At 68.1% G+C, this 191,359-nt stretch carries 160 protein-coding genes, 1 tRNA gene and 3 pseudogenes; 94 read left to right on the top strand and 70 right to left on the bottom strand.

The features are described from left to right. Window positions 1-23: 23 nt before the first annotated feature. Entirely contained in the window at window positions 24-1,229 is a 1,206-nt protein-coding gene (locus HWX00_RS29970) for an IS110-like element ISBma3 family transposase (RefSeq protein ID WP_175029424.1), read from the bottom strand. 231 nt (window positions 1,230-1,460) lie between these two features. On the opposite strand from HWX00_RS29970, the pseudogene HWX00_RS29965 reads away from it, so the two are divergent. The 19 genes and pseudogenes from HWX00_RS29965 to HWX00_RS29875 form a co-directional block, all read left to right on the top strand. Then, window positions 1,461-1,712, top strand: a pseudogene (locus HWX00_RS29965) (Tat pathway signal protein); the annotation flags it as partial. A gap of 233 nt (window positions 1,713-1,945) precedes the next feature. Next, entirely contained in the window at window positions 1,946-3,355 is a 1,410-nt protein-coding gene (gene leuC / locus HWX00_RS29960) for a 3-isopropylmalate dehydratase large subunit (protein WP_034185808.1), read from the top strand. 3 nt (window positions 3,356-3,358) lie between these two features. After that, window positions 3,359-3,505, top strand: coding sequence for an entericidin A/B family lipoprotein (locus HWX00_RS29955; protein ID WP_034185809.1), 147 nt, complete (start codon window positions 3,359-3,361; stop codon window positions 3,503-3,505). Between the two features lie 67 nt (window positions 3,506-3,572). Beyond that, the gene (gene leuD, locus HWX00_RS29950; protein WP_034185810.1) at window positions 3,573-4,223 is read left to right on the top strand and encodes a 3-isopropylmalate dehydratase small subunit; all 651 of its coding nucleotides are present in this window, start codon (window positions 3,573-3,575) and stop codon (window positions 4,221-4,223) included. 77 nt (window positions 4,224-4,300) lie between these two features. After that, window positions 4,301-5,368, top strand: a complete 1,068-nt coding sequence (gene leuB, locus HWX00_RS29945; RefSeq protein ID WP_175029383.1) for a 3-isopropylmalate dehydrogenase — start codon at window positions 4,301-4,303, stop codon at window positions 5,366-5,368. Window positions 5,369-5,475: 107 nt separating this feature from the next. Beyond that, window positions 5,476-5,595 carry a hypothetical protein gene (locus HWX00_RS29940; protein WP_006756675.1) on the top strand — a complete coding sequence of 40 codons (120 nt, stop codon included), beginning with the start codon at window positions 5,476-5,478 and terminating at the stop codon, window positions 5,593-5,595. 85 nt (window positions 5,596-5,680) lie between these two features. Next, window positions 5,681-6,802: an aspartate-semialdehyde dehydrogenase gene (gene asd, locus HWX00_RS29935; protein WP_034185812.1), complete on the top strand. Its 1,122-nt coding sequence runs from the start codon at window positions 5,681-5,683 to the stop codon at window positions 6,800-6,802. Between the two features lie 465 nt (window positions 6,803-7,267). Beyond that, window positions 7,268-9,307 carry a FimV/HubP family polar landmark protein gene (locus HWX00_RS29930; protein WP_175868167.1) on the top strand — a complete coding sequence of 680 codons (2,040 nt, stop codon included), beginning with the start codon at window positions 7,268-7,270 and terminating at the stop codon, window positions 9,305-9,307. Next, window positions 9,307-10,119 carry a tRNA pseudouridine(38-40) synthase TruA gene (gene truA / locus HWX00_RS29925; protein WP_175028741.1) on the top strand — a complete coding sequence of 271 codons (813 nt, stop codon included), beginning with the start codon at window positions 9,307-9,309 and terminating at the stop codon, window positions 10,117-10,119. Before HWX00_RS29930 ends, truA begins: the two co-directional genes overlap by 1 nt. After that, window positions 10,116-10,814, top strand: a complete 699-nt coding sequence (locus tag HWX00_RS29920) for a phosphoribosylanthranilate isomerase (RefSeq protein ID WP_175028759.1) — start codon at window positions 10,116-10,118, stop codon at window positions 10,812-10,814. The genes truA and HWX00_RS29920 overlap by 4 nt, the downstream gene beginning before the upstream one ends. Before the next feature lie 54 nt (window positions 10,815-10,868). Further along, window positions 10,869-12,062 carry a tryptophan synthase subunit beta gene (gene trpB, locus HWX00_RS29915; protein WP_175028742.1) on the top strand — a complete coding sequence of 398 codons (1,194 nt, stop codon included), beginning with the start codon at window positions 10,869-10,871 and terminating at the stop codon, window positions 12,060-12,062. Between the two features lie 9 nt (window positions 12,063-12,071). Further along, window positions 12,072-12,923: a DNA-methyltransferase gene (locus tag HWX00_RS29910; protein ID WP_034185816.1), complete on the top strand. Its 852-nt coding sequence runs from the start codon at window positions 12,072-12,074 to the stop codon at window positions 12,921-12,923. Window positions 12,924-13,019: 96 nt separating this feature from the next. Beyond that, on the top strand, window positions 13,020-13,835 hold the full coding sequence (gene trpA / locus HWX00_RS29905; RefSeq protein ID WP_034185817.1) for a tryptophan synthase subunit alpha: 816 nt from the start codon (window positions 13,020-13,022) through the stop codon (window positions 13,833-13,835). Between the two features lie 62 nt (window positions 13,836-13,897). Further along, window positions 13,898-14,770, top strand: a complete 873-nt coding sequence (gene accD, locus HWX00_RS29900) for an acetyl-CoA carboxylase, carboxyltransferase subunit beta (RefSeq protein ID WP_006484412.1) — start codon at window positions 13,898-13,900, stop codon at window positions 14,768-14,770. 100 nt (window positions 14,771-14,870) lie between these two features. Continuing rightward, window positions 14,871-16,181 (top strand): bifunctional tetrahydrofolate synthase/dihydrofolate synthase, encoded by a 1,311-nt coding sequence (gene folC, locus HWX00_RS29895; protein ID WP_175028743.1) that lies wholly within the window; start codon window positions 14,871-14,873, stop codon window positions 16,179-16,181. Window positions 16,182-16,210: 29 nt separating this feature from the next. Then, window positions 16,211-17,032: an SPOR domain-containing protein gene (locus HWX00_RS29890; RefSeq protein ID WP_175028744.1), complete on the top strand. Its 822-nt coding sequence runs from the start codon at window positions 16,211-16,213 to the stop codon at window positions 17,030-17,032. 4 nt (window positions 17,033-17,036) lie between these two features. Then, a complete protein-coding gene (locus tag HWX00_RS29885) occupies window positions 17,037-17,531 on the top strand; it encodes a CvpA family protein (protein ID WP_034185820.1) in 495 nt (164 codons plus the stop codon). 51 nt (window positions 17,532-17,582) lie between these two features. Beyond that, the gene (purF, locus tag HWX00_RS29880) at window positions 17,583-19,115 is read left to right on the top strand and encodes an amidophosphoribosyltransferase (RefSeq protein WP_034185821.1); all 1,533 of its coding nucleotides are present in this window, start codon (window positions 17,583-17,585) and stop codon (window positions 19,113-19,115) included. A 248-nt stretch (window positions 19,116-19,363) separates the two neighbouring features. Beyond that, window positions 19,364-20,554: an O-succinylhomoserine sulfhydrylase gene (locus HWX00_RS29875; RefSeq protein WP_175028745.1), complete on the top strand. Its 1,191-nt coding sequence runs from the start codon at window positions 19,364-19,366 to the stop codon at window positions 20,552-20,554. 106 nt (window positions 20,555-20,660) lie between these two features. Here the strand turns inward: HWX00_RS29875 and HWX00_RS29870 are convergent, their stop codons facing one another. From HWX00_RS29870 to HWX00_RS29855, 4 genes are all read right to left on the bottom strand, one after another. Further along, window positions 20,661-21,623: an NAD-dependent epimerase/dehydratase family protein gene (locus tag HWX00_RS29870; protein ID WP_034185823.1), complete on the bottom strand. Its 963-nt coding sequence runs from the start codon at window positions 21,621-21,623 to the stop codon at window positions 20,661-20,663. After that, a complete protein-coding gene (gene gmd / locus HWX00_RS29865; RefSeq protein WP_034185824.1) occupies window positions 21,610-22,656 on the bottom strand; it encodes a GDP-mannose 4,6-dehydratase in 1,047 nt (348 codons plus the stop codon). Before gmd ends, HWX00_RS29870 begins: the two co-directional genes overlap by 14 nt. A gap of 35 nt (window positions 22,657-22,691) precedes the next feature. Further along, a complete protein-coding gene (locus HWX00_RS29860) occupies window positions 22,692-23,756 on the bottom strand; it encodes an acyltransferase family protein (RefSeq protein ID WP_049033171.1) in 1,065 nt (354 codons plus the stop codon). Between the two features lie 75 nt (window positions 23,757-23,831). Then, a complete protein-coding gene (locus HWX00_RS29855; protein ID WP_175028739.1) occupies window positions 23,832-24,224 on the bottom strand; it encodes a hypothetical protein in 393 nt (130 codons plus the stop codon). A gap of 23 nt (window positions 24,225-24,247) precedes the next feature. Here HWX00_RS29855 and HWX00_RS29850 point away from each other — a divergent pair, with 23 nt between their 5' ends. Genes HWX00_RS29850 through HWX00_RS29840 form a run of 3 tightly spaced genes read left to right on the top strand, consistent with a single transcriptional unit; the run spans window position 24,248 to window position 30,409 of the window. Then, window positions 24,248-26,440, top strand: a complete 2,193-nt coding sequence (locus tag HWX00_RS29850; protein ID WP_175028760.1) for an NHL repeat-containing protein — start codon at window positions 24,248-24,250, stop codon at window positions 26,438-26,440. A gap of 40 nt (window positions 26,441-26,480) precedes the next feature. Beyond that, window positions 26,481-27,947, top strand: coding sequence for a flippase (locus HWX00_RS29845; RefSeq protein ID WP_034185827.1), 1,467 nt, complete (start codon window positions 26,481-26,483; stop codon window positions 27,945-27,947). After that, entirely contained in the window at window positions 27,944-30,409 is a 2,466-nt protein-coding gene (locus HWX00_RS29840) for a glycosyltransferase family 4 protein (protein WP_175028746.1), read from the top strand. Before HWX00_RS29845 ends, HWX00_RS29840 begins: the two co-directional genes overlap by 4 nt. A gap of 343 nt (window positions 30,410-30,752) precedes the next feature. Here the strand turns inward: HWX00_RS29840 and HWX00_RS29835 are convergent, their stop codons facing one another. Then, a complete protein-coding gene (locus HWX00_RS29835) occupies window positions 30,753-31,931 on the bottom strand; it encodes an acyltransferase family protein (protein ID WP_034185829.1) in 1,179 nt (392 codons plus the stop codon). A 216-nt stretch (window positions 31,932-32,147) separates the two neighbouring features. Here HWX00_RS29835 and HWX00_RS29830 point away from each other — a divergent pair, with 216 nt between their 5' ends. Together HWX00_RS29830 and galU are read left to right on the top strand one after the other, a co-directional pair. Beyond that, the gene (locus HWX00_RS29830; protein WP_006479318.1) at window positions 32,148-32,291 is read left to right on the top strand and encodes a hypothetical protein; all 144 of its coding nucleotides are present in this window, start codon (window positions 32,148-32,150) and stop codon (window positions 32,289-32,291) included. Window positions 32,292-32,520: 229 nt separating this feature from the next. Then, complete coding sequence (galU, locus tag HWX00_RS29825) at window positions 32,521-33,408, top strand: UTP--glucose-1-phosphate uridylyltransferase GalU (protein WP_034185830.1); 888 nt, start codon at window positions 32,521-32,523, stop codon at window positions 33,406-33,408. Between the two features lie 370 nt (window positions 33,409-33,778). On the opposite strand, the gene HWX00_RS29820 is transcribed toward galU, so the two are convergent. Continuing rightward, window positions 33,779-34,897, bottom strand: a complete 1,119-nt coding sequence (locus HWX00_RS29820; RefSeq protein WP_175028747.1) for an acyltransferase family protein — start codon at window positions 34,895-34,897, stop codon at window positions 33,779-33,781. A 257-nt stretch (window positions 34,898-35,154) separates the two neighbouring features. Here HWX00_RS29820 and HWX00_RS29815 point away from each other — a divergent pair, with 257 nt between their 5' ends. Both HWX00_RS29815 and HWX00_RS29810 read left to right on the top strand, forming a co-directional pair. Next, window positions 35,155-35,604: an HU family DNA-binding protein gene (locus HWX00_RS29815; protein ID WP_034185832.1), complete on the top strand. Its 450-nt coding sequence runs from the start codon at window positions 35,155-35,157 to the stop codon at window positions 35,602-35,604. A 294-nt stretch (window positions 35,605-35,898) separates the two neighbouring features. After that, window positions 35,899-36,690 (top strand): AadA family aminoglycoside 3''-O-nucleotidyltransferase, encoded by a 792-nt coding sequence (locus HWX00_RS29810; protein ID WP_175028748.1) that lies wholly within the window; start codon window positions 35,899-35,901, stop codon window positions 36,688-36,690. 63 nt (window positions 36,691-36,753) lie between these two features. Here the strand turns inward: HWX00_RS29810 and HWX00_RS29805 are convergent, their stop codons facing one another. From HWX00_RS29805 to HWX00_RS29795, 3 genes are all read right to left on the bottom strand, one after another. Continuing rightward, entirely contained in the window at window positions 36,754-37,227 is a 474-nt protein-coding gene (locus tag HWX00_RS29805; RefSeq protein ID WP_175028749.1) for a VOC family protein, read from the bottom strand. Between the two features lie 381 nt (window positions 37,228-37,608). Beyond that, entirely contained in the window at window positions 37,609-38,766 is a 1,158-nt protein-coding gene (locus HWX00_RS29800) for a porin (RefSeq protein WP_034185834.1), read from the bottom strand. A 395-nt stretch (window positions 38,767-39,161) separates the two neighbouring features. Further along, window positions 39,162-40,100, bottom strand: coding sequence for a YihY/virulence factor BrkB family protein (locus tag HWX00_RS29795; RefSeq protein ID WP_175028750.1), 939 nt, complete (start codon window positions 40,098-40,100; stop codon window positions 39,162-39,164). A gap of 142 nt (window positions 40,101-40,242) precedes the next feature. On the opposite strand from HWX00_RS29795, the gene fdnG reads away from it, so the two are divergent. The 12 genes from fdnG to HWX00_RS29735 all read left to right on the top strand — a co-directional run bounded on the left by fdnG (window position 40,243) and on the right by HWX00_RS29735 (window position 58,374). Beyond that, on the top strand, window positions 40,243-43,314 hold the full coding sequence (fdnG, locus tag HWX00_RS29790; protein ID WP_175028751.1) for a formate dehydrogenase-N subunit alpha: 3,072 nt from the start codon (window positions 40,243-40,245) through the stop codon (window positions 43,312-43,314). A 10-nt stretch (window positions 43,315-43,324) separates the two neighbouring features. Then, on the top strand, window positions 43,325-44,239 hold the full coding sequence (gene fdxH, locus HWX00_RS29785; RefSeq protein WP_034185837.1) for a formate dehydrogenase subunit beta: 915 nt from the start codon (window positions 43,325-43,327) through the stop codon (window positions 44,237-44,239). Next, entirely contained in the window at window positions 44,236-44,862 is a 627-nt protein-coding gene (locus HWX00_RS29780; protein WP_034185838.1) for a formate dehydrogenase subunit gamma, read from the top strand. Before fdxH ends, HWX00_RS29780 begins: the two co-directional genes overlap by 4 nt. 109 nt (window positions 44,863-44,971) lie before the next feature. Then, window positions 44,972-45,907 (top strand): formate dehydrogenase accessory protein FdhE, encoded by a 936-nt coding sequence (gene fdhE / locus HWX00_RS29775; RefSeq protein WP_175028752.1) that lies wholly within the window; start codon window positions 44,972-44,974, stop codon window positions 45,905-45,907. Between the two features lie 73 nt (window positions 45,908-45,980). After that, window positions 45,981-47,420 (top strand): L-seryl-tRNA(Sec) selenium transferase, encoded by a 1,440-nt coding sequence (gene selA / locus HWX00_RS29770; RefSeq protein ID WP_175028753.1) that lies wholly within the window; start codon window positions 45,981-45,983, stop codon window positions 47,418-47,420. Beyond that, a complete protein-coding gene (selB, locus tag HWX00_RS29765) occupies window positions 47,417-49,342 on the top strand; it encodes a selenocysteine-specific translation elongation factor (protein ID WP_175028754.1) in 1,926 nt (641 codons plus the stop codon). The genes selA and selB overlap by 4 nt, the downstream gene beginning before the upstream one ends. Before the next feature lie 30 nt (window positions 49,343-49,372). Continuing rightward, window positions 49,373-49,468: transfer RNA gene (locus HWX00_RS29760), tRNA-Sec, on the top strand. A gap of 804 nt (window positions 49,469-50,272) precedes the next feature. Then, window positions 50,273-51,274 carry an FHA domain-containing protein gene (locus HWX00_RS29755; protein ID WP_175028755.1) on the top strand — a complete coding sequence of 334 codons (1,002 nt, stop codon included), beginning with the start codon at window positions 50,273-50,275 and terminating at the stop codon, window positions 51,272-51,274. 17 nt (window positions 51,275-51,291) lie between these two features. Then, the gene (locus tag HWX00_RS29750; protein WP_175028756.1) at window positions 51,292-55,299 is read left to right on the top strand and encodes a TOMM system kinase/cyclase fusion protein; all 4,008 of its coding nucleotides are present in this window, start codon (window positions 51,292-51,294) and stop codon (window positions 55,297-55,299) included. A 33-nt stretch (window positions 55,300-55,332) separates the two neighbouring features. Then, entirely contained in the window at window positions 55,333-55,677 is a 345-nt protein-coding gene (locus HWX00_RS29745; protein ID WP_049029779.1) for a BMA_0021/BMA_0022 family TOMM bacteriocin, read from the top strand. 16 nt (window positions 55,678-55,693) lie between these two features. Further along, on the top strand, window positions 55,694-56,056 hold the full coding sequence (locus tag HWX00_RS29740) for a BMA_0021/BMA_0022 family TOMM bacteriocin (protein ID WP_175028757.1): 363 nt from the start codon (window positions 55,694-55,696) through the stop codon (window positions 56,054-56,056). A gap of 80 nt (window positions 56,057-56,136) precedes the next feature. Then, window positions 56,137-58,374 carry a TOMM precursor leader peptide-binding protein gene (locus HWX00_RS29735; RefSeq protein WP_175028758.1) on the top strand — a complete coding sequence of 746 codons (2,238 nt, stop codon included), beginning with the start codon at window positions 56,137-56,139 and terminating at the stop codon, window positions 58,372-58,374. A gap of 144 nt (window positions 58,375-58,518) precedes the next feature. Here HWX00_RS29735 and HWX00_RS29730 read toward each other — a convergent pair whose 3' ends face one another. Genes HWX00_RS29730 through HWX00_RS29710 form a run of 5 tightly spaced genes read right to left on the bottom strand, consistent with a single transcriptional unit; the run spans window position 58,519 to window position 68,036 of the window. Beyond that, window positions 58,519-62,139 (bottom strand): DUF8189 domain-containing protein, encoded by a 3,621-nt coding sequence (locus HWX00_RS29730; protein ID WP_175028868.1) that lies wholly within the window; start codon window positions 62,137-62,139, stop codon window positions 58,519-58,521. A 34-nt stretch (window positions 62,140-62,173) separates the two neighbouring features. Next, window positions 62,174-63,043, bottom strand: a complete 870-nt coding sequence (locus tag HWX00_RS29725) for a prenyltransferase/squalene oxidase repeat-containing protein (protein ID WP_175028869.1) — start codon at window positions 63,041-63,043, stop codon at window positions 62,174-62,176. After that, the gene (locus tag HWX00_RS29720) at window positions 63,040-64,035 is read right to left on the bottom strand and encodes a hypothetical protein (protein ID WP_124609796.1); all 996 of its coding nucleotides are present in this window, start codon (window positions 64,033-64,035) and stop codon (window positions 63,040-63,042) included. The genes HWX00_RS29725 and HWX00_RS29720 overlap by 4 nt, the downstream gene beginning before the upstream one ends. 28 nt (window positions 64,036-64,063) lie before the next feature. Beyond that, window positions 64,064-65,719, bottom strand: a complete 1,656-nt coding sequence (locus tag HWX00_RS29715) for a hypothetical protein (RefSeq protein WP_034185849.1) — start codon at window positions 65,717-65,719, stop codon at window positions 64,064-64,066. A 31-nt stretch (window positions 65,720-65,750) separates the two neighbouring features. After that, window positions 65,751-68,036 (bottom strand): hypothetical protein, encoded by a 2,286-nt coding sequence (locus HWX00_RS29710; protein ID WP_175028870.1) that lies wholly within the window; start codon window positions 68,034-68,036, stop codon window positions 65,751-65,753. A 555-nt stretch (window positions 68,037-68,591) separates the two neighbouring features. On the opposite strand from HWX00_RS29710, the gene HWX00_RS29705 reads away from it, so the two are divergent. After that, window positions 68,592-68,804: a hypothetical protein gene (locus HWX00_RS29705; protein WP_034185851.1), complete on the top strand. Its 213-nt coding sequence runs from the start codon at window positions 68,592-68,594 to the stop codon at window positions 68,802-68,804. 69 nt (window positions 68,805-68,873) lie between these two features. Here HWX00_RS29705 and HWX00_RS29700 read toward each other — a convergent pair whose 3' ends face one another. The 3 genes from HWX00_RS29700 to HWX00_RS29690 form a co-directional block, all read right to left on the bottom strand. Continuing rightward, window positions 68,874-69,299, bottom strand: a complete 426-nt coding sequence (locus HWX00_RS29700) for an NUDIX hydrolase (RefSeq protein WP_175028871.1) — start codon at window positions 69,297-69,299, stop codon at window positions 68,874-68,876. Between the two features lie 298 nt (window positions 69,300-69,597). After that, a complete protein-coding gene (locus tag HWX00_RS29695; RefSeq protein ID WP_175028872.1) occupies window positions 69,598-70,986 on the bottom strand; it encodes a nucleobase:cation symporter-2 family protein in 1,389 nt (462 codons plus the stop codon). A gap of 146 nt (window positions 70,987-71,132) precedes the next feature. Then, window positions 71,133-72,110, bottom strand: coding sequence for a LysR family transcriptional regulator (locus HWX00_RS29690; protein ID WP_175028885.1), 978 nt, complete (start codon window positions 72,108-72,110; stop codon window positions 71,133-71,135). A gap of 133 nt (window positions 72,111-72,243) precedes the next feature. On the opposite strand from HWX00_RS29690, the gene HWX00_RS29685 reads away from it, so the two are divergent. From HWX00_RS29685 to HWX00_RS29675, 3 genes are all read left to right on the top strand, one after another. Further along, entirely contained in the window at window positions 72,244-72,960 is a 717-nt protein-coding gene (locus HWX00_RS29685) for an SDR family oxidoreductase (protein WP_175028873.1), read from the top strand. Window positions 72,961-73,181: 221 nt separating this feature from the next. After that, entirely contained in the window at window positions 73,182-73,517 is a 336-nt protein-coding gene (locus HWX00_RS29680) for a putative quinol monooxygenase (RefSeq protein WP_034185856.1), read from the top strand. Beyond that, complete coding sequence (locus tag HWX00_RS29675; protein ID WP_175028874.1) at window positions 73,514-74,671, top strand: iron-containing alcohol dehydrogenase; 1,158 nt, start codon at window positions 73,514-73,516, stop codon at window positions 74,669-74,671. The genes HWX00_RS29680 and HWX00_RS29675 overlap by 4 nt, the downstream gene beginning before the upstream one ends. A 25-nt stretch (window positions 74,672-74,696) precedes the next feature. Here the strand turns inward: HWX00_RS29675 and HWX00_RS29670 are convergent, their stop codons facing one another. Next, on the bottom strand, window positions 74,697-76,877 hold the full coding sequence (locus HWX00_RS29670; protein ID WP_175028875.1) for an ornithine decarboxylase: 2,181 nt from the start codon (window positions 76,875-76,877) through the stop codon (window positions 74,697-74,699). Between the two features lie 508 nt (window positions 76,878-77,385). Between HWX00_RS29670 and HWX00_RS29665 the strand changes: the two genes are divergently transcribed. Continuing rightward, window positions 77,386-79,686, top strand: coding sequence for an Orn/Lys/Arg family decarboxylase (locus HWX00_RS29665; protein WP_069705059.1), 2,301 nt, complete (start codon window positions 77,386-77,388; stop codon window positions 79,684-79,686). 58 nt (window positions 79,687-79,744) lie between these two features. Next, entirely contained in the window at window positions 79,745-81,130 is a 1,386-nt protein-coding gene (potE, locus tag HWX00_RS29660) for a putrescine-ornithine antiporter (RefSeq protein WP_034185860.1), read from the top strand. A 26-nt stretch (window positions 81,131-81,156) separates the two neighbouring features. Here the strand turns inward: potE and HWX00_RS29655 are convergent, their stop codons facing one another. Next, window positions 81,157-82,065: a LysR family transcriptional regulator gene (locus HWX00_RS29655; protein WP_175028876.1), complete on the bottom strand. Its 909-nt coding sequence runs from the start codon at window positions 82,063-82,065 to the stop codon at window positions 81,157-81,159. A gap of 195 nt (window positions 82,066-82,260) precedes the next feature. Between HWX00_RS29655 and HWX00_RS29650 the strand changes: the two genes are divergently transcribed. After that, on the top strand, window positions 82,261-82,842 hold the full coding sequence (locus HWX00_RS29650; protein ID WP_175028877.1) for a putative glycolipid-binding domain-containing protein: 582 nt from the start codon (window positions 82,261-82,263) through the stop codon (window positions 82,840-82,842). Window positions 82,843-82,846: 4 nt separating this feature from the next. On the opposite strand, the gene HWX00_RS29645 is transcribed toward HWX00_RS29650, so the two are convergent. Together HWX00_RS29645 and HWX00_RS29640 are read right to left on the bottom strand one after the other, a co-directional pair. Continuing rightward, window positions 82,847-83,839, bottom strand: a complete 993-nt coding sequence (locus HWX00_RS29645; RefSeq protein ID WP_175028878.1) for a sulfonate ABC transporter substrate-binding protein — start codon at window positions 83,837-83,839, stop codon at window positions 82,847-82,849. Window positions 83,840-84,022: 183 nt separating this feature from the next. Next, window positions 84,023-84,430: a DUF427 domain-containing protein gene (locus HWX00_RS29640; RefSeq protein ID WP_034185864.1), complete on the bottom strand. Its 408-nt coding sequence runs from the start codon at window positions 84,428-84,430 to the stop codon at window positions 84,023-84,025. 300 nt (window positions 84,431-84,730) lie between these two features. On the opposite strand from HWX00_RS29640, the gene HWX00_RS29635 reads away from it, so the two are divergent. After that, the gene (locus HWX00_RS29635) at window positions 84,731-86,392 is read left to right on the top strand and encodes an ABC transporter substrate-binding protein (RefSeq protein ID WP_175028879.1); all 1,662 of its coding nucleotides are present in this window, start codon (window positions 84,731-84,733) and stop codon (window positions 86,390-86,392) included. A gap of 63 nt (window positions 86,393-86,455) precedes the next feature. Here the strand turns inward: HWX00_RS29635 and HWX00_RS29630 are convergent, their stop codons facing one another. The 8 genes from HWX00_RS29630 to HWX00_RS29595 form a co-directional block, all read right to left on the bottom strand. Further along, complete coding sequence (locus tag HWX00_RS29630) at window positions 86,456-87,403, bottom strand: TauD/TfdA dioxygenase family protein (protein ID WP_034185866.1); 948 nt, start codon at window positions 87,401-87,403, stop codon at window positions 86,456-86,458. A 150-nt stretch (window positions 87,404-87,553) separates the two neighbouring features. Next, window positions 87,554-88,507 carry a TauD/TfdA dioxygenase family protein gene (locus HWX00_RS29625; RefSeq protein ID WP_034185867.1) on the bottom strand — a complete coding sequence of 318 codons (954 nt, stop codon included), beginning with the start codon at window positions 88,505-88,507 and terminating at the stop codon, window positions 87,554-87,556. 143 nt (window positions 88,508-88,650) lie between these two features. Continuing rightward, the gene (locus tag HWX00_RS29620; RefSeq protein WP_034185868.1) at window positions 88,651-89,496 is read right to left on the bottom strand and encodes an ABC transporter ATP-binding protein; all 846 of its coding nucleotides are present in this window, start codon (window positions 89,494-89,496) and stop codon (window positions 88,651-88,653) included. Between the two features lie 40 nt (window positions 89,497-89,536). Next, window positions 89,537-90,358, bottom strand: a complete 822-nt coding sequence (locus HWX00_RS29615) for an ABC transporter permease (RefSeq protein ID WP_175028880.1) — start codon at window positions 90,356-90,358, stop codon at window positions 89,537-89,539. Between the two features lie 31 nt (window positions 90,359-90,389). Continuing rightward, entirely contained in the window at window positions 90,390-91,232 is an 843-nt protein-coding gene (locus tag HWX00_RS29610) for an ABC transporter permease (RefSeq protein WP_034185870.1), read from the bottom strand. Window positions 91,233-91,247: 15 nt separating this feature from the next. After that, window positions 91,248-92,315 (bottom strand): ABC transporter substrate-binding protein, encoded by a 1,068-nt coding sequence (locus tag HWX00_RS29605; RefSeq protein WP_059558284.1) that lies wholly within the window; start codon window positions 92,313-92,315, stop codon window positions 91,248-91,250. 285 nt (window positions 92,316-92,600) lie between these two features. Next, a complete protein-coding gene (locus tag HWX00_RS29600) occupies window positions 92,601-93,587 on the bottom strand; it encodes an ABC transporter substrate-binding protein (protein ID WP_175028881.1) in 987 nt (328 codons plus the stop codon). Between the two features lie 148 nt (window positions 93,588-93,735). Further along, window positions 93,736-94,626: a LysR family transcriptional regulator gene (locus HWX00_RS29595; protein ID WP_034185872.1), complete on the bottom strand. Its 891-nt coding sequence runs from the start codon at window positions 94,624-94,626 to the stop codon at window positions 93,736-93,738. A gap of 100 nt (window positions 94,627-94,726) precedes the next feature. Between HWX00_RS29595 and HWX00_RS29590 the strand changes: the two genes are divergently transcribed. Further along, the gene (locus HWX00_RS29590) at window positions 94,727-96,298 is read left to right on the top strand and encodes an MFS transporter (protein ID WP_175028882.1); all 1,572 of its coding nucleotides are present in this window, start codon (window positions 94,727-94,729) and stop codon (window positions 96,296-96,298) included. 31 nt (window positions 96,299-96,329) lie between these two features. Here the strand turns inward: HWX00_RS29590 and HWX00_RS29585 are convergent, their stop codons facing one another. The 4 genes from HWX00_RS29585 to HWX00_RS29570 all read right to left on the bottom strand — a co-directional run bounded on the left by HWX00_RS29585 (window position 96,330) and on the right by HWX00_RS29570 (window position 100,477). Further along, window positions 96,330-96,761, bottom strand: a complete 432-nt coding sequence (locus tag HWX00_RS29585; RefSeq protein WP_034185874.1) for a DUF1090 family protein — start codon at window positions 96,759-96,761, stop codon at window positions 96,330-96,332. A gap of 191 nt (window positions 96,762-96,952) precedes the next feature. Continuing rightward, a complete protein-coding gene (locus HWX00_RS29580) occupies window positions 96,953-98,110 on the bottom strand; it encodes a LysR family transcriptional regulator (RefSeq protein WP_175028883.1) in 1,158 nt (385 codons plus the stop codon). 64 nt (window positions 98,111-98,174) lie between these two features. Then, window positions 98,175-98,903: an aspartate/glutamate racemase family protein gene (locus HWX00_RS29575; RefSeq protein ID WP_059558278.1), complete on the bottom strand. Its 729-nt coding sequence runs from the start codon at window positions 98,901-98,903 to the stop codon at window positions 98,175-98,177. Window positions 98,904-98,926: 23 nt separating this feature from the next. After that, window positions 98,927-100,477, bottom strand: a complete 1,551-nt coding sequence (locus HWX00_RS29570; RefSeq protein ID WP_175028884.1) for an NCS1 family nucleobase:cation symporter-1 — start codon at window positions 100,475-100,477, stop codon at window positions 98,927-98,929. Window positions 100,478-100,711: 234 nt separating this feature from the next. On the opposite strand from HWX00_RS29570, the gene HWX00_RS29565 reads away from it, so the two are divergent. Together HWX00_RS29565 and HWX00_RS29560 are read left to right on the top strand one after the other, a co-directional pair. Beyond that, the gene (locus HWX00_RS29565; protein ID WP_034185878.1) at window positions 100,712-100,978 is read left to right on the top strand and encodes a hypothetical protein; all 267 of its coding nucleotides are present in this window, start codon (window positions 100,712-100,714) and stop codon (window positions 100,976-100,978) included. Window positions 100,979-101,168: 190 nt separating this feature from the next. Next, entirely contained in the window at window positions 101,169-101,717 is a 549-nt protein-coding gene (locus HWX00_RS29560) for a DUF3005 domain-containing protein (RefSeq protein ID WP_034185879.1), read from the top strand. Window positions 101,718-101,762: 45 nt separating this feature from the next. Here HWX00_RS29560 and HWX00_RS29555 read toward each other — a convergent pair whose 3' ends face one another. Next, window positions 101,763-102,521, bottom strand: a complete 759-nt coding sequence (locus HWX00_RS29555; protein WP_034185880.1) for a DUF4397 domain-containing protein — start codon at window positions 102,519-102,521, stop codon at window positions 101,763-101,765. Between the two features lie 272 nt (window positions 102,522-102,793). Then, the gene (locus HWX00_RS29550) at window positions 102,794-104,101 is read right to left on the bottom strand and encodes an MFS transporter (RefSeq protein WP_175027908.1); all 1,308 of its coding nucleotides are present in this window, start codon (window positions 104,099-104,101) and stop codon (window positions 102,794-102,796) included. A 535-nt stretch (window positions 104,102-104,636) separates the two neighbouring features. On the opposite strand from HWX00_RS29550, the gene HWX00_RS29545 reads away from it, so the two are divergent. Then, window positions 104,637-105,083 (top strand): MarR family winged helix-turn-helix transcriptional regulator, encoded by a 447-nt coding sequence (locus tag HWX00_RS29545; protein ID WP_059558275.1) that lies wholly within the window; start codon window positions 104,637-104,639, stop codon window positions 105,081-105,083. A gap of 23 nt (window positions 105,084-105,106) precedes the next feature. On the opposite strand, the gene HWX00_RS29540 is transcribed toward HWX00_RS29545, so the two are convergent. The 5 genes from HWX00_RS29540 to HWX00_RS29520 all read right to left on the bottom strand — a co-directional run bounded on the left by HWX00_RS29540 (window position 105,107) and on the right by HWX00_RS29520 (window position 110,912). Then, on the bottom strand, window positions 105,107-107,392 hold the full coding sequence (locus HWX00_RS29540) for a xanthine dehydrogenase family protein molybdopterin-binding subunit (protein WP_175027907.1): 2,286 nt from the start codon (window positions 107,390-107,392) through the stop codon (window positions 105,107-105,109). Between the two features lie 149 nt (window positions 107,393-107,541). Beyond that, window positions 107,542-108,195, bottom strand: a complete 654-nt coding sequence (locus HWX00_RS29535) for an isochorismatase family protein (protein WP_175027906.1) — start codon at window positions 108,193-108,195, stop codon at window positions 107,542-107,544. A gap of 19 nt (window positions 108,196-108,214) precedes the next feature. Then, entirely contained in the window at window positions 108,215-109,255 is a 1,041-nt protein-coding gene (locus tag HWX00_RS29530; RefSeq protein WP_034185885.1) for a 2,5-dihydroxypyridine 5,6-dioxygenase NicX family protein, read from the bottom strand. Between the two features lie 47 nt (window positions 109,256-109,302). Continuing rightward, entirely contained in the window at window positions 109,303-110,133 is an 831-nt protein-coding gene (locus HWX00_RS29525) for an alpha/beta fold hydrolase (RefSeq protein WP_175027905.1), read from the bottom strand. A 26-nt stretch (window positions 110,134-110,159) separates the two neighbouring features. Beyond that, window positions 110,160-110,912 carry a maleate cis-trans isomerase family protein gene (locus HWX00_RS29520; RefSeq protein WP_034185887.1) on the bottom strand — a complete coding sequence of 251 codons (753 nt, stop codon included), beginning with the start codon at window positions 110,910-110,912 and terminating at the stop codon, window positions 110,160-110,162. A 296-nt stretch (window positions 110,913-111,208) separates the two neighbouring features. On the opposite strand from HWX00_RS29520, the gene HWX00_RS29515 reads away from it, so the two are divergent. The 4 genes from HWX00_RS29515 to HWX00_RS29500 all read left to right on the top strand — a co-directional run bounded on the left by HWX00_RS29515 (window position 111,209) and on the right by HWX00_RS29500 (window position 115,981). After that, entirely contained in the window at window positions 111,209-112,366 is a 1,158-nt protein-coding gene (locus HWX00_RS29515) for an FAD-dependent monooxygenase (protein ID WP_069705070.1), read from the top strand. Window positions 112,367-112,539: 173 nt separating this feature from the next. Further along, entirely contained in the window at window positions 112,540-113,043 is a 504-nt protein-coding gene (locus HWX00_RS29510) for a (2Fe-2S)-binding protein (protein ID WP_175027904.1), read from the top strand. After that, window positions 113,033-115,426, top strand: a complete 2,394-nt coding sequence (locus HWX00_RS29505; RefSeq protein WP_175027903.1) for a c-type cytochrome — start codon at window positions 113,033-113,035, stop codon at window positions 115,424-115,426. The genes HWX00_RS29510 and HWX00_RS29505 overlap by 11 nt, the downstream gene beginning before the upstream one ends. Before the next feature lie 222 nt (window positions 115,427-115,648). Beyond that, entirely contained in the window at window positions 115,649-115,981 is a 333-nt protein-coding gene (locus HWX00_RS29500; protein ID WP_175027902.1) for a hypothetical protein, read from the top strand. 131 nt (window positions 115,982-116,112) lie between these two features. Here the strand turns inward: HWX00_RS29500 and mmsB are convergent, their stop codons facing one another. The 3 genes from mmsB to HWX00_RS29485 form a co-directional block, all read right to left on the bottom strand. After that, window positions 116,113-117,003, bottom strand: coding sequence for a 3-hydroxyisobutyrate dehydrogenase (gene mmsB, locus HWX00_RS29495; RefSeq protein ID WP_059558268.1), 891 nt, complete (start codon window positions 117,001-117,003; stop codon window positions 116,113-116,115). Between the two features lie 13 nt (window positions 117,004-117,016). Then, window positions 117,017-118,543 (bottom strand): CoA-acylating methylmalonate-semialdehyde dehydrogenase, encoded by a 1,527-nt coding sequence (locus HWX00_RS29490; RefSeq protein ID WP_175027901.1) that lies wholly within the window; start codon window positions 118,541-118,543, stop codon window positions 117,017-117,019. Between the two features lie 112 nt (window positions 118,544-118,655). Continuing rightward, complete coding sequence (locus HWX00_RS29485) at window positions 118,656-119,975, bottom strand: MFS transporter (protein WP_034185894.1); 1,320 nt, start codon at window positions 119,973-119,975, stop codon at window positions 118,656-118,658. Window positions 119,976-120,134: 159 nt separating this feature from the next. Here HWX00_RS29485 and HWX00_RS29480 point away from each other — a divergent pair, with 159 nt between their 5' ends. Both HWX00_RS29480 and HWX00_RS29475 read left to right on the top strand, forming a co-directional pair. Continuing rightward, the gene (locus HWX00_RS29480; protein ID WP_175027900.1) at window positions 120,135-121,094 is read left to right on the top strand and encodes a LysR family transcriptional regulator; all 960 of its coding nucleotides are present in this window, start codon (window positions 120,135-120,137) and stop codon (window positions 121,092-121,094) included. Between the two features lie 109 nt (window positions 121,095-121,203). Next, a complete protein-coding gene (locus HWX00_RS29475) occupies window positions 121,204-121,995 on the top strand; it encodes a uracil permease (RefSeq protein WP_175027899.1) in 792 nt (263 codons plus the stop codon). Between the two features lie 180 nt (window positions 121,996-122,175). On the opposite strand, the gene HWX00_RS29470 is transcribed toward HWX00_RS29475, so the two are convergent. Then, window positions 122,176-122,898 carry a haloacid dehalogenase type II gene (locus HWX00_RS29470; RefSeq protein WP_175027898.1) on the bottom strand — a complete coding sequence of 241 codons (723 nt, stop codon included), beginning with the start codon at window positions 122,896-122,898 and terminating at the stop codon, window positions 122,176-122,178. A gap of 412 nt (window positions 122,899-123,310) precedes the next feature. Between HWX00_RS29470 and HWX00_RS29465 the strand changes: the two genes are divergently transcribed. Continuing rightward, a complete protein-coding gene (locus tag HWX00_RS29465) occupies window positions 123,311-125,557 on the top strand; it encodes a putative bifunctional diguanylate cyclase/phosphodiesterase (RefSeq protein ID WP_175027897.1) in 2,247 nt (748 codons plus the stop codon). A gap of 13 nt (window positions 125,558-125,570) precedes the next feature. Here HWX00_RS29465 and HWX00_RS29460 read toward each other — a convergent pair whose 3' ends face one another. Continuing rightward, entirely contained in the window at window positions 125,571-126,635 is a 1,065-nt protein-coding gene (locus HWX00_RS29460) for a diguanylate cyclase domain-containing protein (RefSeq protein WP_175027896.1), read from the bottom strand. 55 nt (window positions 126,636-126,690) lie between these two features. Next, window positions 126,691-127,695: a chemotaxis response regulator protein-glutamate methylesterase gene (cheB, locus tag HWX00_RS29455; RefSeq protein ID WP_034185900.1), complete on the bottom strand. Its 1,005-nt coding sequence runs from the start codon at window positions 127,693-127,695 to the stop codon at window positions 126,691-126,693. 48 nt (window positions 127,696-127,743) lie between these two features. Here cheB and HWX00_RS29450 point away from each other — a divergent pair, with 48 nt between their 5' ends. After that, entirely contained in the window at window positions 127,744-127,926 is a 183-nt protein-coding gene (locus HWX00_RS29450) for a hypothetical protein (RefSeq protein WP_175027895.1), read from the top strand. A 115-nt stretch (window positions 127,927-128,041) separates the two neighbouring features. Then, a complete protein-coding gene (locus HWX00_RS29445; protein ID WP_124609776.1) occupies window positions 128,042-128,470 on the top strand; it encodes a hypothetical protein in 429 nt (142 codons plus the stop codon). Window positions 128,471-128,528: 58 nt separating this feature from the next. Here the strand turns inward: HWX00_RS29445 and HWX00_RS29440 are convergent, their stop codons facing one another. Then, the gene (locus HWX00_RS29440; RefSeq protein ID WP_034185901.1) at window positions 128,529-128,753 is read right to left on the bottom strand and encodes a hypothetical protein; all 225 of its coding nucleotides are present in this window, start codon (window positions 128,751-128,753) and stop codon (window positions 128,529-128,531) included. 269 nt (window positions 128,754-129,022) lie between these two features. Between HWX00_RS29440 and HWX00_RS29435 the strand changes: the two genes are divergently transcribed. The 5 genes and pseudogenes from HWX00_RS29435 to HWX00_RS29415 all read left to right on the top strand — a co-directional run. Then, window positions 129,023-129,712 carry a DUF969 domain-containing protein gene (locus tag HWX00_RS29435; protein WP_049035857.1) on the top strand — a complete coding sequence of 230 codons (690 nt, stop codon included), beginning with the start codon at window positions 129,023-129,025 and terminating at the stop codon, window positions 129,710-129,712. Further along, window positions 129,709-130,659, top strand: a complete 951-nt coding sequence (locus HWX00_RS29430; RefSeq protein WP_034185903.1) for a DUF979 domain-containing protein — start codon at window positions 129,709-129,711, stop codon at window positions 130,657-130,659. Before HWX00_RS29435 ends, HWX00_RS29430 begins: the two co-directional genes overlap by 4 nt. Before the next feature lie 19 nt (window positions 130,660-130,678). Continuing rightward, complete coding sequence (locus tag HWX00_RS29425) at window positions 130,679-131,701, top strand: DUF2891 domain-containing protein (protein ID WP_034185904.1); 1,023 nt, start codon at window positions 130,679-130,681, stop codon at window positions 131,699-131,701. Between the two features lie 115 nt (window positions 131,702-131,816). Then, on the top strand, window positions 131,817-132,140 hold the full coding sequence (locus HWX00_RS29420; RefSeq protein ID WP_034185905.1) for a hypothetical protein: 324 nt from the start codon (window positions 131,817-131,819) through the stop codon (window positions 132,138-132,140). A gap of 32 nt (window positions 132,141-132,172) precedes the next feature. Beyond that, window positions 132,173-132,427: pseudogene (locus tag HWX00_RS29415) on the top strand (aldehyde dehydrogenase family protein); the annotation flags it as partial. Between the two features lie 42 nt (window positions 132,428-132,469). Here HWX00_RS29415 and HWX00_RS29410 read toward each other — a convergent pair. Further along, the gene (locus HWX00_RS29410; RefSeq protein ID WP_175027894.1) at window positions 132,470-134,719 is read right to left on the bottom strand and encodes a TonB-dependent receptor; all 2,250 of its coding nucleotides are present in this window, start codon (window positions 134,717-134,719) and stop codon (window positions 132,470-132,472) included. 323 nt (window positions 134,720-135,042) lie between these two features. Between HWX00_RS29410 and HWX00_RS29405 the strand changes: the two genes are divergently transcribed. Further along, window positions 135,043-136,107 carry an asparaginase gene (locus HWX00_RS29405; protein WP_049028893.1) on the top strand — a complete coding sequence of 355 codons (1,065 nt, stop codon included), beginning with the start codon at window positions 135,043-135,045 and terminating at the stop codon, window positions 136,105-136,107. 101 nt (window positions 136,108-136,208) lie between these two features. Here the strand turns inward: HWX00_RS29405 and HWX00_RS29400 are convergent, their stop codons facing one another. Continuing rightward, window positions 136,209-137,183, bottom strand: coding sequence for a LysR family transcriptional regulator (locus tag HWX00_RS29400; RefSeq protein WP_175027893.1), 975 nt, complete (start codon window positions 137,181-137,183; stop codon window positions 136,209-136,211). A 141-nt stretch (window positions 137,184-137,324) separates the two neighbouring features. On the opposite strand from HWX00_RS29400, the gene aspA reads away from it, so the two are divergent. Continuing rightward, window positions 137,325-138,731 carry an aspartate ammonia-lyase gene (gene aspA / locus HWX00_RS29395; protein ID WP_034185910.1) on the top strand — a complete coding sequence of 469 codons (1,407 nt, stop codon included), beginning with the start codon at window positions 137,325-137,327 and terminating at the stop codon, window positions 138,729-138,731. Between the two features lie 76 nt (window positions 138,732-138,807). Further along, window positions 138,808-140,313, top strand: a complete 1,506-nt coding sequence (locus HWX00_RS29390; protein WP_034185911.1) for an amino acid permease — start codon at window positions 138,808-138,810, stop codon at window positions 140,311-140,313. Window positions 140,314-140,365: 52 nt separating this feature from the next. On the opposite strand, the gene HWX00_RS29385 is transcribed toward HWX00_RS29390, so the two are convergent. Next, window positions 140,366-141,049 carry an alpha/beta hydrolase gene (locus tag HWX00_RS29385; RefSeq protein WP_175027892.1) on the bottom strand — a complete coding sequence of 228 codons (684 nt, stop codon included), beginning with the start codon at window positions 141,047-141,049 and terminating at the stop codon, window positions 140,366-140,368. A 68-nt stretch (window positions 141,050-141,117) separates the two neighbouring features. Here HWX00_RS29385 and HWX00_RS29380 point away from each other — a divergent pair, with 68 nt between their 5' ends. The 7 genes from HWX00_RS29380 to HWX00_RS29350 all read left to right on the top strand — a co-directional run bounded on the left by HWX00_RS29380 (window position 141,118) and on the right by HWX00_RS29350 (window position 147,228). Further along, window positions 141,118-141,321 (top strand): antitoxin, encoded by a 204-nt coding sequence (locus HWX00_RS29380; protein WP_059558253.1) that lies wholly within the window; start codon window positions 141,118-141,120, stop codon window positions 141,319-141,321. Then, window positions 141,318-141,725, top strand: coding sequence for a type II toxin-antitoxin system VapC family toxin (locus HWX00_RS29375; RefSeq protein ID WP_069705083.1), 408 nt, complete (start codon window positions 141,318-141,320; stop codon window positions 141,723-141,725). Before HWX00_RS29380 ends, HWX00_RS29375 begins: the two co-directional genes overlap by 4 nt. A 400-nt stretch (window positions 141,726-142,125) precedes the next feature. After that, window positions 142,126-144,513, top strand: a complete 2,388-nt coding sequence (locus tag HWX00_RS29370; protein ID WP_175027891.1) for an MCP four helix bundle domain-containing protein — start codon at window positions 142,126-142,128, stop codon at window positions 144,511-144,513. A gap of 22 nt (window positions 144,514-144,535) precedes the next feature. Further along, window positions 144,536-145,264: a methyl-accepting chemotaxis protein gene (locus HWX00_RS29365; RefSeq protein WP_233623231.1), complete on the top strand. Its 729-nt coding sequence runs from the start codon at window positions 144,536-144,538 to the stop codon at window positions 145,262-145,264. Continuing rightward, window positions 145,261-145,851, top strand: a complete 591-nt coding sequence (locus tag HWX00_RS29360; RefSeq protein WP_059558248.1) for a hypothetical protein — start codon at window positions 145,261-145,263, stop codon at window positions 145,849-145,851. Before HWX00_RS29365 ends, HWX00_RS29360 begins: the two co-directional genes overlap by 4 nt. 22 nt (window positions 145,852-145,873) lie before the next feature. Then, on the top strand, window positions 145,874-146,833 hold the full coding sequence (locus tag HWX00_RS29355; protein ID WP_049028898.1) for a chemotaxis protein CheX: 960 nt from the start codon (window positions 145,874-145,876) through the stop codon (window positions 146,831-146,833). Window positions 146,834-146,862: 29 nt separating this feature from the next. Next, window positions 146,863-147,228 carry a response regulator gene (locus HWX00_RS29350; RefSeq protein ID WP_006486240.1) on the top strand — a complete coding sequence of 122 codons (366 nt, stop codon included), beginning with the start codon at window positions 146,863-146,865 and terminating at the stop codon, window positions 147,226-147,228. A gap of 37 nt (window positions 147,229-147,265) precedes the next feature. Here the strand turns inward: HWX00_RS29350 and HWX00_RS29345 are convergent, their stop codons facing one another. Further along, window positions 147,266-147,787, bottom strand: coding sequence for a DMT family transporter (locus tag HWX00_RS29345; RefSeq protein WP_175027890.1), 522 nt, complete (start codon window positions 147,785-147,787; stop codon window positions 147,266-147,268). Window positions 147,788-147,877: 90 nt separating this feature from the next. Here HWX00_RS29345 and HWX00_RS29340 point away from each other — a divergent pair, with 90 nt between their 5' ends. The 4 genes from HWX00_RS29340 (at window position 147,878) to HWX00_RS29325 (ending at window position 151,076) form a co-directional block, all read left to right on the top strand. Beyond that, window positions 147,878-148,783, top strand: coding sequence for a LysR family transcriptional regulator (locus HWX00_RS29340; protein ID WP_175027889.1), 906 nt, complete (start codon window positions 147,878-147,880; stop codon window positions 148,781-148,783). A gap of 188 nt (window positions 148,784-148,971) precedes the next feature. After that, window positions 148,972-149,508 (top strand): hypothetical protein, encoded by a 537-nt coding sequence (locus tag HWX00_RS29335; protein WP_175027888.1) that lies wholly within the window; start codon window positions 148,972-148,974, stop codon window positions 149,506-149,508. Window positions 149,509-149,518: 10 nt separating this feature from the next. Beyond that, complete coding sequence (locus HWX00_RS29330; RefSeq protein ID WP_034185920.1) at window positions 149,519-149,971, top strand: DUF3592 domain-containing protein; 453 nt, start codon at window positions 149,519-149,521, stop codon at window positions 149,969-149,971. 151 nt (window positions 149,972-150,122) lie between these two features. Further along, window positions 150,123-151,076, top strand: a complete 954-nt coding sequence (locus HWX00_RS29325; RefSeq protein ID WP_059558242.1) for a hypothetical protein — start codon at window positions 150,123-150,125, stop codon at window positions 151,074-151,076. Between the two features lie 15 nt (window positions 151,077-151,091). Here HWX00_RS29325 and HWX00_RS29320 read toward each other — a convergent pair whose 3' ends face one another. Then, a complete protein-coding gene (locus tag HWX00_RS29320; RefSeq protein WP_034185922.1) occupies window positions 151,092-151,973 on the bottom strand; it encodes a LysR family transcriptional regulator in 882 nt (293 codons plus the stop codon). A 136-nt stretch (window positions 151,974-152,109) separates the two neighbouring features. Here HWX00_RS29320 and HWX00_RS29315 point away from each other — a divergent pair, with 136 nt between their 5' ends. Together HWX00_RS29315 and HWX00_RS29310 are read left to right on the top strand one after the other, a co-directional pair. Then, window positions 152,110-153,519: an MFS transporter gene (locus HWX00_RS29315; protein ID WP_059558241.1), complete on the top strand. Its 1,410-nt coding sequence runs from the start codon at window positions 152,110-152,112 to the stop codon at window positions 153,517-153,519. Between the two features lie 117 nt (window positions 153,520-153,636). Next, window positions 153,637-154,431: an enoyl-CoA hydratase gene (locus HWX00_RS29310; protein ID WP_059558240.1), complete on the top strand. Its 795-nt coding sequence runs from the start codon at window positions 153,637-153,639 to the stop codon at window positions 154,429-154,431. Window positions 154,432-154,524: 93 nt separating this feature from the next. Here the strand turns inward: HWX00_RS29310 and alr are convergent, their stop codons facing one another. Next, window positions 154,525-155,646: an alanine racemase gene (gene alr, locus HWX00_RS29305; protein WP_049028905.1), complete on the bottom strand. Its 1,122-nt coding sequence runs from the start codon at window positions 155,644-155,646 to the stop codon at window positions 154,525-154,527. Between the two features lie 299 nt (window positions 155,647-155,945). Here alr and HWX00_RS29300 point away from each other — a divergent pair, with 299 nt between their 5' ends. Beyond that, complete coding sequence (locus HWX00_RS29300) at window positions 155,946-156,317, top strand: MAPEG family protein (protein ID WP_175027887.1); 372 nt, start codon at window positions 155,946-155,948, stop codon at window positions 156,315-156,317. A gap of 39 nt (window positions 156,318-156,356) precedes the next feature. Here the strand turns inward: HWX00_RS29300 and HWX00_RS29295 are convergent, their stop codons facing one another. Then, complete coding sequence (locus tag HWX00_RS29295; protein ID WP_049028906.1) at window positions 156,357-157,307, bottom strand: LysR family transcriptional regulator; 951 nt, start codon at window positions 157,305-157,307, stop codon at window positions 156,357-156,359. Window positions 157,308-157,425: 118 nt separating this feature from the next. On the opposite strand from HWX00_RS29295, the gene HWX00_RS29290 reads away from it, so the two are divergent. From HWX00_RS29290 to HWX00_RS29250, 9 genes and pseudogenes are all read left to right on the top strand, one after another. Next, complete coding sequence (locus tag HWX00_RS29290; RefSeq protein ID WP_175027886.1) at window positions 157,426-160,965, top strand: ABC transporter ATP-binding protein/permease; 3,540 nt, start codon at window positions 157,426-157,428, stop codon at window positions 160,963-160,965. A gap of 395 nt (window positions 160,966-161,360) precedes the next feature. Next, the gene (glnH, locus tag HWX00_RS29285; RefSeq protein ID WP_059558236.1) at window positions 161,361-162,113 is read left to right on the top strand and encodes a glutamine ABC transporter substrate-binding protein GlnH; all 753 of its coding nucleotides are present in this window, start codon (window positions 161,361-161,363) and stop codon (window positions 162,111-162,113) included. A gap of 15 nt (window positions 162,114-162,128) precedes the next feature. Next, window positions 162,129-162,836 carry a glutamine ABC transporter permease GlnP gene (gene glnP / locus HWX00_RS29280; protein ID WP_175027885.1) on the top strand — a complete coding sequence of 236 codons (708 nt, stop codon included), beginning with the start codon at window positions 162,129-162,131 and terminating at the stop codon, window positions 162,834-162,836. Next, entirely contained in the window at window positions 162,833-163,561 is a 729-nt protein-coding gene (glnQ, locus tag HWX00_RS29275; protein ID WP_034185930.1) for a glutamine ABC transporter ATP-binding protein GlnQ, read from the top strand. The genes glnP and glnQ overlap by 4 nt, the downstream gene beginning before the upstream one ends. A gap of 20 nt (window positions 163,562-163,581) precedes the next feature. Then, window positions 163,582-164,631 (top strand): C45 family autoproteolytic acyltransferase/hydrolase, encoded by a 1,050-nt coding sequence (locus tag HWX00_RS29270; protein ID WP_175027910.1) that lies wholly within the window; start codon window positions 163,582-163,584, stop codon window positions 164,629-164,631. Window positions 164,632-164,646: 15 nt separating this feature from the next. Further along, window positions 164,647-165,981 carry an aspartate aminotransferase family protein gene (locus HWX00_RS29265; protein WP_175027884.1) on the top strand — a complete coding sequence of 445 codons (1,335 nt, stop codon included), beginning with the start codon at window positions 164,647-164,649 and terminating at the stop codon, window positions 165,979-165,981. A gap of 25 nt (window positions 165,982-166,006) precedes the next feature. After that, window positions 166,007-166,559: pseudogene (locus HWX00_RS29260) on the top strand (carboxymuconolactone decarboxylase family protein). Between the two features lie 207 nt (window positions 166,560-166,766). Continuing rightward, window positions 166,767-167,666, top strand: a complete 900-nt coding sequence (lpxO, locus tag HWX00_RS29255; RefSeq protein ID WP_034185934.1) for a lipid A hydroxylase LpxO — start codon at window positions 166,767-166,769, stop codon at window positions 167,664-167,666. A 159-nt stretch (window positions 167,667-167,825) separates the two neighbouring features. After that, a complete protein-coding gene (locus HWX00_RS29250) occupies window positions 167,826-168,584 on the top strand; it encodes an extensin (RefSeq protein ID WP_175027883.1) in 759 nt (252 codons plus the stop codon). Between the two features lie 86 nt (window positions 168,585-168,670). On the opposite strand, the gene ahpF is transcribed toward HWX00_RS29250, so the two are convergent. The 4 genes from ahpF to HWX00_RS29230 all read right to left on the bottom strand — a co-directional run bounded on the left by ahpF (window position 168,671) and on the right by HWX00_RS29230 (window position 172,514). Further along, complete coding sequence (ahpF, locus tag HWX00_RS29245) at window positions 168,671-170,269, bottom strand: alkyl hydroperoxide reductase subunit F (RefSeq protein ID WP_175027882.1); 1,599 nt, start codon at window positions 170,267-170,269, stop codon at window positions 168,671-168,673. Between the two features lie 120 nt (window positions 170,270-170,389). Next, window positions 170,390-170,953, bottom strand: a complete 564-nt coding sequence (gene ahpC, locus HWX00_RS29240) for an alkyl hydroperoxide reductase subunit C (protein WP_049035363.1) — start codon at window positions 170,951-170,953, stop codon at window positions 170,390-170,392. Between the two features lie 263 nt (window positions 170,954-171,216). Next, window positions 171,217-171,582 carry a type II toxin-antitoxin system VapC family toxin gene (locus tag HWX00_RS29235; protein ID WP_175027881.1) on the bottom strand — a complete coding sequence of 122 codons (366 nt, stop codon included), beginning with the start codon at window positions 171,580-171,582 and terminating at the stop codon, window positions 171,217-171,219. Window positions 171,583-171,617: 35 nt separating this feature from the next. Beyond that, entirely contained in the window at window positions 171,618-172,514 is an 897-nt protein-coding gene (locus HWX00_RS29230) for a LysR substrate-binding domain-containing protein (RefSeq protein ID WP_034185939.1), read from the bottom strand. Between the two features lie 178 nt (window positions 172,515-172,692). Here HWX00_RS29230 and HWX00_RS29225 point away from each other — a divergent pair, with 178 nt between their 5' ends. From HWX00_RS29225 to HWX00_RS29215, 3 genes are read left to right on the top strand one after another with little or no spacing between them, the layout of a single operon-like run. Then, window positions 172,693-173,859, top strand: coding sequence for a branched-chain amino acid ABC transporter substrate-binding protein (locus tag HWX00_RS29225; RefSeq protein WP_175027880.1), 1,167 nt, complete (start codon window positions 172,693-172,695; stop codon window positions 173,857-173,859). Between the two features lie 25 nt (window positions 173,860-173,884). Further along, window positions 173,885-174,409 carry an L-2-amino-thiazoline-4-carboxylic acid hydrolase gene (locus tag HWX00_RS29220; protein ID WP_034185941.1) on the top strand — a complete coding sequence of 175 codons (525 nt, stop codon included), beginning with the start codon at window positions 173,885-173,887 and terminating at the stop codon, window positions 174,407-174,409. Beyond that, window positions 174,402-175,652 (top strand): Zn-dependent hydrolase, encoded by a 1,251-nt coding sequence (locus HWX00_RS29215; RefSeq protein WP_175027879.1) that lies wholly within the window; start codon window positions 174,402-174,404, stop codon window positions 175,650-175,652. Before HWX00_RS29220 ends, HWX00_RS29215 begins: the two co-directional genes overlap by 8 nt. 81 nt (window positions 175,653-175,733) lie before the next feature. Here the strand turns inward: HWX00_RS29215 and HWX00_RS29210 are convergent, their stop codons facing one another. The 11 genes from HWX00_RS29210 to HWX00_RS29160 all read right to left on the bottom strand — a co-directional run bounded on the left by HWX00_RS29210 (window position 175,734) and on the right by HWX00_RS29160 (window position 190,029). After that, window positions 175,734-176,213: a GNAT family N-acetyltransferase gene (locus HWX00_RS29210; protein ID WP_175027878.1), complete on the bottom strand. Its 480-nt coding sequence runs from the start codon at window positions 176,211-176,213 to the stop codon at window positions 175,734-175,736. Window positions 176,214-176,242: 29 nt separating this feature from the next. After that, window positions 176,243-177,079 carry a c-type cytochrome gene (locus HWX00_RS29205; protein ID WP_175027877.1) on the bottom strand — a complete coding sequence of 279 codons (837 nt, stop codon included), beginning with the start codon at window positions 177,077-177,079 and terminating at the stop codon, window positions 176,243-176,245. 170 nt (window positions 177,080-177,249) lie between these two features. Then, window positions 177,250-178,518, bottom strand: coding sequence for a hypothetical protein (locus tag HWX00_RS29200; protein ID WP_175027876.1), 1,269 nt, complete (start codon window positions 178,516-178,518; stop codon window positions 177,250-177,252). Next, on the bottom strand, window positions 178,515-180,338 hold the full coding sequence (gene glmS, locus HWX00_RS29195) for a glutamine--fructose-6-phosphate transaminase (isomerizing) (RefSeq protein WP_175027875.1): 1,824 nt from the start codon (window positions 180,336-180,338) through the stop codon (window positions 178,515-178,517). The genes HWX00_RS29200 and glmS overlap by 4 nt, the downstream gene beginning before the upstream one ends. A gap of 117 nt (window positions 180,339-180,455) precedes the next feature. Further along, entirely contained in the window at window positions 180,456-180,944 is a 489-nt protein-coding gene (locus tag HWX00_RS29190; RefSeq protein WP_034185946.1) for a hypothetical protein, read from the bottom strand. Continuing rightward, window positions 180,922-182,193 carry a poly-beta-1,6-N-acetyl-D-glucosamine synthase gene (gene pgaC / locus HWX00_RS29185; protein ID WP_124668986.1) on the bottom strand — a complete coding sequence of 424 codons (1,272 nt, stop codon included), beginning with the start codon at window positions 182,191-182,193 and terminating at the stop codon, window positions 180,922-180,924. The genes HWX00_RS29190 and pgaC overlap by 23 nt, the downstream gene beginning before the upstream one ends. Continuing rightward, window positions 182,190-184,283, bottom strand: coding sequence for a poly-beta-1,6-N-acetyl-D-glucosamine N-deacetylase PgaB (pgaB, locus tag HWX00_RS29180; protein WP_175027874.1), 2,094 nt, complete (start codon window positions 184,281-184,283; stop codon window positions 182,190-182,192). The genes pgaC and pgaB overlap by 4 nt, the downstream gene beginning before the upstream one ends. A gap of 14 nt (window positions 184,284-184,297) precedes the next feature. Further along, window positions 184,298-186,997 (bottom strand): poly-beta-1,6 N-acetyl-D-glucosamine export porin PgaA, encoded by a 2,700-nt coding sequence (gene pgaA, locus HWX00_RS29175; protein WP_175027873.1) that lies wholly within the window; start codon window positions 186,995-186,997, stop codon window positions 184,298-184,300. Window positions 186,998-187,116: 119 nt separating this feature from the next. Then, complete coding sequence (locus tag HWX00_RS29170) at window positions 187,117-187,914, bottom strand: hypothetical protein (RefSeq protein WP_175027872.1); 798 nt, start codon at window positions 187,912-187,914, stop codon at window positions 187,117-187,119. Window positions 187,915-187,977: 63 nt separating this feature from the next. Further along, window positions 187,978-188,388: a hypothetical protein gene (locus tag HWX00_RS29165; protein WP_175027909.1), complete on the bottom strand. Its 411-nt coding sequence runs from the start codon at window positions 188,386-188,388 to the stop codon at window positions 187,978-187,980. A gap of 645 nt (window positions 188,389-189,033) precedes the next feature. Further along, window positions 189,034-190,029 (bottom strand): LysR substrate-binding domain-containing protein, encoded by a 996-nt coding sequence (locus HWX00_RS29160; RefSeq protein ID WP_175027871.1) that lies wholly within the window; start codon window positions 190,027-190,029, stop codon window positions 189,034-189,036. A gap of 587 nt (window positions 190,030-190,616) precedes the next feature. Here HWX00_RS29160 and HWX00_RS29155 point away from each other — a divergent pair. After that, the coding region (locus tag HWX00_RS29155; protein WP_175868166.1) for a circularly permuted type 2 ATP-grasp protein at window positions 190,617-191,359 on the top strand (743 nt) is incomplete at its 3' end.

Here is a 191,359-nt window from a genome sequence, read left to right as displayed (position 1 = left end):
GGGGGGTGCCCCTATGTGTTTCGTCAAGCGTTAGGGGCTGACTTGGGTTGGTAAATGGTGCCGTCGCGCAGCATGGCGAACAGGACGTCGCAACGTCGCCGTGCCAGCGCGATGAGCGCTTGGTTGTGGCGCTTGCCCTGCTGGATCTTGCGCGCGTAGTAGGCCCGCGAGACGGGGTCCCGCAAGGCCGCGAAGGCGGATAGGAACAAGGCGCGTTTGAGCACCTTGTTCCCTCGTCTGGATGGATGCTCACCGCGGATGGATGAGCCCGAGCGCCGGGTGACCGGGGCGAGACCAGCGTAGGCCGCCAAGTGGGCGGCCGAAGCGAACGCTTTATGCGCGACCTCGGTCAGGAGTCTGGCGGCGGTCCTGACGCCGACTCCCGGCATGCTGGTCAGGACCGGCCAAAGAGGGTGAGCAAGCACCAGTCGCTCAACTTCGGCGGCGACCTCGTCGCGTTGCTTACGCAAGGCCGCAAGCTGTTGGGCCAAGCGAGGCATGACGATGGTGGCAGCTTGCGTGCCGGGCACGGTCACGGCTTGTTCGCTCAGCGCCTGAACGATCTCGGTCGCCAAGCCTTTGCCCATGCGCGGTGCGAGCTTGGTCAGGCGGTTGGCGAGCGTCTTCTCGCTGGTGGCGGCAAGTGCGGCGGGCGACGGGTAGCGCTCAAGCAGATTGAGTACCGCTGGATGATCGAGGCGCGGTCCGAGAACGCGTTCGAGAGCGGGATGGATCTGGGTGAGCAAGCCGCGAATGCGGTTACTGGTTTGAGTGACTTGGTCGGCGAGATCATCGTCGAAGCCGCACAGCATGGTGAGTTCGGCGAGCTGCTCGTCGGCCAACCGAAGCGAGCGCAGCGTGTGCGGCATCGAGCGAGCGGCTTCGGCAATGATCGCGGCATCGCGGGCATCGGTCTTGGCTTCGCCAGCGTGCAAATCAGCGATGCGGCGCATGGCCAGTCCCGGCAGATAGGCGACGAGTACGCCTTCGGCGCGGGCGACAGCTACAGGAAGCGCGCCGATGGTGGACGGTTGATCGACGACGAACAGGAGTCGACCGTGAGTCTTGAGCTCGGCGATGAGGGCTCGCAGCTTGACCTCGTCGTTGGGTAGCGCCTTGTTGTACAGGCGCTTGCCGTTCCGATCGAGCGCGACGGCATGATGCTGGCCTTTACCGACGTCGACGCCGACGAAGACATCGACGGCGCCATGTTGTTGAGTGTCTTGCATCGAAGTATGAGCAGAGTGAACGGATTGGCCTGCAACAACGGTGGCAAGTCTCGGCATCCACGTTACGGACGGCGTCGGGATATCCCGGCCAAACCCCTATCAGCGATCACCAGCCACCCACCAGGCCCGGTGACAACACCCCCCGGATCATGACTGCGACTGGGGGGCGAGAATCATGCCGGGCCTGGCTGGCCAAAGCCCCGACAATCGGGGCGTGAAGATAGTAACGGGGGCGCGAGCGCGGCGCTCGGCAAGGTCGGCGTCGTCACGCATCGGGACCAGGCGTCGCTCGCCGTGCGCGCGTCGAATGCCGCGGGGATGCAGGCGGCGGTGCCGGCAGGCCTCGCGCTGCCGTCGCGCTACGACACGTCCGCGCAGATGGCGGCCATGCGGCGGCGCGATCTCTACCTGCTGGGCAACGCCGGCATGCAGCTCGCGATGCTGCGGCTCGACCTGATCAACCGCGCGTACCCGAACGGCTGATGCGCCAGCCACGGGGCGCGGCGCGCGACCCGGGCGATGCGGCCGCGCGATCGCCGCCCGCCGGATCGTGCGTGCCCCGTTTTGCCGGGTAATGCCGATACAGGTATTGGCACTACCAGCCAAACTACTGTTTTTAATGGGTTTTTTCGCGCCCGGCCTGAGCCGGGGCGCACGCTGCGTGGCATAATCGACTTCATCCGCAAGGCTTGTAGTCACAACGACCCCGCATACCCATGGCACAGACTCTCTACGACAAACTGTGGAACACCCACGTGGTCCACACCGAGGAAGACGGCACGACCCTGCTCTACATCGACCGTCAGCTGCTGCACGAAGTCACGAGCCCGCAGGCGTTCGAAGGGCTGAAGATGACGCATCGCCCGGTGTGGCGCATCAGCGCGAACCTCGCCGTGTCGGACCACAACGTGCCGACGACGGACCGCAGCCACGGCATCGCCGATCCCGTCTCGAAGCTGCAGGTCGACACGCTCGACGCGAACTGCGATGCGTTCGGCATCACGCAGTTCAAGATGAACGACGTGCGCCAGGGCATCGTCCACATCATCGGGCCGGAACAGGGCGCGACGCTGCCGGGCATGACGATCGTGTGCGGCGATTCGCACACGTCGACGCACGGCGCGTTCGGCGCGCTCGCGCACGGCATCGGCACGTCGGAAGTCGAGCACGTGCTCGCGACGCAAACCCTGCTGCAGAAGAAGAGCAAGAACATGCTCGTGAAGGTCGAGGGCGCACTGCCGCGCGGCTGTACCGCGAAGGACATCGTGCTCGCGATCATCGGCAAGATCGGTACGGCGGGCGGCACGGGCTACGCGATCGAATTCGGCGGCTCGACGATCCGCGCGCTGACGATGGAAGGCCGCATGACCGTCTGCAACATGGCGATCGAAGCCGGCGCGCGCGCGGGCATGGTCGCGGTGGACGACACGACGATCGATTACCTGAAGGGCCGGCCGTTCGTGCCGACCGGCGCGGAATGGGATCAGGCCGTCGAATACTGGCGCCAGTTCAAGTCGGACGACGGCGCGCAGTTCGACCGCGTGGTCGAGCTGAACGCGGCCGAGATCGTCCCGCAGGTCACGTGGGGCACGTCGCCGGAAATGGTCACGTCGATCGACGGTCGCGTGCCCGATCCCGAGCGCGAGAAGGATCCGGTCAAGCGCGACGCGATGGAGCGCGCGCTGGCCTACATGGCGCTCGAGCCGAACACGCCGATCGAATCGATCAAGGTCGACAAGATCTTCATCGGCTCGTGCACGAACGCACGGATCGAGGATATCCGCGCGGCCGCGTATGTCGTGAAGAAGCTGAACCGCCGGATCGCATCGAACGTGCGGCTCGCGATGGTCGTGCCGGGTTCGGGCCTCGTGAAGGCGCAGGCCGAGCGCGAAGGGCTCGACAAGGTGTTCACCGATGCGGGCTTCGAATGGCGCGAGCCGGGCTGTTCGATGTGCCTCGCGATGAACGCCGACCGGCTCGATCCGGGCGAGCGCTGCGCGTCGACGTCGAACCGCAACTTCGAGGGCCGGCAGGGCGCGGGCGGTCGCACGCACCTCGTGAGCCCCGCGATGGCGGCAGCCGCGGCGATCGAAGGTCACTTCGTCGACATTCGCCAGCTGGGGTAACGCGTGACGGCAACGAAGGTCATCGCGCGGCTGGTTGCCGCGCTGGCGCTGGCGGGGCTGGGCTTCGGCCTCGCGGGCTGCAATACCGTCCGCGGCTTCGGCGAGGACGTCAACGCCGCGGGCAACGCGCTCAAGCGCGCCGCGGACTGACACCGCCACCGAGAATTTGTCGATGTGTGCCGGCCGCGTGCCGGCCCTTCAACCGGATAGACGGATCATGGAAAAATTCACTGTACATACCGGCGTCGTGGCGCCGCTCGATCGCGAGAACGTCGACACCGACGCGATCATCCCGAAGCAGTTCCTGAAGTCGATCAAGCGCACGGGCTTCGGTCCGAACGCGTTCGACGAATGGCGCTACCTCGATCACGGCGAGCCGGGCCAGGACAACTCGAAGCGTCCGCTGAATCCGGACTTCGTGCTGAACCAGCCGCGCTACCAGGGCGCATCGGTGCTGCTCGCCCGCAAGAACTTCGGCTGCGGCAGCTCGCGCGAGCACGCACCGTGGGCGCTGCAGCAGTACGGCTTCCGCGCGATCATCGCGCCGAGCTTCGCGGACATCTTCTTCAACAACTGCTACAAGAACGGCCTGCTGCCGATCGTGCTGACCGAGCAGCAGGTCGATCACCTGTTCAACGAGACGGCGGCGTTCAACGGCTTTCAACTGACGATCGACCTCGACGCCCAGGTCGTGCGCTCGGGCGACGGCCGCGAGTATCCGTTCGAGATCACCGCGTTCCGCAAGTACTGCCTGCTGAACGGCTTCGACGACATCGGCCTCACGCTGCGCCACGCGGACAAGATCCGCCAGTTCGAAGCGGAGCGGCTCGTGAAGCAGCCGTGGCTCAACACCAAGCTGGTCGGCTGATCGTGCCTTTCGGGCGGGCGCGCCAGCGGCGCGTTCGCCGGCCTGCCTCATACAACCTACCCAGTCAGGAATTTCGCATGAAGATTGCAGTGCTGCCCGGCGACGGCATCGGTCCGGAAATCGTCAAGGAAGCCGTGAAGGTGCTGAACGCACTCGACGAGAAGTTCGAACTCGAACAGGCGCCGGTCGGCGGCGCCGGCTACGAGGCGAGCGGCCATCCGCTGCCCGACGCGACGCTGGCGCTCGCGAAGGAAGCCGACGCGATCCTGTTCGGCGCGGTCGGCGACTGGAAGTACGACTCGCTCGAGCGCGCGCTGCGCCCCGAGCAGGCGATCCTCGGGCTGCGCAAGCATCTCGAGCTGTTCGCGAACTTCCGCCCGGCGATCTGCTATCCGCAGCTCGTCGATGCCTCGCCGCTGAAGCCGGAACTCGTCGCGGGCCTCGACATCCTGATCGTGCGCGAACTGAACGGCGACATCTACTTCGGCCAGCCGCGCGGCGTGCGTGCGGCACCGGACGGCCCGTTCGCCGGCGAACGCGAAGGCTTCGACACGATGCGCTATTCGGAACCGGAAGTGCGCCGCATCGCGCACGTCGCGTTCCAGGCCGCCCGCAAGCGCGCGAAGAAGCTGCTGTCGGTCGACAAGTCGAACGTGCTCGAAACGTCGCAGTTCTGGCGCGACGTCGTGATCGACGTGTCGAAGGAATACGCGGACGTCGAGCTGTCGCACATGTACGTCGACAACGCGGCGATGCAGCTCGCGAAGGCGCCGAAGCAGTTCGACGTGATCGTCACGGGCAACATGTTCGGCGACATCCTGTCCGATGAGGCGTCGATGCTGACGGGCTCGATCGGCATGCTGCCGTCGGCGTCGCTCGACAAGAACAACAAGGGCCTGTACGAGCCGTCGCACGGTTCGGCGCCGGACATCGCGGGCAAGGGCATTGCCAACCCGCTCGCGACGATCCTGTCGGCCGCGATGCTGCTGCGCTACTCGCTGAATCGCGCGGAGCAGGCCGATCGCATCGAGCGCGCGGTGAAAACGGTGCTCGAACAGGGCTACCGTACGGGCGACATCGCCACGCCGGGCTGCCGGCAGGTCGGCACGGCGGCGATGGGCGATGCGGTGGTCGCGGCGCTGTAAGGCAACGCGGCAGTAATATAGAAAGGGCGCGAACAGGCCGGGAAAATCGGCCGGTTCGCCCCCGGTTGGCCGTTGTGCGGGCCACCGGCTTTGTGTAGACTCGAACGATGGCGCTGATTTCCCTGATCTCCCCGGTCCTGAAACTCCACGGCAACACTGCCCGTGCGGGTGCGCGCGCCATCGTCATCACGAAAACCATTACCACGAAAACGATCATTAAACGCTGATCGCCGTCGTGCCCGCCTGTTTCCCCGCGCGGTCACGCGGGGACGGAAATGGCGGGGAGGCTCCATTCAAAGCAAAGGGTTAGTCATGAACGTAGGTCTCGTAGGTTGGCGCGGCATGGTCGGCAGCGTCCTGATGCAGCGCATGCAGGAAGAAGGCGATTTCGACCTGATCGAACCGGTGTTTTTCAGCACCAGCAACACGGGCGGCAAGGCGCCGTCGTTCGCGAAAAACGAGACTACGCTCAAGGACGCGACCAACGTCGACGAGCTGAAGAAGTGCGACGTGATCATCACGTGCCAGGGCGGCGACTACACGAACGACGTGTTCCCGAAGCTGCGCGCGGCCGGCTGGAACGGCTACTGGATCGACGCGGCATCGTCGCTGCGGATGAAGGACGACGCGGTCATCATCCTCGACCCGGTCAACCTCGACGTGATCAAGGACGCGCTCGTCAAGGGCACGAAGAACTTCGTCGGCGGCAACTGCACGGTCAGCCTGATGCTGATGGCGCTCGGCGGCCTGTTCCGCGAGAACCTCGTCGACTGGATGACGGCGATGACCTACCAGGCCGCATCGGGCGCGGGCGCGCAGAACATGCGCGAGCTGCTGTCGCAGATGGGCACGCTGAACGGCGCGGTGCAGGAACAGCTGGCCGATCCGGCGTCGGCGATCCTCGACATCGACCGCCGCGTGCTGGCCGCGATGAACAGCGATGCGATGCCGACGAGCCACTTCGGCGTGCCGCTGGCCGGTTCGCTGATTCCGTGGATCGACAAGGATCTCGGCAACGGGATGTCGAAGGAAGAGTGGAAGGGCGGCGCGGAAACCAACAAGATCCTCGGCAAGCCGGCCATGGGCGAGCCGGGCTCGATCCCGGTCGACGGCCTGTGCGTGCGGATCGGCGCGATGCGCTGCCACTCGCAGGCACTGACGATCAAGCTGAAGAAGGATGTGCCGCTCGACGAGATCAACGGCATCCTCGCGTCGGCGAACGACTGGGTGAAGGTCGTGCCGAACGAGCGCGAAGCGTCGATGCGCGACCTGTCGCCGGCGAAGATCACGGGCACGCTGACGGTGCCGGTCGGCCGCCTGCGCAAGCTCGCGATGGGCGGCGAATACCTGTCCGCGTTCACGGTCGGCGACCAGCTGCTGTGGGGCGCGGCCGAGCCGCTGCGCCGCATGCTGCGCATCCTGCTCGACAAGTAAGCCTGTCAGCATGTCCGGCCCGCGGGCCGGACTGCGCGCGATGACGCGCCGCGTCGGCCCCCGGTTCGGGGCTGGCGCGGCGCGTTTTTCATGTGCGAATGGATCGGCGCATGCTCGGCAGCGTCTGGTCGACTGCCTGCCGCGTCTTGATCGTCCGCGGGCTGCCCGGCGCGGCGATGATTTTCACCCATTGATGCGGCTGTGTTCGATCTGCCCGGCGGCCGGCCGCGGCATGCGGACCCGGGCGGCGCGATGGCCCGATCGCCGGGCGGCCGCGCCGGGTTGCACCGGCCGGCGACGAATTCGGCCCGAATGCGATCGCGTGAAGTAAACTACGCGGTTACGACGCACAGACCCGCCGAAAGCGTCGCGTTCCGCGCGACGCTTTTGCATTTCTGCGGCAACTTTATTGACGCCTTCAACCGCGAATCCGAGCCGCGCCCGCGCGCGGCGATAGAGCCCACGATGTCCCGAATTTCCTTGTTTCCGCGTCAGTCCCGTCTGTCGCGCGCCGTGCGTGGCGCGCTGGCGATCCTGGCGCTCGGCGCAGCCGCATCGGCCTGGGCCGTCGGCACCGTCGAACTGCCGGCGTCCGCCGTCGGCGGCGCCGTACCGCTTACCGTGACGGTCCAGCCGGGCCAGTCGCTGAACGACATCGCGAAAGCGGCCACGCAATCGCATGATCCCGGCGTGCTCGCGCGCGCCGGCCGCGCGCTGTTCGACGCCAATCCGCAAGCATTCATGAAGCGCGACGCGAGCCGGCTGAAAGTCGGCGCGACGCTGACCGTGCCCGCGCTCGACGCGACCGGCGCGGCGCTCGCGCCGGCCAGTGCCGCCGCTGCCTCGGCCGCGGCAGTGGCGTCCGCGCCTGCCGCCGCATCGGGCGGGGCGGCGGAAGCGCAGCATGGCGCGTCCGCGCCGCATCCCGGGTCGGCCGTGCAATCGGCGCCGGCCACGCCGGCCGTTCATGCGGCGCCGGTGAGCGGCGCGAGCGTCGCGACGGGCGCGGGGGCGTCGGCTTCGGTCGGCGCGTCGGCGGCACACGGCGCGTCGACGGCCGACAGCCTGCCGCCGGCGGCACCTGCCGCGGGCGCGAGCGGCCCGCATGTATGGAGCGGTGCGATCCAGTCCGCGCCGCCGTCCGCGAGCGAGGCCGCGGTCCAGCCGGTGCCGGGCAGCCAGGTTTCGGGTTCGCGCGAGCCGGCCGGTGCGGCGCCCGCGACCGGCGCGTCGCAGCCGCGGCCGTCGAGCCTGCAGCAGTTGCTGGCGCTGAAGAATCGCGTGCTGATGGAATTGCAGAAGCACGGCATCGGCAAGCCGGGCACCGCGAACGACGCGGGTGCGTCGGCAGCGGCGCCGGCGGCAAGCGAAGCCGCGTCCGCGGTCGCCGCCAGCGCGGCGCAATCGGCATCGGCATCGGCATCGGCGCCTGCGCGACCGGCCGCTCCTGTCGCGACGCCGGCGCGCCGTACCGAGCAGATGGACTGGTGTCCGGCCGCCGTGGCCGGCGCGGCCGTGATCGTGCTCGCGGCCGGCTTTGCGTGGCGCAAGCGCAGGAAGGGGCGCGAGACGGGCGATGCGGGTGAGGTGGCCGCTGCAGCCGGTACTGCCGCGGCCCCGGAGGCCGAAGCGGCGCCGTCGCTCGACCGCGAGTTGCCGATCCTGCCCGAGATGCCGGTCGCGCGCGACGCCGCGTCGGATCAGTATCTTGCCGCGGCGACTGCCGCCGCGGCTGAAACGGTCGAGCCGGCTGTCGCCGAGGCACCGTCGGCGCCGGAGGCCACGAAGCCGCATGACGAGCAGCCCGGATTGCCGCCCGCGCAAGCGGCCGTGGCGCCGGTGAACGAGGTGGCGCCGGCTCAGGCTGCGCACGGCGCAGAACCGGCCGAAACGGCCGCTGCCAAGCCGGCCGACACGCCTGCCGCGCCTTCGACGGCCGACGCGCAGCACGCGACGCTGATGCAGAACGCGATCAGCGCGCTGAACAGCCTCGACATGCCGTTGCCGCCGCGAACGTCGGATGACGCACCGCTGACGCCGGACGAACTGTCCGCGCGGGCAGGGCAGTCGGACATCGATGAAATCGCAACTAACGGTCAAGTCGAATCGCATCCGCCGATTGGCGTGCGCCATCCGACCCCGGAACATCCGGCCGACCAGGACGACGAGTACGATTGGGATCCGGACGCGGCAACGCCCGCCGGCCACGCGGGCAGCCCGTCTGCGCTGTCGCCGCTGCCGCCGCTCGGCGGCGCGCAGTTCGGCGCGCTGAAGCTCGATTTCGATCTCGACCTCCCGTCCGCGCCGGGCGCCGCGCTGCCCGCGCTGACCGCGGACGAGCTCGCCCGCATCGCGCGCAACAAGCTCGATCTCGCGTCGGAGTACGTCGAACTGGGCGACTTGTCCGGCGCGCGGACGCTGCTGCAGGAAGTGATCGACGCGAACGACACCGCGACGCGCGACGATGCGCGCGCGTTGCTCGCGAAACTGGCGGACGAGGCGTGATGCGGATCGCACTGGGCATCCAGTACGACGGCGCGGCGTTCTGCGGCTGGCAGGCGCAGCCGCACGGCAAGACCGTGCAGGACCGGCTCGAGCACGCGCTGGCCGAGTTCGCGCGGGTGCCGCTGCATACGACGGTCGCTGGCCGGACCGACACCGGCGTGCACGGGCTCGGGCAGGTCGTGCACTTCGACACCGGGCTCGAACGCGAGGTGTTCTCGTGGGTGCGCGGCACCAACGCGTTCCTGCCGCCGACCATCTCGGTGCAATGGGCGAAGCCGATGCCGGACACGTTCCACGCGCGTTTCTCGGCGTTCGAGCGCACCTATTACTACGCGCTGTACGTGCATCCCGTGCGCTCGCCGATGCTGGCCGGGCGTGCGGGCTGGATCCACACGCCGCTCGACGACGACGCGATGCGCGCCGCCGCCGCGCACCTGATCGGCGAGCACGATTTTTCGTCGTTCCGGTCGTCGGAATGCCAGTCGAAGACGCCGGTCAAACACCTGTATCAGATCGACGTGCGGCGCGCGGGGCATTTCATCCATTTCCGCTTCCGTGCGAACGCGTTCCTGCATCACATGGTGCGCAACCTGATGGGCTGCCTCGTCGCGGTCGGGCGCGGCCGCTATCCGGCCGACTGGCTCGCCGACGTGCTGGCCGGGCGCGATCGCAACCTGGCGGCGCCCACGTTCATGGCCGACGGACTGTATCTGGCCCACGTCGGCTACCCGGCGGAATTCGCCGTCCCGCCCGCGCAGCTCGGCAGCGTGCCGTGGAGCAGCGTCTGGGCCGATCTGGACCCTCAATCATGACGGATCAAGCCGTGTCTTCCCCGCCTTCCGCCGCCGGCCTGGCGCCGCGCACGCGCATCAAGCTGTGCGGGCTGTCGCGCCCCGAGGACGTGCTGCACGCGGCGGCGCTCGGCGCCGATGCGATCGGCCTCGTGTTCTACCCGAAAAGCCCGCGCGCGGTGACCCTCGCACAGGCGGCCGAGCTGGCGAGCCTCGCGCCGCCGTTCGTGTCGGTCGTCGGGCTGTTCGTGAACGCGACCGAAGCCGAGATCGAGGCCGTCGTGCGCGACGTGCCGCTGGCGATGCTGCAGTTCCACGGCGACGAGACGCCGGAGCAGTGCGACGCGCTCGGCCGCGCGGCACGGCTGCCGTGGTTGCGCGCGGTGCGCGTCGGCCCCTCGACGCAGCCGTCCGATTTGGTAGAATCGGCTCTTCATTATTCGAAAGCGCGCGGCCTCCTGTTCGACACCCTGGTGCCGGATTACGGCGGTAGCGGCAAGGTCTTCGATTGGTCTCTTATTCCCGCAGAGCTCGCGCATCGGGCCGTTTTGAGTGGTGGCTTGAGCGCGCAAAACGTCGGTGATGCGATCCGCCAGCTGCGTCCGTTTGCTGTCGATGTCTCGAGTGGCATCGAAGTGGCGGGCGCAAAGGGCGTGAAGGATCACGCCCGAATGGCGGCGTTCGTACGCGCGGTGCGCGAAGCGGACGCCCGGTGATGCAAGCGGTGCGGCCCCGAAAGCGGGGCGCCCCGACCGATCGAGAGAGACATCATGTACAACCTTCCTGACGATCGCGGCCACTTCGGCCCGTATGGCGGCGTGTTCGTCGCCGAGACGCTGATTCACGCGCTGGACGAACTGCGCGACGCGTATGAAAAATTCCGGAACGATCCCGGCTTCGTCGCCGAATACGAGCGCGAACTGAAGTATTTCGTCGGCCGTCCGTCGCCGATCTACCACGCGCAGCGCTGGAGCGAGATGCTCGGCGGCGCGCAGCTTTACCTGAAGCGCGAAGACCTGAACCACACCGGCGCGCACAAGATCAACAACGTGATCGGCCAGGCGCTGCTCGCGAAGCGCATGGGCAAGAAGCGCGTGATCGCCGAAACCGGTGCGGGCCAGCACGGCGTCGCAACCGCGACGATCTGCGCCCGTTTCGGGATGGAGTGCATCGTCTACATGGGCGCCGAGGACGTGCGCCGCCAGGCCGCGAACGTCTACCGGATGAAGCTGCTCGGCGCGACGGTCGTGCCGGTCGAGTCGGGCTCGCGCACGCTGAAGGACGCGCTGAACGAAGCGATGCGCGACTGGGTCACGAATATCGAGAGCACGTTCTACATCATCGGCACGGTCGCGGGCCCGCATCCGTACCCGATGATGGTGCGCGACTTCCAGCGCGTGATCGGCGACGAGTGCAAGGTGCAGATGCCCGAACTCGCGGGCCGGCAGCCCGACGCGGTGATCGCCTGCGTCGGCGGCGGGTCGAACGCGATGGGGATCTTCTATCCGTACATCGACGATCAATCGGTGCAGCTGATCGGCGTCGAGGCGGCTGGCGACGGCCTCGACACGGGCCATCACGCGGCGTCGCTGATCGCCGGCAGCCCGGGCGTGCTGCACGGCAACCGCACGTACCTGCTGCAGGACGACAACGGCCAGATCATCGAGACGCATTCGGTATCGGCGGGCCTCGACTATCCGGGCGTCGGTCCCGAGCACGCCTGGCTGAAGGACAGCGGCCGCGCGCAGTACGTGCCGATCACCGACGACGAAGCGCTGAAGGCGTTCCACGACTGCTGCCGGATCGAGGGGATCATCCCCGCGCTCGAGTCGAGCCACGCGATCGCGTATGGCGTGAAGCTCGCGCCGACGTTGCCGAAGGACAATATCCTGCTCGTCAACCTGTCGGGCCGCGGCGACAAGGACATGCACACGGTCGCCGAGCGATCGGGCATCGACCTCTGACCCCGACCGATGCGTGACCTGATCGAAGAGCCGGGCGGCGGCGCCGCGAGCGAGGCGGAGGCGGTTCAACCCGCCGCCGCCGCGCCGCGCGCGCTGCCGTCCGGTATCGAGCTGCATAACCGCGATTTCCTGACCGAGGCCGCGCACCTGCCGGACGCGTCGATCGACCTGATCGTCGCCGATCCGCCGTACGGGCTCGGCAAGGACTACGGCAACGATTCGGACAAGCGTTCGGGCGACGATTTCCTCGCGTGGACGCGCGAGTGGCTCGAGCTCGCGATTCCGAAGCTGAAGCCGAGCGGGTCGATGTACATCTTCTGCACGTGGCAGTACGCGCCGGAAATCTTCAGTTTCCTGAAGACGAAGCTCACGATGGTCAACGAGATCATCTGGGACCGGCGCGTGCCGAGCATGGGCGGCACGACGCGCCGTTTCACGTCGGTGCACGACAACATCGGCTTTTTCGCGGTTTCCAAAGCGTATTACTTCGATCTCGATCCGGTCCGCATCCCGTACGACGCCGATACGAAGAAGGCCCGCTCGCGCAAGCTGTTCGAAGGCAGCAAGTGGCTGGAGATGGGCTACAACCCGAAGGACGTCTGGTCGGTCTCGCGCCTGCATCGGCAGCACGCGGAGCGCGTCGATCATCCGACCCAGAAGCCGCTGGAAATCATCGAGCGGATGGTGCTCGCAAGCTGCCCGCCGGGCGGCCGCGTGCTCGATCCGTTCATGGGCAGCGGCACGACCGCGGTGGCCTGCGCACGGCAGGGGCGCGACTTCGTCGGCTACGAGATCAACGAAAGCTATTGCGCGATCGCGCACGAGCGCGTCAGCGCGCTCGCCGCGCCGGCGTGCGCGTGAATCGCGCCGCCGCATCGCCGAACGCAACGCCATACTTTGTATGGGGCCGGAGCAAGCGCTGACGCGCCCACTCCGGATCGACACAGGAAAATTGCCATGTCCCGTATTCAGCAGACCTTCGCCGCGCTCGCCGAACAAGGCCGTAAGGGCCTGATCCCGTTCATCACGGCCGGCGACCCCGATCCCGCGAAAACCGTCGAATTCATGCACGCGCTCGCCGCTGGCGGCGCGGACGTGATCGAGCTCGGCGTGCCGTTCTCGGACCCGATGGCCGACGGCCCCGTGATCCAGCGCTCGTCGGAGCGCGCGCTCGCGCGCGGCGTCACGTTGAAGAGCGTGCTCGCCGACGTGAAGCGTTTTCGAGAGACCGACCCCAAAACCCCCGTCGTGCTGATGGGCTATGCGAACCCGATCGAACGGATGGGCGTCGACGCGTTCGCGGCCGACGCGCATGCGGCCGGTGTCGACGGCGTGCTGGTGGTCGACTATCCGCCGGAAGAGGCGGGCGTATTCGCCGAAAAGATGCGTGCCGCGCAGATCGATCCGATCTTCCTGCTGGCGCCCACGTCGACCGACGAACGTATCGCCGACGTCGGCAAGATCGCGAGCGGCTACGTGTATTACGTGTCGCTCAAGGGCGTGACCGGCGCGGGAAATCTGGATGTTTCGAGCATTGCGGGTAAAATCCCGGCCATCAAGTCGCGCGTGCCGGTTCCGGTGGGCGTCGGCTTCGGGATCCGCGACGCCGAAACGGCGCGTGCGGTGGCCGAAGTGTCGGACGCCGTCGTGATCGGCAGCCGCCTCGTGCAGCTGCTCGAGAGCGCTGCGCCGGACGCCGCCGCCGCCGCGCTGAAGACCTTCATCGCCGAGCTGCGTGCCGCCCTGGACGGCGCGGGCAAGGCGGCGCGATAAACACAACACAGGAAGCGGGCGGGCCAGTCGGCCCGGCCCGCCACGGAACAGGAAACCATACGATGAGCTGGCTCGACAAACTGTTGCCGCCGAAGATCAAGCAGACCGATCCGAAAAGCCGCAAGGGCATTCCGGAAGGCCTGTGGGTCAAGTGCCCGTCCTGCGAGGCCGTGCTGTACCGCAACGACGTGGATGCGAACCTGCACGTGTGCCCGAAGTGCGATCACCACATGCGCATCGGCGCGCGTGAACGCCTCGACGGGCTGCTCGATCCGGAAGGCCGTTATGAAATCGGTCAGGAAATCGTGCCGGTCGACACGCTGAAGTTCAAGGACAGCCGCAAGTACCCCGATCGTCTGAAGGAAGCGATGGACGAGACGGGCGAGACCGACGCGATGGTCGTGATGGGCGGGGCGATCCACACGCTGCCGGTCGTCGCGGCCTGCTTCGAGTTCTCGTTCATGGGCGGCTCGATGGGTTCGGTCGTCGGCGAGCGCTTCGCGCGCGGCGCGCAGAACGCGCTGGAGCAGCACGTGCCGTTCATCTGCTTCACGGCGTCGGGCGGCGCACGGATGCAGGAAAGCCTGCTGTCGCTGATGCAGATGGCGAAAACCACCGCGATGCTGACCAAGCTGGCCGAAGCGAAGCTGCCGTTCATCTCGGTGCTGACCGACCCGACGATGGGCGGCGTGTCGGCAAGCTTCGCGTTCCTCGGCGATGTCGTGATCGCCGAGCCGAAGGCGCTGATCGGCTTCGCCGGCCCGCGCGTGATCGAGCAGACGGTTCGCGAGAAGCTGCCGGAAGGCTTCCAGCGCGCCGAATTCCTGCTGAAGACGGGCGCGATCGACATGATCGTCGACCGTCGCAAGATGCGCGACGAAATCGCGCAGTTGCTCGCGCTGCTGCAGCGACAGCCGGCCGACGCGCTGGCTTGACCGGCGCAAGGTTGTGAACTCTGCGCGTCGCCTGGCTTCAGCGTCAGGCGGCGCGCTTCGTTTTTTGGCGTAGTGGCGGTACCGATCCAGATTTGATCCGATGAGCACTTTTCCCACTCTCGACGCGTGGCTTTCGCACCTCGAACGCGCGCACCCGGTCGGCATCGACATGGGCCTGACCCGTATCGGGCAGGTCAAGGCGGCGCTGCAGCTCGAATTCGCGTGCCCCGTCATCACCGTCGGCGGCACGAACGGCAAGGGCTCGACCTGCGCGTTCCTCGAGACGATCCTCGTGCGCGCGGGCTACAAGGTCGGCTGCCATACGTCGCCGCACCTGCTCGAATTCAACGAGCGCGCCCGCGTGAACGGGCAGAACGTCACCGACGACGAACTGCTGCCGCATTTCGAGGCCGTCGAGGCCGCGCGCACGTCGCTGCCCGCGCCCGTGTCGCTCACGTATTTCGAATTCACGACGCTCGCGATCCTGCACCTGTTCGCGTCGCGCGGGCTCGATGCGGTGATCCTCGAGGTCGGCCTCGGCGGCCGGCTCGATGCGGTCAACATCATCGATACCGATTGCGCGATCGTCACGAGCATCGACATCGACCACACCGAATACCTCGGCGACACGCGCGAGAAGATCGCGTTCGAGAAGGCCGGGATCTTCCGCGCGGGCAAGCCGGCGATCTGCGGCGATCCGGCCGCGCCGCAAACGCTGATCGCCCACGCCGAGGCGATCGGCGCCGATCTGTGGCTGGTCGGCCGCGATTTCCGCTACGAGGCGCAGGCGGGCGCGGAGCGCCAGCAATGGAGCTACCTCGGCCGCGAGAAGCGCTATCCGGCGCTCGCGTATCCGGCGCTGCGCGGCGCGAATCAGCTGATCAATGCGTCGGCCGCGCTCGCCGCGCTGGAGGCGCTGCGCCCGGTGCTGCCGGTGTCCGCGCAGGACATCCGGCTCGGGCTCGCGAACGTCGAGCTGCCGGGGCGCTTCCAGGTGCTGCCCGGCAAGCCGGCGATCGTGCTCGACGTCGCGCACAACCCGCACGCAGCGGCCGTGCTCGAGCAGAACCTCGGCAACATGGGCTTCTTCCCGTACACGTATGCGGTGTTCGGCGCGATGCACGACAAGGACATCGACGGCGTGCTGCAGCACCTGAAGGGCGAGATCGACCACTGGTGCGTGACCGACCTGCCGCTGCCGCGCGCGGCCTCGGCGGAGCAGCTCGAAGCCGCGCTGCGCAAGGCCGGCGTGGAGGAGGGGCCCGATTCGAGCGTGACGCGTTACGCGTCGCCGGCAGAAGCGTTTCGCGATGCACTAAAAAGAGCATCCGAGAATGATAGAATCGTGGTTTTCGGCAGTTTCCATACGGTTGCCGGCGTGCTGGCCTACCGTAAATCGCAGCAACACTGACTGACGGGCAGTTTCGGACTCAGCCATTCATGGGAATTTTCTCGTTCGGCAAAAAAGACGACGACGCGCCCTCGCGGCGCGGCGGTCGCACCGGGACCTCCCGGAACGTGCGCACGGAGCGCACCACCGAGCGCGTCGAGCGCCGCTCGCGCCGCACCGAGCGTCCGGAATCGGACGCACTGCTCCTCGATCCGACCCTTCCAGAAAAGCAACGCGCGCGCCGTCGCCTCGTCGGCGCGATCGCGCTCGTCGTGGCGGCCGTGATCGTGCTGCCGATGGTGCTCGATTCACACCCGAAGCCCGTCACGGACGACATCGCGATCGACATCCCGAACCGGCCCGCGCACCAGGCGGTCGCGCCGCGTGACGACGATGCGGCCGACGTGCAGGCAGGCGTCGCGCATGACGAACCGCCGGCATCCGACACGGCCGTTGCGGCCGCGCCGGCACCCGTACCGGCGCCCGCGCCCAAGCCGGCCGCGAAACCCGATACGACGACCACGGCGAGCGTGACGCCGCCGAAGCCGGCCGCCCCCGCGGCGAAACCGGCCGCGCCGAAGCCCGCGCCCGTCGCGAATGCCGACGCCGCGAGCCCGGACAGCGGCGACGCGTCGTCGCCGGCATCGCCGGCCGGTGCGCGCTTCGCGGTGCAGCTCGGTTCGTTCAAGGACGACGCGACGGCCCGTTCGTGGGCAACCAAATTGAAATCGGCGGGCGTGCCCGCATATGTCGAGCATCGCAAGCAGGCGGACGGCAGCACGGCTACACTGTTGCGTGCGGGCCCGTTCGCGGATCGCTCGGCGGCCTCCGCCGCGATCGCGAAGGTGCGCGAAGCCGGGTTGACGCAGTAACACGATGCTGACGGCTTTCGACTACGCTGTATTGGCGGTGATTGTGTTGTCGGCGCTGCGCGGGGCGTGGCGCGGCTTCGTATCGGAGATATTCGGGCTGATCGGCTGGATTGCGGCGGTCGTGATCGCGGGCCGCTACGTCGGGCTGGTCGTGCCGTACATTCCGGCGAATTGGCCGGGCGGCGCGCTGACGCAGTGGGTGATCGCCTTCGCGCTGCTCGTGATCGGCGTCGTGCTGGTCGCCGGTGTCGCCAACGCGCTGCTGTCGCGGATCGCGCAGGCCAGTGGCCTGGGCGGCGTCGACCGCTCGCTGGGCATGATGTTCGGGCTCGTCCGCGGCTGTGTGCTGGTGGTGCTGCTGGTCGCGGCGGCCGGGCTGACCGAACTGCCCAAACAGGATTTCTGGCGCAATGCGCTATTGCGTCCTTTCGCCGAACAGGGCGTGCACGAGCTGAAGCAGCTCCTGCCCGACGGCATGGCCCAGTACGTACGCGTGTGACGACGCGGCTGGGCAGGACGGAACCGTTTTTGTCATTCTGAAGGACATGCCATGTGCGGCATCGTAGGCGTTATCTCCCAATCCCCGGTCAATCAGCTGATCTATGACAGCCTGCTGCTGCTGCAGCATCGCGGTCAGGACGCGGCGGGCATCGCGACGGCGGACGGCAGCAATTTCCACATGTACAAGGCGAACGGCATGGTGCGCGACGTGTTCCGCACGCGCAACATGCGCAGCCTGCCCGGCACCTACGGCATCGGCCAGGTGCGCTACCCGACGGCCGGTTCGGCGTCGAGCGAGGCCGAGGCGCAGCCGTTCTACGTGAACGCGCCGTTCGGGATCATCCTCGCGCACAACGGCAACCTGACGAACTGGCAGCAGCTGAAGGACGAGATGTTCCGGATCGACCGCCGGCACATCAACACCAATTCCGACAGCGAAGTGCTGCTCAACGTGTTCGCGCACGAGCTGCAACTGTCGACCACCGGCCTCGAACTCGATCCGGCGTCGGTGTTCAAGGCGGTCTCGGGCGTGCATCGCCGCCTGGAGGGGTCGTACGCGATCGTGTCGCTGATCGCCGGCTACGGCCTGCTCGCGTTCCGCGATCCGTTCGGCATTCGTCCGCTCTGCATCGGCAAGCTCGAGACCGAGCACGGTACCGAATGGATGGTCGCGTCGGAATCGGTGGCGGTAGAAGGCATCGGTTTCGAATTCGTGCGCGACCTGGAGCCGGGCGAAGCGATCTTCATCGACAAGGCCGGTAATTTCCACAGCCAGCAGTGCGCGGAGAACCCGACGCTGAATCCGTGCATGTTCGAATACGTGTACCTCGCGCGTCCGGATTCGTGCCTCGACGGCGTGCCCGTCTACAACGTGCGCCTGCGCATGGGCGACTATCTCGCCGAGAAGATCAAGCGCGAGCTGCCGAACGTGCCGATCGACGTCGTGATGCCGATTCCCGATTCGTCGCGCCCGGCCGCGATGCAGGTCGCCGCGAAGCTCGGCGTCGAGTATCGCGAAGGCTTCTTCAAGAACCGCTACGTCGGCCGCACGTTCATCATGCCGGGGCAGGCCGTGCGCAAGAAGTCGGTGCGCCAGAAGCTCAACGCGATGAGCATCGAGTTCAAGGACAAGAACGTGCTGATCGTCGACGATTCGATCGTGCGCGGCACGACCTCGCATGAAATCGTGCAGATGGCGCGCGATGCGGGCGCGAAGTCGGTGATCTTCGCGTCGGCCGCGCCGCCCGTGAAGTTCCCGAACGTGTACGGCATCGACATGCCGACGCGCGGCGAGCTCGTCGCGCATGGCCGCACCGACGAGGAAGTCGCGAAGATGATCGGCGCCGACCACCTGATCTACCAGGACGTCGACGACCTGCGCCGCGCGGTGCGCGACATCAACCCGAAGCTCGAGCGCTTCGAGGCATCGTGCTTCGACGGCAACTACATCACCGGCGACGTGACGCCCGAGTATCTGGATGCGATCGAGCGCGCGCGTCTCGCGCCGGCGTCGCAGGCCGATCGCGATACGGCCGGCGACACCGAACGTTCGCAGATGAACCTGCAGCTGTCGGTCGAGTGACACTGGCGCACGCTTGTATCGAGGCGTGATAGGATGTGGCCTTGCGTCGATTTGATATCAGCTTGCGGACGCGGGGCACCTTCCCAAAACAGCTAAAGCGAAGGCCGGCGGCAGCCGGCCCGAGTCGATCGCTGTCGTACCGCACCGAAGCCCGCTGATGCCGACGCATAGCGGGCTTTTTGTTTTTTTGGCCTGGTTTTGATCTGGCCTGCGCGACGCGCGCGGCCATCGGATACGGAAAACGGAACATGGACGACTCCCTCAACTTCGACACGCTTGCCGTGCGCGCAGGCACGCTGCGCAGCGACTTCAACGAGCACTCGGAAGCGCTGTTCCTCACGTCGAGCTTCTGCTTCTCGAGCGCGGCCGATGCGGCCGAGCGCTTCGCGAACTCGGAAGACTACTTCACCTATTCGCGCTTCACGAACCCGACCGTCACCATGTTCCAGGAGCGTCTCGCGGCGCTCGAGGGCGGCGAGGCGTGCATCGCGACGGCGTCGGGGATGGCCGCGATCATGTCGGTCGTGATGTCCGCGCTGCAGGCGGGCGACCATCTGGTCAGCTCGCGCAGCCTGTTCGGCTCGACGCTCGGGATGTTCTCGCAGATCTTCAGCAAGTTCGGGATCACGACGACCTTCGTCGACCCGACCGACCTCAACGCATGGCAGGAAGCCGTGCGGCCGGAAACGAAGATGTTCTTCCTCGAGACGCCGTCGAACCCGCTGACCGAACTCGCCGACATCGAGGCGATCGGCAAGATCGCGAAGGCCGCGAACGCGCTGTTCGTCGTTGACAACTGTTTCTGCAGCCCGGTGCTGCAGCAGCCGCTGAAGCTCGGCGCGGATGTCGTGATGCACTCGGCGACGAAATTCCTCGACGGGCAGGGCCGCGTGCTCGGCGGCGCGCTGGTCGGCTCGAAGGAATTCATCATGGGCAAGGTGTTCCCGTTCGTGCGCAGCGCGGGCCCGACGTTGTCGGCCTTCAACGCATGGGTGCTGCTGAAGGGAATGGAGACGCTGTCGCTGCGCGTCGAGAAGCAATCGGCGAATGCGCTGGAAATCGCGCGCTGGCTCGATTCGCATCCGGCCGTGGCGCGCGTGTTCTATCCGGGCCTCGAATCGCACCCGCAGCATGCGCTCGCGAAGCGCCAGCAGAAGGCGGGCGGCGCGATCGTGTCGTTCGAGCTGAAGGGCGACACGCCCGAGCAGCAGCGCGAGAACGCCTGGCGCGTGATCGACAGTACGAAGCTGGTGTCGATCACCGGCAACCTCGGCGACACGCGCACGACGATCACGCATCCGGCCACCACGACGCACGGCCGCATCACGCCGGAAGCGCGCGCGGCGGCCGGGATCACCGAAGGGCTGATCCGCCTGGCGGTCGGCCTCGAGCACGCAGCCGACGTTCGTGCCGATCTGGCGCGCGGCCTCGAAGGCTGAGTCGAGCGGCCGGTTTCCGGGCCGGCATGAATGACACGGGCCGCTCGAAAGAGCGGCCCGTTGTCGTTTCGGCGCACGCGACGGCGCGTGCGATTCGTTGCCCGGTTCAGCCGGCGTGCGCGGGCGGCGCGTCGCGCATCGCGTCGACCATCCATCGCAGCGTTTCGTCGAGCGGCGTGACCGGCAAGTCGCCCACCGCGCGCCGCAGCTTGTCGCGCGACCCGCTCAGGCTTTTCACCTCGTTGTGCCGCACGAAGCGCGGATCGATCGTCACGTCGATCACGTAACCAGCGATGCGCGACAGCATCGCGAGCACTTCCTTCAGCGAATACGCGCGCTCCGAGCACACGTTGAACGTCTCGCCGGCCGGTGCGGCTTCGACCAGCTTCAGATAGGCGGCCGTCACGTCGCGTACGTCGGAGAAATCGCGGCTCACGTCGAGGTTGCCGAGCGAGATCCGCGGGGCGTTGCGCGCGTAGTGCGCGACGAGCTTCGGCAGCAGGTAGGCGTCGCTCTGGCCGACCCCCGTGTAGTTGAACGGCCGCGCGATCACGATCGGCAGCCGGTCGGCCCACAGCTTCGCCGCATATTCCATCGCGAGCTTGCTGACCGCGTAGTCGTTCGCCGGGGCCGGCGCGACGGTTTCGTCGAGCACGCCGGCCGTCGAGTTGCCGTAGATGTTCGCGCTGCTGGCCAGCAGCACGGCCGACGGGCGGCGGTCGAGGCCCGCGAGCGCGGCCAGCAGGTTGCGCGTGCCGGTGATGTTGACCGCGTAGGTCTGCGACGGCTCGTCCTGCGCGACGTGCGCGCGCGCGGCGAGATGCACGACCGCATCGGGACGCGCGTCGGCCGCGGCCGCGCGCATCGCATCGGCGTCGAGCAGATCGACGGGTAGCAGCGTGCAGTGCGCGAACGCCGGATCGTCGGGCCGCGGCGCGCCGGGCGCGACCGTGCCCCAGACGTCATAGCCGGCCGCCTGCAGGCGTTCGGCCATGTAGCGGCCCGTGAAGCCCGTCAGGCCCGTGACGAACGCACGGCGCGACGGGCGTCCGGTTTCAGAACGTGTCATGGTGTTGGTTCCGCGTCAAATCCGCTTCGACCATCATCTGGCAAAGTTGTTCGAGCGTCGTCTTCGGTGCCCAGCCGAGCTTGGCCTTGGCCTTGTCCGCGCAGCCGATCAGCAGGTCGACCTCGGCAGGGCGGTAGAACTTCGGATTCACTTCGACGAGCACGTTGCCGGTCGCCGCGTCGAGGCCGCGCTCCTGTTCGCCCTTGCCGGCCCATTCGATCTGGTAGCCGGCCGCCGCGAAGGCCATCCGCACGAAGTCGCGCACGGTCTCGGTGCGATTGGTCGCCAGCACGTAGGTGTCGGGCTCGTCGGCCTGCAGCATGCGCCACATTCCTTCGACGTATTCGAGCGCGAAGCCCCAGTCGCGTTTCGCATCGAGGTTGCCGAGCTCGAGGCGCGTCGCCTTGCCGAGCTTGATCTTCGCGATCGTGTCGGTGATCTTGCGCGTGACGAACTCGCGGCCGCGCAGCGGCGACTCATGGTTGAACAGGATGCCGCTGCTGCCGAACAGGCCGTACGACTCGCGGTAGTTCACGGTCATCCAGTGCGCGTACAGCTTCGCGACGCCGTACGGGCTGCGCGGATAGAACGCGGTCGTTTCGGTCTGCGGAATCGCCTGCACCTTGCCGAACATCTCCGACGTCGACGCCTGGTAGAAGCGCGTTTTCGGGCTCACGACGCGGATCGCCTCGAGCAGGTTCAGCGGGCCGATGCCGGTCACCTCGGCGGTCGTCGCCGGCTGGTCGAACGAAACGCCGACGAAGCTCTGCGCGGCGAGGTTGTACAGTTCGTCGGGCTGCGTGCGTTCGAGCAGGCGCAGGCTCGAGCCGGCGTCGGTCAGGTCGTGTTCGACAAGCGTGAGGTTCGGGTGCGTGTCGACGCCGAGCTCGGCGATGCGCCAGAAATTCACCGAGCTGGTGCGGCGGTAGGTGCCGGTGACCTCGTAGCCCTTGTCGAGCAGCAGCTTGGTCAGGTACGCACCGTCTTGGCCCGAAATCCCGGTGATGATGGCCTTCTTGCGAGTTTGGCTCATGGCGTTGTCCTGGTAGAAACGATGGATGGTGAAATTCAGGCGGTCGTGCCGGCGGCGGCCGGCAGCGCGCGGCGTGCGGGGCCGCGCGTCAGGCGCCGTTCGAAGCCGTACCAGCTCAGGGTCGCGTAAGCGAGCGTGATCGCCAGCGCGAGCGCGGCCGTGACGAAACGGTTCAGGTGCAGCGGCCAGAGCGCATACAGCACGCTCAGGTGGATCAGGTACACGGTGTAGCTGACGGTGCCGACGTAGACGAGCATCGGGTTCGTCAGCACGCGTTGCACGAGGCCGCGCCCGCGCAGCGCGATCACGACGATCGACGTGCACAGCAGCAGCGAGATGCTGTAGAGCGCCGCATTCGACAGCGGCGTGTTCGCGGCGCGAAAGCGCGGGAACGACAGGTGCAGCCAGCCGAGGATCGCGAGCGACACGAGCGCGCCGACGATCGCGAGCGGGTAGAACGGCTCCAGCGCGCGCCGGTCGCGGCGCAGCACGATCGCGAGCAAGGCGCCTGCCGCGAGCAGGTCCATCCGGAACGGCGTCAGGTAGTAGATCGGCCAGAACGAATCGAACCACGGCGTCGCGATCGCGCGCAGCACCGGCGCGGCGACGACCAGCGCGGCGGCGACCCACAGCAGCGCGCGCTCCGAGCACCACAGCACGACGAACGGCCAGAAGATGTAGAACTGCTCCTCGACCGCGAGCGACCACAGCACGTTCAGGCTGTCGTGGCCGATGCTGCCGAGCGACAGGCCGATGTTGGTCGAGAAAAATGCAAACCACGGCCAGTGCGGCAGCCAGCTCGCGCCGAACAGGAGCGTCGACACCACCAGCAGCAGCACGTACGGCGGCAGGATGCGGCGCACGCGGCGCGCATAGAAGTGGCTGAAGTACGACTGCCCGCGCGCCTTGCGATCGAGCAGGATGCCGGTGATCAGCAGGCCGCTCAGCACGAAGAACAGGTCGACGCCCATCCACAGCGGCGCTTTCAGCGCGTGCTGCAGGAACACGGCGCCCACCGCGATCGCACGCAGCCCGTCGAGCTGCACGATGCGGCCGTGTTGCGGCGGGGTCAGGTCGGCGGTTCGCGAGGTGCCCGTCATCGCGCCGCTCCTTTGCGACGCGCGGCGCGGGCCGCGGCGTGTCGCACATCCGATGCGTGAACGTAATGCATGCCTTTAAATGAAATATCGAGTCGAAATCGATTCTAGGGAAAAGAAATCGGCAAAAAAACGCGCGCCATTTATCTGACGGAAAACATTCAAATGCCGATTATTCCGGTCGCGAGATGAAAGATTGACGCCGGAGGCCCGCGGCAGGCGGTGCGGAGCGGCATTTTCTACGCGGTGGCGAGCGCAAGGCGGTCGATATTGCCGTTTTCGGATGCTGATTACTGCCTGTTCCGGTTCGATATCTCCGGCAGAAACATCCCCAAATATTTCCAAATTTCTTGTGATTATTTTTGCTTGTAACCTGCATCGCGACGTTTGAAACCCATTTAGCGGCAGGGTGCGCCGGCGGTAATCCGCGGCGGCGCCGGCCGCTGTTGCATCAAGTCTGGAGAAGCGCATTGCGACGTCTGATTCTGGTAGGCATGACGGTAGGCGCGGCGCTGCTGACGAGCACCGCGCCGGCCGAAACGGTGTTGCCCGCGACGACGTCGTGGATCGGCAACACGTTCGGCTATGGCGATGGCAGCTGGACGCAAATCGACATCCGCGCGATCGCGGTGACGCCTGACGGCAAGGTGTATACGAATGCGCCGTGGGACGAGAGCGGGGCCGAGGCGAGCGTCTACCAGGACGGGAAGATGCTCGGCTTCGCCGGCGGCACGCACGGCTGGGGCAATCTCGGCGGCAATGCCATCGCGGTGAACGGCAAGTACGCGTATGTCGCGATCGGCGTCGGCAACGAGCGCGGTCACCTGCAGTCGCCCGGCATCTGGCCGGACAAGGGCAAGCAGTGGTTCGGCATCTCGCGGCGCACGATCGGCGACATGAAGCAGCCCGCGCCGTTTCGCGCGTCGCCGCAGGTCGCGCCGGGCGGGCGCGCCGACGCCGGCCGCGCGCGGATGGCCGCGAGCTTCATGATGATGAACGAGGTACCGGCCCCCACGCGCTCGGAAGTGGGCGAGGCGAAGGCGGAAGTGGGCGGCCTCGCGGCCGACGACAAGACGTTGTTCGCGACGAATCCGTCGCGCGACGTCGTGGATGTCTACGACGCCGAGACGATGCAGCAGAAGGGGACGTGGAGCGCGCACGAGCCGGGCCGCATCGCGCTCGCCGGGGACGGCACGCTGTGGCTGCTGACCGATACGCTGACCGGGCCCGCGCATCTCGTGCACGTGCGCGCCGACGGCCGCAAGCTCGACGATGCGCCCGCGCTGCCGGAAGGCACCGACGCCGTGGACGTGGCGGTCGACGCGAAAGGGCGCGTGCTCGTCGCGGACAACGGGCCGCGCCAGCAGATCCTGATTTTCTCGAAAGGCGGCAAGGGTTATGCGCAGTCCGGCACGTTCGGCGAGCGCGGCGGCATTTTCGCGGGCCCCGTGCCGGGGCGTCCCGGGCCGCAGCGCTTCAACGGGCTGACGGGCGTCGGCGTCGACCGCGCGGGCAACATCTACGTGTCGATGAACGGCATCGGCCCGCGCCACGACACGATCGGCGCCGGGCTCGGCGCGGTGCTCGAAAGCTACACGCCGGACGGCAAGCCGCGCTGGCAGGTGCACGGGCTGCTGTTCGTCGACGGCGCGTGGCTCGACCCCGCGCGGCCGAACAGCGTGTACACGGGCAACAAGCGCTTCGAGCTCGACCTGTCGAAGCCGCCGGGCCAGGACTGGAAATACGTCGGCTTCCTGTCGAACCGCTTCAAGTATCCGGACGACCCGGTGTTTCACACCGATCAGTATCCCGGCATGCCGCTCGCGCGGCGGCTCGACGGCCGCACGTTCCTGTACCTGACCGACATGTACGCCGATCACCTGAAGATCTACCGCTTCGACGCGAAGCGCGACGGCGAGGTCGCGATTCCGTCGGGCCTGATCGCGGGCCGCGCGCGGCCGGTCGACAAGGTGCCGAACAAGCCGCCGGGCGGCGACTGGCTGTGGCGCGACGCGAACGGCAACGGCCGGCTCGACGCCGACGAATTCACGACCAACACGACGACCAAGGCGAGGGCGGGCGGCTGGGGCTGGTGGGTCGACACGAAGGGCGACATCTGGCGCACGAGCGACGTACGCGGCATTCACCGCTTCGCTTACGGCGGGCTCGACAAGGCCGGCAACCCGGTCTACTCGTACGACAAGGTCACGACCTACCCGATGCCGCAGCCGTTCACGCAGCTGCGCCGCGCGATCTACGACGCGCAGACCGACACGCTGTACGTGACCGGCTACACGGCCGATGCGCCGCCGCAGCCGGGCATCAACAAGGAAGTCGGGCGCGTGCTGGTGCGCTTCGACAAGTGGTCGACCGGCTCGCCCGTGGTGCGTTACACGGTCGCGCTGCCGTGGCAGCTCGATGCGAAACCGATCCTCGACCTGATCGGGATCACGGTCGAGGGCCGCTACATCTTCACCGTGGAGCCGGTCGGCAAGATCCACGTGTACGACAAGGACACCGGCAAGGAAGTGGGCGTGATGAGCCCGGGCGTCGAGGTCGGCAAGGCATCCGGCTGGGTCGACGTGCCGTTCGGCATCAGCGCATTCCGGCGCGAGAACGGCGAATACCTCGTGTTCGTCGAGGAAGACGCGCGCGGCAAGGTGCTCATGTATCGCTGGAAACCGTGACGGGCGGCGCGCCGTCGTCGACGTCACTCAAGGCTCAAGCATGGACAAAGGCATACTCAAGAACGTTTCGATCAACTTCATCGGGCTGATCCTGCCGACCTTCGTGTCGCTGGTGACGGTGCCCGCCTACATCCACGCGCTCGGCGTCGAGCGTTATGGCGTCGTCAGCCTCGTGTGGACGCTGATCGGCTATTTCGGGATCCTCGATCTCGGGATGAGCATGGCCGCGCAGAACCACATCTCCAAGGCGCTCGCGAGCGGCAATGCCGACGAAAGCGCGCGCGTGTTCTGGAGCGCGTTCTGGCTGAATCTCGGCACCGGCATCGTCGGCGGGCTGCTGATCTATTTCGGCGCGTTCGTCTACACCGCGTACTTCACGAAGGTGTCGGCCGCGATGCAGCACGAGGTGTATCTCGCGTTGCCGTGGCTCGCGCTCGCGATTCCGCTCGCGAACGTGTCGTGGGTGTTCGCCGGCGCGATCAACGGCGCCGAGCGGTTCGGCGTGTTCAACACGAACCAGACGATCGGCACCTTCCTGTTCCAGCTGCTGCCGCTCGGCGCCGCGTGGTGGATCGCGCCGAACCTGCAGACGGTGCTCGCGGCGGCCGTCGTCGCGCGCCTGATCGCGGCGGTGATGCTCGGCCAGGCCAGCATCAAGGTGCTCGGCATCCGGCGCATCGATCCGCCGCAGTGGGGCACCGCGAAAGGGCTGTTCAACTTCGGCGGCTGGATGCTGATCGCGAGCACGACCAGCATGATCGCCGACACGCTCGACCGCGTGATGCTCGGCGCCGGCATGGGCGCGAAGTTCGTTACCTACTACACGGTGCCGCAGAACCTCGTCACGCGCCTGAACATGCTGCCGAACGCGCTCGTGCGCACGCTGTTCCCGCGCCTGTCGGCGGTCGGCCGCGACCATGCCGACACGCTCGCGCGCCAGTCGCTCGAATTCCTGAACGGCGTGTTCACGCCGGTCGGCATCGTCGCGATCTTCGCGCTCGCGCCGTTCCTCACGCTGTGGGTCGGCGCCGATCTCGCCGCGCATTCAGCGCCGGTCGGCCGCGTGCTGGTGATCAGCGTGTGGCTCGTCGGCCAGGCGAGCGTGACGCGGATCCTGATCCAGTCGCAGGTCAATCCGGCCCGCGCGGCATTCGCCGGGCTCGTCGAGATGCCGTTCTTCGTCGGCGGCCTGTGGTTCGGCATTCATCACTTCGGGCTGATCGGCGCGGCGGTGGTCGTCGCGGCGCGCGCGCTGGTCGACTACGGCGTGCTGCTGTACCTGTCGGCGATCCGGATGCGCGCGATCGTGCTCGACATGCTCGCGCACCTCGCCTTCCTGCTGGCGAGCCTGTTCCTGGCGCAGGCATGGCCGGGGCTCGGCGAGTCGATCGGCATGTGCGCGGTCGTACTGGTGCTGAACGTCGCGTGGTCGCTCACGATGACGCCGGGGTTGCGTGCGCTCGTGCGCGACCTGTTTGTCCGTCTCAATGCGAGGAAAACCGTATGAATCGCGATCTGGCGGAACACGCCGTATTGAATCTCTCCACGGCCGATGCCGCCGTGGCCGAAGCCGGCGACGTCGCCGCCCTGCGCCGGCCCGTGCCGGCCGGGCGCGCCAGCGCGCGGCAGCCGTCGCGCGCGCTGCGCGTGGCGATCGTCCACGACTGGCTCGTCACCTATGCCGGCGCCGAGCGCGTGCTGGAGCAGATCGTCGCGTGCTTTCCCGACGCCGACCTGTTCAGCCTCGTCGATTTTCTCGACGACCGCGCATTCGTGCGCGGCAAGCCGGTGACGACGTCCTTCATCCAGAAGCTGCCGTTCGCGCGCACCAAGTACCGCGGCTACCTGCCGCTGATGCCGCTCGCGATCGAGCAGCTCGACGTGTCCGAGTACGACCTCGTGATCTCGAGCAGCCACGCGGTCGCGAAGGGCGTGCTGACGGGGCCGGACCAGGTGCACATCAGCTACGTGCATTCGCCGATCCGCTACGCGTGGGACCTGCAGCACCAGTATCTGGAGCAGTCGAATCTCACGCACGGGCCGAAATCGCTGCTCGCGCGGATGATTCTCCACTACATCCGCAACTGGGACACGCGCACCGCGAACGCGGTGGACGGCTTCGTCGCGAATTCCGCGTTCATCGCGCGACGCATCAAGAAGGTCTACCACCGCGACGCGGCGGTGATCTTCCCGCCGGTCGACGTCGACGCGTTTTCGCTGAACGCCGACAAGGAGGATTTCTACCTGACCGCGTCGCGGATGGTGCCGTACAAGAAGATCGACCTGATCGTCGAGGCTTTCTCGCACACGCCCGAGCGCAAGCTCGTCGTGATCGGCGACGGCCCCGAGATGCAGAAGATCCGCGCGAAGGCCGGCCCGAACGTCGAGATCATGGGCTATCAGCCGTTCGCGGTGCTGCACGACCGGATGCGGCGCGCGAAGGCGTTCGTGTTCGCGGCCGAGGAGGATTTCGGGATCTCGGTCGTCGAGGCGCAGGCGTGCGGCACGCCGGTGATCGCGTACGGCAAGGGCGGCGCGCTCGAGACCGTGCTCGACCCGCAGTCGAACCCGAACCCGACCGGGCTGTTCTTCGACGAACAGACGCCGCACGCGATCGTCGCGGCCGTCGACGACTTCGAGCGCGCGCCGCAGCGCTTCACGCCGGGCGCCTGCCGCACGAACGCGGAGCGGTTCTCCGCCGATACGTTCCGGCGGCGTTTCCTCGACTACGTGGAGGCGGCGCTGCCCGGTTCGACCGCGCAGCGCGGCACGGCGATCGCACCGATGCCGGCCGCGCGCGGCCCGGCGACGCTCGTGCTCGACCAGAGCGGCGTGCTCGGCGGCGCCGAGCTGTCGCTGCTCGAGATCATGAAGCACATGCGCGCGAACGCCGACGTGCTGCTGTTCGACGACGGCCCGTTTCGCGCGGCGCTCGACGAGATCGGCGCGCGTGTCGACGTGGTCGACCAGGGCGCGCTCGCCGGCGTGCGCAAGCAGGGCGGCGTGTCGTTCGGCGCGGTGAAGCAGCTCGTGCGGCTGGTGCGCGACGTCGCGCGCCGCGCGCGCCGCGCCGAAGTGATCTATGCGAACACGCAGCGCGCGATGGTCGTCGCCGCGCTGGCCGGGCGGCTCGCGCGCAAGCCGGTCGTCTGGCATCTGCGCGACATCGTCAGCACCGACCATTTCGGCAGCAAGCAGTTGCTGGCGATCAAGTATTGCGCACGGCTGGGCGTGACGCGCGTGATCGCGAACTCCGACGCGTCCGCGCAGGCGTTCCGCACGCTGACGGGCTTCACGCCGCAGCACGTCGACGTCGTGTTCAACGGTATTTCGGCCGAGCCGTTCGACGCGCTGGAAGGCGTCAACCCGGCCGCGCTGCGCACGCACCTCGGGTTGCCCGAGCACGCGTGGCTCGTCGGCTCGTTCAGCCGCCTCGCGCGCTGGAAAGGGCAGCACGTGCTGCTGGAGGCCGCCGCACGGCATCCCGACATGCACGTGGTGCTGGTCGGCGCGCCGCTGTTCGGCGAGGACGAATACGCTGCGCAGCTGCACGAATTCGTCGCGCAACACGGGATGGACGAGCGGGTGCATTTCCTCGGGTTCCAGCGCGACGTGGCCGCCTGCATGACGGCGGTCGACGTCGTCGCGCATACGTCCATCACGCCGGAGCCGTTCGGGCGCGTGATCGTCGAAGGGATGCTCGCGCGCCGGCCGGTCGTCGCGGCCCGCGCGGGCGGCGTCGTCGAGATCATCGAGGACGGCGACAACGGGCTGCTTTGCGAGCCGGGGGATGCGATCGCGCTGGCCAGCGCGCTGGAGACGCTGAAGCGCGACGGTGCGCTGCGCGAGCGGCTCGTCGCGAGCGGGCGCGCGACGGCGGTGCGCCGCTTCGGCACCGAGACCTATGTGGAGCGCGTCGAGAAGATCCTTGCGGATACGGCGAAGGCCGCGAAGGCGAAGAAGCGGTAGCCGTTGCCGGCGCGCGCCGGCGGGAAACGAGCCCTCATGCGGCGGTGCGCCGCGTGAGGGCTTTGCTTTTCAGCGGGCATGATGGGTCCGGCGAGCGCCGGGCCGGGCGGTTTGCGGTGCGCATGACGCGCAAGACCGGACGATCGCGTCTGAGTGGCGATCATGAAGCGGGGCAGCCGCGCGGCGGAAACCGGCCGGGGACGGCATGGGCGGGCCCTGGCGCGGTCGGACGGCGGCAGGCTGCCCGTCCCCGCACAACCCGGCATGCAACCGCGTGCCGGCCATGAAAACGCCCCCGCACGGCGACACGCCGCACGGGGGCGCCGATACCCGGCCGACTGTGTCAGACGGCCCGTTCGGGCCCCGGCGCGACGACGCGGGCCGGGCGCGTCGGCTTGAAGCTGGCCGACCACATCATCGCCGGCCGTTCGAACAGCCGGTAGAACAGGTACGCGACGGGGATCGCGGCGGCCATGAACGCGAACGACGGCCAGATCGACAGCTGCAGCTCGGAGTGGAACAGCACCGAGCCGAGGCAGACGAACAGCGGCAGGTGGACGAGGTACAGCGAGTAGCTGAAGTCGCCGAACCAGCTCAGCACGCGCAGCGGCGGCGTCGGGCGCGGCGGGCGGGCGAGCGCGCGGTACAGGAAGCACGCGAAGCCGGCCGACCACAGCTGGAACGCGCCGTACTGGCCGAAATGGAACGCGCCGCAGCCGGCGGCCAGCAGCACGGCGGCCGCGGCGTACCACGCACGCGACGGCACGGGGGCGGCCGCGCCGCGCGCCTGCTGCGCACGCACGTCGGCGATCCATGCGCCGATCGTCCAGGACAGCCAGTACGACGTGAAGAACTGCAGGTCGTGCCGTTCGAGCAACCACGCCGACGCGACGTTGACGAGCGCGATCGCGGCCACGACGGCCGGCATGCCGATGCGCCGGCGCAGCGCGAACAGCAGCGGGTAGATCGCGTAGAACTGCACCTCGAGCGACAGCGTCCACAGCGCGCCGTTCGACCCGTACGTGTAGCCGGCCACGCCTTGCAGCGAGAACAGGTTCACGAGGAACGCGACGATGCCGACGTCGCGGATCTTGTGGCTGACGGGCTCGATCTGCAGGCTGACCGAGTCGAGCGCGAGCGTGAACAGCAGCGCCGCGAGCAGCACCGGATAGATGCGCGCGAACCGGCGCACCCAGAAGTTCGGCGCGTCGAGCCGGTACGCGGGATTGGCCGCGAGCTTGAGCGCCGCGTTGCGGTGGATGCAGTAGCCGCTGATCACGAAGAAGATCGGCACGCCGGCGGAGCCCCACGCGAACGGGAAGGTCAGGTAGCCGGCGATCACGCCCGGGTTCAGGGCATGACCGTAAGCCTGATGGAAGCTCTGCATGCCGACCCAGACGACCTGCCGGCAGTGGAAATAGGCGACGAGCAGCGCCGCGAAGCCGCGCATCGCGTCGATCACGTGTTCCTTGTGATCGGTGACGGGCGGCGCGGCCAGAGACGATCCGCTGAAAGCTTGCATGCGATTCGATTCCTTGCGACGGATGGAGGGGAAGTTTCACCCCATCGTAATGCGCAAGAATTCGATCAATGAATAAAAAAATCTTGCCCGGAAATAACGGTTTTCCACATGATGGATTTATCCCGGTCTGAAAGCGGTTCCGCGGGCGCGTCAATTATTTACCGATTTTTTTCTGATAGTTTGAAGCTCCAGATGATTGATGCAAGGAGCGGCAAGATGGACATGCATTGGATCGCGAGCGCTGCAGTACTGCTGGTCATGGCCGTGCTGTCGGCGTACCGGGAGGCGCTGAAGAACGAACCGATTCGCCCGGGTCTCGAACGGGGCGGCGTGCCCTATATCGAGGAATTCGAATCGTAAGAATTTGTATCCGGAAAATCGGTAATTTGTTTCTGTATCGGCACTCGGTCCGGCAATATCGACCGAATGGAAGGGATTATATTTTTTTCGGAATCATTGGGCAATCGTCCATATCGATAATGAGCGGAGTGGAATTGGCAGTGCCGTCGATTCTCGATATGCCGTTCGGAACACAATCGCGCCGGGTCGCGGGTCGACGCGGCGCAGTCAACGCAATCAGGATGCGAACATGTTGAAAGTCACCAAGGCCGTGTTCCCCGTTGCCGGTCTCGGCACGCGGTTCCTCCCGGCAACGAAGGCGAGCCCGAAGGAAATGTTGCCCGTCGTCGACAAGCCGCTGATTCAGTACGCGGTCGAGGAAGCGATCAACGCCGGTATCACCGAGATGATCTTCGTGACCGGGCGCAGCAAGCGCGCGATCGAGGATCACTTCGACAAGTCGTACGAGATCGAGGCCGAACTCGAGGCGCGCGGCAAGGAAAAGCTGCTCGAACTGGTGCGCGGCATCAAGCCGAGCAACGTCAACTGCTTCTACGTGCGCCAGCCGGAAGCACTCGGTCTCGGCCATGCGGTGCTGTGCGCGGAGAAGCTCGTGCACGGCGAGCCGTTCGCGGTGATCCTCGCCGACGACCTGCTGCATGGCGAGCAGCCGGTGCTCAAGCAGCTCGTCGACGTGTTCGACCACTATCACAGCTCGGTGATCGGCGTCGAGACGATCGCGCGCGAGGACAGCCGCTCGTACGGCGTCGTCGAAGGCCGCGAATGGGAAGAGGACGTCATCAAGCTGTCGGGCATCATCGAGAAGCCGGCGCCCGAAGATGCGCCGTCGAATCTCGGCGTGGTCGGCCGCTACGTGTTCATGCCGACGATCTTCGATCATCTGCGCAAGCTCAAGCCGGGCGCCGGCGGCGAACTGCAGCTGACCGACGCGGTCCAGTCGCTGCTCGCGAACGAGCAGGTGCTCGCGTATCGCTACTTCGGCACGCGCTTCGACTGCGGCAGCAAGATCGGCTATCTCAAGGCAACCGTCGAGCTCGCGCTCCAGCATCCGGAAGTGAGCCGCGAATTCGAGGCCTACCTGCGTACCTGTTTGCCCGCGCTGGCGGCTGTCGCATAGGCCGCTGCGCGCTCCGTCGTTTCAGGTGGTGGTTGTTCCGTTGGCCCCGGCCGCTCAGGCGCCGGGGCTTTTTTGCGTCCGCACGTGCGTGCGCGGTCGTGGTGCGCGAAGGCGGTGTGTCGTACCGGATTCGGGCGTGGGGCGCGGGGGCGCGGTACCGGCGCGGTGGTGCGCCGCGGCTGAAACCGGTGCCGAAGGACTGGCTCGGGCGCGTGCTTCGGCGGTTCAACGAGCGTGACGCACATGACGTGCGCGCGTGAAGGCGTCGGGCCGGCGGGTGTCGCGAGATGAAGCCGCGCCGCTCGACGAGTGCCGGGCAGCGCGAAGGCGGCGCCGTCTTTCTGTTGGCCCGGGGGCGTCTGCGTGACCTTCAGCGCGGCGACGCGCTCGGTTGCGTGGCGAAGTGCCGGGCGAGCATCGTGGCGATCGGCTTCTTGAAGTCGAGCAGCCGCTTTTCGAGATAGCGCCAGGACAGGTGCGCAAGCAGCACGGCGAATGCGAATTGCTGCATCTCGGGCAGTGCTTCACGGACGAATGCCGGCATCGGCACGTGCGCGAAGGACGCGGGCAGCACGCCGAAGCGCGTCGGAATCAGGTTGTGGAACAGGTAGAAGCCGTAGCTGATCGTGCCGAGATAGACGAGCGGGCCCCAGTCGAGCAGCGCGACGACGGGGTGGTCGGGCTCGCTGACGAGCCACAGCATCAGCGCGCCGAGCGACGCGGACAGGCCGAGGTCCGCGAGCCCCGCGACCGCGTCGGGCAGCGTCGTGCACGCGGGCAGCACGAGGAAGAACACGACGCCGGCCGCGCCGAGCCAGCCGGGCGGCACGCGACGCACGGCGGCCGTGCCGCGATCGGCGAGCGCCATCGCGCCGACGCCGCCGAGCGCGATCAGTGCGAAATTCCACGGGGAAAACGCGTAGATCAGCACCGGCGACGCATCGGACAGGTAGAGCGCGAGATGCGCGAGCGCGCACAGCGCGACGGCCGCGATGCCGAGCGCGACGTGTCGCGCGGCCGGTACCGCGAGCAGCGCGAGCGGCGCGATCAGGTAGAACTGCTGTTCAACCGCGAGGCTCCAGAAGTGCGACGTGGAGCCGGGCCAGCCGTCCTTCACGACACCGATCCAGTAATTCGACAGGAACACCGCGTGCCACGCGAGTCCCAGGTTGACGCCGCGCTGGTAGAACAGCGCGTGCGCGATCGCGAGCGCGGCGAGCAGCAGGTAGTACACGGGAAAGATCCGCAGCGCGCGCTTCGCGAGGAACAGCGCGAGCGCGTGGCGGCGCGTCATGGTGCCGCGTTCGACGGCCTGGCGGTTGCGATGCAGCTCGCCGACGATCAGGAATCCGCTGATGAGGAAAAACGTCCACACACCGAGCTTGCCGACGTCGACGGCAAGGACGTGGCCCTTGTGGGACAGGAAAACGAGGATGACGGCGAGGGCTCGCAGGCCGTCGAGTCCTTTGACGTATCTGACTTCGCGCATGGAGGCATCCGGGCATTGAGCGTGCCCAGTATAGGTGCGCAAATATCGAACGTAATTCGCGTTCCGACGTATACGTGAAGGCGTTTTTTGATGCTCGAGCGTCGATGAAGTCGGTCGCGCGCAACAAAACCTGCGGGAAACCCCGCGAAAACGCATAAAAGTACTGCACGAAGCGTCAAGGCGCTTGTAGAATCCGGCGTTGAAGCGCGCGCGTTGCACGCTTCGTGTATCCAACGACCACACCTGGTAGGAGAAACATGGCGACTTCCGCAAAAAAGGTGGCCAAGAAGGCTGCCGCACCGGCGACCAAGAAAGTGGCTGCCAAAAAGGCTGCGCCCGCGAAGAAAGTAGTGGCCAAGAAGGCTGTCGCGAAGGCGGCACCGGCTGCTCCGACGCCGCTGAAGGACAAGTTCACGAAGGCATCGCTCGCAACGCACATCGCTGAGCGCGCAGCTGTCGAAGTGAAGGCGGTCAAGGCAGTGCTCGCCGCACTCGAGAACGTCGTGCTGGGCTCGGTCCACAAGAAGGGCGCAGGCGAATTCACGCTGCCGGGTCTGCTGAAGATCACGGCACAAGTCGTGCCGGCGAAGAAGAAGCGCTTCGGCAAGGATCCGTTCTCGGGCGAAGAGCGTTGGTTCCCGGCGAAGCCGGCCAGCGTGCGCGTGAAGGCACGTGCGCTGAAGAAGCTGAAGGACGCGGCAGCGTAATGCCGCGCAACGACTGCCGAATACGTGTCGGCAGCCGTTGCGGAGTCCAGCGATCCCCGTACGCGAAAGCGTGCGGGGATTTTTATTGTGCCGCGCCACTCGCGCGGCGGCGAAGCGGCGGCGCGGCGACGATGCGCGCCACGACGTGCGACGCGCGTTGCATCGCGTGCCGCCCACGCGCGATACCGAATGGCGAACTGCGAACCGCAGTGGCGCCGGACGCGGTTTCGCCGCAGCCCGGCCATGCGCCGCTCGCGCCGCGACCGTTGCGTGTGCATCGCAACGCACGCAGTCGTGACTGAATTCATCCCGGACGAAATCGCCGGACAGGTCGGCACGGCACGCGCCGCGATCGAGCGGCATCTCGGCGCAACGCTGGCAGCCATCCACCTGTTCGGATCGGCGCTCGACGGCGGCTTGAAACCGCGCAGCGACATCGACCTGCTGGTGACGGTGGCGGCGCGACCCGACGAAACGGTGCGGCACGCGTTGATGCGCGATCTGCTCGCCGTGTCGGCGCCGCCGCACGGCGCAGGCGGCTTGCGCGCACTGGAGGTCACCGTCGTCGCGCACGGCGACGTGGTGCCGTGGCGTCATCCGGCGCGGCGCGAACTGCAGTTCGGCGAATGGCTGCGCCGCGATCTCGAGGCCGGCATCGTCGAACCGCCGCTCGTCGATCACGATCTGGCGATCCTGCTGACGAAGGCGCGGCAGCACAGTGTCGCGCTGGCCGGGCCGCCCGCGGTCGCGCTGTTCGAGCCGGTGCCCGCGCGCGATTTCGCCGCCGCGCTGCTCGATACCGTTGCGCAATGGAACGCCGAGCCGGACTGGCGCGGCGACGAGTGCAACGTGGTGCTCGCACTCGCGCGTATCTGGTACAGCGCCGCGACCGGCACGATCGCCCCCAAGGACGTTGCCGCGGCATGGGTGCTGGCGCGCCTGCCGGACGCGTATCGGCCGGTGGTGGCCGCCGCACGCGACGCCTATCTCGGGGGCGACGCAGGCGCGGCAATCCTGGCCGGCGAACCGCTCGCCGCCTTCATCGGCTACGCACGGCGGGCCGTCGAGTCGATGCTGCGGGCGTAGCGGCGGATGCCGGTCGTGCGATCGGCGATCGGCCACGCATGCGCCGCAGCCCGGCGGGTGTCGTCAGCCCGCCGTGCCCGCGAAGGCGGCTTTCAACGCGGCGTCGTCGAACTTGACCATCCGCATCATCGCCGCGGCCACGCGCGCCGCCTTGACCGGGTCGCGGTCGGCCATCATCGGGATGAGCGCTTCCGGAACGATCTGCCACGACACGCCATAACGATCCCTCAGCCAGCCGCAGGCGTCGGGCGTGCCGCCGTTGTCGATCAGCGCGTTCCAGTAGCGGTCGAGTTCGGCCTGGTCGGCGCAACTGACCAGCAGCGAGATCGCGTGATTGAACGTCTCCGTGCGCGGGTGGCTCATCGCGAAGAACGGCTGGCCGAACAGTTCGAATTCGACCATCCGTGTGCCGTCGGTGCCGGGTACTGCCGTGACGCGCACGATGCGCGAATCCGGAAAGATGCCGGCGTAGAAGGCCGCTGCTTCTTCGGCTTCCGTCGAATACCAGAGGAAAGGCGTGATCTTCTGAATCGTCATGGCGTATCTCCTGTATGAATGGGGCGACGCGCGAATCGCGTGCCGCCATCGACACGACGGACGACGATTGCCGAAATCGACACGCTGCGGCACATCGCGATCGCACCGGACGAGCGGCGCCGGCGGTGCGGAGGATAGTCGCTCGGCGAACGGATGGCGACCGGTGCTCCGCAAATGGCGTTCCCGGCGCTTTGCAGCCGTCAGGCGCCGCTGCCGGCCGGTCGGCGTGCGTGGGGCTCGGGTTCCGGCCGCCGGCCCGTGCAGCGGCTGCCGGCGCGCGGGAGACGGACGAAAAAAAGCCAGCCGCGGCCGAAACCGGGGCTGGCTTTCCAGGTCGGCGGCAAGGCATCGGAGACGCCGTGCACGCCGGAAACGTACTTCTTAGAACTTGTGACGCAGGCCGAGCGCGACGATTTCCTGCGAGCTCTTGCCGGCGATGCCGTACGAGCCGACCGACGCTTGCGCATCGGTACCGTCGGCGTTGTGGCCGCTGGCGTGCTGGTATGCGCCAACCAGGTACACGTCGGTGCGCTTCGACAGCGAGTAGTCCGCGCCGAGCGAAACCTGATGGTACTTGGCGTCCGTCTGGCCGCTACCCTTCGTGTAGATGTAGCCGACGCCCAGCAGCAGCGGTGCCGATGCCTGGTACGTGACGAATGCGCGACCCGTGTTGTACTTCTGGTTCGTGCCGAAGCCCGAGTTCGCATCAGCCTTGTACTGCGCGTTGCTGTAGCCGAGGCCGAACGTCACCGGGCCGAATGCATACTGGCCGGCGACTTGCGCGATCCCGATCGACGATGCCGACGTGTACGCGTTGTTGATGAAGCTGCCCGAGCCGTCGAAGATCGCGTCCGACGTGCCGGCCCAGCCGGTGCGCTGGCCAACTGCATTCAGCGGCGACGAGTTGTTGGCGTGGAAGTAGCCAGCAGCCAGGCCGAGCGGGCCGTTGTTGTAGGCTGCAGCTGCCGCCCACGTCTGACCCTTGCCGGTTGCGCCGGCGACACCGCCGAGTGCGTACATCGCTTCGACCTGCAGGCCTGCCCAGACCGGCGACGTGTACTTGATCGCGTTGCTGACGCGCAGGCTGTTGTCGTTGTTGTCGACGTCGCCCGGCGTGGCGAACACGCTGCCGAAGTAGTTGTCAGCCGTGACTGCCTGAACCAGGTCGACCAGCGGGTCGTACTGGCGACCCAGCGTCAGCGTACCGTACTGGCTGCTTTCCAGGCCGACGAAAGCCTGGCGGCCGAACATGCGGCCACCCTGGCCCAGTGCACCCGATGCCGAGTTGAAGCCGTTTTCCAACTGGAAGATCGCCTTCAGGCCGCCACCGAGGTCTTCGGAACCCTTGAGGCCGAAGCGGCTGCCTTGCAGGTTGCCGCTACCCATCGACCACGAATTGTTACCTTGACCGTCGTTACCGTGAACGTACGTGATCGACGTGTCGATCACGCCGTAGAGCGTCACGCTCGACTGAGCCTGAGCAGCACCGGCAGCGCCCAGCAGGGCGAGCGAGAGGGTCGAGAGAGCAAGTTTCTTCATCGTTGAGTTTCTCCACGCAAGTGATTCATCGTTATTTGTTGCGGATTGGAGAATAGCTCAGTGCCATAGACGCAAGAAAGCTTAAAAAATAAAGTGTCTCGAAAAGGTAACAGCGTGAAAAAGTCCATATATATCAAGCACATCAACGACTGTTCCTGTTTTTGAAATAGTTGACAATTGCTGCGTCGCGATTGTTTCAAAAGTTGATGCACCGGACGGCCTGGTGCCTGTTTTGCGGGGTTCCGTCATGGAAACGAGGGTATGCAAACGTTTGCCGTTGCAGCAATGTTCGTGTGGGCACGCAAGGTGCGTGGGTCCACCGCGCAAGGGCGCGGCGGGGGCAGCGGGGTGGCGGAGGGGCGCGCGGAGGCGGGCGTGCGTTGTGCCGGGCGCCGTCAGTCGCCGCGCGTGAGGTCGTTGCCGGTACCGGGTTGCGGTTCTGCCGCCGCCGCCGCCGCGGCGCCGGCCGGCCGGTGCGCGTTGCCGCGCGCCGCCGCGAATTCCGCGCCGAGCAGCAGCACGATCGCGGAGAAGTACAGCCACATCAGCAGGACCGCGAACGATCCGGCCGCGCCGAATGCGCTGGCCGTGCCCGCATGCGCGAGGTACAGCGCGAACAGCTTCTTGCCGCCGGAGAACAGGATCGCCGACACGATGCCGCCGACCGCGGCGTCGCGCCACGCGACGCGCGCATCGGGCAGGAACTTCATCAACGACGCGAACGCGGCCGCGAGCACCGCGATGCCGACGAAGAACTGCACGAGGTTGGTGACGACCACATACGGCGAATTGCCCAGCAGCCAGGTGCCGACGAACGTGATCGCGGTATCGAGCACGAGCGACACGATCAGCAGGAACGCGACGCCGAGCACGAGTCCGAACGAGATCAGCCGCACGCGCACGAGCCCGAGCATGCTCGACCAGCGGTTCTCGGTGGCCGGCCAGATCACGCTGAGCGCGGCGCTGAGCGACGCGAACGTGGCCGACGCGCCGATCGCGAGCGCGGCGAACGAGATCAGCGTGGCCAGCCCGCCGCGCTCGCCCGCGCGGTGCGCGTTCTGCACGATGGTCTGGATGCTGGCCGCCGCGTCGTCGCCGATCAGCTGGTGCGCCTGCTCGAATACCTGGCCGCGCGCGGCATCGTCGCCGTAGAACCAGCCGGCCACCGCGATCACCATCACGAGCGTCGGCGCGAGCGAGAACGCGGAGAAAAACGCGATGCCGGCAGCCATCGCGGAGCAGCGGTCGGACGAGAAGCGCTTGAACGCGGTGAGGGCCCAGTTGGCCTGTTGCTGGGCGAGACGGGTTGCTTCGGAAGTGATCTGTCGTTTCATGACGGGTCGGTTGTGCGCGGCGCGCGGATCGTCGGGGTTCATCGGATTATTCGGTATTGATCCGAGGATTCGATCATAGTTGCCTGAACTGTCTATAATTCCTTTCAGTTTCACCCCACCCCACAATAACGCCGAGACCGCCATGCTACAAATGTCCCGGCGCCAGTTCCTGAAGGTGACGGCCACGTCGCTTGCCGGATCGAGTCTTGCCCTGATGGGCTTTTCTCCGTCCGAAGCGCTTGCCGAAGTCCGACAGTACAAGCTGGCGCGCACCGTCGAAACGCGCAACACCTGTCCTTACTGTTCAGTGGGTTGCGGCATCCTGATGTACAGCCTCGGAGACGGCGCGAAGAATGCGCAGCCGAGCATCATCCACATCGAAGGCGATCCCGACCATCCCGTCAATCGCGGCACGCTGTGCCCGAAGGGCGCCAGCCTGATCGACTTCATCCACAGCCCGAACCGCCTGACGCACCCCGAGTATCGCGCGCCCGGCTCGGACAAGTGGGAACCGATTTCGTGGAACGACGCGCTCGACCGCATCGCGAATCTGATGAAGGCCGACCGCGACGCGAACTTCGTCGAGACGGCCGAAGACGGCTCGAAGGTCAACCGCTGGCTCACGACCGGCATGCTGGCCGCGTCGGCGGGCAGCAACGAGGTCGGCTACCTGACGCACAAGACTGTCCGCAGTCTCGGGATGCTCGCATTCGACAATCAGGCGCGTGTCTGACATGGCCCGACGGTGGCAGGTCTTGCCCCGACGTTTGGCCGTGGAGCGATGACGAACCATTGGGTCGGCATCAAGAACGCGGACGTGATTCTCGTGATGGGCGGCAATGCAGCCGAGGCCCATCCGTGCGGTTTCAAGTGGGTAACCGAGGCGAAGGCGCACCGCAAGGCGCGGCTGATCGTCGTCGACCCGCGCTTTACGCGTACGGCCTCGGTGGCCGATTACTACGCGCCGATCCGCACCGGCACCGACATCGTCTTCCTGGGCGGGGTCATCAACTATCTGCTGACGAACGACAAGATCCAGCACGAGTACGTGAAGAACTACACGGACTTCTCGTTCATCGTGCGCGAGGATTTCGCGTTCAACGACGGCATCTACTCCGGTTATGACGCGGAGAAGCACGCGTACCCGGACAAATCGAGCTGGGACTACGAGCGCGGCGACGACGGCTTCGCGAAGGTCGACCCGACGCTGCAGCATCCGCGTTGCGTGTACAACCTGCTCAAGCAGCACTACGCGCGCTATACGCCGGACATGGTCCAGCAGGTCTGCGGCACGCCGAAGGAGAAATTCCTGAAGGTGTGCGAGATGCTCGCGACCACGGCCGTTCCCGGCCGCGCCGGCACGGTGCTGTACGCACTCGGCTGGACCCACCATTCGACCGGCGCGCAGATCATCCGCACCGGCGCGATGGTGCAGTTGCTGCTCGGCAACATCGGCATCGCCGGCGGCGGGATGAACGCGCTGCGCGGCCACTCGAACATCCAGGGGTTGACCGACCTCGGGCTGATGTCGAACCTGCTGCCGGGCTACATGACGCTGCCGATGCAGTCCGAGCAGGATTTCGACGGCTACATCAAGAAGCGCACGCAACTGCCGCTGCGGCCGAACCAGTTGAGCTACTGGAAGAACTACAAGGCGTTCCACGTCAGCTTCATGAAGTCGTGGTGGGGCGACGCGGCGACCGCCGAGAACAACTGGGGCTACGACTACCTGCCGAAGCTGGACAAGCAGTACGACCTGCTGCAGGTGATCGAGCTGATGAATGCCGGCAAGATGAACGGCTACATCTGCCAGGGCTTCAACCCGCTCGCGGCGGCGCCGTCGAAGGTGAAGACGGCAGCGGGCCTCGCGAAGCTGAAGTGGCTCGTGATCATGGATCCGCTCGCGACCGAGACGTCCGAGTTCTGGAAGCATCACGGCGACTACAACGACGTCGATGCGTCGAAGATCCAGACCGAGGTGTTCCGTCTGCCGACCACGTGCTTCGCGGAGGAAAACGGCTCGCTCGTGAGTTCGAGCCGCGTGCTGCAGTGGCACTGGAAGGGCGCGGAGCCGCCGGGCGACGCGAAGAGCGACCTCGAGATCATGTCGGGGCTGTTCCTGCGCATGCGCAAGCTGTACCAGAAGGACGGCGGCAAGTATCCGGACCCGATCGTGAACCTGACGTGGCCGTACGCGAACCCGGAAAGCCCGACGCCCGAAGAGCTCGCGATGGAGTTCAACGGCAAGGCGCTCGCCGATCTGCCCGACCCGAAGGATCCGGCCAAGACGCTCGTGAAGAAGGGCGAGCAGCTGGCCGCGTTCGCGCAATTGAAGGACGACGGCACGACCGCGAGCGGCTGCTGGATCTTCTGCGGCGCGTGGACGCAGGCCGGCAACCAGATGGGGCGGCGCGACAACTCCGACCCGACCGGCATCGGCCAGACGCTGAACTGGGCGTGGGCGTGGCCCGCGAACCGGCGGATCCTGTACAACCGCGCGTCGTGCGACGTCGCCGGCAAGCCGTTCGACCCGACCCGCAAGCTGATCGGCTGGAACGGCAGCGCGTGGAAGGGCGCCGACGTGCCGGACTTCAAGGCGGACGAGCCGCCCGAAAACGGGATGGGGCCGTTCATCATGAACCCGGAAGGCGTGGCGCGCTTCTTCGCCCGCGCGGGGATGAACGAAGGTCCGTTCCCCGAGCACTACGAGCCGTTCGAGACGCCGCTCGACGCGAACCCGCTGCACCCGAACAACCCGCAGGCGCTGAACAACCCGGCTGCCCGCGTGTTCGCGGACGACCGCGCGTCGTTCGGCAAGGCGGCGGAGTTCCCGCACGTGGCGACGACGTACCGGCTGACCGAGCATTTCCACTACTGGACCAAGCATGCGCGGCTGAACTCGATCATCCAGCCCGAGCAATTCGTCGAGATCGGCGAAGACCTCGCGAAGGAAGTCGGCGTCGCGCACGGCGAGCGCGTGAAGGTGTCGTCCAAGCGCGGCTACATCATCGCGGTCGCCCTCGTCACGAAGCGGATCAAGCCGCTGACGGTCGACGGCAAGAAGGTCCAGACGGTCGGCGTCCCGTTGCACTGGGGCTTCAAGGGTCTGACGAAGCCCGGCTATCTCGCCAATACCCTGACTCCGTCCGTGGGTGACGGCAACTCGTACACGCCGGAATTCAAGTCGTTCCTGGTGAAGGTCGAAAAGGCGTAAGGGGAAAGAGATGGCATTGCAATCGCTGGATATCAAGCGCGTCTCGGCCACCACGACGCCACCGCCCACGGTGCGCGAACCGGTGACCGGGAGCGTCGCGAAGCTGATCGACGTATCGAAGTGCATCGGCTGCAAGGCATGCCAGACGGCGTGCATGGAATGGAACGACCTGCGTGACGAGGTCGGCACCAACGTCGGCGTGTACGACAACCCGGCCGACCTGACCGAGCATTCGTGGACGGTCATGCGGTTCTCCGAATACGAGAACCCGGCGGGCGACCTCGAGTGGCTGATCCGCAAGGACGGCTGCATGCACTGCGAGGATCCGGGCTGCCTGAAGGCGTGTCCGTCGCCGGGCGCGATCGTGCAGTACAACAACGGGATCGTCGACTTCCACGAGGAGAACTGCATCGGTTGCGGCTATTGCGTGACCGGTTGCCCGTTCAACGTTCCGCGGATCTCGAAGAAGGATCATCGCGCGTACAAGTGCACGCTCTGTTCCGACCGCGTCGCGGTCGGCCAGGAACCGGCCTGCGTGAAGACCTGCCCGACCGGCGCGATCGTGTTCGGCACCAAGGAGGACATGAAGCAGCACGCGGCCGAGCGGATCGAGGACCTGAAGGAGCGCGGCTTCGAGCATGCGGGGTTGTACGACCCGCAGGGCGTCGGCGGTACGCACGTGATGTACGTGCTGCACCACGCCGACAAACCGTCGCTGTACCACGGGCTGCCCGACAACCCGTCGATCAGCCCGATGGTGAAGCTGTGGAAGGGCATCGCGAAACCGCTCGCGGTCGCCGGCCTCGCGCTGACCGCGCTTGCCGGGTTCTTCCACTATGTCCGGGTCGGTCCGAACGAGGTGAGCGAAGAGGAAGAATCGGCCGCGCGCGACGAGGCGCGACGCATCAAGGAGGACGCGAAATGAACCACGACGACCCCAACCTGATCGTCCGCTACTCGGCGAACGAGCGCACGAACCACTGGATCACCGCGATCACGTTCGTGCTGCTCGCGCTGTCCGGGCTCGCGCTGTTCCATCCGTCGATGTTCTGGCTGACCGCGCTGTTCGGCGGCGGCCAGTGGACGCGGATCCTGCATCCGTTCGTCGGGCTCGTGATGTTCGTGTCGTTCGCGATCCTCGTCGTGCGCTTCTGGCACCACAACACGCTCGACGCGGACGATCGCCAGTGGCTGAAGCAGATCGGCGACGTGCTGACCAACCAGGAAGACAAGCTGCCGCCTGTCGGGCGCTATAACGCCGGGCAGAAGCTGCTATTCTTTACGTTGGTGGCGTGCCTGCTGCTGCTCCTGCTGTCGGGAGTCGTGATCTGGCGGCGCTACTTCTCGTTCTACTTCCCGATCGGGGTGATCCGCGCGGCCGCTGTCGTGCATGCCGTGGCGGCCTTCGTGCTGATCGCGAGCATCATCGTGCACATTTACGCAGCGTTGTGGGTGAAGGGCTCGATCGGCGCGATGGTGCGCGGCACCGTCACGCTGGGCTGGGCCCGCAAGCATCACCCGAAGTGGTTCCGTGAAAGCGTGAAATAACGCACTGGAGCGGAGCGCCTCGCCGATCGCGGCGGGCCGCTCCGCGCCTTCGCCGGAACTGCCCGAAAGCGCCGATGCGTCGGCGCTTGTTTTTTTGGAAGACATTTCTGTGACACAACGCATTCTCGAACCGACCGAGATCTCGGCACTCGATCATTCGGCCATTCCGCGCTTTCGCCTGCCGGAGCGCGCGACCGCGTTCGCGGCGCGCGCCGCGCGGCTGCGCAAGCTTGCCGACCTGAACCCGATCAGCGGCTACCTGCGGCTGATGGCCACCGTCGCCGACGCGCAGCATGCCACGCTGCAGACGCTGGACCTGCCGCTGCCGTCGAAGGAAGCGATCGCGCGTGCGCAGGAGCACTCGATGCCGCTCTTGCCGGCGCTCGACGGCGAGCGCGACGCACGCTGGCGCGCCGTGCTGTACGAACTGCTCGACCGCGTCGAAGGCGCCGGGCTCGTCAATCCGCAGCTCGCGAAACTGCTCGACCGGTTGCGCCTGATGGCGCTCGCCGAACTCGACGCGCAGGCCGACGCGATCCTCGCGCTGCGCTTCGCCGAAGTCGACCCGGCCACCGCGCCGTTCCTGATGGCCGCGCTGCAGGTGGTCTGGACGGACCTCGCGAGCCGCGTGACGCCGGCCGATGTCCCGTATCTCGACCAGCCGGGGCTGTGCCCCGTGTGCGGCACGCATCCGGTCGCGAGCGTCGTGCGGGTCGGCGGCCCGTACCAGGGCTACCGGTTCCTGCAGTGCGGGCTGTGCACGACCGAGTGGCACATGGTGCGCACGAAGTGCTCGCACTGCGATTCGACCAAGGGCATCGCGTACCACGGGATCGAGGGCGGCAGCGAAGCCGTCAAGGCCGAGTCGTGCGACGAGTGCAAGACCTATCGCAAGATCGGCTATCAGGAGAAGGACTACGAGTTCGAGCCGCTGGCGGACGATCTCGCCAGTCTCACGCTCGACCTGCTGATGAACGAGGCCGGCTATCAGCGCAGTTCGCCGAACCCGCTGCTGTGGCCGGACGTCGCGCGGGAAGCGGACTGACGGCACGGGCCGGGGCGGCGCGCGAGCGCCAGCGCCGGCCGACTGCGAAGCATGAGACTGGAGCCACAACGACGTGACCGAACCGGGTGTGAATGAATTGAATGCGGTGCTGGCGCGCGTGCCGTCCGTCGAGCGCGTGCTGTCGTCGGCACCGTTGCAACCGCTGATCGCGGACTATGGCCGCACGCGCGTATTGAACGCCGTGCGCGCCGAACTGGAGCGTTGGCGCACCGCCGCGCAGCACGATCCGGCCGCGGCCGAGCCGCTCGACGAGCCGCGCATCGCCGCCACCCTCGCGCGCACGCTGGCCGCGCAGAGCACGGGCGCCGTGCGTGCCGTGTTCAACCTGACCGGCACCGTGCTGCACACGAATCTCGGGCGCGCGCTGTTGCCCGACGACGCGGTGCGCGCGGTGGTCGACGCGCTCACGCAGCCCGTCAACCTCGAATTCGATCTCGCCACGGGCCGCCGTGGCGATCGCGACGACCTGGTCGACGCTTTGCTGTGCGAACTGACGGGTGCGGAAGCCGCGACCGTCGTCAACAACAACGCGGCGGCCGTATTGCTGACGCTGTCGGCGCTTGCGACGAAGCGGGAAGTCGTCGTGTCGCGCGGCGAGCTGGTCGAGATCGGCGGCGCATTCCGCATTCCCGACATCATGAGCCGCGCCGGCGCGAAGCTGCGCGAGGTCGGCACGACCAATCGCACGCACCTGCGCGACTACGCGGATGCGATCGGCCCGCGCACGGCGCTGCTGATGAAGGTGCACTGCAGCAACTACGCGATCAGCGGCTTCACGAAGGAGGCGACGCTCGCCGAACTCGCGCCGCTCGCGCGCGAGCGCGGCGTGCCGGTCGCCGTCGATCTCGGCAGCGGCACGCTTGCCGACCTGTCGCAATGGGGGCTGCCGCATGAAACGACCGTGCAGGAAACCGTCGCCGCCGGGGCAAACGTTGTCACGTTCAGCGGCGACAAACTGCTCGGCGGGCCGCAGGCCGGCCTGATCGTCGGCGACCGCGCGCTGATCGCGAAGATCAAGAAACACCCGCTCAAGCGCGCGCTGCGCGTCGGCAAGCTGACGCTCGCGGCGCTCGAACCCGTGCTGCGCCTGTACCAGTCGCCCGAGTTCCTGCGCGACCGGCTCACGACGCTGCGTCTGCTGACGCGGCCGCAGCGCGAGATCGCCGAAGCGGCCGAGCGCGTGCGCCCGGTATTGCAGGCCGCGCTCGGCAGCGGTTTCGACGTGACGGTCGAGCCGATGTTCAGCCAGATCGGCAGCGGCGCGCTGCCGGTCGACCAGTTGCCGAGTGCCGGGCTCGTCGTGCGCACGGCGGACGGCAAGCGCGGCGGCCGTGCGCTCGTGCAGCTCGAGAAGCGGTTGCGCGAATGGCCGCGTCCGGTGATCGGCCGCATCGCGGACAACGCGCTGCGGCTCGACCTGCGCTGCCTCGAAGCCGCCGACGAAGCGGCGCTCGTCGCGCAATGCTCGCCGCTGGCGGGGCCCGCTGCATGATCGTCGGGACCGCGGGACACATCGACCACGGCAAGACGACGCTGGTGCGCGCGCTGACGGGCGTCGATACCGACCGCCTGAAGGAAGAGAAGGCGCGCGGGATTTCGATCGAGCTCGGTTACGCGTATACGCCACTCGACAACGGCGACGTGCTCGGCCTGATCGACGTGCCGGGCCACGAGAAGCTGATTCATACGATGGCGGCGGGCGCGTGCGGGATCGATTTCGCGCTGCTCGTGATTGCCGCCGACGACGGCGTGATGCCGCAGACGCGCGAGCATCTCGCGATCCTGCAACTGCTCGGCGTCACGCATGGTGCCGTCGCGCTGACCAAATGCGATCGCGTCGACGGCGAGCGTGTGGCCGAGGTGCGCGACGAGATCGCCGCGTGGCTGCACGACTCGACGCTGGCCGGCGTGCCGATCTTCGAAACGCAGGCGACGGCAGCGGACGATCCGGGTGTCGCCGCGTTGAAGCGTCACCTGGCCGACGCGGCGATCGCGTGGCGCGCGCGCCGCGACGACGGGCTGTTCCGGCTCGCGGTCGACCGCGTGTTCACGCTCGCGGGGCAGGGCACGGTCGTGACGGGCACCGCGTTCGCGGGCCGCGTCGCGACGGGAGACACGCTCGCGATCGTGCGTACCGGCGGCGCGGCGCGTGTGCGCAGCATCCATGCGCAGAACCGGCCGGTCGAGATCGGCCGCGCGGGCGAACGGTGCGCGCTGAATCTGGCCGGTGTCGACAAGGCCGACGTCGAGCGCGGCGATACCGTCGCCGATGCGCGGCTCGCCGCGACGTCGCCGCGTCTGGACGTCGAGCTGACGCTGCTCGCGGATGCAGGGCTGTCGCTCACGCACTGGGCGCCGCTGCACGTGCATCTCGGCACGCTGCACCGCGTCGCCCATGTCGCGCTGCTCGACGGCGACACGCTCGCGGCCGGCCAGCGGATGCGCGTGCAACTGGTGTTCGACGAGCCGGTGTTCGCGCTGCCGGGCGACCGGTTCATCGTCCGTAATCCGCAGGCGACGCGCACCGTCGGCGGCGGCCGGGTGCTCGATCCGTTCGGGCCGGCCCGCAAGCGTCGTACGCCTGCCCGCCGCGCGTGGCTCGATGCGCTGGCCGCGTGGCTCGACGAAGGGCGTCTCGATGCGCTGCTCGCGCAGGCTCCGCTCGGCATTGCGCGCGCAACGCTCACGCATCTGACGGGCTTCGCGCCGAATGCGCTGGCGTTGCCGGAAGACGCGCGGGCGATCGGGCAGCGCGACGCCGCGTCGAACGACGGCGCGGTGATTTCGCATGCGCACTGGCGCACGCTGCAGACGCGGGCGATCGACACGCTGCGCACGTATCACGAACGCATGCCCGACGAGCAGGGGCTCGACGCCGCGCGCCTGCGGCGGATGGCCGCGCCGCTCGTCGGCGATGCGCTATGGCGCGCGCTCGTCGATGCGCTGGTGGCCGGCGGCGAAGTCGCGCGCAGCGGGCCGTGGCTGCATCTGCCGTCGCATTCGGTGAGCCTGGAGCCGCGCGAGGAAGCACTCGCGCGGCAACTGTTGCCGCTGATTCAGGCGGGGCGCTTCGATCCGCCGTGGGTGCGCGACCTGGCGCGCGACACGGGCGCGGCCGAGGACGCGGTGCGCGCGTTGCTGCGCAAGCTCGCGCGGCGCGGCGACGTGCACCAGGTCGTGCGCGACCTGTTCTATCACGCGGACGTCGCGCGCGAGCTGGCGGCGCTGGTCGCGCATCTCGCGCCGTCGCGCGGCGGCGGGCTCGATGCCGCGACATTTCGTGATGCGACGGGGCTCGGCCGCAAGCGTGCGATCCAGATTCTCGAGTTCTTCGACCGGGTTGGGTATACTCGCTTCCACCGCGATCTTCACTACCTGCGGCCTGACAGCGGTTGGGTGGGTATTCAGGCGTAGGCGCTCGTTGTTCTTGGGTTCTTTTCCCACGGAAGGCATTCGTATCCGGTGGTACGGCCGGGCTTCAAACCCGGTTGGGGGTGTCAGACACTCCCGGGTCAGTTCGACTCTGGCTGCCTTCCGCCACCGCGATTCCCCGCGATTCCCCGCGATCGGTGCGCGCCGCACGGCGCATCGCGTCTTGATTCGCTCGTCTCGAATCTTCCTCGTGGGAACCACGCACCGAGCGTCAAGCGGTGACGGCAAGGCGGCGTACGCGTTGCTTGTCGCGAACGAGGAAAATCCATCCCTGCCGTCGCGGGTCCGCAGAATTTTTCCGATTCGAATCCCGAAATAAAAGAAGGGTGAATTGCCGTGGGCCCGGCCTGTAAAGCAGGATTATCTTTCGTGGATTGAGGCGGCGCGCGGCGATAATTGAATAAGTGAAGAATATCGCAATCAAAACGCTAATGGTGATTGTGCGATTTCCAGAAACTATCAAACTGATTTTGATCCCGATTCCGATCGGACCGGTTTTGTGACGCGGGTTTGCAAGCTTGGCCGGGCGCATTGTCGGACGTCGGGCGGACAGGATGCCAACGCCGTCGCGCCGTGCGTGCCGCGCTGCTCGACCCTTCAACTTTTCCGGAAATCTGTCGACAATGTAAGGCGTTGCATTCCGAAATCGAGAACTGATTATTCCGGTTGCTGTGCGTGGTTTTATTTGGCAGGATTTTCATCACGTTGCCCGGTCCTAAAAAACAAAGCGGTCGATAATTCAATTAACGTAAATGACACGTTCCGGATGAGCGACGGTTTGACGGAAAGACGACAAGAAAAGTGAAGAGGCGGCGAACAGGCGGCATCGTTCGCAATTGGTGAATCAATCGCTTGCCCGGCAATGTCGATGCGTCACGCCATCGATCCGGGTGAATCCGACACGGGGCGGTCATGGCGATACTCAAGAACGATTCTTCCGGGGAAGCGTGCCTGCTGCGCGCGTATCACGTGTTCGGCCGCGATGCCGCGCGCTGCGACACGGTCATCCGGGACGCATCGGTGTCCCGGGTCCATGCCCATATCCGCTGGAGCGGCGGTCTGTGGGAACTGCACGATCACAGCAGCAACGGCACCTCGGTATCGGGCGTGCCGTTGCGCGACGGTGAGCACGCGGTGCTGCGGCCCGGCGACGTGATCCGGTTCGGCCAGGCCGGTACCGCGCCGTGGCGCGTCGATGCGCTCGACGATCCGGCCGATACGCTGTGGCCGATACGCGGCGCCGCGCCGCCGATCGTGCTTGCGCCGAGCCAGACCCTGCCTGCCCGTGCCGCGCGGCCGGTCACGATCGTCCGGTCGGCGGCCGGCGAATGGCTGTGCGACGATACGTTGCCGCCACGCACGCTCCATGACGGCGACGAAGTGTCGAGCGGCGACTGCACGTGGTGCGTGACGCTCGTGAGCCGCGGCTCGACGATGATGCTCGCCGCGCCCGCCGATCCCGCCCTGCCGGGGCATCTGCTCGAATTTTTCGTCAGCCGCAACGAAGAGCACGTGCGCATGCTGCTGCACGTGCGCGGCGGCGTGGTCGACCTCGGCGAACGGGCTCATCACTACAGCCTCGTCACGCTTGCGCGTGCCCGCTCGGCCGACATGCAGGCCGGCTACGACGCCGTCTCGCAAGGCTGGATCGACCTCGGTCGGCTGGCGCACATGCTGGGTATCGATCCGTCCCATGTCAACGTGCAGATTCACCGCGCGCGGAGCCAGTTCGCGGCGCTGCCGGGGCTCGACGCGAGCCAGCTCGTCGAGCGCCGGCGCGGCAGCGTCCGCTTCGGCGATTTTCCGTTCCGCATCATGCGCGGCGAGCATCTCGAATGCCAGTCGGTGCCGGGCGTCGCGCTGCGTATCGGCGCACTTCGTCCCGTGTCGGGCCCGGTCGTCCATTACTCGTGAACGCGGGGGAACAGGCCATGTTGCCGACCGTGTCCCGCACGCCCGAATCGCGGCAGCCCGTCGCGCCTTTCGCCGAGCTTGCCGGCAAGCGGCACTACCGGCTCGGCCCGCTGCTTGGCGAAGGCGGCAACGGCGTGGTGTTTCGCGCGACCTGCGGCGAAACGGGGCAGGCGGTCGCGATCAAGCTGATGCGCGACGATGCCGCGCGGACCGCGTCGGAGCGCGCGCACCAGCGCGCGCGCTTTCGGCGCGAGACGAGCCTGTGCGAAGCGCTGCGGCACCCGAACATCGTGGCGCTGCTGGACCGGGGGGAAGCGCCGGACGGGCGGCTGTTCGCGGTATTCGAGCTGGTGCAGGGCCTGACGGTGCGCGACCGGCTCGCGGCGCAGGGGCCGCTGTCGGCCGTCGACACCGGGCGCCTGATGACGGAAGTGCTCGACGCGCTCGCGGCCGCGCATCGGCGCGGCATCGTGCATCGGGACCTGAAACCGCAGAACATCGTGATCGCGATCGCCGATGACGGGCCGCACGCGAAGCTCCTCGATTTCGGCATCGGCGCATTGCTGCCCGGCGCCGAAGACGTCGCGCGCCAGACCGCGACGCTGGCGACCGAGGTGCTCGGTTCGCCGTCGTATTGCGCGCCCGAGCAACTGCGCAACGAGCCGCCGACGCCGAGAAGCGACCTCTATGCATGGGGCCTGGTCGTGATCGAATGCCTGACGGGCAATGTCGTCATGCACGGCGCGAGCGTGGCCGACATTCTTTATCAGCAGCTCAGCCCGGTGGATGTCGCGCTCCCGCCGTCGATCGCGTCGCATCCGCTCGGCGCGGTGCTGCGGCGCGCGCTGAACAAGAATCCGGAGCAGCGCGCCGCGTCGGCCGACGAACTGGCGCGGCAGTTCCGCGCGCTGAACTTCGCGGCGCTCGTCGGCCAGTTCGACGCCGGCCGTGCAGGCCGGCAGCTGCGCCCGCACCCGTTCGCGCCGCGCGGCGACACGATCGCGGCGGCCGGCGAGTACCGGCAGGTCACCACGCTGTGCTGTTGCGTGGCGATTGCCGGGGAGGGCCGGCAACGCCACGCGGGAGCCGATCATGGCGACCTGCTCGACGGCTACGAGGAGCAATGGCTGACCAAGTGCGCCGACATCGCCATCGGCTACGGCGCGCACGCGGGCGGGCGGCTCGGCGATACGCTGCTGTTCCATTTCGGCTTGCAGGGCGACATCGACCGGCCCGCCCGCCGCGCGGCGCGCGCGGCGCTCGACATGGTGCGGGTGGCCGAGCGCGCGCGGCTGCCGGTACCGGCGACGGCCGGCGGCATCGGCGGCGGCGGCGACGGCTGGCGGGTCGAAGTGGCCGCCGCGATTCACGTCGGGCAGGTGCTCGCGCATGCATCGCACATGTCGGGCGTATCGACGCCCGCCGCGGCATCGCGATTGTTGAGGCTCGCCGGACCCGGGCAGATCCTGGTCAGCGACGATGCGCGGCTCGCGCTCGATCGGCATGCCGACCATCGGCCGACCGCGTTGCGGCTGGCGCGCGCGGGCCTCCTGCCGCAGCCGGTCCATGAATTGCTCGGCGAGCGCCGCGCCGATACGCCGTTCGATTCGCTCGACACCGGTGTGCGGGTACCGATGGTCGGCCGCACCCACGAGCTCGACGCGCTGTTGCGCCATTGGCAGGAGACGCTCGCGCGTTACCGTCGCGCGATGCGCGGCGAGCCTGCGCCGCACGGCGTGCCGCGGCTCGTCGTCGGTGAAGCGGGAATCGGCAAGTCGCGCCTCGTGCACGAGCTGTGCGAGGCCGTGCGGATCCAGGGCCACGCGTTCGCGCATTGCGGGTGCCTGCCGGAACGCGAGAATCATGCGTTGTTTCCGGTCCTGAGGTTCATCGGCGCGCATTGGCATATCGACGCCGACAGTCCGGCCGGCGGCGCGCTCGACGCGATCGACACGATGATCGCGCCGCTCGAGTGCGATCATGCGGCGGCCCGCGCCGCGCTCGCCACCTGGCTGGGGCTGCCGTGCGATGCGAAGGGGTTCCTGTGGTCGAGCGTACGCGAACGGCACGCGCTGTTCGACGTCCTCGAACAGTTGATCGTGTCGCTCGGCAACGGCGCGCCGGTGCTGCTCGTCGTCGAGGACGTCCAGTGGATCGACCGCGCGACCGAGGATTTTCTCGCCTACCTGCAGCGCTCGCCGCGCGCGGCGGCGCTCGCCGTCGTCTTCACGTCACGCCCCGAGAAGCTTGGCCGGTGGCGCGCCGCGACCGAGCGCCTGGTGCTGCGCCGCCTGCCGCGTGCCGACGCGCAGCGCCTGATGTCGGCGTACCTCGGGCAGGGCGTGCCCGATCCGGCCTGGCTCGACCCGCTTGCCCGCCGCACGGCCGGCATCCCGTTGTTCATCGAGGCCGTCGCGCGCGAGTTGACGACGAGCGGCGCGGACGGCGCGCTCGCGGGGCCGCGGGCAACGGATCCCTTTCCGCTTCCGCTGAGTCTCGGCGGCATGCTCGGTCTCGCGTTCGACCGGATCGACGATGCGCGCGACACCGCGCAGCTCGCCGCGACCATCGGGCTCGAGGTGGATGCGCAATTGCTCGCCGATGCATCGCCGCACGATCGGACCACGCTCGACGGGCATCTGCGGCTGCTGCTCGAAGAGCGGATCGTGTACGCGCAACATCGGCGCGATCGGGTGTTCTATGCATTCCGCCACGCGTTGATCCGCGACGCGGCCTATGAATCGATGCCGCCCGCCGTGCGGCGCGGCAACCATGCGCGGGTCGGCCGCGCATTGATCGCGGAAGCCGATCGGGGCGCCGGTGCGCACACGTTCGGTGTCGCCGGGCACTTCGCGCGCGCGGGTGCCCTGGCCGACGCGATCGCGCACGGCATCGACGCGGCGCGCCGTGCGCTCGAGGGCGCGCGGTACGACGACGCGATCCGCTACGGGCAAGCCGTGTTCGAATGGCTCGGCAATGCCGACTACGCGCAACGCGAACACGACAGCGCACGCATCCGCACGACGCTGACGCACGCGACGATGGCACGGTTCGGCTGGGCGGACCCGCAGGCGCGCGAGCATGCCGAGCTGCTGCTGCGGCAGGTGCGGACGCTCGACGACCCGGGGCTCGAGATCAGCGCGCTGTGGACCTTGTCGACCTACTACCACGTCGCGGGCGACCGTCCCACCGTGCGCGGGATCGGCTTGCGGCTCGACGCGCTCGCGACCGAGCGCGGCGATGCCGGCGTTCAGGTCGCGGCGGACGCGATGCGCGGCATGAGCCTGTGGGTCGACGGTCACTATGCGCGCGCCCGCGCCGCGTTCGAGGCGGTGCTCGCGGGCTACGACGTGCGGCGCGACGCGAACCACCGGTGCATCCTCGGGCTCGATACGCGTGCATGGACGATGGCGTCGCTCGCAAGCGTGCGCTGGTGCATGGACGACGATCCGCGTGCCGCGCTCGCGATGGCGCACGACGCGGTGTATTGCGCGACCTGCCTCGACCATTTGCCGACGCTCGGCGTCACGATGATGTACCTCGCGCGCACGTACCAGCTTGCGGGCGATCGCGATGCGGCGCTCGCGCTGTCGGACGCGATTCTGCGCCTGTCGGAGATTCACCGGCTGCGCGCGGTCGAGCACTACGCGGCGATCATTCGCGCGTGGGCGACCGGGGATCGCGCGGGTGTCGTCGAGCATCTCGACGCGCAGCGGCAATCGGGCGGGCGGCTCGGGCTGACCTACTACGCGTCGCTGCTGGCGGAACTGGATGCCGCGCGCGGCGAGTACGGCGCCGCGCTTGCCCGGATCGACGAATGCCTCGCACGGTGCGAATCGACCGGGGAGCGCTATTACGAAGCGCAACTGCTGATGAAGAAATGCGAATACTTGCGCCTGGCCGATCCGCGATGCGGCGGCGTGGCCGCGCTGGACGCGTGCCGGCGCGCAGTCGAAATTGCAACAGCGGCGGGCATGGGCCGCGTCGCCAGGCTCGCCGGAACGCTGTTGCAGTCGTTGCCGTAAGTGGTTCCATTCGTCCATCAGGAGAACAGAGAGATGAGCAAGGATCTTCGACTACCGACGTACGAGCAGTTTCTGGAATACCGCGCAACCGTCATCCGGGCGATCGCGCTGGCGTGGCATTCGCCGGCGTTTCTCGACGAACTCGAGGCCGACCCGATCGAGGCGCTGCGCGAGCATTTCGACTATCACTTTCCGTTCCGGCTCGACCTGAAGGTGCAGCCGAAATCGTCCGAGTGGACGCCGACCGTCAACGGCGACTGGACGGCCGGCCGGAGAAACAAGCTCACGCTGTACCTGCCGCCCGCGCCGGCGGACAAAGCGCAATTCGCGCAGGCGCTGGCCGCCTACAACGCGAACCACATCACCATCATGGAATGACCGCGGGGAAACCGACATGGCCAACAACAACGCGAATCCGACGCTCGAATCGATGCTGGAGTTCCAGAAGGTCTATCTGCGCGCGATCGCGCTCTCGTGGCGGGATCCGGAATTCAAGGACGAGCTGCTGGAGCGGCCGCTGGAGACGCTCGCGAAATACTTCGGTTACCAGTGTCCGTGGATCGTCGACATCGAGGTCGTCAAGACCCATGGCGATCATGGCTGGAAGAGCCATGCCAACGGCGGCGGGAGCTGGCACCTGCCGCGCAACGTGATGACGGTCGGCATACCGGAGCAGCCGTTGGGCCTCGACGAGGAGGCCGTTGCGCTCGCGGCCTACTGCGACGCCGGGCCGAGTTACCTGTTCACCTGCTGCTGACGCGGCGCGGCCGCGCCGTGTACCGTCGCGCGGCCCCGGCGCCGCGCGACGTTCGTTTACCCGCCGCATGGAACCCGACGATGCTCGACGACCCTTCGCGCGTGTTGCGCTTCAAGCCGCATTTGCTCGTGCTCGATGCCGGGCCCGAGACCTTGTTCGTCGTCGACGAATTCAAGCGCGTGATGCTGTCCGGCGCGATTTTCGTGCGGATCGCGGCGTGCCTGCGGGCGCGGATGACGATCGCGGAGACCGTGACGTCGCTTGCCGGTGCGTTCGGCGAATGGGACGTGCTCGCGCGTCTCGATCAACTGGTGCGTCGCGGGTACGTGCGCGCGGACCTGCCGCACGACGACGATGCGGCGCGCGGCTTCTTCGAGCGTGCGGGGCTCGACGGCGACGCGGCTTGCGCGCACGTCGCGCAACTGCGTGTCGCGATCGAGCGGTTCGGTGTCGACGATACGGCGCTCGGGCGCGCGCTCGACGCAGCCGGCATCGACGTCGTGACGGAGGCCGGGCTGACCGTCGCGATCGCCGATACGCACGATCGCGACGATCTCGCCGCGTGCGCCGCCCGCGTCGCGGCGCGCGGCGGGGCGTTGCTCGTCGTGACGACGGGCGGCGTGCAGACGCTGATCGGACCGTTGCTGGCCGGCGGCGACGCGCTCGCCGACGCGCCGTGCATCGAATGCGTGCGCTACTGGATTCGCATCAACCGGCCCGTCGAAGCGCTGCTCGCGCGCCATCACGGCCGCGACGCGGCGCGTCTGCCGCCGGCGGCGTCGCGTGCGGCGGCCTTTGCCGCGGCGGCGCTCGTGGCGGCGACAGTCGAGCAGATCGCCGTCAACCCCGCGGCGTCGGCACGGGCGCAGACCCATATCGTGGCGCAGCGCATCGACACGCTGGCCGCCGAGCGTCACCGCGTGCTGAAACGTCCGCAATGCCCGTGCTGCGGCAATCCCGGGTGGATGCGCGAACAGGCGGCGCGCGCGCCGCGTCTCGCCGATCATGAACCGCTGGCGCGCGCCGACGGCGGCTACCGCATCGCCGATCCGCAGCAGGTGTTCGCGCGTCATGCCCATCTGGTCTCGCCGGTCAGCGGCGCGATCGCTTACCTGCATCCGATGCCGAAGCGGCACGCGGGCCTGCGCAAGGTCTACGCGTCGGGCTTTCTCGTGTGCCCGGCGGCCGTGCCGGGCAGCAACCGCTTCGACAGGATCTGCGCCGGCAAGGGCCGTACCGACGATCAGGCCCGCGCGAGCGCGCTGTGCGAGGCGCTCGAGCGATTCAGCAGCGTGTACCAGGGGGACGAGGCGACGCTGACGGGAAGCCTCGAAAGCCTGCTCGCCGATCCCGCATGCGACGCCGCCCCGATCCACGTGAACGCCCTTCAGCAGTTCAGCGAACGGCAATTCGACGCGCGCGACGCGATCAACGCGTTGACCCGCGATGTCCGGAAACAGGTGCCGCCGCGCTTCACGGCGCACGACGTCATCGACTGGACGCCGGCCTGGTCGCTCGTGACCGGCCGGCGCCACCTCGTGCCGCTGAGCTACTGCTATGCGGAAACGCCGGACAGCGCGCGGGCGCCGGCCGCGTGCGTGCATAACCCCAACGGCTGCGCGGCGGGCTCGAGCCTCGACGAGGCGATCCTGCAAGGCATGCTCGAATTGATCGAGCGCGATGCGGTCGCGATCTGGTGGTACAACCGGATCGCGCGGCCCGGCATCGAATTGTCGAGTTTCGATGATCCGTATTTCGACGCGCTCGTGCGCGAATACGCGACGCTCGGATGGCGTTTGTGGGCGCTCGACATCACCGCCGACCTCGGGGTGCCGACCGTGGCCGCGCTCGCGGAAAATCCGCAGGACGGGCGCTTCTCGATCGGCTTCGGCTGCCATCCGGACGGCGCCATCGCAGTGAACCGGGCGCTGACCGAAGTCAACCAGTTGCTCGATGTCGCCGCGGATGCGCCGGACCCGTGGGATCGCGGCAAGCTGGCGGACACCGGATTCCTGTATCCGGCGGCCGATTTGCCCCGCACGAGCCGCTCGACGTGGCAGCCGACCGGCGCCGCGTCGCTGCCGGCTGCGATCGCGCAGGGTGTCGGGCGCATCGCGGCGGCCGGCATGGACGTGCTCGTCGTCGACAAGACGCGACCCGACCTCGGCCTGTCCGTCGTGCAGGTGATCGCGCCGGGGCTGTGCCATTTCTGGCCGCGCTTCGGCGCGCAACGGCTCTATTCGGTTCCCGTTCGACTGGGTTGGCGGGGCCAGCCGAGCCGCGAGACGGAGTTGAACGAGGCGCTGCTGTTTCTCTGACGGGCCGGTCGCCGCGGCACGACGGCTCGCCACCGCGTCGACCGCGGCCGCGCGGCGGCCTCGGCCCGCCGGGCCGGATGCCGCCGCGCGCGGTCGCTTTCATGCCGTCGCGCTGCCCGATCGTGCTGCGACGACCGGCCGGCGTCACGCCAGCGCCTGGGCGGGCAGGCGCCGCGCGACGGCCTCGTCGGATTTCAGCGACGCGGCCAGATGCAGCGCGGTCGTCGTCATGCCGCCCAGGCCGACGATCACGAGCAGCGCGAGGAGCGAGATGCCCTCGGTCGCGGCGACCACCGCCTTGACGCCCAGGAAGCGGAACACCTGACCGGTGATCGTGTCGACGAACGCCTCCGCCGCTTCGACGCCATCCAGTTCCTCGCCGCTCTTCACGGCCCACACGATCGTCAGGGCCAGCCGCGCGCAGCCCCACAGATTCACCGTGACCTGATCCACTTCCGCGGGGATCTTGTACTTCTTGCCGGCGATCTTGAGCGCCGCGGCCCGTCCGTACCCGACGACGGTGTTCAACAGCCAGAGCAGGTTGTTGAGCCCCTTGCCGTCGTTGCACGAGAAGCCGCCCGCGTCGCTCGCGATCATCCACGGCACGCTGAAGAACGCGGAGCCGAAGCCCATGAACAGCGAGCCGGTGCCGATCGCCTCGACCTCGACCTCCTCGGTCTGCAGCGCGATCTCGATGGTGTCGAGAATGGTCGCGGCAAAGATGCAGACCGACGCCGATACGCCGAAGAAGACCGCGATGGCCGATTTCTGCTCGGCGCTGACCATCAGCGAAACCTCGGACTTCGGCGCGATTCCGCTCTGCTCGGCGAGCCACTGCGCGGTGAACGACGACTTGAAGCGGGTGACGCTCGCGGCGTCGGGGAACGGCGCTTCATGCTTCACGAGCTTGTACAGCAACGTGCCGGGGATGGCGACGACGTACGAGAACAGGTCGCGCACCTTGAAGCTCAGCGACGAGCCGGTGATCAGCTTGTAAAGCTGCGACACGAACGGGATTTCCCATTCGGTGTCGAACAGGTCCTTGACCGCGCCGATCACGTCGGCGACCAGGTCGAGAATCGTCAGGACCAGGCCCTTGGCCGCGCTCAACGCGAACTGGGTGACGGCCTCCATCACCTTGACGGTGCCGGCGAACAGCAGGTCGAGCACGCGATCGGGCGTGCGGCCGATCTGTTCGAAGTAGGCGGCGGCGTCGTGGAACGCGTTCTTGCCCTGGCCGAACTCGAAGTTGTCGGCGACTGCCTTCAGCTTTTCGCACAGGCCCTGGAGCGGATCGGCGGCGACGGCCAGCGCATCGCCACGGGACAACACGCGCGTCGATTTGTAGTTATCCGAAAAGGCGTTGAGCAGCACGTTGTGGCTGGTCGACTCGCCGATGCGCGGGTCCGGGCGATCGACGTCGTCCGCGTACTGGCCGATCCCGAGCTTCGGGTCGAGTTGCGCGAGGAACGTGTTGACGGCCTTGTCGATCTCCGTCTGCAGGTGGTCGAAACCGGCCGCCACCTGGCCTTTCACCGCCTCGACCGCCAGGAGCAGGTAGTCGAAGGTCGCGTCGAACGTATGGCGGGTGGCCTCCGCCGATCGCTTGATGTCGCCCCACGCGAAGAAGAAGGCCAGCCACTCGTACAGTTCCTTGAAGAACACCTTGAGCTTGTTCCAGATGCCCTCGACGATGTCGAACGCCTGCTGGAAGAGCTTGATGGTCTTGTCGATCAGGTACGTCACGCCGTCGATGAGGAAGTTGAAGACGACCTTGATCTCGTTGACGAGGCGCGTGACCGGATCGACGATGGTCGTCACGACGAATTCCTTCAGGCCGTCGATGATGCGGCCGACGCCGTTCTTGATCGCGTTCCAGATGTCGCCCCAGTCGATGCCGAGAAAGCCGGCATTCGCCAGGGTTTCGTCGCCGGACGACGCGAGCGCGCGGGAGCGCAACAGGTAGGCGCCGGCCTGGTCCGCGGTCAGGTCGTCGTAGTGCACGCCGGTATCGGTGAACGACACCCGCCAGTGCTGGGCGGGCATGTCTTCCGGCACGAGCGCGAACGGGTCGGCCGTGCCACGCGTCGTATGCCGCAGCCCGACGAGCGAGCGGTTGGCGCCGAGGTAGCGCAGGCTCCGGGCCGACGCGTTGGCCGGCATGCCGAACGACATCGACTGGCGCATGATCTTCGCCACGTTCTCGGCGTTTTCGCGGGTCCGGAAATCCCCGGCCAGCAGGTAGGCGCCGGAGGCGGTCTTCGCGTTCCAGACGGCGTCGGTGTCGACCGCGTGCATCTTCTCCTGCAGCGCGCCGTTCGGCTCCACGGTGACGCCTTCGCCCGGCTGCATGAACTGCGTGCGGACGTGGTAGCTGGGGCTCGCGAGGCTGTTGGTGAAGCGCTCGATCACCACCTTGCCGCCGCCGCCCGACAGCACCGGGATCGTGTAGTCCGGGCTCGCCTGGTAGTAGAGGCCGTTGATGCGCAGCGGCACCATCGACGCGGCATCGATCTGCACCCGGGCGTTGACGGCAAGCTGGCCGGCGTCGTCCAGCACCGTGATCTCGGTGGCATGGGTCGGCACCGACGTCATCTCGCCCGTGCCCTGCAGGCGGATTTCCTCGTTGGTCCACTGGGTCGTCTTCGGGTCCTGCCAGAAGCGGTACAGCCTGCTGTCCGACGACACGGAATACGCTTCCGAGTAGCCGGCGGCGTTGCGGCCGACGGTGAATTTCGTGTTGGGCACCGGGTTGCCGAGTTCGAACAGGCTCGACCAGCTCACCTTGTTGAGCCCGCTGCTGATCTGCCGCGTATGGTAGAGCCGCTGATCCTTGCCGATCGCGAAGACCTCGAGCAGGCCGCCTGCGTTGATGACCGCCCGCAGGCCCGTGACCGGCGCCGCGTTGCTGACCAGCACCCAGTCGTCGAACTGGATGCCCGACGTGCTGTATTTCTTCTCGCGCTTTTGCCAGATGCCGAAGTCGGTATCGACGATGAAGATGTTCAGGCGCTTCTCCTGGTCGGCCACGACGGCGAGGTCGATCGCCTTCTTGTAGCCGAGCGTCGTGAAGTAGGAGAAGCGGAAGTCGCTCTGCGCGAACAGCACGGCGTTGTCCGGACCGATGGCGAACAGCGACTGCTGCACCGGATCGTTCGCGCACATTGCGATGCGCTTGACCGTGGCGTTGTCCGGGCTGCCCTGGCTCTTGCGGATCGGTACCCAGTCGGTCGACCCCCAGGTGCCGTCCGGCCGCAGATAGCTGCTGCCGACTTCGTCGTTGTCGAGCACGACGTTGACGTAGACGTTGCCGAAATTCCGGGTCGACAGCATCTGCTTGAGCGGGCGTTTCGCGCCGGCGGGCTGGCAGTCGGCCTGCGCGTAGCGGCCGTCCTGCCATCGGCTCAGCGTCAGCTTGCCGCTGGCGCCGATGCCGAGGAGATTCGGATTGTCGTAGTCGTTGCTGCGCGCGAGACAGGGGCTGATCTGGCTCGCGGTGACGCCGAGGTCGGTTTCGGTCCAGCCGGTGTCCGACTGGTTGTCCGCGCGGATCCGGTAGACCTTCTGCGCGGTGCCGGACGAATAGATATCGAGGCGCCCGGCGGCATTGAGGAACGTCGAGATGTCGCTCGCGCCGGTGACCGGGCGGATGATCTCGTAGCTTTCCATCAGACGGGTGCTGACCTGCAGGCCCGATTTCGGATCGGGTGCGTTGCCGTAGAGCGAAGCGGACAGCGACGGTGGGACGGTATGAACGCCAGGCATGGGATCTCTCCAGTGAAAGGGTGGGCGGTGACGGCTAGGGCGTGTCGCGCGTGAGCGTGCGCGCCGTTTGCAACAGGGGCGCTGTCCAGCGCCAGTGCATGTCGGTGGACGAGCAGACCGTGGCCTGCGCGCCGGCGTGGGGGCCGAGCATCCCGGCCAGCTGCGCGGCCGCGCGCGCGAAACCGGTGACGCCGTGCCGGGCGCCGCGGCGCAGCGCATGCACGAGTTCCCACAGGTCGGGGTAAAAGGCGGTCAGCCGCGCGCGATGCGCGGGGTTCTCCGCGACGAACGCGATGGCGTCCAGCACGGTGTCGCGCGCCGCGCGGCAGGCGGCGTGGCCGGCGCCGCCCAGCGAGGTCAGCGCCGTCGCGACGTTCGCGTTCACGCATGCATCCACCGGATTGGGGGCCGCACGGCGGTCGAGCCAGGTCCGGCACGCCCCTTGCGCGATCCACGGATCGGCGGACTCCGGGCGGTAGTGCAGCCGCCACGGATGCAGCACACGCTCCAGCGCGTCGCAGGCCTCGGCCGCGGTGCGCCGTCCGAAGCGGGCAAGCAGCGTCAGCGCGAGCGCGGTATCGTCGGCATCCGCGGGCAGGTCGACGCCCAGCCAGGACGGCATCCGGCCGGGCGGATAGAAACGGAACGCGCCCGGGCAGGTGAGCGAGGCGCAGCTTTCGAGGAAGTCGAGGCCGCGGGCGATCGCGCGATCGGCCGTCCCGGCCGGCAGGCGCGCAAGCGCGTCGAGGACCAGGGCCGTGACGAAGGCGTTCTCGTCCGCGTAGCGCCGGTCGCCGACGGTCACGCGCGACGGGAACGCGCCGCCGGGCGCCTGCGCGGAGAGGAGCGCATCGAGCGCGTGGACCGGGGCGCGGCTCGCGCGGGCGGGCAACGCGGCGCTCATGACGACGTCTCGGGATGGTCCGGCGTCAGTCCGATGGCCACGGTCGCCGGCTGGTCCGATGCCACGACGATGCCGAACATCCCGTGCCGGGTCACGAAGCCGCTCGCGCCGGCCAGCGGTTCGCTGAGCGCGCGATAGAAGTGCGTGTCCCATCCGCGGGCGGCGGCCACGCGCAGCACCGTTTCGCGGATGCGGCCGTCGCCGCCGAACAGGTCGTTGGCGACCGCATACAGCGTGAACGTCGACGCGCCGTCCGGGCCGGCACCGATGCTGACGCCGAAATCGGCCGCCGGCAGCGCGGCCTCGATCGCGCTGCAGCAGGCATCCTGCAGCAGGCCGAGCACTTCGTCTGCGCGGTGCTCGAGTCGTGCCGCCGCCATCAGCAGCGGCACGTCCGCGCGGAACAGCCGGCGCGTGCGGAGGTAGAGCTCGGCGCGCCGGCCCGCCGGTTGCCAGCCGGCCATGACGGGCCACGCGCCGCGCCGGACGATGCCCGACAGGTCGCCGAGATGGCGGGTGCCCCAGGCCAGCGCGTGCTCGGCGCCGCGCCCGGGCACCTCCGCATAGAGCTTGAAGCGGGGCTTGCCGTCGCCGTGCCGGCCGCCGATCCATGCGCCGTAGGCGAGCGCCGCGTTGTCCTGGAACGACGCGATCGCCGCGAGGTCCGCGGGTTCGATCGACTCGTCCGACAGCGCGGCGATCGCGGCACCCGCGCGACTCAACCGGCGCGCGGGCGGCGTGTCGGGGCCGGCGGGCTCCACGGTATAGCGCAGTTCCGGGCGGCCGAACGCGATGGAGATTTCCACCGGAAAGCCGCTGCGTCCCAGTTTGCTGTCGTTCCAGGCGGCGGGTTCCGCCGGCGAACGGTCGCGCAGCAGGTGCCGCAGCGCGGCGTCCGGCGCGGGCGCCGCGGCCTGGCGTGCGGGCGTCCCGTGCGAGGACGCCAGCGCCAGCGCTCGCTGCACTGCCGGGTGGAGTTCGGCCATGGGCATGGTGGGCGTTCGTGCGTGAAGGCCGCGCTCAGGACAGCGTCGGCGGCAGCGACAGGCGCGGGTTGTCGCTGGACGTCGGTGCCTTGTGCTGTGGCGACGTGCCGTCGGCCGGATAGTAGGTCGCCGACCATCGGAACGACGGGCCGTAGGTTCCCGATGGCGGCAGGTAGGCCCACCACGCATCGGCGCTGTTGCGGTCGAACGAGATCGTCTGTTCGTTTTCACGTGCGGCATCGCTGCCGGTCCACAGGCTCGCTTCCACGCGCACGTAGCGCTCCCAGGAGACGGACTGCGCCGATACCTGGACCGTCGCGAGCGCGATCTCCGGCCCGGCGGGCGTCAGCTCGAATGGCGATCGGGTCAGCGCGATCGGCTTCGGCCTGCCGCCGCCGTCGGGCGTTGCCGTGCCCGCGAAGCTCAGCACGACCCGCTCCGGCTCGACCGCGGCGACGCGCGTTTCCCAGGTCGGCGCGCTCGGGGTGAGGTTGATCTGCGGCAGGCCGGTCTGGAGTTGCCAGCCGGAGCCCAGTTCGAGCGTCTGGACCGACGTGAGGCGCATCGCGCTGTAGAGCGGCGGCGTGGTCAGCATGCCGGGCGCAAAGACGCGCACCAGCCGCGTGCTGAGCGGATAGGGCACCTCGAAGCGGCCCTGCGGCACGGCCTCGCCCTCGAGGTTCGTCGATCCGCTGGACAGCACATAGGTCAGGCCGGCCACCAGCGGCCGCGCACGATCGTAGTCCTGGCCGGGGCGCAGCAGGACCGACCGTTGCGCGCGGGACAACTCGGCCGTCTTGGGTTGGTTGTCGTACTGCCAGGTCAGCGTCACTTTCTCGACCACGTCGAAGTCGATGGCGTCGCTGGCCAGCAGGATGCGGCCGAAATCGTCGAGCACGATCGACCGCGCGCCGTCGCTCGCGCGGGCCGGCGCGGTCCACGCAGGCGTGCCGTCGGTATAGGTGACCGTCCAGTCGTAGACGAACCATGCCTGTTCCGGCGGCGCGAACGGCAGCGAGAGCGTCACGCTCGGGTGCGTCTTGGCGAGTTCTGCAGTCCTGACCACGCCGTCGTAGCCGGTCACGCGCAACGCGACGGCAGCCACCGCGAATGCGTCGACGTCGGCGGCGGCGATCGAGAAGCGAACGTCGGCCGGCGGCGCGGGGATGATGGCGATGCCTTGCGTGGCCACGCCCGTGCCGGATCGCCGGGTGCCGTCCGTCATCGCGTAGTCGGCGGCCCATTCGACGATGCCCGGGCCGGGCAGCGCGAAGCACCACGCATACGGCCGCTCGCGGGTGAAGGTGTGGGACTGTCCCCCGACGGCGACCTGTACCGAGGACACGGCCGTCCAGTCGAGCGCGTCGAGCAGCGCCGTGACGGAGACGGGTTCGGCGGCGCCGCCGATCGTGGCCTCGGTGCCGACGAAGGGGACCGGAGCGCGCGCGACCTGTTCGCCGGCCTCGTAATCGAGCACCGAGGCGTAGAACGCCTGTCCCGTGTCGGCCGCGGCCACGTCGATCTGCCACGTGCGCCGCGGCGTGTCGGTGTCGAGGACGAGCGTCGCTTGCTGGTAAGCGTTGCGTACCGGATCCTTGAACTCGAGCAGCAGCGTCGCCCGCCGGGGGGCGGGAGGCGATGCGGGGCCGGATTCGGTCGCCAGCTTGACGGTGTAGGTGAGCGTTGTCATGGTCGCGCGCTTGGGTCGGTCGGGAGGGCGGTCAGACCAGGTCGGTCTCGTCGGCCTTGTCGGTCTCGTCGAGGTCGCGGGTCAGGACGTCGCTTGCCGGCAGCCGTACCGAATAGACCGGCTTCGTCCCGCCCTTGGTATCGTGGGGCAGCACCAGCGTGTTGTTGTCGTAACTGCCCTGCGGCCCTTCGACGCCGCGGTTGGTCCCGGCTTCGAAGTAGGTCGTCGCGTACTGGAATTCCGTCGACGCATCGACTTCGCGCGCGAACGTGTAGTAGTAGGGCGACGGGAGGATCGTGGTGCCGTTCGACAGCGTCGTGGGCTTGAAGATGCAGGAGTCGATGTCGGTCTTGCCCGACCCCGACGCGCGGTACATCTGGACTTCGACCTGGATGTACGTCTTCCAGTCGACCAGCGACGGATCGAACGTCACCGTGAAGGGCAACTGGACCGGGAACACGTCCAGTGCGAACGACGGCGTGTTGCCGTAGCGCACCTTGCGGACCGCGACGGATTTGCGCGTGTTGTTCTTGTCGCGGTAATAGACCGTGCCGTCGACCTGGACGGTCGAGGTGCTGCGCTTGACGGCCTGGTATTCCCACGTGCCGGTGTAGTAGTCCTCGATCCCCAGTTCGTGGAACTTGTGCGTCTGGCGATCCGGGCTGTCCGGCTGGTCGGTGTAGCCGGTCGTCAGCGAGACGCCGGTGATCGCCGGCAGCGCGATACTGCCCCCCGGAATCGTGTCGTTCATGACGGTGACCGTGAAGTCGGCGGGCGCGATCATGCTGTAGACGGTCAGGGTCTGGCTGTTCACCACCGGGTACACCGACTGTGGCTGGTTGACGATGATGTCGCCGTTCGTCAGCACGTAGGTGACCGCATAGCTGTAGTTCGCGCCGCTCGGCTGATAGCTGTGGCTGCGGAACTGCACGGCCTGGGCGTTCTTGGTGACCTTGCGCTGATCGACGAACAGCTTGGAGCCGGCGGTCGGCAGGTACGTGAAGTCGATCAGCACGAAGTCGACGTTGTTGCCCGGTTTTTCCGATGCGAATGCGATGTTCGAGCAGATGAACTCGGCTTGCTGGTAGCCGAGGTCGGTGTTGGAAATCTGGAGCTGGTCGCTGCTGCTCTTGAATGTCGGCGACGTGAAGGCATCGCCGTCTTCGGGCTCGACCTGGTACCAGTACGTGTATTCCGATACGAATTGCTTGTTCGCGCCGAAGAAACCGTTGGATTCGTAATGCCAGGTATTGGCCGTGTCGGCGGTGAATGCGTTGGATTCCGGCTGGCCCTTGCCCGGATAGTCAATCGTCACGGTGACCTTCCTGATGCCCGCGTTCTTCAGGTCGGCCGACATCGTCACGGACACATCCAGCGTGCGGTTGTCGACCGTCTTGTCCAGCCGGCTCCAGACCGTCTTGTCGAAGGTCGGCAGGAAGCCCTGCGGCATGATCGTCCAGTCGATGACCTCGTTTTCCTGGTAGACGCGCTGGAACGAGCCGATCGAGTTGATGCTGAAATCGTCGGCCGCGCTCGCGCCGAGGCGGCGCGCGACATCGTCGGCGGCGGCCTGGACCAGCCCCTCGAGCGTCGTGAACGCCCAGTCGTGGACGCGTTGCCGGAACTCGTCCGACGGCTGGACCGACCACGCCAGGTCGACCTTGCCGGAATCGGACTTCTGCATGTATTCGCGGATCGTGGTGCGCCGTCCGGTCTCGCTGCCCCAGACGTTGCGGTCGATGTGGACGGTCTTCTGGTAGCTGGCGGCGATCGCGCAGTCGTAGGTCACGGTGGCCTTGACGGCCGGCAGCTGGCTCAGCGTCGTGGCGACATACTGGATCGACCAGGTCGACAGGCCGACGCCCGAGTCGAAGATGTCGCGAATCGCCTTGACGTCGGCGGCGGTCTTCAGGTCGATGATGAACGTCGCCGCGTTGCTGCCGAAATTGGACGGCGTGACGTTGAGCTGCGTATCGGGCGCCGTGGACGGAAGCGTCAGCGTCAGGAACGCCTGGGCGTCGTTCCACACGAACTGGCCGAATTCGATGCCTTGGCCCAGGACGTTCTTCACGGCCTGGTAGGCCTCCGGGTCGATCACGAGTTCGGCCGTAAACGTCACCGTGCCGGCCGAGCCGCTGTTCGTCCTGAACTCGGTCAGCGCGAACGCCGGAAGGGTGATGCCGTCGACGGTCTGGGTGGCGAGCTGGGGTTTCGGCACGATGTACCAGAGATTCGTGTTCGCGAAATCGCGATAGACGGTGACGCTCTTCCTGTCGTTGTCGTACTTGATGACTCGGGAGTCCTGAATATTGATCATTTCCATCTCCAGTTGAGAACGTGTGGTGTTTCATGCGAGTCCGGCGGAAATTCGCGCGCGGTGCGGCCCGAATCCCCGCCCCCGGACCGAGGGCCGGGTCGAGGTGCGGGGTTTCCGAACCGCGTTACGCCGGACATGTGCCGGTTCAAGGTCAAACGCTCACGGACCCTTCGGGCGGGCTTCCCGTATCGATGCGCCGAAGGTACAGGTGGAAATTAGGCAGTCTGGTGCGACGGTGCAATTACAGGCAATTACACCCGGCGCGATGGCGTGAGACCGATCGGTGCCGGGCGAGGAACGTGGGCCGCGGGCGGCCGCCTGGTTGGCGCCGGGAACGAACCGGAAGGGGCGCGCCGGGTGGCGCGCGGATCGTTTGTCGACCCCCGGGCCGAACGGGGCACGATTTTCCCGGTCAAGCGGTCGCGACCGGTAAAACTTGATCGGTAAATGTCCGGACGCGCAGTGAATTATTTTCCGGCTATAGTGAAACCACTGAGGGTAGACGCGGCGCCTTTTGCCGATGCCGTTCAGGTCACGACTGTAGACGGGTGCTGTATGAAAAATAAAACCGACAAGATCACCGGACCGATCTGGGGCGTAGCAGCAGGATTGCTTCTTGCTGGGGCAGGATTGAGTCTGGGCATTCTCCCGGCGTCGCTGCGCGGCGCGGGAAGCGCAAACGACTTCATGGCGTCCGGCATCGCGATGCTCGGCATCTTTCTCGTCGTTTATTCCACGCACGAATTGCGAAGACAGCGCACGCACTGAGCGTTCGCGCGCCGCCGATCCACGAACGACGACCCGAGCGGGGCGACCGCACGCTCGCGCGCGGTGCGCTTACGCCTTGCGGATTTCGTGGTTGTAGACGAGTTCGACGATTCGCTTCGTCGGAATACTGGCGCGCAGCCCGTCGACACCGTCGATCGGAAACCACTTGCATTTCTCGATCTCGTTGCTCGCTTGCGGCGTCTGGTCCGGGCCGACTTCCGCAAAGAACACGTGATGGATCTTCGCGAGCCCGGTGAACTGCATCGAATACGTCAGGTCCTGGCCGGTCATGCCGGTTTCTTCGCACAGCTCGCGATGCGCGGCCTCGAGCGGCGTTTCCCCGCGTTTGATGGTGCCGCCGGGCAAGGCCCAGCGCGACGCCGTGCGCGCGACGAGCAGCACGCGCGCGTTGCGGTAGCAGACGATGGTCGCGCGTTCCTTGACCTGGACGGTCGTTGCCGCGGGGGCGTTGTTGGGGGCGGGGACTTGGGGCATATCGTGATTCTAACCAGCACGAATCGATCGACCAAGGTGGCCTGACCGGGTTTGACTTTTGATTGTCCTGGCCGGCGCGCCCAGGCGCCGTCGGGGCCATGCCGCGCCGGCTACCCGGCTGCGGCTCAAGCATCGGGTGCCGCGCGTGCTGCAACCGGCCAGGCCGCAAGTCATCCTGACCGGTTCCACGTCAGCGCTTCGGCAGAGCGGGCGGCCGGACGTCGCGTTCGGCGCGTCGAGGTTCGCGCGCAGCGGCGCCGCCTGTCAGGCACGCCGCGTCGCCCTGCGGCGCGTCCGGTCATTTCTTTTCCGGCAGGAACCAGTTCATCACGAGCGCGCAGATGCCGCCCGTCGCCACACCCGATTCCAGCACGTTCTTCAGCGCGTGCGGCAGGCTGTTGAGGATGTCCGGCACCTGCGACACGCCGAGGCCGAGCGCCAGCGACACCGCGATGATCAGCAGCGCGCGACGATCGAGCTGGACACCCGCGAGGATGTTGATGCCCGAGGCGGCCACCGCGCCGAACATCACCATCGCCGCACCGCCGAGCACGGGCTCCGGCACGGCCTGCAGCACGCCGGCGACGACCGGGAACAGGCCGAGCACCACGAGCATCCCCGCGATCCAGATGCCGACGTGGCGGCTCGCGACGCCGGTGATCTGGATCACGCCGTTGTTCTGCGCGAACACCGAGCTCGGGAACGTGTTGAACACGCCGGCCAGCAGCGAGTTCGCGCCGTTGACGAGCACGCCGCCCTTGATGCGCTGCATCCACACCGGGCCTTCGATGGGCTCGTTCGAGATCTTGCTGGTGGCCGTGACGTCGCCGATCGCCTCGAGCGACGTGACGAGATAGATGATCAGCATCGGCACGAACAGCGACCACGAGAAGCCGATGCCGAAGTGCAGCGGCGTCGGCACCTGGAACAGCGCGGCCTGGTGCATGCCCGTGAAGTCGAGGCGGCCGAGGAACGCGGCCGCGAGGTAGCCGATCACGAGCGCGATGACGAGCGCGGTACTGCGTACCCAGACGACCGGCACGCGGTTCAGCAGGATGATCGTGCCGAGCACGAGCCCCGACAGTGTCAGGTTCTCCGCGCTCGCGAACGTGCCCTTGGCCATCGCGCCGTAGCCGCCGCCCATGCTGATGAGGCCGACCTTGATCAGCGTGAGGCCGATCAGCAGCACGACGATGCCGGTGACGAGCGGCGTGATCAGGCGCTTCACGAACGGCAGGATGCGCGACACGCCCATCTCGACGAACGAACCGGCGATCACGACGCCGAAGATCGCGGCCATCACGGTCTCGACCGGCGTGCCTTGCTTGACCATCAGGCTGCCGCCCGCGATCAGCGGGCCGACGAAGTTGAAACTGGTGCCCTGGACGATCAGCAGGCCGGCGCCCAGCGGGCCGAAGCGCTTGCACTGGACGAAGGTGGCGATGCCGGAAATCACCAGCGACATCGACACGATCAGGGTCGTATCGCGGCTGGGCACGCCGAGCGCCTGGCAGATCAGCAGGCCGGGCGTGACGATCGGCACGATGATCGCCAGCAGGTGCTGTAGCGCGGCGACGAACGCGACCATCGGCGCCGGCCGGTCGTTCGGGCCGTAAACGAGGTCGCGGGCCGCATCGGCGGCGTCGGCGCCGTGGGCGACGGGTTGGGCGGAGGAGGCGGGTTGCATGGCGAGCGGGCCGGACAAGGTGGAAAGTGCGGCATTTTAGCCGAAGGCCCCGCCCGCGCCGCCGGCGCGCGCTGCGCTGGTGGCGATTCGGCGGCGCGAGGAAAGGGGCTGGATCGGCGCCGGGCGGTCAGCGGGTTGGCCGCGCGTCAGCCGGCCTTGCGGGTGCCGGCGCCGCGCGCCGTCGCGCGCGGCGCCCGGGAATCCGGATACGCACGCTGGCAGACCGCAATGACCGCGTCGCGCAGACGGCGCTGCACCGGGTCGCCGTGCATGCGCGGATGCCACAGCGCGGACACGAGGATGGCCGGCAGGCGAACCGGGATCTCGAAGCTGCGCAGCCCGAGGGCATCCGTGAGCCCCGGCGAGAAGGCGTTGCCGAGACACGAGCGCGGCACGAGCGCGATCAGGTCGGTGCTGGCCGCGACGCGCATCGCGTCGGGGTAGCCGGGCACCACGACGTGCACGGGCGGGCCCGAGCCGGTTCGATCGGCCGAATCGCCGGCCGGCCCGCTGAAATCGCCGAGCTGGGCCGAGATGACGTGACGGCAGGCCGCGTAGCGCGCCGGCGTGATCCGGGCCGACGCGAACAGCGGGTGCCCGGCGCGCGCCACCGCGACGTGCCAGTCGTGAAAGAGCATGCGCGTGTGCAGTTCGGGCGCATCGTCGCCGCGCTTGCCGATTTCCAGGTCGACCGTGCCGTCGCGCAGCGCCTGCGGATCGCGGTCGGGTTTCGATACGAAGCGGATACGCACGTGCGGGGCGATTTCGCCGAGCGCGGCGACCACCGGGCCGGACAGCATTTCCATGAACGACGCGGCCGCACGAATGGTGAACGTCGCCGCGAGCGTCGCCATGTCGACGTCGGCCGTGGCCGGCCGCAGCACGGCGCGTGCGTCGCTCGCGAGCGCATGCACGCGATCGCGCAATGCGGCCGCGTGCGGCGTCGGCACGAGCCTGCGCCCGGCGCGGACGAGCAACGGGTCGCCGGTGGCCAGCCGCAGCCGCGTGAGCGTGCGGCTCATCGCGGACGTGCTCAGGCCAAGGCGGCGCGCGGCGCCGGTCACGCTGCTTTCCGACAGCAGCGCGTCGAGGGCGGTGACGAGGTTCAGGTCGATGTCTTCCATCCGGACAGGATACGCTCGTTGCGCGGCTGACATGGCGTTGGATGCAACGATGGATTGCATCCGGTGCGTCTGGCGCCTGCTGTAATGCCTGCCTATAGTGGGCGCATGACGCAATCCGGGAAAGGCGGACCCCATGCAATCGACCGAATCGAATCGAAACATCCCCGCGATCCTGCTCGTCGCGGCGTCGCGCGGCCTCGGGCTGGCGATGGCGGAAGCATTCCTGGACAAGGGCTGGAACGTGACGGGCACCGTGCGCGCGGGATCGGGACGCACGAAGCTGCACGACCTCGCGGGCCGGTACGACGGCCGGCTCGACATCGAGACGCTCGACATCTGCGAGCCCGCGCAACTGGCCGCGCTGCGCGAGCGCCTGTCAGGCAGGCGCTTCGACATGCTGTTCGTGAATGCCGGGACGACCAACGACCCGGGTGAAACGATCGGTGAAGTGACGACCGACGAATTCGTGCGCGTGATGATCACGAATGCGCTGGCGCCGATGCGTACGATCGAGGCAATGCAGGATCTGGTGACCGACGACGGCCTGATCGGCGCGATGTCGTCGGGGCAGGGCAGCGTCGCGAACAACGTCAGCGGGATGCGAGAGGTGTATCGCGGCAGCAAGGCGGCGCTGAACCAGTTCATGCGCAGCTTCGCGGCGCGCCAGGCCGACAAGCGGCGTGCGCTGGCGCTGATGGCGCCCGGATGGGTGCGCACCGAGCTCGGCGGGCCCGAGGCGCGCCTGACCATCGACGAGAGCGTGCCGAGCCTCGTCGACGTGCTGCTGGCGAAGCGGGCGCGGCCGGGGCTCGAATACCTCGACTATCTGGGGCGCACGGTGCCGTGGTAGCCGCCGTGGCGTCGGCGGGTGGAAAGGGCGGCCGGTTGCGATCCGGCTTGCGTTGAAAGCGTCGCGGAACCCGACGGTTTCAGCGCCCGGTCGCGGTACTGCGAACGCATGGCCGATTGAATACAATGCGACGACGAGCCAGTGATACGGTGCCGCGTCTTCGCGTTCGACGCATTGCGCGCGTCCCGTCACGGCAGGTTTCCGCAAACACGGAGCGCAGCATGAGCCAACCCTACCTGCAGGTCATCGCGCACTTCTTCGCGTCTCCCGGCAATGGCGGCCGCGTGGTCGAACTGCTCGCGGAGCTCGCGACGGCGACGCGCGCCGAGCCGAAGAATCTCGACTACGAATATTTCCGGTCGCCAGAGAATCCCGACCACATCGTGATCCTCGAGCGCTACCGCGAGGCGGACGGCCTCGACGTACATCGGGAAACGCCGCATTTCCAGCGGATCGGGATCGGTGCGATCTTTCCGTTGCTCGATCGCCGCGAAGTGTCGCGCTTCATGGTGCAGCCGGACACCGGCACGGCGACGCTACCGGGAGGCACCCGATGAATCCGTTTCAATTCCGTACCGTTCCGACGCAGATCGTCGAATTCGGCGCCGCGCGCCGGCTCGGCGCGCTGTTGCGCGAACGCTTTCCGGCGCTCGCGCGGCTGTGCGTCGTCACCGATGCGTTCCTGCATCGCAGCGGCGTGCTCGCGCCCGCGCTGGAGAGCCTCGCCGCGCACGGCTGGCTGGTGACCGTGATCGACGACGTGATCGCCGATCCGCCCGAGCACGTGGTGCTCGAAGCGACCGAGCGCGCCATCGAGGCGGATGCCGAGATCGTGCTCGGCCTGGGCGGCGGGTCGTCGATGGACGTCGCGAAGCTGATCGCGGTGCTCGCGCCGCGGCAGCAGGCGCTGGCCGACATGTACGGCGTCGACAAGATCACGAGCGCGCGGCTGCCGCTCGTGCAGATGCCGACGACGGCCGGCACCGGCTCCGAGGTCACGGCCGTGTCGATCGTGACGGTCGGCGAGGCGCGCAAGATGGGTGTCGTATCGCCGCACCTGTTCGCGGACGTCGCGATCCTCGACGCGGAACTCACGCTCGGCCTGCCGCGTGCGGCCACCGCCGCGACCGGCATCGACGCGATGGTACATGCGATCGAGGCGTATACGTCCGCGCGGCTGAAGAATCCGGTGTCCGACATGCTGGCGACGCACGCGCTCACGCTGCTGTCGCGCAACCTGCTCGCGGCATGCGACGACGGCCGCAACCGGCACGCGCGCGAGGCGATGCTGGTCGGTGCGATGTTCGCGGGGCAGGCATTCGCGAACGCGCCGGTCGCGGCCGTGCATGCGCTGGCCTATCCGGTCGGCGGCATTTTCCACGTGCCGCACGGGCTGTCGAATGCGCTGGTGTTGCCGCATGTGCTGCGCTTCAATGCGCCGGCCGCCGCGCCGCTGTACGCGGAACTCGCGGCGATCGTCGCGCCGTCGGCGACCGGCAGCGACGAAGCGCGCACGCATGCGCTGATCGCCGAGATCGACCGGCTGATCGTCGCGACGGGCATTCCGCGCACGCTGCGCGAAGTCGGCATCGGCGAGCGCGACCTGCCGCGCATGGCGTCGGATGCGATGCTGCAGACGCGCCTGCTCGTGAACAATCCGCGCGAGGTGACGGAGGCCGACGCGCTGGAGATTTACCGGCAGGCGTGGTGACGCGGCAGGCGGCCGCCGGCCCGGTTCACGCGAGCGACGCGTCGGCGCCGGCCGCCACCACGTACGCCGATGCCTGCTTCGTGCCGTCCGGCCGCGTCTGCAGGTACACGCCCTGGATCTCCGGCTCGAAGCCCGGCAGTGCGTTGATCCCGGCTTCGAGCGCCCGGAAGTAGTCGAGCGCCGGGCCGCCCCAGGCTTCGCCGGGCACCACGCAGAAGATGCCGGGCGGATAGGGCAGCGCGCCTTCGGTCGCGATCCGGCCTTCGATGCGATCGAGCGTGACGAGCTCGACGTTGTTGCGGATCAGCTCGGCGTTCGCGGCCTGCGGTTGCATCACCTGCTTCGGAAACTGCGCGCGCCGGAACATCTGCTTCTGCAGGTGCTTCATGTCGTGGCTGCGGTAGAAGTCGTGCATGCGCTGGCACAGCTGCCGCAGGCGCATGGTGCCGTACAGCTCCGGATAGGCTTCGCACAGCGACGGAATCGCTTCGCGCAGCGGCGTGTCCTGGTCGAGATGGCGTTCGAACTGCGCGAGGTGCGCGACCAGATGCTGCAGCTTGCCGAAACTTTCCGACGGCGTGAGCAGGAACAGGATCGTGTACAGGTCGGCTTTCTCGGGCACGACGCCGTGCTCGCGCAGGTAGCGCGCGAGGATCGGCGCCGGTGCACCGAACGGCGCGTACTCGTGCGTGTCGCGATCGATGCCGGGCGTCGTCAGCAGCAGCTTGCATGGATCGACGAAGTACTGGTCGTCCGCATAACCTTCGAAGCCGTGCCACGTGTCGGACGGGTGGAAGCGGAAGAAGCGCAGGTCGTCGACGATCTGCTCGGTCGGGTAGTCGGCCCACGGGCGGCCGTCGATCTGTTGCGGAACGAACGGACGGATCTGGCGGCAGGTCTTCATCAGCAGCTTGCGCGTATCGACACCGTGTGCGACGCAGTCGCGCCACAGACGCTTGCCGGCCGGGCCCGCGTGCATCTGCGCGTTGACGTCGAGCGCCGCGAACATCGGGTAGAACGGGCTCGTCGACGCGTGGATCATGTACGCGTTGTTGAAGCGGCGGTGATCGCAGAAGCGCTTCTGGCCTTCGATGTGGCTGTCCTTCTTGTGGATCTGCGACGTTTGCGAGAAGCCGGCCTGCTGCTTGTGCACCGACTGCGTGACGAAGATGCCGGGATCGTCGGGGCCGAGCGTCAGCATCAGCGGCGAGCAGTCCTGCATCATCGGGATGAACTGCTCGTAGCCGACCCACGCCGAATCGAACAGGATGTAGTCGCACAGATGGCCGATCCGGTCGACGATCTCGCGGGCGTTGTAGATCGTGCCGTCGTAGGTGCCGAGCTGGATCACCGCCAGCCGGAACGGGCGTGGCAGGTCCGCGCGCTCGGGCGCGACGTCGCGGATCGCGTCACGAATGCGCGCTTCGTCGAGCGCCGCGCTGTCGACGCCGCCGATGAGGCCCCACGCGTTGCGCGCGGTTTCGAGGTACACCGGCCGCGCGCCGGACAGCACCAGCGCGCCGAGGTGCACCGACTTGTGATTGTTGCGGTCGAACAGCACGAGATCGTCCGGCGCGAGCAACGCGCTCGTGACGACCTTGTTCGACGTCGACGTGCCGTTCAGCACGAACCAGGTCTTGTCCGCGTTGTAGATCCGCGCGGCATTGCGCTGCGCTTCCAGCGCCGGGCCTTCGTGGATCAGCAGGTCGCCGAGCCGGACGTCCGCGTTGCAGAGGTCCGAGCGAAAGATCGTTTCGCCGAAGAAGTCGAAGAACATCCGGCCGAGCGGATGACTGGAGAAGAACTGGCCGCCCTGGTGGCCCGGGCAGTCGAACTCCACGTAGCCGCGCTGCACGTATTCGCGCATGACCTTGAAGAACGGCGGCAGCAGGTTCTCGCTGTAGATGTCGGCGGCGGCGGAAATCTGCCGGCCGTAGTAGTGGCGGCCGCCGTGCCGGAGCTGGATCACGCCGCTCGCGCGCGGCAGCACCGACGGCGGCACTTCCTGGTCGGGCTCGACCGCGACGAAGAACGGAATCGCGAAACCGGTTCTTTCGACGGTATTCAGCACCTTTTGTGCCGAATCAATTCCGACGACGACTGCCGCGATATTCGTGAAATCGGTCTGGAATACGTCGACCTGTTCGTGCGTGGTGAGGAAGGCGCCAATCAGCGCCGGCTCGACTGCGATTTTCAACAGGCTCACGCAAACTCTCCCGTAAATGTGCGGAAGCGGGAGCCGTATTCGCACCGGCACGTCGCTCTGATCCGACATGCGCCGCAGCCGATTGAAACGCTCCCGCGAATGCCGAAGGCCGAATGCGCGCTGCGCAATGGAGCCTTGCGCGGCGCGGCACGGCCGCGATCGGGCCGTGCCCGGTGCAGCCGATCGTAGCAACAAAAGCGTGCGAATTCAATCGACCGGAATCGACAATGTCATTCAAGGATGAGAAGGATCAAATAATCGGGAATTGCCGTGCTGCATTGCACATAAAAATGATTCAATTATGAAATCCGTTTTGAAAGGCGCCGATGGTTTTACCGAATCGTCAGCTTTTCACCGAAAGACATCTATGGCATAGTCGGCTCCGAATTGGATGGCGAATCAAACCGGAATTGCGAGCGTCTCACGCCGCGGACCGTGGCCTGCTGTTCGCGTGCTCGTGAGATGAACAACACAACAATCGAAGCATCGGAACCGCGAGGGCAACATCATGAATACTTCTGCCGGTGGCATTCGTCGGCTCGGCATGCGCGCGCTGCTGGTCGACGACGAGATCACGCAGGAAACGGCGACCGGGCGAGCGGTTCGTACGCTGAGCGCGGAGCTCGCGCAACGCGACATCGACGTGCTCACGGCGACCTCCGCCGACGATGCGATCATGCTGATCCGTTCCGATCCGTCGATCCAGTGCGTGCTGCTCGACTGGGATCTCGGCGTGGACGGCCACGGGCCGTCCGAGGCCGTGGTCGACGCGGTCCGGCAGCGCAACGGCAACGTGCCGATCTTCCTGCTGGCCGACCGCAGCGTGGCATCGTCGGTGCCGTCCGCGGTGATGGGGCAGGTCGACGATTTCGTGTGGCTGCTCGAGGATACGGCCGACTTCATCGGCGGCCGCATCCACGCGGCGATCGAACGCTATCGCGCGAACGTGCTGCCGCCGATGTTCGGCGCGCTCGCGAAGTTCTCGCGGGTCTATGAGTATTCGTGGCATACGCCCGGCCATACGGGCGGCACGGGCTTCCTGAAATCGCCGGTCGGCCGCGCGTTCTTCGAATACTTCGGCGAATCGCTGTTCCGCTCGGACCTGTCGATCTCGGTCGGCGAACTCGGCTCGCTGCTCGATCACTCGGGCCCGATCGGCGAAAGCGAACGCTACGCGGCGCGCGTGTTCGGCGCGCATCGCACGTATCACGTGACGAACGGCTCGTCGACGTCGAACCGCATCATCCTGATGGCGAGCGTGAGCCGCGACCAGATCGCGCTGTGCGACCGCAACTGTCACAAGTCGGCGGAGCACGCGATGACGATGTCGGGCGCGATCCCGACCTACCTCGTGCCGACGCGCAACCGCTACGGGATCATCGGGCCGATCGCATCCGAGCGTCTCACGCAGACGGCGATCCGCGAGGCGATCGCGTCGAACCCGCTCACGGCCGGGCTGGCCGATCGCCAGCCGAAGCACGCGATCATCACGAACTCGACGTACGACGGGCTCTGCTACAACGTCACGCGCGTGGAAGAACTGCTCGGCGCGAGCGTCGACCGGTTGCATTTCGACGAAGCCTGGTACGGCTACGCGCGTTTCAACCCGATCTACCGCGACCGCCATGCGATGCACGGCGACCCGCGCGACCATCATGCCGACCGGCCCACGGTGTTCGCGACGCAGTCGACGCACAAGCTGCTGACCGCGTTGTCGCAGGCGTCGTACATCCACGTGCGCGACGGCCGCAGCCCGATTCCGCATGGCCAGTTCAACGAAACGTTCATGATGCATGCGTCGACGTCGCCGAACTACGCGATCATCGCGTCGAACGACGTCGCGGCGGCGATGATGGACGGCCCCGGCGGCGCGGCGTTGACGCACGAGTCGATCGAGGAGGCCGTCGCGTTCCGGCAGATGATCGCGCGGATGAACAACGAATTCGGCGCGAAGGGCGACTGGTTCTTCGAATGCTGGCAGCCCGACACGGTACTCGAGGCGCGCACGGGCCGTACGCTGCCGTTCCACGACGCGCCGGCCGAGCTGCTCGCGAGCGACCCGTCATGCTGGGTGCTGCGCCCCGGTGCGCAATGGCACGGCTTCGGCAACATCGAGGACGGCTACTGCATGCTCGATCCGATCAAGGTGTCGATCGTCACGCCGGGCGTCGCACCGGCCGGCGGCCTGATGCCGGTCGGCATCCCGGCGAGCGTCGTGACCGCGTATCTCGACGCGCGCGGGATCGTCGTCGAGAAGACGACCGACTTCACGATCCTGTTCCTGTTCTCGATCGGCATCACGAAGGGCAAGTGGGGCTCGCTCGTCAGCGCGCTGTGCGACTTCAAGCGCGACTACGACGCGAACCTGCCGCTCGACATGGCGATTCCGTCGCTCGCGAAGGAGCATGGCGCGCGCTACGCGGGCATGGGGCTGAAGGACCTGGCCGACACGATGTTCGCGGCGATGGAACAGCTCGGCACGACCCGGCTGATGTCGGAAGCGTTCTCGATCCTGCCGAAGCCGGAGATGAGCCCGGTGCGCGCGTACGAGCATCTCGTGCAGGGCCGCGTCGAGCAGGTCACGCTCGACGAACTGGCCGGGCGCACCGTCGCCACCGGCGTCGTGCCGTATCCGCCGGGCATTCCGCTCTTGATGCCGGGCGAGAACGCGGGGCCGGCAGGCGGCCCGGTGCTCGGCTACCTGAAGGCGCTCGAGGCGTACGACCGGCGTTTCCCGGGTTTTGCGCACGACACGCATGGCGTGGAAGTCGAGGACGGCACGTACCGCGTGTACTGCCTGACCGCGTGAGCGCCCGAACGAACGAGCGACCGGCCGCGCGGCGGCCCCACATCGAAGGATCGACATCATGGAAAACGCAGCGCGCATGACCGACGCGGCCCCGGCGGCCGTGCAGAAGAACCGGATGAACGTCTGGCAGCTGACCATTCTCACGGCGGTCAACATGATGGGCTCCGGCATCATCCTGCTGCCGTCGAAGCTCGCGCAGGTCGGCACGATCTCGCTGCTGTCGTGGATCGTCACGGCCGGCGGCTCGCTCGCGCTGGCCTACGCGTTCGCGCGCTGCGGGATGCTGAGCCGCAAGCCGGGCGGGATGGGCGGCTACGCGGAGTACGCGTTCGGCAAGGCCGGCAACTACATGGCGAACTACACGTACGGGCTGTCGCTCGTGATCGCCAACGTCGCGATCGGCGTCACGGCGGTCGGCTACGGCACCGTGCTGTTCGACGCGACGCTGTCGCCGCTGCAGACGGGCCTGTGGACGATCTTCCTGCTCGTGCTCACGACGGTCGCGAACTTCGGCGGCTCGCGCATCACCGGCCGGATCGGCTCGGTGACCGTGTGGGGCGTGATCATTCCGGTCGTCGTCGTGTCGCTGATCGGCTGGTTCTGGTTCAGCGGCGCGACCTGGGGCGCGGCATGGAACCCGGGCAACCTGCCGTTCGGGCCGGCCGTCGGCAGCTCGATCGCGGTGACGCTGTGGGCTTTCCTCGGGCTCGAATCGGCGTGCGCGAACTCGGACGCCGTCGAGAATCCGGAGCGCAACGTGCCGATCGCCGTGCTCGGCGGCACGATCGCGTCGGCGATCTTCTACATCGTGTCGACCAACGTGATCGCGGGCATCGTGCCCAACGCGATCCTCGCGAAGTCGAACGCGCCGTTCGGCATCGCCTTCGCGACGATGTTCACGCCGACCGTCGGCACGATCGTCACCGCGCTGATGGTGATCGCGTGCATCGGCTCGCTGCTCGGCTGGCAGTTCACGGTCGCGCAGGTGTTCAAGAGCTCGGCGGACGTCGGTTACTTCCTGCCGGTGTTCGCGAAGGCGACGCGCACGGGCACGCCGATCGTCGGCATGGTGATCCTGCTCGTCGCGCAGGTCGTGCTGGCGCTGATGACGATCAGCCCGGAACTGAGCAGCCAGTTCCAGAAGATCGTCGATCTCGCGGTCGTGACGAACCTCGTGCCCTACGTGATGTCGATGGCCGCGCTGATCACCATCCAGAAGGTCGCGAAGGTGCCGCCCGGCAAGGCGCTGGTGACGAACGTGATCGCGATGGTCGCCACCGCGTACAGCTTCTATGCGCTGTTCAGCTCGGGCGAGCAGGCGCTGATGCTCGGCGGCCTGTGCGTGTTCCTGGGCTGGACGCTGTTCGGTTTCGTCAGCGCGCGCTTCTACCAGATGGAAGTCGACGCGCACGTGAAGGAGCCGGGGAAGTCGCTGCAGGCGTGAGCGCGGCCGCCGGCGGCCGGTGACGGCTACCGGTGGTGCTGCGTGAGCCGCGGCGGGAGTGCCTGCTTCAGCAGGTCGACGACCGCGCGCACGCGCGGCGGCAGCGGCCGCTGCGCGTGCACGAGCACGTTGAGCGCGAAGTCGGGAACGGCGTATTGCGGCAGGAGCCGGACCAGCCGGCCGTGCGCGAGCGCGTCGGCGCACGCCGGCTGCTGGACCACGCCGATGCCGCCGCCCGCCGCGATCGTGTCGAACATCGGGCGCCAGTGGCTCGTGGTCATGACCGTCCGGATCCGCGCGTATTCGACCGCGCTGCCGTCACACTGCAGCGGCACCTGTTCGCTCGCGAACACGCCTTTCACGCGGATGAACGGGTGGTGCGCGAGATCGGCCTTCGTTTCGATCGGGCCGTGCCGGTCCAGATACGACGGCGCGGCGACGAGCACGCGGCCGACCGCGCCGAGCGCGTACGCGATGTACCCGCCGTCGCCCAGCTGGCCGACCCGGATCGAAATGTCGACGCCCTCGGTGACCGGATCGACGATTTCGTCGTTCAGCACCAGGTCGATATGCAGCTTCGGATAGGCGGTACGAATCTGCATGAGCACACCCGGCATCACGACCTCGCCGAAGCATTGCGGCGCCGCGAGCCGGATCGTGCCGTCGAGCGCGTTTTCCGTCTTCGATACCGATGCGACCGCCATTTCGGCCGCTTCGAGCAGCGCCTTGCTGCGTTCGTAGAAGAGGCGGCCTTCCTCCGTGCAGGCGAGGGTGCGTGCACTGCGCATCAGCAGCCGCGTGCCGAGATGCTTTTCGAGTTTTTCGATGCGTTCGCTGACGGCCGGCTGGCCCATGTCGAGATCCCGCGCCGCGCCGGACATCGTGCCGCGCTCCACGACCCTGACGTAGATGCGCATCGTCGCCAACAAATCCATGAAGTCGCGCCTTTTGTCTTCCGGTTCGATTCCTGCCGATCGACGGATGGTACCAAAGCAGCGGCGGTGCGGCGGTGTGCGTGGCGCCGATAGTGACTATCGGCAAGAGGGCGGCCGGTGCCGAAGCCGCGTGCGTTCGGCGGCGTCGTGAGCGAAAATCGGCTTCCTTGCGCGCGACCGACAGGAGAGCACGACATGACGCAACCGACCGAAGCGATACGCACGCACTGCGTCGCATGGCAGATCGAGCGGACGTGGCAGGCGTGCGAATGGTGCCGGCTCGCCGAATCGCACTCGGGCATCGACCTGTCGGGTTCGGTGTCGGGCGCGATCGACGGCACGCCGTTTCGCGTCGACTACGCGATCGCATGCGGCGCCGACTGGCTCACACGCTCGGCCCGCGTGACACGCTGGGCCGGCACGACGCGGCAGCAGTGGGACATCGCCTGCGATGCCGGCCAATGGACGATCGACGGCGTCAAGGCACCGGCGCTTGCCGGTGCGACCGATATCGACCTCGGTTTCAGCCCGTCGACCAATACGCTGCCGATCCGGCGGCTCGCGCTCGCCGTCGGCGAATCGGCCGTGATCCGCACGGCGTGGTTGCGCTTTCCGGATGTCGACCTGGTGCGCGGCGAGCAGCGCTACACGCGCACGGCACCGCGGCGCTATCGCTACGAGAGCGGCACGTATGCGGCCGATATCGCGGTCGACGACGCGGGCCTCGTCACCGACTACGACGAATGGCGGCGCATCGGCGCCACGGCCGCGCCGTAACGCGTCAGCGTGCGCTGGCGACCGACAGCTTGCCCGGAATCAGCTTCAGCGTGCTGAACGTGTCGGCGATGTTCTGCTGATACGCGACCGTCGCATCGGTGATGGGCTGCACGCCGTAGCCGGCGCGCTTGAGCGCGATTTCGAGCGTCGGCGCGTCGAGGCCGACGAGCGGCGACAGTTGCGTGGCGACCTCGGGCACGTGATCGCGGGCCCAGCGGTCGACCGCGTCGACTTCGTCGAGCAGCGTGCGCAGCACCTGCGGGTGGGCGGCCGCATACTTGCGCGCGGCGAGGTAGTACTGCGTGTTGCGCACGAGCTCGTCGCCGTTCGCGACCACGCGCGCGCCGAGCTGCCGCTCGGCGGCGGCGAAGTACGGATCCCAGATCACCCACGCATCGACACTGCGCTGCACGAACGCGGCACGTGCGTCGGCGGGCGTCAGGTAGATCGGCTGGATGTCCGCATACGTGAGGCCCGCGCGTTCGAGCGCCTTCACGAGCAGGTAGTGGACGTTCGAGCCCTTGTTGAACGCGACTTTCTTGCCGCGCAGTTGCGCGACGGTGCGAATCGGCGAATCGGGCAGCACGATGATCGCCTCGCCCTGCGGCGCGGGCGGCTCGTTGCCGATATAGACGAAATCGACGCCGCCCGCCTGCGCGAAGATCGGCGGCGTTTCGCCGACCGTGCCGACGTCGATCGCACCGGCGTTCAGTCCTTCGAGCAGTTGCGGGCCGGCCGGGAACTCGAGCCATTGCACGGTGACGCCCTGGCTCGCCAGACGCTTCTCGAGCGTGCCGCGTGCCTTGAGCACGACGAAGTTGCCGTACTTCTGGAAGCCGATGCGCAGCCGCGTGCCGGTGTCGTCGGCGAGCGCGGGCCGGGCCGCGAGCGGGCCGAGCGCGAGCCCGGCCAGACCGGCGGCCGCGCCGTGCAGCCAGCGGCGGCGGCGCGGGTTCGCCGGGGTCGTTTCAATGTCTGCGAGCGGGGTGTCGTTCATCGGTTCATCCTGCGAGCGGGTTCACGGGCCGCGCGCGAGGACGGCGCGGCCGGCGCACGGCAGGGCCGGATGCGGGCGATGCACGCAACGGGCCCGGCCCGCGCCGGATTCAGGACGATACGGCGGCACCGGCCGGTGGCCAACCAACGAATGCGTATATGCAAATCAGCGGCGCGGCGGTGCTCAATCGGTGCCGGCGGCGCTTTCCTCGATCGCGTCGACCCGGTCCGGATAGAACGCGAGGTGCCCGCGAATCGCCTCGACGGCCGGGTACGGCTGCTCGTAGGTCCAGACCGCGTTGATCGAGCGTTCGCCGCCCGCCGGAATCGAGTAGTACGCGCAGTCGCCCTTGTACGGGCAATAGGTCGCATGGTCGGTGCGTTGCAGCAGCGACAGGTCGGCGTCCTCGCGCGGCAGATAGAGCACGGCCGGGTAGCTGGCCTCGCGCAGTACCAGCGCGCGGCGCGTATCGGCGACGACCTTGCCGGCCACCTTGACCACCACGCGCCGCGCATGGGGTTCGACCGTGATCGGATGATCGGGGCCCGGCGATTTCACGGGGCGGGCGGGCGTATCGGGGCTGATCGACATCGTGGGTCCTCCATGACGCGGCGGTGCGGCGGCGCCGGGCGGATCCCGGCGCCGCCGGTGCCGGCGTTAACCAGCCGATACGATGCGCTCATTCCGGAAAGTCTGCAGGGGGCCGGAAGGCGGCGGCGCGAAAGGCCGCCGGATCGCGCGCCGGCGCTCGCGTGGACGTATTCATGCACGGGCAGCGGGATGCGTCGGCAACGATAAGCAACGCCGAATTAATTGGTAAGCGATCGGCGGGAGGCGCGCGAAGATCGGCGGTCGTCATTCGCATGACAGCCATCCTTTCTTTCCGCCACCATGAAGAACGCTTACGTTTCGTCAGCCACGCGTCGTGCGCGTGGCGTCCCGCATGCCGTTGCCGCGCTTCGCTGCATCGCCGCGTCGCTGTTGCTCGCCGGCGCCGCGACACCGGCGCTGGCCGCGCCGACCGGCAAGACGCTCGTGTACTGCACCGAAGGCAGCCCGGCCGGCTTCGATCCGGGCCAGCACACGACGAGCACCGATTTCGACGCGAGCACGTACACGATCTACAACGGGCTCGTGCAGTTCAAGCGCGGCACGCTCGATATCGAACCGTCGCTCGCGACGAGCTGGGACGTCTCGCCCGACCAGCGCACGATCACGTTCCATTTGCGGCGCGGCGTGAAATTCCAGACGACCGCATGGTTCAAGCCGACGCGGCCGTTCCAGGCCGACGATGTCGTATTCACGTTCCGCCGCATGCTCGATCCGGACGATTCGTTCCGCAAGGCCTACCCGGTCAGCTTCCCGTATTTCAGCGATCTCGGGTTCGACCACAACGTCGAGCGCATCGACAAGATCGACGACTATACGGTGCGCTTCGCGCTGAAGACGCCCGATGTCGTGTTCGTGCGCAACCTCGCGATGGCGTTCGCGTCGGTGCTGTCGGCCGAATATGCGTCGCAGCTTGCCGCGCGCCATCGCGAGTCCGACATCAACCAGTTCCCGGTCGGCACCGGGCCGTTCCTGCTGCGCACGTACCAGAAGGATGCGCTGATCCGCTACGACGCGAATCCCGATTACTGGAAGCCGGACGACGTGAAGCTCGCGCGCCTCGTGTTCGCGATCACGCCCGATCCGGCCGCGCGCCTGCAGAAGCTGGTGGCCGGCGAGTGCCAGGTATCGGCATTCCCGCGTCCGGCCGATCTCGAGACGGTGCGGCGCGACCCGAAGCTGACGCTGTTCTCGGGCGTGGGGTTCAACGTCGGCTTTGTCGCGTACAACACGCAGCATCCGCCGCTCGATCGCGTCGACGTGCGGCGCGCGCTCGACATCGCGATCGACAAGACGGCGATCGTGAAGACCGTGTTCAACGGCGATGCGACGATCGCGACGAACCCGATGCCGCCCGCGCAATGGTCGTACAACCCGCGCCTGAAGGACGCGCCGCGCGATCCGGCCGCCGCGAAGGCGCTGCTCGCGCAGGCCGGCTTCCCGAACGGTTTCGACCTGACGCTGTGGGCGATGCCGGTGCAGCGCCCGTACAACCCGAATGCGCAGCTGATGGCGCAGCTGATCCAGCAGGACTGGGCGAAGATCGGCGTGCGCGCGAAGATCGTCAGCTACGAGTGGGGCGAATACAACCGCCGCGCGAAGCACGACGGCCAGCACGACGCGATCCTGTACGGCTGGTCGGGCGACAACGGCGACCCGGACAACTGGCTCGGCACGCTGCTCGGCTGCGACGCGGTGCACGGCAGCAACCTCGCGAAGTGGTGCAATCTGGATTTCGAAAAGCTCGTGAGCGCGGCACGCTCGAATGCGGATGTCGCGAAACGCACGTCGCTGTACGAGCAGGCGCAGGTCGTGTTCAAGGATCAGGTGCCGTTCACGCCGATCGCGACGTCGATCGTGTCGTTGCCGATCTCGCGGCGCGTCCACGGGTTGACGTTCTCGCCGCTCGGCGGGCACCGGTTCGACGGCGTGTGGCTCGATTGATCGGGAAGCGGCCGGCGCGCGCGTGCGCGCCGGTGCCGGAAGCGGACGGTCGAATCCGTCGGGTCAGTTGAGTGCGACGGCCGCGGCCGTTTCGACCGGCGAGCCTTCGAGCGCGACCGACGGCCGGCCGTCGGGGCCGACCGGCACGTCGCCGGTCAGCGTCGTGCGGTAGAGTTGCCGGTCGAAGTCGAGATCGAAGATGTCGACAGGCGCCAGATGCGCGGTCGCGCGGTTGTCCCAGAACGCGATGCTGCGCGGTTCCCACTTGAAGCGGATCGTGAATTCCGGCCGCGTCACGTGTTCCCACAGCAGTTCGAGCAGCGCCTGGCTCTCGCGCGGCGTCAGCCCGACGATCGATTTCAGGAAGCTCGGGCTGACGTACAGCGCGCGCTCGCCGGTCTCCGGATGCACGCGCACGAGCGGATGCTCGGTCACGAGCGGGCGGCGTTCGACGGCCTCGTCGAACGCGCCGGTGGCGCGCGCACCGGCCGGCGGCGTGAAGCGGTGAATGCCGCGCAAGCCGTCGACGAAGCCGCGCAACGGCGCGGACAGCGTCTCGTACGCGCGGACCAGGTTCGTCCAGTGCGTGTCGCCGCCGTACGGCGGGATCGTCACGCCACGCAGGATCGACGCCCACGGCGGATTCACGGCGGCCGTCACGTCGGTGTGCCAGCCCGTCCACGGCCGGCGCACCGGTTCGCCTTCGAAACGGGTCGCCTTGCGATGTTTCGCGATCGAATAGACGGCAGGGTGGCCGTCGACATGCCCGAATACCGGGTGGCCGACCGTCGGGTCGCCGAACTGCGCGGAGAACGCGACGTGTTGCTCGTGCGTGAGGAATTGTTCGCGAAAGAAGATGACGCGCCATTTCAGCAGCGCGGCGCGGATCGCGGCGATCTGCGGCGTGGTCAACGGCTGGGTGAGGTCGACGCCGCGGATTTCCGCGCCGATATGGGCGGACAGCGGAATCACGTCGACCGGCTGGGCGGCGGGTTCGAGTAGGGCGCTCATGCGACGCTCCTGACGGAAGTGAACGGGGCGGAGGGCCGACATCGTTGCGCGTGCAAGTGTCGGTGCGGTGACGGGACGCTCATGATCGGATCTTCGGTGGGAAACGGTGCGGCGGCGCGCGGCGCAGGCCGCCGCCGCGGGAGACGGGCGTTACTGCAGCGTGGCGCCCGGCCCTTTCAGCACGACGCTCTGGCGGCCGTCGATGCCGACCGGCACGTCGCCGTGAACGGTCGCGCGGCGCACGACGCGGCGCGCATCGCCGTAGTCGTTGATCGCGTAGTGCTGCGTCGCACGGTTGTCCCAGATCGCGACGTCGCCTTCCTGCCAGTTCCAGCGCACGGTGTTCTCGAGACGCGTCACGTGCTCGTGGAATACCTGCAGCAGGTGCGCGGAATCCTGCGACGACAGCCCCTTGAGCCGCTGGACGAAGTGGCCGAGCACGAGCGTGCGCTCGCCGGTTTCCGGATGCACGCGCACGACCGGGTGCTCGGTTTCATAGACGGTCGACGTGAACACTTCGCGGTAGCGCTTCAGTTGCGTGTCGTCGGCATGGACATGCGTCGACGCGTAGTCGTATGCGTTGGTGTGCAGCGCCCACAGCGTGTCGGCGAGCGCGCGCAGCGGGTCGGGGAGATGCGCGTACGCGGCGGCCGTATTGGCCCAGACGGTATCGCCGCCGAACGGCGGAATCACGACCGCGCGCAGGATCGAGATCTTCGGGTACGCATCGACGAATGTCACGTCGGTGTGCCACGAATTCGCGCGTGCGCCGTGTGCCGAATCGAGTTCGAGCAGATGGGCGCTGCCGTCGACGGACGGCACGGTCGGGTGCGCGACGGTGTCGCCGAAACGGCGCGCGAACGCTTCCTGCGCCGTGTCGTCGAGATGGTGCTGGCCGCGGAAGAACAGCACCTTGTGGCGCAGCAGCGCGGCCTGGACCGCATCGAACGTCGCGTCGTCGAGCGTGGCCGACAGCCGGACGCCGGAGATTTCGGCGCCGATCCGGCCGGCGACCTGGCGAAGCTGAAGCGGAACGGCGGCCGTGCGCGGCGCGGCGTGCGAAACAGGCGAAGACGGTTGTGCGGCGTGCTGGACTTCGGACATCGTGAGTCTCCTGGAGTCGGGTCGGTCGAGTCTCCATTCAAGCAGGGACTGCGCGGAACCGGAACCGATGAATCGTCACAACCTTAGTGTTCCTGCTGCGATGAACGATATGCGCTGCCAAGCGATCCGTTCGGGTCACGCGGTTACCATGCGAGCCGCCATTCGCCGATCCGGTGCGGGCGCGGCGTGTCGACGGGCTTGCCGCCCGTGCCGTCGCGGTGCGGCGGTTCGTGTTCGTCGAAATCGGCGAGCACGGTATCGCGCAACCGCGCGAATTCCGGCGAATCGCGCCGGCGCGGCCGCGGCAGCGCGACATCGACGATGCGTTCGATGCGGCCCGGGCGCGGCGCCATCGTGACGACGCGGTCGCCGAGATAGACGGCTTCGTCGACGTCGTGCGTGACGAGCATCATCGTGATGCGCTCCTGTTCCCAGATGCGCAGCAGTTCGTTCTGCATCCGCGCACGCGTCTGCGCGTCGAGCGCGCCGAACGGCTCGTCGAGCAGCAGCACGCGCGGGCGGTTCACGAGGCCGCGCGCGATCGCGACGCGTTGCGCCATCCCGCCCGACAACTGGTTCGGGAAGGCGCGCTCGAAGCCGTTCAGCCCGACGAGCGCGACGTGTTCCGCGACCGCGCGCCGCTTCGCGGCCGCGTCGAGCGGTGCGTTGCGCAGCGCGGCGGCAATGTTCTGCTCGACGGTCAGCCACGGGAACAGCCGGTGGTCCTGGAACACGATCCCGCGCTGCAGCGACGTGTCGCGCACGTATTCGTCGCCGGCGCGGATCTCGCCGGCATAGTCGGTGTCGAGCCCGGCAACCAGCCGCAGCAGGGTCGACTTGCCGCAGCCGCTCGCGCCGACGATCGTGACGAACTCGCCGGCGCGTACGTGCAGCGAGACGTCGTCGAGCACGGCGAGCGTCGTGCCGCGTTGTGTGTAGTGCTTGCTCACATGGAGGATGTCGAGCGAATCGGAGGCGAGCGTCGTCATGGCGGGGCGATGAAAGGGGTGACGGACAGGGGACGGAATATCAGCGCGGCAGGTCGCCGCGGCGGGCCAGCACCTTGCGCTCGATCGCCCGCGCGATCGCGTTCAGCGCCCAGCCGGTGATCCCGACGACGATGATCCCGAACAGCACGAGATCCATGCGGAACTGCTCGCTGCCGTCGATCAGCGTGTTGCCGATGCCGGCGCCCGCGACCAGCAGGTATTCGGCGCCGAGCGTCGCGAGCCACGAATAGATCAGGCCGAGATACAGGCCGGTGAAGATCGACGGCAGCGCGGCCGGCAGGATCACGTGGCGAATGAGCTGGAGCCGCGAGTAGCGCAGCGCACGGGCGACGTCGACATACGCGCGCGGCACCGCGTGAATGCCGTCGCACGTGTGCGCGGCGACGGGCAGCAGCGCGGCGAGCGACAGGAACACGACCTTGGCGACGTCGCCCAGGCCGAACCAGACGGAAATCAGCGGAATCCATGCGAACAGCGAGATCTGCTTGAACGTGTCGAAGCTCGGGCCGATCATTCGTGCGGTGACGCGCGACAGCCCGAGCGCGGCGCCGAGCAGCAGGCCGCCCGCCGCGCCGATCGCGAAGCCGCACGCTTCGCGCGCGAGCGATGCGGACAATGCGCGGCCGAGCGCGCCGCTCGTGGCCTGCGCCCATGCGGTGCGCAGCACGTCGGACGGGCTAACGAGCAGCCCGCTTTTCACGAGATGCGCGGAAGCGATCGCCCACCAGAGCGCGATCGCCACGAGCGGCAGCACGATGCCGCGCCAGTCGGGCGCGTGCAGGCGGCGCACGGGCGTCGGCGTATCGTCCGGCGCGAATGCCGGGGGAGCGGGGTGCGGCACGGGTGACTCTCCTTCGATTGGGCGGGCGGGCTCAACCGCGAAACGCGGACGGCACGCCGCGGCGCAGGCGCGCCTCGAGCGCGTCGAGCAGCCGGTTGATCAGCAGGCCGACCGCGCCGACCACGACCACGGCCGCCATCACGAGATCGAGCTGGAACAGTTGGCGCCCGTACACGATCAGGTAGCCGAGCCCTTCCGACGAGGCGACGAGCTCGACGACGACGAGCGCGAGCCACGACTTCGTGAACGCGAGCCGCACGCCGGTCGCAAGCGTCGGGATCGCGGCCGGCAGCACGACATGGACGATGCGTTGGCGGCGCGTGTAGCCGAACACGCGTGCGACTTCGTCGAGCGCGGGCGGTGTCTGGCGGAAACCCTGCAACGTGCTCAGCGTGACGGGGACGAGTGCCGCATGCGCGATCAGCAGGTATTTGAGCGGCTCGCCGACGCCGACGAGCAGCAGCAGGAACGGCAACCAACCGAGCACCGGAATCTGCACGAGCGCGTTGAAGCTCGGCAATACGTAAGCTTCCAGCGTACGGGACAGCCCGAGCGCGACGCCGATCGACAAACCGAGCAGCGTGCCGGCCGCGAAGCCGACCAGCACGCGTTGCAGGCTGATCAGCGTGTGGCGCGCGAGATCGCCGCTCGTCACGAGGTCGGAGAGCGATTCGTACACGCGTTCGGGCGGCGGCAGGATTTGCGGCGCGATCCAGCCGCGCGCGCTGCCGACGGTCCACAGCACGAACAACAGTGCGGGCAGCACCCACGGGGCGAGCTGCCATGCGAGCCGCTTCACGAATGCCGCGCGGTGCGGCGGCGCGGCGAGCGCTTGAGGCTCGGATCTCAGGGCGGGAAACGCGGTGTCGCTCATCGGCGCAGGTCCGGGTCAGGAAAGCGGTTTGCCGGCGGCGTCGTAACGTGGCCAGTAGTTTTCGAGCTTCAGCGTGCGCAGCGCGTTGTCGAGATACTTCGGCTCGAACCAGCCGTCGACGTCGACCGGCTGCCGGATCAGCTTCAGGTTCAGCGCATCCTGCGCGACGGCCTTGTAGCGTGCGATGACGAACGGATCGATCAGCGGGGACAGCCGGTCCTTCAGGCGCTGGTTCGCAAAGTCGGCCTGCCACGACGTGTACGGCACGCCGCTTTTCGTCCACAGCTTGAACAGCGCATCGCGGTTCGCCTCGTCGGACGACCATTGCGCGCCTTTCACGTACGCGGTGACGACGCGCTGCACGATGTCCGGGTGCGCGCGCTCGAAATCGTCGAGCACGAGCAGGTGGGTCTGCCGCGTCAACTGCGGGCCGTCGTTCTGCGATTCGTAGATGATCTTCGCGAGCCCCGCGTCGCGCAGCTTGTACAGCTGATAGTCGCCGACCGCCGCATCGATGCCTTTCGACGCGAGCGCGGCGAGCGAGCTGGCGGAGTCGAGGTTGATCACGCGCAGGTCGCGTTCGCCGAGGCCGTTCTTCGCGAGCGCGTTGTCGGCGACGAGCTGCAGGTTGGTGCCGCGGAAGATCGACACGCGGCGCTCTTTGAGGTCCTTGATCGAACGGATCGTCGAGTCGGGCGGCACCGCGATCTTGATGCCCGAGCGCACGCTGGCCGCGAGCAGCAGGTGCGTCTTGATCCCGTTCGAGCGGGCGAGCACGGCAGGCAGGTCGCCCTGGTACGCGAAGTCGAGCGCCTTGTTGGCGATTGCCTCGTTGACGGCCGGCCCCGCGCCCTTGAAGAACAGCCACTGCACCTTGATGCCGTCGGCGGCGAATTCCTTTTCGACGAGTTGCTGCAACTGCACGGTGGCGGCGCTCGATCCGCCGAAGGTCGGTGGATCGCCGGTGCCTTGCTGGGCGACGCCGATGCGGATGGTCGCGGGCTTGTCGGCATGCGCGGCGGCAGCCGGCAACGTAATGAGGGACGCGATCAGCAGCGATCGCAGCAGGCGCAGTGGGAGCATGAATCGATCGGTCAGGAGTACGTTGGAGAGGCGGCGACACGTGTCGGTCCGTCGAATCATTCTCGATGACGGGACGGGGGCGGACAAGAAACGATTTGAACTATGCTTATCGCGGGACGATGCAGGACGAAACCATGTCGCGCATGGCACGCAGTCGTTGCGGCTGCGTGCACGACGGCGGGAAGGTCGTCCGACTCGACGGTCGTACGGAGGGGGCACGCAAGTCCGGAAGCCGACACGCGCGCCGTGCCCGGCCGGGACATGCCGCGGCCCCGTCGAAAACCGTCAAGCAGACACGTTGCGAATCGCGATCGACGCGACGTCGACGCGCCGCGGCAGGATCGCGTCCGCCGCCGCGCGGTCGGCGACGCGCTGCAGCACGTCGATGTCGGCGCCGCTGAGGCTGCGCTGCGCGAGCGCCGCGCGGTGCGCGATGTCGGCGGCTGCGTCGGGCGGCAGGCGCGTGAGCGACGCATAGACGTTCGCGTAGTCGGCCGGGTGCGCCAGCGCCCATTGGCCCGCGCGGGCCAGCCGGGCGAGCACGTCCGCGAGCGCCGCGCGTTTCGCGGCGTCGTTCAGCGTCTCGATCGGCGACGTGAGGAAAGCGAGCCCCGAATTGATGCCGCTGCCGTCCCGGACGACGCGCGCGCCGCGTCGTACCGCATGCCCGTAGTACGGGTCGAAGGTCGCCCAGATGGGGATCCGTTTCGCCTCGAACGCGGCGAATGCGTCGACGGGCAGCACGAAGCGCACGTCGACGTCGCGCGGCGCAAGGCCGTGTTCGCGCAGTGCGCCATACAACTGGTATTGGGAAATGCTGCCGCGCGCCGACGACACGACGACGGCCTGCCCTTTCAGGTCGGCGACGGCGCGAACCGGCGAATCGGGCTGCACGACGATGCCGAGCGACGCCGGCGAGCCGACGCGCGTCGCGACGATCCGCAGCGACGGATCGCCGAGCGCGGCCGTCAGCACCGGCAGGTCGCCGGCCGGCGCGAGATCGATCGCGCCCGCGCGCTGGGCCTCGAACAGCGGCGCGGCGCCCTGGAAATTGGCCCAGCGGAACCGGTAGGGCGTGCCGTCGAGCACGCGCGCGGCCTCGGCCAGCGCGCGCAGGCCGCCGGCCTGGTCGCCGAGCACGAGCGTGACGCCCGACAGGTCGGCGCCGGCCGCATGAGCCGGCAGTGCGATACCGCCGGCGAGCGGGGCGGCGGCGAGCGCGGCAAGGCGCTGCAGCATGCGGCGGCGCGCTGCGGTGGAAGAGGGATTCATCGGCGGCATGTCCTGGGTGATCCGCGCTCGTGCGGCGCGGCTGCCGGGCAGGTTACGGAATCGGTTTCCGGCCGACAAACATCGAATCGTGCAATGCATATTCGCGCGGCGACTGCCGGGCCGGCCTCGACGCGTGCGGGCGCCGTTCTCAGGCGGCGTTCGAGCCGGCCGGCACGACCGTGCGCAGGAACGCGCGCACGGCCGGCGCTTTTTCGAAGCGCCGGTGCGCGAGCGCCAGCTCCGACACGATCGGCTTGCCGGCGATCGGCCGGTACACGACGCCCGGCAGCGACACGCAGCCGGCGAGCGCATCGGGAATCACCGCGACCCAGCCGTTCACGGACACACAGGCGAGCACGGCGAGCAAGCCGCCCGGCCGCGCGGCGATCAGCGGTGCGAAACGGCCGCGGCGCGCGACGTCGAGTGTGCCGCGCTCCTGTTCCGGCACCGCGAAGCGCGCGCCGGCGAGGTCGGCCGCCCGCACGGTCGACGCTTCCGCGTAGCGCGAATCGGCCGGCACGGCCGCGACGAACACGTCGCGCTGCAGCGTGACGATCCGCAGGCCGCCGGGCAGCGGCAGCGGCGGGCGCACGTACGCGAGGTCGAGCCGGCCCGTGTCGAGCTGGTTCGCGACGTCGTCCATCGGCACTTCGCGCAGGTTCAGCTCGATGCGCGGGTGCGCGGCGCGGAACGCGCCGACCGTGCGCTGCAGCGTGCCCGAATAGACGGCGGACGACACGTAGCCGATCTCGATCCGGCCGAGTTCGCCGCGCTCGGCCAGCGCGGCGAGTTCGCGGCCGCGCTGCAGGTGTTCGCATGCGGCGCGTGCTTCGGCGAGATAGGCCTCGCCGGCGGCGCTCAGCGTGACCGCGCGGCGCGACCGGTGAAAGAGCCGCACGCCGAGCACGCGTTCGGCTTCCTGGATCTGCCGCGTGAGCGCGGGCGGCGCCATGTCGAGCGCTTCGGCCGCGCGGGCGAAATGCAGGTGCTGCGCGACGCTCAGGAACGCGCGCACGTGACGGAATTCGAGCCGGTCCATGATTGCAATTTTCGTCAACAAAACAGCATGTGAGTGTCAATGACAGGCAATACCGGGCAAGCCTAGCATACGGCTTGTCCATCCTGCTCCGGAGTTGCCGATGTCCCAGTCCTCACCCGCGTCGCGCGCGGCCGCGGCTGCCGCCCCGCATGCGGGCGCCCGCCTGCCGGCCGCCGCGACGCTCGCGGTCGCGTCGGCGACCTGTTCGCTGATCGTGCTCGACACGAACGTCGTCGCCGTATCGCTGCCGAGCATCGCGCGCAGCTTTCATGCGAGCTTCGCCGACATCGAATGGGTCGTGAGTGCGTACATGACCGCGTTCGCCGCGTGCCTGCTGCCGGCCGGCGGGCTCGCCGACCGCTTCGGGCGCAAGCGGATGCTCTTCGCGGGGCTCGCGCTCTTTTGTCTCGCGTCGCTCGGCTGCGGCGTCGCGCCGTCGGCCGGCTGGCTGATCGGCGCGCGCGCGGCGAAGGGCGGCGGCGCCGCGCTGCTGCTGACGGCCGCGCTCGCGGTGATCGCGAACCGTTTTCCGGACGGGCGCGAACGGGCGCGTGCGTGGGCGATCTGGGGCATGTGCATGGGGATCGCGACGGCGATCGCGCCGCTCGTCGGCGGCGCGATCACGCAATGGATCGGGTGGCGCTGGGTGTTCCTGCTGAACCTGCCGGTCTGTGTGCTGCTGGCGGCCGGTGCGCGCGTCGCGATCCACGAGTCGAGGGATCCGCACGCGAAACGCGTGGACGCGGCCGGCAGCCTGCTGTTCGGCGCGGCGCTCGCGTGCGCGATCGCGGCGCTGATCGGCGCGCCGGCGCACGGCTGGCTGTCGGCCGCGACGCTCGGCCGGCTCGCGCTTGCCGCGGCGCTGCTGGCGGCGTTCATCGGCGCGGAGCGCTGGCAGGCGCGGCCGATGATCGATCTCGCGCTGTTCCGCCAGCCGCGTTTCGTCGGCGCGGTGCTCGCGATGTTCGGTTATGCGGCGTGCGCGCAGGTGATGATGACGTTCCTGCCGCTGTACCTGCAGAACGCGTTCGGGATGTCGGCGATCGACGCGGGGCTCGGGATGCTGCCGTTCGCGTTCGCGATGATCGCCGGCCCGTCGCTCGGCGCGGCGCTTGCCGCACGCGTGTCGTCGGGCGGCGTGCTGGCGGGCGGGCTCGCGCTGATCGGCGCGGGCAACCTCGTCACCGCGGCGCTGACGGCCGGCGGCGACTACCGGCTCGTCGCGCTCGGCATGTTCGTGACGGGCTGCGGCGCCGGCATCATGAACGGCGACACGCAGAAGGCGATCATGGCGTGCGTCCCGGCGGACCGCACGGGCATGGCGTCGGGCATCAGCACGACGACGCGCTTCACGGCGATCGTGACGGCCGTCGGCGTGCTCGGTGCGGTGCTGACAGCGAGCACGCACGCGCGGCTCGACGCGCTGCTGAGCGCCGCGCCCGGCCTGCGTGCATTCGCCGATGCGCCGTTCATGTCGAGCCTGCTGGCCGGCGACCTGGCGCAGGCACTCGGCCGCGTGCCGCCGTCGGCCGTGGGCATACTCGCCAAGGCGGCGCCCGTCGCGTTCGCAAGCGGGTTCGCCGCTGCGCTCACCGCGAGCGGCGTGCTGGCGCTCGGCGTGGCCGTCGTTGCATACAAGCTGCTTGCGCAACCGATGCGCGACGGTGTGTAACGCCGTACACGGTGCGCTGTCCGGTGCCTCGTCAGTGCTTCAGCGCATCGCGGCTGGTTTCCGCGTCGTGCAGCGCACGCGTTGCGTCGCGCAGCTTGCGCTGCTTGTCGGCGAGCTTGCGCTGCGCCTTCGCGAGCTTGCCCGCGTCATCGCGCGTTTCCGCTTGTCGCACCGCGGCTTCCGCCTCGTGCGCCTCGTCGCGTGCCTTCGCGAGATCGCGCTGCTCGTCGCGTACCTTGCGTTCGGCGCGCGCAAGCTGGCCGGCGTCCGTGCAGTTCGCACCGATCGCGTCAAGCGCGGCTTGCTGGCGCATGGCCTGTTGCGTATTGCCGTGCAGTTTCGCGTAGTCGATCTGCGTCTGCAGCGCGCGGATGCGTGTCGCGCAGTCCTGCGTGTCGGCCGTCGCGGGCGGGCTGGCGAGCGTTGCAAGTGCAAGCGTGATGGCGGTCAGGGGGCCTTTCATCGGGGATTCCTCGGTATGTTGCCGGCGACAGCGCATGCGGCCGGCGGTGTGCGAGACGACGCATGGCCGTTCGTCGGTCCGCATTGTGCAAGGCGGACCCGGGCGGGTAAATAGGATCAGTCTGACATGCGATCGACAGCGCGCGGCGCGGGCACCATCGATGCGACGACGTGAGGTATGCGTCAATGGCGTCAGTGCGATTTCGTCGTGAGACGCGCATGACGCGCGACACGCGCGACGAACGGCTGCCGCCCGGTACGGCAGCGCGTGGTCCGGCGTGCGCGCGGCCGTCGCGGCGGTTCGGACTCGGATGGCGCGAGCGGTGCGGGCAAGCCGGCGGCGGCGACCGCCGCGACCGCCGGCAGCATCGCTTCAGCCTCGAGCCATGCGTGCGTCGCCTCCGCGATCAGCCCGCGCAGCCAGCTCACGCCCTCGGCGCACGATCCCGCTTCGTTCCACGTCATCCGGTACACGATGTCCGGCGGTTCGGCCGGCAGCGCGATCGCGGCGAGCGGCAGCAGCTTCGCATAGTGCCGCGCGAGCCGGTACGGGGTCGTGAGGATCATATCGGTGCGGACGAGCGCGTGCGCGGCAAGCTCGAAGTGCGGCAGCGTGACGACGATCCGCCGTTGCAGGCCCACGCGTTCGAGCTGCCGGTCGATCGCGCCGGACGCTTCGAGCCACGACGGCGTCGGGCACAGCTGCGGCGCCGCCACGAAGTCGGCGGCCGTCATCGCGCCGCGCCGCGCGAGCGGATGCGTCGCGCGCATCAGGCACACGACGCGGTCGTCGAACAGGTCGTCCTGCCGGAAGCGCGACCGGCGTGCGGGGCGGTTGTCGATCACGACGTCGAGCTCGCCGTCGGCCAGCGCACGCTCGTCGTCGAAACCGTCGCCAAGCGGATGGAAGACGAGTTGCGCGTTCGGCGCGCGCTCGCGGAACAGCGCGACGAGCTTCGGCACGAACAGCACGTTCAGGTAGTCGGGGCAGCCGATCCGGTAGGTGCGCACCGACGTGCGTGCGTCGAACGTCGGCTGCTGGATGCGGATGAAGTCGATCACGCGCAGTGCGTTGCGCAGCGGCTCGATCAGCCGCGCTCCGAACTCGGTCGGCACCATCCCGTAGCGGCTGCGTACCAGCAGCGGATCGCCGAGCAGCGTGCGCAGGCGCTTGAGCGCGGCGCTCGTCGCCGGCTGCGACATGTTCAGGCGCACGGCCGCACGCGACACGGTGCGCTCGGTCAGCAGCACGAGCAGGATGCGCATCAGCCGCGCATCGAGCACGTCGAGCGCGCCCGTGGCGTCGGCCGCGTCGCGCGGCAGGGTGGTCGGGTCTAGCGGGTCCCGCATGCCGATCCGTCTCCCGGCGATACCGTGACCGCGCGCGACGCGACTGCCGGCCGGCGGCCTGGTGTCATTTTGCGAAGGCTCCCGGCCAGCCGACGATCCGCTTCGGGCGCGGCGGCGCGTACGTGCGGACCTTCGACGTCTTCAGCTTCAGGCGGACCAGCGACTCGGCGAGCGCGACCGCGGCCGATACGCCGTCGACGACCGGCACGCCCGTGCATTCCTCGATCTGCCGGTCGAGGCCGGCCATCCCGCCGCAACCGAGACAGATCACTTCCGCGCGGTCGTCCTGCACCGCGCGCTGCGCCTGGCCGACGATCGACTCGATCGCGCGGGCCGGGTTCTCCTCGAGTTCGAGCACCGCGAGGCCGCTGGCACGCACCGACGCGCAGCGCGCATCGAGCCCGGCCAGCTTCAGGCGATCCTCGATCAGCGGCACCGTGCGGTCGAGCGTCGTGACGACCGAGTAGCGATGGCCGAGCAGCATCGCGACGCTCGCGGCCGCTTCGGTGATGTCGACGACGGGCACCGTCAGCAGCTCCTGCAGGCCTTCGCGGCCGTGTTCGCCGTAGCCGGCCTGGATCACCGCGTCGTACGGTTCGTCGTAGCTCGACACGCGGTCCATCACGGCGATCGCCGCGAGGTAGCTCTCGAAGTTGCCTTCGATCGATTCCGCGCCGAAGCGCGGCGTGAGCCCGACGATCTCCGTGCCGGGCGATGCGACGGCCCGCGCCTGCGCGGCGATCGCGTCGGTGATCGACTCGGTCGTGTTGACGTTGACTACCAGGATTCTCATCGGTGGCTCCGTGTGCGTGTGTGTCAGTGTTGCGCGCAGTCGACCGCGATGGGTTCGCCCGAGCGCTCCTCGTATTGCCGTTTGCGATCGGCCAGCAGCCAGTACACGCTGCCCGCGATCGCCGCGCCGAGCAGCCAGGAGAACGGTGTCATCGCACTGAAGGCCGGCACGACCGCGAGCGTGATCGAGATCAGCGCGGACGGCACGAGCGCCGCGAGCGCCTTGCGGTTCACGCCGCGCGTGTAGAAGTAGGCGCCGCTCGGCGCTTCGGTGTAGAGGTCGGGCACGTTCACGCGCTGCTTGCGCACGAGCCAGTAGTCGACCGTGATGATCCCGTACAGCGGGCCGAGCAGCGCGCCGAGGCCCGACAGGAAGTAGACGATCACGATCGGGCTGTTGTACAGGTTCCATGGCAGGATCAGCACCGCGATCGTCGCGCTGATCAGGCCCGCGCGGCGGAACGACAGGCGGTGCGGCGCGAGGCTCGTGAGCACGAAGGCCGGTGCGACGAAGTTCGCCATGATGTTCACCGCGACCGTCACGATCAGGAAGGCGAGGCAGCCGAGCACCAGGAACAGCTTGTTCGGCACCGTCGCGATGATCTCCGTCGGGCTGTGGATGATGTGGCCGTTCAGCTTGAACTGCGCGCCGGCCAGCACGAAGCTGATCGTCGCGAACACGAGGATGTTGACCGGCAGGCCCCAGAAGTTGCCGACGCGCACCGTCTTCGCGCTCGGCGACGAACGGGCGAAATCGCAGAAGTTGAGCACCAGCGTGCCGTAGATCGCGAGCCACAGCGAGCCGCCCGCGAAGATTTCCGTCCACATCTTCACGCCCGTCATCGGCTTGCCGATCGACATCGCGAGATGGCCGCCCGTGCGGCTGAACATCCACGCGGCGAGCGACAGCGTCGTGACGAGGATCACCGGGCCCGCGAGCCCCTCGTACTTGCGGACCATTTCCATCCCGTACGTGAGGATGCCGATCTGCACGAGCCAGATCGCGACGAACGTGATCCAGCCGAGCGTCGACAGCCCGAAGATCGCATTCTGGTCGAACGCGGCGAGGCCGGGCCAGATCGCGGTAAGCAGCACGCGCAGCACGACGGACGCGAGATAGGTCTGGATGCCGAACCACGCGATCGCGATCACCGCGCGGATCATCGCGGGCAGCAACGCGCCGTAGATGCCGAAGCTCATCCGGCTGATCACCGGGAACGGCACGCCGGTCTTCTGGCCCATGTAGCCGGTGAGGTTCATGAAGCAGTACACGAGCACCGCGCCGATCGCGAGCGACGCGAGCATCTGCCAGCCCGACAGGCCGAGCGCGAACAGCCCGATCGCGAACGAGTAGTTCGCGATGTTGTGCACGTCGTTGGTCCACAGCGCAAAGATGCTGTAGCGGCCCCACGTCCGGCCTTCGGCCCGGGTCGGCGCGAGGTCGGGATTGTGCAGCCGCGGGCTCAGCGCGGGGTCGCGCGCGGCCGGATCGGTTCGATGCGATGCGTCGTCCGCGCCGAGCACGATGCCCGGGCGGTGGGTGGCTTCCAGTTGCACGCCATTGTCTCCTTCCATGTGCGGGGCGCGAAACCGGCGGCGTGGGTACGCCGTGCCGGCCCGGGCCGCCGTGGACGTTATGTCTCGGATTTGTTCGCGAGTATGGAAGGCGGTCGCGGCGATGGGAAATTAAATATTCGGCTGGGTGTCATTTGAAAAATGAATGGAGCGCGCGCGGCCGCGGCGGCCGGGCGGCGGCACGCAAATTGCGGGTCAGCGGGTTCCATCCACATCGACATCAGCGGAGGTGTCATGCAGCGATATTCATTTCGTCACGTATCGCGAGCCGTCTTCGCCGGCATCCTGATTGCGGGCCTGGCGGCGGGCGCGGGCTGCCAGAAGAAGGGCGACAACGGCGGCGGGGCCAGTTCGGACGCCGGCGCGACGGGCGGCATGTCGGCCGCGCCGTCCACCGCGCCGTCGGGCACGCCGAGCAGCGGAGCGGCCGGCAGCAGCGGAGACAGCGGCGCGAGCCTGCCGGGCGCGGCCTCCGCGCCGGGCGGCGCCAGCGGCGGCTGACGAGCGCTTGACCGGACGGGCGGCGCGCCGGCTGCGTGCGGGTGTGCCGTCCGCTTTTTTGCGTGCGGCGCCCGGCGGCGTGCGTGCGCGTGGCCGGCCGCATGAAAGATTTGCAAGGACGGTTGTAGCGCTTTCCGGACCGGCGGCGACGGCATGACGCCGGCGCTGGCGGGCCGGGCAAGGAGGTGCGATGCAGAACGCGGAATCAAACCCGACCCCGGAAAAGCAACGGGAACAGATCGAGAAGAGCCCGGTGAAGACGCCGGCGGCGGGCGACATGCCGGATGCCGCGACCCAGGCCGCGCAGGTGGCGCGGCATCCGATGACGCCGGAGGCGATCGCCGGGAAAATGCCGACCGGCCTGCCGCCGATCGACGTCGACGCGCATGCGGTCGACAGCGGCGATCCCGTGCGCCGGGCCGCCGGCCGGATCGTCACGCTCGACAACGCGAACATGGCGATGACCGACAACACGGTCGATGTCGACGGCAAGGGCATGGAGGCGCGCACCGGTGCGTCGGAACTTCAGGACAACGTGATTTACTCGAACGCGTCGCTGGACGACGCAGTCGAGACGCCGGACGAAGGGCTCGCCGGGATCGAGAGCCGGCCGTCCGGCAACCTGCCGCAGATCGCGACGCGGCCGGGCTGGCGCGTGCGCCATGTCGGCGATGTCGATGTCGAACACGGCGACGGTACGCGCGCCGAGCACGTGATCCGTCTCGAGCGCGTCGACTGATGCGCGGGGCGCGGTCGCGGCGGCCGCCGCGACCGTCGGCGGTCCTTATTGCGGACCGAGCTCCTGCGCGGACGTATCGGCGTCGTTGCCCTGCGCGACGAGCACGTGAATGTCGTTCGGCGTCACGTCGCCGACCCCGCCCGACGGAATCGTCAGCAGCAGCCAGTCGGCATTGTTGTTGATGGTCACCGGTGCGGTCTTGAGGATCGGCGACTTGCTGCCGGCCGTCGTGACGATCACCTGGTAGCTGCCGCCGTTCAGGTAGGTCGAATCCTGCGTCGTGGCCGGCACCGCGTTCTGGTAGGCCGCGCCCGCCATCGTCGGGCTTTGCGTCGTGATGTCGGTGCCCGGCGGGACGACGTACACGTCGACGTTCTGCGCGTTCGGCGACGCGTTGAAGCTGCGCACGCGCGCCTTGTCGGACAGCAGGCCCTTGTCGTACGGATCGTCGATCACGGAGATCAGCGACGTCGTGCTCGGCAGCGCGATCGTCGTGTAGTGGTGGCCGTTCGACGCGCCGAACGATTGCGCGGCGATGGTCGTCGTCGTGCCCGAGACGTCGTAGCTCGCGTTTTGCGTACCGGAGTCGATGTCGTGATAGCGCGTCACGCCCTTGTAGGCGACGCCCGCCTGGTCGATCTTCGCATTCAGGTAGTAGTCGAGATTCGGGCCGGCCGGCACCGCGTTGATGAAGCGCGCCTGCGGCTTCGAGATACCGAGTTCGGTGCCGGCGTCGTCGCCGCCACACGCCGCAAGCACGGAAACGATTGAGCACAGGGCCGCTACCGTTCGTATTGATTTCATGTTGTCCTCTCGTTCAGGGAACCTGCTGACGATGCGGGACCGCCGCGCGAAGCGTCGCGCGGTGCGCAGCGCCGGTTGAGGGAAGGATGTCGACCGCCGGGAAGGCGGACGCGGGGATGGCGCAAGCGATGTGCCTGTGCGGGGAATCCCGCTGGATGACGGCGGGGGCGCACGCCGGTGCGGCGGCGTGCGCGGGAGGGGCGGGGGGCGGGGCGGGTCGCGCGGCCGGCGCGGTTGTAAAAAAGACAGCGTCGCGCGGGCGACGCGATGCGTCAGCGGTTCACGAGCCTGGCCGGATACGCGAGCGCGAGTGCGCAGCCGACCACCATGTACGCGGCGAAGCCATACAGCCCCGCGCTCTGGGAATGGAACGTGTCGCGCAGCCAGCCGATGAAGTACGTGCTGCCGAACCCGCCGAGGTTCGCGATCGAGCACGCGAATGCGATCCCGCCGGCAGCGGCAGAGCCCTTCAGGAACGTCGACGGCAGTGCCCAGACGACCGGCATCGCGGCCGCCGCGCCCGCGTTGATCAGCGAGAACAGCAGCACCGTTCCGAGCGTGCCGTGCGGCGACGAGGCCGCGACCGCCAGCGCGACGGCCGACACCATGAACGGCACGACGATATGCCAGCGGCGTTCGCGCACACGATCGGAGCTTGCGCCGCAGTACAGCGTGGCGAGCACGGCGGCGGCATTCGGGATCACCATCAGCCAGCCGATGTGATACGCGTCTTTCACGCCGGTGTCGCGCAGGATCGTCGGCAGCCAGAAACTCACCGCGTACAGGCCGAGCAGGACGCACAGGTCGATCAGGCCGAGCGCCCACACCTTCGGATCGGAGAATGCCTTGCCGAGCGCATGGCTCTTGTTGCCGGCGGGATCGGCGTCGAGATTCGCGCGCAGCGCGCGTTTCTCGTCGGCGTTCAGCCATTGCGCGGATTCGATGTTGTTGGGCAGCCAGCGCAGCACCGCGAAGCCGAGCAGGACCGACGGCAGCGCCTCGAGCAGGAACAGCCACTGCCAGCCGCCGAGCCCGTGCACGCCGTCGAACGCGCGCATGATCCAGCCGGAGATCGGGCTGCCGATCATGCTCGACAGCGGCAGGCCGACCATGAACAGCGCGACGATCCGCGCGCGGCGCGCATCGGGATACCACTGCGTCAGGTACAGCAGCACGCCCGGCAGGAAGCCGGCCTCGGCGGCGCCGAGCAGGAAGCGCACGAGGTAGAACTGCATCGGCGTATGCACGAACATCGTTGCACCCGACAGCAGGCCCCACGTGATCATGATCCGCGCGATCCACAGCTTCGCGCCGACGCGTTGCAGCACCAGGTTGCTCGGGACTTCGAACAGGATGTAGCCGCCGAAGAACAGGCCGGCGCCGAGGCCGTACACGGTGTCGCTGAACTTCAGCGCGTCGAGCATCTGGAGTTTCGCGAGGCCGATGTTGATGCGGTCGAGATAGGCCGCGAAGTAGCACAGGCAGAAGAGGGTGATGAGGCGCAGCGTGACCTTGCGATAAAGCGGGCCGTGCAGCGCGTCGTCGGCGGAAACGGCGGCGCTCGGGTGTACGGTAGACATGGGACTGCCCCTGTTCGAGTGTGACGGATGAATGGGTGGCTCGATCGACGCGCGCGGTGTTTTCGCTGCGCCCCGGAGTCTGTATATCACGGCAATTAAATAGCGTACACACTAGAAAATACCGAATCGAACAGGCATGAATCCGGCCGCCGGGAGGAAAGCGTTTGCGAGTGAAAAACCGCGTTTATGAAGCGGTTTTTTGCAATGTTTAGTGTGCGCTTAAAAGATCGATCCGGGTACGGCGGCATGCACGAAATTCGTGCGTATGCGCTCAAAAAAGCAGTGTGTGCGCGAAAGCCGGCCATCACGTGCGAGTGTGCATGCGGCAGCCGCTGCGGACGCGCGCGGCGGCCGTCGAGCGGGTGCCGTGATCGAGCGATCCGCTGCTGCCGGAGGCAGCGTCGGGAGCGGGGCGTGCCCGATGCGGCGAATCCTGATGCACCGCAATGACGCAACGCTCCGCCCGCCGATTGCACCGATTTGAGGGTGTACACTGCTTGTCTTTCATTGACACGCGGCACGGGCCTGCACGTTCATGGCTTCTTCCAAGGATTCCTACGACTTTCACGACCAGGTCGGGCACCTGCTGCGCCGCGCGTATCAGCGGCACGTGTCGATCTTTCAGGAAGCGATCCCCGATTCGGACCTCACGGCCGCGCAGTTCGTGACGCTGTGCGCGGTCAAGGAGCGGCAGGCGTGCTCGCTGAACGACATCGTCAAGGCGACCGCGATCGACCAGGCGACGATCCGTGGCGTCGTCGAGCGTCTGAAGGCGCGCGCGCTGATCGAGGTGCTGCCCGACCCGAACGACGGCCGCAAGCTGCTCGTGCGCGCGACCGCGCCCGGCCTCGCGCTGATCGACCGCACGGTGCCGTTCGCGCGGCAGGTGACGGAGCGCACGTACGGCGCGCTCAATCCGGGCGAACGTGTCGCGCTGCAGTTCCTGCTGCGCAAGATGATGGACGAAGACGGCGACGCGTGACATGCCGGCAGCGCGGGCCCGGCTTACGTCGCGCCCGCCGCGACGGATGCGCCGGCTTCGTCGGCGCGCATCAGCCGGCCGGCTTCGCGCAACGCGGCGCGCACCGTCTCGGGCGTAAACGGCGGCGCGTGGAACCGCACGCCGGTCGCATCGAACAACGCGTTGGCAACCGCGGCGGGGCCCGGCACCGACGCCGATTCGCCGGCGCCGAGCGGCGGCTCGCCCTGCCTCGGCATCAGGACGACATCGACGTCCGGTACTTCCGCGAACGTCAGGATCGGATAGCCGGCCCATTCGCGCGACGCGACCTTGCCGTCCGCGAACCGTACGCGCTCCTTCAGCGTACGGCTCAAGACCTGGATCACATTGCCGTGGATCTGGTGGCGCACGCCATCCGGATTGATCATCGTGCCCGTGTCCTGGCCGACCGTCACGCGTTCGATGCGGATGTCGCCCGATACGCGATCGACGCTCAGGTCGACGATCCACGCCGACCACGCCGCGCCGAATCCCGGGAAGCGGCTGTGTACGTAGCGTGCGTAGGCGATGCCGCGGCCGCGCACGTGCCGCGACCCGTCGTGTTCGTGAGGCGGGCGCCGCGCGCGCGGCGTCCAGCCCGCGCGGTCGGCCACGGCCTGCAGCAGCTCGGCGGCGCGCGCGTCCTGCAGATGGCGCAGCCGGAACGCGAGCGGATCGATGCCGGTCAGCGCCGCGCATTCGTCGGCGAATGCGTCGTGCGCGAACGAGTTCGGCAGCGCCGATACGCCGCGCAGCCATGACGCGCGCACGAGCGGCGCGAGATCCTCGCAGACGAAGCGGCGATGGGGGCTCGCATACGGCGACACGGCCGTGCGGTCGCCCATTTCGAACACGCGCGGCTCGGGCGCGATCGCGCCGGTCAGCAGCGCCGCGAGCAGCGGCGCGTCGTTCGACGGATAACGTGTCGTGAAGTCGTAGCCGAGCAGGCGGCCGTCGCGTGTGACGGTGCCGGTGACCTGCATCAGCTGGGCCGTGCCTTTCGGTTCCCACAGGTGCTCGTCCGCGCGGGACAACTGCACGCGCACCGGGCGGCCGATCGCGCGCGACAGCAGCAGCGCATCGCCGCACACGTCGTCCGCGCCGTTGCGGCCGTAGCAGCCGGCCGCCTCCATCCGCACGACGTCGAAATCGGCTTCGTCGCGCGCGACGAGCGTCGCGAGGTCGTGGCGCAGCGACACGGGGTTCTGCGTGCCGGACCAGACGGTGATCCGCCCGTCGCCCGGTTCGCGATAGTCGGCGAGCGCGCAGGACGGGCCGATCGAGCCGTGCATCTGGAACGGCCACGCATAGGTGCGCGACAGCGTGATCGTGTCCGGTTGCGTTCGCGCGGCATCGACGTCGCCTTCGTCGAGCAGCACGCGGCGCGCGGCCGGCGCCGCGGCGATGGCGGCGGCCGGATCGTCGAGCGGCGGCAGCGCGGGATGCGGCCGCCACGTCACGCGCAGCTGGCGCGCCGCGCGGATCGCGTGTTCCTCGCGCTCGGCGACGACGCCGACGAAATCGCCGAGCGCGACGACGGCCACGAGCCCCGGCACGTCGGCCACCGATGCACGGTCGATGTCGACGAGCGACGTGCCGACGAATGCGCCGCTGTCGTGGCCCGCGTACGGCGGCCGCACGACGCGGCCGTGCAGCATGCCCGGCACGCGCATGTCGTGCACGAACGTGAGCTCGCCGGTCGCCTTCGCGGGCAGGTCGACACGCGGCGATGACCGGCCGACGAGCCGGTAATGCGCGGGGTCCTTCGTGCGCGTAGTCAGGTCGAGCGTCAGCGCGATCCGGCGCGTGGCGACGAGCGCGGCGAACGTGATCGCCTGCCCGTCGGCCGAAATCGTTCCATCGTCGACGCTCAGGCGCGCCGCATCGACACCGAATCGCCCGGCGGCAAGGGCCAGCAGCGCATGGCGCGCCTGCGCGGCCGCGCAGCGCAGCGGCGTCGCGGAAATCTGGATCGTCGCGCTCGCGATGGTCGGGCCCTGGTTCGGTGTCGCGGCCGTGTCGCCGAGCACCATCGTCACGCGCGCGGCCGGCACGTCGAGTTCCTCGGCGACGATCTGCGCGAGCGACGTGCGGATGCCGGTGCCGAGATCGACGTGGCCGTTGAACGCGAGGATGCGGCCGTCGTCGAGAATCGCGACGAAGACTTCGGGCCATGCCGGCACGTAGGACGACAGGCTGCCCGGCTGGCCGGGGGCCGGCTTGACGGGCGGCGCGGGTGGCCGGATCACGGTCAGGCAGCCGTTGCGCGCGAGCAGTTCGGAGCGGTTCACGGGGGAGGTGTCCTGTCGGGGGCGGCGCGGCCCGCGGGCGGTGGCGTCGGGGAGCGTTCGGGCGGCGGCGTGCGTGAAGCGAATCTAGGCCGCCAAAAGCGCAGCGTCAATCGCGGGCGATGCCGGTGCCGCCCGCGACCGGTCGCGACTCAGCGCGTGCGGGCCGGTGCGGCATCGATCGCCGCGATCGCGTCGTCGAGCGGCAGCACGGCTGCATATTTCTGCTGCATGTCGAACAGGTTCGCGTCGTGCGGCGCGATCGCGCGATCGCCGACGCAATCGGCGAGCACCAGCGGACGGAAGCCGTGCGACATCGCGTCGACGACGCTCGCGCGCACGCAGCCGCTCGTCACGGCACCCGCGACGAGCAGCGTCTGTACCGCGCGCTGCGCGAGCCACGGCGCCAGCTGCGTGCCGAAGAACGCCGACGGCACGGTCTTGCGCACGACGAGTTCGCCCGGCGCGGGCGTGAGTTCGGGCACGATCGCGCTGTTGGGGTGATGCTCGGTCAGCGTCGCCATGCCGGGCACCTTCAGCGAGAACACGTTGTCGTCGCTGCCGTCGTCGGCATACACGATGCGGCTGTGCGCGATGGGCCAGCCGCGCGCGCGGGCCAGCGCGAGCGCATGCGTCGTGCGTGCGATCGCGGGCGCGATGTTGCCGCCGCCGAACGTCGCGGGATCGGCGAAGCCGACCACGAAATCGACGATCAGCAGGCCGATGTTGCCGTGCGGCGGCAGCGGCGTGCCGAAACCCTGCTGGCGATACACGTTCGCTTCGGCGTGACGGGAAAGATCGTTCATGGTGTCGGGTGCTCGTCGGTCAGGCGGGTTGGTCGGTCACGCGGCCGTCGCGCACGACGGTTTCGCCGTCGAGTTCGACCGTGCAGCGGCGCAGCGGGATGTCGATGTGGCAGGTGGTCGTGCGCGTGCCGCCGCCTTCGTTGTTCGGGCCGAGCGAGAACAGGAAGTTGCCTTCGAACGCGCGCGCATCCATCCCGATCGTCGCCTCGCGGTCGTACAGCCCGAGCGTCGACCAGCGCGCGCGCGGCTGCAGCCCCCAGCCGATATGCGAAATCGCATAGCCTTCGGGATCGGCGAACGTTTCCATGTAGTCGCGCAGCAGGTCGGCGTCGACGCCGCCTTCGATGCGCGTCGCATAACCGCCCTCGACCGTCAGCGCGATCGGTTCGGTCACATAGTGCTTCTGCGGCAGCAGGATGTCGCCGCGATCGATCACGATCGTGCCGCGCGCGGTGCGGTCGTTCGGGTAGGTCAGCGCGAAGCCGCTCGGCCAGTGGTCCCAGCGGCCCGGCGCGTCGACGAAGCCGTATTCGGCCGTCGGCGGGAATTCGCCGAGCGGGCACACGAGCGCGGTGCCGGCCGCCGACGTCACGCGCATCTCGCGGGCGGCGGCGATGGTCTTCGCGGCGGCGAGCACGCGCGTGCGGTCGGCCGGCGTCGGCACCATCCGCACGAGCACTTCGGGCGGCTCGACCGCGAGCAGGATCTTCGTGCCCGATTTCAGGATCGCGTGCTGTTCGGGCGAGAACAGCAGCGTCATCAGGTCGAGCACGAGGTCGCTCTCGCGCAGCGCGGCGATCGCGGCCTTGTTGCCGGTCAGCGGCGTCGTGCCGAGATAGGCGAGCGGGTCGCGGCTGAATGCCTTGTCGCCGTTCACCGGCGGCAGGTCGAGCCGGTTGACGATCGCGCCCATCGATTGCGTCGCGATCAGCGCGCACGACAGCGTCTGCGGATGGGTGGCCGCGCTCGTCAGGATCGTGACGGTCTGGCCCGGTTCGAGGCGCGACAGCGTGAGCACCTGCTTCCACGCGTCGATCAGTTGGGTATCGCTGACGGGCATCGTCGGCTCCGGTTATGGCGTGAAGAAAAGGGGCGGGCGTCGGGCGGTCAGGCCGCGAGCGGCGCGCCGAGGAAGTCGCCGAACGCCGCGTAGAAGCCCGCCGCGTTGTCCCATGGAATCATGTGGCCGGCGTCGGGCACGCGCACGTGCCGCATCGACGGCGTCGCGCGCTGCAGTTCGGCGACATCGTCGTCGCGCACCACGTCGCCGCGCTCGGCCGTGATCAGCAGCGACGGCACGGCCAGCTGCGCGGCATCCGCGTGGAAATCGTCGGTATGGAATCCCTCGTATGAAGCGCGCACCGCGCGTTCGTCGCAGGTATGCAGCCATTCGGCGCGCAACTGCAGTTCGGCATCGGTCCAGGTCGGACAGAACACGCGCATCCCGTCGGCGTCGGTGCCCGCGCGGGCCAGCGCCATCGAGTCGATGTACCACGGCAGCTTGCCCGGATAGTCGCGGCGGTTCGGGCCCGAGACGGGCGGGTCGACGAGCACGACCGATTCGAGCCCGCGGATGCCGCGCCGCGTCGCGCGCGCGGCGATCCGCGCGCCCATCGAATGGCCGACGAGGCTCGTGCGCGGCAGGCCGAGCGCGGCGACCAGCGCCGCGATGTCGTCCGCCTGTGCGTCGAGGCTGTAGTCGAGCGACGGCGACGCGTCCGACAGCCCGCGGCCGCGCACGTCGAGCACGTAGGTGTCGAATGCCGCGCCGAACGTTTCGCCGACGAAGCCCCACGTGATCGCGGGGCTCGTGATGCCGGGGATCAGCACGATCGCCGGGCGCGACGCGCGCGCGCCGGCCGTGCCGCCATAGCGCAGGTAGTGCTGGCGGATGCCGTTCGCGCGGATGTTCGCGCCGTAGAGGAAGGTCGAGGACATGAAGGGACTCCGTTCGAAGGGCGCGCTCAGTACGCGCCGGACAGCAGCGCGCCGGCGCCCGGCACGACGGGTTCGAGATCGAGCTCGCGCAGCATCGCGTAGGTGGTCGCGATCGCGGCCGTGACGACCGGCTTGCCCGTCATCGCCTCGACCTTCGCGACGGCCGGCAGCGACGGCATCTGCACGCACGCGGACAGCACGATCGCATCGGCGTCCTGGTACGGCAGCGTCTTCACGATGTCGGGCAGGCGCGCCGGATCGTGGCGGCCGACGTCGAGATTGTCGGGAATCTCCAGCGCGCGGTAGGCGAGCACGTCGAAGCCTTCGTGGCGGATGTAGTCGACCACGAGTTCGGTCAGCGGCAGCATGTACGGCGCGACGACGACGATGCGCTTCGCGCCGATCACCTTCAGCGCGTCGACGAGCGCACCCGCGCTCGTCAGCACGGGCGCCCGCGCGCCGTTGTCGGCCGTGTGTTTCGTGAGGCGCGCCTGCGACACGCGGTGGTAGCCGTGCCCCATCGCCATGATCGCGACGAGGCAGGCGTAGCCGAGCACGTCGACGCGCGCATCGCTCAGTTCCACCGCGCAGCGGTCGGATTCGGCATCCATTGCCGCGAGTTCTTCCTTGACGACCTTCTTCATCCGCATCCGGCTCGAATGGAACGTGAAGCGCTCGGGACGGATCGTTTCGCGCAGCCGCAGCATCGCCGGGATCTCGGTTTCCATCGTCGTGTTGGAACTCGGCACGATCTGGCCGATGCGGTAGGTCTTGCTCATGACGGGGGCTCCGTGTCGGTAAGGGAGGGCGGCACGCAGGTGCGGGATCGCCGGATGTCGAGCAAAGTCTAGTGTGTACATTTGAAAATGGCAATGGATCAAAATGAGGTCACGCGTGAAATGCCTGTTTGTATAGATGGATATACGAGGAATTATTGGTGTTTTCCCGTATGTGACAGAGACGCCAAACAATCCGCTTGTCCTGAATAAATTGAGTGTGTACGCTACATAAACGCCATTCAATCCGCCCGTATCCGTGCCGTGTTCGGCGCCGGGCTCACGATCAGGAGATCCGCATGAGCAAACCCCGTATCGCAATCATCGGCGCCGGTCTCGGCGGCACGGCCGCGGCTGCGCTGCTGCAGCGCGGCGGTTACGACGTCGCGCTGTACGAGCAGGCGCCCGCTTTTTCGCGCCTCGGCGCGGGCATCCATCTCGGCCCGAACGTGATGAAGATCATGCGGCGCATCGGCTGCGAGGACGCGCTGGAGACGATGGGTTCGCATCCGGATTGCTGGTACAGCCGCGACTGGCGGACGGCCGACGTGCTGTCGCAGATCCCGCTCGGCGACTACGCGCGCAAGACGTACGGGGCGAGCTACCTGACCGTGCACCGCGGCGATTTCCATGCATTGATGACGCAGGCGGTCACGCCCGGCACGATCCGCTTCGGCAAGCGGCTCGCGGCGGTCGAGGACACCGGCGATGCGGTGCGCCTGACGTTCGCCGACGGCAGCGTCGAGACGGCCGACATCGTGATCGGTGCGGACGGCGTGAATTCGCGGATCCGCGAGCATCTGCTCGGCGCGGAACCGCCGCGCTACACGGGTTATGTCGCGCACCGCGCGGTGTTCCCGGCGTCGCTGCTCGGCAACAAGCCGTACGACATGTGCGTGAAGTGGTGGTCCGAGGATCGCCACATGATGGTCTACTACGTGACCGAGAAGCGCGACGAGTACTACTACGTGACCGGCGTGCCGCAGGCCGAGTGGCCCGAGGGCGTGTCGATGGTCGACAGCAGCCGCGACGAGATGCGCGAGGCGTTCGCGGGTTTTCACGCCGACATCCAGCACCTGATCGACGTTTCGCCGTCGATCACCAAGTGGCCGCTGCTCGAGCGCGATCCGCTGCCGTTGTGGAGCCGTGGCCGTCTCGTGCTGCTCGGCGACGCATGCCATCCGATGAAGCCGCACATGGCGCAGGGCGCGGCGATGGCCATCGAGGATGCCGCGATGCTCGCGCGCTGTCTCGACGAAGTCGGCGTCGGCGACTACGCGGGCGCGTTCGCGCTGTACGAGGCGAACCGTGCGGCACGCGCGTCGAAAGTGCAGCGCGTGTCGCACAACAATACGTGGCTGCGCACGAACGAGGATCCGTCGTGGGTATTCGGTTACGACGTGTTCGACGTGCCGCTCGTCGCGCCGTCGCGCGGCAACGTGGCGGCCGCGGCCTGACGCGTCCACGGTGCCCGCGCCGGGCCGGCGCCTGGCCGTCGCGGGAATCGTGGCGCGCAGGTACGTGCGCATTTCGGCGTGTTATATGTCAGGGGCGCGCCGGCGGGTGCCAGCCGGCGGCCGTGCCCGTCGCCGGCCGTCACGGCCGGCACGCCGCATTCCGGATCCATTCAATGTCCCATCCCGCATCTCCGTCGCGGCCGCTGGCGTTTCGCGTGAACGGCACGCCGCACACCTTCGACGAGGCCGCACCCGACGCGCCGCTGCTGCTGGTCCTGCGCAACGACTGCGCGCTCAACGGCCCGAAATACGGCTGCGGGCTCGGGCAGTGCGGGGCGTGCACGGTGCTCGTCGACGGGCAGGCGACCCGCTCGTGCGTCGTGCCGGCCGCCGCCGCGAACGGGCGCGACGTCACGACGCTCGAAGGGCTCGGCTCGCGCGACGCGCTGCATCCGATCCAGCGCGCGTTCGTCGAGGAGCAGGCCGCGCAATGCGGTTATTGCCTGAACGGGATGATCATGAGCGCGAAGGTGCTGCTCGAACGCAACCGCGCGCCCGACGACGCGGCGATCCGCGACGCGTTGCGCTTCAACCTGTGTCGCTGCGGCACGCATCTGGAGATCATCCGTGCGGTGCATCGCGCCGCACGTTATCTGCGAGACGGCGATGAAGCGTGATGCGCGCCTGCCTGCGCAGCCGGAGCGCGCGGCGGCGCCCGACACGCGCGACGCAACTGCCGCCGAGGCATCGCATGCGCACCGCGCGCGCTACGAATGGCCGATCGGCGACGCGCACGCGCGTGCATCGTTCGATATCGAAACGCAGACCGCACCCGACGGGCGGATGATGGCCTGGCGCTATCGCGCGCAGGCGGCCGGCGCGGCTGGGCACGATGCTCGCGGGGCTGAAGACGCGCGAACGGATGCGGGCCCGGCGTCGCCGTTCGTCTACCGGCACGCGCGGACGTCGATCGAGCTGGCCGATGCCGGCGCAGCGATTCCCGGCCACGCGCACGCCTTTGCCCGCGAATCCTTCGTCGACGAGCTCGCCGGCGCGTTGCGGCGCGACCCGGTCGCGCTGCGGATGCAGCATCTCGATGCCGCGCGGGATGCGGGGCCGCGCGAGACCATCCGGATGGTCAGCGAGCGCGCCGCGTGGGGCGCACCGGTCGCGGCCCGCGCGACCCCGCCGTCGACGCTCAGCGGTCGCGGCTTCGCCTTCGACGGCGAGCCCGCGGCCGAATCCGGCGACACCCGTCATGACGGCGATCCGCACTGGTCCGCCTGGGTCGTCGATCTCGATGTCGACCGTGCGACGGGCGGCGTCGCGGTGCGGCGCGTCGTGGCTGGACAGGGCGTCGGCGAGCCGGGCGACGCGTCGACGGTCGGCGTGCCCGCGTGGCAGATCGAAGCGGCGATTTCGCGCGTGATGGGGACGCGGCTGACCGCGCGTCCCGCGCATGACGAAACCGGGGCCGACGCGCAGCCGGACGCGATCGCGCTCGAGCTGGCTGTATCCGACGCAGCGGCGCCCCGTGCGCCCGGCGAGCTGTCCGGACACGATGCGCGGCGGATCGAACAGGCGGCCGCGCCGGCCGCGGCTGCGATCGCGAACGCGCTGTACGACGCGACGGGCGTGCGTTTTCGTGCGCCGCCGTTCGATGCCGCGCGGATTCGCGCGGCGCTTGCGCAACCGGTGCCGGTCGATGCCGCCGGCGGGTTGCATGCGGGCCCGCGCCGCGCGTCGCGCTGGCGCCGCTGGCTGGCCGGCGCAGGGGCGGGCGGTGTGGTCGGCGGGCTGCTCGGGCTGGCGTGCGCGATCCTGCCCGGGCACGCGCCGATTGCACCGATTGCGCCCGGCGGCGCGGACGGCGCGATGTGGAGCGCCGCGACCCTCGAACGTGGCCGCCAGGTTGCCCTCGCCGGCGATTGCGCGGTGTGCCACACGGCGCCCGGCGGCGCGACCAACGCTGGCGGGCTTGCGCTCGATACGCCGTTCGGCACCATTTACACGACGAACCTCACGCCCGATCCGGAAACCGGCATCGGCGCCTGGTCATATCCGGCGTTCGCCCGCGCGATGCGAGAAGGCATCTCGCGCGACGGCACGCACCTGTACCCGGCGTTCCCTTATACGGCGTTCGCGAAGCTGAGCGAGCCCGACTTGCTCGCGCTCTATGCGTACCTGATGTCGCAGCCGCCGGTGAAGCACGTGCCGCCGCCGACCAAGCTGCCGTTCCCGCTCGACCGGCGGCGTCTCGTTGCCGGCTGGAACTGGCTGTATCACGACGCGCGGCCGTTTGCGCCGGACCCGGCGCGCTCGGCGATGTGGAATCGCGGCAAGTATCTGGTCGACGGCGCCGGGCACTGCGGCGCATGCCATACGCCGCGCAACGCGCTCGGTGCGGAGAAGGGCGGCCTGGCCTACCTGTCGGGCGGCGAAGCCGAGGGATGGGTCGCGCCGCCGCTCGTCGCGTCGCCGGCTTCGCCCGTGCCGTGGACCGAAGGCGCGTTGTTCGACTATCTGCGCACGGGCTTCTCGGCGCAGCACGGCGTCGCGGCCGGGCCGATGGCGCCGGTCGTCGCGGGGCTCGCGGCGCTGCCCGAGCACGACGTCCGGGCGATCGCGCACTATCTGGCGTCGCTGTCGCCGCCCGTCGATGCCGCGCTCGCCGCGGACGCGGCGACCCGCCAGATGCGCGGCGCGGAAACCGTCGCGACGCTCGGCCTCGAGAACGGCCGCCGCGCGTTCGACGCGGCGTGCGCGGTCTGTCATGCGGAATCGGGCGGCGTCGGGCATTTCGGCGTGCGTCCGCTGATGGGGCTCAACACGAGCGTCAGCCAGGCGGCGCCGGACAACCTGCTGCGCGTGCTGCACCACGGGATCGCCCAGCCGGCGACCGACCATCTCGGCTACATGCCGGGCTTCGGCGAGGCCTTCGACGACCGCCAGATGGCCGAGCTGGCCGCCTACATCCGGGCGCGCTACGCGCCGGGGCAGCCGGCGTGGCGCAATCTGGCGGAAACCTCAGCGAGGATCCGCCAGGCGGGCGTGCATTGACCGTCGCACCGATGTGAGCGGCCGGACCGGCATGGGGCAGGGCGAAATGACCTGTCCGACGAAAACGGTCGCTGGCGATGGCTGTAAATCTTGCCTGAATCGGCCATCGTTTAACCATTCGAAACAATGTGTTCACTGAAAGGGGCATGATCTCCGGCGATCGGGCAGGCATACTGTCGCCTATGTTGCTCAATGCACGTCGGACGGCGTGCGCTTGCCCCCATGTCCCTTCCAGTCTCTTTTCGAACCCTGCGATGGTTGACCGTCGCGGCTGCCGCATGCTTGCTCGCCGCGTGTTCGACCGCTTCCGACGTGACCGCGACGTCGAACCCGAACGTGTACACCGTGACGACGCGCACGGTCGGCGTGTCGACGACGTGGGCCGACGCCCACGAGAAGGCCGTCAACGAAGCCACCAACTACTGCACGCAGCGCGGGATGCGCGCGAGCATGAAGACGGAATCGCTGACCGGCGGCCGCCGTGTCGACGCGCGCTCCGAACTCGCGTTCGAGTGCCATCCGACCTTCGAGACGGCCTCGAACCCGCGCGGCTGAACGAACGGCGGTGCGGTCGCACCGCCTGCGCCCGGCCCGGCGCCCGCATTCCTCCCCCTGTATGCAGACCGACCCGCGAGGCCGGACCCGCCCGTCGCGGGTCGGTGCACGTGCGGCGTCGGCCGTGCGGGTCAGGCCGGCTGCGCCTCGTACAGCTTCACGCACGCGGAGAAGTCGAGCGTGCCGAGCCCCTGCTGGCTCATCGACTGGTAAAGCTGCTGCGCGAGCGCGCCCATCCACACCGGTTGATGCGCGCTCCGCGCGGCCTCGGTCGCGAGCCCGAGGTCCTTCAGCATCAGGTTCGCCGCGAAGCCGCCCGCATAGCCGCGCGCGGCCGGCGCCGTCTCGCTCACGCCCGGATACGGGTTGTACGTATCCGAACTCCAGCAGCGGCCGGTCGACGTGTTGATGATGCCGGCCAGCACGGCCGGATCGATGCCGAGCGCCGCACCGAGCGCCATCGCTTCCGACACGCCCATCATCGAGATCCCGAGCAGCAGGTTGTTGCAGATCTTCGCGATCTGTCCGGTACCCGTGCCGCCGCAATGCACGACGTTCTTGCCCATGTCGAGCAGCACGGGGCGGATGCGCTCGAACAGCGCACCGTCCGCGCCGACCATGAAGGTCAGCGTGCCGGCCTGCGCGCCGCCGGTGCCGCCCGATACCGGTGCGTCGGCGAGCGGGAAGCCGCGTTGCGCGGCGGCGTCGGCCACCGCGCGCACGGTGCCGGGATCGATCGTGCTGCAGTCGATCAGCGTCGCGCCGGCGCGTGCGCCGGCCAGCACGCCGTCGTCGCCGAGATAGACGGTGCGCACGTGCTGCGCGGCCGGCAGCATCGTGATCACGACGGCGCCGTGCGCCGCCGCTTCGCGCGGCGAGCCGGCCGCCGTCGCGCCCGCGCGCAGCGCGGCATCGACCGCGTGCGCGTCGAGGTCGAACACCGTCAGCGCATGGCCGGCCTTGAGCAGGTTGGCGGCCATGGGGCCGCCCATGTTGCCGAGCCCGATGAATGCGATTTCCATGTGCAGGCTCCGGTCAACGCAGCGCGATCGTCGTGTTCACGCCGCCGGCCGTCGCGTCGTCGTCGAACCAGCGCGCGGTGACCGTCTTGGTCTGCGTGTAGAACTGCACGACCTGCTTGCCGTACGGCCCGAGATCGCCGAGCTTCGAGCCGCGCGAACCGGTGAAGCTGAAGTAGGGCACTGGCACCGGGATCGGGATGTTGATGCCGACCTGGCCGATGTCGATCTCGCTCTGGAACTTGCGCGCGGCCGCGCCGCTCTGCGTGAACAGGCCCACGCCGTTGCCCATCGGGTTGCGGTTGACGAGCGCGATCGCGTCGTCGAGCGTGTCGGCTTCGAGCACGACCACCACCGGCCCGAAGATTTCTTCCGTATAGATCGACATGTCGGTCGTCACGCCCGAGAAGATCGTCGGGCCGACGAAGTTGCCCTGCTCGTAGCCGGGCACCTTCACGTCGCGGCCGTCGAGTTCGAGCGTCGCGCCGGCCTTCACGCCTGCTTCGATCAGCGCGGTGATGCGCGCATGCGCGGCCTTCGACACGACCGGGCCGACATCGGTGCCCGGTTCGTGGCCCGCATTGACCTTCAGCGCCTTCGCCTTCTCGACGAGCTCGGGCAGCCAGTCGCGCGCCTTGCCGACCAGCACGACGACCGACGTCGCCATGCAGCGCTGGCCGGCCGCGCCGAAGCCCGCGCCGACGAGCGCGTTGATCGACTGCTCGCGGTGCGCATCGGGCAGCACGACCGCGTGGTTCTTCGCGCCCATCATCGACTGCACGCGCTTGCCGTGCTGGCTGCCGAGGTTGTACACGTGCGTGCCGACGCGCGTCGAGCCGACGAACGAGATCGCCTTGATGTCCGGATGCGTGCACAGGCGGTCGACCACCGTCTTGCCGCCGTGCACGACGTTCAGCACGCCTTGCGGCACGCCTGCCTCGATCGCGAGTTCGACGAGCTGCATCGTCGACAGCGGGTCCTGCTCCGACGGCTTCAGCACGAACGTGTTGCCGCAGACGATCGCCATCGGGAACATCCACAGCGGGATCATCCCGGGGAAGTTGAACGGCGTGATGCCCGCGCACACGCCGATCGGCTGGCGCAGCGTATACGTGTCGACGCCGCCCGCGACGTTCTCCGCGAACTCGCCCTGCTGCAGCGTGCCGATCGAGCATGCATGCTCGACGACTTCGAGGCCGCGGAAGATGTCGCCCTGCGCGTCGGGCAGCGTCTTGCCTTGCTCGGCGGTCAGCGTATGCGCGATCCGTTCGAGATTGCGGCGCACGAGATCCTGGAATTTCAGCATGATGCGCAGCCGCGCACCGATCGGCGTCGTCTTCCAGGTCTGGAACGCGCGCTGCGCGGACGCGATCGCGGCATCGACCTCGTCGAGCGTCGCGTACGGCACGCGGCCGATCGTTTCCTGCGTCGCGGGGTTGACGATGTCGCCCCATTCGGCGCTTCGCGAGTCGACGAACGCGCCGTCGATCAGCAGCTTGGCGGTGGGCAGGGCGAGGGTGGTCTGGGGAACTGCGGCGTTCATGGAACTCTCCGGAAAACGGTGGGGCGATGACAAAGGGCGCCTGCTTCCGCCGCGCGTGCACGCACGGCGGAGCACAGGACGAAAGGGGTTCGACTGGCGGCCGGCGGCAGGCTCAGGTGCGCGCCGGACGCATCAATGCGGTACACACGAGCGCGAATACGCCGAAGCCGACGAGGTACGCGATCACGTAGTGCGGCTGGCCGCCGCCGGCCTTGAGCAGCGACGTCGCGATCATCGGCGCGAAGCCGCCGCCGATCACGCCGGCCAGCTGCACCGACAGCGAGATGCCGCTGTAGCGGATTTCCGCCGGGAACTGCTGCGCGAACAGCAGCGATTCCGGCGCATAGAGGATCGGGAACACGACGCCGAGGCCGAGCACGATCGCCCACCACGCATACGACGTCTGCTGCGTGCCGAGCATCATGAAGAACGGCGCGGCGAACGCGCACATCAGCACGAGGCCGATCGCGAACATCCGGCGCTGGCCGATGCGGTCGCTCAGGTGGCCGCACAGCGGCATCGTGACGAGCGACAGCGCGGCGCCGGCCGTGATCGCGTGCAGCATCTCCGCCTTCGGCAGATGCAGCTGCTGCGTCGCGTAAGCCAGCGCGAACGTGACGACCATGTAGAACCACGTGTTCTCGGCGGCGCGTGCGCCGACGATCGTCAGCACTTCACGCGGATGGCGGCGCAGCGCGGCCGTCACCGGCGACTTCTCGGCCTTGCCCTGGCGCTGCATCTTCTCGAAGTCGGGCGATTCGGGCACTTTCGCGCGGATGAACCAGCCGAGGCCGACGAGCGCGATGCTCGCGAGGAACGGCACGCGCCAGCCCCACGACAGCATGTCGGCTTCCGGCAGCGCGGCGACCGCGGCCATCGCGACCGACGACAGGATCAGGCCGAGCCCGACGCCCGTCTGCGGCAGGCTGCCGAACAGCCCCTTACGGCCCTTCGGCGCGTGTTCGACGGCCATCAGCACCGCGCCGCCCCATTCGCCGCCGACCGCCATGCCCTGCAGGAAGCGCATCGCGATCAGCAGTGCGGCGGCCCAGTAGCCGATGCGGTCGTACGACGGGATCAGCCCGATGATCATGCTCGGCACGCCCATCAGCAGCAGCGTGATCATCAGCATCGACTTGCGGCCGATGCGGTCGCCGAAGTGGCCGAACACGATGCCGCCCATCGGCCGGCCGATGAAGCCGACCGCGAACGTGCCGAATGCGGCGAGCGTGCCGACGACGGGGTCCAGCGACGGGAAGAAGATGCGGTTGAACACGAGCGCGGCGGCCGTGCCGTAGAGGAAGAAGTCGTACCACTCGATCGTCGTGCCGGCCATGCTGGCCCAGCCGGCCAGCAGGTAGTGCTTCGCGGTGCGCTCGGGCGCCGGCGTCGCGATGGTCGCATGCTCATCGAGGGTGGATCGGGTCTGCATGGTGTCTCCGGTTTTATTGCCTGCAGCTCATGGTCCGCAGGTCAGGGTCGAGTATAGTTATGCGCGGATTCATCATGTACCGATAAAGAAACCGGTTGGATGTGCATTTATGCATATCGACGGCCGGCCCCGAGACACCAGCCCCTTTTCCCCTCGCCGATGCGACATGCCACCGAGCCGGTTTCCGGCAACCTGAACTGGGACGACCTGCGGTTCTTCCTCGAAGTCGCGCGCACGCAGCGCGCGAGCGGCGCCGCGAAGCGGCTCGGCGTCGATTACACGACCGTCGCGCGGCGCGTGCGCGCGCTCGAGGCGGCGATGGGCACGCTGCTGTTCGACAAGTCGCGCTCCGGCGGCTTCACGCTGACGGCCGAGGGGCAGCGGCTCGTCGCGTATGCGGACGCGATGGAGACGACCGTGCAGTCCGCGTGCGACCAGATCGCGAACACGGGCGAGGCGCTGTCGGGCCACGTGCGGATCGGGTCGACCGAAGGGTTCGGCTGCTTCTTCCTCGCGCCGCAGCTCGCGCAGTTTCGCGCCGAACATCCGCACGTGACGGTCGACCTGCTGCCCGTACCGCATTTCGTCAACCTGCCCAAGCGCGAGGCCGATCTCGCGATCACGCTCGAGCGGCCCGAGCGCGGGCCTTACGTGGTCACGAAGCTGTGCGACTACCGGTTGCGGCTCTATGCGACGCGCGACTACCTCGCGCACCACGCGCCGATCACGTGCACGGACGATCTCGCGCGGCACACGTTCATCAGCTACGTCGACGATCTCGCGTTCAGCAGCGAGCTGCTGTACCTGGATCGCGCGGTGCCGGGCGCGACGGCCGGGCTGCGCACGACGAGCGTGATCGCGCAGTACTTCGCGGCGCTGCAAGGCGGCGGGCTCGCGATCCTGCCGTGCTTCATGGCGGCCACGCAGCAGGCGCTCGTGCCGGTGCTGCCGGACGATGTCGTCGTCACGCGGTGTTTCTGGCTGACGTGCCGCGAGGATCTGCGCAAGCTGCGGCGCGTGACCGCGCTGTGGGATTACCTGCGCGCGGCGGCGGACGCGAATCGCGCGCTGCTGTCGGGCGAAGCGGGGACGTTGAAATTCGTCGGCGAGGCGGAATAGCGACGCGCGTGCTCGCTCGTCGAGATGGCGACGGCGGCGACGTGATCGGCATCGATGGAAAAACGGCCGGCGGTAATCGGGCCGGCTCGCGGGAGAAAGGGGAGGGCAGATGGCTTTGACGCATGCGGGCAAGGTTTTCGTGGTTTGTGTGGCCGTATTCGGCGTGGCGGCGTACTGGCTCGCCGCGCGCATGGTGCGCCGCCAGACCGGCGGCAAGCGCGGGGCTGGCGGCGCGGTCGCGTTCTGGTGGCTCGTGTGTTTTTGCCTGGTGTCGCTGTTTTTCCCGTTCGCGTACTGGATTGGCGACGAACTCCGCGAACTGGCGGTGTCGCCGAAATACGAGGCGACCGTCGTGTCCTACCAGTCCGAGTGGGACACCTGCGAGCGGCGCGACAGCAGCGGGCGCACCGAGCGCTACCGGTGCATCATGTACACGTCGATCCTGGAAGCCGTGATGCCGGATGGCAAGCGGGTCGTGCTGCCGGGCAACATCCGCTCGGGCGGCGTGCCGGAGATCGGCGAGAAGATCGATGTGGTGTTGCCGGCCGGGGCGACGCAACTGCATGAACGCAGCGTGCGCAGTATCGGCCTGCTGGCCGGTGGGGCGTTGATGGTCGCGATCATCGGGTATTTCGTCTACCTGATCGCGGCGTACGGCGCGGGAAAGAACATCGACGGTGCGGCGCGCTTTGGCATGGCGGCGGTGATGAACGGGCTCGTGCCGCTCGGCGCGCTGCTGATGGAAATCGGGTTCCTGAGCGTGCCTTACCGCTACTGGGCGCACGGGAACCCGGAGCAATGGCCGGTGTGGGTGCTGGCGCTTTGCATGGTGTTCGCGCTGGCGCTGCTGCCGTTGCTGCTGATCTATGCGCGGATTGCATGGCGCGCGGTGGTGAAGTAACGGAGGCGGGGTGACGTCGGGTGAGCACCGTGCTCAGCGCGCGAGGGGCTTCAGGCCGGTGTGGCGGATCTGCCTGTGGATCCCGCCGACGCCGGCCCGCCGGTATGCGGCGCGCAACGCGCGGCGCCGCACGATCGCGGCATAGGGGCGTGCCGTGCAACCGGCACTCGACCCGGGCACTCAACCCGGGCACTCGAGCCGGTCCGCGAGTTCGTTCAGGTCCCTGACGTCGAAATCCCACGCGTCGTCGGCCTGCAGGTCGGTCGTCTGGCCGGGCCCGTGCTCGGTCGGCCGCAGCACGAATGCGGTCGACAGCCCCTGCCGGCGCGCGGCCGCGAGATCGCCGTTGTGCGCCGCGACCAGGCACAGCTCGGCGGGCGCGAGGCCGAGAAGGTCGACGGTGTCGGTGTACACCTGCGGCGACGGCTTGTACGCGCGAACGACTTCCGCGCCGAGGATCGCATCCCAAGGCAGCCCCGCGCGCTTCGCGACGTCGACCATCAGCCGGATGTTGCCGTTCGACAGCGGCGCGATGACGAAGCGCCGCTTCAGCCGGTGCAGAGCCGCGACCGCGTCGGGCCACGGGTCGAGGCTGTGCCATGCGAGGTTGAGCGTGTCGATGTCCGCGTCGGGCACGCCGTCGATGCCGAAACGGTCGAGCGTGCGGACCAGGTTTTCGCGATGCAGCACGTCGAGCCGCACGTAGCGGCGGCGCCCGCTGCGGATTTCTTCCATCGACGGCGAGTATTCGGCGCGCCAGGCATCGGCGAACACGAACGGGTCGAGGGTCGGCGCGTGGCGCTCCAGGAACGCGGCGGCGCCGCGTGCGACACCGCTTCTCCAGTCGACGATCGTTCCGAAGACATCGAAAACGAGCGCCTTGATTTCGGCAGGGTTCGTCATGGTGATCCAGTGAAGGTCGTTCGATGAGGGTACCTATCGCCGGGCCGCCGGAATGCGCGACGCCGGTTCCGTCGACATTGAATCACGGATACGAAAACGCGGTCTGGCCGGCCGCGATGCTGTCCGATAGCAGCCGGCACGGCCGACGATGCCCGAGGCGTTCGCAGACGCGCGAACCTTTCGGAAGGCTGACCGCCGGCCGCGAGCGGCATCGCGACCGAGCGTAACCCCTGATGCACACGGACGCGCGGGGCGTCCCGTATTGGTGTTAAATATATTTCGGCGCACCCTGGCTCGGTGCGCGAAAACGGGGCGCATCGGGCATCGGCGTAAACCCGGAGCGAAAACGGCACGAAGGATCGATAACGAATCGGGCGCATCAGACCCGATCGGACAGACGGCAGGATTCATCTTGAATACCGAACCGCAGAGCTCTCGTTACAGCCTCGGTCTCGCGGCGGAAGTACTCGCGTCCGAGCAAAGCGTGCTGAGGCTGATCACGCGCAATACACCGCTGCCGGAACTGTTGGTCGAGGTCTGCCGGCGCGCCGAGACTTTGCTCGGCGATGGCGCGTCATGCACGATCCTGCTGCTCGATGCCGACGGCATGCACGTGCGCGTCGGCGCCGCGCCGTCGCTGCCCGCGCAGTACAGCGCCGCGATCGACGGCGCGACGATCGGCCCCGCGGCCGGCTCGTGCGGCACGGCGATGTACGAGCGCCGGATGGTCGCCGTCGAGGACATCGAAACCGATCCGCTGTGGGCCGACTACCGTGGCGTCGCGTTGCCGCTGGGCCTGCGCGCATGCTGGTCGGTGCCGTTCGTCGACGACGCGGGTGCCGTGCTCGGCGCGTTCGCCGTCTATCACCGCCGGCCGCGGCGGCCCAGCGACGAGGAAACCGAACTGTTGCGCGACATCGGCAACAGCGTCGGCCTCGCGGTACACCAGGACCGGATCGCGCGGCAGCTCGCGCGCAGCGAGGAACATCACCGGCTCGTCGTCAACAGCCTGAACGAAGGCATCCTCGTCGTATCGCGCGACGGCATCGTGATCGCGAGCAACCCGAGCGCGAGCCGGATGCTGCGCGCGAAGGGCGATCTCGTCGGCCGCCGGCTGTCGACCCTGATCCCGCGCAAGCTGCGCGAGGACGGCACGCCGATTGCGCCGCACGACTGGCCGAGCCGGCGTGCGCTCGAGACGGCCACGCCGATGCTCGACTACACGGTCGGCTTCGGCCTCGCGGACGGCGACATCATCTGGGTGCGCGGCAACGCGGTGCCGATCGTGCGGCCGGGCGAGACGCAGGCCGATTCGGTGCTCGTGTCGTTCAACGACATCGGCCCCGTGCGCGAAGCGCAGCAGCAACTGCGCTACCTGGCGACGCGCGATGCGCTGACGGGCCTCTACAACCGCCGCTGGCTCGCCGAGCGCATGCGCGAGCTGTTCGGCGGGCACGATGCGGGCCGGCCGGCACGCGTCGCGATCCTGTTCATCGATCTCGTCGGGTTCAAGAAGGTCGACGACACGGCCGGGCACGACGCGGGCGACGCGCTGCTGCGCAGCGTCGCGGCGCGGCTCGCGGCCTGCGCGGGCGGTCGCTACGCGCTGACGCGCGTGGGCGGCGACGAGTTCGTGATCCTCGTCGACGACTGCGACGATCCCGAGCGCCTCGCGGTGCTGGCGCGAGAGGTGATCGACGCGATCGCGAAGCCGTTCGCGATCGCGAACAACGAGTACTGGCTCGGCGTGTCGATCGGGATCAGCGTCGCGCCGCGCGACGGCGACGATGCGGTCACGCTGATGCGCAACGCCGATTCGGCGATGTACGACGCGAAGCAGCGGGGCCGCAATCACTTCACGTTCTTCACCGCGCAGCTCAACCTGCGGCTGCAGCGCCGCTTCGCGGTCGAGCAGTCGCTGCGGCGCGCGCTGACGTCGGACATGCTGCGGCTCGCGTACCAGCCCGTCGTCGACGCGCGCAGCGGCCGCACGGTCGGCGCCGAAGCGCTGCTGCGCTGGACCAGCCCCGAACTCGGGCCGATGTCGCCGGCGGAATTCATCCCGGTCGCGGAAGATACGGGGCTGATCGTCGCGATCGGCCAGTGGGTGCTCGAAACGGCCTGCAGGCAGATGGCCGAGTGGCGCCGCACGATCGCGCCGGACCTGATGCTGGCCGTCAACCTGTCGCCGCGGCAGTTTCACGAAGGGCTCGTCGAGTCGGTCGGCCGCTGTCTCGCGCAAACGCGGCTCGATCCGTCCGCGCTCGAGCTCGAGATTACCGAAGGACTGCTGATGAATGACACGGATACCGTGCTGCCGATGCTCGAAGCGCTCACCGACATGAACGTGCGGATCTCGGTCGACGATTTCGGCACCGGCTATTCGTCGCTCGCTTACCTGAAGCGTTTCCCGCTGCACAACCTGAAGGTCGACCGCTCGTTCGTGTCGGGCGTGCCCGATCACCACGACTCGGTCGCGATCACGCAGGCCGTCGTCGCGATGGCGCATTCGCTCGGCATGAAGGTGACGGCGGAGGGCGTCGAGACGCAGGCGCAATCGTGGTTCCTGCAGCAGATCGGCTGCGACATGCAGCAGGGCTACCTGTTCAGCCGCCCGCTGGACCCGAACGACTACGCGCGCCGGCTCGGCGCCGCGTAAACGGACGGGCGGCTCAGTCGCGTGGCACGCCGAACCCGCCGGCGCCGGGCGGCGGCGGCGACGAATCGATCTCGACGCGGTTCTTGCCTTCGTGTTTCGCGCGGTACAACGCACGGTCGGCCGCCTCGATCAGCACGGTCGTCGGCAGGCCGGGCGTGGGCACGATGCTCGCGCCGCCGATGCTGATCGTCACGGTGTTGCCGGTCGACGAATGCGCGTGCCGCAGTTGCAGCGCCTCGACCGCGAGCCGGATCTTCTCGCCGAGCAGCCGCGCGGCGCCCGGTGACGTGGCCGGCATCACGACCGCGAACTCCTCGCCGCCGAAGCGCGCGGCGAGATCGCCCGATTGCCCGAGGCAGCGCTCGAGGGTCGACGCGATCTGCTTGAGCACGCTGTCGCCCGACACGTGTCCGTACGTGTCGTTGTACAGCTTGAAATTGTCGACGTCGATCATCAGCAGCGACAGCTCGCTGCGCTCGCGCGTGCCGCGGCGCCATTCGGCCGCCAGGTATTCGTCGAGATAGCGCCGGTTCGACAGCCCGGTCAGGCCGTCGGAATGCGTGAGACGCCGCAGTTCGAGATTGGCTTCGAGCAGTTGCTGCTGCGATTGCCGCAGCGCGCGATAGGCCTCGTCGCGCTGCAGCAGGTTCATGTACGAGCGCGAATGGTAGCGGATGCGCGCGACGAGCTCGATGCGGTCGGGCAGCTTCACGAGATAGTCGTTCGCGCCGGCCGCGAACGCGGCGCTCTTGATCACGGGTTCTTCCTGCGTCGACAGCACGATGATCGGCACGTCGCGTGTCGCCGCGTTCGCGCGGTACGACTTCACGAGGCTCAGCCCGTCGATGCCGGGCATCACGAGGTCCTGCAGGATCACGGTCGGCCGCGTTTCGATCGCGGTGGTCAGCGCGTCGTCCGAGCGCGGGCAGTAGTGGAAGTCGATGCCTTCCTCGTCGACGAGCGCGCGCCGGACGGCTTCCGCGACGATCGTCTGGTCGTCGACCAGCAGCACCATGGCCGGCACGTCGGCGCTCGGCGTGGTCGGGCTGCCCGGCGGGCGGGTCAGGTCGCTAGTCATGTTCGATGCGGTGTGTTGCGAGGGCAGGCATGGGTGTTGCGCGGGTTCATCGGGCTCAGATCCGGGCGAGCGCCGCCAGCTCGCCCGCGATGCGGCCGAGCGGCAGGATCGCGCGCGCCGCGCCGAGCGTCGCGGCCGCCTTCGGCATGCCGTATACCGCGCTGGTCGCCTCGTCCTGCGCGATCGTATGGTAGCCCTTCATCCGCAGCGCCTTCAGGCCGATCGCGCCGTCGCGTCCCATTCCCGTGAGCAGCACGCCGATCACGCGGCCGGACCAGTGCTCGGTCAGGCTGTTGAAGAACACGTCGACCGACGGACGATACGGCGTCGCGGCCGGCTCGCGCGTGTATTCGAGCGTGCCGGCGCGGGTGATGCGCAGGTGGTCGTCGGTGGCGGCGAGCAGCGCGACGCCCGGTTGCGGGCGGTCGCCTTCGCGCGCGACGCGCACGGTGAGCGGCGTCTGGCCATCGAGCCATTGCGCCATGCCTTCCGCGAACGCGCGGTCCACGTGCTGCACGATCACGATCGGCGCGTTGAAATCCGCCGGCAGGCCGCCGAGGATCGATGCGAGCGCGCCCGGGCCGCCGGCCGACGCACCGATCGCGATCAGCGGACCGCCGCCGGCGCGCGCGGCCGTACCGGCGAGGCGCGTGCCGTCCGGCGCGTCGAGCAGCCGGCCGATCTGATCGATCTTCGCGAGCAGGAGTGCCGTCGTGTCGCCGGCCGCGCCGGCGCCGAGCCGCGGCGTATCGACCGCGTCGAGCGCGCCGGCGCCCATCGCCTCGAACACGCGCCACGCATTCGCGCCGATGCAGCTCGTCACGATCAGGATCGCGCACGGTCGTTCGGATCGCATGATCCGCCGCGTCGCTTCGATCCCGTCGAACTTCGGCATGATCAGGTCCATCAGCACGACGTCGGGCGGCTGCGCGGCGCACAGTTCGACGGCCTGCGCGCCGTCGGTCGCGACCCACAGCACGCGGTGCTCGGGTCGTCGCGCGATCGCGCGGCGCATCGCCTCGACGGCAAGCGGGAGGTCGTTGACGATGCCGATGTTCACAAGCGGAATGCTCCGGTCGGTTCGTAGTGTTGGAGATGGGCCGGGTTCATGGAAAGCATGGCCTGTCCGGCGCCGCCGAACGGCATCGGCGGGCGGACGGCACGGAATTTTTTTCGGTTGGCGACGCCCGCATGCTGTCATGCGGCGCGAGCGGCGGCAATCGAAAAATTCGCGCATGGCGCCGTTTCAGTGTTTTTCCTCTATGACGGTGCGGTGTTTTCCGGCGCCTGAGGGCGGCGGCCCGGTGCCGGCCGTGCATGTCGGGGCGACGGATCGTGCCGACGCGCCGTGCGGAAGCCGGCATGTTACCGTGCCGGCGTCGACAAAAAAGAAAGAGGAGAGCCTGATGACCGTGCCCGATACCGTACTCGTCAGCCGCGACCCGTACGCACCGGTCGTCATCGAGCGGGCCGGCCGGTTGCTGTACCGGATCTTCATCGAGAGCGGACATGCGTCGTTCTGCCGCGATTTTCCGGTCGAGCCGGACGCGGTGCGCGTGTTGCGCGACGACGCCGAGCGCTACTACTTCCTGTTCGCGGCACTTCACCATCCGTACCAGCTGAGCGCGACGAACCTGTCCGACGCGGAGCGCGCGCGCTATTTCAGCACCATCCTGTTTGCCGGCCGCGACGAGGTCGAAGCCTTCATGACGGAACTGGACCGCGCCAGTCACGGCGCGCTCGCCAACCTGCTGAGGATCTTCACGCAGGCCGACTACCGGCAGCTGCGCGCGGGCCGGTGGTTCGGCATGGGCGCGGGCACGCCGGCCGCGTAGCGGGCCGGATCGGGCACACCGGGCTGCCGGCCGCACGAGCCGATGCGCGGCCGCGCCGTCAATGGCTGCGCGCGTAGCCCTGGATCAGCGCGCGCATCATCCCTTCGACCGTCGCGTCGCGCAGGTCGCTTTCCTGCTCGGCTTCCTCGACGAGCGCGGCATAGGCCGTCGCGAGCGTCACGCGGTCGACTTCATGGCGTTGCTCCATCAGCGTCACCATCCCGTCCTTCGCCAGATGAGCGGAGAACGCGCGGCTGCCGATGGTCTGGAATACGTCAATCATGGCGGCTCTCCCGTCCGTTGCCGATGCTTTCCAGTTTAGTCGGCGGCCATGGGCTCCGCCACGCGCGTCGGCCGCCCGATTCCTCCGATGAAATACCGCCGACACAGGGTGCGTGCACGGTGTTCGCCGGTTTCAACGTTTACCCGAACCTGTAATTTGTCGACTTTTTATCGATAAAGTCTCGTGTTAGATTGCGCCGTCCGAGCCCGGTCGAAACCGGGCGGGCAGCGCGTTGCCTGGGTGCCGCGCATCCGACACAAGGAGGGGAAATGCTGGTGCTGATTGGGGTGCCGATCGTGGTGATCGGTTTCGCGCTGCGCTTCAACGCGCTGCTGGTGGTCACGATCGCGGGGCTCGCGACCGGGCTGGCGGGCGGCCTGAATCTGGTCGACATCGTCAGCGCATTCGGCAAGGCGTTCACCGAAAACCGCTACATGGGGCTGATCTGGCTGACGCTGCCGGTGATCGCGCTGCTCGAGCGCAACGGGCTCAAGGAGCAGGCGCGGCAGATGATCTCGCGCGTGCAGGCGGCGACCACGGGCCGCGTGCTGATGCTGTACTTCGTGCTGCGCCAGGCCACGGCCGCGCTCGGCCTCACGTCGCTCGGCGGCCATGCGCAGATGGTGCGGCCGCTGATCGCGCCGATGGCCGAAGCCGCCGCCGTCAACCGGCACGGCGAGCTGCCCGACGCGGTGCGCCAGCAGATCCGCGCGCATGCGTCGGGCGCCGACAACGTCGCCGTGTTCTTCGGCGAGGACATCTTCATCGCGATCCAGTCGATCCTGCTGATCAAGGGCTTTCTCGAGCAGAACGGCATCGCGATCGAGCCGCTGCACCTGTCGGTATGGGCGATCCCGACCGCGATCGCCGCGCTGCTGATCCATTGCACGCGCCTCGCGCTGCTCGACCGCCGGCTGACGCGCGGCTTCGGCCTGGTGAAGCAGGAGGGCGCGCGATGATCGGCCTCGAATCGCTGTACACGCTCGCGGGGCTGATGTTCGCCGCGTTCGCGTACTTCAACCTGACGGATCGCACGAACCCGCGCCGCGTCGTCAATTTCGCGTTCTGGGCGATCTACGCGGTCACGTTCCTGCTCGGCGCGCGGCTGCCGCACTTCGTGACGGGCTGCCTCGCGATCGCGCTGGCGGTGATCGCCGGCTCCGGCAAGCTCGGGCGCGGCAAGTCCGACGAAGCCGGCGACGCGGCGGCCGCGCGGCGCGAGACGCTCGCGCGGCGTTTCGGCAACCGGCTGTTCCTGCCCGCGCTGCTGATTCCGGTCGTCACGCTGATCGGCACGTTCGCGCTGAAGCTCGTGCCGTTCGTCGAACCGAAGAGCGTGACGCTGATTTCGCTCGTGCTCGGCACGATCGTCGCGTTCGTCGTCGCGCTCGCGATGCTGCGCGATTCGCCCGTGCATGCGCTGAAGGAAGCGCGTCATACGATGGACGCGGTCGGCTGGGCCGCGATCCTGCCGCAGATGCTCGCGGCGCTCGGCGCGCTGTTCGCGGTCGCGGGCGTCGGCGGCGTGGTGTCGGGGCTCGTGAAGGACTGGGTGCCGATCGATTCGCCGTTCGCGGTGGTGGCGGCCTACACGGTCGGCATGGCGCTGTTCACGATGATCATGGGCAACGGCTTCGCCGCGTTCCCGGTGATGACGGCCGGCATCGGCCTGCCGTTGATCGTCCACCAGTTCCACGGCAACCCGGCGATCGTCGGCGCGATCGGGATGCTGAGCGGTTTCTGCGGTACGCTGATGACGCCGATGGCCGCGAACTTCAACATCGTGCCGGCGGCGCTGCTCGAACTGAAGGACAAGAACGGCGTGATCAAGGCGCAGTGGCCGACCGCCGTGCTGCTGCTCGCCGTGAACACGCTGCTGATGTATGCGTTCGCATTCCGCTTCTGATTCGATGGACGAGACCCTCATGACCGACCGACTCACCCCCGAACTCGCGTCGAAATTCGCGTCGCTCGCGCTCGCGCACCTGACCCGCGAATATCCGAACAAGCTCACGCATGCGCTCGCAGGCCCGCACGACGTGCAGGCGCCGCGCGCGCTGCACCCGATCTTCTACGGCAGCTACGACTGGCATTCGTGCGTGCACGGCTACTGGCTCGTGCTGCGCGTGCTCGAACGCTATCCGGCGTTGCCGGAGGCCGAGCGCATCGTCGCGACCGTCGATGCGCATTTCACCGACGCGAACGTCGCCGGCGAGCGCGCGTATCTCGCGCTGCCGCACAACAGCGGCTTCGAGCGGCCGTACGGCTGGGCGTGGCTGCTCGCGCTGTCGGCGCAGCTCGAGCGGCTCGCGCTGAAGGGCGCGCTGCCGCAGGCCGCGCGCTGGGCGAAGACGATCGCGCCGCTCACCGACCTGTTCGTGTCGCGCTTCGAGACCTTCCTGCCGAAGGCGACCTATCCGCTGCGCGTGGGCACGCACTTCAACACCGCGTTCGCGCTGGCGCTCACGCTCGACTTCGCGCGCGACACGCAGCGCGACGGGCTCGCGGCGCTGATCGTCGATACCGCGAAACGCTGGCACCTGAACGACGTCGCGTGCCAGGCGTGGGAGCCGTCGGGCGACGAATTCCTGTCGCCCGCGCTGATGGAGGCCGAGCTGATGCGGCGCGTGCTGCCGGCCGCCGAATTCGACGGCTGGTTCGCGCGCTTCCTGCCCGATCTCGCGCGCGGCGAGCCGGCGACGCTGTTCGAGCCGGCGACGGTCAGCGACCGCAGCGACGGCAAGATCGCGCACCTCGACGGGCTGAACCTGAGCCGCGCGTGGTGCCAGCGCGCGCTGGCCGGCGCGCTGCCGGAGGGCGATGCGCGGCGCGTGAAGCTGCTCGACGCGGCCGACCGGCATCTCGCGAGCGCGCTCGCGCACGTGGCCGGCGACTACATGGGAGAGCACTGGCTCGCGACGTTCGCATTGCTCGCGCTGGACGCGTAGCGCGCGAAACCCCGCCGGCGGCAAGGTCTTCGGCGCGCGGCTATACTCGCCGCTCGGGCCGCCTCGTGCCATCCATGTTGCGCGAGGCGGCCATCCCTTCGTTCGCCGCCTCGCCATGGACAAGCTCATTTCCTACGTCGCCGCGATCCACGGGCTCGCGGGCCCGGTGTCGATCGTGTCGCATGTCACGTCGCACGACCGCTGGACCGACGACGACGTCGAGGTCACGCGCGACGAAACCGAATACCGCTTCGACAACGGCGCGATCGTGCGCCGCTCGGTCGAGCAGGACCGCGCGCCGTCCGATCTGCTGTGCGCCGAATGCTGGATCGACTACGACGTGCTCCACCATCCCGATGCGCAACCGATCAGCCCGTCGCGGCTGACGTTCGACAACGCGTGCCGCGAAACCTTCTGGCTGCGCTACCACCTCGCGTGAACGGGTGTCCGGCCGACACCGGCGCTTCGCGCATCGACGAAGCGATCCGGATGTCGAACGGCACCGGCCATGCGCTGTCGTCGGTGTGCACGAACCGCTTCCACCACATCACGCGCTTCGTCACCGAGCTGGAAGTCGGCAGCATGAACGTGCGCGACGTGCCGGGCTCTCGGCTCGAACCGACACCGTTCGGCGGCGTGAAGGATTCGGGGCTCGGGTACGAGGAAAGCGTGCAGGAAGCGATGAAGCGCTTCACGAACGTGACGACGTATTCGCTGCCGCGGTGAGCAGGGCGGGGCAGGGCGCATCGCGCCCGCCCGCCTGCGGCGTCATTGATAGAAGTTGAGCGTGACCATCGCCGAGCGGCCCGGCGCCCACGTCGCGTAGATCGGGTACGCGCTCGCGTAATACTTCTTGTCGAACAGGTTCTGCACGTTCAGCTGCACGTCCATCGTTTTGTTCACGCGCCACGTCGCGGCCGCGTCGAAGCGCGCATAGCCGGGCGTCCACTTCTTCACGGTCGGCGACACCGATGCATAGGTCTTGCTCATCACCGTCGCGCCCGCGCCGAGCGTCAGCTTCGGCATCACGTCGTAGCTCGTCCACAGCGTGAAGCTGTGCTTCGGCACCATCACCATCGGCAGGCCCGAGCCGCCCGGATTGCCGGGGCCCGCATCGACCGTCACCGCATTCAGGTACGTGTAGCCGCCGAACACGTGCCACTTGTCGGTCACGTTGCCGGCGAAACCCAGCTCGGCGCCGCGCACGCGCTGCTTGCCCGCGTTGATCGTGTGGCCGAGGCCGTCGCTGACCTGCGCGTTGGTCTTCTCGGTGTCGAACAGCGCGGACGTCAGCGACAGTTGCTGGTCGATCACGTCCCACTTCGCGCCGACCTCGATGTTGCGCGTGCGCTCGGGCGACAGGTTCTGGTTGTTCGCGGTGATCTGGTCGGTGCCGCCGCCGAGGCCGCCGTTCGAACCGGGCGGGTTCGACGACGTGCCGTACGACGCATACAGGCTCACGGTGCGCACCGGCTTGTACACGAGGCCGAACTGGTAGCTGAACAGGTTCGACGTGTTCGACAGGTCGGCGGCGCCGGCCTGTTTCGCGGTCAGGTCGTAGCGGTCGAAGCGCAACCCCGCGTTGAACAGCCACTGCTCGGTCAGCTTCACCGTATCGAACAGGTACGCCGACGCGGTGGTCGTGCGCGTGTTGGTGGTCGCGCCGGGGAAACCCTTGTCGCCGTTCAGCACGATGTTGCCGGTCCACGGCATGTTCGGGTTCCAGCCGCCGGAAATCGGCGCGCAGAACGCGGGCGACGTGACGCAAATATCGCCGGTGCGCAGGTTCGTGCCCGATGCATCCGTGACGAGGTAGCCCTCGTAGCGGTTCTGCTCCTGGCTGAATTCCACGCCGGCGGTCATCGTATGCTGCATGCCGAACAGGTTGACGCGGCCGGTGATCTCGGTCTGGTTCGCGATGCCGTTCGTCGCGTACTTGCCGCTCTTGGCCTGCATGCCGAGCCGGTCCGGATACCGGGTCGAGATCTGCGGATTCGTCGCCACGTAATCGAGCGTCGTGCGCCCGAACATCGTCGTGTTCTTCAGTTTCCAGTCGTCGTTGAGCTTGTGCTCGACGCGTACTTCGCCGGTGTCGGTCTGCCCGTAGCGGTAATCGCGCGTGTTCAGCCCGAAGAACTGACCGCGGTCGGTCGGCACCGGCGTGCCGCCCGACGCGCGGAACGGCACGCTGAAGTCCGGCATGTCGTACGCGTTCATGTGGTAGTAGCTGACCGTGACCGTGGTCGGCGTGTTCAGCCCGAACACGATCGATGGCGCGACGCCCCAGCGCTTGTTGTACACGTCGTTGCGGCCGGCCTGGTTCGCGTCGTGACCCATCACGTTCAGCCGCACGGCCGTCGTGTCGTTGATCTTGCGGTTCGCGTCGACCGTCGCGCGCTTGTAGCCGTCGGTGCCGAAGCCGATGCTGCTGTTGACGAAATTGTCGTTCTTCGGCGTCTTCGTGACGATGTCGACGCTGCCGCCCACCGAGCCGCGGCCCGCATAGACCGAATCGGGGCCCTTGATCACGCTGATCTGCTCGACCGCGAACGTCTCGCGGTTCTGCAGCCCGGAGTCGCGCATCCCGTCGACGAAGATCGAGTTGCGCGATTCGAAGCCGCGGATCACCGGGCGGTCGGCCGACGGGTTCGCGGCCGCGTCGCCGCCGAGGAACGTGATGCCGGGCACCGAGCGCAGCGCGTCCGCGAACGACGTGACGTTCTTTTCCTTGATCAGCTGCTCGGGGATCACCGTGACCGAGCGCGGCGTATCGAGCAGCGGCGCGGTGAACTTGTACGACGGCGAGCGCTTCACCTGCATGTCCGACAGCGCGGACGACTGGACCGCGATCGTCGGCAGCGTCGCCGGTGCGTCGGCGGCCGGCGCGGGCCGGTCGGCGGCAGGGGCGGGAACGGTAGCGGGTGCGGTTGCGGCGGAAGCGAGCAGCGGTGTCAGGAAAACGGAGCAGGTCAGCGCCGACACGAGGGCACGAGGCCTCGTCTTGAACTGGGCGGGCATATCGGGAAGCAGCGGAAGGTTCGGTGATCGGGTGCGTTTTCTCGATGTGGGCCGCACGGGCCGAAACATCGGAAGACGTCAATGTAAATGCGTATGATTCGCGTTTGCGGTCGCAATTGTACGGATTGGCATCAAATATGTAAACGATCGAAGGGTTGTTGTACGTATCCGGTCAGGCTTTCGTGGGGGCGCGATCACCTTTGCGTCGCGTGCAACACCGCTTTCCATCGTCGGGACGGCGCGCGGCGGCAGCGACTCGCTACACTGCCGTACCGGTTGGACGGGCCCCGGCAATCAAGCCCCGAGCAAGGAGACAAGACACGATGGAGACCCCACGCGCAGCGGTTGTCACATACCGCGGCAACGCGATCGAGAACACGCACGTCGCCCATGTGGCGGTGGTCGATGCACGCGGCAGGCTGCTGGCCCGATTCGGCGATCCGTTCCGGATGACGCTGGCGCGGTCGGCCGCCAAGCCGGCGCAGGCGCTGTCGGTGATCGAGACGGGCGCGCCGGAGCGCTTCGGTTTCGACGATGCGGACATCGCGCTGATGTGCGCGTCGCACAGCAGCGAGGAGCGTCACATCGAACGGACGCGGGCGATGCTCGCGAAGGTGGCCGCGCACGAATCGGACCTGCGTTGCGGCGGCCATCCGCCGCTGTCCGAGGCGGTGTACCGATCGTGGATCAAGCGCGACTACACGCCGACCGGCGTGTGCAGCAACTGTTCGGGCAAGCATGTCGGGATGCTGGCGGGCGCGCGGGCGATCGGCGCGCCGATCGCCGACTACCATCTGCCCGACCATCCGATGCAGGTGCGCGTGAAGCATGGGGTGGCCGATGCATGCGGGTTGCGCGACGACGAGGTCGACTGGGGCATCGACGGGTGCAACCTGCCGACGCCGGCGTTCCCGCTGGATCGCCTCGCGCGTCTTTACGCGTCGCTGGCCGACGGTGCGGACGCGGTGGAAGCGGGCGGCGGCGCGCTCACCGACCGGGTCCGCGCGCTGGCGCGTATCCATCGTGCGATGACGGCCTATCCGGAACTCGTCGCGGGCGACGGGCGCTATTGCACGGTGTTGATGAACGCGTTCGACGGGCAGGTGGTCGGCAAGCTCGGCGCCGATGCGTGCTACGGGATCGGCGTGCGCGCCTCGGAACGCACGCGGCAGCTCGGCGCCGATGGCGCGCTCGGCATCTCGGTGAAGATCGAGGACGGCAATCTCGACGTGCTCTACATGGTCGTCAGCGAAATCCTCGAGCGGCTGCGGATCGGCACGGACGCGCAGCGCGCGCAACTGGCCGGCTTCCACCGGCCGCGGATGCTCAACACGCAGGGCGTCGAGTTCGGGCACGCCACGTTCCCGTTCGAATTGCAGGCGGTCTGAGCGGCGCGGATGCGCCGCTGCCGACGGCCCGCGACCCGGGCCGTGCGCGGCGGCGGGCACATGCCTGCCGGCCGGCGCCGACGTGAACGCGGGCGCGGGCGCTACGTGCGCGCGCCGCGAATCTTCGCCAGCTCCAGCGCCGACAGCTCGCCGATCTGCGCGAGGTGTTCCGCGAGAAAGTCCTTCAGCACGCGCAGCTTCGCCGAGCTGCGCCGGTTCGCCAGATACGCGATGTAGATGTATTCGCCGGTCAGCCGGTTCTGCAGCCGATAGCGCGGCAGCACGGCTTCGAGCCGGCCGCTCGCGAGCAGGTCGCGCACCAGCCAGATCTCGAACTCCGCGATGCCGAGCCCCGCGCAGGTCGCTTCGAGCAGCAACTCGGAATGATCGGTGACGAGATTGCCGGCCGGCAGCACGCTGTGCCGTGCGTTGCCGTTCACGAAATCCCAGCGCGGATCGCCTTCCGGATGCACGTAACGCAGGCAGTTGTGGTGCTTCAGGTCGTCCGGCGACGCCGGGCGGCCGCAGCGGTCGAGATAGCCGGGTGTCGCGCACAGGATGCTGTCGTTGCGCGACAGCCGGTGGACGACCAGGTTGTCCAGGTAATTCTCGCCTTCGTGAATGTCGAGATCGAAGCCGCCGGCCACGAGGTCGTTGTGGTTGTCGGTGAGCCGTACGTCGAGCTGGATGGTCGGATAGCGCGCGAGAAACGGCGCGACCAGCGGCGCGAGATGGCGGCGGCCGAACGCGACCGGCGCGGTGAGCTTCAGCGGGCCGCTCGGCTGCGCATTCAGCTCGGCGACGACGCGCAGCGTGTCGTCGAGATCGGCGATCAGCGTGACCGCGCGTTCCAGGTAGATATGGCCGGCCTCGGTGAGCGTCACGCTGTGCGTCGAACGATGCAGCAGCGCGACGCCGAGTGCGTCCTCGATCGCCGTCACCTTGCGCGCGACGGTCGACGTCGACACGTGCATCTCCTTCGCGACCGCCGAAAAACTCCCCGTTTCGACCACTCTCACGAACGCACGCATCGCGCCCAGGTGATCGATGCCGGTTTCTCTCGCGCCTTTTTTCATTCGCTTCTCGCTGTTGCGTCCCACGCAAAACCGCTTTCGATAATACAGAAGCGAGCTTGTTTTTGCAAAGGCATAGAATGCGAACCCGTCGCGTCGGGAAGCGGCGGACGACGGGCGGCACGAGACACTCAGGAGGGCACGATGACAGAAAGCGGCTTCCGCGTCGAAGCGGATCTTTTAGGTAAACGAAGTATCCCGGCTGACGCCTATTACGGTGTCCATACGCTGCGCGCGAAAGAGAATTTCGACATCACGGGCCGCACCATTGCTTCGCTGCCGTACCTCGTGCTGGCGCTCGCGGCCGTGAAGGAAGCGGCGGCCGACGCCAACTGCGAGCTCGGGCTGCTGCCGCGGCCGTATCGCGATGCGATCGCCGCCGCGTGCGTCGAGATTCGCGAAGGGCGCCTGCACGACCAGTTCGTCGTCGACGTCATCCAGGGCGGCGCCGGCACGTCGACCAACATGAATGCGAACGAGGTGATCTGCAACCGCGCGCTCGAAATCATGGGGCACGCGCGCGGGCAGTACGAATACCTGCACCCGAACGAGCACGTCAATCTCGCGCAGAGCACCAACGACGTCTATCCGACCGCGATCCGCGTCGCGACGTGCTTCGCGGTCGAGCACCTGCTCGAGGCGATGGCGCGGCTGCGCGATGCGTTCGCCGAGCGCGCCGACGCGTTCGCCGGGCTGCTGAAGCTCGGCCGCACGCAGTTGCAGGACGCGGTGCCGATGACGCTCGGCCAGGAATTCTCGACCTACGCGGTGATGCTGACGGAAGACATCGCGCGGCTGCAGGAAGCCGGCTGGCTGATTCGCGAGATCAATCTCGGTGCGACCGCGATCGGCACGGGGATCACCGCGCATCCGCAGTATGCGGAGAAGGCGCTGGCCGCGCTGCGGCGCATCACCGGGCTCGACCTGAGCACCGCGCCGAACCTGATCGAGGCGACGCAGGATTGCGGCGCGTTCGTGCAGGTGTCGGGCGTGCTCAAGCGGATCGCCGTGAAGCTGTCGAAGATCTGCAACGACCTGCGGCTGCTGTCGAGCGGCCCGCGCGCCGGCTTCGGCGAGATCAACCTGCCGCCGGTGCAGGCCGGCTCGTCGATCATGCCCGGCAAGGTGAATCCGGTGATCCCGGAAGTCGTCAACCAGGTCGCGTTCGAGGTGTTCGGCAACGACCTGACCGTGACCTTCGCGGCCGAGGCCGGACAGCTTCAGCTCAACGCGTTCGAGCCGGTGATCGCGAGCGCGCTGTTCCGCAGCTTCAGCCATCTGACGGCCGCATGCACGACGCTGGCGGAGCGCTGCGTGAGCGGGATCACCGCGAATCCCGAGCGGCTGCGCGAAACGATGGAGCGCTCGGTTGCGCTCGCTACCGCGCTGAACCCGTACATCGGCTACAAGCGTGCGACGGCCGTCGCCGCCGAAGCGCACGCCACCGGCAAATCGATCCGCGAGGTCGTGCTGGAACACGCGCTGATGACCCCCGCGCAACTCGACGAGGCGCTGCAACCCGAAGCCCTGATCCGGCCGCGCGTGCTTTGACGCCGGCCGGCGCACGGCCGTACCGAAAGCGCCCCTGAGCGGGGCGCGACACACCAAGAAACAACGGAGACTCTCGATGAAACACACCAGCGAGCGCCCGGCCGATGCGGCCGGCGGCGCGGATTCCCGCCATGCCGATCCCGATGCGATGTTCGCGTCGCACGAAGCCGGCTATGCGAAGCAGTTGAAGCCGCGGCACGTGCAGATGATCGCAATGGGCGGCGCGATCGGCACGGGCCTTTTTCTCGGCGCGGGCGGGCGCCTGCAAAGCGCGGGGCCGGCGCTGGCGCTCGTGTATCTCGTGTGCGGCGTGTTCGCGTTCCTGATCATGCGCGCGCTCGGCGAGCTCGTGATGCACCGGCCGACCAGCGGCAGCTTCGTGTCGTATGCGCGCGAATTCATGGGCGAGCGCGCCTCGTTCGTCGCGGGCTGGATGTACTACCTGAACTGGGCGACGACCGGCATCGTCGACATCACCGCGGTCGCGATCTACATGAAGTACTGGGCCGTATTCACCGACGTGCCGCAATGGGTGTTCGCGCTCGGCGCGCTCGGGATCGTGTCGGTGATGAACATGATCGGCGTGAAGGTGTTCGGCGAGATGGAATTCTGGTTCTCGCTCGTCAAGGTCGGCACGCTCGCGGTATTTCTCGCGGTCGGCGCCGTGTTCCTCGCGAGCGGCCATCCGGTCGCCGGCCAGGCGACGGGGCTTCACCTGGTCGCCGACCATGGCGGGATCTTTCCGCACGGCATCCTGCCGGCCGTGCTGATCGTGCAGGGCGTCGTGTTCGCGTACGCGAGCATCGAGCTCGTCGGCGTCGCGGCGGGCGAGACCGCCGATGCGCGCAAGGTGCTGCCGAAGGCCATCAACAGCGTGATGTGGCGCATTGCGCTGTTCTACGTCGGCTCGGTCGTGCTGCTGACGATGCTGCTGCCGTGGACCGCGTACAGCTCGCACGAAAGCCCGTTCGTCACGTTCTTCAGCAAGCTCGGCGTGCCGTACGTCGGCACGGTGATGAACGTGGTGGTGCTGACGGCTGCGCTGTCGAGCCTGAACTCCGGCCTCTATTCGACCGGGCGCGTGCTGCGCTCGCTCGCGATGGGCGGCTCGGCGCCGCGATTCGTGTCGCGGATGAACGCGCGCGGCGTGCCGTACGGCGGGATCCTGATCACGGTCGCGATCAATGCGATCGGCGTGCCGCTGAACTACATCGTCCCGGCGCAGGCGTTCGAGATCGTGCTGAACATGGCGTCGCTCGGGATCATCACGACGTGGGGTTTCATCGTGATGTGCCAGATCCTGTTCCGCCGCGCGGTCAATCGCGGCGAGATGAAGGCCGTGTCGTTCCGGATGCCCGGCGCGCCGTTCACGTCGTGGCTCACGCTCGCGTTCCTCGTCGCCGTGCTGGTGCTGATGGCGTTCGACTATCCGGGCGGCACGTGGACGATCGCGACGATTCCGGTCGTGGTGCTTGCGCTGGTGGTCGGCTGGAAGCTGACGAAGCGCGGTGCCTTGCGCGAGCAGGCGGTTGCCGCGCCCACAGCCGCGCACGTCGTTGCGGATCCCGCGCGGAACGCGTGACGGCATCCGCCGGGAACGCCGGTCCGTGCTCGGGCCGGCGTTCCCGGTGCGGTCAGTTCAACCCGGTGCGCTCGCCGACCCAGCGGCCGAAGTCGCCCGCCATTTCCGCCGTCAGTTCGTGGCCGGCCGCGTACAGCCGCGTATCGTGCGCGACGCCGAGCGCCGTGAGTTTCGCATCGGCCGTGTCGGCCCAGGCGACCGGCAGCTTGTCGTCGAAGCGGCCGTGGACGATCAACGCATGAAGCGGGCGAAGCGCATCGCGCGGCGCGATCAGCGGATCGATTTCCGGCAGGATGCGCCCGCACAGCACGGCGAACGCGCTGACGTCGTTCGGCGAAGTCAGCCCGACGCCGGCGCTCATGATGCCGCCCTGGCTGAAGCCGGCGATCACGGTCGGCAACGCGGCATCCGCGCCATCCCGCGCACGCAAGGCGCGCAACAGCGTGATCAGTTGCATACGGCTGGCGTCGGCGCGGGCCGCATCGATTTCGGGGCCATTCGGGCCGAAGCGCACCGGAAACCACGCGTGCTGATTGGGGCCGAACGTCAGCGGCCCGCGCAGGAACGCGATTTCGATGCGCGGATCGATCACGCTGGTCACGTTCAGCAGGTTGGTTTCGTTGCCGCCGACGCCGTGCAGCAGCAACAGGCGCGCGGCGGGGCGGCCGGCAGCCGGGCGCAGCCGGTACTGGAGGCCCGAATCGGGGTCGGTGGTCAGCGGCAGGACGTCGGTCATCACGTGGGTCCGGAAAGGGGAACGATGCGACAGTCTAGAGCGGCCGGCGCGGTGAGGGAATCACCGGGATGGCGATTGATTGTTTCCTGATGGGAATGAATCGGGCCGAGGTTCGGATTCGGCGCCACGGCGCGTCGGTCGTGCTCGAACCGGTGCCGCATGACTGGGCATGGCTGACGCCGCTGATCGGCCCGGTCGATGCGGACTTCGAGGCGGCCGCGGCAACGCAGCCGTTCGCGCAGGAGCGCACGAGTCTGGATGTGTTCGAATGAAATTCCTGCTGGATACCCACGCGGTGATTGCCGTTCTCAAAGGCGAGCCGGCCATGCTGGGCCGCCTGCGTTCCTACCAGCCGGCTGATTTCGGGATGCCGGCGATCGTCGCGCACCAACTCTATTACGGCGCGTACAAGAGCCAGCGAGCGGCTGCGAATGTCGCGCGTGTCGAGGCGCTTCAGTTCGAGGTCGTGTCCTTCGATGTCGAGGATGCTCAGCATGCCGGCGAGATTCGTGCGCACCTGATGGCGGCCGGTACGCCGATCGGTCCATACGATGCCTTGATAGCCGGGCAGGCACGCGCCCGGCATCTGGTGCTTGTCACGCACAACGTTCGCGAATTCGAGCGGGTACCGCGACTGCAATTCGAAGACTGGCTTGCCGGGCCGTGCGAACATTGAACGGCCGATCGTGCCGGTTCGACATTCACGAACCTGCGGCGCGAACGCGGCTTCGATTGCAAGAGCTGCCAAAACAAACAGGCTCGTAAATAATACGCAAACGTTTTACCGGCATTCAATAAAATCGATTTTGCGGATCATGAATAAAACAATGAATATCCGCCACTTCAAAAATTCGGCAAATCATGCAGCCATACCTGCATTGGCGGCGCGAAGTTAACGGCCAATCCGGAAAAAACTTTAGGCTTTTCCCGACGCAATTATTCATTGCAATTTCCTCAATGAACGATTGATTTACGGTCATCGGACAGTCATACACCATCCCCGATAATTCGGCGCTCACATTCTTTCAATAGACCAAAGGGCGATCGAAGCCGGATCGCTGCGGGGAGCTGGCCTCATGACCATCCGTCATCGCATTACGCTGCTAGTCGTCCTGACGTTCTTCGCGCTGTCCGCGATCGGCATCTATGCCGTGTACCAGACACGCAAGAGCGCGTCCGAGGTGCGTCAGGTCACCCAGGGCATCGTGCCGAGCGCGCTCGCGTCGGCCGATCTCGTCGCCGACGTGAAGAACATCCAGATCGCGACGATGACGCTCGTCTACGCGCCCGACGCGAACACGGCCGCGCAGGCGCGCGACGAGCTGAAGGCGAAGCAGGCCGCGCTGCGCGCCGCACTCGACGTGCAGGCGAAATCGGCGGTCGGCCATGCGCAGGAGGGCCTCGTCGCGCAGGCGAAGGACAGCGCCGCGAACTATTTCGCGGCGATCGACGACACCGTGAAGATGAAGGCGGACGGCAAGGCCGAGATGGCGCAGGCCTACCTGTTCGCGAACGTCGCGCAGTATCGCGACGAACTCGAGAGCATCGTCGGCACGCTGCGCGTCGAGAAGAACCGCCAGAAGGACGACGCGATCAGCGCGCTGAACGGGATGCTCGCGACGACGGCGACCGCGATCGCGGGCGTCGCCGGCACGGTGATCGTGCTGCTGACTGCGCTCGGCTTCGTGCTGTATCGCCAGATCACGCGCCCGCTGATCGGGATGCAGACGGCGATGAGCGAGATCGCGACGAGCCAGGATTTCACGCGCCGCGTGCCGGTGGGCCGGATGGACGAGATCGGCCATTCGATCGTCGCGTTCAACGGGATGATCGAGAAGATCCAGGAGAACGCCGCGCAACTCAAGCAGAAGACGGCCGACATCCAGGCGATGCTGCAGAACATGCAGCAGGGGATCCTGACCGTCGTCGAAGGCGGCGTCGTGCATGCGGAATATTCGGCGTACCTCGAAACCATCTTCGAGACGAACGACATCGCCGGGCGCGACCTGATGGCGCTCGTGTTCGACGATTCGGCGATCGGCGCCGACGCGCGTTCGCAGGTCGATGCGGCCGTGCATGCGTGCCTCGGCGAGGACAGCATGAACTTCGAGTTCAACGAACACCTGCTCGTCAACGAAGTCGCGAAGCGCATGCCGGACGGCCGCGAGAAGTGGCTCGACCTGAGCTGGTCGGCGATCACCGACGAGACCGACGCGGTCGTGCGGCTGATGCTGTGCGTGCGCGACGTGACCGAGATCCGCGAGTTGACCGCGCAGGCGGGCGAGCAGCAGCGCCGCCTCGAGATGATCGGCGAGATCCTGTCGATCAGCCAGGACAAGTTCCACGACTTCGTGCACAGCGCGAAGGGCTTCCTGAGCGAGAACGAGCGGATGATCCGCCAGCACGAGCGCGCCGATCATTCGATCGTCGCCGCGCTGTTCCGCAACATGCACACGATCAAGGGCAACGCGCGCACGTACAGCCTGCAGCACCTGACGAACATCGTTCACGAGGCCGAGCAGGCGTACGAATCGCTGCGCCGCGCGGACGGCGGCCCCGAGTGGAACCGCGACGCGCTGATGGACGACCTCGCGCGCGTGCGCGATGCCGTCGAACACTACGCGACGATCAACGCGGTCACGCTCGGCCGCGGCGGTGAGCCGGCGCAGGGCGGCGCCGAGTTCCTGATGGTCGAACGCGCGCACATCAGCGAAAGCCTGCGCGTGCTCGACGGCGCCGATCCGGCGAACGTGGCCGACTGGCACGCGGCACGCGATGCCGTGCGCCGCATGCTGAGCCAGCTCGGCACGCAGGGCATCGGCGACGCGCTCGGCGGCGTGATCGAGTCGCTGCCGTCGCTCGCGGCCGAACTCGGCAAGCCGGCGCCCGTCGTGCATGTCGACAGCCACGGCCAGCGCGTGCGCAGCGAGATCGCCGCGACGCTGAAGAACGTGTTCATGCACCTGCTGCGCAACGCGATCGATCACGGCATCGAATCGTCGGAGGAGCGGCGCGCGGCCGGCAAGCCGGCGTCCGGCACGATCGACATCGCGGTCGGCGTGGGCGGCGGCGAGCTGTGGTTCGTGCTCGGCGACGACGGCCGCGGCCTCGCGCTCGACCGGATCCGCGGCATCGCGCGCGAGCGCGGCTGGATCGAGGCCGGCAACGAAGCGGCGCTGTCCGACGAGGATGTCGCCGAGCTGATCTTCCGGCCGGGCTTCTCGACCGCGCAGACGGTGACCGAGGTGTCGGGGCGCGGCGTCGGCATGGACGCGGTGCGCAACTTCCTGAAGCGCGACGGCGGCAATATCGCGCTGCGCTTCACCGACGATCGCGCCGGCGCGCCGTACCGCGCGTTCGAGACGATCGTGTCGCTGCCGGTGCGCTTCGCGGCCGACGGCGCCGCGCACGACGCGCCGCACGAGCAGCGGGCGCGCATCGCGGATATCGGCGCGGCGGAGTGACGACGTGATCGTGCAGGCGTGGATGATTCAGGCGGCCGTCGCGCTGGCGGGCGGTGCGGTCGTCGCGGTGGCCGCGGCGATCGTGTTTCGCGTGATGCGCGGGCGGCTCGTCGCGGCGATGGAACATGACGCGGACACGTTGCGCGGCGCGCTCGACGCGGCCGAAGCGCGTGCGCAAGCCGCGGTGTCCGCGCACGCGGCGGCAGCCGACGCCTGGGCGCAACGCGAGGCGCAGCTCGAGGAAGCGCTGGCGCGCGAGGCGTCGGTGGCCGGCGCGCAGCGTGATGCGCGGCAGGCGCTGTTTGCCGAGCGCGCGGCGCTCGCGCAGCATGCGATGAAGATCGCCGACGAAGCCGCGCGCCTGCGCGGGCTCGCCGGCACGTTCGAGCGCTGGCACGAGCAGATGATCTCGCTGACCACGCAGAACCACGACATGCGCGCGAAGAACCAGGAGCTGTCGGCGATCGTCGCGCACGTGTCGATCGTGTCGCTGAACGCGTCGATCGAGGCCGCGCGCGCGGGCTCGGCCGGACGCGGCTTCTCGATCGTCGCGAGCGAGGTGCGCGGGCTGGCCGCGCGTTCGCAGCAACTGTCGAACAGTTATCGCGACAGCCTGAACCGCAACGATCTCGTGACGGCCGCGACGTTCCAGGACATCCAGGCCGGCGGCAAGATGATCACGGCCGCGCTCGCGACCGTCGAGACGCTGGCGGGGCAGCTGCACGCGCGCATCGAAGGAGAGGCGGCGTGATCAGCGCGCAGGCCAGGGCCGGTTTCGAACGGATCTTTTTCGACGCGGCGCGCACGCGGCTCGCGTCCGGCGGCGCGTGCGACATCCGGCCGGCCGCCGGCCACGAGCACGACGAACACGACGGGCACGATCGCGTGCATGCGAGGTCGCGGTCGGCGCCGAAGGTGCCCGAGCATGTCGCGGTACTGACGATCTCGGCCCTGCATTTCCGCCTGCTGCTCGCGCTGCGCTTCAACGACGACGACGCGACACGACGCCATTTCGCCGGCACGACGGCGGGCACGGGCAGCCAGCGGCCGCTGCCCGAAGCGTTCATGGAAGTCGCGAACCTGTGCTGCGGCGCGATCAACCAGGCGCTGACCGCGCCGTTCCCCGATCTCGGGATGTCGACGCCGTATTTGCTGAGCGGCGCGAGCATCGACTATCTGCCCGTGCTCGCACCCGATTACGTGGCCGCGTACGACCTCACGCTCGACGGCGACGTGCGGGTCGGCGCGACGCTGTGCGTGTGCGCGAACGCGCCGGTCGATTTCCAGGTGCCGGAAACGGCGGCGGTGGATACCGGCGGCGAGCTCGAACTGTTCTGACCGACCACGAGGAATCCGCGAGATGACCCAAGACCAACCCGTCAGCAAGGTGCTCGTGCTCGACGACAGCCGCGCGCACGCCGATGCGATCAAGCGCTTCTGCGACGAGCACAACCTGGTCGGCCTGACTGTGCGGCGCAGCCGGCTGCTGAAGGTGCTGCGCTCGAACATCGACCTCGGCGCGATCCTGCTGGCCGAGGATTACGGCGGTTCGCCGGCCGAGAGCGCGATCATCGCCACGCAGATCGATGCGCTGCGGCCCGAACTGCCGATCATCCTGCGCCGCGAATCGCTCGCGTCGCGCGACGGACTGCCCGATGCGCTCGCGCGCGTGGCCTGCGCGGCCTACGTCGCGGACGACATGACGCCGCTCGAGCGCGCGATCGACGAATACCTGTTCGGCCGCGATTATCCGAACGCGCTCGTGCGCGGCATCTCGGAGATCACCGAGGCGCGCATCGACAGCCTGTTCCCGGGCATGGCGATCGAGCACGAAACGCCGTGCATCGTCCGCGACCAGATCATCTTCGGCGAGGTGTTCAGCCTGATCGCGCTCGAAAGCGCGTGGTGCCGCGGCTACATGCTGCTGCAAACGAGCGAGCAGCCGCTGCTCGACATGATCGGCGGCACGCGCGGCGAGGGTCGCGCGCCGGATTTCCGCGACGTGAACAGCGTGCTCGGCGAACTGACGAACCTCGTGTGGGGCGCGTTCAAGAACCGCTATCTCGGCGACGCCGAGGCGCTGGCGCGCCATCCGGTGCAGGTGCCGCTCGTCGTCAACCACAAGCAGAAGTTCATCTCGTTCGGCGGCGACTGTCCGCAGCTTTGTTTCAAGTACCGGATGACCGATCCGCAATCGGGGCGCGCCGTCTGTCTCGACCAGCGCTTCGTGTTCAGCCTCAGCTGGTCGCCGGAGGATTTCCGCGAATCGGTGCAGGACGTCGGACCGATGGTCGAGTCGGGTGAACTCGAACTGTTTTGAAGTCAGCAACAACGAAGGAGGAATACGACATGGCAAAGATTCTGGTGGTCGACGATTCGGGCACGGTGCGCGACGAGGTCGCGGGTTTCCTGCGCAATCACGGGCTCGACGTCGCGACGGCCGTCGACGGCAAGGACGGGCTCGCGAAGCTCAAGGCGACGCCCGGCGTGCGCCTCGTGATCAGCGACGTGAACATGCCGAACATGGATGGCCTGACGATGGTCGAGAAGATCCGCGGCGAACTGGCGAACACGGCGGTCAACGTCGTGATGCTGACGACCGAAAGCAGCCCGGCGATGAAGGAGCGCGGCAAGGCGGCCGGCGTGAAGGGCTGGATCGTGAAGCCGTTCAAGGGCGACGCTGTGCTCGACGCGCTGAAGAAGCTCGCGGGCTGACGCACGGCCGGCCGCCGCGGGCCCGTGACCTTCGCGGTCAACGCTGCGGCTCGGGCCGCGCGGCCGCCGCGTTGCCTGCCGCAACCGGCGCGGGCGTTTGCCATTGCACGACGATCATCCCCGCGAAGATCAGCGCGATGCCCGCGATGCGGCCGGGCGTCGCCAGCCGCTGCGCGAGCCCCATCAGCCCGTAGTGGTCGATCAGCAGCGATGCGAGCATCTGCCCGGCGACGACGCAGACGATGAAGGTCGTCGCGCCGAGCCGCGGCGTCAGGATCAGCGCGAGCGTGATGTAGATCACGCCCGCGAGGCCGCCGAGCCACATCCACAGTGGGCGCTGCAGCGCGTCGCCGACGAGCGGTGCGTGCGCACGCGTCGCCAGCAGCACCGGCAGCACCGCGAGCAGGCTGACCGTCAGCGACGCGACGCTCGCCCACAGCGGGTGGCCGAGCGCACGCCCGAGCGCGGCGTTGCTGCCGCCCTGCAGCGGCACGAGCGCGCCGGCGACGAAAGCCGCGACGGCGAGCGGGAGCGTGGCGAAGGAAAGCGAAGTCGTCATCTTGGTCGGTCTTGAAAGGATGTCGAAAAGAGTGTCATCCATTAAGATGGCGAATGGAAATTCGTCTTTCGGATGGCTCGTATTCGTGCAATGAATAATCTGGCCCGTATCGACCTGAACCTGCTCGTCACGCTGCATGTGTTGCTGAGCGAACGTCACATCTCGCGCACGGCGCTCCGGCTGCACCGGAGCCAGCCGGCCGTGAGCCACGCGCTCGCGCGGCTGCGCGAGATCTTCGGCGATCCGCTGCTGGTGCGGCGCGCGGGCCGGCTCGAGCTGACCGCGCGCGCGAACGAACTGGTCGAGCCGCTGAACGACGTCCTCGGGCGGCTCGGCGCGCTGATCGAGCCGCCGGCGTTCGATCCGTCCGCGGCCACGCGCGTCTTTCGCATCGCGATGTCCGACTACGGTGCGCGGATCGTGCTGCCCGCGCTCGTGAAGACGTTGCGCGCCGACGCGCCGGGCATCGAGCTGATCGTGTCGCAGGGCACGCGCGAGGCGATGCGCATGCAGTTGATGGACGGCGAGGTCGATCTCGCGCTCGGCGTGCTGCCCGCATTGCAGCGCGACCTGCATGCCCAGCCGCTGTTCGTGGAGTCGTTCGCATGCGTGGCCGACGCGAGCCGCCTGCCGCGCCGCGGCGAACTCGCGCTCGACGCGTGGCTCGCGCGGCCGCACGCGCTCGTCGCGATGCGTGACGGGATGGACAACGAGGTCGATCGGGCGCTCGCGCGGCTGCGGCACGAGCGGCACATCGCGGTGATCCTGCCGTTCTGGAGTGTCGCGAACGACCTGATCGCGGGTACCGATCTCGTGCTGACCGTCGCGCGCCGCAACCTCGACCGCGTGCGCGACGACGCACGCTTGCGCGTGTTCGACCCGCCGTTCCCGATCGATTCGTTCGAATTCGCGCAGCACTGGCATGAGCGCCGGCATGGCGACGCCGCACACATCTGGCTGCGGCAGACGATCGCGCGCGTCGCGGGCGGCGGGTAGCGGTGTGGCAGTGATGTGGCAGCGGCGATTGCGGGCGCAACGATTTACAGCGTACCGCGATGTCCGTATCCTGCCGGAGGCCGAGGGCGGCGAGCCTGCGCATCGGGCGCGGCATGCCCGGCGTCTGCAACAATCGGGAACGGAATCCCTTCCAATGAAAATCGGAGTCGATCAGGCCGCGCGCGTGCGTGACGCTGATGGCCGCGCTGGCCGGCGGATGCGCAGGCACCGGGCAGCAGGCGCCGCAGGCGGACGTCGGCAACGGTTCGTCCTACACGTGCCATCCCACACCGGTCGACGGGCAGGCGACGGCCGGAAGGGGCGTCAACGGCTGCTATTTCGTGCTGTACGATCCCGCGACGAAACAGGCGCTGCCGAACACGCGCTATGCATTCGCGCTTTATACGAGCGCCGCCCAGGACAGCCGGGAACTCGAAGTCGAAGGCGCGACCGACGCGCAGGGGCGCACGATCTACATGCGTTCCGCCGCGCCGATCGATGCGTCGCGCATGATGCTCGTCCGCATGATCGGCGATGGCCCGACAGGGCGGATTCCGGTGCTGGTCCGGCCGACCGACGGCAAGCGCATCCCGTTCGCGCCGTACAAGGTCACGGGGTGCAACGGGCCATACGAAGGCGTGACCGACGAAACGGGGCGCGGCGTGATGTACCGCTGCAAGACGCAGTCGCGGATCGACGTGTCGTTCCATCAGTCGCGTCCGTAGCGCGAGACGCATGATGTCCGCATCCGGCCGCGCCGCAACCCAGCACGTCGAGACGCTGATCGCGAAGGGCATCGTCTTTACCGTCCTGGGCACGTGCATGCTGATCGGCGCCACGCTGGGCGCGCAGTCGACGCGCGAATTCCTGCGCACGTCGGTCGTCGTGCCGGGGCGCGTCATCAAGCTGAACGCAGGCCCGCATCATCCCGAGATCGCGTTCACGACACACGCGGGTGAGCATGTCGAATACGCGCAGGGCGGCGACGTCAGCGTGCAGGACGGCGCGACGGTCGAGGTGCGCTATGCGCCGGACGCGCCGAGGATGACCGCACGGATGAATACGTTCGGCGCGATCTGGGGCGATGCGCTGACAATCGGCGGGATGGGCGCGGTTTTTTTCGTCGTTGGCGTCGGTCAGTTGTGGTCGGGCGTGCGCGCATGGCGCAGCGGGCGCAAGCGGAGGTGATCGCCCGCCGCGCGCCGAAACGTGTCGAACCCCGCAAGCAGAACATCATGGATTCCGTCATGAGGCCGCGGGCCGATCCGGTTGTCACGCACACGATTGCATGTACGGTATCGCAGTACGTCGCCTCGTTACTTCACAGGACTCTTCCAGCATGACAATTCGCTTGATGCCGTGGCTCGTCGCGATCGGCGCTGCATTTGCGGGCTTCGCCGCGCACGCGGCGGGTACGGCGCATTCGCTCGACCAGGTGCCCGGGACGTTCGATGCTCCCGAAACCCGCGCCGCGTATGCGCGCGACATGACCGGCGCGCCGGAAGGGGACGGTTTCGGTGTGCGCCTGCCGCCCGGCTTCACGAAGGAAGGGCTGGTGGCACAGCTTGTCCCGGGCCAGCCGCTTGCGCGTGTCGTGCTGGTCGGCGCGAAACCGTGGCCGCAGCGCCCCGGTGCGTTCGTTGCGATCGTTTGTGCGGCACCGACCGACGAGCTTGCGCGCGAGGCGCTGCGATTTCGTGCACCCACCGAGTGTGAAGGGTTCGAGCGCCACGCCGATGCCGACGACCAGAAGGAACGGGTCTGGCTGGGCGTGTTCGAGCGCGGTCCGGACGGCGTGCCGCGCCTCGTCGCGCGTACCGAACAGCCGCTCGAGCAGGCGACCGACTGGAGCAACACGAATCTCGACAGTCCCGACTACCTTGAGCAGACGACGCGACCGGGTGATCTCGCGTTACGGCCCGAGCGGTGGTCGCGGTTCGATCTCGCGCCGTATACGCTGCGGGCGGGCGATGCGGCGTTCGGGGTGCGGGCGAGCTGGTCGATCGGTTATTCGGGCGGCGGCGCATCGTTCGAGGCGCTGTACCTGTTCCGGATCGACGGCAAGACGCTGCGCGTCGTGTTCGCGCAGCCGATGATGTTCTACCGGGATATCGCCGGCGATTGGCATCGCGACGGCACGCGCGATCACGACATCACGGAAGGCAGCAATACGCTGAGCATGCTGCCGACTTCGACGGACGGCTTCCGGGACCTGCAGTTACGCGAGCGCGGCGGCAAATGGCGCCGGACGTTTCGATGGTCTGCCGCGGATGGCGAGTATCGGCCGCGCTGACGCCCGGGCGGCCCGTTACGGGGCAGTCGCCGCGGCGGTCGCGAATTCGTCGACGACGGCTTCGATCACGGCCTGCACGCGCGCGGTCTTGTAGAGATCGGCATGGGCGACGAGCCATACGTCGAAGTGATTGCAGCGCCGCGTCATCAGACGCACCAGTTCCGGCTCGGCATCGGCGCGAAAGCACGGCAGTTCCGCAATGCCGAGCCCCGCCAGCGTCGCTTCCACCAGCATCATCGTCGACGACGTCTGGAACATCACGCGGCCGCGCGACGTCGGTTCGCCGCACAGCGCGTCCCACATCGTCGGCACGACCGGCTGCTGGTACATCACCAGGTCGTGCCCGTCGAACGCGCTGCCCGCGACCGGTTCGCCGCGCTCGGCCAGGTAGCGGCGCGAGGCATAGATCCCCGTTTCGAGATGCCCGAGCCGCCTGACGATCAGGTCCGGCGATTCCGGCCGCAACGTGCGGATCGCGAGGTCCGCTTCGCGGCGCGTGAGGTTGGCGATTTCCGCTGAAGTCACGCAGACGACGTCGATGCCGGCATGTTTGCGCCGCATGCGGGCGATGGCGGGCACCACGAAACGCTTGCCGAGCGAGTCGGTCGTGGCGATCCGCACGGATCCGGCCAGTTGCTCGTCGAGCCCCATCACGCGGCGTTCGATCGTGAGCGACGCCCGTTCCATCGTTTCGGCCGGTTCGAGCAGCGCTTCGCCGGCGGTCGTCAGCACATAGAGGGTCGGCGTGCGGAGAAACAGGCGGGCCGACAGTTCCTCCTCGAGCGCGGCGATCCGGCGTCCCACCGTCGCCTGATCGACATTCAGCTGCGCCGCGGCGCCGCGCAGCGTGCCGGTGCGCGCCAGCGCGAGGAAGAAGCGGGCGTTGTCCCAGTTCATGCGGAGCGATTGTGTCATCGGGCGGGCGGCGGCGGACGGGAACGGGTGATGCAGATCTGCATCAGGCAAATGCGAAATTATCACTTTTCCGCATCGTGTGCCGTTCCTAGACTCCCGGCATCTGCCTGGAGGTGTCATGTCCGATTGCAATCCCGTGTCCGTTTCCGTCCCCCTGGCCGTCGCGAGCCGCCCGACGGCGCGCGAGCAGCGCTTCACGCTGGCGCTCGTCGCGATCGGCATGTTCATGGCGGTCCTCGATTCGACGATCGTCAACGTGGCGCTGCCCGCGTTGCGCGCGAGCCTCGGCGCGACGGTCGCCGAACTCGCGTGGATCGTCGACGCGTATACGCTCAGCTTCGCCGCGTTGATCCTCGCGGGCGGCGCGCTGTCCGACCGGTTCGGCGCGAAGCACGTGTATCTCGCGGGGCTGGCGCTGTTCGTCGCCGCATCGGCGGCGTGCGGCGTTGCGCCGTCCGTGGCGATCCTCGTGGCGGCGCGCTTCGCGCAGGGCATGGGTGCCGCGCTATTCTTGCCCGCGTCGCTCGCGGTCGTGCGCGGCACCTTCGACGTGCCTGCCGAGCGGGCGCGGGCGATTGCGGTCTGGGCCGGCATCGCATCGGTTGCGGTGGCCGTGGGGCCGGTGCTGGGCGGCATCCTCGTCGACGATTTCGGCTGGCGCAGCGCGTTCCTGATCAATGTGCCGACCGGCGCGATCGCCTTTGCCGGGGCGGCAATGCTCGTGCGGGCGTCGGGCGCGCGGCATGCGCACCCGTTCGACTGGGCCGGCCAGGGTATCGGTGCGGCGGCGCTCGGCGCGCTGTGTTTCGCGGTGATCGAATTGCCGACGCGCGGCCCCGGCGCGGGGGAAGTGCGCTGCGCGCTGCTGGCCGCCGCGCTCGCGGCAGCGATGCTGGTCGTCGTCGAGCGGCGTGCGCGCCATCCGATGGTGCCGCTCGCGTGGTTTCGCAATCGCGTGTTCGTCGCGATGAACCTGATGGGCAGCCTCGTCTATGTCGGCTACTTCGGGCTGCTGTTCGTGTTGAGCCTGTACCTGCACGGGCGCTTCGGCATGAGTGCGCGGCAGACGGGGATGACGCTGTTGCCGTTCGCGCTGAGCCTGTCGCTCGGCAACCTGTTGTCGGGAAAACTGCATGGCCGTGTGCGCCCGGTCACGCTGATGGCAAGCGGCCTCGGGATGGCGGCGCTGGCCATTCCGGCGATCGCCGTCGCGCTCGCGCTGCGTGCGCCATGGCTGGTGGTCTGGGCGGCCATGGCCGCCTTCGGCACCGGCACCGCGTTGTCGGTCGCGCCGATGATCGCGACCGTGCTCGAACAGGTGCCCGCGGAGGCGGCGGGCGTCGCGTCAGGGTTCCTCAACGCGGCGCGGCAGGCCGGAAGCTTGTTCGGCGTGGCCATCGCGGGCGCCGCGACGATACTGTTGCCGGACTTGACCGACGCGCTGTGGGCGGTCGCGGCGCTTGGATGCATGGCGTATGCGACGGCCGCCCTTGCCGCACGGGCGGCCGGCATGACGAAAGGGGCGTGACTGGACGTCACACGGAATGTGGAGGACCATTTCATCGACCGGCCGCGCACGCGCGGTTGCGCCGGCCGCCCGTCTGTGCCGAAACGCATCCTGCCGCCCTTCGTCGAGCGAAACACCATGGAACCCGATCAAGAGACCGCCGAGCCGATCCTGTTGCGCGATGCGCACGACGGCGTCGTCACGCTGCGGCTGAATCGCCCGCGGCAGTTCAACGCATTGTCCGAGGCAATGCTCGCGAGCCTGCATGATGCGTTCGAGGCGCTGGCGGCCGATTCGCACGTGCGTTGCGTCGTGCTGGCCGCCGAGGGCAAGGCATTCTGCGCGGGCCACGACCTGCGGCAGATGCGCAGCCGGCCCGAACTCGACTACTACCGCGCGCTGTTCGCGCAGTGCAGCCGCGTGATGCTCGCGATGCGCGCGTTGCCGGTGCCGGTGATCGCGCGCGTGCACGGCATCGCGACGGCGGCCGGCTGCCAGCTCGTCGCCGCGTGCGACCTCGCGATCGCGGCCGATACCGCGCGCTTCGCGGTATCGGGTATCAACGTCGGGTTGTTCTGTTCGACACCGGCCGTCGCGTTGAGCCGCAACGTCACCTCGAAGCGCGCCTTCGACATGCTCGTGACCGGGCGCTTCGTCGATGCGGCGACGGCCGCCGCGTGGGGGCTTGTCAACGAGGCCGTGCCCGAGGACGCGCTCGACGCGGCCGTCGCGCGCAAGGTCGCGGAGATCGTCGCGAAGAGCCCGGCCGCGGTGCGATACGGCAAGCAGATGTTCTATCGCCAGCGCGAGTTGCCGCTCGACGAAGCCTATGCGTATGCGGGCGACGTGATGGCGCGCAACATGATGGAAGAGGATGCCGGCGAGGGCATCGACGCGTTCCTCGAGAAGCGCAAGCCGGCGTGGCGCTCGTAGCGCGTTCCCGTTGACTCGCGCGGCGGCTCGCCGGAAAGCGAACGGGCCGCCCGAGGCGGCCCGCAATCCGGGCGGCGTGTACGTCGACGTCGGTCAGCGCCCGTAGCTTCCCGTCCGCAGGGCCGGCTGCACGGTCGATGCGCCGGGCGGCACGATCACGACCGGCACGCGGGGCGCGAGCGCGCACATCAGCTCGTAGCCGATCGTGCCGCTGGCTTCCGCGACATCGTCCACCTTCACCTGATCGCCCCACAGCTCGACGCTCGACCCGATACCCGCGTTCGGGCACGGCGTCAGGTCTACGGTCAGCATGTCCATCGACACGCGGCCGACAACACGCGTCATCACGCCGTCCACCGCGATCGGCGTGCCGGTCGGCGCGTGGCGCGGATAGCCGTCCGCGTAGCCGCATGCGACCACGCCGATCCGCATCGGCCGGTCGGCCGTGAAGCGGCGGCCGTAGCCGACGGTCTCGTCCGGCGCCAGCGTCTGCACGCCGATGATCCGGCTCGTCAGCGTCATCGCGGCCATCAGCGGCGTGTCGGCGATATGCCGCGACGCACCCGTCGGCGACGCGCCGTACAGGATCGTGCCGGGCCGCACCCAGTCGCGATGGGCGCGCGGATGCCACAGCACGGCCGCCGAATTCGACACCGAGCGTTCGCCGGGAATGCCGGCCGTCGTCGCATCGAACTGGTCGAGCTGCCAGTCGACCTGGCCTTCGTCGGCGTTCGCGAAGTGCATCATCAGCGTGATCCTGCCGATCGACGGTGCGCTCGCCGCGCGTTCCCACGCGGCGCGGAACGCGGCGGGCCGGTAGCCGAGCCGGTTCATGCCGGAGTTCATCTTGAGCTGGATGTCGATCGGCCGTTGCGGCTTCGCGGCGATCAGCAGGTCGAGCTGCGCGTCGCAATGCACGCTCACCGTCAGCCGGTGGCGATCGGCCAGTTCGACGTCGGCCGGCTCGAAGATCCCTTCGAGCAGCAGCACGGGCTTGTCCCAGCCGAGTTCGCGCACGCGCACGGCTTCGTCGAGATCGAGCAGCCCGATGCCGTCGGCGGCCGCGAGGCCCGGATAGATCCGCTCGATGCCGTGGCCGTATGCGTTGGCCTTGATCACGGCCCAGACGCGCGATTGCGCGGCCGTGCGGCGGATGAAATCGAGGTTGTGGCGGACGGCGTCAGGGCGGATATGGGCGACGATGGGACGGGGCATGGTGATGGCTCGGGTCGATGTCGTTCGGCGCGCGGCGGCGCGGAGTGAAACGGCAGGCTGGCGCCGCAACGCGCCAAGCCAGTGTCGAGCGCTATCTTATTGGTGTTCGACCAGTTTTAATTAACGTATTTGTCGGCGATTTGGTGGAAATTTTGGCGGTCATGCCGATCGGCCGCGGCCGCCCGCGGCCCGTGCGGCCGAGTCCCCCGTCTAGAAAACCGGTGCGCGAACCGGGCGGCGCAATGCTAAGCTCTCGGCGATCTTGTCATTGATCAATGTAATCATAACGGAGGAGACTTATGACGACGTCCCAGCTGTGCCTGCTCATCGTGGCGCTGTTGCCGTTCCCGATGACGTTCCTGGCCAAGGCCCGCAAGGGTTACGACAACCGCGCGCCACGCGATTACCTGGCCCGGCTCGAAGGCTGGCGCGCTCGCGCGCAGGCCGCGCATCAGAACGCATGGGAAGCGCTGGCGCTGTTCACGGCCGCGCTGGTGGTGGCGTGGCACAACGGCGCGAACGTGCATCGCGTCGACCAGCTCGCGATGGCGTTCGTCGCGATCCGCGTCGTCTATGCGTTGATGTACCTGCTGAACTGGGCGTCGCTGCGTTCGCTCGTGTGGTTCGGCGGGATGGCGTGCGTCGTCGCGCTGTTCCTCGCCGCGCCGTAAGCGGCCGGTGAGCACGGGCGCCGGCGGCGCATGTCGGCGCTACGGCGCGCCGCCCGCGCCCCGTGCGTGACTGTCGTTGGATGCGGGCACAACCTTCTTTGCGACGAACGGCGGCACTTGCGCTTCGCTGCGCAGGAATGCGATCAACGGATCGAGCAGCCGGTGGCGCGTGGACGGATGGCGGCGCAGCACGAAGCGCCACGACGCCTCGCGTGCGAGGCCCGGCACCAGCGGTACCAGGCGTCCGCTGCGCAGTTCGGGCTCGATCAGCGGCACGCGGCCGAGCGCGATGCCCGCACCGCCGACGGCCGCGCCGATCACCTGGCTGAAGCTGCTGTAACGGACGATCTTCGTTTCGAAGTCGCCCGGCAAGCCGAATTCCGACGCCCAGTTGCGCCAGTCGATCTCGGGGCTGTTCTCGTGCATCTCCTGCAGCAGCCGTGAGCGGCACACGTACCCCGATGCGTACGGAAACAGTTCGGGGCTGCAGACCGGAAACACGGTTTCCCGCATCAGGATGTCGTCGTCGGCGCGCAGCCGGTGCGCGGGCACGTGCACGATCGCCAGATCGACGCCGCTGCGCGCGAAATCCGGCTCGTCGTCGAGCACGACGGCATGCAGCGGCGTGTCGGGATGAAGCGAAGAGAATTCCGCCAGACGGCGCGCGAGCCACATCGACGAAAACGGCGCGTTGGCGGAGACGGTCAGCCGTTGTGCGGTGCCGCGAATCTCCGCGCAGGCGTCGGTCAGGCGCGACAGCGCATCGCTGACGGCCGGCAGCAGGCGGGCGCCGGCCGGCGTGAGGCCGATGCCGCCTATGCCCGTGCTGCGTTCGAGCAGCCGTGCACCCAGCGCTTCCTCGAGCGAGCGGATCTGGTGGCTGACCGCGCTGGTCGACACGTTCAGCTCGACCGCCGCGCGCGCGAACCCGCCGAGGCGGACGGTCGCCTCGAAAGCACGCAGCGCGCTAAGGGGAGGAAGGTGCGACATGCCGGGTATTGTAGTTGACTCAACACCCGTTGAAAAATCATCTTTTGCCGCGCGCGGGAGGCGCGGGTAGCCTCGATCCGGTCAAGAAAAAAGCAACGCGTCACTGACTGGAGGCAACATGTATTTCGACCGACGACTATGGGCCATGATGGCCGGACTGCGCTGGCGGGTGGCCGCGGCAGTCGCGCTCGGGCTCGTCGCGATGGGTGTCGGCATCCTGCGTTTCGTCTTTCTCGGCCGCGTGCTGGCGCTGGTTTTTTCCGGTGCGCCGGTACGCGGCATCGGCGAAGCCGTCGCTGCAACGGCGGCCTGCGTGCTGCTGCGCGCGTGGCTCGATCATCGCCGCACGGTGCTCGCGCAGCATACGGCCGGGCGCGTGCAGGCCACGCTGCGCGCGCGGCTGTTCGACCGGATCGCCGCGCTCGGCCCCGCGTGGTTCAGCGGCGAGCGCACGGGCGGCGTGATGCTCGCCGTCGTCGACGGCGTCGAGCAGCTGCAAACCTTCTTCGGCGTCTACCTGCCGCAACTCGTGATCGCCGCCTGCGCGCCGGTCATGATCTTCGCGGTACTCGCATGGTGGGACGTGCCGACGGCCGCGATCCTGCTGGTCGCGGCGCTCGTCACGCTCGCGCTGCCGCAGCTCGTGCATCGCGCCGACAAGCGTGCGGCGCTCGCACGCTCGGCCGCGTTCAAGGCGTTCGGCGAGGAGTTTCTCGACGCGGTGCAGGGCCTGCCGACGCTGAAGGCGTTCGGGCAGAGCAGCGCGTTCGGCGCGAAGCTGGCCGCCAAGGCGCGCGCGCTGTCCGACAGCACGTTCTGGGTGCTCGCGCTCGGCCTGCTAACGCGGCTCTTCACCGATCTCGGCACGGGCCTGGGCGCGGCCGCGGCGATCGCGGTGGGCGCATGGCGCGTGCGGCACGGTGACATGAGCCTCGAAGCGCTGCTGATCGTGTTGATGGCCGGCAGCGAAATCTTCCGGCCGCTGCGCGACCTGCGTGCGGTGCTGCACCAGGGGATGATCGGCCAGTCGGCGGCGAATGCGATCCATGCGCTGCTCGACGCGGGCAGCCGGGGGCCGGCCGCCGATGCGCCGCGCGTCGCGGCCCTGCGGCCGGAGATCGCGTTCGACGACGTCAGCTTCGCGTATCCGGGGCGCCGCGCGGATGCGCATGCGGCGTTGAGCTTCACGGTTCGCGAAGGCGAGACGGTCGCCATCGTCGGGCCGAGCGGCGCGGGCAAGTCGACCATCGTGCGCCTGTTGCTGCGTCAGCACGATGCGCAGGGCGGTGCGGTACGCATCGGCGGCCACGACGTGCGCACGCTCGACGCCGACCAGGTGCGCGAGATGATCGCCGTCGTCGCGCAGGATGCGACGCTGTTCGACGGCAGTGTGGCCGACAACCTGCGGCTCGGCCGCCCCGAGGCGAGCGACGCGGACATGATCGCGGCCGCGCGCGCCGCCAACGCGCACGATTTCATCTCGGCGTTGCCCGACGGCTACGCGACGCGCATCGGCGAACGCGGGCTCATGCTGTCGGGCGGCCAGCGCCAGCGCATCGCGATCGCCCGCGCGCTGCTGCGCGATGCGCCGATCCTGCTGCTCGACGAGGCGCTGTCGTCGGTCGATGCGGAGAATGAAGCGCTGATCCAGCAGGCGCTCGACCGGCTCACGCGCGGGCGGACGACGCTCGTGCTCGCGCATCGGCTGTCCAGCGTGATCGGCGCTGACCGCATCCTGGTGCTCGACCAGGGGCAGGTGGTCGATGAAGGCACGCATGCGGCGCTGATCGCGCGCGACGGCCCGTATCGCCGGCTGATGGGGCCGCAACTGGAGGCGGTCGCCGAATCCGTCGGCGCGTCGGCGGCGGCCGGTGCGACCGCGCGCGCGTCGTCGGGCCCGCAGGTGCGGCCGCTGAACGACGACGCGGCGACGATCGGCTGGGCGGAAACGTTGCAGACGCTGCTGCGCTTCGTGCGGCCGTGGAAGGGCAAGGTCGTGCTGACCGTGCTGTTCGGGATCGGCCGCGTGCTCGCGTTCATCGGCGTCGGGGTGATCGGCGCGATGGTGGTCGGTGCGGTGTCGTCCGGCCGCGTGAGTGCGTCGCTCGTCGTCGCGCTGCTCGTGATCGCGCCGGTGGCGGCCGTGCTGCACTGGCTCGAATCGTGGCTCGCGCACGACATGGCGTACCGGCTGCTCGCGGAAATGCGCATCGCGCTGTTCGCGACGCTCGAACGCCTCGCGCCGGCCGGGCTGCTGCGCCGCCGTTCCGGCGATCTCGTCTCGCTCGCGACGCAGGACGTCGAGACCGTCGAGTATTTCTATGCGCACACGCTGGCGCCCGCGTTCGTCGCGGTCCTGGTGCCGGCCGGCGTGCTGGTGCTGCTCGCGTCGGTCGCATGGCCGCTTGCGCTCGTGCTGCTGCCGTTCCTGCTGTGGGCCGGGCTCGCGCCGGTGCTCGCGCGGCGCGATGTCGACCGGCTCGGCACCGGCGCGCGCGAAGCGCTCGGCCAGCTCGGCGCGCACCTGACCGAAACGATCCAGGGGCTCGCGGAGCTGACCGCGTTCCAGGCGATCGAGCGCCGGCGCGCAGCGTTCCTGGCCGAGGTCGATGCGTACCGCCTGCAGCGAGCGAAGCTGCTCGACGACCTGTCGACGCAAAGCGCCGCGCTGGAAGTCGCGAGCGGGCTCGGCGGGCTGGCCGTCGCGGCGCTCGGTGCGCTGCTGTGCGCACGCGGCTGGTTTCCGCACGAGTCGTTGCCGCTGCTGGTGCTGGTTGCGGTGGCCGCGTTCATGCCGGTGGCCGAAATCGGCCAGGTCGCGCGCCAGCTTGCGGACACGATCGCGTCGACGCGCCGCTTGCGCGCGCTGGAGAAGGAGCCCGTGACCGTGACGGACGGCACGCACGCGATGCCCGGCAATCCGGCCGTGCGTTTCGAGGCGGCGTCGTTCACGTATCCGGGCCGCGGCGTGCCCGCGATCGACCGCGTGAGCTTCGAGGTGCCGCCGGGCAGCACGGTCGCGCTGGTCGGCGCATCGGGCGCCGGCAAGTCGACGGTCGCGAGCCTGTTGCTGCGTTTCTGGGATCCGCAACAGGGCCGCGTGACGCTCGGCGGCGTCGACCTGCGCGACCTGCGGCTCGACGACCTGCGGCAGCACATCGCGCTGGTTGCGCAGGATACCTACCTGTTCAACGACACGCTCGAAGCGAACATCCGGCTCGCGGCGAACGACGCGTCGGACGCGGACGTGCGGCGCGCGATCGACCATGCGGCGCTCGGCGACTTCGTCGCGCGGCTGCCGGACGGGCTGGCGACGCGCGTCGGCGAGCGCGGCGTGCAGCTGTCGGGCGGCCAGCGCCAGCGCGTGGCGATCGCGCGTGCGTTCCTGAAGGATGCGCCGGTGCTGATCCTCGACGAGGCGACGTCCCATCTGGACACGATCAGCGAGCAGCAGATCCGCGCGGCGCTGGAAGACCTGATGACGCAGCGCACGTCGATCATCATCGCGCACCGGCTGTCGACCGTACGCAATGCCGACCTGATCCTCGTGATGGAGCAGGGCAGCGTGATCGAGGCGGGACGCCACGCGGACTTGATGGCGCGGCAGGGCGCGTATGCGCGGCTCGTGTCGCATCAGGCGAGCGGGGTGGCGGCGTGATCGACGCGACACCGGCGCGTCGTCGTCCGGTATTGTCCCGCGCACCCCGCAACCTGCGTTGAGCCGCGCCGGCGGTTGCCGGCCTGGCGCGCACGGCCGGCCCCGCACGGCGCCGCCATTGTCTCCCGATGCGCCGCCATCCCGCGGCGGCGCGATCCGGCGGCGCGTCCTGCCCCGCCGTTCTCCCGTTTCCTCCGATCAATCCGGCCCGCGCGGCCCGGATTTGTCTCGATGAATTTATTCGTTGCGGACTTTTTTGTTGTCGTAGTATCGCCATTGACAACACTTGTTGCACTAAGATCTAATTCGACATCGCATGTTGCGGTGCGGCTTGATGTCGTCGTTCCCGCCGGCCGGCTGGCCGGCCACATCGCTCAATCATGCGGAGAGAAACCATGAGTCGCCGTTCCTTCCTGAAAGCCGTCGCGGTTGTCGCCGCGCTCGGCGCAAGCATCGCGCACGCGGATACCAAGACGCTCGTCGTCGGGACCGATACGTCCTTCATGCCGTTCGAGTTCAAGCAGGGCGACAAGTACGTCGGCTTCGATCTCGACCTGTGGGCCGAGATCGCGAAGGACCAGGGCTGGAAATACACGATCCAGCCGATGGATTTCGCGGGCCTGATCCCGGCGCTGCAGACGCAGAACATCGACGTCGCGCTGTCCGGGATGACGATCAAGGAGGAGCGCAAGAAAGCGATCGACTTCTCCGCCCCTTACTACGACAGCGGCCTCGCGGCGATGGTGCAGGCGGGCAACACGTCGATCAAGTCGATCGACGACCTGAACGGCAAGGTGATCGCCGCGAAGACGGGCACCGCGACGATCGACTGGATCAAGGCGCACCTGAAGCCGAAGGAGGTCCGTCAGTTCCCCAACATCGACCAGGCCTATCTCGCGCTCGAAGCCGGCCGCGTCGACGCGGCGATGCACGACACGCCGAACGTCCTGTTCTTCGTGAACAACGAAGGCAAGGGCAAGGTAAAGGTCGCCGGTCAGCCGGTCAGCGGCGACAAATACGGGATCGGCTTCCCGAAGGGCAGCGCGCTCGTGCCGAAGGTCAACGCGTCGCTCGTGAAGATCAAGGCCGACGGCCGCTACGCGCAGATCTACAAGAAGTGGTTCGGTGCCGAGCCGCCGAAGATGTGAGCGTGACGGCGCACCATGGCGCGGCCGGATGGCCGCGCCGGTCTTGATTCGAACGGGGAGCGACAAGTGAATTTCGATTGGTCGGCGATCTGGGCGGCGTTGCCGGACCTGATGGACGGGGTCCGGTTGACGGTGTTCATCGCATTTTTCGGGCTGGTGGGCGGCTTCATCGTCGGGATGATCGCGGGGATGTTCCGCGCATACGGACCGAAGGCGATGAACGTGCTCGCCCAGATCTATATTGAACTGATCCGCGGCACGCCGATCGTCGTGCAGGTGATGTTCCTGTACTTCGCGCTGCCGCTGCTCGCGCATATCCGCATCGACGGCCTGACGGCCGCGATCATCGCGATCACGGTGAATTCCGGCGCGTATCTCGCGGAAGTGGTGCGCGGCGCGCTGCTGTCGATTCCGAAGGGGCTGACGGAAGCGGGGCTCGCGATGGGCTTGTCGATGCCGCGCGTGCTGCTCAAGGTGGTCGGGCCGCTCGCGTTCCGGCGGCTGATTCCGCCGCTCGGCAACCAGTGCATCGTGAGCCTGAAGGACACGTCGCTGTTCATCGTGATCGGCGTCGGCGAGCTGACGCGCAAGGGGCAGGAAATCATCGCGGGCAATTTCCAGGCGGTCGAGATCTGGACAGCGGTGGCGATCATCTATCTGCTGCTGACCGGCGCCATGACGCTGACGCTGCGGATCGTCGAGAAAAGGATGCGCATCTTATGAGCATGATCGAATTCCAGAACGTGTCGAAGAGCTTCGGCCACGTGCCGGTGCTGAAGCATATCGACCTGAAGATCGACGCGGGCGAGGTGGTCGTCGTGATCGGCCCGTCCGGTTCGGGCAAGTCGACGATGTTGCGCTGTATCAACGCGCTCGAGAAAATCACCGGCGGCGAGCTGCTCGTCGACGGCCAGAGCGTGCGGGGCAACGCGGCGACGATCCGCAACATCCGGCTCGAGGCCGGCATGGTGTTCCAGCAGTTCAACCTGTTTCCGCAGATGACCGCGCTCGAGAACGTGATGTTCGGGCCGATCCAGGTGCGCGGTGCATCGCGTGCCGACGCGCGCGACCAGGCGATGGCGCTGCTCGACAAGGTCGGCCTCGAATCGCGTGCGAATCATTACCCGTCGGAGCTGTCGGGCGGGCAGCAGCAGCGCGTGGCGATCGCGCGTGCGCTCGCGATCCGGCCGCGGCTGATGCTGTTCGACGAGCCGACGTCGGCGCTCGATCCGGAATTGCGCCACGAAGTGCTGAAAGTGATGCAGGATCTCGCAACCGAGGGGATGACGATGATCGTCGTCACGCACGAGATCGGCTTTGCGAAGCGGGTCGGCACGCGGCTGCTGTTCATGGATCAGGGCGGCATTGCCGAGGACGGCCATCCGGTCGACCTGATCGACCGTCCGCCGACGCCGCGCCTGAAGGAATTCCTGAAACACGTGTCCTGAACGAAACCGAAATGGCCGACATGCCGCTTTCCCTTTCTCCCGTCATCGCCGGTGCGCCGTTCGACATCGGCGTGCGCCTCGGCGAGCTTGCCCGCCCCGTATTCGACACGTACATGCGGCAGAGCAGCGCATGGCAGGCCGTGCGAGGCTGGCGCGGCCATCCGTTCGTCGATGCGCTGCGGCAGGCCGCGCTGGCCGCTTACCCCGATCTCGTCGCGGAACTGGACGGGATCGCGGCGGGCATCGGCTGGCCGGCCGAGGACGTCTTCCTGTGGAACTGCCGCGGCGAACTGATCCATCACGCGCCGGACGGCTGTACGACGCTCGCCGCGCGCGATGCCGACGGTACGCGCTGGATCGCGCACAACGAGGACGGCGATCCGTTCCTGCGCGAGCGTTGCCTGCTCGTCGACGTGCAGCCGGCCGGCAAGCCGGGTTTCGTCAGTTTCTATTACCCCGGTTCGCTGCCGGGCCATACGTTTGCCGCGAACCGCGCGGGCATCGTGCAGACGATCAACAATCTGCGCATCCGCACGCCGGCAGCCGGCGTGCCGCGCATGATCCTCGCGCGCGCGGTGCTCGACGCGACATCGCTCGACGCGGCGGCCGACGTGCTGCGCGGGCATGCGCGCGCGAGCGGCTTTCATCACACGCTCGGCGCGACCGGCGACGAACGCTTGCTGAGCATCGAGGCGAGCGTCGCGCGTTGTTCGGTCGTCGACGTCGCGCGACTGTCGGGCCATGCGAACCATCTGGTGCATCCCGGTTGCGACGCGCAAGCGCAGATCGTCACGCAATCGTCGGCCGACCGCCAGCGCCGCGTCGACACGCTGATGCCCGGCATCGACGCGGTCGACGAACGCGCATTGCTGCGCGTGCTCGGCGATCGCGCGCCGCAAGGGCTGCCGATCTACCGTGACGATCCGGCCGACCCCGACGGCGAGAATACGCTGGCAACCGCCGTGTTCGCGATTGGCTCGGCATCAATCGATTTCACCGTTCATCAACACGGCACGCGGCGCTTCGCGACGCGCATCGTGCCGTCCGGACGCGCGCCCGACGCGTCCTGATCCATGAGGCCACGCATGACGACCGTTTTCCATCGCGCTCCGCGCGCCACCTTGCCCGTTGCCGTTGCAGGCGACGGCATCGAGATCATCGATTCGACCGGCAAACGCTATATCGACGCGTGCGGCGGCGCGGCCGTGTCGTGTCTGGGCCACAGCAACCAGCGCGTGATCGACGCGATCAAGCGGCAGGCGCAGCAACTGGCGTACGCGCATACGTCGTTCTTCACGACCGACGTGGCGGAAGAACTCGCCGACCGGCTCGTCGACGCCGCGCCGGCCGGCCTCGAACACGTGTATTTCGTGTCGGGCGGATCCGAGGCGATCGAGGCCGCGCTGAAGCTCGCGCGCCAGTATTTCGTCGAGAAGGGCGAGCCGCAGCGCCGGCATTTCATCGCGCGGCGGCAGAGCTACCACGGCAACACGCTCGGCGCACTCGCGATAGGCGGCAACGCATGGCGCCGCGAGCCGTTCCTGCCGCTGCTGATCGAAGCGCATCACGTGAGCCCGTGTTATGCGTACCGCGACCGGCAATCGGGCGAAACCGACGAAGCGTACGCGCAGCGTCTGGCGGACGAGCTTGAACGGAAGATCGTCGAACTCGGCGCGGAAAACGTCGCGGCGTTCGTCGCGGAGACGGTGGTGGGCGCAACGGCCGGCGCGGTGCCGCCGGTGCGCACGTACCTGAAGAAGATCCGCGCGGTGTGCGACAAGTACGGCGTGCTGCTGATCCTCGACGAGATCATGGCGGGGATGGGGCGCACCGGCTACCTGTTCGCGTGCGAAGAAGACGACGTCGCGCCCGACCTGCTGACGATCGCGAAGGGGCTCGGCGCGGGCTACCAGCCGATCGGTGCGACACTGGTGAGCGACCGCATCTACCGGACGATCGTCGACGGCTCGGGTTTCTTCCAGCACGGCCACACGTACCTCGGCCACGCGACCGCGTGCGCGGCCGCGCTCGAAGTCCAGCGCGTGATCGCCGAAGAGAAACTGCTCGACAACGTGAAGGCGCGCGGCGAGCAGTTGCGTGCATCGTTGCGCGAGCATTATGGTACGCATCCGCATGTCGGCGACGTGCGCGGTCGCGGGCTGTTCGTCGGCATCGAGCTCGTGCGCGATCGCGACACCAAGGCGACGTTCGATCCCGCGCTGAGGCTGCATGCGGCGGTCAAGCGCGAAGCGATGCAGCGCGGGTTGATGGTGTACCCGATGGGTGGCACGATCGACGGCGTGCACGGCGATCACATCCTGGTGGCGCCGCCGTTCATCAGTACCGCGCCGCAGATCGACACGATCGTCGAGCGGCTGTCCGGCGCGATTGGCGCGGCGCTCGCGTCGGCCGGCGCGTGAATCCCGACTTCATCGAATCCCGACCATGACAGACAGACTGCCTCCTTTCGATCCCGCATTGGCCACCGACGAGCAGAAGGCTGTGCTGGCCGACATCCTCAGTGGTCCGCGCGGCAACCTGAACGGGCCGTTCCTCGGCTGGATCGCGAGCCCCGAGCTGGCCCAGCACGCGCAGAAGCTCGGCGCGTTCTGCCGCTATCGCACGGGCCTGCCGCTGCGCCTGTCGGAACTCGCGATTCTCGTAACGGCCGCGCGCTGGCGCTCGCAGGCCGAGTGGCACATCCATCATCCGATCGCGCTTGACGCCGGTGTGCCGGCGGCGACGGCCGAAGCGATCCGGCTGGGCGTCGCGCCCGCATTCGAATCGGACGACGACGCACTGATATACGCATTCGCCAGCGAGCTGTACGACACGCGCCGCGTGAGCGATGCGACGTTCGCGCACACAGGCGCGCTTCGGCCACGAGACCGTGGTGAATCTCGTCGCGCTGCTCGGTTACTACGCACTCGTCGCGATGACGCTGAACACGTTCGGTATGCGTGCAGACGGACAAACTGATTTGCCGTTTCCGGAATAATCGCCGGCGGCGCCTGCGTCGGGAGCACGCCGCACGCGCGCCAGGATGGCCCGAAAAGCCCGTATTCTCGGGCCTTTCGGCGTTTCGGCACGGTCGATCCGGCAATTCGCCGCGTGGTGACGACGCACGCCGCACGACCTGCGCGTCAGTGCAGGAATTTTTCCCCCTACCTAGAATTTCGGCAAACAGCTTACGGGGGAAATATCGATGCGCTGGGTCCTGTTGATCGTGTTCGTTGCGTGTGTCGTGTACACGCATCGGCGCGGCAAGGTTCGGCACAGGTTGTTCAGGCAACTATCCGATCACTCGACCTTCACCGCACCGCTGAACTGCTTTTCTTACGCGTTCTCGTCGGTGCCGACCACGCCGTTTCTCGATACGGATCACTTTCCGGAGCTCGCGGTGCTACGGCGCGAATGGCGCACGTTTCGCGGCGAAGCGCTCGCGTTGCGCGACGCGAGCCGGATCAAGGCGTCCGGCGAGTACAACGACATCGGCTTCAATTCGTTCTTTCGCCACGGCTGGAAGCGTTTCTACCTGAAGTGGTACGACGCGCCGCATCCGTCCGCGCAGGCGCTGTGTCCACGCTCGGTCGAGATCCTGTCGCGGATTCCGTCGATCAAGGCGGCGATGTTCGCGCAGTTGCCGCCGGGCGGGAAACTCGGGCTGCATCGCGATCCGTACGCGGGCTCGCTGCGCTACCACCTCGGGCTCGATACGCCGAACGACGACGCGTGCCGGATCGTCGTGGACGGCGAGTCGTATGCATGGCGGGACGGGGAGGCCGTGATGTTCGACGAGACGTACCTGCACTGGGCCGAAAACCGCACCGGGCACGATCGCGTGATCCTGTTCTGCGACATCGACCGCCCGATGAGATATCGCTGGGCGCAGCGCATCAACGATGCGTTCGGGCAACTGCTGATGCGCGCGGCGGCGTCGCCGAACGAAACGGGCGATCGCACGGGCGGCCTCAATCGTGCGTTCAGGTACCTGTATGCGATTCGCCGCGCCGGCAAGCGATTGAAGGCATGGAATCGCACCGTGTACTACATCGTGAAGTGGCTGCTGTTCGGCGGGATCGCGGTTGCAATTTTCTGTATCTGACGGGGACGAGCAGGCATTTTTCCGTCTGACGATAGGGCGCGCGGCATCGCATCGGCGGCCCTCGGCCGCCATCAATGCAACCAAATGTATTCATGCGGGATCAATGACCGACGGCCGCGTATGATGGCTTGTTCACGTCGAAATGATCGGTGAGCAAGCATGACGAGTACCCGCAAGACCTTGATGATCGCCGGTGCGCTCCTGGTAGCCGCGGCCGGCACTGGCTACGTGATGCTCCTGCGCGCGGACCACCGTGCGATCGAAGACGCCGGCATCGGCGATTCGGCCGCGCCGGTCGCCGCGGCACCCGCGAGCAACGATCATGCGGTGCAGGGCGCCATCGCGCCGCCGGCACCGGCTGCCGCGACGGCATCGAAACAGGTCGCGGCCGCGCCGCCTCCGTCCGCACCCACGCCTGCGCCGGCTGAAACCGCGCGGATCGACGCGGCGCCTGCGGCCGTGCCCGCGGTTCCGGTCGTCAGCGACAAGCCGCAACCGGTGACGAAGCCCGCCGCACCGCCGCCGAAAGTCAACGTGGTGACGGTGGATGCGCAGGATTCGACCCCGCCGGCGCCGGCCGTCAAACCCGCTCCATCGGCCGCATCCGCGCAGGACGCGCAACGTGCGCCGCGCAAGCGCGACGGCCTCGAACGCCATGCAGCCGCCGCGCCGGCCGCGACGAAATCCGAAACGCCGGAGACGGCCGCGCTGGTCCGGGAATCGGCGAAGCTCGATCCGTCGTTGCCGCCGCCGCCGATGTCGTCGATGTCGGCAAGCGCCGGTTCGTCCCGCCAGGGGAATTCGTCCGGCGCGAATCCGGTCGCCGCCGCGATGACCGAGCAACTGGTCCGCGCATCGAGCAACTTCAAGTCGACGACACCCGCGCCCGCGAACGGCGATCCGACCGCAACCAAGTAGCCGCGCCAACTTCCGAATAAAAAGGACCCCGCATGCCGACCAAAGCATGCGGGGCCAAGAGAGACAATCCGGTACGCCGAAGGGCGTTATGCGGCGACCGCTTCTTCCGCTTGCGGCTGCGGCGCGGCGGCCGGCGCCACGTCCTGGCGGATCAGGTGGTCGAACGCGCCGAGCGACGCCTTCGCGCCTTCGCCCACGGCGATCACGATCTGCTTGAACGGCACCGTCGTCACGTCGCCGGCCGCGAACACGCCCGGCACCGACGTCGCACCGCGCGCATCGACGACGATCTCGCCGTGCTTCGACAGTTCGACCGTCCCTTTCAGCCATTCGGTGTTCGGCACGAGGCCGATCTGCACGAACACGCCTTCGAGATCGATGCGCCGCGTGTCGCCCGAGCGCAGATCCTTGTAGACTAGCCCGTTCAGCTTGCTGCCGTCGCCGGTCAGCTCGGTCGTCTGCGCCTGCGTGACGATCGTCACGTTCGGCAGGCTGCGCAGCTTGCGCTGCAGCACTTCGTCCGCGCGCAGTTGCGCGCCGAATTCGATCAGCGTGACTTCCTTCACGATGCCGGCCAGGTCGATCGCGGCCTCGACGCCCGAGTTGCCGCCGCCGACCACCGCGACGCGCTTGCCCTTGAACAGCGGGCCGTCGCAGTGCGGGCAGTACGCGACACCGCGGTTGCGGTACTCGCGCTCGCCCGGCACGTTGATTTCGCGCCAGCGCGCGCCGGTCGCGAGCACGATCGTCCTCGCCTTCAGCACCGCGCCGTTCGCGAGGCGGATCTGGTGCACGTCGCCCGGAATCAGCGCGTCGGCGCGCTGCACGTCCATGATGTCGACGTCGTACTGCTTCACGTGCTGCTCGAGCGCGGTCGCGAACTTCGGCCCTTCGGTTTCCTGCACCGACACGAAGTTCTCGATCGCCATCGTGTCGAGCACCTGGCCGCCGAAACGCTCGGCGACGACGCCCGTCGCGATGCCCTTGCGCGCCGAGTAGATGGCGGCTGCCGCGCCTGCCGGGCCGCCGCCGACGATCAGCGTGTCGAACACCGGCTTGTTTTCGAGCGACTTCGCCGCGCGTTCGCCGGCGCCCGTGTCGAGCTTCGCGAGGATTTCCTTCACGCTGCTGCGGCCCTGGCCGAACGACGCGCCGTTCAGGAACATCGTCGGCACGGCCATGATCTGGCGCGACTCGACTTCATCCTGGAACAGTGCGCCGTCGATCGCGACGTGGCGGATGCGCGGGTTGATCAGCGACATCACGTTCAGCGCCTGCACGACTTCCGGGCAGTTCTGGCACGACAGCGAGAAATACGTCTCGAATGCGTAATCGCCGTCGAGCGCGCGGATCTGTTCGATCACGTCGTCGTCGAGCTTGATCGGGTGGCCGCCCGTCTGCAGCAACGCGAGCACGAGCGACGTGAATTCATGGCCCATCGGGATGCCGGCGAAGCGGATGCCGGCCGGCTTGCCGGGTTCGCCGATCGAGAACGACGGCTTGCGCTCGGCGTCGTCGCGGCGTTCCGCAACGGTCACGCGATCCGTCAGCGACGCAATCTCGTTCAGCAGCGCCAGCAGTTCCCGCGATTTCGCGCTGTCGTCGAGCGAAGCGACGAGTTCGATCGGGCGCGTGATTTTTTCGAGGTACGCTTTGAGTTGGTTCTTGAGATTGGCGTCGAGCATGGCGTTTCGGATTCCGTATTGATTATGCTGGTCGGGCACGTCGTGCCGGAGGAGGGTGCGGGCCGCGTGCCGCGGCGGCCCGCCATCGCGCGCCTCGTGCGATGGCGCGCGGCGCGATCGTCAGATCTTGCCGATCAGGTCGAGCGACGGGGTCAGCGTTTCCGCGCCCGGCGTCCACTTGGCCGGGCACACTTCACCCGGGTGCGCCGCGATGTATTGCGCAGCCTGCACCTTGCGCAGCAGTTCGCCTGCGTCGCGGCCGATGCCGTTGTCGTGGATTTCGCACAGCTTGATCTCGCCTTCCGGGTTGATCACGAACGTGCCGCGCAGGGCCATCCCTTCTTCCTCGATCAGCACGTCGAAGTTGCGCGACAGCGTGAGCGTCGGGTCGCCGATCATCGGGTACTTGATCTTGGCGATCGTGTCCGACGTGTCGTGCCATGCCTTGTGCGTGAAGTGCGTGTCGGTCGACACGCCGTAGATTTCGACACCCAGCTTCTGGAATTCCGCGTAACGGTCGGCGAGGTCGCCCAGCTCGGTCGGGCAGACGAACGTGAAGTCGGCCGGGTAGAACACGACGACGGACCACTTGCCCTTGAAGTTCTCTTCCGAGACGGGCACGAAATCGCCGTTGTGGTAAGCGGTTGCCTTGAACGGCTTGATTTGGGTGTTGATGATCGGCATCTGGAGAATTCCTTGTCTTCAGTGGTGAGTGGAGTGTTGCCAGTATCCGGGTTCACCCGGAGCTTGTGAAATTGCTTGTTTCAATCCGGGGCATCGGGATTTTCTATCTGCTTCCGGCCCTTGATTGTGCGGGCCTGGGGGAGCGGCTTGTCGAGCGCGGGGCGGATGGCTGTCGAATGCGGACGAGCGCGGGCGCTGGACGAACGTCTCGCGCGATCGTGTCCGGTGCGACGGGAGGGCAAGGTGTCGCGGTATGCGGCGGCTCAGAGCGTGTAGGGAACGCGGACGTCGGGTTCGGTGGCGGGGAAATCCTTCGTGTTGCGCGACACGAGCAGGAGCCCGTTGACTTGTGCCGATGCCCAGACAATTGCGTCGGGCAGGCGGATGCGCCGCTCCTGACGGATTGTCACGACGCGATTCGCAACGGTGTGGTCGAGCGCGATGACATCAAACGACGAGAGCCATGCGCGGATGGGCGCCTCGTCCTGTGCGGGCGTACCGGCCAGCACCTCCATCCACGAGATCGTGCTGATCGCTCGATAGTCGTAGCGGCCCAGTTCCACGCGTGCCGATTCCACGCCGCCCAAATAGTCGATCAGGATGTTGGTGTCGAAGAGCGCTTTTACCATTCCGAGCGTCGTTCCGCCGGCGCGGCACGTTCCGCTCAGATCCCCGCCATCTTCCTCAGCCACTCGGCGAGCCGCCGCGCCCCGTCCGGCATGTCCGCGTCCTCGCGCGTGCAAAGGTAGTAATCGCGCCCGTCGTCGAGCGCGTGATCGAACAGCTTCACGAGCTCGCCGTTCGCCAGCTCGCGCTCGACCAGCGGCGCGCGCAGCAGCGCCGCGCCGAGATCCGCACGCGCGGCGCTCAGCGTGAGCTGCCCATCCTCGAACATCGGCCCCACCGCGTGCGACACGTGCCGCACGCCGGCACCCTGCAGCCAGTTGACCCACGTGCTGCGATCCTCGTCGTGCACGAGCGGCGCCCGGGCGAGATCGGCCGGCGTGCGGAACGGCCCGTGGCGCGTCAGGAACGACGGGCTGCACATCGGCACCATCGCGCCCGGCAGCAGCCGTTCGCAGCGGTAGCCGGGCCAGTCGCCGGTGCCGAAGCGGATCGACAGGTCCGACGCGTCGCTTCGGTAGTTGCGGTGATGGGCGTACAGCACCGTGACGTCGACGTCCGTGTTGTCGGCGAGGAACGCGTGCAGCCGCGGAATGAACCAGCCGATGCCGAGCAGCGGAATCAGGCTGACGGTGATCTGCCGCAGCGACGAGCGGTCGCGCACGAAGCGCGTCGCGCTGCGCAGCACCGAGAACGCCGCGCTGATCGAACGGTAATAGTCGCGCCCTTCGTCGGTGAGCGCGAGCAGCCGGCCTTCGCGGACCGTCAGCGGCGTCTGGATGAACGCTTCCAGCAGTTGCAGCTGATGGCTGACGGCCGACGGCGTGATGTCGAGTTCGCCCGCCGCCGCGGTGACCGACCCGAGACGCGCAAACGCTTCGAACGCGCGCACCGCGCGCAGCGGCGGATCGTGCGGTAATTGTTCGATATTTTTCATGTATCGAATTTTATCGAAAAGTCAGGGTAAGCGACAACATGAAAATATGCTTTATATACAGTCGTATACGTTAATGTTCCGGAAACGGCATAAGCATCCAACAATTGGGTATTTGGGGCTTGGGTGTTGAATATTTAATATTTTTCATGTTTTGATTCGACCTACCGATCCTCCACACATGAAAATCGCTTTCCTCTCCGCCAGTCTCGCATTCTCCGCGGCCGCCCTGGTCGCCTCCGTTTCCGCGTTCGCGCAATCCGCACCGCAGACGATCCTGATCGGTCTCGCCGTGCCGCTGACCGGCCCGTCCGCGCGGATCGGCAAGGATCTGCAGAACGGCGCGCAACTCGCGATCGACGACGCGAACGCCAAGCATCCGACCATCGGCGGCAAGCCGGTCGTCTACAAGCTCGTCGCGGCCGACGACCAGTCCGATCCGCGCACGGCCGTCGCGGTGGCGCAGAAGCTCGTCGACCAGCACGTGATCGGCGTCGTCGGTCACTGGAACACGGGCTGCAGCGTGCCGGCGTCGCGCGTGTACCGCGACGCGGGCATCCCGCAGATCGCGCCGGCGTCCACCGGCCATCAATACACGCAGCAGGGCTACGCGACGGCGTTCCGGATCATGGGCCACGACGATGCGGGCGGCAATTTCACCGGCGCGTATGCGGTGAAGACGCTGAAGGCGAAGCGCATCGCGGTGATCGACGATCGCACGTCGTTCGGCGCGGGACTGGCCGACCAGTTCATCAAGGGCGTGCAGGCGAACGGCGGCGCGATCGTCGATCGCCAGTACGTGAACGACAAGACGACCGATTTCAGCGGCGTGCTGACCGCGATCAAGGGCAAGCACGCGGATCTCGTGTTCTTCGGCGGCCTCGATGCGCAGGCCGCGCCGATCGCCCGACGGATGCGCCAGCTCGGCATCAATGCGCCGCTGCTCGGCGCGGGCGGCTTCGTGAGCCAGACCTTCCTGTCGCTCGCGGGCAAGGACGGCGACGGCGTGACGGCGCTCGAACCGGGCCTGCCGCTCGACCGGATGCCGGGCGGCCAGGCGTTCGACACGCAATACCAGGCACGCTTTCATGCACCGATCGAACTGCATGCGCCGTTCGCGTACGACGCGGCGGCCACGCTGATCGCCGCCGCGCAGAAGGCCGGCACGACGCAGCCGGCGAAGCTCGTCGCGGCGGTGCGCGCCATCGACCGGCCGGGCGTGACCGGGCGTATCGCGTTCGACCCGGAAGGCAACCTGAAGGACCCGGCCTTCACGATCTACCAGGTGCGCGGCGGCAAGTGGGCCGTCGTCGACGTGCTCGGCGGTTCGCGCACCGCGGCCAAGTAACCCCCACGAGACAAAGACGATCCCCATGACCGAATCCAGCCCGACATCCGCCGCCGCACCCGAGGACACGCGCCTCGGGATCCTCGCGCGGCGCCGCATCGAAGCGGAAATCATCAAGCCGATCTACGAGATCATGAAGCGCGAGTTCGGCACCGAGCGCGCGCAGGCCGTGATCGCGGAAGCCGTGCGCGGCGCGGCCGTCGACGCGGGCCGCACGTTCGCCGCGCAGGAGCCGGACGGCACGAGCGTGAAGTCGTTCATCGCGCTGCAGGTGCTGTGGGAGAAGGACGATGCGCTCGACGTCGAGGTGCGGCGCGCGGACGACACGCATTACGACTACGACGTGCATCGCTGCCGCTACGCGGAGATGTATCACGCGATGGGGCTCGGCGAGATCGGGCACCTGCTCAGCTGCGCGCGCGACAGCTATTTCATCCAGGGTTATGCGCCGGATATCGCGCTCACGCGCACGAGCACGATCATGCAGGGCGGCAAGCGTTGCGATTTCCGCTATGCGCTGCAAGGTTCCGCGGAGCACGGCGATGCGTGAGAACACCATCAACGTACCGCGCGTCGACGGCGACCGCCTGTGGGCGTCGCTCGAGCGGATGGCCCAGATCGGCGCGACGCCGAAGGGCGGCGTCTGCCGCCTCGCGCTGACCGATCTCGATCGCGAGTCGCGCGACCTGTTCGTGCAATGGGCGCGAGAGGCCGGCTGCACGGTGCGCGTCGACAAAATGGGCAACGTGTTCGCGCGCCGCCCCGGCCGGAATCCCGATGCCGCGCCGGTGATGACCGGTTCGCACGCCGATTCGCAGCCGACGGGCGGCAAGTACGACGGCATCTACGGCGTGCTCGGCGGCCTCGAGGTCGTGCGTGCGCTGAACGACGCGGGCATCGAGACCGAGCGCCCGGTCGACGTCGTGATCTGGACCAACGAGGAAGGCTCGCGCTTCGCGCCGGCGATGGTGTCGGCCGGCGTGTTTTCCGGCGTCTATACGCTCGAATACGGGCTGTCGCGTACCGACGGCACGGGCCGGACGATCGGCGACGAGCTCGAGCGGATCGGCTATGCGGGCGCGGCGCCCGTCGGCGGTTATCCGGTGCACGCGGCGTACGAACTGCATATCGAGCAGGGCGCGATTCTCGAACGGGCCGGCAAGACGATCGGCGTCGTGACGGCCGGGCAGGGGCAACGCTGGTACGAAGTGACGTTGACCGGTGTCGACGCGCACGCGGGCACGACGCCGATGGCATTCCGTCGCGATGCGCTGGTCGGCGCCGCACGGATGATCTCGTTTCTCGACGAACTCGGCCGTCGTTACGCGCCGCATGCGCGCGCGACGGTCGGGATGATCGAGGCGCGGCCGAACTCGCGCAATACGGTGCCGGGCGGCTGCTTCTTCACGGTCGAATTCCGCCATCCCGACGATGCGGTACTCGACGAACTGGACGCGGCGCTGCGCGCGGAACTCGCACGCGTGGCGGACGCGTCCGGCCTCGGCGCGCGGATCGAGCAGATCTTCACGTACCCGCCGGTTCCGTTCGCGCCGCGCTGCATCGACGCAGTGCGCGACGCGGCCGAGGCGCTCGGTCTGTCGCACATGGATATCGTGTCCGGCGCGGGCCACGACGCGTGTTATGTCGCGCGCGTCGCGCCGACCGGGATGATCTTCGTGCCGTGCGTCGACGGGCTGAGCCACAACGAGGCCGAAGCGATCACGCCCGAATGGGCGGCGGCGGGCGCCGACGTGCTGTTGCGCGCGGTGCTGCGAAGCGCGCAGGAAGCCTGAGCGTGACGCGCCCGGCCCGGCGGCAGGGTTTCGCCGGCCGGGCAGGCGTTCGTCTGGCGTGACGCCAGCGCGCGCGTTGCGTCAGACCGACCGCGAATGCCGGCCGATGTAGCGGCGCATCACGTGGAACGCCGTATCGGTGCGGCCCGGCATCGTCGTCAACGCACCATCGGCCGCAAACCCGAGCTTTTCGTAGAACCGGTACGCCGCTTCGCGTGCCGTGCACCAGACGAGCGCGGCCCCGCGTTCTTCCGCGTGCCGCACGCAGACCTGCACCAGCACGCGTCCGAATCCCATGCCGCGCACGGCAGGGTGGACGGCCATTCCGCGAAGCCGCCACGCCGGCTGCGCGGGATCGTCGTCGCGCGGTTCCTCGCAGAGCGACGCGACGGCGACGATGCCCGACCGGTCGCGCACGCCGACATGCAGCGTCGTCGGCGCATGGTCGCCGGCCAGCTCGCATGCGTTCAGGTCGCCGTTGAGCAGGATCGTCGCCCTGAGCGGGTACGTCTGCGCGGCGTCGATCGGCGCGATGGTGAACAGCGTGTCGCGTGATGTCATCAACGTCCCCTGGATGATCCGGCTGCCCGTTACTGGCCGGCCTTGCGCTTTGCCCGGTACGCGAGATACGCGACGATCTGGTCGAGTTCCCGGTCGCTCAGCTGGTCGGGCGGAAAGGCCGGCATGCGGCGGCCCGGCCAGTCGCGTACCGACGCCGGGTCGCGGATATAGCGGCGCAGCGCGGCCGGCTGGAAGTAGTCGACCGGATTCATCGGCGTGTTCAGGTCGGGGCCGGCGTGGCTGCTGCCCGCACCGTCGAGCCGGTGGCAGGCGAGGCATTGCGTGACGAACAGCCGCTGGCCCGCGCGGGCCGGATCGTCGGCGGGCAAGGCCGGATCGACGGCCAGCGACGGCCAGCGCGCGAGCGGCGACGATTCGATCGTGACGCGCACGATCTGGTACGGCCACTGCTCGCCGCGCACCGACGACGCATCCGGCCCGAGCCACACGAGGTAGAACGGCCCGGCGCTGACCGGCTTGCCGGGCAGCTTCGGCCACGGATGGGCCGGGTCCTCGATCGCGAGCCACGGGACGGCGCGGGCCGGGGCGTGGGGGCGCACGAGATCCAGCGGCAGTTGCGCGGCGAAGCCGTCGGCCGCGCGCGTTTCGAGCACGCCGTCGGCCGGCAGCGGCGTGTCGCCGAGCAGCGCGGCGAACGGCACCGCGCGGAACGTCATCGGCCGGCCGTACGCGATGTCGCGCGGTACGTGGATGTCCGCCGCATCGGGGCGCGCGAGCAGCGTCTGCCGGGTGAGGGGGCGGGCGGTGCCGTCGGTGTCGAGTTCGAGCGTGGACTGCGCCGACGCGCGTTGTCCGAGCAGGCAAACCGTCAGCAGCACGAGCGAAAACCACTGGCGCTTCAGCATTCGTTCTCCGGGAAAGGACGTTCCGGCGGCAGCAGGAGTCGGGCGCCGCGGGCGATGGAAGGAATCGGGCGACAGTCTATCCGCTACGCGCGGCGCTGGCGAATTCCGCTGAGGAAAGGGGCGCGCGAGGCCGGCCCGCGCTGACGACATGACCGAGGGCCGGACTGTCGTCAATGACTCGAGCAACGCGCTGCGTCGTTCGGCATCGACGTGTCGCGCCCGGGTTCGAAATCGGCTTCGCGCGTGCCCGACGGCGTCAGCGACACGAAATGCATGGCCGACCCGCGGGCCGGGAATCCGGCGATGCCGGTCGAGCCCCACGGAATCGGCGAGCGCTGCACGCCGCTCGCGGAAATCGTCGAGGCCCCGAGCGCCAGTGTCAGCAGCCGCCCGTCGCGGGTCGGCACATACGCATGCGTGCCGGCGACCCCGATGCCGGATTCGCGCACCGATGCGGGCAGGCAGTCGAGCGTCGCCGTGCGGCGACCGTCCGGCGCGATCAGCATCGCGATGCCGCGATCGTCGGCCGTCGTCGTGACGACGATGAAGCGGTCGATCTCCGGCACGTAGGCCGACGAGTACACGTAATACCGGATCCTGTCGTTCAGCGTCCCGAGCATGTCGAGCTTCGCCGTGACGGGATCGAACATCGCGTATTCGAGCGTCGCGTCGGTGCTGCCTTCGATGAATTTCTGCCACACGAGCAGCGCGGTGCGCGGCGAGCCCGCGATCACGGGCCACCATTCGCGGCGGTGCGGCGCGACCGCGACGTGGTTCAGCACGTGTCCGGCCGCGTCGTAGGTCTTCAGGTAGACGCCGTTGCCGGAACCGAGATTGTCGACGCCGCCGCCGTCGACCCAGTCGGCGGAATAGAACACGACGAAGCGTTCGCCGACCGTCGCGACATGCCCCGAATGGCCGCCCGACTCGACGTCGTTCGGGTAGGGCTTGACCGGCTTCAGGTCGCGGCGGTAGATGCCGTAGCGCTGGCTGACCTCCTGCGGCGCCTTCCAGCCGTCCTCGAACGTGACGAAGATGTCGCCGCGCGCGTTTTGCGCGATCGATACCGGTTCCTGCGCCTCGGGGCGGCTGATGAACGTGTGAACGTGCAGCAGGCGCGGCTCGCCGGGGCGCCATTCGCCGACGTACACGTCGTGCGGCCAGCTGCCGCCGCGCAACGCGCCACGCGGCTCGATGCCCGAGCTGCTGAAGAACACCCAGCGCTTGCCGTCGCCGGCGTCGGCCACGCCGATGCCGTGCATGAAGCGGCGCGGGTCGCCGGTGGCCTGCGGCGAGGGCGAAGCCTGCACGGTGACCGTGTGAACGACCGGCGCGGCGGCGACGGCGGCCGGCGGCGCCGCGCCGATGCCGCACGCACCGCAGAGCGCGGCCGCGACGCATCGCGCGGGCGCGGGCACCGGGCGCGGGCGCCGTTTCATTCGACGGTCACCGATTTCGCGAGGTTGCGCGGCTTGTCGACGTCGGCGCCGCGCGCGCAGCCGACGTGATACGCGAGCAGTTGCAGCGGGATCACGTTGACGATCGGCGACAGCAGGTCGCCCGACTCGCGCACGCGGATCAGGTGCGTGTCGCGGTCGGCGTCGATTTCGAGCTGACTGCCCGCCAGCACGTAGAGCCGTCCGCCGCGCGCGCGCACCTCGGCCATGTTGGACTTCAGCTTCTGGAACAGGCGGTCGTCCGGCGCGATCGTGACGACCGGCATCGCGCTCGTGACGAGCGCGAGCGGGCCGTGCTTCAGCTCGCCGGCCGCATACCCTTCCGCGTGGATGTACGACACTTCCTTGGGCTTCAGCGCGCCTTCCAGCGCGATCGGGAAGTGGATGCCGCGCCCGAGGAACAACGCATTCTCGGTGCGCGCGAACTTCGCGGCCCAACCCATGACCTGCGTTTCGAGCGCAAGCGCATGGCCGATGCGGCCGGACAGCGCGCGCAGCTGCTTCAGGTGCATCGCGGCGTGCGCCGCGTCGAGCCGGCCGCGCAGTTGCGCGAGCGTGAGCGTCAGCACGAACAGCGCGACGAGCTGCGTCGTGAACGCTTTCGTCGACGCGACGCCGAGCTCGATGCCGGCCCGCGTGAGGAACCGCAGCGGCGCATTGCGCGCGATCGTGCTGGTCGCGACGTTGCAGATCGCCAGCGACAGTTCCTGGCCCATCGCGCGCGCCTGCTCGATCGCGCCGATCGTGTCGGCCGTTTCGCCGGACTGCGAGATGCCGACCACGAGCGTGCGTGGATCGGCGACCGTGTCGCGGTAGCGGAATTCGCTGGCGATCTCCACCTGCGCGGGAATGCCGGCGATGCTCTCCAGCCAGTATTTCGCGGTCAGTCCGGCGTAGTAGCTGGTGCCGCAACCGAGCAGCAGCACGCTCCTGACGCTCGACAGCCGCGCGAGCGTGCCGTCGGTCGCGTCGAACAGCGCCGGCGAGATCGTGTCGATGCCGTCGAGCGTGCTGTCGATCGCCTTCGGCTGCTCGAAGATTTCCTTCTGCATGAAGTGCTGGTACGGGCCGAGCGCGGCGTCTCCCTCGCGCGCCTTCACCTGGCACAGCGGGCGCCGGGCATCGTGCCCGCCGGAGTCGACCACGGCGATGCGTTCCGGCGTGATCAGCGCGACGTCGCCGTCCTCCAGGTAGACGAAGCGGTCGGTCAGGTCGCCCAGCGCCGCGCAGTCCGACGCGAGGTAGTTCTGCTCGGCGCCGATGCCGATCACGAGCGGCGAGCCGGCGCGCGCGGCGACGAGGCGCTGCGGCTCGTGCGCGCCGAGGACCGCGATCGCGTACGCGCCGTGCAGCCGCTTGACGGCGCGCACGACCGCGTCGAACAGGTCGTCGCGATAGACGCTGTGGATCAGGTGCGCGATCACCTCGGTATCGGTCTGGCCGCGAAACGTGTAGCCGCGCTCCCGCAGCTCCGCGCGCAGCGCGTCGTGGTTCTCGATGATCCCGTTGTGCACGACCGCGATCGTATCGCCGGACATGATCGGATGCGCGTTCATTTCCGACGGCGCGCCGTGCGTCGCCCAGCGCGTATGCGCGATGCAGGTCTGCGCTTCCAGGCCGAGCGTCAGCACGCGCGCCTGCAGGTCCGTCACGCGCCGCAGCGTGCGTTCGCTGCGCAGGCGGCCGTCGTCCTGCACGGCGATGCCGCACGAATCGTAGCCGCGATACTCGAGCCGGCTCAACGCATTGACCAGTTGCGGCACCTGATTGTTCAGGCCGCTTGCTCCGACGATTCCGCACATGATTCACCTCGTCCAGAAGAAGTTGCCGGCCTGCCGGCGATGCATGGCAGCGCGGCGTCTGGAGCGGCGCCGCGCGGCACGGGGGCGTCCGGTGCGCGGCGGCGCGTCTCCGCTGACTTACTCGCGGGGCGGCGGCCCCGCGTGCGCTACCCATTCGATGCCGGAAATCGAACCGTTCGCGTCATGCGACGCGACGAGAATGCGCGTCGTGCGCCGCGCGCCGCGCCGGCGGGCACCGGCCAGCGCGGTGGACGGCACCGAGCGCGCCTTCGCGCTGGCCGAGCGCCGCAGCATCTTCGACACGCGCAGCCGGTGGGCGAGCGGATGCACGACGCGCCCCGCGATCAGCCACGTGACGATCGTGCCCGCGATGAGCGCGATCGAGGTCGCGTAGAACACCATCTGCTCGATCGGCATCTCGGCTTCGTTGAACGGCAGCAGGTAGCGGTACGTATAGATGCAGATCGATGCCCACACGGCTCCGACCAGAGCCGGCCGCACGAGGCGGAACCAGACGACCAGCACGGAGCCGACGACGCGGCCGCGTTCGGTGATCATTTCGCGCGGCGTGCGCAGGGAAAGGTCAATAATCGGCGCGTTTTTCATGTTGAATGCCTCGATCGGGGCTGACCCATACGGCCCGCTTGCCGCGGCCCCGCAGCACGACGGCCGGCAGGGCGACGACGGTGGTGATCATGCTGATCAGCCAGAAAGCAACGGGATACCAGATGGTGTCCAGGAAATACATCAGGAGTTTTTCGTCATACTGACGATCGATCATGCTGCCGACGATCAGCTGCAGGATGCAGGTCGCGACCAGCAGCATCCCGTGCCAGTGCGGCACGACCGATACGTGCCAGCTCGGCGGCAGCGGGTAGACGAGGTTCAGCAGCGCGAGCAGCAGGATGAACGACATCGAATAGGCCCACGCGATGCCGATCAGGTATTCGACGAACAGCGGCCACATCATCATCTGCGTCGGCCGCGCGAGCGTGCCCGCATATTTCATCAGGACCTGGATGCCGCCTTTCGACCAGCGCAGCCGCTGCCGGTAGAGCCCCTTGAGCGTCTCGGGCATCAGGATCCAGCTCAGCGCATGCGGTTCGTACACGACGCGCCAGTCGCGGCACTGCAGCTTCCAGCTGATGTCGATGTCCTCGGTCAGCATGTCCGAGCTCCAGTAGCCGACGTCGGCGAGCGCGGTCTTGCGGAACATCGTGACGACGCCCGACACCGTGAAGATGCGGCCGTACACCTGCTGCGTGCGCTTGATCAGCCCGACGATCGACGAGAATTCGCCGACCTGCATGCGGCCGAGCAGCGACGTGCGCGTGCGGATGCGCGGGTTGCCGGTCACCGCGCCGACGCCCGGGTCGGTCAGGAAGTGCTCGAGCATCCAGCCGATCGCGTCGTGCGCGAGCAGCGAATCGCCGTCGATGCACAGCAGGTATTCGGCGTTCGACACGGCCGCCGCGGTCGTCAGCCCGACCGCCTTGCCTTCGTTGCGCGCGTGGTGGATCACGAGCAGCCGCGGGATCTCGACGGCCAGCGCGTTGAGGATCTCGCCGGTACGATCCCGGCTGCCGTCGTTGACCGCGATGATGTCGTAGTTCGGATACTGCATCCCGTTCAGGTGGCCGATCACGCTGCGTGCGTTCGCGGCTTCGTTGAAGCAGGGCACGACGATCGAGATCTTCGGGATGCCGCTCGCCGCGATCGTCCGGGTCGACAGCGTGCGGCCTTCTTCCAGCAGGAAGTAGTGCACGACGCCGCCGATCATCCACAGATACGACATGAAGAACGGGTAGTAGAAAACGAAATCCTGCAGGCGCGTGATGAGGCTGTGGGTGGTCATGGCGTCTTCGTCCCCTGCGATTGCTGCATCTGCATCAGCGCGTTGATCGAGGTGGGGTCGAGGCGCGACTTCAGCGACATCACGTCGCGCATCGCGTCGAGTTCCGGCTGGCCGTTCAGGAAGTTGTCCGGGTAGTACCCGAAATTCACGGCGCCCTCGCTGCGCAGCCGCCGCATCTGCGTGAGCAGCGTGCTGGCCGGCACGTCCTTGTGCGCGTGCCAGTCGTACGACTGCAGTTCGAACACGGTACGCTGCAGCCCGCGCTGTTTCGCGCGCACGGCTCGCACGAGCTGGTCCAGCCAGCCCTCGGGGTCCTTCGCCTGCTCCATGTACGGCATCGCCATCAGCGCGACGTAGTCGTAGGCGGCGAGGAAGTCGTCGTAGTTCTGCGCATACCACGCTTCCGATTCGGGCTTGAGCACCGGCATCGCGAAGAGGTTGCGCGCGGTCAGCACGTCGCCGACGTTCTGGTGGGCCAGCACGATCTGCTCGAGCTGCCGGGTCAGGTCGATCAGGTAGCGCGACTTCTGGCGCGTCCAGCGCTTCATCAGTTCGGGGTTCTCGCGGATCTTGCCGATATCGGCGGGCAGCCCCCACTGCGCATAGATGCGCAGCGCATGCCGGCCCGCGTCCTCGTAGTCGTCGAGCACGGCGTCGTCGCTGAACAGGATGCCGCTGAATGACGCATGCTTGCTGAGATCCTCGTAGATCTGCTGGATCATCAGCCGCGCGTCCGGATCGAACGGGCTCAGCCGGAACACGCGCGTGCCGTTCTCGCGGGCCGGCGCGCCGCCGTGGGCGCTGACGGCCTCGAGCCCGCGCTGCTTGTCGGCCGGCGGCCGGAACGCGAGCACCGGCATCCACGCGTACACCTGCACGTTGGCACGCGTATTGAGCTGCCACGCGGCGCGCGAGAACAGGTCGGCGCGCATCGGCAGGTGCCGGTTCGGGAAATACACCGATTCGGCCACGCCCGTGCCCTTCGGGTCCGCATAGGCCTGCAGGTACACCGATTTCGGCTGCATCCGGTAGATGCGCTCGATCAGCTTGCCGAGATTGGCTTCCTGCCGCGCGGGATCGGGATCGTAGACCTGGTCGAGATCGACCTGCACGATGCGCTCGGGCACGTCGACGTCGCCGCGGTTGGACGCCGGCTCGCGCATCGAGCGCTCGAACCCGCCGATGTCGACGTCGTACATCATCAGGATCCGTCTCAGCCGGTCCAGCGGCACGTCCGGCGTGTTCGGGCCGGCGTCGAGGCTGAACTGGATGTCCATGCCGAGCGACGTCGAGATCTGGCGCACGGGCTGGTTTTCCGCGCCGTACGGCCATACCATCGAGCGCGCGACGACGCCCGTGTGGTCGCGGATCTGCCGTACGCAGGTCTGCAGGTCGTTGTGCACGCGTGCCGCGAATTCGGCGTCGGTTTCATAGCGTTGCTGATCCTGCAGGTACAGGTGCGACGTGGTCGCCGGCAACTCGTTGCCTTGCGGATTCGCGATCGCGCCATGATGGAGGTTGTGGGTATGGCAGCCGAGTTCGACGAGACGGGACTGGCCGACCTGCTTCACTTCGTCCCACGACATGAAGTAGTCGCGCGGTACCTGGATCTTGTCGCTGATGCGGATCGGCGCATCCGGCGGCGCGTCGATCCATGCGGTGACGATGCCCATCACGGCCGGATACTTGAAGCGCTCGAGCAGCGGCAACACTTTCGTGTAGTGGCTGCGGTAGCCGTCGTCGAACGTGAGCAGCACCGCGCGCGGCGGCAGCGGCGTGCCGCCGTGCCGCGACTCCTCGATCTGCTTGACCGTGATGGTGTGGTAGTTGTTAGTCTGCAGCCACGAGAAGATCGCGGTCAGCGTGCCGGTATCGACCGCGAACGGATCGACCATCGCCGACGGCGACGAAAACGACGCCATCAGGTTGTCGCGCACGTCGTGCATGCAGATCACGCGGAACGTCTTGCCGTCGGCCGGATCGGACGGCGGCAGCAGGTCGATCATCTTGGCGTTCGTCACGCCCGGGAACAACGAACAGGCGGCAAACGTGCCGAGGCATCCGCACATGAAGGTCCGTCTGGTGTGCATGAACGCTCTCCTTGCTAGAACGGCAGGTTGACCGACAGGAAGCCGGTTTCGGAGCGCTCGCGCTGGCCGTCGTACGCATGGCTGCTGACTTCGACGCCGTAGGTCAGCGTGATGTCGTGCTTGAACGTCCACGCGTGCTCGAGGCGCGCGCTCCACAGCGGACTGGTGCCGAAGCCGCGCTCGTTGTACACGCCGCCCGACACCGACACGCGTTGCTGCAGCCCCATGTCGCCCTTCTTCCACAGCGTCAGCTGGTGCATGACGGTCGCCGCGGCCGCGTAGTCGCGGCCGGGGCTGAAGTAGGGCGCGTCCTGGCGCGTGTTGCTGTCCGTGCCGAGGTTCAGCGATACGTTGACGAGCTGGGTCGCGGTCGTGTACACGCGCTGCGTGCCGGTCGCGGAAATCTCCTGGTGCAGGTTCGAATCGCTGTAGCGGCTCACGCCGTAGCTCAGCCTGATCTCGCGGCGGTCGTTCTGGCGATACACGACCTCGACGTTCGCCGAGCGGCCCCAGATGTGCGCGGCATAGGCCTTCCACGGCAGCGAGTTGTCGTTGGTGTCGAGCCCGGCGCCGACCGTCCAGTAGTCGTTCAGCGCGTACGCGATCGTTCCGCGGCCGCCGGTCCGGCCGTCCGCGCCGAACGAGCGCGTGACTTCGCCCTGCACGGTGAGCGGGCCGTGCCGGTAGTCGCCGCCGACACCGGTGCGCGTGCGGCTGACGTTGCCGCCGTCGGTTTGCGCATGACCGAAGAAGGTGTGCGAGAAGACGCGCCAGTTGTCGCCGAACGGTTGCGAATACACATAACTGTCCGACGTGAAGCTGTTGTCGGCCAGCGCGCTGTTGCCGTGCTCGAAGCTCAGGTCGGTCGTGAACACGGGGCTGCGATAGGCCTTGTAGTCGCGCTTGAAGCCGCGCACGGCGCCGCTGTCCGGGAACGTGTCGCCCAGGGTCTGGTCGACGGTCTTCGCGGTCGCGTAGTCGTCCGCCGTGAGCGACGCGCGGCCGAGGCCGGCAAGCATCTCGACGCTGTCCGGGTGATCGGTCAGCGACGCGCGATACATCGAGATCGCCTGGCGCGGGTGCGACTGGCCCGACACCGCGTCGGCGTGCGCGGCACGGATCTCCGCGTTGAACGGCACCTGCTTCTCGAGCTGTTCGAGCGCGGCGATCCCTTCGTCGGCATGGCCCGTGAAGATCAGGTATTGCGCGCGCAGCCGGTAGTAGCGCAGGTAGTCGCCTTCCTCGGGGCCGACGCTGCGCACCTCCTTGACGGGCGGCAGCGACTTGCCCATCTCGTCGAGTACCTGCTTCGCTTGCGCCGCGCGCCCCTGGTCGACGTACGACCAGAACACGCCTTCGCGCAGTTCGATCTCGCGCGTGCGCACGCCGTACTGGAAGCCGCGGGTCGCGCGGTCGGTCGGCGACGCGGACGCCTGCTTCAGCGCGCGCAGGTAGACGACGTTCGCCTTGGCCGGTTCGCTCAGGTACAGGTAGGCGTCGCCGACGGCCGCCAGCGCGTCGATCGAGATTTCCGCGCTGGACGGAATCGTCTCGAACGTCGCGACGGCCGTCTTCATGTCGCCGCGTGCCGCGTAGGCGACCGTGCGGTCGCCCGCGAGCGCCGTCCTGACCGGCGTGTATTCCGGCGTGGCCGGCATCCGCTTGTCGAGGTCGTCGGCCGCGCGCAGCGCGTTGTCGAGGCCGTCGAAGCGGTCCGAACTCGTCATCGAACGCGACTTGTCGCGGCCGCCGCGCACTTGCTGGCGAATCGACAGTTCTTCCAGTTGCGCGATGTCGACGGCGGAGAACGCATCGGGCCGGGCTTTCGCTTCGTCGAGCGCCTTGATCGCGCCGCCGCTCGCCGCGAGGCCGAACACGTCGTTGCGTACCGTCGCGGCATCGGCGGTGCGGAGATTCGGCGCCTGCGCGTTCGGTGTTTCGACGTCGGGGCCCTGGGATCGCTGGATCGGTTCGCCAGGGAGTTGGGCGCCGGGCGTCGGTGCGTTCGGCGTCTGGGACGGCGGCGGTTGCGAGCCGGGCGTCTGCGGGACGGGGGTGGGGGCGTTCGGCATCGGGGTGCCGGATGCCTGAGCGGTCAGCGTCGGCGTGGTGGCCGATGAGGTGGTTGTGGTCGGTGCGGCCCGCGGCGAGGCGCCCGACGTGGGCGCGATCGGTGCGGCCGTATTCGCCCGAGCGGTGTCGGATGCCTGCGCAAGCTGCATCGGGGCATGCGACGTTTGCGCGTGCGGTGCCGACGTATTCGGAAACGCGGTGCCGGACGCCTGCGCAAGCCGCATCGGCGCGTGCGACGTCTGCGCGACCGAGGCCTGCGTATCGGCCGATGCCGCGCCAGGCCCCCGGTCAGCCGGCTGCGGCGCGTCCGGGTCCACCACGACCGTGGTCGGCTGGGCCGGCTTCGGTGCCTGCGCGATCTGCATCGACGCATCCGATGCCTGTGCGATCGGTGTCGGCGCATGAGGGGGCAGCGAGTCCGAATCCTGGGCGATCTGCACTGATGTCACGCTCGTTTGCCGATCGGGCGCAAGCGCATCCGGCGCGGATCTGGCGATTTCCCTCGCGCCGCCTTCCGCGTCGCCTTCGGCGGAAAAGCACGGGCCGGACGCGACGAGCAGCAGCACCAGCGGCGCACGCAGGAGGATCCGCCGGTTGGACGGGGCGACGGTGGTGCAGGGTTGTTTCCGAGGGTTGTCCACGGTGTCTCCTCACTCTGAAACGATCACGTCGATTGCACGCCCGACGACGCTTGCCGCCGGCCGTCGCTCCGCCGGCCGTCGCTCCGCCGGGCGGCGCGGCCAGGCGGCATCCGACCGGCTCACAGTCGATTGCGGATCGCTTGTCCCAGCAACGCGCGCGATTCGCTGTTCGTCGGGTCGATCGCAAGCGCACGGCTCGCGTTTTGCTCCACGCAGTTCCACTCGTCGATCACCGCGCACGAGCGGGCCCTTGCCAGCGCACGTGCGCCTTCAAGCGCCTCGTGCGTGACGCTTGCCGTCTGCATGCGCGCCGCGTCGGTACCGTACGGCGGCGCCTTCGGCGTGAAATCCAGGCGCCTTCGCGTGCCTGCCAGCGTCTGGGTGCGCGGTGCGCGACGTTCGTCAGTCGAGCGTGCGGCGGCGCGGCCGTGGGCCGGCGCGCCACGCGTATTGGCGGCCAGTGTCACGGGCGGCGAATGGGACGACTGCCGGTGTCGGGCGGCGGTGCCGGGCCGGACCCGCGACGCGGCGTGCGGTTCGACCGCGAGCGTGACCGGGGGCGCGGTCGATACTTCGCGCGGCGTCGATGCGGACGGCGCGGGAGCCGGCCCCGGCGGCGCGGCTTGTCGCGCAATCGTCGGTGCGGGCGCGGCGGAGGCCGGAGGGCCTGACGTGCCGCTCGCGCGGGTGGTCGCGGCCACGATGGATTGGCGGTACTTGCCGACCGCGGTGCCGATTGCGCCGGCGATGTCGTGCGTCACGCTCGCATGGCCGACGGTCTTGTCCCGCTCGGTATACGCGAAGAGGCCGAAGATCGCGGCGAACGCGACGAAGCTGAGCGCCGCGTTCTTTCCAGGACCCCAGGAGGGTTTCGGCGGGCGGGCGGACGAGCCGTCGGGTCGTTCTGCACGAGTCATTCGAAGCTCCTCGATTCGATGCGTTGCGGTGGATGACGCGATCGGGATGGGGTCAGGCGGCGTTCACCATCGCAACTGCGTGGTGAGCGTGCCCGTTTCGACGATCGCGAACTGGGTCGCTCCCTGATAGGTCCCTTCGACCCGGTAGCTGGCGTCCGGCACGCTGAACAGGCAGCGCGATCCCGCGGCGTTGAATTCGACGAGCACGCGGCCATGTCGCCGCAGGCGGACCTGGACGTTGGCGAGCGGTTGTCCGGTGCGGCCGGAAGCAAACGACACGCCCAGGTTGTATGGCCGGCCGTCGGGAGGAAGCGGTGCCGTCCCGTCGATGCGTGCGTCGCCGCAGATATACGAAATCACGTAGCGGCCGGCATCCGGACCGGACGCCGGCGCCTCGGCCATCGCGTTCACGCAGAGCGAGGAAAGGAAGAGGCTGAGGAAAGGGCGAGCAGGCAGTCGAAACGAAGAAGACATTGCAACCTCCCGTCCGGAATCAATGGCGAGCATTTATTCCGAGTCAGATTTGGCAGCGTTCTTTTTGCGACACGCTATTGATACACGATGGCTTTTGAATCAACAACCGCGTGTGGCTGGAATGGGACGAAGGGAAATATCCTATTTAAATAGGATAACGATGGATTCGTCTGATTCGTTTAATGCTGAAGAAAGTCGATATTGCCGAATATGATTATTGCTGGTCGGTAGCGATGATCGAGCACGCATTGAGTCACGTCGGAGGTATCGACGTTCGTGCCGAAAAGTAACGACTGATAAAAGGAATTCTTGCGGCTGTGTTCGACGCGAAACAATGAAGGTCAGGATACAGGTCGTGCGTCGTGAAAAGAGGGTGCGACGTTTTTGTTATTTTGGGTTGTTGCAGGTAAATGGAAACTTTTATTTTGTTCTGTAACAGGGTATTTCCGTCCGTAAAATCGGTCTTAATATTCTGAAGTAATGCCGTGCCAGTAAAAAATACGATATTGAATGCAAACGTTTGCGTTTCGTCTGATATCGATTGCAGATCGGGCACAGGGATTTCACGGGCTTCGGCGGGCTTGGCGATTGCTGGCTGGAGAAAGCGCATTCGCACCGTGAACCCGCACGGCGCGAATGCAGGAATCAGCGGCTGCCGCCGGCGAGTCGCCGTGCGGTGCGCATCGCCGGCGCGGCGGCCTGTTCGGCATCGAGCGCGCCTTCGACCGCCGCGCGCGGCCGGTTCATGATGTAGGTCCACAACCGCTCGGCCGCGAGCCCGCGCTTGCGCGCCGATCGATACAGGCGGATCTCGAGTTCGGTGATCCAGTCTCCCGAGCCCGCGCATACGAGCGTGCCGTCGGCGAGCTCCTTCGCGACGCAGCTTTCCGGCAGCCAGCCGATGCCGTGCCCGGCCACGACCATGCCTTTCAACGCCTCGGACATGTGCGTCTCGAAGCATCGGTGCACCGCATACGGCTCGGTTGCGTTCAGCAGCAGCATCTCGACGATGTTGCCGAGAAACGCCCCCGACGAATACGCGAGCAGCGGGAGCGGGGCGTCCGGCGTGCCGGGCAGCTGAAACACCGGCTTGCCGCGCGCGTCGGGCGTCGACACCGGCAGGATTCGTTCGATGCCGAGGCTGACGAACGGGAAGTGGTTCGGATCGAGCACGATCGGCAGCTGCGGATGGTGATAGCCGAGCAGCAGGTCGCATTCGCCTTCGACCAGCTGCTGCACGCCTTCCGGCACGTTGACCGCGTTGACGCGGGCGGTCACGTGGCCGACTTCGCCATGGAGCTGCTTGAGCCATTCGGGGAACAGCGTGAACACGAGCGTATGCGCGACGGCGAACCGCACGACCTGGTCGCTGGCCGCGAACTGGTCATAGCCGTTCACGAGATTGCGCGCCGCATACATGCTGCGCAGGATGTCCGCGGCAAGCCCGCGAAACATCTGGCCGGCCGGCGTCAACGCAACCGGATTGATGCTCCGGTCGACCAGCTTCGCGTCCATCCACGTTTCGAGGGCGGCGATTCGTCTGCTGAATGCCGATTGCGTCAGGTGCCGATGACGTGCGGCCCGGGAAAAGCTCTTGGTATCCGCCAGGCTCAGGAAATCTTCCAGCCACTTTGCTTCCATTTCGATCTTCGCTTTTTATAGTCGGGCGCCTGAAAGGCGACAGCATCGCTGCGCCGCGCCAGTTTTCTAGCGTACCGCGCCTCGCGGGGGCGGTCCGATGTTTTTTTTCGATCGGTGTCAGTCGAAATATGCATGAGCGTTGTCGGCGGGATTACGGCTACATAGCGTTGAGGTGCCGGACCCGGCTAACCGGATAGTTCACCGCGTCGAACGCCCGGCGTGCCGCAGACGGTACTTCCCCAGGGTCGGTTGCGCCGTGTGCGTGCCGGCCCGCCTCCCTTGCCGCGATCCGGTGCCCGGTCGCGCCATTTTTTTGTGCAGTGCAGATTGCACATTCGTGACACGCGGGGGAACTATGTTTGCAGGACGCGGCGCAGCATCGGCCGTGCGCGCTCGCGGCGCATGCGGGCGCCCGCCGCGCCGGGTGATGCACCGTTATGGTGCGCGATGCCGTGCGGGCGTGCCCGGCGCGGCGCAAAAACGGGGGGATATCGGGGGGTAGCGCAAGGCACGTTCCTTGCAAAGCATTCATTACGCCGGTCCGGCATGCGCAATGCCGGGGAAAACGATCGATGGAGAAAAGATCGATGAAGCCATTCGATGAAATGCTGCAATCCGGCGACATGGTAAGGGCGCCCTACGCGCGCCTGAAGCAATGGCTCGACACGCAGAATCCCGCGAGCCTCGCCCAGAAAGCCCACGACGCGGAAGGCGTGTTCCGCAAGACGGGCATCACGTTCGCCGTCTACGGCGACGCGGAGGCCGCCGAGCGGCTGATTCCGTTCGACATCGTCCCGCGCATCATCTCGGGCGCCGAATGGAGCCGCCTCTCGCTCGGCATCGAGCAGCGCGTGATGGCGCTGAACGCCTTCCTCGACGACATCTACCACCGCCAGGAAATCGTGCGCGCGGGCATCGTGCCCAAGCACCTGATCGCGCACAACGAGGCGTTCATCCCGGAGATGATCGACTTCCGGCCGCCCGGCAACGTGTACACGCACATCATCGGCGTCGACATCGTGCGCACCGCCGAGAACCAGTTCTACGTGCTGGAGGACAATGCGCGCACGCCCTCCGGCGTGTCCTACATGCTGGAAAACCGCGAGACCATGATGCAGCTCTTCCCGGAGCTGTTCCAGCAGGTGAAGGTGCGCCCGGTCGAGACCTATCCGCAGATGCTGCGCCAGTCGCTGGCCGCGGTGTGCCCGCCGGGCGGCAACGCCGACAACCCGACCGTCGCCGTGCTCACGCCCGGCATCCACAATTCCGCGTACTACGAACACTCGTTCCTCGCCGACCAGATGGGCGTGCACCTCGTCGAGGGCAGCGA

The organism is Burkholderia seminalis DSM 23518 (assembly GCF_902832885.1).
GTDB lineage: Bacteria > Pseudomonadota > Gammaproteobacteria > Burkholderiales > Burkholderiaceae > Burkholderia > Burkholderia seminalis.
Note: the sequence above shows the minus strand (reverse complement) of the source record. Positions and strands in the feature narration are given on the sequence as shown.

What these genes read in the sequence shown, in the direction of transcription:
- HWX00_RS29970 (WP_175029424.1), bottom strand. Translation starts at nt 1,229, where the DNA reads ATGCAAGACACTCAACAACATGGCGCCGTCGATGTCTTCGTCGGCGTC.
- leuC (WP_034185808.1), top strand. Translation starts at nt 1,946, where the DNA reads ATGGCACAGACTCTCTACGACAAACTGTGGAACACCCACGTGGTCCAC.
- leuD (WP_034185810.1), top strand. Translation starts at nt 3,573, where the DNA reads ATGGAAAAATTCACTGTACATACCGGCGTCGTGGCGCCGCTCGATCGC.
- leuB (WP_175029383.1), top strand. Translation starts at nt 4,301, where the DNA reads ATGAAGATTGCAGTGCTGCCCGGCGACGGCATCGGTCCGGAAATCGTC.
- HWX00_RS29940 (WP_006756675.1), top strand. Translation starts at nt 5,476, where the DNA reads ATGGCGCTGATTTCCCTGATCTCCCCGGTCCTGAAACTCCACGGCAAC.
- asd (WP_034185812.1), top strand. Translation starts at nt 5,681, where the DNA reads ATGAACGTAGGTCTCGTAGGTTGGCGCGGCATGGTCGGCAGCGTCCTG.
- HWX00_RS29930 (WP_175868167.1), top strand. Translation starts at nt 7,268, where the DNA reads ATGTCCCGAATTTCCTTGTTTCCGCGTCAGTCCCGTCTGTCGCGCGCC.
- truA (WP_175028741.1), top strand. Translation starts at nt 9,307, where the DNA reads ATGCGGATCGCACTGGGCATCCAGTACGACGGCGCGGCGTTCTGCGGC.
- HWX00_RS29920 (WP_175028759.1), top strand. Translation starts at nt 10,116, where the DNA reads ATGACGGATCAAGCCGTGTCTTCCCCGCCTTCCGCCGCCGGCCTGGCG.
- trpB (WP_175028742.1), top strand. Translation starts at nt 10,869, where the DNA reads ATGTACAACCTTCCTGACGATCGCGGCCACTTCGGCCCGTATGGCGGC.
- HWX00_RS29910 (WP_034185816.1), top strand. Translation starts at nt 12,072, where the DNA reads ATGCGTGACCTGATCGAAGAGCCGGGCGGCGGCGCCGCGAGCGAGGCG.
- trpA (WP_034185817.1), top strand. Translation starts at nt 13,020, where the DNA reads ATGTCCCGTATTCAGCAGACCTTCGCCGCGCTCGCCGAACAAGGCCGT.
- accD (WP_006484412.1), top strand. Translation starts at nt 13,898, where the DNA reads ATGAGCTGGCTCGACAAACTGTTGCCGCCGAAGATCAAGCAGACCGAT.
- folC (WP_175028743.1), top strand. Translation starts at nt 14,871, where the DNA reads ATGAGCACTTTTCCCACTCTCGACGCGTGGCTTTCGCACCTCGAACGC.
- HWX00_RS29890 (WP_175028744.1), top strand. Translation starts at nt 16,211, where the DNA reads ATGGGAATTTTCTCGTTCGGCAAAAAAGACGACGACGCGCCCTCGCGG.
- HWX00_RS29885 (WP_034185820.1), top strand. Translation starts at nt 17,037, where the DNA reads ATGCTGACGGCTTTCGACTACGCTGTATTGGCGGTGATTGTGTTGTCG.
- purF (WP_034185821.1), top strand. Translation starts at nt 17,583, where the DNA reads ATGTGCGGCATCGTAGGCGTTATCTCCCAATCCCCGGTCAATCAGCTG.
- HWX00_RS29875 (WP_175028745.1), top strand. Translation starts at nt 19,364, where the DNA reads ATGGACGACTCCCTCAACTTCGACACGCTTGCCGTGCGCGCAGGCACG.
- HWX00_RS29870 (WP_034185823.1), bottom strand. Translation starts at nt 21,623, where the DNA reads ATGACACGTTCTGAAACCGGACGCCCGTCGCGCCGTGCGTTCGTCACG.
- gmd (WP_034185824.1), bottom strand. Translation starts at nt 22,656, where the DNA reads ATGAGCCAAACTCGCAAGAAGGCCATCATCACCGGGATTTCGGGCCAA.
- HWX00_RS29860 (WP_049033171.1), bottom strand. Translation starts at nt 23,756, where the DNA reads ATGACGGGCACCTCGCGAACCGCCGACCTGACCCCGCCGCAACACGGC.
- HWX00_RS29855 (WP_175028739.1), bottom strand. Translation starts at nt 24,224, where the DNA reads ATGCGCTTCTCCAGACTTGATGCAACAGCGGCCGGCGCCGCCGCGGAT.
- HWX00_RS29850 (WP_175028760.1), top strand. Translation starts at nt 24,248, where the DNA reads ATGACGGTAGGCGCGGCGCTGCTGACGAGCACCGCGCCGGCCGAAACG.
- HWX00_RS29845 (WP_034185827.1), top strand. Translation starts at nt 26,481, where the DNA reads ATGGACAAAGGCATACTCAAGAACGTTTCGATCAACTTCATCGGGCTG.
- HWX00_RS29840 (WP_175028746.1), top strand. Translation starts at nt 27,944, where the DNA reads ATGAATCGCGATCTGGCGGAACACGCCGTATTGAATCTCTCCACGGCC.
- HWX00_RS29835 (WP_034185829.1), bottom strand. Translation starts at nt 31,931, where the DNA reads ATGCAAGCTTTCAGCGGATCGTCTCTGGCCGCGCCGCCCGTCACCGAT.
- HWX00_RS29830 (WP_006479318.1), top strand. Translation starts at nt 32,148, where the DNA reads ATGGACATGCATTGGATCGCGAGCGCTGCAGTACTGCTGGTCATGGCC.
- galU (WP_034185830.1), top strand. Translation starts at nt 32,521, where the DNA reads ATGTTGAAAGTCACCAAGGCCGTGTTCCCCGTTGCCGGTCTCGGCACG.
- HWX00_RS29820 (WP_175028747.1), bottom strand. Translation starts at nt 34,897, where the DNA reads ATGCGCGAAGTCAGATACGTCAAAGGACTCGACGGCCTGCGAGCCCTC.
- HWX00_RS29815 (WP_034185832.1), top strand. Translation starts at nt 35,155, where the DNA reads ATGGCGACTTCCGCAAAAAAGGTGGCCAAGAAGGCTGCCGCACCGGCG.
- HWX00_RS29805 (WP_175028749.1), bottom strand. Translation starts at nt 37,227, where the DNA reads ATGACGATTCAGAAGATCACGCCTTTCCTCTGGTATTCGACGGAAGCC.
- HWX00_RS29800 (WP_034185834.1), bottom strand. Translation starts at nt 38,766, where the DNA reads ATGAAGAAACTTGCTCTCTCGACCCTCTCGCTCGCCCTGCTGGGCGCT.
- HWX00_RS29795 (WP_175028750.1), bottom strand. Translation starts at nt 40,100, where the DNA reads ATGAAACGACAGATCACTTCCGAAGCAACCCGTCTCGCCCAGCAACAG.
- fdxH (WP_034185837.1), top strand. Translation starts at nt 43,325, where the DNA reads ATGGCATTGCAATCGCTGGATATCAAGCGCGTCTCGGCCACCACGACG.
- HWX00_RS29780 (WP_034185838.1), top strand. Translation starts at nt 44,236, where the DNA reads ATGAACCACGACGACCCCAACCTGATCGTCCGCTACTCGGCGAACGAG.
- selB (WP_175028754.1), top strand. Translation starts at nt 47,417, where the DNA reads ATGATCGTCGGGACCGCGGGACACATCGACCACGGCAAGACGACGCTG.
- HWX00_RS29755 (WP_175028755.1), top strand. Translation starts at nt 50,273, where the DNA reads ATGGCGATACTCAAGAACGATTCTTCCGGGGAAGCGTGCCTGCTGCGC.
- HWX00_RS29750 (WP_175028756.1), top strand. Translation starts at nt 51,292, where the DNA reads ATGTTGCCGACCGTGTCCCGCACGCCCGAATCGCGGCAGCCCGTCGCG.
- HWX00_RS29745 (WP_049029779.1), top strand. Translation starts at nt 55,333, where the DNA reads ATGAGCAAGGATCTTCGACTACCGACGTACGAGCAGTTTCTGGAATAC.
- HWX00_RS29740 (WP_175028757.1), top strand. Translation starts at nt 55,694, where the DNA reads ATGGCCAACAACAACGCGAATCCGACGCTCGAATCGATGCTGGAGTTC.
- HWX00_RS29735 (WP_175028758.1), top strand. Translation starts at nt 56,137, where the DNA reads ATGCTCGACGACCCTTCGCGCGTGTTGCGCTTCAAGCCGCATTTGCTC.
- HWX00_RS29730 (WP_175028868.1), bottom strand. Translation starts at nt 62,139, where the DNA reads ATGCCTGGCGTTCATACCGTCCCACCGTCGCTGTCCGCTTCGCTCTAC.
- HWX00_RS29725 (WP_175028869.1), bottom strand. Translation starts at nt 63,043, where the DNA reads ATGAGCGCCGCGTTGCCCGCCCGCGCGAGCCGCGCCCCGGTCCACGCG.
- HWX00_RS29720 (WP_124609796.1), bottom strand. Translation starts at nt 64,035, where the DNA reads ATGCCCATGGCCGAACTCCACCCGGCAGTGCAGCGAGCGCTGGCGCTG.
- HWX00_RS29715 (WP_034185849.1), bottom strand. Translation starts at nt 65,719, where the DNA reads ATGACAACGCTCACCTACACCGTCAAGCTGGCGACCGAATCCGGCCCC.
- HWX00_RS29710 (WP_175028870.1), bottom strand. Translation starts at nt 68,036, where the DNA reads ATGATCAATATTCAGGACTCCCGAGTCATCAAGTACGACAACGACAGG.
- HWX00_RS29705 (WP_034185851.1), top strand. Translation starts at nt 68,592, where the DNA reads ATGAAAAATAAAACCGACAAGATCACCGGACCGATCTGGGGCGTAGCA.
- HWX00_RS29700 (WP_175028871.1), bottom strand. Translation starts at nt 69,299, where the DNA reads ATGCCCCAAGTCCCCGCCCCCAACAACGCCCCCGCGGCAACGACCGTC.
- HWX00_RS29695 (WP_175028872.1), bottom strand. Translation starts at nt 70,986, where the DNA reads ATGCAACCCGCCTCCTCCGCCCAACCCGTCGCCCACGGCGCCGACGCC.
- HWX00_RS29690 (WP_175028885.1), bottom strand. Translation starts at nt 72,110, where the DNA reads ATGGAAGACATCGACCTGAACCTCGTCACCGCCCTCGACGCGCTGCTG.
- HWX00_RS29685 (WP_175028873.1), top strand. Translation starts at nt 72,244, where the DNA reads ATGCAATCGACCGAATCGAATCGAAACATCCCCGCGATCCTGCTCGTC.
- HWX00_RS29680 (WP_034185856.1), top strand. Translation starts at nt 73,182, where the DNA reads ATGAGCCAACCCTACCTGCAGGTCATCGCGCACTTCTTCGCGTCTCCC.
- HWX00_RS29675 (WP_175028874.1), top strand. Translation starts at nt 73,514, where the DNA reads ATGAATCCGTTTCAATTCCGTACCGTTCCGACGCAGATCGTCGAATTC.
- HWX00_RS29665 (WP_069705059.1), top strand. Translation starts at nt 77,386, where the DNA reads ATGAATACTTCTGCCGGTGGCATTCGTCGGCTCGGCATGCGCGCGCTG.
- potE (WP_034185860.1), top strand. Translation starts at nt 79,745, where the DNA reads ATGGAAAACGCAGCGCGCATGACCGACGCGGCCCCGGCGGCCGTGCAG.
- HWX00_RS29655 (WP_175028876.1), bottom strand. Translation starts at nt 82,065, where the DNA reads ATGGATTTGTTGGCGACGATGCGCATCTACGTCAGGGTCGTGGAGCGC.
- HWX00_RS29650 (WP_175028877.1), top strand. Translation starts at nt 82,261, where the DNA reads ATGACGCAACCGACCGAAGCGATACGCACGCACTGCGTCGCATGGCAG.
- HWX00_RS29645 (WP_175028878.1), bottom strand. Translation starts at nt 83,839, where the DNA reads ATGAACGACACCCCGCTCGCAGACATTGAAACGACCCCGGCGAACCCG.
- HWX00_RS29640 (WP_034185864.1), bottom strand. Translation starts at nt 84,430, where the DNA reads ATGTCGATCAGCCCCGATACGCCCGCCCGCCCCGTGAAATCGCCGGGC.
- HWX00_RS29635 (WP_175028879.1), top strand. Translation starts at nt 84,731, where the DNA reads ATGAAGAACGCTTACGTTTCGTCAGCCACGCGTCGTGCGCGTGGCGTC.
- HWX00_RS29630 (WP_034185866.1), bottom strand. Translation starts at nt 87,403, where the DNA reads ATGAGCGCCCTACTCGAACCCGCCGCCCAGCCGGTCGACGTGATTCCG.
- HWX00_RS29625 (WP_034185867.1), bottom strand. Translation starts at nt 88,507, where the DNA reads ATGTCCGAAGTCCAGCACGCCGCACAACCGTCTTCGCCTGTTTCGCAC.
- HWX00_RS29620 (WP_034185868.1), bottom strand. Translation starts at nt 89,496, where the DNA reads ATGACGACGCTCGCCTCCGATTCGCTCGACATCCTCCATGTGAGCAAG.
- HWX00_RS29610 (WP_034185870.1), bottom strand. Translation starts at nt 91,232, where the DNA reads ATGAGCGACACCGCGTTTCCCGCCCTGAGATCCGAGCCTCAAGCGCTC.
- HWX00_RS29605 (WP_059558284.1), bottom strand. Translation starts at nt 92,315, where the DNA reads ATGCTCCCACTGCGCCTGCTGCGATCGCTGCTGATCGCGTCCCTCATT.
- HWX00_RS29600 (WP_175028881.1), bottom strand. Translation starts at nt 93,587, where the DNA reads ATGAATCCCTCTTCCACCGCAGCGCGCCGCCGCATGCTGCAGCGCCTT.
- HWX00_RS29595 (WP_034185872.1), bottom strand. Translation starts at nt 94,626, where the DNA reads ATGGACCGGCTCGAATTCCGTCACGTGCGCGCGTTCCTGAGCGTCGCG.
- HWX00_RS29590 (WP_175028882.1), top strand. Translation starts at nt 94,727, where the DNA reads ATGTCCCAGTCCTCACCCGCGTCGCGCGCGGCCGCGGCTGCCGCCCCG.
- HWX00_RS29585 (WP_034185874.1), bottom strand. Translation starts at nt 96,761, where the DNA reads ATGAAAGGCCCCCTGACCGCCATCACGCTTGCACTTGCAACGCTCGCC.
- HWX00_RS29580 (WP_175028883.1), bottom strand. Translation starts at nt 98,110, where the DNA reads ATGCGGGACCCGCTAGACCCGACCACCCTGCCGCGCGACGCGGCCGAC.
- HWX00_RS29575 (WP_059558278.1), bottom strand. Translation starts at nt 98,903, where the DNA reads ATGAGAATCCTGGTAGTCAACGTCAACACGACCGAGTCGATCACCGAC.
- HWX00_RS29570 (WP_175028884.1), bottom strand. Translation starts at nt 100,477, where the DNA reads ATGGAAGGAGACAATGGCGTGCAACTGGAAGCCACCCACCGCCCGGGC.
- HWX00_RS29565 (WP_034185878.1), top strand. Translation starts at nt 100,712, where the DNA reads ATGCAGCGATATTCATTTCGTCACGTATCGCGAGCCGTCTTCGCCGGC.
- HWX00_RS29560 (WP_034185879.1), top strand. Translation starts at nt 101,169, where the DNA reads ATGCAGAACGCGGAATCAAACCCGACCCCGGAAAAGCAACGGGAACAG.
- HWX00_RS29555 (WP_034185880.1), bottom strand. Translation starts at nt 102,521, where the DNA reads ATGAAATCAATACGAACGGTAGCGGCCCTGTGCTCAATCGTTTCCGTG.
- HWX00_RS29550 (WP_175027908.1), bottom strand. Translation starts at nt 104,101, where the DNA reads ATGTCTACCGTACACCCGAGCGCCGCCGTTTCCGCCGACGACGCGCTG.
- HWX00_RS29545 (WP_059558275.1), top strand. Translation starts at nt 104,637, where the DNA reads ATGGCTTCTTCCAAGGATTCCTACGACTTTCACGACCAGGTCGGGCAC.
- HWX00_RS29535 (WP_175027906.1), bottom strand. Translation starts at nt 108,195, where the DNA reads ATGAACGATCTTTCCCGTCACGCCGAAGCGAACGTGTATCGCCAGCAG.
- HWX00_RS29530 (WP_034185885.1), bottom strand. Translation starts at nt 109,255, where the DNA reads ATGCCCGTCAGCGATACCCAACTGATCGACGCGTGGAAGCAGGTGCTC.
- HWX00_RS29525 (WP_175027905.1), bottom strand. Translation starts at nt 110,133, where the DNA reads ATGTCCTCGACCTTCCTCTACGGCGCGAACATCCGCGCGAACGGCATC.
- HWX00_RS29520 (WP_034185887.1), bottom strand. Translation starts at nt 110,912, where the DNA reads ATGAGCAAGACCTACCGCATCGGCCAGATCGTGCCGAGTTCCAACACG.
- HWX00_RS29515 (WP_069705070.1), top strand. Translation starts at nt 111,209, where the DNA reads ATGAGCAAACCCCGTATCGCAATCATCGGCGCCGGTCTCGGCGGCACG.
- HWX00_RS29510 (WP_175027904.1), top strand. Translation starts at nt 112,540, where the DNA reads ATGTCCCATCCCGCATCTCCGTCGCGGCCGCTGGCGTTTCGCGTGAAC.
- HWX00_RS29505 (WP_175027903.1), top strand. Translation starts at nt 113,033, where the DNA reads ATGAAGCGTGATGCGCGCCTGCCTGCGCAGCCGGAGCGCGCGGCGGCG.
- HWX00_RS29500 (WP_175027902.1), top strand. Translation starts at nt 115,649, where the DNA reads ATGTCCCTTCCAGTCTCTTTTCGAACCCTGCGATGGTTGACCGTCGCG.
- mmsB (WP_059558268.1), bottom strand. Translation starts at nt 117,003, where the DNA reads ATGGAAATCGCATTCATCGGGCTCGGCAACATGGGCGGCCCCATGGCC.
- HWX00_RS29490 (WP_175027901.1), bottom strand. Translation starts at nt 118,543, where the DNA reads ATGAACGCCGCAGTTCCCCAGACCACCCTCGCCCTGCCCACCGCCAAG.
- HWX00_RS29485 (WP_034185894.1), bottom strand. Translation starts at nt 119,975, where the DNA reads ATGCAGACCCGATCCACCCTCGATGAGCATGCGACCATCGCGACGCCG.
- HWX00_RS29480 (WP_175027900.1), top strand. Translation starts at nt 120,135, where the DNA reads ATGCGACATGCCACCGAGCCGGTTTCCGGCAACCTGAACTGGGACGAC.
- HWX00_RS29475 (WP_175027899.1), top strand. Translation starts at nt 121,204, where the DNA reads ATGGCTTTGACGCATGCGGGCAAGGTTTTCGTGGTTTGTGTGGCCGTA.
- HWX00_RS29470 (WP_175027898.1), bottom strand. Translation starts at nt 122,898, where the DNA reads ATGACGAACCCTGCCGAAATCAAGGCGCTCGTTTTCGATGTCTTCGGA.
- HWX00_RS29460 (WP_175027896.1), bottom strand. Translation starts at nt 126,635, where the DNA reads ATGACTAGCGACCTGACCCGCCCGCCGGGCAGCCCGACCACGCCGAGC.
- HWX00_RS29450 (WP_175027895.1), top strand. Translation starts at nt 127,744, where the DNA reads ATGGAAAGCATGGCCTGTCCGGCGCCGCCGAACGGCATCGGCGGGCGG.
- HWX00_RS29445 (WP_124609776.1), top strand. Translation starts at nt 128,042, where the DNA reads ATGACCGTGCCCGATACCGTACTCGTCAGCCGCGACCCGTACGCACCG.
- HWX00_RS29440 (WP_034185901.1), bottom strand. Translation starts at nt 128,753, where the DNA reads ATGATTGACGTATTCCAGACCATCGGCAGCCGCGCGTTCTCCGCTCAT.
- HWX00_RS29435 (WP_049035857.1), top strand. Translation starts at nt 129,023, where the DNA reads ATGCTGGTGCTGATTGGGGTGCCGATCGTGGTGATCGGTTTCGCGCTG.
- HWX00_RS29430 (WP_034185903.1), top strand. Translation starts at nt 129,709, where the DNA reads ATGATCGGCCTCGAATCGCTGTACACGCTCGCGGGGCTGATGTTCGCC.
- HWX00_RS29425 (WP_034185904.1), top strand. Translation starts at nt 130,679, where the DNA reads ATGACCGACCGACTCACCCCCGAACTCGCGTCGAAATTCGCGTCGCTC.
- HWX00_RS29420 (WP_034185905.1), top strand. Translation starts at nt 131,817, where the DNA reads ATGGACAAGCTCATTTCCTACGTCGCCGCGATCCACGGGCTCGCGGGC.
- HWX00_RS29410 (WP_175027894.1), bottom strand. Translation starts at nt 134,719, where the DNA reads ATGCCCGCCCAGTTCAAGACGAGGCCTCGTGCCCTCGTGTCGGCGCTG.
- HWX00_RS29405 (WP_049028893.1), top strand. Translation starts at nt 135,043, where the DNA reads ATGGAGACCCCACGCGCAGCGGTTGTCACATACCGCGGCAACGCGATC.
- HWX00_RS29400 (WP_175027893.1), bottom strand. Translation starts at nt 137,183, where the DNA reads ATGAAAAAAGGCGCGAGAGAAACCGGCATCGATCACCTGGGCGCGATG.
- aspA (WP_034185910.1), top strand. Translation starts at nt 137,325, where the DNA reads ATGACAGAAAGCGGCTTCCGCGTCGAAGCGGATCTTTTAGGTAAACGA.
- HWX00_RS29390 (WP_034185911.1), top strand. Translation starts at nt 138,808, where the DNA reads ATGAAACACACCAGCGAGCGCCCGGCCGATGCGGCCGGCGGCGCGGAT.
- HWX00_RS29385 (WP_175027892.1), bottom strand. Translation starts at nt 141,049, where the DNA reads ATGACCGACGTCCTGCCGCTGACCACCGACCCCGATTCGGGCCTCCAG.
- HWX00_RS29380 (WP_059558253.1), top strand. Translation starts at nt 141,118, where the DNA reads ATGGCGATTGATTGTTTCCTGATGGGAATGAATCGGGCCGAGGTTCGG.
- HWX00_RS29375 (WP_069705083.1), top strand. Translation starts at nt 141,318, where the DNA reads ATGAAATTCCTGCTGGATACCCACGCGGTGATTGCCGTTCTCAAAGGC.
- HWX00_RS29370 (WP_175027891.1), top strand. Translation starts at nt 142,126, where the DNA reads ATGACCATCCGTCATCGCATTACGCTGCTAGTCGTCCTGACGTTCTTC.
- HWX00_RS29365 (WP_233623231.1), top strand. Translation starts at nt 144,536, where the DNA reads ATGATTCAGGCGGCCGTCGCGCTGGCGGGCGGTGCGGTCGTCGCGGTG.
- HWX00_RS29355 (WP_049028898.1), top strand. Translation starts at nt 145,874, where the DNA reads ATGACCCAAGACCAACCCGTCAGCAAGGTGCTCGTGCTCGACGACAGC.
- HWX00_RS29350 (WP_006486240.1), top strand. Translation starts at nt 146,863, where the DNA reads ATGGCAAAGATTCTGGTGGTCGACGATTCGGGCACGGTGCGCGACGAG.
- HWX00_RS29345 (WP_175027890.1), bottom strand. Translation starts at nt 147,787, where the DNA reads ATGACGACTTCGCTTTCCTTCGCCACGCTCCCGCTCGCCGTCGCGGCT.
- HWX00_RS29340 (WP_175027889.1), top strand. Translation starts at nt 147,878, where the DNA reads ATGAATAATCTGGCCCGTATCGACCTGAACCTGCTCGTCACGCTGCAT.
- HWX00_RS29330 (WP_034185920.1), top strand. Translation starts at nt 149,519, where the DNA reads ATGATGTCCGCATCCGGCCGCGCCGCAACCCAGCACGTCGAGACGCTG.
- HWX00_RS29325 (WP_059558242.1), top strand. Translation starts at nt 150,123, where the DNA reads ATGACAATTCGCTTGATGCCGTGGCTCGTCGCGATCGGCGCTGCATTT.
- HWX00_RS29320 (WP_034185922.1), bottom strand. Translation starts at nt 151,973, where the DNA reads ATGAACTGGGACAACGCCCGCTTCTTCCTCGCGCTGGCGCGCACCGGC.
- HWX00_RS29315 (WP_059558241.1), top strand. Translation starts at nt 152,110, where the DNA reads ATGTCCGATTGCAATCCCGTGTCCGTTTCCGTCCCCCTGGCCGTCGCG.
- HWX00_RS29310 (WP_059558240.1), top strand. Translation starts at nt 153,637, where the DNA reads ATGGAACCCGATCAAGAGACCGCCGAGCCGATCCTGTTGCGCGATGCG.
- alr (WP_049028905.1), bottom strand. Translation starts at nt 155,646, where the DNA reads ATGCCCCGTCCCATCGTCGCCCATATCCGCCCTGACGCCGTCCGCCAC.
- HWX00_RS29300 (WP_175027887.1), top strand. Translation starts at nt 155,946, where the DNA reads ATGACGACGTCCCAGCTGTGCCTGCTCATCGTGGCGCTGTTGCCGTTC.
- HWX00_RS29295 (WP_049028906.1), bottom strand. Translation starts at nt 157,307, where the DNA reads ATGTCGCACCTTCCTCCCCTTAGCGCGCTGCGTGCTTTCGAGGCGACC.
- HWX00_RS29290 (WP_175027886.1), top strand. Translation starts at nt 157,426, where the DNA reads ATGTATTTCGACCGACGACTATGGGCCATGATGGCCGGACTGCGCTGG.
- glnH (WP_059558236.1), top strand. Translation starts at nt 161,361, where the DNA reads ATGAGTCGCCGTTCCTTCCTGAAAGCCGTCGCGGTTGTCGCCGCGCTC.
- glnP (WP_175027885.1), top strand. Translation starts at nt 162,129, where the DNA reads ATGGCGCGGCCGGATGGCCGCGCCGGTCTTGATTCGAACGGGGAGCGA.
- glnQ (WP_034185930.1), top strand. Translation starts at nt 162,833, where the DNA reads ATGAGCATGATCGAATTCCAGAACGTGTCGAAGAGCTTCGGCCACGTG.
- HWX00_RS29270 (WP_175027910.1), top strand. Translation starts at nt 163,582, where the DNA reads ATGCCGCTTTCCCTTTCTCCCGTCATCGCCGGTGCGCCGTTCGACATC.
- HWX00_RS29265 (WP_175027884.1), top strand. Translation starts at nt 164,647, where the DNA reads ATGACGACCGTTTTCCATCGCGCTCCGCGCGCCACCTTGCCCGTTGCC.
- lpxO (WP_034185934.1), top strand. Translation starts at nt 166,767, where the DNA reads ATGCGCTGGGTCCTGTTGATCGTGTTCGTTGCGTGTGTCGTGTACACG.
- HWX00_RS29250 (WP_175027883.1), top strand. Translation starts at nt 167,826, where the DNA reads ATGACGAGTACCCGCAAGACCTTGATGATCGCCGGTGCGCTCCTGGTA.
- ahpF (WP_175027882.1), bottom strand. Translation starts at nt 170,269, where the DNA reads ATGCTCGACGCCAATCTCAAGAACCAACTCAAAGCGTACCTCGAAAAA.
- ahpC (WP_049035363.1), bottom strand. Translation starts at nt 170,953, where the DNA reads ATGCCGATCATCAACACCCAAATCAAGCCGTTCAAGGCAACCGCTTAC.
- HWX00_RS29235 (WP_175027881.1), bottom strand. Translation starts at nt 171,582, where the DNA reads ATGGTAAAAGCGCTCTTCGACACCAACATCCTGATCGACTATTTGGGC.
- HWX00_RS29230 (WP_034185939.1), bottom strand. Translation starts at nt 172,514, where the DNA reads ATGAAAAATATCGAACAATTACCGCACGATCCGCCGCTGCGCGCGGTG.
- HWX00_RS29225 (WP_175027880.1), top strand. Translation starts at nt 172,693, where the DNA reads ATGAAAATCGCTTTCCTCTCCGCCAGTCTCGCATTCTCCGCGGCCGCC.
- HWX00_RS29220 (WP_034185941.1), top strand. Translation starts at nt 173,885, where the DNA reads ATGACCGAATCCAGCCCGACATCCGCCGCCGCACCCGAGGACACGCGC.
- HWX00_RS29215 (WP_175027879.1), top strand. Translation starts at nt 174,402, where the DNA reads ATGCGTGAGAACACCATCAACGTACCGCGCGTCGACGGCGACCGCCTG.
- HWX00_RS29210 (WP_175027878.1), bottom strand. Translation starts at nt 176,213, where the DNA reads ATGACATCACGCGACACGCTGTTCACCATCGCGCCGATCGACGCCGCG.
- HWX00_RS29205 (WP_175027877.1), bottom strand. Translation starts at nt 177,079, where the DNA reads ATGCTGAAGCGCCAGTGGTTTTCGCTCGTGCTGCTGACGGTTTGCCTG.
- HWX00_RS29200 (WP_175027876.1), bottom strand. Translation starts at nt 178,518, where the DNA reads ATGAAACGGCGCCCGCGCCCGGTGCCCGCGCCCGCGCGATGCGTCGCG.
- glmS (WP_175027875.1), bottom strand. Translation starts at nt 180,338, where the DNA reads ATGTGCGGAATCGTCGGAGCAAGCGGCCTGAACAATCAGGTGCCGCAA.
- HWX00_RS29190 (WP_034185946.1), bottom strand. Translation starts at nt 180,944, where the DNA reads ATGAAAAACGCGCCGATTATTGACCTTTCCCTGCGCACGCCGCGCGAA.
- pgaC (WP_124668986.1), bottom strand. Translation starts at nt 182,193, where the DNA reads ATGACCACCCACAGCCTCATCACGCGCCTGCAGGATTTCGTTTTCTAC.
- pgaB (WP_175027874.1), bottom strand. Translation starts at nt 184,283, where the DNA reads ATGCACACCAGACGGACCTTCATGTGCGGATGCCTCGGCACGTTTGCC.
- HWX00_RS29170 (WP_175027872.1), bottom strand. Translation starts at nt 187,914, where the DNA reads ATGACTCGTGCAGAACGACCCGACGGCTCGTCCGCCCGCCCGCCGAAA.
- HWX00_RS29165 (WP_175027909.1), bottom strand. Translation starts at nt 188,388, where the DNA reads ATGTCTTCTTCGTTTCGACTGCCTGCTCGCCCTTTCCTCAGCCTCTTC.
- HWX00_RS29160 (WP_175027871.1), bottom strand. Translation starts at nt 190,029, where the DNA reads ATGGAAGCAAAGTGGCTGGAAGATTTCCTGAGCCTGGCGGATACCAAG.